This is a genomic window from Actinobacillus porcitonsillarum, from assembly GCF_003101015.1.
Taxonomy (GTDB): Bacteria; Pseudomonadota; Gammaproteobacteria; order Enterobacterales; family Pasteurellaceae; genus Haemophilus_A; species Haemophilus_A porcitonsillarum.
Map to the genome: position 1 here is coordinate 1 of NZ_CP029206.1, position 230,686 is coordinate 230,686.

234 protein-coding genes, 2 tRNA genes, 1 other RNA gene and 1 other annotated feature (1 of these 238 cut by a window edge) are annotated in these 230,686 nt (G+C 40.0%); of the genes, 79 read left to right on the forward strand and 158 right to left on the reverse strand.

Annotated elements, in window-relative coordinates; translation table 11 throughout:
* Window positions 1–124 precede the first annotated feature (124 nt).
* From rep to tsaC, 3 genes are read left to right on the forward strand one after another with little or no spacing between them, the layout of a single operon-like run.
* Complete coding sequence (rep, locus tag DDU33_RS00005; protein ID WP_108922308.1) at window positions 125–2,143, forward strand: DNA helicase Rep; 2,019 nt, start codon at window positions 125–127, stop codon at window positions 2,141–2,143.
* Window positions 2,144–2,147: 4 nt separating this feature from the next.
* Window positions 2,148–2,681 carry a DNA topoisomerase family protein gene (locus DDU33_RS00010; protein WP_108922310.1) on the forward strand — a complete coding sequence of 178 codons (534 nt, stop codon included), beginning with the start codon at window positions 2,148–2,150 and terminating at the stop codon, window positions 2,679–2,681.
* Entirely contained in the window at window positions 2,674–3,228 is a 555-nt protein-coding gene (gene tsaC / locus DDU33_RS00015) for an L-threonylcarbamoyladenylate synthase type 1 TsaC (RefSeq protein ID WP_108922312.1), read from the forward strand. The genes DDU33_RS00010 and tsaC overlap by 8 nt, the downstream gene beginning before the upstream one ends.
* A 62-nt stretch (window positions 3,229–3,290) precedes the next feature.
* Here tsaC and DDU33_RS00020 read toward each other — a convergent pair whose 3' ends face one another.
* The 7 genes from DDU33_RS00020 to trhP form a co-directional block, all read right to left on the reverse strand.
* Window positions 3,291–4,436 (reverse strand): N-acetylmuramoyl-L-alanine amidase, encoded by a 1,146-nt coding sequence (locus tag DDU33_RS00020; RefSeq protein ID WP_108922314.1) that lies wholly within the window; start codon window positions 4,434–4,436, stop codon window positions 3,291–3,293.
* Window positions 4,437–4,488: 52 nt separating this feature from the next.
* On the reverse strand, window positions 4,489–4,974 hold the full coding sequence (gene tsaE, locus DDU33_RS00025) for a tRNA (adenosine(37)-N6)-threonylcarbamoyltransferase complex ATPase subunit type 1 TsaE (RefSeq protein WP_108922316.1): 486 nt from the start codon (window positions 4,972–4,974) through the stop codon (window positions 4,489–4,491).
* A gap of 3 nt (window positions 4,975–4,977) precedes the next feature.
* Window positions 4,978–5,523, reverse strand: a complete 546-nt coding sequence (orn, locus tag DDU33_RS00030; protein ID WP_005818932.1) for an oligoribonuclease — start codon at window positions 5,521–5,523, stop codon at window positions 4,978–4,980.
* Window positions 5,523–6,014 (reverse strand): pantetheine-phosphate adenylyltransferase, encoded by a 492-nt coding sequence (gene coaD, locus DDU33_RS00035; protein WP_108922318.1) that lies wholly within the window; start codon window positions 6,012–6,014, stop codon window positions 5,523–5,525. Before coaD ends, orn begins: the two co-directional genes overlap by 1 nt.
* On the reverse strand, window positions 6,004–7,296 hold the full coding sequence (waaA, locus tag DDU33_RS00040; protein WP_108922320.1) for a lipid IV(A) 3-deoxy-D-manno-octulosonic acid transferase: 1,293 nt from the start codon (window positions 7,294–7,296) through the stop codon (window positions 6,004–6,006). Before waaA ends, coaD begins: the two co-directional genes overlap by 11 nt.
* A 1-nt stretch (window position 7,297) precedes the next feature.
* Window positions 7,298–8,542: an O-antigen ligase family protein gene (locus tag DDU33_RS00045; RefSeq protein WP_108922322.1), complete on the reverse strand. Its 1,245-nt coding sequence runs from the start codon at window positions 8,540–8,542 to the stop codon at window positions 7,298–7,300.
* Between the two features lie 104 nt (window positions 8,543–8,646).
* Window positions 8,647–10,041 carry a prephenate-dependent tRNA uridine(34) hydroxylase TrhP gene (gene trhP / locus DDU33_RS00050; protein WP_108922324.1) on the reverse strand — a complete coding sequence of 465 codons (1,395 nt, stop codon included), beginning with the start codon at window positions 10,039–10,041 and terminating at the stop codon, window positions 8,647–8,649.
* 151 nt (window positions 10,042–10,192) lie between these two features.
* Here trhP and DDU33_RS00055 point away from each other — a divergent pair, with 151 nt between their 5' ends.
* Window positions 10,193–10,564 (forward strand): cytochrome b562, encoded by a 372-nt coding sequence (locus DDU33_RS00055; protein WP_005818923.1) that lies wholly within the window; start codon window positions 10,193–10,195, stop codon window positions 10,562–10,564.
* 38 nt (window positions 10,565–10,602) lie between these two features.
* Here the strand turns inward: DDU33_RS00055 and DDU33_RS00060 are convergent, their stop codons facing one another.
* The 5 genes from DDU33_RS00060 to glpE form a co-directional block, all read right to left on the reverse strand.
* The gene (locus tag DDU33_RS00060; RefSeq protein WP_005818921.1) at window positions 10,603–11,028 is read right to left on the reverse strand and encodes a YidB family protein; all 426 of its coding nucleotides are present in this window, start codon (window positions 11,026–11,028) and stop codon (window positions 10,603–10,605) included.
* A gap of 80 nt (window positions 11,029–11,108) precedes the next feature.
* On the reverse strand, window positions 11,109–11,864 hold the full coding sequence (gene kdsB, locus DDU33_RS00065) for a 3-deoxy-manno-octulosonate cytidylyltransferase (RefSeq protein ID WP_108922326.1): 756 nt from the start codon (window positions 11,862–11,864) through the stop codon (window positions 11,109–11,111).
* A gap of 9 nt (window positions 11,865–11,873) precedes the next feature.
* A complete protein-coding gene (gene trxB / locus DDU33_RS00070) occupies window positions 11,874–12,827 on the reverse strand; it encodes a thioredoxin-disulfide reductase (protein ID WP_005818917.1) in 954 nt (317 codons plus the stop codon).
* 54 nt (window positions 12,828–12,881) lie between these two features.
* Window positions 12,882–13,727 carry a co-chaperone YbbN gene (locus tag DDU33_RS00075; protein WP_005818915.1) on the reverse strand — a complete coding sequence of 282 codons (846 nt, stop codon included), beginning with the start codon at window positions 13,725–13,727 and terminating at the stop codon, window positions 12,882–12,884.
* Window positions 13,728–13,776: 49 nt separating this feature from the next.
* Window positions 13,777–14,106, reverse strand: a complete 330-nt coding sequence (glpE, locus tag DDU33_RS00080) for a thiosulfate sulfurtransferase GlpE (RefSeq protein WP_108922328.1) — start codon at window positions 14,104–14,106, stop codon at window positions 13,777–13,779.
* 158 nt (window positions 14,107–14,264) lie between these two features.
* On the opposite strand from glpE, the gene exbB reads away from it, so the two are divergent.
* The 4 genes from exbB (at window position 14,265) to DDU33_RS00100 (ending at window position 16,655) form a co-directional block, all read left to right on the forward strand.
* Entirely contained in the window at window positions 14,265–14,714 is a 450-nt protein-coding gene (gene exbB, locus DDU33_RS00085) for a TonB-system energizer ExbB (protein ID WP_108922330.1), read from the forward strand.
* A 39-nt stretch (window positions 14,715–14,753) separates the two neighbouring features.
* Window positions 14,754–15,140: a TonB system transport protein ExbD gene (gene exbD / locus DDU33_RS00090; RefSeq protein ID WP_005818911.1), complete on the forward strand. Its 387-nt coding sequence runs from the start codon at window positions 14,754–14,756 to the stop codon at window positions 15,138–15,140.
* A 9-nt stretch (window positions 15,141–15,149) separates the two neighbouring features.
* The gene (locus DDU33_RS00095; protein WP_108922332.1) at window positions 15,150–16,079 is read left to right on the forward strand and encodes a TonB family protein; all 930 of its coding nucleotides are present in this window, start codon (window positions 15,150–15,152) and stop codon (window positions 16,077–16,079) included.
* Window positions 16,080–16,148: 69 nt separating this feature from the next.
* Window positions 16,149–16,655, forward strand: a complete 507-nt coding sequence (locus DDU33_RS00100) for a DUF2301 domain-containing membrane protein (RefSeq protein WP_108922334.1) — start codon at window positions 16,149–16,151, stop codon at window positions 16,653–16,655.
* Between the two features lie 66 nt (window positions 16,656–16,721).
* Here the strand turns inward: DDU33_RS00100 and leuD are convergent, their stop codons facing one another.
* From leuD to clpP, 6 genes are all read right to left on the reverse strand, one after another.
* Window positions 16,722–17,324: a 3-isopropylmalate dehydratase small subunit gene (gene leuD / locus DDU33_RS00105; RefSeq protein ID WP_005818906.1), complete on the reverse strand. Its 603-nt coding sequence runs from the start codon at window positions 17,322–17,324 to the stop codon at window positions 16,722–16,724.
* 13 nt (window positions 17,325–17,337) lie between these two features.
* Window positions 17,338–18,747 carry a 3-isopropylmalate dehydratase large subunit gene (leuC, locus tag DDU33_RS00110; protein ID WP_108922336.1) on the reverse strand — a complete coding sequence of 470 codons (1,410 nt, stop codon included), beginning with the start codon at window positions 18,745–18,747 and terminating at the stop codon, window positions 17,338–17,340.
* Window positions 18,748–19,332: 585 nt separating this feature from the next.
* On the reverse strand, window positions 19,333–20,325 hold the full coding sequence (lpxK, locus tag DDU33_RS00120; protein WP_108922340.1) for a tetraacyldisaccharide 4'-kinase: 993 nt from the start codon (window positions 20,323–20,325) through the stop codon (window positions 19,333–19,335).
* A 1-nt stretch (window position 20,326) separates the two neighbouring features.
* Window positions 20,327–21,301, reverse strand: coding sequence for a Fic family protein (locus DDU33_RS00125; RefSeq protein ID WP_039895590.1), 975 nt, complete (start codon window positions 21,299–21,301; stop codon window positions 20,327–20,329).
* Window positions 21,302–21,384: 83 nt separating this feature from the next.
* Window positions 21,385–22,629 carry an ATP-dependent protease ATP-binding subunit ClpX gene (gene clpX / locus DDU33_RS00130; protein ID WP_108922342.1) on the reverse strand — a complete coding sequence of 415 codons (1,245 nt, stop codon included), beginning with the start codon at window positions 22,627–22,629 and terminating at the stop codon, window positions 21,385–21,387.
* Window positions 22,629–23,222 carry an ATP-dependent Clp endopeptidase proteolytic subunit ClpP gene (gene clpP, locus DDU33_RS00135; RefSeq protein WP_005818894.1) on the reverse strand — a complete coding sequence of 198 codons (594 nt, stop codon included), beginning with the start codon at window positions 23,220–23,222 and terminating at the stop codon, window positions 22,629–22,631. Before clpP ends, clpX begins: the two co-directional genes overlap by 1 nt.
* Before the next feature lie 119 nt (window positions 23,223–23,341).
* On the opposite strand from clpP, the gene DDU33_RS00140 reads away from it, so the two are divergent.
* Window positions 23,342–23,722 (forward strand): SufE family protein, encoded by a 381-nt coding sequence (locus tag DDU33_RS00140; RefSeq protein ID WP_108922344.1) that lies wholly within the window; start codon window positions 23,342–23,344, stop codon window positions 23,720–23,722.
* Window positions 23,723–23,790: 68 nt separating this feature from the next.
* On the opposite strand, the gene DDU33_RS00145 is transcribed toward DDU33_RS00140, so the two are convergent.
* The 11 genes from DDU33_RS00145 to DDU33_RS00195 form a co-directional block, all read right to left on the reverse strand.
* A tRNA-Asp gene (locus DDU33_RS00145) sits at window positions 23,791–23,867 on the reverse strand.
* Window positions 23,868–23,876: 9 nt separating this feature from the next.
* Window positions 23,877–23,953, reverse strand: a tRNA-Asp gene (locus tag DDU33_RS00150).
* Between the two features lie 107 nt (window positions 23,954–24,060).
* Window positions 24,061–24,822, reverse strand: a complete 762-nt coding sequence (dnaQ, locus tag DDU33_RS00155) for a DNA polymerase III subunit epsilon (RefSeq protein WP_108922346.1) — start codon at window positions 24,820–24,822, stop codon at window positions 24,061–24,063.
* A 5-nt stretch (window positions 24,823–24,827) separates the two neighbouring features.
* Entirely contained in the window at window positions 24,828–25,328 is a 501-nt protein-coding gene (gene recX, locus DDU33_RS00160; protein WP_108922348.1) for a recombination regulator RecX, read from the reverse strand.
* Between the two features lie 42 nt (window positions 25,329–25,370).
* Window positions 25,371–26,492 (reverse strand): recombinase RecA, encoded by a 1,122-nt coding sequence (recA, locus tag DDU33_RS00165; protein WP_108922350.1) that lies wholly within the window; start codon window positions 26,490–26,492, stop codon window positions 25,371–25,373.
* A gap of 230 nt (window positions 26,493–26,722) precedes the next feature.
* On the reverse strand, window positions 26,723–27,973 hold the full coding sequence (gene lolE, locus DDU33_RS00170) for a lipoprotein-releasing ABC transporter permease subunit LolE (RefSeq protein WP_108922352.1): 1,251 nt from the start codon (window positions 27,971–27,973) through the stop codon (window positions 26,723–26,725).
* Complete coding sequence (gene lolD / locus DDU33_RS00175; RefSeq protein WP_108922354.1) at window positions 27,973–28,653, reverse strand: lipoprotein-releasing ABC transporter ATP-binding protein LolD; 681 nt, start codon at window positions 28,651–28,653, stop codon at window positions 27,973–27,975. Before lolD ends, lolE begins: the two co-directional genes overlap by 1 nt.
* 28 nt (window positions 28,654–28,681) lie before the next feature.
* The gene (locus tag DDU33_RS00180; RefSeq protein ID WP_108922356.1) at window positions 28,682–29,854 is read right to left on the reverse strand and encodes a lipoprotein-releasing ABC transporter permease subunit; all 1,173 of its coding nucleotides are present in this window, start codon (window positions 29,852–29,854) and stop codon (window positions 28,682–28,684) included.
* A gap of 102 nt (window positions 29,855–29,956) precedes the next feature.
* Entirely contained in the window at window positions 29,957–30,904 is a 948-nt protein-coding gene (locus DDU33_RS00185; protein WP_108922358.1) for a 2-hydroxyacid dehydrogenase, read from the reverse strand.
* Window positions 30,905–31,053: 149 nt separating this feature from the next.
* On the reverse strand, window positions 31,054–31,314 hold the full coding sequence (locus DDU33_RS00190) for a YfhL family 4Fe-4S dicluster ferredoxin (protein ID WP_108922360.1): 261 nt from the start codon (window positions 31,312–31,314) through the stop codon (window positions 31,054–31,056).
* A gap of 32 nt (window positions 31,315–31,346) precedes the next feature.
* Window positions 31,347–31,976 (reverse strand): response regulator, encoded by a 630-nt coding sequence (locus DDU33_RS00195; RefSeq protein ID WP_108922362.1) that lies wholly within the window; start codon window positions 31,974–31,976, stop codon window positions 31,347–31,349.
* A gap of 197 nt (window positions 31,977–32,173) precedes the next feature.
* Between DDU33_RS00195 and rlmKL the strand changes: the two genes are divergently transcribed.
* Window positions 32,174–34,312 carry a bifunctional 23S rRNA (guanine(2069)-N(7))-methyltransferase RlmK/23S rRNA (guanine(2445)-N(2))-methyltransferase RlmL gene (gene rlmKL, locus DDU33_RS00200; RefSeq protein ID WP_108922364.1) on the forward strand — a complete coding sequence of 713 codons (2,139 nt, stop codon included), beginning with the start codon at window positions 32,174–32,176 and terminating at the stop codon, window positions 34,310–34,312.
* A 43-nt stretch (window positions 34,313–34,355) separates the two neighbouring features.
* Here rlmKL and parE read toward each other — a convergent pair whose 3' ends face one another.
* The 3 genes from parE to galE all read right to left on the reverse strand — a co-directional run bounded on the left by parE (window position 34,356) and on the right by galE (window position 38,737).
* Window positions 34,356–36,266: a DNA topoisomerase IV subunit B gene (gene parE / locus DDU33_RS00205; protein WP_108922366.1), complete on the reverse strand. Its 1,911-nt coding sequence runs from the start codon at window positions 36,264–36,266 to the stop codon at window positions 34,356–34,358.
* Window positions 36,267–36,378: 112 nt separating this feature from the next.
* Window positions 36,379–37,656 carry an AmpG family muropeptide MFS transporter gene (locus DDU33_RS00210; protein ID WP_108922368.1) on the reverse strand — a complete coding sequence of 426 codons (1,278 nt, stop codon included), beginning with the start codon at window positions 37,654–37,656 and terminating at the stop codon, window positions 36,379–36,381.
* A gap of 64 nt (window positions 37,657–37,720) precedes the next feature.
* The gene (gene galE, locus DDU33_RS00215) at window positions 37,721–38,737 is read right to left on the reverse strand and encodes a UDP-glucose 4-epimerase GalE (protein ID WP_108922370.1); all 1,017 of its coding nucleotides are present in this window, start codon (window positions 38,735–38,737) and stop codon (window positions 37,721–37,723) included.
* A 327-nt stretch (window positions 38,738–39,064) separates the two neighbouring features.
* Between galE and sppA the strand changes: the two genes are divergently transcribed.
* A complete protein-coding gene (sppA, locus tag DDU33_RS00220) occupies window positions 39,065–40,933 on the forward strand; it encodes a signal peptide peptidase SppA (protein WP_108922372.1) in 1,869 nt (622 codons plus the stop codon).
* Between the two features lie 81 nt (window positions 40,934–41,014).
* Here the strand turns inward: sppA and mglC are convergent, their stop codons facing one another.
* From mglC to mglB, 3 genes are read right to left on the reverse strand one after another with little or no spacing between them, the layout of a single operon-like run.
* Entirely contained in the window at window positions 41,015–42,025 is a 1,011-nt protein-coding gene (gene mglC / locus DDU33_RS00225; protein WP_005818383.1) for a galactose/methyl galactoside ABC transporter permease MglC, read from the reverse strand.
* A 14-nt stretch (window positions 42,026–42,039) separates the two neighbouring features.
* A complete protein-coding gene (gene mglA / locus DDU33_RS00230) occupies window positions 42,040–43,539 on the reverse strand; it encodes a galactose/methyl galactoside ABC transporter ATP-binding protein MglA (protein ID WP_005818385.1) in 1,500 nt (499 codons plus the stop codon).
* Window positions 43,540–43,597: 58 nt separating this feature from the next.
* Window positions 43,598–44,590: a galactose/glucose ABC transporter substrate-binding protein MglB gene (gene mglB, locus DDU33_RS00235; RefSeq protein WP_108922374.1), complete on the reverse strand. Its 993-nt coding sequence runs from the start codon at window positions 44,588–44,590 to the stop codon at window positions 43,598–43,600.
* 230 nt (window positions 44,591–44,820) lie between these two features.
* Here mglB and DDU33_RS00240 point away from each other — a divergent pair, with 230 nt between their 5' ends.
* From DDU33_RS00240 to DDU33_RS00250, 3 genes are all read left to right on the forward strand, one after another.
* Window positions 44,821–45,588 (forward strand): ribonuclease T2 family protein, encoded by a 768-nt coding sequence (locus DDU33_RS00240; RefSeq protein WP_108922376.1) that lies wholly within the window; start codon window positions 44,821–44,823, stop codon window positions 45,586–45,588.
* 3 nt (window positions 45,589–45,591) lie between these two features.
* On the forward strand, window positions 45,592–46,086 hold the full coding sequence (locus DDU33_RS00245; protein WP_108922378.1) for a SprT family zinc-dependent metalloprotease: 495 nt from the start codon (window positions 45,592–45,594) through the stop codon (window positions 46,084–46,086).
* A gap of 103 nt (window positions 46,087–46,189) precedes the next feature.
* Window positions 46,190–47,467 carry an NAD(P)/FAD-dependent oxidoreductase gene (locus tag DDU33_RS00250; RefSeq protein WP_108922379.1) on the forward strand — a complete coding sequence of 426 codons (1,278 nt, stop codon included), beginning with the start codon at window positions 46,190–46,192 and terminating at the stop codon, window positions 47,465–47,467.
* 90 nt (window positions 47,468–47,557) lie between these two features.
* Here the strand turns inward: DDU33_RS00250 and DDU33_RS00255 are convergent, their stop codons facing one another.
* The 22 genes from DDU33_RS00255 to hisG all read right to left on the reverse strand — a co-directional run bounded on the left by DDU33_RS00255 (window position 47,558) and on the right by hisG (window position 65,805).
* Window positions 47,558–50,422: a valine--tRNA ligase gene (locus tag DDU33_RS00255; RefSeq protein WP_108922381.1), complete on the reverse strand. Its 2,865-nt coding sequence runs from the start codon at window positions 50,420–50,422 to the stop codon at window positions 47,558–47,560.
* An 86-nt stretch (window positions 50,423–50,508) separates the two neighbouring features.
* Entirely contained in the window at window positions 50,509–51,093 is a 585-nt protein-coding gene (locus DDU33_RS00260; protein ID WP_108922383.1) for a hypothetical protein, read from the reverse strand.
* 2 nt (window positions 51,094–51,095) lie between these two features.
* Window positions 51,096–52,460 carry an AAA family ATPase gene (locus tag DDU33_RS00265; RefSeq protein WP_157951822.1) on the reverse strand — a complete coding sequence of 455 codons (1,365 nt, stop codon included), beginning with the start codon at window positions 52,458–52,460 and terminating at the stop codon, window positions 51,096–51,098.
* A gap of 235 nt (window positions 52,461–52,695) precedes the next feature.
* Entirely contained in the window at window positions 52,696–53,289 is a 594-nt protein-coding gene (locus DDU33_RS00270; protein WP_108922387.1) for an ATPase, read from the reverse strand.
* Entirely contained in the window at window positions 53,279–53,446 is a 168-nt protein-coding gene (locus DDU33_RS10910; protein WP_005711733.1) for a hypothetical protein, read from the reverse strand. The genes DDU33_RS00270 and DDU33_RS10910 overlap by 11 nt, the downstream gene beginning before the upstream one ends.
* A 35-nt stretch (window positions 53,447–53,481) precedes the next feature.
* On the reverse strand, window positions 53,482–53,913 hold the full coding sequence (locus DDU33_RS00275; RefSeq protein WP_108922389.1) for a GNAT family N-acetyltransferase: 432 nt from the start codon (window positions 53,911–53,913) through the stop codon (window positions 53,482–53,484).
* Window positions 53,901–54,050 (reverse strand): GNAT family N-acetyltransferase, encoded by a 150-nt coding sequence (locus DDU33_RS10850; protein ID WP_157951823.1) that lies wholly within the window; start codon window positions 54,048–54,050, stop codon window positions 53,901–53,903. Before DDU33_RS10850 ends, DDU33_RS00275 begins: the two co-directional genes overlap by 13 nt.
* Window positions 54,051–54,175: 125 nt before the next feature.
* Window positions 54,176–54,817, reverse strand: a complete 642-nt coding sequence (gene hisIE / locus DDU33_RS00280) for a bifunctional phosphoribosyl-AMP cyclohydrolase/phosphoribosyl-ATP diphosphatase HisIE (RefSeq protein WP_108922391.1) — start codon at window positions 54,815–54,817, stop codon at window positions 54,176–54,178.
* Window positions 54,818–54,887: 70 nt separating this feature from the next.
* Window positions 54,888–55,343 carry an IS200/IS605 family transposase gene (gene tnpA, locus DDU33_RS00285; protein WP_108922393.1) on the reverse strand — a complete coding sequence of 152 codons (456 nt, stop codon included), beginning with the start codon at window positions 55,341–55,343 and terminating at the stop codon, window positions 54,888–54,890.
* A 154-nt stretch (window positions 55,344–55,497) separates the two neighbouring features.
* Window positions 55,498–56,271 (reverse strand): imidazole glycerol phosphate synthase subunit HisF, encoded by a 774-nt coding sequence (gene hisF / locus DDU33_RS00290; RefSeq protein ID WP_108922396.1) that lies wholly within the window; start codon window positions 56,269–56,271, stop codon window positions 55,498–55,500.
* Entirely contained in the window at window positions 56,253–57,002 is a 750-nt protein-coding gene (gene hisA / locus DDU33_RS00295; RefSeq protein WP_108922398.1) for a 1-(5-phosphoribosyl)-5-[(5-phosphoribosylamino)methylideneamino]imidazole-4-carboxamide isomerase, read from the reverse strand. Before hisA ends, hisF begins: the two co-directional genes overlap by 19 nt.
* Before the next feature lie 22 nt (window positions 57,003–57,024).
* Entirely contained in the window at window positions 57,025–57,384 is a 360-nt protein-coding gene (locus DDU33_RS00300) for an endonuclease domain-containing protein (protein WP_108922400.1), read from the reverse strand.
* Window positions 57,385–57,515: 131 nt separating this feature from the next.
* Complete coding sequence (locus DDU33_RS00305) at window positions 57,516–58,172, reverse strand: MOSC domain-containing protein (protein WP_108922402.1); 657 nt, start codon at window positions 58,170–58,172, stop codon at window positions 57,516–57,518.
* Window positions 58,172–58,765, reverse strand: a complete 594-nt coding sequence (hisH, locus tag DDU33_RS00310; RefSeq protein WP_108922404.1) for an imidazole glycerol phosphate synthase subunit HisH — start codon at window positions 58,763–58,765, stop codon at window positions 58,172–58,174. The genes DDU33_RS00305 and hisH overlap by 1 nt, the downstream gene beginning before the upstream one ends.
* Window positions 58,766–58,772: 7 nt before the next feature.
* Window positions 58,773–59,825 carry a putative phage abortive infection protein gene (locus DDU33_RS00315; RefSeq protein ID WP_244175320.1) on the reverse strand — a complete coding sequence of 351 codons (1,053 nt, stop codon included), beginning with the start codon at window positions 59,823–59,825 and terminating at the stop codon, window positions 58,773–58,775.
* Between the two features lie 94 nt (window positions 59,826–59,919).
* Window positions 59,920–61,014: a bifunctional histidinol-phosphatase/imidazoleglycerol-phosphate dehydratase HisB gene (hisB, locus tag DDU33_RS00325; protein WP_108922406.1), complete on the reverse strand. Its 1,095-nt coding sequence runs from the start codon at window positions 61,012–61,014 to the stop codon at window positions 59,920–59,922.
* 67 nt (window positions 61,015–61,081) lie between these two features.
* Window positions 61,082–61,537: an IS200/IS605 family transposase gene (gene tnpA, locus DDU33_RS00330; protein WP_108922408.1), complete on the reverse strand. Its 456-nt coding sequence runs from the start codon at window positions 61,535–61,537 to the stop codon at window positions 61,082–61,084.
* 81 nt (window positions 61,538–61,618) lie between these two features.
* Window positions 61,619–62,671, reverse strand: a complete 1,053-nt coding sequence (gene hisC / locus DDU33_RS00335; RefSeq protein WP_108922411.1) for a histidinol-phosphate transaminase — start codon at window positions 62,669–62,671, stop codon at window positions 61,619–61,621.
* Window positions 62,672–62,797: 126 nt separating this feature from the next.
* On the reverse strand, window positions 62,798–62,941 hold the full coding sequence (locus DDU33_RS10855; RefSeq protein ID WP_157951824.1) for a hypothetical protein: 144 nt from the start codon (window positions 62,939–62,941) through the stop codon (window positions 62,798–62,800).
* Window positions 62,942–63,027: 86 nt separating this feature from the next.
* On the reverse strand, window positions 63,028–64,311 hold the full coding sequence (gene hisD, locus DDU33_RS00340; RefSeq protein WP_108922413.1) for a histidinol dehydrogenase: 1,284 nt from the start codon (window positions 64,309–64,311) through the stop codon (window positions 63,028–63,030).
* Between the two features lie 62 nt (window positions 64,312–64,373).
* Entirely contained in the window at window positions 64,374–64,763 is a 390-nt protein-coding gene (locus DDU33_RS00345) for a transposase (RefSeq protein ID WP_244175321.1), read from the reverse strand.
* Between the two features lie 142 nt (window positions 64,764–64,905).
* A complete protein-coding gene (gene hisG, locus DDU33_RS00350; RefSeq protein ID WP_108922415.1) occupies window positions 64,906–65,805 on the reverse strand; it encodes an ATP phosphoribosyltransferase in 900 nt (299 codons plus the stop codon).
* Between the two features lie 38 nt (window positions 65,806–65,843).
* Window positions 65,844–65,975 (reverse strand) — a sequence feature (His leader region).
* A 194-nt stretch (window positions 65,976–66,169) separates the two neighbouring features.
* On the opposite strand from hisG, the gene DDU33_RS00355 reads away from it, so the two are divergent.
* On the forward strand, window positions 66,170–67,027 hold the full coding sequence (locus DDU33_RS00355; RefSeq protein WP_108922417.1) for a phosphoribosylaminoimidazolesuccinocarboxamide synthase: 858 nt from the start codon (window positions 66,170–66,172) through the stop codon (window positions 67,025–67,027).
* Between the two features lie 87 nt (window positions 67,028–67,114).
* Here DDU33_RS00355 and rsmI read toward each other — a convergent pair whose 3' ends face one another.
* The gene (rsmI, locus tag DDU33_RS00360; protein WP_108925201.1) at window positions 67,115–67,966 is read right to left on the reverse strand and encodes a 16S rRNA (cytidine(1402)-2'-O)-methyltransferase; all 852 of its coding nucleotides are present in this window, start codon (window positions 67,964–67,966) and stop codon (window positions 67,115–67,117) included.
* A gap of 87 nt (window positions 67,967–68,053) precedes the next feature.
* Between rsmI and DDU33_RS00365 the strand changes: the two genes are divergently transcribed.
* The 4 genes from DDU33_RS00365 to dolP are packed head-to-tail and all read left to right on the forward strand — an operon-like array spanning window position 68,054 to window position 71,342.
* Entirely contained in the window at window positions 68,054–69,784 is a 1,731-nt protein-coding gene (locus tag DDU33_RS00365) for a penicillin-binding protein activator (RefSeq protein ID WP_005818446.1), read from the forward strand.
* The gene (locus tag DDU33_RS00370; RefSeq protein ID WP_005818447.1) at window positions 69,759–70,133 is read left to right on the forward strand and encodes a YraN family protein; all 375 of its coding nucleotides are present in this window, start codon (window positions 69,759–69,761) and stop codon (window positions 70,131–70,133) included. Before DDU33_RS00365 ends, DDU33_RS00370 begins: the two co-directional genes overlap by 26 nt.
* 23 nt (window positions 70,134–70,156) lie before the next feature.
* A complete protein-coding gene (locus DDU33_RS00375) occupies window positions 70,157–70,735 on the forward strand; it encodes a D-sedoheptulose-7-phosphate isomerase (protein WP_005818449.1) in 579 nt (192 codons plus the stop codon).
* A 19-nt stretch (window positions 70,736–70,754) separates the two neighbouring features.
* A complete protein-coding gene (gene dolP / locus DDU33_RS00380; RefSeq protein ID WP_108922419.1) occupies window positions 70,755–71,342 on the forward strand; it encodes a division/outer membrane stress-associated lipid-binding lipoprotein in 588 nt (195 codons plus the stop codon).
* 75 nt (window positions 71,343–71,417) lie between these two features.
* Here dolP and DDU33_RS00385 read toward each other — a convergent pair whose 3' ends face one another.
* Window positions 71,418–71,972, reverse strand: a complete 555-nt coding sequence (locus tag DDU33_RS00385) for a TetR/AcrR family transcriptional regulator (protein WP_005818451.1) — start codon at window positions 71,970–71,972, stop codon at window positions 71,418–71,420.
* 185 nt (window positions 71,973–72,157) lie between these two features.
* Between DDU33_RS00385 and DDU33_RS00390 the strand changes: the two genes are divergently transcribed.
* From DDU33_RS00390 to DDU33_RS00420, 7 genes are all read left to right on the forward strand, one after another.
* The gene (locus DDU33_RS00390; RefSeq protein ID WP_108922421.1) at window positions 72,158–73,219 is read left to right on the forward strand and encodes an HlyD family secretion protein; all 1,062 of its coding nucleotides are present in this window, start codon (window positions 72,158–72,160) and stop codon (window positions 73,217–73,219) included.
* A 12-nt stretch (window positions 73,220–73,231) separates the two neighbouring features.
* The gene (gene rbbA / locus DDU33_RS00395) at window positions 73,232–75,961 is read left to right on the forward strand and encodes a ribosome-associated ATPase/putative transporter RbbA (protein ID WP_108922423.1); all 2,730 of its coding nucleotides are present in this window, start codon (window positions 73,232–73,234) and stop codon (window positions 75,959–75,961) included.
* Between the two features lies 1 nt (window position 75,962).
* A complete protein-coding gene (locus tag DDU33_RS00400; RefSeq protein ID WP_108922426.1) occupies window positions 75,963–77,084 on the forward strand; it encodes an ABC transporter permease in 1,122 nt (373 codons plus the stop codon).
* 3 nt (window positions 77,085–77,087) lie between these two features.
* Entirely contained in the window at window positions 77,088–78,482 is a 1,395-nt protein-coding gene (locus DDU33_RS00405) for an efflux transporter outer membrane subunit (RefSeq protein ID WP_108922428.1), read from the forward strand.
* A 288-nt stretch (window positions 78,483–78,770) separates the two neighbouring features.
* A complete protein-coding gene (locus tag DDU33_RS00410) occupies window positions 78,771–80,129 on the forward strand; it encodes a patatin-like phospholipase family protein (RefSeq protein WP_108922430.1) in 1,359 nt (452 codons plus the stop codon).
* Window positions 80,130–80,286: 157 nt separating this feature from the next.
* Entirely contained in the window at window positions 80,287–82,134 is a 1,848-nt protein-coding gene (gene typA / locus DDU33_RS00415) for a translational GTPase TypA (protein WP_005818461.1), read from the forward strand.
* Between the two features lie 69 nt (window positions 82,135–82,203).
* Complete coding sequence (locus DDU33_RS00420; protein WP_108922432.1) at window positions 82,204–82,467, forward strand: GrxA family glutaredoxin; 264 nt, start codon at window positions 82,204–82,206, stop codon at window positions 82,465–82,467.
* Between the two features lie 36 nt (window positions 82,468–82,503).
* Here the strand turns inward: DDU33_RS00420 and rph are convergent, their stop codons facing one another.
* A complete protein-coding gene (gene rph / locus DDU33_RS00425; protein ID WP_005818465.1) occupies window positions 82,504–83,220 on the reverse strand; it encodes a ribonuclease PH in 717 nt (238 codons plus the stop codon).
* An 81-nt stretch (window positions 83,221–83,301) separates the two neighbouring features.
* Between rph and DDU33_RS00430 the strand changes: the two genes are divergently transcribed.
* Together DDU33_RS00430 and ygfZ are read left to right on the forward strand one after the other, a co-directional pair.
* Complete coding sequence (locus tag DDU33_RS00430; RefSeq protein ID WP_108922435.1) at window positions 83,302–84,165, forward strand: YicC/YloC family endoribonuclease; 864 nt, start codon at window positions 83,302–83,304, stop codon at window positions 84,163–84,165.
* Window positions 84,166–84,171: 6 nt separating this feature from the next.
* On the forward strand, window positions 84,172–85,059 hold the full coding sequence (ygfZ, locus tag DDU33_RS00435) for a CAF17-like 4Fe-4S cluster assembly/insertion protein YgfZ (RefSeq protein WP_108922437.1): 888 nt from the start codon (window positions 84,172–84,174) through the stop codon (window positions 85,057–85,059).
* A gap of 37 nt (window positions 85,060–85,096) precedes the next feature.
* Here ygfZ and murA read toward each other — a convergent pair whose 3' ends face one another.
* From murA to mlaF, 7 genes are all read right to left on the reverse strand, one after another.
* Window positions 85,097–86,374: a UDP-N-acetylglucosamine 1-carboxyvinyltransferase gene (gene murA / locus DDU33_RS00440; RefSeq protein WP_108922439.1), complete on the reverse strand. Its 1,278-nt coding sequence runs from the start codon at window positions 86,372–86,374 to the stop codon at window positions 85,097–85,099.
* 92 nt (window positions 86,375–86,466) lie between these two features.
* Entirely contained in the window at window positions 86,467–86,727 is a 261-nt protein-coding gene (locus tag DDU33_RS00445) for a BolA family protein (RefSeq protein ID WP_005818473.1), read from the reverse strand.
* Between the two features lie 40 nt (window positions 86,728–86,767).
* On the reverse strand, window positions 86,768–87,097 hold the full coding sequence (locus tag DDU33_RS00450; RefSeq protein ID WP_005818475.1) for an STAS domain-containing protein: 330 nt from the start codon (window positions 87,095–87,097) through the stop codon (window positions 86,768–86,770).
* Window positions 87,098–87,102: 5 nt separating this feature from the next.
* Window positions 87,103–87,744, reverse strand: coding sequence for a phospholipid-binding protein MlaC (gene mlaC, locus DDU33_RS00455; protein ID WP_005818477.1), 642 nt, complete (start codon window positions 87,742–87,744; stop codon window positions 87,103–87,105).
* Window positions 87,745–87,845: 101 nt separating this feature from the next.
* The gene (gene mlaD, locus DDU33_RS00460) at window positions 87,846–88,367 is read right to left on the reverse strand and encodes an outer membrane lipid asymmetry maintenance protein MlaD (protein ID WP_005818478.1); all 522 of its coding nucleotides are present in this window, start codon (window positions 88,365–88,367) and stop codon (window positions 87,846–87,848) included.
* An 18-nt stretch (window positions 88,368–88,385) separates the two neighbouring features.
* A complete protein-coding gene (gene mlaE / locus DDU33_RS00465) occupies window positions 88,386–89,162 on the reverse strand; it encodes a lipid asymmetry maintenance ABC transporter permease subunit MlaE (RefSeq protein WP_005822672.1) in 777 nt (258 codons plus the stop codon).
* Window positions 89,155–89,958: a phospholipid ABC transporter ATP-binding protein MlaF gene (gene mlaF, locus DDU33_RS00470; protein ID WP_108922441.1), complete on the reverse strand. Its 804-nt coding sequence runs from the start codon at window positions 89,956–89,958 to the stop codon at window positions 89,155–89,157. The genes mlaE and mlaF overlap by 8 nt, the downstream gene beginning before the upstream one ends.
* A 284-nt stretch (window positions 89,959–90,242) precedes the next feature.
* Between mlaF and DDU33_RS00480 the strand changes: the two genes are divergently transcribed.
* The 4 genes from DDU33_RS00480 (at window position 90,243) to tyrA (ending at window position 95,025) form a co-directional block, all read left to right on the forward strand.
* The gene (locus DDU33_RS00480; RefSeq protein ID WP_208620299.1) at window positions 90,243–91,646 is read left to right on the forward strand and encodes a DegQ family serine endoprotease; all 1,404 of its coding nucleotides are present in this window, start codon (window positions 90,243–90,245) and stop codon (window positions 91,644–91,646) included.
* Between the two features lie 90 nt (window positions 91,647–91,736).
* Window positions 91,737–92,780, forward strand: a complete 1,044-nt coding sequence (locus DDU33_RS00485) for a glycosyltransferase family 9 protein (RefSeq protein WP_108922445.1) — start codon at window positions 91,737–91,739, stop codon at window positions 92,778–92,780.
* 41 nt (window positions 92,781–92,821) lie between these two features.
* Window positions 92,822–93,895, forward strand: a complete 1,074-nt coding sequence (locus tag DDU33_RS00490) for a 3-deoxy-7-phosphoheptulonate synthase (RefSeq protein WP_108922447.1) — start codon at window positions 92,822–92,824, stop codon at window positions 93,893–93,895.
* Window positions 93,896–93,906: 11 nt separating this feature from the next.
* On the forward strand, window positions 93,907–95,025 hold the full coding sequence (gene tyrA, locus DDU33_RS00495; protein WP_108922449.1) for a bifunctional chorismate mutase/prephenate dehydrogenase: 1,119 nt from the start codon (window positions 93,907–93,909) through the stop codon (window positions 95,023–95,025).
* A 47-nt stretch (window positions 95,026–95,072) separates the two neighbouring features.
* Here tyrA and DDU33_RS00500 read toward each other — a convergent pair whose 3' ends face one another.
* Genes DDU33_RS00500 through rsgA form a run of 4 tightly spaced genes read right to left on the reverse strand, consistent with a single transcriptional unit; the run spans window position 95,073 to window position 97,450 of the window.
* The gene (locus tag DDU33_RS00500; protein WP_108922451.1) at window positions 95,073–95,438 is read right to left on the reverse strand and encodes a YcfL family putative periplasmic lipoprotein; all 366 of its coding nucleotides are present in this window, start codon (window positions 95,436–95,438) and stop codon (window positions 95,073–95,075) included.
* The gene (locus tag DDU33_RS00505; RefSeq protein WP_108922454.1) at window positions 95,438–95,800 is read right to left on the reverse strand and encodes an HIT domain-containing protein; all 363 of its coding nucleotides are present in this window, start codon (window positions 95,798–95,800) and stop codon (window positions 95,438–95,440) included. Before DDU33_RS00505 ends, DDU33_RS00500 begins: the two co-directional genes overlap by 1 nt.
* 25 nt (window positions 95,801–95,825) lie before the next feature.
* The gene (gene rnhB / locus DDU33_RS00510) at window positions 95,826–96,416 is read right to left on the reverse strand and encodes a ribonuclease HII (RefSeq protein ID WP_108922456.1); all 591 of its coding nucleotides are present in this window, start codon (window positions 96,414–96,416) and stop codon (window positions 95,826–95,828) included.
* Complete coding sequence (gene rsgA / locus DDU33_RS00515; RefSeq protein ID WP_005821163.1) at window positions 96,413–97,450, reverse strand: small ribosomal subunit biogenesis GTPase RsgA; 1,038 nt, start codon at window positions 97,448–97,450, stop codon at window positions 96,413–96,415. The genes rnhB and rsgA overlap by 4 nt, the downstream gene beginning before the upstream one ends.
* Before the next feature lie 168 nt (window positions 97,451–97,618).
* Between rsgA and cysB the strand changes: the two genes are divergently transcribed.
* Window positions 97,619–98,602: an HTH-type transcriptional regulator CysB gene (gene cysB / locus DDU33_RS00520; protein ID WP_108922458.1), complete on the forward strand. Its 984-nt coding sequence runs from the start codon at window positions 97,619–97,621 to the stop codon at window positions 98,600–98,602.
* 8 nt (window positions 98,603–98,610) lie between these two features.
* Window positions 98,611–99,255 (forward strand): hypothetical protein, encoded by a 645-nt coding sequence (locus DDU33_RS00525; RefSeq protein WP_005821166.1) that lies wholly within the window; start codon window positions 98,611–98,613, stop codon window positions 99,253–99,255.
* Window positions 99,256–99,294: 39 nt separating this feature from the next.
* On the opposite strand, the gene DDU33_RS00530 is transcribed toward DDU33_RS00525, so the two are convergent.
* The 6 genes from DDU33_RS00530 to purD all read right to left on the reverse strand — a co-directional run bounded on the left by DDU33_RS00530 (window position 99,295) and on the right by purD (window position 103,871).
* Window positions 99,295–99,639 (reverse strand): RidA family protein, encoded by a 345-nt coding sequence (locus DDU33_RS00530; RefSeq protein WP_005821168.1) that lies wholly within the window; start codon window positions 99,637–99,639, stop codon window positions 99,295–99,297.
* A gap of 79 nt (window positions 99,640–99,718) precedes the next feature.
* A complete protein-coding gene (locus DDU33_RS00535; RefSeq protein ID WP_294088528.1) occupies window positions 99,719–100,771 on the reverse strand; it encodes a branched-chain amino acid aminotransferase in 1,053 nt (350 codons plus the stop codon).
* A gap of 138 nt (window positions 100,772–100,909) precedes the next feature.
* The gene (gene grxD / locus DDU33_RS00540) at window positions 100,910–101,236 is read right to left on the reverse strand and encodes a Grx4 family monothiol glutaredoxin (RefSeq protein ID WP_005822619.1); all 327 of its coding nucleotides are present in this window, start codon (window positions 101,234–101,236) and stop codon (window positions 100,910–100,912) included.
* 78 nt (window positions 101,237–101,314) lie between these two features.
* Entirely contained in the window at window positions 101,315–101,920 is a 606-nt protein-coding gene (recR, locus tag DDU33_RS00545; protein WP_005821174.1) for a recombination mediator RecR, read from the reverse strand.
* 52 nt (window positions 101,921–101,972) lie between these two features.
* Window positions 101,973–102,302 (reverse strand): YbaB/EbfC family nucleoid-associated protein, encoded by a 330-nt coding sequence (locus DDU33_RS00550; protein ID WP_005821176.1) that lies wholly within the window; start codon window positions 102,300–102,302, stop codon window positions 101,973–101,975.
* 276 nt (window positions 102,303–102,578) lie between these two features.
* Window positions 102,579–103,871 (reverse strand): phosphoribosylamine--glycine ligase, encoded by a 1,293-nt coding sequence (purD, locus tag DDU33_RS00555; protein WP_108922460.1) that lies wholly within the window; start codon window positions 103,869–103,871, stop codon window positions 102,579–102,581.
* Between the two features lie 214 nt (window positions 103,872–104,085).
* Here purD and rpsF point away from each other — a divergent pair, with 214 nt between their 5' ends.
* Genes rpsF through rplI form a run of 4 tightly spaced genes read left to right on the forward strand, consistent with a single transcriptional unit; the run spans window position 104,086 to window position 105,477 of the window.
* Window positions 104,086–104,457, forward strand: a complete 372-nt coding sequence (gene rpsF / locus DDU33_RS00560; RefSeq protein WP_005821180.1) for a 30S ribosomal protein S6 — start codon at window positions 104,086–104,088, stop codon at window positions 104,455–104,457.
* A gap of 2 nt (window positions 104,458–104,459) precedes the next feature.
* Window positions 104,460–104,807, forward strand: coding sequence for a primosomal replication protein N (gene priB, locus DDU33_RS00565; protein ID WP_005821182.1), 348 nt, complete (start codon window positions 104,460–104,462; stop codon window positions 104,805–104,807).
* Entirely contained in the window at window positions 104,782–105,009 is a 228-nt protein-coding gene (gene rpsR / locus DDU33_RS00570) for a 30S ribosomal protein S18 (RefSeq protein WP_005705387.1), read from the forward strand. The genes priB and rpsR overlap by 26 nt, the downstream gene beginning before the upstream one ends.
* 18 nt (window positions 105,010–105,027) lie before the next feature.
* A complete protein-coding gene (gene rplI / locus DDU33_RS00575; RefSeq protein ID WP_108922462.1) occupies window positions 105,028–105,477 on the forward strand; it encodes a 50S ribosomal protein L9 in 450 nt (149 codons plus the stop codon).
* Window positions 105,478–105,676: 199 nt separating this feature from the next.
* Here rplI and rluB read toward each other — a convergent pair whose 3' ends face one another.
* The 12 genes from rluB to nudE all read right to left on the reverse strand — a co-directional run bounded on the left by rluB (window position 105,677) and on the right by nudE (window position 116,619).
* Window positions 105,677–106,699, reverse strand: coding sequence for a 23S rRNA pseudouridine(2605) synthase RluB (gene rluB, locus DDU33_RS00580; RefSeq protein ID WP_108922464.1), 1,023 nt, complete (start codon window positions 106,697–106,699; stop codon window positions 105,677–105,679).
* Between the two features lie 56 nt (window positions 106,700–106,755).
* Complete coding sequence (locus DDU33_RS00585; RefSeq protein WP_005821187.1) at window positions 106,756–107,373, reverse strand: L-threonylcarbamoyladenylate synthase; 618 nt, start codon at window positions 107,371–107,373, stop codon at window positions 106,756–106,758.
* 126 nt (window positions 107,374–107,499) lie between these two features.
* A complete protein-coding gene (gene gnd, locus DDU33_RS00590) occupies window positions 107,500–108,954 on the reverse strand; it encodes a decarboxylating NADP(+)-dependent phosphogluconate dehydrogenase (protein ID WP_108922466.1) in 1,455 nt (484 codons plus the stop codon).
* 86 nt (window positions 108,955–109,040) lie between these two features.
* Window positions 109,041–109,562 (reverse strand): hypothetical protein, encoded by a 522-nt coding sequence (locus DDU33_RS00595; RefSeq protein WP_108922468.1) that lies wholly within the window; start codon window positions 109,560–109,562, stop codon window positions 109,041–109,043.
* A 94-nt stretch (window positions 109,563–109,656) separates the two neighbouring features.
* Window positions 109,657–109,920 (reverse strand): hypothetical protein, encoded by a 264-nt coding sequence (locus tag DDU33_RS00600; protein ID WP_108922470.1) that lies wholly within the window; start codon window positions 109,918–109,920, stop codon window positions 109,657–109,659.
* Between the two features lie 8 nt (window positions 109,921–109,928).
* The gene (locus tag DDU33_RS00605) at window positions 109,929–110,621 is read right to left on the reverse strand and encodes an aspartate/glutamate racemase family protein (protein ID WP_108922472.1); all 693 of its coding nucleotides are present in this window, start codon (window positions 110,619–110,621) and stop codon (window positions 109,929–109,931) included.
* Between the two features lie 8 nt (window positions 110,622–110,629).
* Window positions 110,630–110,989 (reverse strand): DUF1304 domain-containing protein, encoded by a 360-nt coding sequence (locus DDU33_RS00610; RefSeq protein ID WP_108922474.1) that lies wholly within the window; start codon window positions 110,987–110,989, stop codon window positions 110,630–110,632.
* Between the two features lie 161 nt (window positions 110,990–111,150).
* Window positions 111,151–112,470 (reverse strand): MFS transporter, encoded by a 1,320-nt coding sequence (locus tag DDU33_RS00615; RefSeq protein WP_108922476.1) that lies wholly within the window; start codon window positions 112,468–112,470, stop codon window positions 111,151–111,153.
* Window positions 112,471–112,688: 218 nt separating this feature from the next.
* Window positions 112,689–113,387 (reverse strand): 6-phosphogluconolactonase, encoded by a 699-nt coding sequence (pgl, locus tag DDU33_RS00620; RefSeq protein WP_108922478.1) that lies wholly within the window; start codon window positions 113,385–113,387, stop codon window positions 112,689–112,691.
* A 224-nt stretch (window positions 113,388–113,611) separates the two neighbouring features.
* Complete coding sequence (gene zwf / locus DDU33_RS00625) at window positions 113,612–115,099, reverse strand: glucose-6-phosphate dehydrogenase (protein WP_108922481.1); 1,488 nt, start codon at window positions 115,097–115,099, stop codon at window positions 113,612–113,614.
* A 69-nt stretch (window positions 115,100–115,168) separates the two neighbouring features.
* Window positions 115,169–115,984 carry a 3'(2'),5'-bisphosphate nucleotidase CysQ gene (gene cysQ / locus DDU33_RS00630; RefSeq protein ID WP_108922484.1) on the reverse strand — a complete coding sequence of 272 codons (816 nt, stop codon included), beginning with the start codon at window positions 115,982–115,984 and terminating at the stop codon, window positions 115,169–115,171.
* A gap of 83 nt (window positions 115,985–116,067) precedes the next feature.
* The gene (gene nudE, locus DDU33_RS00635; RefSeq protein WP_108925207.1) at window positions 116,068–116,619 is read right to left on the reverse strand and encodes an ADP compounds hydrolase NudE; all 552 of its coding nucleotides are present in this window, start codon (window positions 116,617–116,619) and stop codon (window positions 116,068–116,070) included.
* Between the two features lie 131 nt (window positions 116,620–116,750).
* Between nudE and hslR the strand changes: the two genes are divergently transcribed.
* Together hslR and hslO are read left to right on the forward strand one after the other, a co-directional pair.
* Window positions 116,751–117,164, forward strand: a complete 414-nt coding sequence (gene hslR, locus DDU33_RS00640; RefSeq protein WP_108922487.1) for a ribosome-associated heat shock protein Hsp15 — start codon at window positions 116,751–116,753, stop codon at window positions 117,162–117,164.
* Between the two features lie 87 nt (window positions 117,165–117,251).
* Window positions 117,252–118,142, forward strand: coding sequence for an Hsp33 family molecular chaperone HslO (gene hslO, locus DDU33_RS00645; RefSeq protein WP_108922489.1), 891 nt, complete (start codon window positions 117,252–117,254; stop codon window positions 118,140–118,142).
* 38 nt (window positions 118,143–118,180) lie between these two features.
* On the opposite strand, the gene mqo is transcribed toward hslO, so the two are convergent.
* Window positions 118,181–119,650 carry a malate dehydrogenase (quinone) gene (mqo, locus tag DDU33_RS00650; protein WP_108922491.1) on the reverse strand — a complete coding sequence of 490 codons (1,470 nt, stop codon included), beginning with the start codon at window positions 119,648–119,650 and terminating at the stop codon, window positions 118,181–118,183.
* A gap of 238 nt (window positions 119,651–119,888) precedes the next feature.
* Here mqo and DDU33_RS00655 point away from each other — a divergent pair, with 238 nt between their 5' ends.
* Together DDU33_RS00655 and DDU33_RS00660 are read left to right on the forward strand one after the other, a co-directional pair.
* Entirely contained in the window at window positions 119,889–120,206 is a 318-nt protein-coding gene (locus DDU33_RS00655) for a DUF2322 family protein (RefSeq protein WP_108922493.1), read from the forward strand.
* A gap of 101 nt (window positions 120,207–120,307) precedes the next feature.
* Window positions 120,308–120,799: a hypothetical protein gene (locus tag DDU33_RS00660; protein ID WP_108922495.1), complete on the forward strand. Its 492-nt coding sequence runs from the start codon at window positions 120,308–120,310 to the stop codon at window positions 120,797–120,799.
* A 53-nt stretch (window positions 120,800–120,852) separates the two neighbouring features.
* Here the strand turns inward: DDU33_RS00660 and DDU33_RS00665 are convergent, their stop codons facing one another.
* The 4 genes from DDU33_RS00665 to uvrD form a co-directional block, all read right to left on the reverse strand.
* Window positions 120,853–121,299, reverse strand: coding sequence for a hypothetical protein (locus DDU33_RS00665; protein ID WP_108922497.1), 447 nt, complete (start codon window positions 121,297–121,299; stop codon window positions 120,853–120,855).
* A 223-nt stretch (window positions 121,300–121,522) separates the two neighbouring features.
* Window positions 121,523–122,149, reverse strand: coding sequence for a YchE family NAAT transporter (locus tag DDU33_RS00670; protein WP_005818079.1), 627 nt, complete (start codon window positions 122,147–122,149; stop codon window positions 121,523–121,525).
* A gap of 18 nt (window positions 122,150–122,167) precedes the next feature.
* A complete protein-coding gene (locus DDU33_RS00675) occupies window positions 122,168–122,962 on the reverse strand; it encodes a TatD family hydrolase (RefSeq protein WP_108922499.1) in 795 nt (264 codons plus the stop codon).
* A 5-nt stretch (window positions 122,963–122,967) separates the two neighbouring features.
* Window positions 122,968–125,163: a DNA helicase II gene (gene uvrD, locus DDU33_RS00680; RefSeq protein WP_108922501.1), complete on the reverse strand. Its 2,196-nt coding sequence runs from the start codon at window positions 125,161–125,163 to the stop codon at window positions 122,968–122,970.
* A 305-nt stretch (window positions 125,164–125,468) separates the two neighbouring features.
* Here uvrD and DDU33_RS00685 point away from each other — a divergent pair, with 305 nt between their 5' ends.
* Complete coding sequence (locus DDU33_RS00685; protein WP_005818072.1) at window positions 125,469–125,957, forward strand: OmpA family protein; 489 nt, start codon at window positions 125,469–125,471, stop codon at window positions 125,955–125,957.
* Between the two features lie 455 nt (window positions 125,958–126,412).
* On the opposite strand, the gene DDU33_RS10935 is transcribed toward DDU33_RS00685, so the two are convergent.
* On the reverse strand, window positions 126,413–126,988 hold the full coding sequence (locus DDU33_RS10935) for a hypothetical protein (protein WP_208620293.1): 576 nt from the start codon (window positions 126,986–126,988) through the stop codon (window positions 126,413–126,415).
* 111 nt (window positions 126,989–127,099) lie between these two features.
* On the opposite strand from DDU33_RS10935, the gene DDU33_RS00695 reads away from it, so the two are divergent.
* The 5 genes from DDU33_RS00695 (at window position 127,100) to DDU33_RS00725 (ending at window position 131,711) form a co-directional block, all read left to right on the forward strand.
* The gene (locus DDU33_RS00695; RefSeq protein WP_005818070.1) at window positions 127,100–127,648 is read left to right on the forward strand and encodes a sigma-70 family RNA polymerase sigma factor; all 549 of its coding nucleotides are present in this window, start codon (window positions 127,100–127,102) and stop codon (window positions 127,646–127,648) included.
* Between the two features lie 9 nt (window positions 127,649–127,657).
* Entirely contained in the window at window positions 127,658–127,837 is a 180-nt protein-coding gene (locus tag DDU33_RS00700; protein WP_005818068.1) for a zf-HC2 domain-containing protein, read from the forward strand.
* Between the two features lie 318 nt (window positions 127,838–128,155).
* Window positions 128,156–129,130 carry an IS30-like element ISApl1 family transposase gene (locus DDU33_RS00705; RefSeq protein WP_012478345.1) on the forward strand — a complete coding sequence of 325 codons (975 nt, stop codon included), beginning with the start codon at window positions 128,156–128,158 and terminating at the stop codon, window positions 129,128–129,130.
* Between the two features lie 1,087 nt (window positions 129,131–130,217).
* Window positions 130,218–130,427 carry a helix-turn-helix transcriptional regulator gene (locus DDU33_RS00720; RefSeq protein WP_108922506.1) on the forward strand — a complete coding sequence of 70 codons (210 nt, stop codon included), beginning with the start codon at window positions 130,218–130,220 and terminating at the stop codon, window positions 130,425–130,427.
* A gap of 15 nt (window positions 130,428–130,442) precedes the next feature.
* A complete protein-coding gene (locus DDU33_RS00725; RefSeq protein WP_108922508.1) occupies window positions 130,443–131,711 on the forward strand; it encodes a hypothetical protein in 1,269 nt (422 codons plus the stop codon).
* Window positions 131,712–132,471: 760 nt separating this feature from the next.
* On the opposite strand, the gene DDU33_RS00730 is transcribed toward DDU33_RS00725, so the two are convergent.
* From DDU33_RS00730 to DDU33_RS00750, 6 genes are all read right to left on the reverse strand, one after another.
* Window positions 132,472–132,654 (reverse strand): hypothetical protein, encoded by a 183-nt coding sequence (locus DDU33_RS00730; RefSeq protein WP_108922510.1) that lies wholly within the window; start codon window positions 132,652–132,654, stop codon window positions 132,472–132,474.
* A 1-nt stretch (window position 132,655) separates the two neighbouring features.
* A complete protein-coding gene (locus DDU33_RS00735) occupies window positions 132,656–134,260 on the reverse strand; it encodes a hypothetical protein (RefSeq protein ID WP_108922512.1) in 1,605 nt (534 codons plus the stop codon).
* Window positions 134,248–134,424, reverse strand: a complete 177-nt coding sequence (locus DDU33_RS10860) for a hypothetical protein (RefSeq protein ID WP_157951825.1) — start codon at window positions 134,422–134,424, stop codon at window positions 134,248–134,250. Before DDU33_RS10860 ends, DDU33_RS00735 begins: the two co-directional genes overlap by 13 nt.
* A gap of 63 nt (window positions 134,425–134,487) precedes the next feature.
* Window positions 134,488–134,997, reverse strand: a complete 510-nt coding sequence (locus tag DDU33_RS00740) for an SMI1/KNR4 family protein (protein WP_162882207.1) — start codon at window positions 134,995–134,997, stop codon at window positions 134,488–134,490.
* A 1-nt stretch (window position 134,998) separates the two neighbouring features.
* Window positions 134,999–147,373, reverse strand: coding sequence for a two-partner secretion domain-containing protein (locus DDU33_RS00745; RefSeq protein ID WP_108922516.1), 12,375 nt, complete (start codon window positions 147,371–147,373; stop codon window positions 134,999–135,001).
* A gap of 44 nt (window positions 147,374–147,417) precedes the next feature.
* Window positions 147,418–149,121 carry a ShlB/FhaC/HecB family hemolysin secretion/activation protein gene (locus tag DDU33_RS00750; RefSeq protein WP_108922518.1) on the reverse strand — a complete coding sequence of 568 codons (1,704 nt, stop codon included), beginning with the start codon at window positions 149,119–149,121 and terminating at the stop codon, window positions 147,418–147,420.
* Between the two features lie 51 nt (window positions 149,122–149,172).
* Between DDU33_RS00750 and DDU33_RS00760 the strand changes: the two genes are divergently transcribed.
* Window positions 149,173–150,381 (forward strand): IS4-like element ISVsa5 family transposase, encoded by a 1,209-nt coding sequence (locus DDU33_RS00760; RefSeq protein WP_001339197.1) that lies wholly within the window; start codon window positions 149,173–149,175, stop codon window positions 150,379–150,381.
* Window positions 150,382–150,390: 9 nt separating this feature from the next.
* Here DDU33_RS00760 and DDU33_RS00765 read toward each other — a convergent pair whose 3' ends face one another.
* On the reverse strand, window positions 150,391–150,807 hold the full coding sequence (locus DDU33_RS00765) for a helix-turn-helix domain-containing protein (RefSeq protein ID WP_000275180.1): 417 nt from the start codon (window positions 150,805–150,807) through the stop codon (window positions 150,391–150,393).
* Window positions 150,808–150,894: 87 nt separating this feature from the next.
* On the opposite strand from DDU33_RS00765, the gene tetC reads away from it, so the two are divergent.
* A complete protein-coding gene (gene tetC, locus DDU33_RS00770; protein ID WP_000428546.1) occupies window positions 150,895–151,488 on the forward strand; it encodes a tetracyline resistance-associated transcriptional repressor TetC in 594 nt (197 codons plus the stop codon).
* A gap of 112 nt (window positions 151,489–151,600) precedes the next feature.
* On the opposite strand, the gene tet(B) is transcribed toward tetC, so the two are convergent.
* Window positions 151,601–152,806 carry a tetracycline efflux MFS transporter Tet(B) gene (tet(B), locus tag DDU33_RS00775; RefSeq protein WP_001089068.1) on the reverse strand — a complete coding sequence of 402 codons (1,206 nt, stop codon included), beginning with the start codon at window positions 152,804–152,806 and terminating at the stop codon, window positions 151,601–151,603.
* A gap of 81 nt (window positions 152,807–152,887) precedes the next feature.
* On the opposite strand from tet(B), the gene tetR(B) reads away from it, so the two are divergent.
* Window positions 152,888–153,511 (forward strand): tetracycline resistance transcriptional repressor TetR(B), encoded by a 624-nt coding sequence (gene tetR(B), locus DDU33_RS00780; protein WP_000088605.1) that lies wholly within the window; start codon window positions 152,888–152,890, stop codon window positions 153,509–153,511.
* Here tetR(B) and DDU33_RS00785 read toward each other — a convergent pair.
* The 3 genes from DDU33_RS00785 to DDU33_RS00795 form a co-directional block, all read right to left on the reverse strand.
* Window positions 153,489–154,112 (reverse strand): ArsR/SmtB family transcription factor, encoded by a 624-nt coding sequence (locus DDU33_RS00785; protein ID WP_001280391.1) that lies wholly within the window; start codon window positions 154,110–154,112, stop codon window positions 153,489–153,491. The genes tetR(B) and DDU33_RS00785 overlap by 23 nt on opposite strands.
* A 70-nt stretch (window positions 154,113–154,182) precedes the next feature.
* The gene (locus DDU33_RS00790) at window positions 154,183–154,569 is read right to left on the reverse strand and encodes a hypothetical protein (protein WP_000460651.1); all 387 of its coding nucleotides are present in this window, start codon (window positions 154,567–154,569) and stop codon (window positions 154,183–154,185) included.
* A complete protein-coding gene (locus DDU33_RS00795) occupies window positions 154,562–154,882 on the reverse strand; it encodes an antibiotic biosynthesis monooxygenase family protein (protein ID WP_000562370.1) in 321 nt (106 codons plus the stop codon). The genes DDU33_RS00790 and DDU33_RS00795 overlap by 8 nt, the downstream gene beginning before the upstream one ends.
* Before the next feature lie 443 nt (window positions 154,883–155,325).
* Between DDU33_RS00795 and gltS the strand changes: the two genes are divergently transcribed.
* Window positions 155,326–156,531 (forward strand): sodium/glutamate symporter, encoded by a 1,206-nt coding sequence (gene gltS / locus DDU33_RS00800; protein ID WP_000599533.1) that lies wholly within the window; start codon window positions 155,326–155,328, stop codon window positions 156,529–156,531.
* A 230-nt stretch (window positions 156,532–156,761) separates the two neighbouring features.
* On the forward strand, window positions 156,762–156,887 hold the full coding sequence (locus DDU33_RS11030; RefSeq protein WP_001303004.1) for a LysR family transcriptional regulator: 126 nt from the start codon (window positions 156,762–156,764) through the stop codon (window positions 156,885–156,887).
* 9 nt (window positions 156,888–156,896) lie between these two features.
* On the opposite strand, the gene DDU33_RS00810 is transcribed toward DDU33_RS11030, so the two are convergent.
* From DDU33_RS00810 to ssrA, 4 genes are all read right to left on the reverse strand, one after another.
* Window positions 156,897–158,105 carry an IS4-like element ISVsa5 family transposase gene (locus DDU33_RS00810; RefSeq protein WP_001352368.1) on the reverse strand — a complete coding sequence of 403 codons (1,209 nt, stop codon included), beginning with the start codon at window positions 158,103–158,105 and terminating at the stop codon, window positions 156,897–156,899.
* Between the two features lie 611 nt (window positions 158,106–158,716).
* Window positions 158,717–159,223, reverse strand: a complete 507-nt coding sequence (locus DDU33_RS00815; RefSeq protein ID WP_108922520.1) for a hypothetical protein — start codon at window positions 159,221–159,223, stop codon at window positions 158,717–158,719.
* A gap of 195 nt (window positions 159,224–159,418) precedes the next feature.
* On the reverse strand, window positions 159,419–160,675 hold the full coding sequence (locus DDU33_RS00820; protein WP_108922522.1) for a tyrosine-type recombinase/integrase: 1,257 nt from the start codon (window positions 160,673–160,675) through the stop codon (window positions 159,419–159,421).
* 218 nt (window positions 160,676–160,893) lie between these two features.
* Window positions 160,894–161,260: a transfer-messenger RNA gene (ssrA, locus tag DDU33_RS00825) on the reverse strand.
* 96 nt (window positions 161,261–161,356) lie between these two features.
* On the opposite strand from ssrA, the gene rpoH reads away from it, so the two are divergent.
* Window positions 161,357–162,322: an RNA polymerase sigma factor RpoH gene (rpoH, locus tag DDU33_RS00830; RefSeq protein ID WP_108922525.1), complete on the forward strand. Its 966-nt coding sequence runs from the start codon at window positions 161,357–161,359 to the stop codon at window positions 162,320–162,322.
* 45 nt (window positions 162,323–162,367) lie between these two features.
* On the opposite strand, the gene crr is transcribed toward rpoH, so the two are convergent.
* From crr to DDU33_RS00845, 3 genes are all read right to left on the reverse strand, one after another.
* A complete protein-coding gene (crr, locus tag DDU33_RS00835; RefSeq protein WP_005818065.1) occupies window positions 162,368–162,868 on the reverse strand; it encodes a PTS glucose transporter subunit IIA in 501 nt (166 codons plus the stop codon).
* 79 nt (window positions 162,869–162,947) lie between these two features.
* Window positions 162,948–164,669, reverse strand: a complete 1,722-nt coding sequence (ptsI, locus tag DDU33_RS00840) for a phosphoenolpyruvate-protein phosphotransferase PtsI (protein WP_108922527.1) — start codon at window positions 164,667–164,669, stop codon at window positions 162,948–162,950.
* A gap of 65 nt (window positions 164,670–164,734) precedes the next feature.
* The gene (locus tag DDU33_RS00845) at window positions 164,735–164,995 is read right to left on the reverse strand and encodes an HPr family phosphocarrier protein (protein ID WP_005818062.1); all 261 of its coding nucleotides are present in this window, start codon (window positions 164,993–164,995) and stop codon (window positions 164,735–164,737) included.
* Window positions 164,996–165,266: 271 nt separating this feature from the next.
* On the opposite strand from DDU33_RS00845, the gene thiP reads away from it, so the two are divergent.
* The 7 genes from thiP (at window position 165,267) to DDU33_RS00880 (ending at window position 172,724) form a co-directional block, all read left to right on the forward strand.
* Window positions 165,267–166,853, forward strand: coding sequence for a thiamine/thiamine pyrophosphate ABC transporter permease (gene thiP, locus DDU33_RS00850; protein ID WP_108922529.1), 1,587 nt, complete (start codon window positions 165,267–165,269; stop codon window positions 166,851–166,853).
* A gap of 12 nt (window positions 166,854–166,865) precedes the next feature.
* Window positions 166,866–167,498, forward strand: coding sequence for a thiamine ABC transporter ATP-binding protein (gene thiQ / locus DDU33_RS00855; protein ID WP_108922531.1), 633 nt, complete (start codon window positions 166,866–166,868; stop codon window positions 167,496–167,498).
* A 130-nt stretch (window positions 167,499–167,628) separates the two neighbouring features.
* Complete coding sequence (locus DDU33_RS00860) at window positions 167,629–169,050, forward strand: sucrose-specific PTS transporter subunit IIBC (RefSeq protein ID WP_108922534.1); 1,422 nt, start codon at window positions 167,629–167,631, stop codon at window positions 169,048–169,050.
* Between the two features lie 64 nt (window positions 169,051–169,114).
* Complete coding sequence (locus tag DDU33_RS00865) at window positions 169,115–170,362, forward strand: paraquat-inducible protein A (protein ID WP_108922536.1); 1,248 nt, start codon at window positions 169,115–169,117, stop codon at window positions 170,360–170,362.
* 98 nt (window positions 170,363–170,460) lie between these two features.
* A complete protein-coding gene (locus tag DDU33_RS00870) occupies window positions 170,461–171,996 on the forward strand; it encodes a YifB family Mg chelatase-like AAA ATPase (RefSeq protein WP_108922538.1) in 1,536 nt (511 codons plus the stop codon).
* A gap of 69 nt (window positions 171,997–172,065) precedes the next feature.
* Window positions 172,066–172,428, forward strand: coding sequence for a type II toxin-antitoxin system RelE/ParE family toxin (locus tag DDU33_RS00875; protein ID WP_108922541.1), 363 nt, complete (start codon window positions 172,066–172,068; stop codon window positions 172,426–172,428).
* Window positions 172,425–172,724, forward strand: coding sequence for a helix-turn-helix domain-containing protein (locus DDU33_RS00880; protein WP_005818050.1), 300 nt, complete (start codon window positions 172,425–172,427; stop codon window positions 172,722–172,724). Before DDU33_RS00875 ends, DDU33_RS00880 begins: the two co-directional genes overlap by 4 nt.
* 14 nt (window positions 172,725–172,738) lie before the next feature.
* Here DDU33_RS00880 and menH read toward each other — a convergent pair whose 3' ends face one another.
* Both menH and menD read right to left on the reverse strand, forming a co-directional pair.
* Window positions 172,739–173,521, reverse strand: coding sequence for a 2-succinyl-6-hydroxy-2,4-cyclohexadiene-1-carboxylate synthase (menH, locus tag DDU33_RS00885; protein ID WP_108922543.1), 783 nt, complete (start codon window positions 173,519–173,521; stop codon window positions 172,739–172,741).
* Complete coding sequence (gene menD, locus DDU33_RS00890) at window positions 173,521–175,227, reverse strand: 2-succinyl-5-enolpyruvyl-6-hydroxy-3-cyclohexene-1-carboxylic-acid synthase (RefSeq protein WP_108922545.1); 1,707 nt, start codon at window positions 175,225–175,227, stop codon at window positions 173,521–173,523. Before menD ends, menH begins: the two co-directional genes overlap by 1 nt.
* A 185-nt stretch (window positions 175,228–175,412) precedes the next feature.
* Here menD and trpS point away from each other — a divergent pair, with 185 nt between their 5' ends.
* Entirely contained in the window at window positions 175,413–176,441 is a 1,029-nt protein-coding gene (gene trpS, locus DDU33_RS00895) for a tryptophan--tRNA ligase (RefSeq protein ID WP_108922547.1), read from the forward strand.
* Between the two features lie 48 nt (window positions 176,442–176,489).
* Here trpS and mobA read toward each other — a convergent pair whose 3' ends face one another.
* Window positions 176,490–177,605 carry a molybdenum cofactor guanylyltransferase MobA gene (gene mobA / locus DDU33_RS00900; protein ID WP_108922550.1) on the reverse strand — a complete coding sequence of 372 codons (1,116 nt, stop codon included), beginning with the start codon at window positions 177,603–177,605 and terminating at the stop codon, window positions 176,490–176,492.
* Window positions 177,606–177,688: 83 nt separating this feature from the next.
* Here mobA and DDU33_RS00905 point away from each other — a divergent pair, with 83 nt between their 5' ends.
* From DDU33_RS00905 to manA, 7 genes are all read left to right on the forward strand, one after another.
* On the forward strand, window positions 177,689–177,958 hold the full coding sequence (locus DDU33_RS00905; RefSeq protein ID WP_005818034.1) for a YihD family protein: 270 nt from the start codon (window positions 177,689–177,691) through the stop codon (window positions 177,956–177,958).
* A 43-nt stretch (window positions 177,959–178,001) separates the two neighbouring features.
* The gene (gene dsbA / locus DDU33_RS00910; RefSeq protein WP_108922552.1) at window positions 178,002–178,640 is read left to right on the forward strand and encodes a thiol:disulfide interchange protein DsbA; all 639 of its coding nucleotides are present in this window, start codon (window positions 178,002–178,004) and stop codon (window positions 178,638–178,640) included.
* A gap of 181 nt (window positions 178,641–178,821) precedes the next feature.
* A complete protein-coding gene (uhpT, locus tag DDU33_RS00915) occupies window positions 178,822–180,207 on the forward strand; it encodes a hexose-6-phosphate:phosphate antiporter (protein WP_005818030.1) in 1,386 nt (461 codons plus the stop codon).
* Window positions 180,208–180,286: 79 nt separating this feature from the next.
* Window positions 180,287–180,892 carry a response regulator gene (locus DDU33_RS00920; protein ID WP_005818028.1) on the forward strand — a complete coding sequence of 202 codons (606 nt, stop codon included), beginning with the start codon at window positions 180,287–180,289 and terminating at the stop codon, window positions 180,890–180,892.
* 3 nt (window positions 180,893–180,895) lie between these two features.
* A complete protein-coding gene (gene uhpB, locus DDU33_RS00925; protein ID WP_108922554.1) occupies window positions 180,896–182,401 on the forward strand; it encodes a signal transduction histidine-protein kinase/phosphatase UhpB in 1,506 nt (501 codons plus the stop codon).
* Window positions 182,402–182,406: 5 nt separating this feature from the next.
* Window positions 182,407–183,681, forward strand: coding sequence for an MFS transporter (gene uhpC, locus DDU33_RS00930; protein ID WP_005818026.1), 1,275 nt, complete (start codon window positions 182,407–182,409; stop codon window positions 183,679–183,681).
* A 44-nt stretch (window positions 183,682–183,725) separates the two neighbouring features.
* The gene (gene manA / locus DDU33_RS00935) at window positions 183,726–184,931 is read left to right on the forward strand and encodes a mannose-6-phosphate isomerase, class I (protein ID WP_108922557.1); all 1,206 of its coding nucleotides are present in this window, start codon (window positions 183,726–183,728) and stop codon (window positions 184,929–184,931) included.
* A 61-nt stretch (window positions 184,932–184,992) separates the two neighbouring features.
* Here the strand turns inward: manA and DDU33_RS00940 are convergent, their stop codons facing one another.
* The 4 genes from DDU33_RS00940 to DDU33_RS00955 all read right to left on the reverse strand — a co-directional run bounded on the left by DDU33_RS00940 (window position 184,993) and on the right by DDU33_RS00955 (window position 189,116).
* The gene (locus tag DDU33_RS00940; protein WP_039895387.1) at window positions 184,993–185,979 is read right to left on the reverse strand and encodes an SPOR domain-containing protein; all 987 of its coding nucleotides are present in this window, start codon (window positions 185,977–185,979) and stop codon (window positions 184,993–184,995) included.
* A 126-nt stretch (window positions 185,980–186,105) separates the two neighbouring features.
* The gene (locus tag DDU33_RS00945; RefSeq protein ID WP_005818021.1) at window positions 186,106–186,855 is read right to left on the reverse strand and encodes a class I SAM-dependent methyltransferase; all 750 of its coding nucleotides are present in this window, start codon (window positions 186,853–186,855) and stop codon (window positions 186,106–186,108) included.
* 81 nt (window positions 186,856–186,936) lie between these two features.
* Window positions 186,937–187,623, reverse strand: a complete 687-nt coding sequence (locus DDU33_RS00950) for a M15 family metallopeptidase (RefSeq protein WP_108922559.1) — start codon at window positions 187,621–187,623, stop codon at window positions 186,937–186,939.
* 95 nt (window positions 187,624–187,718) lie between these two features.
* Window positions 187,719–189,116, reverse strand: a complete 1,398-nt coding sequence (locus DDU33_RS00955) for a cytochrome-c peroxidase (protein ID WP_108922561.1) — start codon at window positions 189,114–189,116, stop codon at window positions 187,719–187,721.
* 245 nt (window positions 189,117–189,361) lie between these two features.
* Between DDU33_RS00955 and DDU33_RS00960 the strand changes: the two genes are divergently transcribed.
* The gene (locus DDU33_RS00960) at window positions 189,362–189,781 is read left to right on the forward strand and encodes a hypothetical protein (protein ID WP_108922564.1); all 420 of its coding nucleotides are present in this window, start codon (window positions 189,362–189,364) and stop codon (window positions 189,779–189,781) included.
* 73 nt (window positions 189,782–189,854) lie between these two features.
* Here the strand turns inward: DDU33_RS00960 and dapE are convergent, their stop codons facing one another.
* The 4 genes from dapE to rluC are packed head-to-tail and all read right to left on the reverse strand — an operon-like array spanning window position 189,855 to window position 193,159.
* Entirely contained in the window at window positions 189,855–190,988 is a 1,134-nt protein-coding gene (gene dapE / locus DDU33_RS00965; RefSeq protein ID WP_108922567.1) for a succinyl-diaminopimelate desuccinylase, read from the reverse strand.
* A gap of 1 nt (window position 190,989) precedes the next feature.
* Window positions 190,990–191,337, reverse strand: coding sequence for an ArsC family reductase (locus tag DDU33_RS00970; RefSeq protein ID WP_108922569.1), 348 nt, complete (start codon window positions 191,335–191,337; stop codon window positions 190,990–190,992).
* A 14-nt stretch (window positions 191,338–191,351) separates the two neighbouring features.
* Entirely contained in the window at window positions 191,352–192,197 is an 846-nt protein-coding gene (gene folP / locus DDU33_RS00975) for a dihydropteroate synthase (protein WP_108922571.1), read from the reverse strand.
* Window positions 192,197–193,159 carry a 23S rRNA pseudouridine(955/2504/2580) synthase RluC gene (gene rluC / locus DDU33_RS00980; RefSeq protein WP_108922573.1) on the reverse strand — a complete coding sequence of 321 codons (963 nt, stop codon included), beginning with the start codon at window positions 193,157–193,159 and terminating at the stop codon, window positions 192,197–192,199. Before rluC ends, folP begins: the two co-directional genes overlap by 1 nt.
* Before the next feature lie 95 nt (window positions 193,160–193,254).
* Between rluC and DDU33_RS00985 the strand changes: the two genes are divergently transcribed.
* Window positions 193,255–194,184 (forward strand): mechanosensitive ion channel family protein, encoded by a 930-nt coding sequence (locus tag DDU33_RS00985; protein WP_108922575.1) that lies wholly within the window; start codon window positions 193,255–193,257, stop codon window positions 194,182–194,184.
* Window positions 194,185–194,268: 84 nt separating this feature from the next.
* On the opposite strand, the gene DDU33_RS00990 is transcribed toward DDU33_RS00985, so the two are convergent.
* From DDU33_RS00990 to napF, 7 genes are all read right to left on the reverse strand, one after another.
* Window positions 194,269–194,880, reverse strand: a complete 612-nt coding sequence (locus tag DDU33_RS00990) for a cytochrome c3 family protein (RefSeq protein ID WP_108922577.1) — start codon at window positions 194,878–194,880, stop codon at window positions 194,269–194,271.
* 11 nt (window positions 194,881–194,891) lie between these two features.
* The gene (locus DDU33_RS00995; protein ID WP_108922579.1) at window positions 194,892–195,317 is read right to left on the reverse strand and encodes a nitrate reductase cytochrome c-type subunit; all 426 of its coding nucleotides are present in this window, start codon (window positions 195,315–195,317) and stop codon (window positions 194,892–194,894) included.
* A 113-nt stretch (window positions 195,318–195,430) separates the two neighbouring features.
* Window positions 195,431–196,324 (reverse strand): quinol dehydrogenase ferredoxin subunit NapH, encoded by an 894-nt coding sequence (napH, locus tag DDU33_RS01000; RefSeq protein WP_108922582.1) that lies wholly within the window; start codon window positions 196,322–196,324, stop codon window positions 195,431–195,433.
* Window positions 196,325–197,230: a ferredoxin-type protein NapG gene (gene napG / locus DDU33_RS01005; RefSeq protein ID WP_108922584.1), complete on the reverse strand. Its 906-nt coding sequence runs from the start codon at window positions 197,228–197,230 to the stop codon at window positions 196,325–196,327. It lies immediately after the preceding gene.
* Window positions 197,231–197,358: 128 nt separating this feature from the next.
* Window positions 197,359–199,866, reverse strand: a complete 2,508-nt coding sequence (napA, locus tag DDU33_RS01010; RefSeq protein WP_108922586.1) for a nitrate reductase catalytic subunit NapA — start codon at window positions 199,864–199,866, stop codon at window positions 197,359–197,361.
* A gap of 90 nt (window positions 199,867–199,956) precedes the next feature.
* Window positions 199,957–200,220: a chaperone NapD gene (locus DDU33_RS01015; protein ID WP_108925209.1), complete on the reverse strand. Its 264-nt coding sequence runs from the start codon at window positions 200,218–200,220 to the stop codon at window positions 199,957–199,959.
* Window positions 200,220–200,744, reverse strand: coding sequence for a ferredoxin-type protein NapF (napF, locus tag DDU33_RS01020; protein ID WP_108922588.1), 525 nt, complete (start codon window positions 200,742–200,744; stop codon window positions 200,220–200,222). Before napF ends, DDU33_RS01015 begins: the two co-directional genes overlap by 1 nt.
* Before the next feature lie 184 nt (window positions 200,745–200,928).
* Between napF and DDU33_RS01025 the strand changes: the two genes are divergently transcribed.
* Window positions 200,929–201,510, forward strand: a complete 582-nt coding sequence (locus DDU33_RS01025; protein ID WP_108922591.1) for an NAD(P)H-dependent oxidoreductase — start codon at window positions 200,929–200,931, stop codon at window positions 201,508–201,510.
* 60 nt (window positions 201,511–201,570) lie between these two features.
* Here the strand turns inward: DDU33_RS01025 and nlpD are convergent, their stop codons facing one another.
* The 14 genes from nlpD to hfq all read right to left on the reverse strand — a co-directional run bounded on the left by nlpD (window position 201,571) and on the right by hfq (window position 213,205).
* A complete protein-coding gene (gene nlpD, locus DDU33_RS01030) occupies window positions 201,571–202,800 on the reverse strand; it encodes a murein hydrolase activator NlpD (protein WP_108922593.1) in 1,230 nt (409 codons plus the stop codon).
* Between the two features lie 16 nt (window positions 202,801–202,816).
* Entirely contained in the window at window positions 202,817–203,014 is a 198-nt protein-coding gene (locus tag DDU33_RS01035) for a putative periplasmic lipoprotein (RefSeq protein WP_108922595.1), read from the reverse strand.
* 12 nt (window positions 203,015–203,026) lie between these two features.
* Complete coding sequence (locus tag DDU33_RS01040; RefSeq protein ID WP_005817985.1) at window positions 203,027–203,509, reverse strand: LysM peptidoglycan-binding domain-containing protein; 483 nt, start codon at window positions 203,507–203,509, stop codon at window positions 203,027–203,029.
* A gap of 20 nt (window positions 203,510–203,529) precedes the next feature.
* Complete coding sequence (locus tag DDU33_RS01045) at window positions 203,530–204,114, reverse strand: YqaA family protein (RefSeq protein WP_005817983.1); 585 nt, start codon at window positions 204,112–204,114, stop codon at window positions 203,530–203,532.
* 16 nt (window positions 204,115–204,130) lie between these two features.
* Window positions 204,131–204,907, reverse strand: a complete 777-nt coding sequence (gene surE / locus DDU33_RS01050) for a 5'/3'-nucleotidase SurE (protein WP_108922597.1) — start codon at window positions 204,905–204,907, stop codon at window positions 204,131–204,133.
* A gap of 9 nt (window positions 204,908–204,916) precedes the next feature.
* A complete protein-coding gene (gene truD, locus DDU33_RS01055) occupies window positions 204,917–205,930 on the reverse strand; it encodes a tRNA pseudouridine(13) synthase TruD (protein WP_108922599.1) in 1,014 nt (337 codons plus the stop codon).
* Window positions 205,931–206,093: 163 nt separating this feature from the next.
* Complete coding sequence (gene ychF / locus DDU33_RS01060; protein ID WP_108922601.1) at window positions 206,094–207,185, reverse strand: redox-regulated ATPase YchF; 1,092 nt, start codon at window positions 207,183–207,185, stop codon at window positions 206,094–206,096.
* Between the two features lie 149 nt (window positions 207,186–207,334).
* Complete coding sequence (gene pth, locus DDU33_RS01065; RefSeq protein ID WP_005817977.1) at window positions 207,335–207,919, reverse strand: aminoacyl-tRNA hydrolase; 585 nt, start codon at window positions 207,917–207,919, stop codon at window positions 207,335–207,337.
* Window positions 207,920–207,985: 66 nt separating this feature from the next.
* The gene (pdxH, locus tag DDU33_RS01070) at window positions 207,986–208,615 is read right to left on the reverse strand and encodes a pyridoxamine 5'-phosphate oxidase (protein ID WP_108922603.1); all 630 of its coding nucleotides are present in this window, start codon (window positions 208,613–208,615) and stop codon (window positions 207,986–207,988) included.
* 282 nt (window positions 208,616–208,897) lie between these two features.
* A complete protein-coding gene (locus DDU33_RS01075; protein WP_108922606.1) occupies window positions 208,898–209,479 on the reverse strand; it encodes a DUF805 domain-containing protein in 582 nt (193 codons plus the stop codon).
* Between the two features lie 13 nt (window positions 209,480–209,492).
* Window positions 209,493–210,824: an ATP-dependent RNA helicase SrmB gene (gene srmB / locus DDU33_RS01080; RefSeq protein WP_108922608.1), complete on the reverse strand. Its 1,332-nt coding sequence runs from the start codon at window positions 210,822–210,824 to the stop codon at window positions 209,493–209,495.
* A 110-nt stretch (window positions 210,825–210,934) separates the two neighbouring features.
* Window positions 210,935–211,432 (reverse strand): ribonuclease E activity regulator RraA, encoded by a 498-nt coding sequence (rraA, locus tag DDU33_RS01085; RefSeq protein ID WP_005817970.1) that lies wholly within the window; start codon window positions 211,430–211,432, stop codon window positions 210,935–210,937.
* Window positions 211,433–211,520: 88 nt separating this feature from the next.
* A complete protein-coding gene (hflX, locus tag DDU33_RS01090) occupies window positions 211,521–212,915 on the reverse strand; it encodes a ribosome rescue GTPase HflX (RefSeq protein WP_108922610.1) in 1,395 nt (464 codons plus the stop codon).
* A 5-nt stretch (window positions 212,916–212,920) separates the two neighbouring features.
* Window positions 212,921–213,205, reverse strand: coding sequence for an RNA chaperone Hfq (gene hfq, locus DDU33_RS01095; protein ID WP_005817966.1), 285 nt, complete (start codon window positions 213,203–213,205; stop codon window positions 212,921–212,923).
* 175 nt (window positions 213,206–213,380) lie between these two features.
* On the opposite strand from hfq, the gene DDU33_RS01100 reads away from it, so the two are divergent.
* Complete coding sequence (locus tag DDU33_RS01100; RefSeq protein WP_108922613.1) at window positions 213,381–213,704, forward strand: S8 family serine peptidase; 324 nt, start codon at window positions 213,381–213,383, stop codon at window positions 213,702–213,704.
* On the opposite strand, the gene yccS is transcribed toward DDU33_RS01100, so the two are convergent.
* Window positions 213,683–215,914 (reverse strand): YccS family putative transporter, encoded by a 2,232-nt coding sequence (yccS, locus tag DDU33_RS01105; protein WP_108922615.1) that lies wholly within the window; start codon window positions 215,912–215,914, stop codon window positions 213,683–213,685. The two genes, DDU33_RS01100 and yccS, sit on opposite strands and share 22 nt — an antisense overlap.
* Window positions 215,915–216,189: 275 nt before the next feature.
* Between yccS and DDU33_RS01110 the strand changes: the two genes are divergently transcribed.
* From DDU33_RS01110 to DDU33_RS01125, 4 genes are all read left to right on the forward strand, one after another.
* Window positions 216,190–217,164, forward strand: coding sequence for a mannose/fructose/sorbose PTS transporter subunit IIA (locus tag DDU33_RS01110; RefSeq protein WP_108922617.1), 975 nt, complete (start codon window positions 216,190–216,192; stop codon window positions 217,162–217,164).
* A gap of 22 nt (window positions 217,165–217,186) precedes the next feature.
* Window positions 217,187–217,981, forward strand: coding sequence for a PTS mannose/fructose/sorbose transporter subunit IIC (locus tag DDU33_RS01115; RefSeq protein WP_108922619.1), 795 nt, complete (start codon window positions 217,187–217,189; stop codon window positions 217,979–217,981).
* Between the two features lie 18 nt (window positions 217,982–217,999).
* On the forward strand, window positions 218,000–218,827 hold the full coding sequence (manZ, locus tag DDU33_RS01120) for a PTS mannose transporter subunit IID (RefSeq protein WP_005817950.1): 828 nt from the start codon (window positions 218,000–218,002) through the stop codon (window positions 218,825–218,827).
* 102 nt (window positions 218,828–218,929) lie between these two features.
* On the forward strand, window positions 218,930–219,304 hold the full coding sequence (locus tag DDU33_RS01125; protein ID WP_005817948.1) for a hypothetical protein: 375 nt from the start codon (window positions 218,930–218,932) through the stop codon (window positions 219,302–219,304).
* Between the two features lie 30 nt (window positions 219,305–219,334).
* On the opposite strand, the gene mgsA is transcribed toward DDU33_RS01125, so the two are convergent.
* The 3 genes from mgsA to pgtP form a co-directional block, all read right to left on the reverse strand.
* On the reverse strand, window positions 219,335–219,793 hold the full coding sequence (gene mgsA, locus DDU33_RS01130; RefSeq protein ID WP_005817946.1) for a methylglyoxal synthase: 459 nt from the start codon (window positions 219,791–219,793) through the stop codon (window positions 219,335–219,337).
* Window positions 219,794–219,804: 11 nt separating this feature from the next.
* Window positions 219,805–220,590 carry a Cof-type HAD-IIB family hydrolase gene (locus DDU33_RS01135; RefSeq protein WP_108922621.1) on the reverse strand — a complete coding sequence of 262 codons (786 nt, stop codon included), beginning with the start codon at window positions 220,588–220,590 and terminating at the stop codon, window positions 219,805–219,807.
* A gap of 109 nt (window positions 220,591–220,699) precedes the next feature.
* A complete protein-coding gene (pgtP, locus tag DDU33_RS01140; protein ID WP_005817942.1) occupies window positions 220,700–222,034 on the reverse strand; it encodes a phosphoglycerate transporter protein PgtP in 1,335 nt (444 codons plus the stop codon).
* Between the two features lie 376 nt (window positions 222,035–222,410).
* On the opposite strand from pgtP, the gene thrC reads away from it, so the two are divergent.
* The gene (gene thrC, locus DDU33_RS01145) at window positions 222,411–223,685 is read left to right on the forward strand and encodes a threonine synthase (protein ID WP_108922623.1); all 1,275 of its coding nucleotides are present in this window, start codon (window positions 222,411–222,413) and stop codon (window positions 223,683–223,685) included.
* A 65-nt stretch (window positions 223,686–223,750) separates the two neighbouring features.
* Here the strand turns inward: thrC and panF are convergent, their stop codons facing one another.
* From panF to metJ, 3 genes are read right to left on the reverse strand one after another with little or no spacing between them, the layout of a single operon-like run.
* The gene (gene panF, locus DDU33_RS01150) at window positions 223,751–225,181 is read right to left on the reverse strand and encodes a sodium/pantothenate symporter (protein ID WP_108922625.1); all 1,431 of its coding nucleotides are present in this window, start codon (window positions 225,179–225,181) and stop codon (window positions 223,751–223,753) included.
* The gene (locus DDU33_RS01155) at window positions 225,171–225,407 is read right to left on the reverse strand and encodes a YhdT family protein (protein ID WP_108922627.1); all 237 of its coding nucleotides are present in this window, start codon (window positions 225,405–225,407) and stop codon (window positions 225,171–225,173) included. The genes panF and DDU33_RS01155 overlap by 11 nt, the downstream gene beginning before the upstream one ends.
* A 44-nt stretch (window positions 225,408–225,451) precedes the next feature.
* Entirely contained in the window at window positions 225,452–225,769 is a 318-nt protein-coding gene (gene metJ / locus DDU33_RS01160; RefSeq protein ID WP_005817935.1) for a met regulon transcriptional regulator MetJ, read from the reverse strand.
* A gap of 148 nt (window positions 225,770–225,917) precedes the next feature.
* Here metJ and DDU33_RS01165 point away from each other — a divergent pair, with 148 nt between their 5' ends.
* Window positions 225,918–226,667 carry an MlaA family lipoprotein gene (locus tag DDU33_RS01165; RefSeq protein WP_108922629.1) on the forward strand — a complete coding sequence of 250 codons (750 nt, stop codon included), beginning with the start codon at window positions 225,918–225,920 and terminating at the stop codon, window positions 226,665–226,667.
* 106 nt (window positions 226,668–226,773) lie between these two features.
* Here DDU33_RS01165 and DDU33_RS01170 read toward each other — a convergent pair whose 3' ends face one another.
* The 6 genes in view from DDU33_RS01170 to DDU33_RS01195 are tightly spaced (at most 23 nt apart) and all read right to left on the reverse strand, a layout consistent with a single transcriptional unit that may run on beyond the window.
* Window positions 226,774–227,100: a TonB-dependent receptor gene (locus DDU33_RS01170; RefSeq protein ID WP_244175323.1), complete on the reverse strand. Its 327-nt coding sequence runs from the start codon at window positions 227,098–227,100 to the stop codon at window positions 226,774–226,776.
* A complete protein-coding gene (hutZ, locus tag DDU33_RS01175; RefSeq protein ID WP_108922631.1) occupies window positions 227,090–227,617 on the reverse strand; it encodes a heme utilization protein HutZ in 528 nt (175 codons plus the stop codon). The genes DDU33_RS01170 and hutZ overlap by 11 nt, the downstream gene beginning before the upstream one ends.
* 10 nt (window positions 227,618–227,627) lie before the next feature.
* Window positions 227,628–228,122, reverse strand: coding sequence for a heme utilization cystosolic carrier protein HutX (gene hutX, locus DDU33_RS01180; protein WP_108922633.1), 495 nt, complete (start codon window positions 228,120–228,122; stop codon window positions 227,628–227,630).
* A gap of 23 nt (window positions 228,123–228,145) precedes the next feature.
* On the reverse strand, window positions 228,146–228,946 hold the full coding sequence (locus DDU33_RS01185) for a heme ABC transporter ATP-binding protein (RefSeq protein ID WP_108922635.1): 801 nt from the start codon (window positions 228,944–228,946) through the stop codon (window positions 228,146–228,148).
* On the reverse strand, window positions 228,943–229,935 hold the full coding sequence (locus tag DDU33_RS01190) for a FecCD family ABC transporter permease (RefSeq protein ID WP_108922637.1): 993 nt from the start codon (window positions 229,933–229,935) through the stop codon (window positions 228,943–228,945). The genes DDU33_RS01185 and DDU33_RS01190 overlap by 4 nt, the downstream gene beginning before the upstream one ends.
* Window positions 229,935–230,686, reverse strand: the 3' portion of a protein-coding gene (locus tag DDU33_RS01195) for a heme/hemin ABC transporter substrate-binding protein (protein ID WP_108922639.1). It continues 82 nt past the right edge of the window; only the last 752 of its 834 coding nucleotides appear in the window; the start codon falls outside the window, past its right edge; the stop codon is at window positions 229,935–229,937. Before DDU33_RS01195 ends, DDU33_RS01190 begins: the two co-directional genes overlap by 1 nt.

Below are 230,686 nucleotides of genomic sequence, written 5' to 3' on the forward strand. Positions count from 1 at the left end.
ACTTTTTAGGCAAATTATTCAAAGAATAAGCGGTTATCTTTTTTTCATATTTTGCAAATTGCTAAACAAATTAGACCGCTTGCCAGCTTTTCGTTAAAATAAAGAAAAACATAAAGAAAAGAATATGAAATTAAACGATCAACAACAACAAGCCGTTGAATATGTCAAAGGTGCTTGCTTAGTGCTTGCCGGAGCAGGTTCGGGCAAAACGCGGGTAATTATTAATAAAATTGCCCACTTAATTGCACACTGTGGTTATTCGCCCAAACAAATTGCTGCCGTAACCTTTACCAATAAAGCCGCACGGGAAATGCGTGAACGTGTGGCTCATTCTATTGGTAAAGAAAAAAGTAAAGGGCTGACAATTTCTACCTTTCACACACTTGGGTTTGAAATCTTAAAACGTGAATATAAGTTACTTGGTTTTAAATCAGGTATGACATTATTTGATGAACACGATCAACTGGCATTATTAAAACATTTGCTACCTGAAACAGTAAGCGAAGATAAAGATTTATTAAAACAGCTCATTAGCACCATTTCAAACTGGAAAAATGATTTACTCTCTCCTGAAATGGTGATTTCGCATACAAAAACCGAGCGAGACCGTGTTTTTTCTCACTTTTATCAACTTTATCAAAACCAATTAAGAGCCTATAACGCTTTGGATTTTGATGATTTAATTATGTTACCGGTATTGCTATTTCGTCAATTTCCGGAGGCTAAAGCGCGCTGGCAACAAAAAATTCGTTATTTACTGGTTGATGAATATCAAGACACAAATACCAGCCAATATGAACTCATTAAACTTATTGTTGGCAAAGAGGCAAACTTTACCGTTGTAGGCGATGATGATCAATCCATCTACTCCTGGCGTGGAGCAAAGCCTGAAAATATGCAACGTTTACGAGAAGATTTTGATCTTAAAGTTATTAAACTGGAACAAAACTATCGTTCTAGCCAACGTATTTTGCATTGCGCCAACATTCTGATTGATAATAATGACCATATCTTTCAAAAGCGACTTTTTTCACAGCTTGGAGAAGGCGAAAAGCTCAATGTCATAGAAGCCAAAAATGAAGAACACGAGGCTGAACGTATTGTAGGTGAGCTGATTGCCCATCGTTTTTCTAAAAAAACAAAATATAAAGACTATGCCATTCTTTATCGAGGGAACCATCAATCTCGCTTGCTTGAAAAATTATTGATGCAAAATCGTATTCCTTACAAAATTTCAGGTGGAACGAGCTTTTTTGCCCGAGCTGAAATTAAAGATATGATGGCGTATTTACGCTTAGTGGTCAATCAAGATGATGATGCAGCTTTTTTACGCATTGTTAATGTCCCTAAACGAGAAATCGGAGCGGCTACGCTCGAGAAATTAGGGCAATTAGCAAATGAAAAGCATATTAGTCTTTTTGAAGCGATTTTTGATTTCGAGCTTATTCAGCGCCTTACGCCAAAGCCTTATCAAGCGCTACAAGATTTTGCGCACTGGATTGTAAAAATTGCTGATCAAGCAGAACGAGCCGACCCATTAGAAACCGTCAAAGATCTTTTATCACACATTCAATACGAAGCCTATCTTTACGAAACGGCAACATCACCTAAAGCGGCCGAAATGCAAAGTAAGAATGTTGAAACATTGTTTGAATGGGTGCAAAGTATGTTAGAAGGCGATGAATTGGAAGAACCGATGACACTGATTCAAGTCGTAAACCGTTTAACATTACGAGATATGTTGGAGCGGAGCGAAGAAGATGATGAAGCAGATCAAGTTCAACTGATGACCCTTCACGCTTCCAAAGGCTTAGAATTTCCACATGTATTTTTAATCGGTATGGAAGAGGGGATTTTACCCCATCAAACCAGCTTAGATGAAGACAATGTGGAAGAAGAACGCCGTTTGGCTTATGTTGGTATTACTCGGGCCCAACAAACCCTCACTTTTTCACTTTGCAAAGAACGCCGTCAATACGGAGAAGTTATGCAAACCGAGCCTAGCCGTTTTTTACTTGAGCTCCCTCAAGATGATTTAATGTGGGAACGAGATAAACCTAAAATGTCCGAAGCTGAAAAAGTGGAAAAAACCTCCGCCCATATTGCGAATTTAATGGCACAGTTAAAAGCAAATAGGAAATAAGCATATGTCGTTATTTAAATCCACGAAAAAAGAGGAACACTGCCCTGATTGTGGCGCCATATTGCAAATAAAGCAGGGGAAACGAGGCTTGTTTCTCGGTTGTTCTAACTACCCAAAATGCGAGTATATTAAGCCCCTTCAGCAGCACTATCACGTGGTGAAAACCCTTGAAGAAAGCTGCCCTGAATGTGGGCATTTGCTTCAAATCAAACAAGGGCATTTAGGCATGTTTATTGGTTGTAGCAATTACCCGACTTGCCATTTTATTGTTCACGAACAGCAAGAAGAGAGTGAGGAGGTTAATTTTCTTTGCCCGGAATGTAAACAATATCAACTGATTGCAAGGAAAGGACGAGCGGGAAAAATGTTTTATGGCTGCCGAGGTTATCCTCAATGTAAATTTACACTAACGCATAAACCGGTACTAAAAACCTGCCCACAATGTCATTGCACTTTAGCCACGCAAAAAAAAGAAGGATATTACCAATGTGCAAACAAACATTGCCAGCATATATTTAAAGAAGAACCAAATGAATAATTTAGAACAAATTTTAGACAAAGTTAAACAAAATCAGGTTGTCGCTTACCCGACTGAAGCTGTTTTTGGTTTAGGTTGCAATCCTAATAGCGAACAAGCGGTTAAATTATTGCTTGATTTGAAAAAACGTCCCGAAGAAAAGGGGCTTATTCTGATTGCTCATAATCTTGAATTACTCCGCCCTTACATTGATGAAAGCCAACTTAGTGAAACTGAATGGCAACGATTGAACACGCAACAAGAACAAGCGATTACTTGGATTATGCCGGCTAAAACAAATCTACCACGTTATTTAACCGGCAAATTTAACTCTATTGCAGTGAGAATTTGTCGCACACCAGCCGTGGTTGCTTTATGTGAAAACTTACAATCTGCCCTCACCTCTACAAGTGCAAATCTATCCGGTTTAACGCCTTGTCGAACATACCACGAAGTTTATGCCCAATTTGGACAAGATTTCCCAGTTTTAGAAGCAACAACAGACGGCAAAACCAATCCGTCTGAAATTCGAGATATTTTCACACAAAAAGTTTTTAGAGCCGGATAAACATGAATAAAAGAGGCTACATAAATTCTATTTTATGTAGCCTTCTTCTCATCCATATTCAACTATTGAACTTTCAACTTCTTACCAACCACAATTTGGTTATTCTTAATATTGTTTAATTGGCTCAATTTTTCTGGTGTCGTACCATATACTCGTGCAATTGAGTAGAGCGTTTCATCTTGTTGTACGAGATGATAACCGGTATTTGATTTTTGAGGTTGCTTACGTTCGCTTTTTTCCTCTTTTTTTACCTCGTCTTTTTCTTTTGATTTACGCTCAATATCTTTTGCGTTTTCAGCTTTTGTTGATTTTTTCTCTTTAGTAGAGACCTCTTTTACAGGCTTTTTAGGCGTATCTTTTGATGTATCCTCTTTTTTATCCTTGTCTTTTTTACTCTCTTTAACTTCTTTCACTTTTACATTTGAAGCACGCGATTCTGAGATGTTTACGTGACTATTGCGATATGCAACCAAACCGTTATAAATCGCTTTGGCTAATTGCTTACGATAAGACGCTGTTGATAATTTTTTCTCCTCTACCGGATTAGAAAGAAAGCCCGTCTCAACTAAAATTGAAGTAATGTCCGGAGAACGCAACACACTTAAACTTGCATGTTGTGGTGCTGATTTTGCAAGCGTTGTCATATTTGCCATACGCGCTAAGACGGTTTTACCTAATTCATATCCTGCACGTTGTGAATGTGAGAATTGTAGATCTAATACCGTTTGATTTAAATAACGTTCATTATTATTTGATAAAATACGTCCAGCACCACCTAAAAGTTCTGATTGTTTCTCACTCTCCTCTAACCATTTACCCATTTCATCGCTGGCTCTTTGGTTAGAGAGAACCCAAACAGAAGCTCCTTTAACTTCACTTGAAATCGGTGAAGAATCTGCATGAATAGACACTAAATAATTCGCTTTATTCTTACGAGCTATTTCTGTTCGCTCAGGTAATTGAATAAAAACATCACTATTACGCGTCATGACCGCCTTAAAATTGGGATCGGCATCAAGAAGTGCTTTTAACTCCTTTGAAATAGAGAGGGTAACCTCTTTTTCTTTAATGCCAAGTGTTTTCCCAATGGCTCCTGGGTCTTTACCGCCATGTCCTGCATCAATAACAACAACGGTTCTTGCTTGACTCAACGAGCTCAACATAAGTCCAAATAAACTCACTAAAAAATAACGTATGACTTTTTTCATTCTATTCCTATATTTTTTTACTTTAAGATAAGCGGTCTAATTATTCTTCTCTTTATTCTTCTCTTTTACCAAGCCAATGTTTGATTTGCTGCCCAATATCACTTTGAGACGATAAGTTAAGGTTTCTGCCGAGCTCCGCATATTCAAGTTCAATGACAAGATCTGCCTCAGGAATCATCCCTTGCCCTTTACTTGGCCATTCTAATAAACATAACGTTTGTGGGCGGAAATAATCTTTAATCCCCATAAACTCAAGTTCTTCCGGATCCGCTAAACGATACAAATCAAAATGATAAAGTGTAAAAGGCGATAATTGGTATTCTTCAACCAAAGTATAAGTCGGGCTTTTTACATTTCCTTGATAACCAAAACTTCTCACGATACTTCGTGTTAAAGTGGTTTTTCCTGCACCTAAATCGCCCTTTAAATAAATAACAACCCCGATATCGGGATGATTAATTAACACCTCTTTTACGGCAGTAGCAAGTTGTTGCCCAAATTGCAACATGCTCTTTTCATCTGGAAAATAATATGTCATGGCTTAAAGTTTAATAAAATGTTCGCGATAGAATTTTAATTCATTGATGGATTCCCGAATATCATCAAGCGCCAAATGCGTATTACGCTTTTTGAATTGTGTCAGTATTTCAGGCTTCCAACGATTTGCTAACTCTTTTAATGTACTAACATCTAAATGGCGATAGTGGAAATAATCCGCTAAATCCGGCATATATTTGTAAAGAAAACGCTTATCTTGCGGAACGCTATTACCACAAATCGGAGACGCACCTTTAGGCACCCAGCGTTTAAGAAAATCAATGGTTTGAAGCTCTGCGGCTCTTTCCGTGAGTTTGCTGTTTTTCACACGTTCAATCAGCCCATTTTCGGTATGAGTTTTCACACACCAATCGCTCATTTTCGCTAAGAGTTCATCCGACTGTTTGATCGCTAACACCGGACCTTCTGCTAAAATATTAAGATCTTTATCGGTGACAATTGTCGCGATTTCAATAATTCTTTCTTTTTCCGGATCTAATCCCGTCATTTCAAGATCAATCCAGATAAGGTTTTGTTTATCTTGAGACATTAGTTTTCCTTATTTGATTTTAATGCCAATGCATTTAACACACATAGCGGAACAAAGTGTGAAATATCGCCATGGTGTTTATAAATTTCTCTGACCATTGTCGATGAGATATAACGTAGCTCAACAGCAGGTGGAAAAAAAATCGTTTCCAAATGTTCATGAGCCAATTTGTGATTTAATTGTGCTAACTGAATTTCATATTCTAAATCATCACTACCACGAATACCGCGAATTAATGCTTGTGCTTGATGTTCTAAAGCAAAATCTGCAAGTAATCCGCTAAATCCGACCGCTTGTACATTGGATAAATGTAAACAACTTTCTGAAACTAATGCGGTTCGCTCTTCTAAAGAGAATAGCGGTTGCTTACTTGGGTTTTTGGCAACAGCAACAATCACTTGATCAAAAAGTGAAGCGGCACGCTGAATAATATCTAAATGCCCTTTCGTAATAGGGTCGAACGTTCCCGCATAAATGACTTTACGATTCATATTTTTTCTCTAAGTAAGGGGCAAGTAAAGCAAGCTGGCGTTTAAGTGCGCCTTGATTTTCTTTCAATACCTCAAAGCCAAATTGTGCTATTTTTTTTCCTTCGTTCTCATGTTGCAATAGAAACTCGACAGACTCCACAAGTACATCTACCGAACTATCTATTTCAATGACGCCATTAACTTCTCTTAATTTACTAAAGATTTCAGGGAAATTATAAGTATGTACACCAGAAATGACAGGAAGTTCAAAAGCAATCGGTTCAAGTGGGTTATGCCCACCATGTTTGACTAAACTTCCACCAACAAATGCTATTTTCGATAACCCATAAAGAATCATCATTTCTCCCATACTATCCCCTAACAAAACCTGTGTTGAAGATAAAAAAGGCTCACCGCTTGATCGTTTCACATAACTCAATCCAGATTTCTTTATCAATTCTTCTACGCTCAAAAATCGCTCAGGATGACGAGGAACAATAATCAATACTAAATTAGGATACGTATCTAATAGTTTCTTGTGCGCTTCTAAAATCAATTTTTCCTCGCCCTCATGGGTACTTCCCGCAATCCAAATCGGACGATAATGAATATTTAGCTGATTTGCAGTTTCAATCACTTGCTTTCGTAATTCATCGTTGATCTCTAAATCAAACTTCAAGTTCCCTGTATTGACTAGTTTATGTTCCTGATAACCTAAAGCTAAGTAGCGTGTTGCACTCACATCATCTTGAGCTAAAATCATATCAATCTCATTAAGCATGTTTTTTATACTGGATTTTATCCAGCCATAACGTTTTGCCGAACGAGGGGATAATCTTGCATTTGCAATGACAAAGGGGATCTTATGTAATGCAAATTTACGGATAAGATTTGGCCAAAGTTCCGTTTCAATAACAACCATTAGCTTAGGATCAACAAATTGAATGAAGCGTTCTATGGCATCGGGTAAATCATAGGGTAAATAGAAATGTGACACGCTATCTCCAAATGCAGCCTTCACTCTATCTGATCCTGTAGGTGTTACCGTAGTCACTGTAATCGGTAAAGAAGGGTAAGCCTCCTGAACGGCTCGGATAAGCGGTGTAGCAGCAATAACTTCCCCCACAGAAGCTGCATGAATAATAACCCCCTTTGCTTGAGGTTTTACCAGATTATGATAATGCCCATAACGTTCACAGAGACGCACACGATATTCCGGTTGTTTTATCCCTTTTTTCCACATCAATAACAGCACAAAAGGCTGAATTAAATATATTAAAAAAATATAACAATAGCGGAGCATATTATTCCTTCACAAGCGGTTGATTTATGGCATTTTTTTGCAAACCGATAAATAAAATCACAGTAACAAAATAGAACATTGCACCAGAGGTGTGTGATAAAAAACCTTGGCTCAAACAGTAGCTCATCGTTAATAAAATATGACTAATGCCCATCACTCCCCATAAATTAGCTAGCGAACCGGTGGGTGCAAGTGATAAATTTTTTCTAAAAATATTCAGTGGAACAAGGAAAATAGACAGTAGCGCTGCTAAACCTAATAAGCCTCTAGCTGAGCCATCGTGTAAAAATTGGTTATGGGCGTGATCAAAATCCGCTGCATATTGAGAAATTTTCTTTTCTGCAAAATGTTGCTTGCGCATCCCTTTAACGCCCTGCAATCCCCAGCCAAAAATCGGTTTTTCTTGCATACCTAATACAGCACTTTTCCACATATCAAAACGAGCACCAAGTGAAGTATTGCCATCATTATTGTCTATGTATGCCTGAATATCATATTGTGCTTCAGCAACGCGTTGTTTAATCATATTTCCGGCTGAAACACCACTAATTAACACAATAAATGCTAGACTAATAGCAACCCATTTTGAGAAATTTTTACGATTAATCCAAAAAATTGCTAATAATACAAAAGGGACACCAACCCAAGCACCTCTTGCTCCCGTTAAAAAGCTAGCGATCATAGCAAATAACCCAGCAATTAAACTTATAGCTAACATCGTATAATTACGCTTAGCATAAAAATAAAATAAGGCACAAAATGCGAAAACGGCAAGAGACATCACAATATCGCCTGCTTGAATATGCATAAAACGCGGGAAAGGTTTAGGAAGCCCAAGCCCGAAGACTTGAACCAGAGCAACGCCACCAGCAATTAACCCAGCAATCAAAATAGCATAGAGGATCCAAAGATGCTTTAACGTCGTTTTTAAGCATACGGCTAAAATTGGTAATGCCAATAATGCCCGGCTCGCTAAATCTAGCTCATTAGCCTTTCCTTTATGGATAATCAGCGATAGCACAAAAAGCAAGAAGTAAGCACCGAAAGCCCCTACCAACCATTTAGTTTGGCTATCCCATTGTCCATTTTTTTGTTTGATCGAAGGATAAAGTAGTCCTAAGCCTGTTAAGGCAAGCAAAATAGGGATCAAGCTATAACTGATTTTAAAATGTAGAATAAGAATAAAAAATAGCCCAATTAAGAGCGATAAAATCAGCGATTGATTGGCTTTGATACGGCTTAACATATTGATTTCTCAAGTGGGTAAAAAATGACTTGCTATTATACCGAAATTCTCGCTAAATTTGCGTAATTTCAAAAAAATGTCCCTGAATAATCAGGGACATAAGATTACGCTTTATGCGGATTTCTTGTATTGGTTTCGGTTAAATTTCGCATTAACAACGCAAAATCTAATTCAATATCCTGTGGTACATCAACAAAAACAAAATGCCCATCGCCTAAACCTGCCTCAACATTTTCATTTTTACGATTTAACAAGCGGTCAATTTTGAACACAATATTACCTTTTGGTGTCATCATCTCGACAGAATCGCCAACAAGGAATTTGTTTTTAACCGCAACTTCTGCCATGCCTTGTTCATTACGTTTACCAGTAAATTCGCCCACAAATTGCTGACGCTCTGAAATAGAGTAACCATACTCATAATTTTGATATTCATCATGTGTATGACGGCGTAAGAAACCTTCCGTATAACCGCGATGCGCCAAACTTTCTAATGTATCTAATAACGAAGTATCAAAAGGCTTGCCTTCTGCGGCATCATCAATAGCTTTACGATAAACCTGTGCGGTTCTTGCGCAGTAATAAAATGACTTGGTGCGTCCTTCAATTTTAAGGGAGTGAACGCCCATTTGTGTTAAACGTTCTACGTGTTGTACGGCACGCAAATCTTTTGAGTTCATAAAGTAAGTACCGTGTTCATCCTCAAATGCGGTCATTTGTTCATCCGGACGATTTGGCTCGGTATAAAGGAACACTTTATCTGTGTGAGCGCCTTCCCCTAAAGTTGGTGCCACATTCGTAACTTCAATTTCAGGCTGATATTTTTGCACTGCATTCTGAGGGACGATATTCCCTACTTCATCAGTCGTTCCTTCTTCCATTTTATATTCCCAACGGCAAGCATTGGTACAGGTTCCCTGATTTGGGTCACGTTTATTGATATAACCGGAAAGCAAGCAACGCCCAGAATAAGCCATACACAATGCGCCGTGAACAAAAATTTCTAGCTCAATATCCGGCACATTTTGACGAATTTCTTCAATCTCTTCCAATGACAACTCGCGAGATAAAATCACACGGGTTAATCCCATTTGTTTCCAAAATTTAACCGTTGCCCAGTTTACGGCATTTGCTTGAACAGAAAGATGAATATCCATCTCAGGGAAATTCTCGCGTACAAGCATAATTAAACCAGGATCAGACATAATCAAAGCATCAGGTTTCATATCCACCACGACTTTGAGATCTTTAATAAACGTCTTTAATTTTGAGTTATGCGGCGCAATATTAACTACCACATAGAATTTTTTACCTAATTCGTGAGCTTCTTTAATCGCAATTTCTAAATTTGCGTGATTAAACTCATTATTACGAACACGTAAGCTATAACGAGGCTGCCCAGCATAAACGGCATCTGCACCATAAGCAAAAGCATAGCGCATATTTTTTAATGTGCCGGCTGGCGAAAGTAGTTCAGGTTTGGCGTATTTTAAAGTCATATAAGTTCTCTTCTGATTACAAGTCAGGACTTCTCACAAGGAGAAGCGTTAAAAAGTGTTTATTTTCTAAGAAATAACCTTTTCTCGCAAGTCATAGATAGATTAAAATACAAATTCTTTTAACGGTTTTTGTAACCGTGGGAAAATAAATATGAAATTGAAAACACTTTTAGCCATAAGCTTACTTGCGATTTCAACAACGGCAATGTCAGCTGGCGTTATGAAAGAAATGTTTCAAATGAAACAGCAACTCAATTTACTCAATAGTGCTGAAACTGTGGAGGCTTTCCAAGCTTCGGCTGATAACTTTATTACCTTATCTGAGCAAGCAAAAGCAACGATGCCGGCAAGTTTAGAAGGCGATGAAACACGTTTTAAAGGCTATCAAGCAGGTATGCAAGAGGTAATTGACGTTGTCAAAAAAGCAAATGAACAAGCAAAAGCCGGCAAATTAGATGAAGCTAAAGCATTACTGACTGAATTAGATGGCATGCGTAAGAAATATCATAAAGAGTATAAATAATAGTAAAAACGTCCAAGCAAGCTTGGACGTTTTTTAATTTAGCTAAATAATTTTCCTAGCACGCCTTTTGCTGCTTGTGCTAATAAATCATCTGTATTTAAATTTTTCAAATCCGGTAATTGCCCGTCTGGCGTAAGCATATTCACTAATTTTGGTAGATACTCCGCCAAAATATCTCCTGCATCTTTTGTATCAACGCCGGCGGTTTCTGCAGCAGAACGTAAATTATCTTCGCCTACAACTTCAACAATTTGTTGATTTGAGATTGGGGCATTTTCTTCATTTGGGCTAATCCATGATTTAAGTAAATCATCTAAACCACTTTGGTTAAAACGTTGAATCAATCCTTCAATTCCGCCTTCAGATTGAAGTAAAGATTGAATTAATTGCATCGCAATAGATTGATTACTATTATTGCCGCTTAATACTGATGAAGCGATCGATCCTAAAATGTTACCTAACATACTTATGTTCCTTATCAAATATTGCTATCTACAAGCGGTTGATTTTTGCAAAACATTTACCAAAAGCAACCGCTTGCTGTTTAGCAAGATAAAATTTGGCGTACTCGTTCCAAATCTTCTAATGTATCCACACCCACTTGTGGGGCTTCTTTTGCTAACGCAAGATGAATTTTCTCGCCATACCATAACGCTCTGAGTTGCTCTAGTGACTCTAACTGCTCAAGGGCTGTTGGCTGCCACGCTACATATTGTTTAATAAAACGCGCTCGATAGGCATAAATACCAATATGGCGTAAATAATTCTGCTGTTGAACAAAAGCATCATCACAATGTGGGAAATCATCACGTCCAAACGGAATTGGCGCTCGTGAGAAATAGAGGGCCATTCCATTTTTATCGTTCAACGTTTTAACCACATTTGGATTAAAAAGTTCCTCACGGGTTGTTAATTTTACCGCAAGTGTCGCCATATTAACCTGATTTTCAGCCAAATTGCGGGCAACTTGTTCAACAATACTTGGTGGAATTAAAGGCTCATCGCCTTGAATGTTCACAACAATCTCGTCATCTGCAATTTGCATTTTTTCTACTACTTCAGCTAAACGCTCTGTACCGGAATTATGTTTATCTGAAGTCATACAAACTTCTGCCCCGAATTGACGGGCAACACTTTCAATTTCAGGATGATCTGTTGCAATAATCACACGATTTGCACCCGCTTGTTGTGCCTTTTCCCAAACGTGTTGAATCATCGGTTTACCGACAATATCTGCTAAAGGCTTACGAGGTAAACGGCTTGAGGCATAACGAGCCGGAATAATGACGGTAAAATTCATTTTTTACTCCTAGCTTTCTAAAGCATCTAAAAAACGTTCTGCATCAAGTGCTGCCATACAGCCTGTTCCAGCCGATGTGATCGCTTGACGATAGTTATGATCCATCACATCGCCTGCGGCAAATACGCCTTCAACTGAAGTTGCTGTCGCATTGCCTTCTAAGCCTGATTTCACTTTAATATAGCCATTTTCGAGTTCTAATTGACCTTCAAAAATTGCGGTATTCGGTGCGTGTCCAATCGCCACAAAGAAGCCATCAACATTAATCTCTTCAACCAATTCATCTTTCGTTGAGGCTAAACGCATTCCCGTTACGCCCATATTGTCGCCCAATACTTCTTGAACCGTGCGATCTGTATGTAAAATAATTTTGCCTTCTTCAACACGTTTGGCTAAACGTCCTAATAAGATCTTTTCAGCACGGAAGGTATCACGGCGATGCACAAGATGCACTTCGCTTGCAATATTGGCTAAATAAAGCGCTTCTTCCACAGCGGTATTCCCACCACCAATGACGGCAACCGGTTTATTACGATAGAAAAAGCCATCACAAGTTGCACAAGCCGAAACGCCACGCCCTTTAAAAGTTTCTTCTGAAGGTAAACCTAAATACTTGGCAGAAGCCCCCGTGGCAATAATCAATGCATCGCAGGTAAATGTATTGAGATCGCCTTTTAATGTAAAAGGGCGTTTTGAAAGATCGACACTATGAATATGATCAAACACAATCTCTGTTTCAAATTTTTCAGCGTGCTTTAACATCTTATCCATTAAACCCGAACCGGTAATTTGCTCATATTCGCCCGGCCAGTTTTCAATTTCATCTGTGGTGGTAAGCTGACCGCCTTGTTGCATACCTGTTACGAGAACCGGTTTTAAGTTAGCACGAGCGGCATAAACTGCGGCAGTATATCCTGCCGGACCAGAGCCTAAAATCAATAATTTTACGTGTCTTGTTGTCATGTTTTTTCCTTAATAAAAGTGATCTTTGCTGACTATTTTAGCATGCCTATGTGGCTAATAGAGTAAAGAGTAAAGCTGGCGTCTAAATTTAGGCACAATAGGATCATTACCAAGTGCAGCTAAAATAGCAAGAAATTGTGCCTTAAGCTCGCCGTTTGCAACATTAAGATCAGACTTAAGCCAATCAAATAAAAGTGTTAATGCCTCTTCATTTTTATGCGCTTGATGAAGTTGGTTTGCCAGTTTCATGGCTATCTCTGGCGTCTTTTGCGTCGCATAGTCTTTTTGTAACTGCTGCAATTCAGGCGATTCAGAAGCTTGTTCCAACAGCTCTATTTGCGCTTGTAGTCCATTCCAACGGCTATCTCGATCTTGAATAGGGATCTGTTTTAAAATCTCTCTAGCTTCCTCAGTTTTTTTCATCACGATATAGGTTTCTGCGTATAACAAAGCAAAATCACTATTTTTCTTATCGGATAACTCCCACGCGTTTTTTAATAAAGGTAAAGCTTCTTCATAACGCTGATCTTGTAACAACTCAAGCGCTTGATTAAATTTAAGATCTTCTTCTTTTGGTAAAATGTTTGCTAAACGAACACGTAATTCAGGTTCGCTTACTGCCCCTTGAATCATATCAATCGGCTGCCCATCAGCAAAAAGGTACATGGTTGGAATTGTTTGAATACGAAATTGTGTAGCTAATTCTCGCTGTTCATCACAATTTACCGTTGCCAAAATAAATTGCCCTGAATGTTCATCTGCCAGTCGGCGTAATAAACCATCCATTTCAAGTGAAGCCATTTCACGCGGCGAAATAAAATTAAACACCATCGGTACTTGTGAAGCCGCCGCCCAAACTTCGCTAAAATTAGCTTCATTTACATTAACAATATATTCCATCTTGTTTTTCCAATTATTTAATCAAATCACTATTTTACTGCATATAAGGTTAAGTGTAAGCCGTTTCAATAGGTAGCTCACTTCTTTGCCATGCATCGAACCCACCTTTTACACTATATACTTGTTCAAAACCTTGTTCGACCAAAAATTGAGCTGCATTTCGGCTACTTACGCCATGATAACAAATCACGATAATCGGCTCGTCATAATCAACCTCATCTAATAGTCGCCCATAACTTTCATTCGTTAAATGAAAAGCACCTTGAGGGTGGCTATAAACATAGCGGCGAGCATCACGAATATCCACTAATGTTGCCCCTTCTTGTTCAAGTAAATGCCAAGCCTGCTCAGGTAAAATCTCCGTAAATGTTTCCATAATTATCTCTCTATTTCAAAAAATTTCGGCAATATAACACAAAATAGTCATTCTCGTTCCTATTATTCTAAGTTGAATTTCTTATCTTATTTAGTATAATTAAGAACTATTTTCAAATGCATTAAAAATTAATGCATGACATTCATTGAACTGAGGAATTTATGGAACAGCTTTTTCAATTTTTACAAAATTATATCGACTACATTATTTTAGGATTATTAGCATTTATGAGCATTGTGCTGGTTTGGAAAATCATTGAACGCCTTATGTTCTACAAGCAAGTGAATGTACAACAATATGACACACAAGAAGAGTTAGAAATTGACCTTACTCGCAATCTCACAACGATTTCAACCATTGGCGCAAATGCCCCTTATATCGGCTTATTAGGTACTGTTATTGGTATTTTATTAACATTCTATGAATTAGGTCATTCTGGTGGCGATATTGATGCGGCATCAATCATGGTTCATCTTTCATTAGCCTTAAAAGCAACAGCAGCAGGTATCTTAGTAGCTATTCCGGCAATGATGTTTTATAGCGGTTTTAATCGAAAAGTGGATGAAAACAAACTCAAATGGCAAGCGTTAAACGCTCGTAAATCAGCATAACAAGCGGTAATTTTTAAGCCATATTTTACGAGGTGTTAAATGAAAAAATTTGATGAGATCAACATCATTCCTTTTATTGATATTATGTTGGTGCTACTTGCTATCGTGCTCGTTACAGCTTCCTTTATTTCACAAGGAAAAATCCAAGTAAATGTGCCGAAAGCGACCACAACTCAAGCGGTAAAAGCTGATGATCTGGCGAAATTGGTTACACTAACCGCAGACAATCAATTTTATTTTAACGATCAACCGATTGATAAATCACAGTTAAATGCTGAAATTGCCCGTTGGAATAAAGAACAAAAAGTAACATTAAAAGTAGATGGCGCAGTTCGTTTTGATAAATTTGTTGAATTAACCGATTTACTGGCAGCAAATCAAATCAAAAACGTAGCGATTGTAACTCGAAAAGAGAATGGCAAATAGGGCGTAAAGATGAATAAACGCAACTCTCGTATTGGTTTAGTTGGCTCTATTGCAATTCATGGCGCCATTGTTGGGAGCGTTTGGGCGGCAATGACTCAACTGCCTCAAGAACCTATCATCGAACAAGAGGTGACGAGCATTTCAATGGAAATGCTCGCCGGTGTGGAGCAACAAGCTCAAGTTGCTGTTGCACCAGAAGATACGCCTGTGCAACCGGAAGTAGAAGAAAAAGAAACGCCAACCCCAGTTGAAGAACTAAAAGAAGAACCTAAAGTAGAACCACAAAAACCATTAAAAGTGGAACCTATTGCCGAAAAACCAAAAGAGAAAAAAGAAAAACCTAAAGAGAAAAAGCCTGAACCGCCAAAAGAAAAACCTAAAAAAATCGAAAAAAACATTGAAAAACCGAAAGTCGAGAAACCAAAGCCGATAGAAAAACCGAAACCCGTATTGGAAAAACCGGCTAAACCAATTAAAGCCCTTGAAAAAGGGATTGAGGCTAAGGAAGGCATAGTGGCTAAAGCAGCCCCTAATCTTCCACAAGCGATTAAAGCACAACCTGGTATAGCACAAGGTAGCCCAGCTGGTAAAGGTAATATCGGTAGCTCAGCCGGTTCAGACAATGGTAATGCACCGAAAAGCACGGCATCAGGTAATGAAATCAATGCTTATAAAGTCACATTGCAACGGGCTTTACAGCGAAGAGCAAATAATACATATCCTGCACGTGAAAAAATGATGAGAAAAACCGGAACAGTAACACTGTCGTTTTCTGTTTCGCCATCAGGACAAGTTACGAATGTACAGGTAATTAATAGCTCTGGAAATTCAAACCTTGATGCGGCAGCAGTTAAAGCGGCACAAGGCACGAAAACAGAAGCGCCACCGGCAGGCTTCCCAAGCAATGTAACAGTTCCAGTTCGCTTTGCGATAGAGTAATTTCTCAAGCGGTTAATTTTTTTGTAAAATTTACAAAGAATTTAACCGCTTTATTTTTATGAGGGCTTTATGGCTGATCCACACATTCAATCCCCAATGGACTTTTGGGATTACCTTACCGTTATCATCTATCGTTCAGGCTTTATTATTGCGACATTGATGATATTTCTCTTACCTTACCAATCTGAACCGGCTCAAAAAGGATTGTTAGTTGCTGGAACAATGCTTGGTTCATCTTTACATCTCTATCTCAAACAATTTCGCTTAATTTTTCAATTTGCTGCTTGGATTGGATTACTTTGTGCTATTTTCAACTTACCAAACCTAGCATTTGGAGCCATGTTACTTGTCATTGGTGGGCTAAGTTATAAAGAATACTTTTGTTTCCGGATTTTTGGGCTTAATTTCCAGCCTATCTTGGTAGGGGGGTTATGGTTTGCTGTGTTGTTTGAACAAGCAATACTTATTCAAATACTAAGCAGCATTTGTGGTCTTTTACTACTGATTTTAACAATTCAAAAATGGCGTATGCCACTTCATTTTGATATTGGCGATAAAAGTAAATATCAAATTTAACGATACGATTTGACAAAAATAGCAAAGTAAAAAGAGACTTCAAATGAAGTCTCTTTTTTCATAAAATTAACGTAAAAACGCTGGAATATTTTTCTCGTATTCTGCGATCTTATCTTCGTGTTGCAGCGTCAAACCAATGTTATCCAAGCCATTTAATAAACAGTGGCGGCGGAACTCGTCTAATTCAAAGTGATATACTTTATCGCCAACCGTTACTGTCATTGCTTCTAAATCAATATCAATTTGCTTTCCTTCATTCGCCCAAACCCATTGGAAAATCTCTTCGACTTCTTCTTCGCTTAAACGAATTGGTAACATATGATTATTTAAGCTATTGTTATAGAAAATATCCGCAAAGCTTGGCGCAATCATTACTTTGAAGCCGTAATCGGCTAATGCCCAAGGTGCATGTTCACGAGAAGAGCCGCAGCCTAAATTTTTGCGAGCCAGTAAAATAGTCGCACCTTGATATTTTGGATAGTTTAATACGAAATCCGGATTTGGTTTCGTGCCTTCCGCATCTAAATAACGCCATTCATGAAATAAATGTTTACCAAAGCCTACACGGGTAATTGCTTGTAAAAACTGTTTTGGGATAATGGCATCTGTGTCCACATTTGCTGCATCAAGAGGAACCACTAAGCCTGAATGTTGTTTAATACCTGCCATTTTCTGCTCCTTCTTAATTTAATGTTACATTACGAATATCAACAAATTTACCAAACACAGCAGCGGCGGCTGCCATTGCAGGGCTCACTAAATGAGTACGTCCATTACGACCTTGACGACCTTCAAAGTTACGATTAGAGGTTGAAGCACAACGTTCCCATTCGCCTAAACGGTCATCATTCATACCTAAACACATTGAACAGCCTGGGTTACGCCATTCTGCGCCCGCTTCAATAAAGATTTTATCTAAGCCTTCTTTCTCTGCTTGCTCTTTCACTAAACCTGAGCCCGGAACAACCAGAACACGTTTTACGTTATCTGCTTTCTTACGCCCTTTCATTACCGCAGCTGCTGCACGTAAATCTTCAATACGAGAGTTAGTACAAGATCCGATAAAGACTTGATCAACCGGTACATCTTTTAAATCTGTATTAGCGTCTAAGCCGATGTAAGCTAATGCTTTTTCTGCTGAAGCTTTTGTTACCGGATCCGCCATTTCCGCCGGATTTGGCACTAATTGATCGATACCGATAACTTGCCCTGGGTTTGTTCCCCAAGTGACTTGTGGTGCAATATCTTTTGCTTCCAATACGACAACCGTATCAAATACGGCATCATCATCTGATTTTAACGTTTTCCAGTAAGCGACCGCATCATCCCAATCTTGACCTTTTGGTGCATTTGGACGACCTTTTAAGTATTCAAAGGTGGTTTCATCCGGTGCGACAAGTCCAGCTTTTGCGCCTAATTCAATCGCCATATTACATACCGTCATACGACCTTCCATTGAAAGATCACGGATAGCTTCACCACAAAATTCAACAACGTGCCCTGTGCCGCCAGCCATTGTTGTTTTACCGATAATCGCCAACACAATATCTTTTGCCGTAATTCCCGGATTCACTTTGCCACGCACTTCGATTTTCATATTTTTAGCACGTGCTTGTTTTAGCGTTTGCGTTGCCAATACGTGTTCAACTTCAGAAGTCCCAATACCAAAAGCTAATGCACCAAATGCGCCGTGCGTTGCGGTATGAGAGTCGCCACAAACAATGGTCATTCCCGGTAAGGTCAAGCCTTGTTCAGGCCCCATTACGTGAACAATACCTTGCTCTTTGGTTTTCATATCAAAGAGTTCGATACCACTTGCTTCGCAGTTTTTCGCTAATTCAAGTACTTGGATCTTCGCTTGACCTTCTAATTTATTCACATCACGTACTTGGGTTGAAATACTGTGATCCATTGTCCCAAATGTTTTTCCCACTTGACGAACCTGACGCCCTGCGACACGTAATCCATCAAAAGCTTGCGGACTGGTTACTTCGTGAATTAAATGACGGTTGATATAAAGAATTGGCGTTTCGCCTTCTGCTTCATAAACAACATGAGCATCAAACAATTTTTCGTATAATGTTTTTCCCATAATAAATTCCAACTCAAAAAATAAATAGATTTAGGGTCTGTTTATCTTTCAAAAAAGCCTGCGTTGTCGCCTAAAAAAGCCATCGGCTAGGCGTAAAACGCCGTTAATAGCGGGACTATTGACAAGTTTTACAACGACGGCGAGGGCTTTTTTAGGCACAACCCGAAGGGACGGGCTTCTTTTTTGCCCACTCTACGTTAAAAAAACTTTGTTTAGAATGGCTAAACGGCAGTTTTTTCGCCTTGATTGGGCAAAAAATAAGCTCCGTCGCAGCCTTTTATTGAAAGATAAACAGCCCCTCAACAAAGCGGTCATTATTGGTAAAAATTTTACAATAACAGACCGCTTGTCTGAATGAGGTAAACTATAACGGCTCCCCGAATGAAAGTAAAATGCTATTTTTCGGCTAAAATCCGATTTTTATGCTATACAAATAGTCCAAAAGTACCAATTAAAATAGATTTAAAGCATAAAATATCAAATAACAAGATAGCTTTAGAAATATATCTAGTGATTACCTCATTTTATAGCTCAATTCGCTTTCATTTATTTTTCAAACACTTTTAAATTAAAAGGTTTTTTCTATTAAATAACAGCTCGTTTTTCTAGCATATCCAAAACCATTTCAACCAAACAAGCGGTCGATTTTTCAGAAAAGGTTGCAGAAACTGGCACATACCACCAATTTTCTTGAGCAAACGTTCGGCATTTTACCGCATCTTTTTCTGTCATCAACAATGGTAAATCGCCCTTTTGTAGTGGCTCAATAATCTCTCGTGAATAAGGTTGATGATCAGCAAAACTATGACTTGCTTCCAAATGAATACCTAAATCTTGCAACATCGTAAAAAAGCGTGGAGGATAGCCAATGCCGGCAAGTGCAATGACCGACTGATGATAAAAATCGGTAATAGCTCTTTTCTCGCCTGTTTTTAAATTGATCGCCCATTCAGGTTCTAGTTGCATTAAATGCTCGCCTTCTTTTGCAGATTTTCCATTACAAATGACCGCTTGCACTGAGCTTAAACGGCTCGGTAACTCTCTCAACCCTCCAGCCGGTAATACAAAACCGTTACCAAAACGGCGCTCCCCATCAATAACGACCCATTCCATATCTCGCTCAAGGGCGTAATGCTGTAAACCATCATCAGTAATGATCAAATCTAACTCAAATTGGCTCAGCAATAATTCGATGCTTTGTTGGCGGTTAGGCGAAATCGCAACGGGAGCTTGAGTGCGTTGTGCGATTAACACCGGTTCATCTCCCATTAGTTCAGGATCGCTTTCTGGGGTAACTAATTGTGGAAATTGCTTATTTTTCCCGCCATAACCACGAGAAACCACGCCAACCTTTACACCTCGTTGCTGAAGTTGCTCAACTAACCATACAACCACCGGCGTTTTACCATTCCCACCAACAGAAATGTTACCAACAACCAATACCGGCACCGGCGAGCGGTAAGATTTTAGAATTTTTTTGTGATATAACGCCACTAGTATTTGGCTAATCAGCCAAAAGAGTAAGGAGAATGGGGCAAGTAGCCAAGTGATGAGGGATTTTTTTTGCCAGATTTTCATGTTATTTTTCTTTAAGGTAGTAAATTCGTTTTTTTCTTTCGCCTTCCGCAACAAGTAAATTGAACTCAACAAATTTTGCTAAATAACGTCTCACTGAAGCAGGGCTTAACTCAAGTAACCTCGCTGCCTTTTGATTGGTAATCACTGTATATTGAGTTAAATAACGTTGGATTTTACGATATATCTGTTGTTCTTTATCGCTCAATTTATCGCTTAGTTTATCGCTCATCTCGGAAAGAGAATAAGATTTTAAGGTTGTTAAAATCGCTTCTAACATGAACTCAATAAATGCAGATGAATCATTTTTTTTATTGCTGTAACTAAGCGCATCGTAATAACGCTGTTGGTGTTGATAAATGACTGTTTCAATAGGAATCCACTCAAAAAGAGGTTCCCATTTACTAAGAATAAGATTTTGCCAAAGTCGCCCTATTCTTCCATTACCATCAGAGAAAGGATGTATAATTTCTAATTCGAAATGAACTACACAACTTTTAATCAGAGCAGGCATTTCACTTTTTTTCGCCCAATCTAACAGATCTTTAACGAGTTTAGGAATAAAATCCGATCTTGCACCTAAATGGACTACTTGATCACCACGATAAACTGCAACATCTTTTGAGCGAAATTTCCCCGAATCTTTGATCAATCCATGAGTTAATAATTGATGAGCTTTAAGTAAGTCCCGATAATCATAAGGATCTAATAAAAAAGCCTGTTCATAGGCTTGATAAGCATTTTCCACTTCATGAATATCTTTAGGTGGGCCCAAAACACGCTTACCGTTAATAATACGCGTTACTTGGTCTAGAGTCAGAGAATTATTTTCAATAGCTAGAGAAGATTGAATTGAACGAATCCGATTTTCTTTACGTAAGTGCAAATCTCGCTTTTCTAGCGACAATTGTCCTGCAATTGCTGAAATTTCAACAATCTGATTTAACATGACATGAGTAATCGTAAAATTTGGATTCACTATATTTTACCTAAACGGGTATATCCTAAAGGCATCCTTAAAGATGCCTTTATTTTTTATCGACCTTCAGTAAATGAATAAGCCTATTCTACCTTTGGCTTTTCGCCACTTTCTACGCACGCTTTTTCTATCGTTACTTTTTTCGCATTCAAAGTTGGAAGATCATACATGGTATCAAGTAATAAGCCTTCTACAATTGAGCGTAATCCACGTGCGCCTGTTTTACGAACAATGGCTTTTTTCGCAATCGCAACGAGAGCATCTTGGGTAAATTCAAGTTCAACGCCTTCCATTTGGAATAAAGCCTGATACTGCTTGATAATCGCATTTTTCGGCTCGGTTAAAATTTGAATTAACGCTGCTTCATCAAGTTCTTGTAACGGTGTTACAACCGGCAAACGACCAATTAATTCCGGAATTAAACCAAATCTCACCAAATCTTCCGGCTCAACTTGTTTAAATAGCTCCGTTAAATCTTGACGCTCTTTATCATTCTTTAATTCAGCCGCAAAGCCAATACCGCCTTGTTTATTGGTACGAGCTTCAACAATTTTGTCTAAACCCGCAAAAGCACCACCACAAATAAAGAGGATTTTTGAAGTATCTACAGGGATCGTTTCGCCTTTTGGATGTTTACGCGATCCTTGAGGATTGATATTAGCAACCGTACCTTCAAGTAATTTTAATAAGGCTTGTTGTACGCCCTCGCCTGATACATCTCGTGTAATTGAAGCGCTTTCAGATTTGCGGGTAATTTTATCGATTTCATCAATAAAAACGATGCCTCGCTCTGCTTGCTCTGCATCAAAATCACATTTCATCAATAGTTTTTGGATAACGTTCTCTACATCCTCGCCCACATAACCGGCTTGCGTCAGTGTAGTGGCATCAGCGACAGCAAAAGGCACATTTAAACGGCGCGCCAATGTTTCAGCCAATAAAGTTTTACCGCTTCCTGTCGGTCCAATAAGTAAAATATTACTTTTACCCAACTCAACACCATTGGTCACTTCGTGATTAGATAATGCACTTTTTAGACGTTTATAATGGTTGTATACCGCAACAGATAGCACTTTTTTGGCATATTCTTGCCCAATCACGTAATCATTTAAGTGGGCATGTAGTTCGTGTGGAGTTGGTACGTTATCGAAAAATTGGCTTTCATCTTGTGTTTCATCAATTAATGGCTCTTCTTCGCCATTTAATAATGCATAAGATTCTTCGATACATTCGTTACAAATATGCCCTTCCGTCCCCTCAACTAACTGATCGACTTCTGAACGTTTTTTACCGCAAAAACTGCAATGCGGTTCTTTTTCAAATGCCATTATGCCACCTCACCGCGTGATGTTAATACCTTATCAATCAAACCATATTCTTTCGCTTCTTCAGCCGACATAAAGTTATCACGCTCTGTATCTGCCGCCACTTTATCAAAAGACTGTCCGCTGTGTTCAGCCATTTTACGGGTAAGCATCTCTTTTAATTTTAAGATTTCTTGCGCTTGAATTTGAATATCCGTTGCTTGACCACGTGCACCACCTAATGGTTGATGGATCATTACACGAGCATTTGGTAGCGCAAAACGTTTCCCCTTCGCCCCACCGGAAAGTAAAAATGCCCCCATTGAGCAAGCCTGCCCTGTGCAAAGCGTAGCGACATCTGGTTTGATAAAATTCATCGTGTCATAAATGGCTAAGCCTGCTGTAACAACACCGCCCGGTGAATTGATGTAAAGATAAATATCTTTTTCAGGATCTTCTGCTTCTAAAAATAATAATTGTGCGACAATCAAGTTTGCCATATTGTCTTCAACTTGACCGTTTAAGAAAATAATACGTTCTTTTAATAAGCGTGAGTAAATGTCGTATGAGCGTTCTCCTTTTGAAGTTTGCTCAACAACCATTGGAATGAGTGCCATTTTTTATTCCTTTTAATAAATCGTCATAAAACTTTGCTATTCTAGCAAACTTTCAGAAAATCATTAACAACAAGCGGTGAGATTGCTACAATCTTTTGCAAATTTTATGAGGTAGAACAATGAATTTAGCTGAAATTTATCAACGTTTTGAAAATTGTAAATCTTGGGAAGAAAGATACCGCTTGTTAATTCAACTAAGCCGCCAACTTCCTAAACCAACCGAAGAAGAACTGGCACAATTACCAGAAATTCATGGTTGTGAAAGTCGATTATGGTTTTCTTTCCAAATTGAACCAAGAAAAGTGACTGCTTATAGCGATGCTCGTTTAATGCAGGGGATTTTAGTTATTATCATAACCGCTCTAAGCGAAATGCCGAACGAATCGTTACCCCAATTTGATTTAACGGCTCTATTCAATAAATTAAAGATCGCTCAACATTTAACAAGCACTCGCTTAAACGGGCTACAACAAATTCAACAGATCGTAACCAATAGATAAAGAAAAAGCCTCAGATTTCTCTGAGGCTCTTCTATAAAACAACGTAAGGAGATACTATGTTCAAATATTGGCGGAACGGACGGGACTCGAACCCGCGACCCCCTGCGTGACAGGCAGGTATTCTAACCAGCTGAACTACCGCTCCGGAATTAATTGGCGGAATGGACGGGACTCGAACCCGCGACCCCCTGCGTGACAGGCAGGTATTCTAACCAGCTGAACTACCACTCCGCAACTGGTTTTTGTATAATAATGATTTCTTTCATTACACGCAAACATTTTTTAATAAAAGAAATTTAATTGCCTTGAAAATAGACAAAATGTACTCTTTTTAAGAACTATTCTAGGTCTAGATTATCACGTTTTCCCCAAATACAATTTTTCTTAGATTTTTTATATAGTAATTTAAGAAAAAGTTGATGTGCTTCAAGTTCGCTTTCATCCGCCTTTAAAATAACACTATTGCTTGTATCAAAAGCGATTTTTGGACCTTCCTCTAATAAATCAACCTGTGGATTTTCATCATGTTCTTCTTCGGCTAATAATGCGATCTGCCCTCCTGTCATCATTAAGAAAACATCGGCTAGAATCTCCGCATCCAGTAACGCTCCGTGAAGTACACGCTTACTATTATCGATTCCTAAGCGATCGCATAATGCATCCAAATTATTCCGTTTTCCCGGATACATTTTTCTCGCCAAAGCAAGGCTGTCTGTTACCGTACACATTTCCGCTGTTTTAGGCGGTGGATTGGCTAAAAAAGAAAATTCATGATCCATAAACCCCACATCGAAGGGAGCATTATGAATCACAAGTTCTGCACCTTTAATAAAGGCTACAAATTCATCTACTATTTCTGCAAAGCTTGGCTTATCTTGTAAAAATTCATTGGTAATACCGTGAACTTTAATCGCCTCTTCTTCAACCTCCCGAGGTGGTTTAATATAGACGTGAAAGGTTCTTCCCGTTAAACGACGGTTAATCACTTCCACTGCGCCAATCTCAATAATATTATGTCCAATATGTGGCGCACCATTAAAGTTCATCCCTGTTGTTTCAGTATCTAAAACCACTTGTCGATGTATTTCTTGTTCTAACATATTATTTACTCATAAAAATCTTCTTCGTCATTATAGTCCATTTCCATCAAATGACTAAAATGATCTTGATAGAACCCACGACTAATCATAAATCGATACATTTTTTGTTTAGCCTTAATATCCCAAACTTTAGGTCTTTTCTTTTCAAAAACCCGTTCTGCTAAGGCAAAGAAATCAATAATTTCCTCATATTCAGCTTCTTCTAAGGTTTGCGTAATTAGATAGTCCGCAATACCTTTCATCTTTAATTCTTGCTTTAATCGGCGAGGGCCTATTCCTTGTTGAGCACGATAGCGAAGAAAAGCACTACAAAACCGCTCATCACTAAGCCATTTATGTTCTTTTGCTTTCTCGATCGCTAATTCAATTTCTTCTGAATCATACTCTTTTGACTTTAACTTCGTCCGCACTTCTTTTTCACTGTAATCTCGTTTTGAGAGTAAATACAGTAAATAATTTGCTGCGCTGTATTTATGCGCATTTTTCTCTATTATCTTTTCTATCATTGAAAAAAATGCGACATTTCTGTCGCATTTCCTCTTTATTTTTTATAATTCTTCGTCATTAAACTCTTCAATGGTATCAACATCTTCCGCATCAACATTTTTATCATCAAGTTCTAATGTTGTATTTGGATTTTTCATAAACAACTCTCGAAGATCCGCTTCAATTTTACTTGCAACTTCCGGATGTTCGTTTAACCATTTAATCGCATTATTTTTACCTTGACCAATCTTATCGCCCTCATAAGAGAACCAAGCACCGGCTTTCTTAATAAAGCCTTGTTTTTCAGCCAAAATTAACAATTCATTGGTACGAGCAATCCCTTCACCATACATAATATCAAATTGAACCTCACGGAATGGTGGCGCAACTTTATTTTTTACCACTTTCACTTTCGTTTCGCTACCAATGATATTATCGCCATCTTTTACAACGCCGGTACGGCGGATATCTAAACGAACAGATGCGTAGAATTTTAAGGCGTTACCACCCGTTGTCGTTTCCGGGTTACCGAACATCACACCAATTTTCATACGAATTTGGTTAATGAAAACCACTAAACAGTTGGTATTTTTGATATTACCCGTTAATTTACGTAATGCTTGAGACATTAAACGAGCTTGTAAGCCCATATGTGAATCGCCCATATCGCCTTCGATCTCAGCTTTTGGCGTTAGTGCGGCAACAGAGTCCACGATAATTACATCAACTGCGCCAGAGCGAACTAATGCATCACAAATTTCAAGCGCTTGCTCACCATTATCCGGTTGAGAAATCAATAATTCATCCGTATTTACCCCTAATTTACGGGCATATACCGGATCTAAAGCATGTTCCGCATCAATAAATGCACAGGTTTTTCCTGCTTTTTGCGCTTGAGCAATGGTTGAAAGGGTTAATGTTGTTTTACCTGATGATTCCGGACCAAAAATTTCAACAATACGTCCCATTGGTAAACCGCCAATTCCCAAAGCCATATCCAAACCAAGGGAACCCGTTGAAACCGCTTCAATATCTAAATTTTGCGTTTGCCCTAGCTTCATGATTGAGCCTTTACCAAACTGCTTCTCAATTTGTGCTAATGCAGCGGCAAGTGCCTTTTCACGTTGTTCTGGATCGGTCTGTCTTGTAACCGTACTTGCGTTTTTTTTGTTATCTGAAGCCATAATTTGTTCCTTCGTAAATCATTGAAATTTTACGACCGCTTGTCGTAATTAACTGTATGTCAGTATAGTGGTTTGACATACAGTTGCAAGATTTTTTCATAAAAATGGCGAGAAAATCAGATCGTTTGCCGATCTAATAGTCGGAATAGTGGATGAAAAGATTAAAATTTAAGCTAAAAATGATTAGTATCCTAGCATTTTTTATCAAAATGCCAGGATTTTGAGAAAGATTAATGCCCGCTAAGGACTTTAGCCGGTTCTAATTTGGCAGCCCTTGCTGCAGGATATAAACTTGCAACAAGGCTTAACAGCATCGTTGCTAATAGAACATACAGCACATCAAGCCAGTTTAATTGGCTCGGTAAGAAATTAACAAAATAAACCCCATCGGATAATAATTTCACATTAAAGAACTGTTCAAGCATTTTAATGATCTCAGTTAAGTGGAGCGATAACAGCACACCTAAAACAATACCAATAGCTGCACCTTTCATCCCTGACAAAAGCCCATACCAAAGAAAAATGCGTTTGATAAAAGCATTATTCGCGCCAAGTGTCCGCATAATCGCAATATCGCCTTGCTTATCTTTTACCGCCATCACTAAAGTCGAAATGATATTAAAGCACGCTACCCCAATCACTAACACCATTGCAATGTACATGACGGTGCGAACTAACTGGATGTCGTTATACATATACCCAAACTTGTTAATCCATGTGTTGAGGTAAAGAGGCTGTTTAAATGTTTCTAATTGAGGCAATTCAAGCATTTGCGCTTCGAAAGGCGAAGTAAGAGCCAGTTCTAATCCGGAGATCTCATTGGGGCGATACTCTAATAACTCTTGTGCTTTTTCTAAAGGAAGTAATGCATAGCTATGATCCAGTTGCCCTTCAAGTTTTAAAATACCCGTAACAGGTAAATTAAAACGCAAAGGTTGAGCTAATTTACCATCCTCAGCCGGTTGAGGAAGCAATAATGTCACCTCATCGCCTGCATTGACATCAAGTGATTTGGCAATCCCGGCACCTAAAATTAAGCCACCTTCTTGATGAAATTGTTGCCATTGTGCCGCTGGGACAAACTGCCCTATTTGGCTTACTTGATCTTGTTTAGCAGGATCAACACCTCTTACTTGTGCAATTTTAAGTGCTGTTCCATTCTCAATTAGTGCAGTAAAACTCACAAAAGGCGCAACGGCTCGCACATTTTGATTTTGCTTAACCAAAGCTTCAAGTTTCGCACTCTCTTTAATCGGCATATTACCTTGCTGACCATAAGAAAATAATTCTGCGTGTGGTACTACTGATAATACTCGTTGATTTAATTCACGTTCAAAGCCATTCATCGCACTTAGACCGATAATAAGCACAGCCACACCAAGTGCAATTCCCATCGTTGAGAACAATGAAATCAAAGAGACCAAGCGATTTTTCTGCTTGCCTCGCTGATAGCGCCAGCTAATGAAAAATGATGCTTTCATCAAATATCCTCACTCAACACACCATCTCGCATAATCAAGCGGCGAGAAAGTTTATCCGCTAAAGCGAGATCGTGGGTAACCAATAAAAAAGCCGTATTCTGCTCTTGGTTTAATTGTTTGATTAAATCAAAAATACTTTCTGTCGTTTTTTGGTCTAAATTTCCGGTTGGTTCATCGGCAAGAACCAAAGCTGGCTTATTTACTAATGCACGTGCAATTGCAACCCTTTGACGTTCTCCCCCTGATAAGGCTGAAGGACGATGTGCAATTCGATGCGATAATCCGACCGCTTGTAACATTTTTTCGGCACGATCTCTCGCTTCCGATTTATTTTGTTTGCCAATTAACATCGGCATCATCACATTTTCAAGCGCGGAGAAATCCGCCATTAAATGATGGAATTGATAAACAAAGCCTAAATTCTGATTTCGTAAGTGCGCCAATTGGTTTGCACTCAATTTTTGCAGAGATTGCCCGTTAATATAGACATTCCCCGAACTTGGCTGATCTAAGCCGCCCAAAGTATGCAATAACGTACTTTTTCCCGACCCGGAACTCCCGACAATTGCCACTAATTCGCCTTTATTCATCGTAAAATTCACATCTTTTAAGACCTGAACTTTTTGACTTCCTTCGTCATAAAACTTGTTGATTTGTTCACAGCGTAATAATTCTGTCATTGTTAATTACTCTATCTATAAAATAGTCTTATTCATATCTCAATGCTTGAGCCGGTTCAATTCTTGAAGCTCGGTAAGCAGGGTAAATGGTACAAAGTAGTGATAAGCCAATGGAAGCTGCGATAATCACAATCACTTGTGAAGCTGAAATCATCGTTGGTAAATGAATACTTGGGTTAATAAGATTCAATAAACTGCCTAAATTATGGGTTACTAAAATGCCTAAGCCCCCACCTAAAACAGCACCAAGAATACCAACAAGGCTACCTTGCAGAACAAAAATTTGCGTAACTTGTCCTTTTGTTAAACCTTGGGTTTGTAAAATCGCAATTTCGCCTTGTTTATCGACTACCATCAAACTTAAAGAGGTTACAATGTTGGAAATCGCCACAATGATTATTAGTCCGACTAATAAGCTCATCATATTTTTTTCCATACGAACCGCTTGGAAAAATTCACCTTTTTGTTCACGCCAATCACTGATTTGATATTGCGTTGTATCAAAAGAGAGAGGGAGTTCTGTCACTTTAAAAGGGTCTGTTAAGAAGAGCCGAACCCCTTGTACTTGATCTTCGGTAATCCGTAATAGCCGCCCAACATCGGCTAAATTAGCAAAGAGCGTGTATTCACTTGCTTCATTATTAGAATAATAGATACCCGAAATATGAAATAAACGTTGTACCGGTACTCTTCCCATCGGGGTATATTGGCTATTTTCAGTAATCATTAAGCGGATTTTATCGCCCACGCCAATTTTTAATTTATCGGCTAACCGAGAGCCAATTAACACATTAAATTCCCCCTGAGGAAGCAGTTGAGCAATATTTTCCCCGGTTAATAAAGGATCGTCATTTTCTTGCTCAACACCGATGAGTTGTCCGGCGTTGATGCCTTGCTGGCTTTGTATCATCACATTCGTTCGATTTATTGGGACTTGTTTGATGACAAATTCCGGCAAGGTAAGCTGCTGCGTTCTAGAGAAATGCCCTTCCAAAGGCGAGATAACAGCATGCGGAAGCGTTGAAAGCAAATTACGCTTTTGCATATTCTCTAAGCCATTCATGACCGACAACATAATAATGAGTGCCATCACACCTAAGACAATTCCAAAACTGGCTAAATTCGTGACTAATCGACCGAATCGATCCGCACTTTTTGCCCGCCAATAACGAAATGCGATAAAAAACGGCGTTAAATTCATTGAATAAATTCTTCCTATACTAAAATCTAAGGGGAAGTCTAGATTCACTTCCCCTCTATTCATTGCCGACATTATATAAAAATTTACGAAAATGAGCGTAAATTATTTTCCTGTTGCCACAAAGGTTTCCATATTTTCAGTCACTTTATTAACTAAAGTTGTTACCGCAGAATCACTCGCCCATGCAACATGAGGTGTAATCAGTAAATTTGGAAGACGTTTTGCCGCTAGCATAAGTGGATCATCCAGTTCTGGCGGTTCTTTTGCTAAAACATCAAGCGCTGCCCCTGCAATTTGGCGATTTTCTAGAGCTTCTAGTAATGCCCTTTCATCGACAAGTGGACCTCGCCCTGTATTGATAAGATAAGCCGTCGGTTTCATCAAAGCCAATGTTTCTGCATTGATCAAATGTTGCGTTTGCTCTGTTAAAGGGCAATGTAACGAGACAATATCGGCTTGCTTAAATGCTTCTTCAAAAGGTACATAACCTTCACGGATAACCTGAGCATTTTTATGTTCTGCAAAAATAACACGCATTCCGACCGCTTGCGCTAAGCGAGCGACTTCAGATCCCGTATTTCCTTTACCAAAGATGGCTAATGTAGAACCTCGAATATCCGTAACTGGATAATCTACATAGCAGAACTGCCCACAAGTTGCCCAACGATCCGTCATAATTTGATCTCGATGATAGCTCATCAAACTATGCTTCAGTGCGTAAATCATACCCATCACATGTTCAGGTACAGTAACGCTCGAGTAGCCTGTCACATTTTTGACAACAATGCCTAACTCTTGTGCTGCCACCATATCCACATTATTGGTTCCTGTTGCCGTGATCGCAATCAGCTTTAATTTAGGTAATTTTGCTAATAATTCTCGCGTTAATAACACCTTACTTGTGATAATAATGTCTGCCTCTTTCGCTCGTTCATACGTCTGATCTGCCGATGTGCGATCATATTCAATCCATTGATGAGCAAAATTTGGACGTGGAATTTCGTGTGTAGCCGGAATACCTGTTCGATCAAGAAAAACAATGGTAAGCATAATCTTCTCCTGAAAATATCTTAATCACTAAAAATAACGCAAGTTTCACTATTCTAGCGATATTCTTAGTTCAACAAAACATGTCCTTAAAAATTTAGCGTATAAAAAAATACACCTAAATGAACATTCATTAGGTGTATTTTTCATATTTATAATTTATCTGAATGATGAATCAGCACAAATTTTTCCCAAAGTTCTTCTTGGCTCTCAACGTGCTGAGGGTCAGAAATAATACAGTTGCTAATCGGGCAAACTTTTTGACAAGTCGGCGTATCATAATGTCCTACACATTCGGTACACAAAATGGGATCGATGACATAAATTTCATCGCCCACAGAAATTGCCTCATTTGGACATTCCGGTAAGCACATATCGCAATTTGTGCATTTTTGTGTAATGAGTAGTGCCATAATAATTACCTAATGAATGAAAAGGAGCGATATTAGCCCTTTTGTTGCGCTAAGTAAAGTACTGTGGCCGCCACACGAGAATGAACATTTAATTTACGCAGCAAATTACGGATGTGAACTTTTACCGTTTCTTCCGAAATAAATAACTGACCGGCAATTTGTTTATTTGACATGCCGGTGGCAATCCATTGAAGTACATCTCTCTCACGATCGGTCAATGTTGCTAAAGGATCTGCTTGAGGGCGATGTTCTAATAAATGCTTACGCACAGCATCACTTAAAACCGTTTCCCCACGGGCTGCTTTTTGAATATTCTCAACTAATTCTGCTGTATCACTATCTTTTAATAAATAGCCATCAACACCGGCATCCATTAATGCCACAATATCCGATTGTTCATCAGACACCGTTAATACCACAATGCGAGCATCAACTTCCTTAGCTCGTAATGCCCGTAATGTATCTAACCCTGAGATCCCTTTCATATTGAGATCTAAAATAATTAAATCCGGGTTTAATTCTAAGGCTAATGCGACACCATCTGAACCATTACTGGCTTCACCTACAACAACAAAATCCGTTTCGAGTTCGAGGATTTGACGCATACCTTGTCGCATTAAAGGATGATCGTCAATTAACAGAATTTTATAAGCCTCGCTCATGCTATACCTCTATTATCGATAAAATAAATCTATTTTCCGTATTCTGCTTACCTAAAACAAGTTACCCATTTTGGGTAAATCAATACATTTTTGATCTAGGCTAAAAAATTGTCGAGTAAAAATTTGCAAAACTTTCGAAGTTTTTAACCGCTTGTTCCGCTATAATAGCGCTAATTTTCGTAAAAAGAATACTCACAATGACAATTCAAACTACTTATTTTGCAACCGCTGCACGCGGTTTTGAAGAGATGCTCAAAACAGAATTGGAACAAATTTGCAACGCAAGCTGCAAAGTTGCCCAAGGTGGCGTGCATTTCACGACAACACAAAAAGGAGCTTACCAAGCGCTTTTACATAGCCGTTTGGCATCACGTATTTTACTCCCGCTTATCACAACCAAAATTTTTAGTGATAGCGATCTCTATGCGGCAATAATCAGCTATAACTGGGCAAACTTATTTGATCCTCGGGATACATTTTACATTGATTTTAATGGCACCAACCGAGAAATCCGCAACACGCAATTCGGTGCGATGCGTGTGAAAGACGGGATCGTAGATTATTTTGAACGAAAAGGTTTTGCTCGTCCAACCGTTGATAAAATCAGCCCGGATATTCGTATTCACGTTTATTTAGATCGTGATGATTTAGTCGTCTCTCTTGATTTAAGTGGCGATGCATTACATCTTCGTGGCTATCGTGAAGAAACAGGGAAAGCGCCATTACGTGAAACCCTTGCCGCTGCGATTATTTTGCGTTCAGGTTGGCAAAAAGGTACGCCGTTAGTTGATCCGATGTGTGGTTCAGGCACGCTTTTAATTGAAGCCGCACAAATGCAGTTAAACATTCCACCACAATTAAACCGTAAATATTGGGGCTTTAATGCGTGGAAGGGACACGATATCCAACTTTGGAATGAAGTACTCGATGAAGCCAAACAATTGCAAGAAAACACCGAAATTACACCGCTTGTTCAATTTTACGGCTTCGATTTAGATCATCGCGTTTTAGCAAAAGCTAAACAAAATGCCAAAAATGCAGGTGTTGCACATCTCATCCAATGGCAACAAAGCGATGTTTCGGCGCTGCACAATCCTTGCCCGACTCAAACTGGTACAGTGGTGTGTAATCCTCCTTACGGAGAACGTTTAGGCACAACGCCGGCTTTGATTGCACTCTACTCTGTTTTTGGGCAACATTTAAAACAACAATTTGCCGGTTGGAATGCCTCTATTTTCAGTGCTGAACCGGAATTACTCAACTGCTTGCGTTTGCGCTCGTCTCGTCAATTTAAAGCGAAAAACGGACCGCTTGAATGTTTACAAAAAAACTATCACATTAGCGAACGCCAACACGAGCAACAAGATGAGCTTAAATTCGAACAAAATGCGCAAGTTGCTCCCGATTTTGCTAACCGTTTAACAAAAAACATCAAGAAAATTGAAAAATGGGCAAAACAGCAAGGTATTGATGCTTATCGCCTCTATGATGCGGATCTGCCTGAATATAATCTTGCGGTTGATCGCTATGCTGATCATATTGTGGTACAAGAGTATGCCGCACCAAAAAACATTGATGAAAATAAAGCTCGCCAACGTTTATTAGATGCGGTTTCAGCAACGCTTTATGTGACAGGTGTTGAAACCAATAAACTTGTGCTTAAAGTTCGCCAAAAACAAAAAGGTACGAACCAATACGAGAAATTGGCGAATAAAGGCGAGTATTTTTATGTCAATGAGTATGGCGCAAAATTATGGGTAAACTTAACAGATTACCTTGATACCGGCTTATTTTTAGATCATCGCCTAACCCGTAAAATGGTTGGCGAAATGGCAAAAGGCAAAACCTTCTTAAATCTTTTTGCTTATACCGGCTCTGCAACCGTGCACGCCGCATTGAATGGCGCAAAATCAACCACAACGGTGGATATGTCCAATACTTATTTGAATTGGGCAGAACAAAATCTGATTTTAAACGATTTACCGCTAAAAAATCACCGCTTGTTCCAAGCCGACTGCTTACAATGGCTAGCAGATTGTCGTGAGCGTTTTGAATTGATCTTTGTCGATCCACCAACTTTCTCTAATTCTAAACGTATGGAAGATAGTTGGGACGTTCAACGTGACCATATCAAATTGATGAAACAGCTCAAACGTATTCTGACCAATGAAGGGACGATTGTGTTTTCAAACAATAAACGTGGTTTCAAAATGGACTTTGACGGGTTAGCAGAACTGGGTTTACAAGCCGAAAACATTTCAGCAAAAACCCTACCACTAGACTTTGAACGCAATCCGCATATTCATAATTGTTGGATTATTAAACATATTAAGTAAAAACAAAAACCGAGCTTATTGAGCTCGGTTTTTTTATGATAATTTACACACTGAGTTCAGCTTCATTACCACGATTTTGTAGCCACTGTTTACGATCTTCCGAACGTTTTTTCGCTAAGAGCATATCCATCAACTCGAAGGTATGGCTTTCTTGCTCATCTTCTTCTCGTTCTTCAAAAGTGAGTTGCACTAGGCGGCGAGTGCTTGGATCCATTGTCGTTTCACGAAGCTGGCCCGGGTTCATTTCACCCAAACCTTTAAAGCGTTGTACATTTGGCTTGCCTTTTTTCTTGGCTAAACGAGCGAGAATTGCTTCTTTCTCATCTTCATCAAGGGCGTAATGTACTTCATCTTTGCCAATATCAATACGGTAAAGCGGTGGCATTGCCACATAAACGTGTCCATTTTTAACCAAATTTGGGAAATGGCGTAAGAATAAAGCGCACAATAACGTTGCAATGTGTAAACCGTCTGAGTCGGCATCCGCCAAAATACAGACTTTACCATAACGCAACTCATCTAAATTATCGTTATCCGGATCGATCCCCATTGCAATAGCAATATCGTGAACCTCTTGAGAAGCTAAGACTTGATCCGAAGAAACTTCCCAAGTATTTAAAATCTTCCCACGTAGCGGCAAGATGGCTTGATATTCTTTATCACGAGCTTGTTTGGCTGAACCGCCTGCAGAATCTCCTTCAACTAAAAATAACTCGGTACGGCTCAAATCTTGTGAAGTACAATCCGCTAATTTCCCCGGAAGTGCCGGTCCGCTCACTAATTTTTTACGCACCACTTTTTTGGCTGCACGTAAACGGCTTTGTGCGGAGCTAATTGCCAATTCTGCTAAAGTCTTACCGATTTGTACATTTTGATTTAACCAAAGGCTAAAGGCGTCTTTAATCGTGCTATCAACATAGCTGGAAGCCTGACGAGAAGAGAGGCGCTCTTTCGTTTGCCCTGCAAATTGTGGCTCTTGAATTTTAAGCGATAGCACATAAGCACAACGGTTCCAGACATCATCTGCGGTTAATTTAATCCCTTTTGGTAATAGGTTATGAATTTCACAGAATTCGGTCATTGCCTTTAATAAACCATTACGCAAACCGTTTACGTGTGTTCCCCCTTGAGCCGTTGGAATTAGGTTTACATAACTTTCCGCCAACAATTCTCCCCCTTCCGGTAGCCACGTTAATGCCCAACTTACTGCTTCGGTTTCAGAAGCCACATCGCCAATAAAAGGAGGGTTTGGTAAACATTCATACTCTTTGAGTGCTTCACTCAAATAATCAGACAAACCGTCTTCGTAGTACCAACTTTCTTGCGTATCGTTGATTTTATCTGTGAAGTTAATGGTTAATTTCGGGCAGAGAACCGCTTTTGCTTTGAGCAAATGACGTAAACGGCTTACTGAGAATTTAGGGCTATCGAAGTACTTAGGATTAGGATAGAAACGTACCGTTGTCCCGGTTTGACGCTTCGGGCAACTCCCGACTACGGTTAAATCTTCAACTTTTACGCCATTAGCAAAAGCAATGGTATAAATTTCGCCATTGCGCTTAATCGTAATTTCGACACGTTCAGAAAGGGCATTCACCACCGAGATCCCAACCCCGTGCAAACCGCCTGAAAAAGTGTAATTTTTATTGGAAAATTTACCGCCTGCGTGTAGTTTTGTTAAGATGAGCTCTACACCGGACATCTTTTCTGTCGAGTGAATATCAACCGGCATTCCTCGCCCGTTATCAATCACTTCTAAAGAGTTGTCTTTATGTAAAATAACATCAATTTGTGTTGCGTAGCCTGATAACGCTTCATCTACACTGTTATCAATAACCTCTTGCCCTAAATGGTTTGGGCGGGTTGTATCCGTGTACATTCCCGGACGAAGTTGAACAGGCTCAAGATCTTTTAAAACGGTAATTTCATCAGCACCGTAGCGTTTATCAGACATTCTTTTATTCTCTATAATCTATCACAAATGGAAATAAAGCCAGTATTTTACAATTAAAATGGGCTTTTTGGTAGGGGCGAAATATTTTTCGCCCAATGATTTATCTTATCTTTTATTTTGATACTTCATTCCACGGCGCAACTTTAAAAAGCATCAACATTCCAGGGATCGCCACAAAAAAACATATCCAGAAAAAATGATAATAGCCAAAGGCTTCTACCATATGTCCTGTATAAGCCCCTAGAAACTTACTTGGCAACGCCGCTAAACTGGTAAAAATCGCCAATTGCATTGCGGTGTACATAGGGTTCGTTTCACGTGCCATAAAGGCAACAAATGCCGCCGTGCCTAAACCGACCCCAAGATACTCGCCCGCCATAACTAAACCTAGTTTTAGTAATTCCGGCGTACCAATTTGAGCCGTATCAAAATGCCCGAAACTGGCTAAATAAGCAAAACCTAAAATGGTAACCAGTTGCACCGTACCAAATAACCAGAGTGCACGATTGACCCCAAGTCTTAACATCGCAATACCACCAATGATACCGCCACCAATGCTACACCATAACGAAGTTGTTTTAACCACAGCCGCAATATGTGATTTGGTAAATCCCATATCTAAAATAAATTTCGTTTGTAACGAGGTGGCAAGGGAATCGCCTAACTTATATAAGAAGATAAACAGAATTAACCCAACTGCCCCCATCCAGCCTTTACGAGTAAAAAACTCCGTAAAGGGATCAACAAATGCCATATAAAACGGCTTGCTTTTATCAATCGGTTTGCTTTGTGGCTCTTGGGCAAATAAGGTAACCAAAAGGCAAGGCAACATAAAACTTGCGGTAATCAAAAAGACCGTTTGCCATTCATAATGATCCGCTAAGAACAGCGATAATCCCCCCGGAATTAAGCCGGCAATGCGATAGGCATTAACGTGAATTGAATTGCCTAGCCCCAATTCATTATCCGATAAAATTTCACGGCGAAACGCATCAATCACAATATCTTGAGAAGCCGACAGAAAAGCCAAAATCACCGAAAGCACGACAATAATGTGAATATCCGCCACCGGGTCAAAAAAGCCGTAGCTCATTAAAATAGCAAGTAGCCCAACTTGAGAGAGAAAAATCCAGCTTCTTCTACGCCCTAAGAAAGGTGGGAAATAACGGTCTAGCAATGCTGCCCATAAAAATTTCCACGTATAAGGCAAGGAAGTAAGCGTAAATGCTGCAATGGTTTTAATGTCAAGGTTTGCAGAAGTGAACCAAGCCGGCATAAGCTGAATAAGCACAAACAGCGGCAGACCGGAACAAAATCCGGTGTAAATACAGAGCAACATATTCTTCGTGAAAATCTGTTGCCAAAGCGAAGGCGGTGATGAAGCGGTCATTTTTTTCCTTGTTTTTGCAAAAATAAAGGCACAAATCAAATTTGTGCCGATATTCTATAATGAATTAGCCTTTATAGCCATTCGGATTGTTTTTTTGCCAATTCCAAGTATCACGCATCATTTCATCTAAACCACGCTCGGTTTTCCAACCTAATTCCACTAAAGCCTTCTGTGGATTGGAATAACAGGTTGCAATATCTCCCGGACGGCGTTCAACTAATTTATAAGGTACTTCAATGTTATTCACTTTTTCAAACGCTTTAACCATATCTAATACCGAATATCCCGTGCCTGTCCCTAAATTATAAACGTGGAAACCGGCATCATTTTGGTGCTTATCCAGGGCTTTCAAGTGTCCTATTGCTAAATCGACTACGTGAATATAATCACGAACACCCGTGCCATCGTGCGTATCATAATCGCTACCGAATACCGAAAGTTGTTGTAATTTACCAACTGCAACTTGGCTGATATACGGTAATAAGTTATTTGGAATACCGTTTGGATCTTCGCCGATTAAACCGCTCTCGTGTGCACCAACCGGATTGAAGTAGCGTAATACCACCGCACTAAGTTGTGGGAAAGCTTTAACCGTATCTTCTAAAACACGTTCTACCATATATTTTGATGTGCCGTATGGGTTTGTTGTTCCGCCAACCGGGCAAGATTCAACAATCGGAATAATTTGCGGATCGCCATAAACGGTCGCAGAAGAACTAAATACGATGGTATTTACGTTTGCTTTAAGCATTTCTTCTACTAAAACAATCGATCCGGTTACGTTATTTTGATAGTAACGTAACGGCTCACGAACGCTCTCGCCCACTGCTTTTAAACCGGCAAAGTGAATAACCGATTCAATCTGATTTTCAGCAAAAATTTTACGTAACATCTCACGATCTAAAATATCGCCTTGATAAAATGTAACCGATTTGCCTGTAATCTGTTTGACACGTTCTAATGAAATTTCTGACGAATTATGTAAATTATCTAACACGACCACTTCACGATTTGCATTTAGTAGTTCTACAATCGTATGCGAACCGATATAACCGGCTCCACCGGTAACTAAAATTGCCATATTAAGCCTCTTGTAACATAGTTAAGAAAAATGACCGCTTGTATTTTACTCTTATTTCATCAATCAACCTAGTGATAAGATCAAAGATACGTTTAAATAACTATTAGACTGCAACCCAAACAAATAACATTGTTGTAGGGACACACTGCGTGTGTCCGTGTTGATTTAGGACATTTGTTTGTATAACGGACACACGCAGTGTGTCCCTACAAAGGGCGAAAAATATTTCGCCCCTACAACCATTTCATATTAAAATATTTCAAATTTTTTAAATAACCGTTTATTTTATGGTAATTTATACGCCATTTTTTATTCATTGGATATTTTATGCTTAAGATCTTAAAAGCCCTTTACCACCTTTTTCGCTGTGTGCGTGAAACGGTAATGAGCTTATTTTTTATTCTCTTTATTTTTGTTGCCACAGCGGTTGTCGGCTTGGTGAATACTTTTAATGCCAAACAGCCCAGCGATGCTCTCGTCCATTTTGATAAAGGTGCATTAGTCTTAGATTTAAACGGCTATCTTGCCGATAATCGAGAAGAGTATGCCGATTTTTATCGTTTGATTGAGTCCGAAATGGGCAACGAACAGCCGAAAAAATACTCAACATTCGATATTGCCGATGCACTGAAAAACGCCCAAACAGACTCACGCATTACCGGTTTGGTGCTTGAGTTAGACAAATTTGAAGGGGGCGATTACCCTTCTTTAGCTTATCTCGGCAAACGCATTACAGAATTTAAAGCCAGTGGCAAGCCTGTTGTAGCCATTGGTAGTAATTACACACAATCACAATACTACTTAGCCTCATTTGCCGATCAAATTTACCTAAACCGAGCCGGTACAGTAGAGCTTCAAGGGCTAAGTTACCGCAATCTCTACTTTAAGTCGCTATTCGATAAAATTGAAGCTAAGCCTTATATTTTCCGTGTTGGTACTTATAAATCGGCGGTGGAGCCGCTCATTCGTGATGAAATGTCGGAAGAAGCGAAGCAAAATGCCAAAGGCTGGCTTGAACCGATGTGGAAAAACCTACAACAAGGGATTGCGGATAATCGTCAGCTTGAGATTGGTAAAATTTTGCCGGAAATTGACCGCTTGTTAGCCTTACGCAAACAACATAAAGGCAATGAAGCAACCTTTGCCTTACAACAAGGTTTGATCAATGAAGTCAAAACCAGTGCTGAAATACGCCAATTATTAGTTGAAAAATTCGGTGCAGATGAAGAGAACGACTTTAAATCTATTCGCTATGATGATTATGCTACAGATTTGCTGGATCGCTTTAATCGTAAAGTGGCTAATAAAATTGCCGTTATCAATATTGAAGGCGAAATTACAATGGGCGAAAGCCTCGAAGATACCGCCGGTGCCGACACTTTAATTCGCCAGCTGCAACGTGTTCGCCAGGACAAAACTGTTCGAGGTTTAGTCCTGCGGATCAACAGCCCTGGTGGGAGTGCGTTGGCTTCAGAGCTAATTCGCCAAGAAGTTGAGGCTATTCAGCAAGCTGGTATACCGGTTGTAAGTTCAATGGGCGGAATGGCAGCTTCCGGTGGATATTGGATTGCTGCTACAAGCGATGCGATTGTTGCTGATCCTAACACTTTAACCGGCTCTATCGGTATTTTTGGTGTGTTATTTAACTTTGAGAAAACAGCACAAAATCTTGGCGTGCGTGAAGATGGGATTTCAACTTCGCCATTAGCCGAAATCAGCGGTTTAAAACCACTTTCAAGCCAACAAAGTGAGTTAATCCAAATGAGCGTAGAACAAGGTTATCGTGAATTTTTAGATCTCGTAAGCCGTGGCAGAAATATGGATTTAGCCAAAGTCGATCAAATCGCTCAAGGACAAGTTTGGTTAGGGCAAAAAGCCCAATCGCTTGGATTGGTCGATCAATTAGGTAATTTTGATGACACCTTAGCTTTATTAGGTGATTTGATTAATCGCAAGTTGAAAGAACAGAACAAACCTGAAGTTGAAACATTCACACCACAATGGTTTACGGAACAAGATGATTCGCTGTTTGGCGAGATTTCTCGTAGCCTAAATGCTAAAGCGAAATTGAATTTAGCCAGCTGGTTAAATTTACCGCTTGCGCAAAAAACGCAACAAACTGCTGATTTCTTTACCAAATTCAATGATCCGAAAAATCAGTATTTATATTGTTTTACCTGCGGAACGGTGCGTTAAAATAAAAAAGTAAGCGGTAATTTTTTTGTCTTGTTTTGCAAATTAGGCAAAAAATATTACCGCTTGTTTTTATATCAAAGGCTATTTTTTCTTCGCATATTTTAAAGAGTCAATCGCAACAGCTAATACGATAATTCCCCCTTTAATGATGTATTGCCAATAAGGGTTTACACCAATGTAGGTCAAGCCGTAGTTGATAACGGTAAAGATAAGTACCCCTGTTACCACCCCGATAATGGTTCCTACACCACCGGCAAAGGATACCCCTCCAACCACACATGCTGCAATTGCGTCCATTTCATACATAAAGCCTAAGTTATTAGTTGCCGAGCCGATACGTCCTGCCTCTAACATACCACCAAAGGCATAGAAAATCCCTGAGAGCATATAAATGCCCATCAAGTTCAAGGCAACGTTTACACCAGACACACGAGCCGCTTCCGGGTTACCGCCGATTGCAAAAATGTTTTTACCAAAACGGGTTTTATTCCAAACCGTCCACATAATCAATGTTGCGACTGCTGCATAAATAGTAATGTAAGAGAGTTTAAAACCACCGAGATTAAAGAACCCTTGTGTGAAGGTAGAGAAACTTTCGCTAAAGCCGGCAATTGGCGAAGAACCTACGGCATCATAGTAGAGCGAGTTTACCCCGTAGATAATGATCATCGTCCCCATTGTGGCAATAAACGGCGTAACATTTAAATACGCAATCACAATACCGTTAAATAAACCAATCACCGCCCCAATTGCACACACGGCAAGAATCACAACGGGAATAGGTATTTCTCCTAAATTTGGGAAAACGCGATTCATATTTTCCATTGATTGCAATAAAGTTGCCGCAATAACCGCCGCCAGCCCGACTTGGCGACCGGCGGATAAATCCGTACCTTGAGTAACAATCAGCCCGGCTACTCCTAGAGCAATGATAAGGCGAACCGAAGATTGAGTTAAAATGTTACTGAAATTTCGTAAACTCAAAAAGCTAGGATCTTGTGCAATGATGATAAATAACAAAATCAACAACACAAAATAAATGGCATTTTGTTTCAGAAAATTAAGTGCTTTGTTTGGTTGTACCGCAGACATAATTCACTCCTGATTTATAAATATTTTGCCGCAAGTTGTAAAATTTCTTCTTGAGATGTTTTTGCGGTTTCAACAATTCCTGCCATTCTGCCATTACTCATGACGAGAATACGGTCTGTTACCCCTAATAGTTCCGGCATTTCTGATGAAATCATAATGATTCCTTTATCCTTATTTGCCAGCTCAAGAATCAATTGGTAAATCTCAAATTTGGCGCCGATATCAATACCCCGAGTCGGCTCATCCAGCATTAACACTTCAGGTTGTGTGAGCAACCAACGTCCGATAATCACTTTTTGTTGATTACCACCGGATAGCGAGCCAATCGTTGTTTCGTGGGACGGCGTTTTAACATTCATTGAATCAATTACCCATTGGGTATCGCTTTTCATTTTCTTATTACTTAATAAGCCAAATCTGCCCAAATATGATTTCATATTGGAAATCAATGAGTTAAATTCAATGCTCAAATTGGCGTAGATCCCCGTTGAACGGCGTTCTTCGGTCACTAATGCAAAGCCATTGTTGATCGCTTCAAAGGCATTGCGGTTATTCACGACTTTGCCATTGAGCTTAATTGTACCGGAGGCTTTTTCACGCACCCCAAAAATGGTTTCGACAATATCTGTCCGCTTTGCTCCCACCAAGCCGGCGATACCGAGAATTTCGCCTTTACGTAGCTCAAAACTAATATCTTGGATCGAAGGCTGATTTTTAGCAGTCAGATGCTCTACCACTAATACCGTTTCTTTCGGCACATTCGTTTTTTCAGGGAAACGTTGTGTCAATTCCCGCCCTACCATCATTGAAACCACTTGCTCCATGGTAGTCTCTTTAATTGGCACGGTATTAACCCATTTACCATCACGTAAAATCGTAACTTCATCACAAATTTTAAAAATCTCATCCATCTTGTGTGAGATATAAATAATGCCACACCCTCTCTCTTTGAGCTTTTGAATGATTTTAAACAGATGCTCAACCTCTTTTTCTGAAAGAGAGGAAGTCGGTTCATCCATAATCACAATCTTGGCGTTATAAGAAAAAGCCTTAGCAATTTCGATCATCTGCATTTGTGATACAGAAAGTTTTGCTACTTTTTCACGAGGATCAACATCAATATCCAATTCATCAAAGATCGCTTTTGTGTCGTTATACATTTTTGTATGATCAACAAAAGGTCCTTTTAATGGATAACGACCAAGCCAAAGATTGTCCATCACACTCACTTGTTTTACCAAGTTAAGCTCTTGATGCACCATCGAAATCCCATTTTCCAAGGCTTCTTTTGAGGTTCTAAAATTAACGGGTTTACCTAAAAATAAAATTTCGCCTTCATCTTTTGCGTAAATCCCGAATAAACATTTCAATAATGTTGATTTACCGGCACCGTTCTCCCCCATTAAGGCGTGAACACTATGGGATTTTACGGTTAAATTCGCTTTATCAAGGGCCTTTACCCCCGGAAAAGACTTACTAACATTCGTCATGGTGAGCAGTACTTCGTTTGTCATATCTCACTCCGTATAAAAAAGGCACGAGCGAGCGCTGTCGTGCCTTGTGTTTTTTAATTTATTTTAAGAATTTATCTAAATTTGTCGCATCTACGCCAACATAAGGTACACGAACCACTTTTTGGTCAATTTTCCAATTTGTACCTTCTCCGGCAGCTTTACCATCAGCAAGGTTTGCAGAAAGTTGTACAACCGCTTTTGCTTGGTTTTCACCATCATTTAAGACAGTACCTGCAATTTCACCTTTTTTGATTAACTGTAACACTTCAGGTAATGCATCCACCCCAAAGATTGGTAGTTTTTTACCGTGAGCTTTCGCAGCTTCTAGTGCACCCATTGCCATACCATCATTATTTGAAATAACGACCTCAATACTGTTCGCTTTCGGACTGGTTAGCCACGCATCCATTTTATCTTTGGCAAGCGCTGCATCCCACATACCGGTATCAACAAAGAGTTGTTCTGTTTGAATACCTTGGCGATTGAGCTCCTCAACCACATATTTGGTGCGAGCTTCCGCATCTGGATGTCCCGGTTCGCCTTTAAGCATCACATATTGAATTTTACCGTCTTTATTGGTATCTAATGCCGGTGTCGCTTTCCATTGTTTTGCAATCAAATCGCCTTGGATAATACCGGATTCTTTTGGATCTGTTCCGACATAATAAGCTTTTTCATAGCTACCAATCGCCGCCGCCCCTGGATCTTTGTTAAAGAATACAACAGGCACATCCTCACCTTTTGCTTTACCAATAATGGTTGGTGCGGCAGATGGATCCACAAGGTTAATCGCAAGTGCTTTTACCCCTTTAGATAACAAAACATCGACTTGGTCATTTTGAATTGATTGCGTATTTTGTGAGTCATTCATCAGCAACTCAACGTCTTTGAGATTTTTAGCTTCTTTCTCAATTTCTTTACGCATTAATGCCATAAAATTATCATCGTATTTGTAAATTGTGACACCAATGCGATCCTTAGCTTGTGCAACCCCTACCGTGGCTCCTAATGCGACAGATAATGCAATTGCACTTAATACGGCTTTTTTCATAGAATGTTCCTCTTATTATGAAGACTTAATCATTATGGTTACGTTGTTATTGGAAGTAACAACTTATGCTCAACAATAATTATTTTTGACAAAATATTCAGTGATCATCTTCACAAATTTGAAAACTTATTTTTACATTGCCGTTTTTTTAAACAGCAAATTTACGTAAAATCCTTTGCAATTTAGACCGCTTGTTTTTATAGTGTCGCCCTTAAACCTCGGAGAAAATAATGAAATTATCAAAAACAACCCTCAATATAATTATTCTGATCTTTGCTGCGCTTATTTCTTATTTCTTTGGTTCTAAAGAAAAAGAAAAAAGCATTACGCCAGCAACACAAACTCAGACGACTGTCCAAACTCAACCAACACCCCAAACAACAACTTCATCGCCAAAAACCACTGTAATAACCTCCTCTGCAAAAGAAACAGATTATGATGCGGTTATGGCAGAAGATAATCTCGGGCAAAACGCCACTGCGCCGGTACATTACTATATGTTAGCGCTCTCTTGGTCACCTTCTTTTTGTGAAAACCAAAAACAAAAAAATGGCGGCTATGTACCACAACGCCTCAGCTATCAATGTGCCGGCAATCAAAACTTTGGCTGGGTTATTCACGGTTTATGGCCACAAAATAAAAATGCTCGTTCAGTCAATGACCAACCACGTTATTGTCAAGGCGATTTAGCACCACTTTCGCCACAACTACTCGAAAAATACTTACCGGAATCTCCAGGAATGACGCTCTTACAAGGGCAATGGGAGAAGCACGGAGCTTGTGCGTTTAATAATGCAGAAGAATACTTTGCAAAACAAAAAGCTCTTTTCCAAAGCCTTACACTACCTCACTCAGATATGCGTAAAAATGAACTTTTCCGTTGGATGCGTAAAAACAACCCACAATTAGATCGTGTTTATTTGGGTGCAAGTAAGAATGAACTCTACATTTGTTACGATAAATCTTGGCAACCAATGGATTGCCCACAATCTCATTAACAAATGACCGATTTACGTATCTTAAAATTACAAGCCTCTCGCCAACTCAAACAAGATTTGGCGAAGGCAAATCTTTACTTTCAGAAAAACTTTCCCCTGCCAACACTAAATTATGCCTTAAGAGGTGCAAAGGCGGGCGTTGCTTATTTACAACAAAATGAGATTCGCCTTAATCCAACCTTATTACAAGAAAATGGCACTGCATTTATTCAGCAAGTGGTTCCTCATGAATTAGCACATTTGTTGGTTTATCAACTTTTTGGACGGGTAAAACCACACGGCAAAGAATGGAAAATGGTCATGGAACAAGTACTCCACGTACCTGCCGAAATTTATCATCGCTTTGATACTTCAAATGCTACAAAACACTATGCTTATCAATGTGGTTGTCAAACGCATCAACTCTCAGCTAAGCGGCATCATGCCATTGTTCATCAGAAACGGAGCTATATTTGCAAAAAATGCCAAAAACCACTCCATTTGATAACTAATTTATAACAATAATTAAAAAATTGTTAAAATGGCTAGACTTTATTTTTAAAGCCCTTACAATTTACGCCAGTTTTATTTTTTGATTTATCACAAATTTTCGGAGTTTTTTATGGAAACAATCGTCATTGTTGGCGGTGGCGCAGGTGGGTTAGAACTTGCGACTTATTTAGGCAACAAAATCGGTAAAAAGAAAGCGAACGTGATTCTTATCGATCGCAATACAACACATCTTTGGAAACCACTATTACACGAAGTAGCAACAGGTTCATTAGATGATGGCACAGATGCTGTGAGCTATCGCGCACATGCAACCCATCATAACTTTTCTTTCCGCCAAGGCACGATGTCCGGCTTAGATCGTGAAAATAAACAAGTAATTATTGCGCCAATTTATAATGAAGAAGGCGAATTACTTGTGGCAGAACGCCGTATTGCCTATGATAAGTTAGTGCTTGCTATCGGTAGCCAATCAAACGATTTCGGTACCAAAGGGGTAAAAGAAAACTGCTTCTTCCTTGATGGTTCTGAGCAAGCCAAAATGTTCCAAAAACGCTTTTTAGAATCCGTATTAAAATTCTCATTTAACGATGATCACGATGTGAAAATTGCTATCGTGGGTGGTGGTGCAACCGGTATAGAGCTTTCAGCTGACCTTTACAATGCTGCTGCACACTTAAATGATTATGGCTTTGGGAAATTAAAACGTACAAATATCAATGTAACCTTAATTGAAGCCGGTCCTCGCTTAATTCCTGCATTAACGGAAAAAGTGTCTGCTGCCGCACTCTCTGAATTAACCAAAACAGGGGTAGATGTTCGTTTAAATACGATGGTTACTGAAGCCTTAGAAGATGGACTTATTACCAAAGACGGCGAAAAGATCGAAGCGGATTTAATGGTTTGGGCAGCCGGTGTAAAAGCTCCAGAGTTTACCAAAGAGTTTGGTTTTGAAACGAACCGCTTAAACCAAATTGAAATTAAAGATACGTTACAAACAACGGTCGATGATTCTGTTTATGTAATCGGCGATTGCGCTGCGCTTATGCAAGACGGCAAGCCGATTCCACCGCGCGCACAAGCCGCTCACCAAATGGCAAAAGTATGTGGCAAAAATATCGTGGCAGCATTAGAAGGAAAACCACTTCAGTCATTCAAATTCAATGATAAAGGTTCTCTTTTATCCTTCTCTCACTTTGGTACAGTGGGTAACTTAATGGGTAATCTAACTAAAGGCGATATGTTTATTGAAGGAAAAATTGCCCGTATGGCTTACCTTTCACTTTACCGCATGCACCAAGTTGCTTTACACGGTTGGGTAAAAACAGCGTTAATTCTCCTTGTGGGTCAAATTAACCGCTTCTTACGCCCATCAATGAAATTACACTAAAAAAAATCCACCTTTTAAAGGTGGATTTTTTTATCCAAGATTCATAGGCATAGTTCTGACAACAAATATTTTCTAACTATGCCTTTTTCACTACAACGCTTCAATCGCCTTATACTGCGCTTGCAATTTCTCAAGTCCGTCTTGGTACTCTTGCATTTTTTCACGCTCTTTGGCAATAACTTGTTCCGGTGCTTTTGCGACAAAGGCTTCGTTGCTGAGTTTGCCTTCGATACGTTTCACTTCGCCTTGAAGTTTCTCGATCTCTTTAGTTAAACGAGCAAGCTCGGCATCTTTATTGATAAAGCCAGCCATTGGCACTAGCACTTCTGCGTTGCCGACTAGTTTCGCCACCGAAAGCGGTGCTTCTTCGCCTTGGGCAAGCACTTGTACGCTGTCTAATTTCGCCATTGCTTTTAACAAGCGGTCGTTTTCCGCTAACATTTTGCAATGTTCGTCAGATAGGTTACGCACTAAGAAATCCAAGCCTTTGCTTGGGGCGATGTTACATTCTGCACGAATATTACGCACCGCGACAATCAACTCTTTCAGCCAGTTGATTTGCATTTCCGCCGCTTCATCAATTTGGCTTTCTTCCACTTTCGGGAAAGGTTGTAACATAATGGTGTCGCCTTCTACCCCCGCAAAGCCTTTCACTTTCTGCCAAATTTCTTCCGTGATAAACGGAATAATCGGGTGCGCTAAACGCAATAGTTTTTCCAACACACGCACAAGAGTTTGGCTCGCACCACGTTTTTGTGCGTCTGTACCGTTGGCAAACACAGGTTTGGTAAGCTCTAAATACCAGTCACAGAATTGGTTCCATGTGAACTCGTAAATGGTATTTGCCGCTAAGTCAAAGCGGTATTGGCTTAAGGCATCACGGAACTCGCCAACGGTGCGGTTGAATGTAGATTCAATCCAACGATCCGCCAAGCTGTATTCCACTTCGCCTGCCGATAAATCTAATTTATCGTTGGTGAGTACGAAACGGCTCGCATTCCATAATTTATTACAGAAATTGCGGTAGCCTTCCAAGCGTTTCATATCCCAGTTGATATCACGTCCGTTGCTCGCTAATGCCGCCAAAGTGAAACGTAATGCGTCCGTACCGTGTGGAGCGATACCGTTCTCGAACTCTTTACGGGTCGCTTTGGCAATTTTTTCCGCCAACTGCGGTTGCATCATATTGCCAGTGCGTTTTTCAAGTAGATCTTCAAGGCTAATACCGTCAATCATATCAATCGGGTCTAATACGTTCCCTTTTGATTTTGACATTTTTTGCCCTTGTTCATCACGGATCAAGCCCGTTACATACACGGTTTTGAACGGTACTTGCGGTTTGCCGTTTTCATCTTTGATGAAGTGCATCGTAAACATAATCATACGAGCCACCCAGAAGAAGATGATGTCAAAGCCTGTGATTAACACCTCGGTCGGGTGGTACATTTTGAGTTCTTTGGTTTGCTCTGGCCAGCCCAAGGTTGAGAATGTCCATAAGCCTGACGAGAACCAAGTATCCAACACATCTTCATCTTGTTTTAAGGCTAAATCTGCCGGTAAGTTGTATTTTGTACGCACTTCCGCTTCATCACGTGCCACATACACGTTACCTTCCGCATCGTACCACGCAGGGATACGGTGTCCCCACCATAATTGGCGAGAAATACACCAGTCTTGAATATCACGCATCCAAGAGAAATAGAGGTTTTCATACTGTTTCGGCACGAATTGAATTTCACCGTCTTCCACCGCCTTGGTTGCCACTTCGGCAAGCGGTTTCACGCTCACATACCATTGGTCTGTCAGCATCGGTTCAATCGGTACACCGCCACGGTCGCCGTAAGGCACTTTTAAGTCGTGCGGTTTGATTTCTTCTAACAAGCCAAGCGCTTCAAAGTCTGCCACGATTTTCTTACGTGCCACAAAACGCTCTAAACCTTGATAATCCGCTGGAATAAGTGCGGTGTAATTTGTTAAAGGTTTACCATCTGAGCCGATAATTTCCGCTTCAGCACGAATGTCCGCATTTAAGGTCATCACATTTACCATTGGCAACTGATGGCGTTTGCCTACTTCGTAGTCGTTGAAGTCGTGGGCAGGGGTAATTTTCACTACACCTGTACCAAACTCACGATCTACATAATCGTCTGCAATAATCGGAATTTCACGGTTTGCAAGCGGTAGGATTACGGTTTTGCCAATCAAAGACTGGTAACGTTCATCTTCAGGGTGAACCGCCACCGCCGTATCGCCTAACATCGTTTCAGGACGAGTGGTCGCCACCACCAAATAATCTTTACCGTCCGCTGTTTTCGCCCCATTAGCTAACGGATAGCGGAAATGCCATAGCGAGCCTTTGCTCTCTTTATTTTCCACCTCAAGATCGGAAATCGCCGTGTGTAATTTCGGATCCCAGTTTACTAAGCGTTTGCCACGATAAATCAAGCCTTCTTCGTGTAAACGCACGAACACTTCTTTTACCGCATTGGACAAGCCGTCGTCCATAGTAAAACGCTCACGATCCCAATCGATTGAGTTACCTAAGCGGCGCATTTGCTGGCTGATTGTACCGCCAGAATAAGCTTTCCAATCCCAGATTTTATTAATAAAGGCTTCACGCCCATAATCGTGACGGGTTTTGCCTTCTTCCGCCGCAATTTTACGTTCCACCACCATTTGGGTTGCAATCCCTGCGTGGTCAGTCCCTGCTTGCCATAGGGTGTTATTACCTTCCATACGGTTAAAACGGATTAAGGTATCCATTAAGGTTTGTTGGAAAGCATGCCCCATATGCAAGCTCCCCGTCACATTTGGCGGTGGAATTGCGATACAGTAACTTGGAACATTCGGGTTTTCATTCGGCTTAAAATAGCCTTGTTCTTCCCAGTGTTTATAAAGTGCTTGTTCGACTGCCGATGAGTCGAAACGATCTGCCATTTGGAGGTTTTGGGTCATTGGTTATTCTCTTTCTTTATTTTATAAATTTTATTTCCTATAAGACGACTTATAGGAATTAACACATAAATCTTATAAGTTTTAGCTTATATAAATCCAAAGTCGTAATCATGGCTACCATTATTTTCAGTTCTTTTACCTTTTACTAAACTAGCCGAAACGTTATGAGGAAGCTTAATTTTCTCATTCTTCCACATATCAAGGATATCATCTTTTCTACCAATCAATGTCTTATTCAATGAATATGGTCTATCTTCATTATAAGGCTGGCTTAAACTCTCTTCTTTATATGCAATAAATGTTTTTACTTGATGCGGATATCCCAATTTTAATATGGCCATTACTGCTATAGAAGATAAATACATTCCTTCAAACTGACTAATAACTTTCTCAAATTCACTTTTAGTTAACTTACTTTTCATTTCTACGATATTAAGGGTTAACGTGCTGTTGGATTCAAAAATTATAAATGCCGCTTCAGCGCATTTTTTGTTTGCTAAACACCAAACTTTGGTTACATTATCTCTAGTTTTTATAAGCAGAATCTCATTGTGACATCTAAAAATAGACTTACCTTGCCCATTTCCTTGTGAATTTTTTTCTTCTATGAAAAATTCAGTATTAGGCTCTATTCTATTTATATACGAAGAATCTAAAAGAGTTAGTTCCATTTTTACTTCTCATCTATCAAATCTATAATACTATTAGTTTCTTTAGCTAAAGCAATGAGAACTTCATTTAAAGAATCTGCAATAAAGCCATAATCTCCACAAGTTAACTGTTCTACATCTGTAATTTCACTATTGCATTTAAACTCATAGGTCACAACATTACTTTCACTAAGTAATTCATCTTCGGATATGTCAAATACGGAAATATCTTTACCTTGTTTTTTTAGACGTTCTAACAAAATTAAATTATTTAATTGCTGTAAAAATGTATCGCTATGGGTTGTAATTAATATTTTCTTCCCTTTATTAACCATTTTTACAAGTGCTTTTGCCATTTCTCGTTGTGCTTCTAAATGAAGATGGGCTTCTGGCTCTTCAAATAAAATAAAATCTTTTCTTACAGAGTCAGCTCCTAAAATAGCCATAGGAGTCAATTCAGTAACAAGGGAAGATGATGCTGACAATGGAATTGATTTGTCTGTCTTATTAGGTAAATATTCATATCTATTAGTTGATGAATTGATTTTTATTTTTCCTCCCATTAACTCTTTTAAATATGTATATTCCTTATCATTATCAAACAATAAACTATTTAGATGTAAAGCAAAATTTAATGTCGGTTGAGTAAAGTCATTTGTCTTCCTTTCTAAATCATCCTTAGAGAACAGCTGTCCTCTAAACGGCCCCGAAATAATGTTATTCAAATTTAGTACAATACCCGTTCTTGCAGCAGGTATATATATATTATGCCATAATTCTGAGAATTCATTCACAGAATAAGATAATTTAGCAATATAATCCCAAAATATTTTATTAATATATTCAATTAATTCATCCCTAGATGTAGTATTAACGATTACTCCTATTTCATAATTGGTGTTTATTTCATTGTGTTTTATTGTAATTTGATAAAAGCTATCAACACCCAGATTTTTAACACTTAAATTTAAACCAACATCCTCAAATGTATCATTTAATAACTTTAACTTAGAATTCTCAAAATGAGAAAATCTAAAAGCATTATTAAGAATTTCTTTAGACTCTTCCACTAATTTCTTATTAATAACTTCCTGTATTTTTTTAATTTCAGTTGATTCTACAAGAACATTAACATTAACATTAACATTAACATTATTTCCAAAATTTAAATCCATAAATTTGGACTTAAATAAATCATTGTATTTTTTGCGTAAATCAGAACTAATAAAATTAATAACATCTAGATTTTTTAGATAGTTAATTAAAGCCCATAATGCCGTAGTGGCGTATGTCTTACCGCTATTATTTTTTCCAATAAAAATTGTAAGAGGCTTAAGCTCAAATTTAGCTTTTTTTAGCTTACCAACATTTTCAATTTCAAATCTCATATAGATTATCCTCGGATGCACCCGCCAGAGATGGGAGTATCGTTTCATTTGCAAATTTTTCCTAAAACCTGACCGCTTGCAATCCACGCACGGCAAGACGTACATGGTTACGATCAGCCTTCGGCTGAGTGAGCCACTCTGTGGCTCTTTTTCCAATCGCCAGCGGGGCTGAATTATGCTTAACTGAGTCAAGGCTTTGCCGTGCTAGGAATAAGGTAAATTTTACTGACCGACTTTATTTTACATACCCCAATATTAACAACTCGTTCACTAAATCCTCACACCATTGAGGCAATTTATCTGTTAATTTAGTAACAGTTTTATTTTCTGAAATAACAAGCTGTATTTTTGGACTATCTGATGAATTATCGTAAATAAATGTTTCGTCATTTAATAAAATTGCTTGAATTAAATTTTCTCGATTAATTTGATAACGCCTTTTAATCGTCTCTTCCTCAATAAAATGCCCACCTGCTTTTACTCTTGCTTTGACACGAGCAATATTTATTTTTGGATCATCTACTCCAACATAATTTAAACGAGTATAAAAATTCTTCTTCGCTACTTCCATTCTTTGCAAAATGGATTTACCTGATAGGGTTGATTCCATTGAAAAAGAAATATTATGTCGTATTGCAAATTTAAATAGCTCTACTGCTTTTCTACCTGCCTCAATATCTGCCAATCTTGGGTTGCCAGGATTAATTTGCATTGCAATATGATCTGAATCAATCACAATCTGCACGGAATCCTGATTAAAAGAGCGTAATGTTGATTTACCCGCTCCATTTGTTCCGCAGTAGAAAATAGCAAGAGACTTATTGTGCATATTCAATCACTCGAATAAAACCATTTGGGTGATGCTCAATCAAATCCCCATTTTCTCGGCGATAAGTCAAAACTTCCTTTTTTTTCTTTTCCGCAATCCAAGCAGAGAACAAAACATCAAGCTCTTTTTGTTTTTGCAGAATTTCGTCTTTCGTCATTGTATTCTCCTAGCAAGGCGGTCAATTTCATCATATTACTCCCCCTTTACCATATCCAAATGCGGTATGCCATCTTCCAAATAAACTTCGGAAATCGGTTCAAACCCAAGCGATTGATAAAAATCTTGCAAATAGGCTTGGGCTTGCACATAGACCTTTTCACTTTGCCATTGTTGCTGGCAAACAGTAAGTGCTTGTGTCATCAATTTTTTTGCCAAGCCTGTGCCGCGAGCTTCCTTTGTAACTAATACTCTGCCGATATGCACGCCGTCTTGTTCGGGAATAATCCGACAGTAAGCGGTCAGTTTTTGCGAATTTTTTGCAAAAAGATGTAAGGCTTTCAGATCTTTTTCATCGACTTCTTGATAAGCGCAATTTTGCTCTACCACAAAAACTGCGATACGCGCTTGGTAAATCTCAAAAAGTTCTTGAGTGGAAAGCTCAGAAAATGCTTTTAATTGCCACATACGCCTTGTTTCAATCCTAAGATTACTAAATCTTCAAAATGCGTTTCCATATCCGCTACTTGAGGAAGTTTGCCCCAAACTTGATCGTAAATTTCAAGAATACGAGGTAAATCATCGGCCTGAGCAAAACGAAACATAGAAAGTTTTTATCTGGAAAATAGCCTTTATTAAACTCGCTATTTTAACAGAAAATCTCATTAAAATCTGTTTTTTGGGGCATTTTAGAAAAATAAAAGGAGAACATTGCATCCTCCCCTTTTACTTACTTATTCGACCCTTCAGGATGTAACCCAATTCCCCGATGACGTTCTTTGAGTTTTTCAATGACATCTTGCCACGCCAAATTTTCGTTGTGGAGCAATACAGTTAAGTGATAAACCAAATCTGCCGCTTCGCTAACTAATTCATCGGGATCTTTTGCCATCGCAGCCAGCGCCGTTTCAACCCCTTCTTCACCGACTTTCTGTGCAATTTTCTTCGTGCCTTTCGCATAAAGTTTTGCCGTGTAAGAGCTTTCAGGATCGGCGTTTTTACGCTCGGCAAGGGTGCGTTCTAATTTACTAAACCACGTCCAATCGCCTTCAGATTGGGTTTTAAACTGATGAAAACAACTTTCCGCCCCCGTATGACAGGTTTCGCCAATCGGATCGGCTAAAATCAGCAAGGTGTCGTTATCGCAATCCAAGCTCATATCCACCACGTTTAAGAAATGCCCCGAAGTTTCCCCTTTCGTCCATAAACGTTGTTTAGTGCGGGAGAAAAACGTCACTTTTTTCTCGGCTAATGTTTTGGCTAATGCTTCTTGGTTCATATAACCAAGCATTAGGACTTCACAGGTTTGGGCGTTTTGGATGATCACGGGGAGAAGGTTATCGACTTTTTGCCAATCTACTTTATTTATCATTCTCTATCCTTATTTTCCTAGCACGGCAAGCCGTACTAGGTTACGCATAATTGGGTGGCTTCGCCACCCTTTATAAATTTCTTTCGAAATATTGTTCATCATATTCAATACCATAATCTGTAAACAGAAATTTAATTTCATCCACAAAATTTTGGCTTTTATGATGTTCTTTTTGATTTTTAATGTAATTGATTATTTGTGCTTTCTCTCGTTCGCTATAAGTTAAAGCACAATAACCTTTAGACCACGCATAAAAATCAGGGAAATAATCACGATGTTGTTCTAAAAATAAATGGGTACTATTTTTTAAATGCTTCACAAAATCTGCTACATTGATGGTTGCTTTTAATTCAACAAATAGATGCAAATGATCAGGCATACCATTTATTCGATAAAGCACCACATCCTGCTCTTTCGCATAGCCCCAAATATAACGATACAAAATTTCTTCGTGTTCTTCCACAATAGTTGGCAAACCATATTTTGTACGAAAAACAATATGATAAAGCAATCTTGTATAACTCATTTTATCCCCAAAATGGTGGCAAAGCCACCGAACTATGCGTAACCGATTGCGACAACGTCGCTGTCGGTATTAATGCTTACCTTCTCTTTTCCCCTAGCACGGCAAGCCGTACTAGGTTACGCATCATTGGGTGGCTTTGTCACCCAGAGATTATCTATCTCCGCACTTCCACACCTTCTTTCGCAAGGTATTCCTTCAACTCCCCAATATTAATAATCTGCTTATGAAACACACTCGCCGCCAGTGCGCCGTCCACATTGGCTTCCACAAACGCATCGCGGAAATGCACCATTTCGCCGGCGCCGCCTGAGGCGATTAGCGGCACGTGGCAGACTTCACGCACGAGTTTGAGTTGGGTTAAATCATAGCCGTTGCGCACGCCGTCTTGGTTCATCATATTCAGTACGATTTCGCCGGCGCCTCGTTTTTGCACTTCTTGCACCCAATCGAGTAGCTGCCAGTTAGTTTGACGAGTACGTTTTTCATCGCCAGTGTATTGATTGACCCAATACTTGCCCGTTTCTTTTTCGAACCAGCTATCAATCCCCACCACAATCGCTTGCACGCCAAAGCGATCCGCAAGGCAGGAAATCAGTTCAGGATCCGCCAGTGCGGGCGAATTTATGGAAATTTTATCCGCACCGAAAGCAAAAATCTGCTCTGCATCGTCAATGGTTTTAATGCCACCCGCTACGCAAAACGGAATGTCGATGACCTCCGCCACGCGCTCTACCCAACTTTTATCAACGGTTCTGCCGTCTGAAGAAGCAGTAATATCGTAGAACACCAATTCGTCCGCCCCTTCTTCTGCATAGCGTTTGGCAAGCGGTACGATGTCGCCGATAATTTCGTGATTACGGAACTGCACGCCTTTGACCACTTGACCATCACGCACATCTAAACAAGGGATTATCCGTTTTGCCAACATTCGATTGCCTCCGCTACATTAAATTTACCTTCCAACAACGCACGCCCCACGATCACGCCAGCCACGCCTGTGCCTTTTAACGCTTGAATATCCGCAAGCGAACCGATACCGCCCGATGATTGGAAATTTACATCAGGATATTTGGCACAAATTTCTTTGTATAAATCCACGTTTGACCCCGCCAACGTGCCGTCACGAGAAATGTCCGTACATAAAACGTGCTGCAAACCGACCGATTGGAAATCTTCAATCAATTCTTCCAATGACACGCCGCTTGCTTCTTGCCAGCCGCTAATCGCAATGATTTTTCGACCGCTTGAATCAATGTTCACGTCCAACGCCAGCACGAATTTCTCCGACCCGTATTTATTAAACCAGCCCTTGACTATCTCACGCTCTTTGACCGCCGTTGAGCCAATCACCACACGGTTCGCTCCCACCGCCAATAAATCCGCCACATCTTGCTCGGTGCGAATACCGCCGCCCACTTGGATTTTACATTTAGTCGTCGCAATAATCTCACCGATAAGTGCGGTTTGTCTTTTGGCAGGATCTTTCGCCCCTGTCAAATCCACCAAATGCAACTGCTCCGCCCCTTGTGCAAGGTAGCCAGCAAATTGCTCAATCGGATTATCGCTATAAGTCGTCTGTTTGGCATAATCGCCTTGGTGCAACCGCACCACCTGCCCATCAATCAAATCAAGGGCAGGGATAATAATGGATTTTTTCATTGTGTTTGTCCTTGTATCAATCCTACCCCTCGCCCGCTTGCGGGAGAGGGTGGAGAAAATCCGTTAAGGATTTTCGGAGGGAGAGGGGCTCATTATGAATAGCATCGAATATCACATCTAGCACCATATTTATGTCCCTTAAAACTTCGTCATTCCAAAAGCGAATTACTGTAAATGCTTGTTCTTCTAAATATGCCGTACGAATACGATCATATTCTATTTGTTCTGCGTGTTGTGAGCCATCAAGTTCAATAATCAATTTAGGATTAAGTGAAAGAAAATCAGCGATATAATTTCCAACAATTTTTTGTCGATAGAATTTAATACCACAAAAACGTTTTGCTCGTAAGTGATACCATAACGCCCATTCAGCTTCTGTCATATCAGAACGTAAACGTTTTGCATTTTTTCTTAACTATGTAGTTTCCTTTTCTCTCATAATCCCCTCTCCCTCCGAAAAATGTTTTACATTTTTCTCCTCCCTCGCCCGCAAGCGAGCGAGGGGAAGAGTAGTTAAATTCTTGATAATTGCGTTCTCAACGTCCGCTTAAACGCCTCTGCCAGCACTTCGCAAGCTAAGGCTTTTTCTAACTCCGCACGCATTGCCTCTGTTGGCTTTTGTGCGGCAAGTTGGTTTAGATGCATAATGTTTAAATCTGGATACGAGCGTTGCAATCGGTGGATTTTGTCGCCTTTTTTGCAAACGCCGGTTTGAACCACACGCACATACCAACCTGTTAAACCTTGCTCTCGCACGATTTTTTGCGTCTCCGCACACTCAGAATTAAGCGACAACCGCTCGCAAGGTTTGCGTGGTTGCGACACTTCTAAAATCACATCGCCGATTTGATAACGGTCGCCCACACAAACGTTGGTTTCATCCAATTCGGAAACGATAAAATTCTCGCCGTAAATCGCCGTGTTCTTCCAATCGAAATCTTTACCGATAAGTGCGGTCAATTTTTCAAAGGTTTTTTCCGCCATAAAAAATAATGCTTTATCCACACCGCCGTGATGGGCTTTCAAACCTACATCATTGCCTTCTGCTCCTAATTCGTGAACGGTGATTTTGTCCACCGGTTGCTTGCGAATAGCACTTTCTAAGGTTGTTCCGTCCGCAAAAGTGATGTTTTCTACCAAACCGATTTTTAAGGCTAACACTTCCGCCATTAAATATTCTCCACAAAATTTTTCAACAACTGCGCCCCGTTTTTACCCGAACGCTCAGGGTGGAACTGCACACCATAAAAATTTTTGCTCGCAATCGCCGCTGAAAAATCCACGCCATAGTTGCTGGTCGCAATGGTATTCTCATTTGGTAGCACCGCATAACTATGCACAAAATAGAAATGGCTGTCTTGCTCAATGCCGGCAAACAACGGATGATCCGCCGCATAATGCACACGGTTCCAGCCCATATGCGGCAACGGCAAGCCTGTATTCGGAATTAACTCCGTTTTACCGCTCATCAGGCGCAAAGTTTCCACATTGCCCTCGGTGGAAAACTCCGTCATCAGCTGCATCCCCAAACAGATGCCAAGCATCGGTTGAGTGGCATTTTGAATGGTTTCAATCAGCTTGCGATCCTGCAGATTTTTCATCGCTGCAATCGCCGTCCCCACACCTGGTAACAGCAATTTATCTGCCGATTTAATTTTCGCCAAATCACGGCTAATTTCCGCTTGAATATTCAGGCGGTCGAATGCAAATTTTACAGAAGACAGGTTTGCACAGCCTGTGTCGATGATTACTAGATTAGTCATTTTTTTCCTACTTTAAGTATCTCTTATAATAAAGCAAAATTTGTTCAATATGCTTATTTCCTGTAAATGCCCTTTTGTCAAATCTTTTGATAATTGCTAAAAACAAACTACTAAAGAAAAAATCAGAATTAAATTCACTGTTTAGAGAAGTAACATCTAATTGCTCATTTAGCCTTTTCACATTCAAAATAGTTCTGTAACACTCTAATAAACTCGGACTCCTTACTAGATTTCTTGATACATCATTCATTATTACAACTCTTCCTCCGGAGTTATCCAAGCTAGAAATTAAACAATTCAATTTACATTCATCCAAAGAATCCAGCTCTAAAATATTTTGGTAAATAATTTCTTGGCTAATATTATTCATTGTCTTAGAAAGCATCAAAGACTCTAAATAAATCAAATCAATATGTTCTAAAAAACCAAATTCATTTATATATTTTATGAATTCGTTATATGATTTATCTCTATAACATAGATGGAAAGCTAAAATTACCAATAATTTTCTTGATAAAAAACTTCTAAGCAAACCAGAATATTCATTGTTTATATTTAATATATTATTATTGTGAATAAATCTAAGAATACGATATAGATTGAGAAAATAAACATTTATATTTGCATATTCTTTATTTAACCCACCAACTTCACACTTCTTTCTAACAGTCTCAAATTTATATGCCCTAGTTAATTCATCATAGACAGTATCAATGTCATTTTCTATGGATGATATTTTCAAGTTGTGTTGTTCTAACATCATAAAAAAAGTACGCTCAAAATCTTCTTTTCTCCGACGTTCCTCTTGCTCTCTTTTTTCATTCTCAAATTCAACCTTCTGCTCGTTAAAACGTTTACGTTCTAATTGCATTCCATGCAAAACACTTAATAAAGTAACGGCAGAAAAAATCCCACCAATATAACTTCCGAAATGATCCCATTTTTCACTATCTGATGATAAGCCTCCATGAAATTGATAAAAATATAATCCTAGTAACCCCAAAACTAATAAAACATACCATTTGTTATTTTTTATAAAATCAAAAATTTCTTTAAACATTTATAACCTCTATACAAGCGGTCAAGTTTCCTAAAAACTTCACAAATTCCAACAGCACTTTTGGGCGTACGTAGTACGCCCTACAATTTTCCGATTACAACACCCCTTTCGAACTAGGTAATTCATTCCCTTCAATTCGAATCGCTTGTCGTAAGGTTCTGCCGAAAACTTTAAACAGGCTTTCGATTTTGTGGTGGTCGTTGTCGCCTTTGGCTTTGATATGCAAAGTGGCAAGCATCGTGAAGGCAATGGATTGGAAGAAATGCTCCGTCAGTTCGGTGCTGAAATCGCCCACTTTTTCACGTTTGAAATCCGCTTTGAATTTAATAAACGGTCTGCTGGATAAATCCATTGCACATTGAGCTTGGCATTCATCCATTGGTAAGACGAAACCGAAACGGGCGATGCCACGTTTGTCGCCGATGGCTTGTTTTAAGGCTGTACCAAGGGCAAGAGCGGTGTCTTCAACGGTGTGGTGTTCGTCAATCCAGAGGTCGCCTTTGCACGAGATGTTCATTCGGAAACCGCCGTGGGTGGCGATTTGGTCGAGCATATGGTCGAAAAAGCCCACGCCGGTTTTGATGTCGTTCACGCCGGTTTCATCCAGCCATACTTGTACTTTGATGTCGGTCTCTTTGGTTTTGCGTACCACTTCCCCATAGCGTGGTTGGCGGTCGCCGATGTTGGTCACTGGCTCGCCAAGTAATTTTTCCGCAATCAAATCCCAATTTAATTTTTCAGGATGATATTGCAAAGCACGAATACCAAGATTTTCCGCCAACTGAACGTCTGTAGCACGGTCGCCGATGACAAAACTGGTGGCAGGGTCGAACAGTTCACGCTCAATATATTTTTGCAGCAACTTGGTTTTCGGTTTGCGACAATCGCAGTTGTCTTCCGGTTTGTGTGGGCAAATTAACACTTCATCAAATTCAATGCCTTGCGAGCGGAATAGTTCCATCATCGCATTGTGCGGTTTGTCGAAAGTCTCTTGTGGAAATGAACTCGTGCCTAAGCCGTCTTGATTGCTTACCATCACAAAGCGATATTTATGTTTGAGTTTAAGTAAGGCTGGGATCACATTCGGCTCAAATTTGAGTTTTTCTAAACTGTCGATTTGAAAATCGGTTTTTGGTTCGTCAATTAACGTGCCGTCACGGTCGATGAATAAAATAGATTGTTGTGTCATTTTTGTTCTCCTGTTCTTGCCACATACTGACGTATGTGGTTACGCATAGTGGCGATGCGCTGCATCGCTATAAATCTTGTTCAAAAAATTTTTCGTTTATTTCAATTCCAGCCTCTGTAAGCAAGAATTTTACTTCTTCTACAAAATCAGCTGTTTTATGGTGTTCTTTTTGATTTTTAATGTAATTGATGATTTTCTCTTTATCTTTTTCGCAATAAGTTAGTGAGCAGTAGCCCCTAGACCACGCATAAAATTCAGGAAAAAGATGTTTATTTTCATCAATCCATTTATGCGTTGTCGTTTTCAGTTTTTGTACAAACTCAGCGACCGAAAGCATCGGGTGCAATTCAACAAAAAGATGAAGATGATCGGGCATACCGTTGATCCGATAAAGCACAGAATTATGTTCTCTTACAAATCCCAAAATATAGCGATAAAGCGCATCTTCATTTTCTTCTAAAATACTTGGCGTACCATATTTAGTACGGAAGATAATATGGTATAAATTTCTTGTATAGCTCATATTTTCCCTAACTTGCCGCTACGGAGTAGCGGCACTATGCTTAACCACGTACGTCAGTGCGTGGCATCCGCACGATTTATCTTATACTCCCCCAATCGCCTCCACCGTTCTTTCCAGCTCTTCTCTCGTGCCAATAGAAATCCGAATACAATTCTGTAACCCTAACGCTTTGTGTTGGTCACGCAAGATAATCCCTTTTTCCCATAAGGCTTTGAACACCTTTTGTCCATCTTGGAATTTTACCAGCACATAGTTAGCCTCAGTGTCGAAAATCTCAACCACGCTTGGGATTTTTTTGAGTTGGTCGATTAACCAGGTGCAGTTTTCTAGCACATCGGCAACACGTTGTTGCATTTCGCTCAAGCCTTGAGCGGTTAAGGCTTGGGTAGCGATGTCGGTTACAGGGGTAGGTTGTGGGTAAGGGGCGATGACTTTTTGTAGCACGCCGATCAATTCTTCATTAGCAAGGGTAAAGCCGCAACGCAAGCCAGCAAGAGCAAAAGCTTTGGAGAGCGTGCGGATAATGGCTAAGTGCGGATAATTTGGTAGTTCGCTGACCATTGTCGCTTGCGGGCAAAATTCAATATAAGCCTCGTCCACCACCACAATGGCTTTGCCTGCGGTGATTTGCAAAAGTTTGAGCAAATCTGACCGCTTGACGAGGGTTCCCGTCGGGTTGTTTGGGCTACACACAAACACCACTTTCACTCCATCCAAATTACGTTCGATTTCAGGCAAATTGAGTTGGAAATCCGCAGTTAAAGGCACGGTTTTGAGCGCAATGCCACAGGTCTCCGCCGACACGCTGTACATTCCATAAGTCGGCGGACAGTACAACACGCTATCGGTCGGTTCACAAAAAGCGCGGATAATCAATTCAATACTTTCATCGCCGCCACGAGTGGTAATGACTTGCTCAGGTTTCACACCTGCATAAGCCGCATAGCCATTAACCACGCCTTCAGGTTGTGCCTCGGGATAGCGGTTAAAAGCCGATAATTGTACGTCAATAGCCGGCGAAGTCGGATATTCATTGGCATTTAGCCACACATCGCCCGAACCACCCAAACGGCGTGCCGATTGGTATGGGGTAAGGGCTTGGATGTTTTTTCTGGAGAGTTGTGAGATTGTCATATTTCTTTCCTGTATTTGCATTTTTATTTGTAGGGGCAAAATATTTTTTGCCCCAAAACATCGTGGGGAATTCAGGGCGAAAAATATTTCGCCCCTACCATTTATTTATCTTCGTCAATTCAATATCTATTTTTCGCAAATTTTACTTTGTTCGTTATAACTACCGCCATTATCTAAACAAGCGTCTTTTGCCATAAAATTTTGAATAAAAGGAATGGCAAAAACCAAGCATAAGATAATCATTAACAGCAGATAAATTATTTTTCTCATTAAATGTTTCCTTTTGAACCGTAGGGGCAAATTACATTTGCCCTAATTACGTTTTGCTTTGGGGCTAATGTGATTAGCCCCTACAATTATTTCCCGATTTTATTTAATCTAATCGACACCGCCTGTTTGTGCGCATCCAACTGTTCCGCACTTGCCATTAGTTCCACGGTTTTTGCGAGATCTTTAAAACCCTGTGGCGTGAGTTCTTGCACGGTCATTCGTTTGCTGAAATCCGCTAAACCTAGGCTGGAATAGGTGCGGGTGTAGCCGTAGGTTGGTAGCACGTGGTTGGTGCCGCTGGCGTAGTCGCCCATACTTTCGGGGCTGTATGCGCCTAAGAAAATCGAGCCTGCATTGTCTAGGCTGTCGAGTAAGTCTCGGGCATTTTCCACTTGCACCAGCAAGTGTTCAGGCGCATATTTGTTGCTAATTTCCACCGCTTGCTCAATGCTGTCGGCAATAAAGGTGCGGCTGTGGGAAAGAGCTTTGCGTGCGGTTTCTGCACGTGGTAATTGTGCCAGTTGATTTTCGATAGAAAGTGCGGTCTGTTTTGCCAATGTTTCGCTTGGCGTAACCAAAATCACTTGGCTGTCGGCACCGTGTTCTGCTTGAGAAAGTAAATCGCTGGCAACAAAATCAGGATCGGCATTTTCATCGGCAATGACTAATACTTCCGAAGGCCCTGCCGGCATATCAATTGCTGTGCCTTCTTGCACCACTTGACGTTTTGCCTCGGTGACAAAAGCGTTGCCCGGCCCGAAGATTTTATCCACTTTTTCCACTGTTTCTGTACCGTTTGCCATAGCAAATACCGCTTGCGCACCACCTACGGCATAAATGGTTTCCACGCCGCATAGGTTGGCGCTGTAAAGAATTTCATCGGCAATCGGCGGCGGAGAACAAAGAACGATTTTCTTACAGCCGGCAATTTTGGCAGGAATAGCAAGCATTAACACCGTTGAAAATAGCGGCGCTGAACCGCCCGGGATATACAAGCCCACTCGTTGAATAGGGCGTGTCAGCACTTGGCAACGCACACCTGCTTGAGTTTCAATATCCACACCTTGCGGAAGTTGAGCGTTGTGAAAACGCTCAATGTTGCGTTTAGCGTTTTGAATGGCTTGCTTGAGTTCGTCAGGAATACGGCTTGCTGCCTGTGCGATCTGTTCGGCAGAAATCACAAGGCTGTCGAGCTTAATGCGGTCAAACTGCTCCGCTAATTCAAACAGGGCTTTATCGCCGTTGGTTTTGACATTTTGTTTAATTTTTTCAACCGCTTGCGTAACACTCTCGCCCACTAATTGCGCAGGGCGAGAAAGAGCAGCTTGTTTTTCGGTTTCAGTTAAGTTGTTCCAAATGAGGGTTTGCATATTTTTTCCTTCCTGCCGGTTGTAGGGGCGAAATATTTTTCGCCCTAATTACGTTCTGATATTTATGAATAAAATCTATCGGTTCGCCAATTTAATGGATTATATTTAATATAATCGCTAATTTTATGGTAGCTTTCTTCCGTCCGAATAATATGTTCATAATAATTTCGTTGCCATAATGTATGAATTTGAGTATGTTGCCTTACCCATTTTGTTACACCCACTTTAAATCCTCGAACAATAGAACCAATTGTTTGAGAGGTTCCTTTCGGGCGATTGACCATAAATTCATTTGGGTCATTGGGCGAAAAATATTTCGCCCCTACAATTTCAATGATGAAATGAATGTGGTTGGGCATAATGACAAATTCGTGTAGCTCAACATTTTCAAAATGATTGGGGATGTCATACCAACATTTCTGGGCAATTTCCCCAATTTCATTTAATTGCATATGATCGTCAATAATTTCACCCAAAAAATGCGCATTATCTTTACAACAAAGCGTAATAAAGTAAAAAACCATCTTGACGATAATCGAAATGTTTTAATCTTATCGAACGCCGATGATGTATATTCGGATCATATTTCATTTATCATTCCATCATCTTCTCAATCGGTAGCACTAAAATCGAGCTTGCACCGATTTCTTTCAGTTTTTCCATCGTTTCCCAGAACAAGTTCTCTTGGCTGACCACGTGCATTGCGACTTTTGAGCTGTCGTGGGCGAGCGGTAAAATTGTTGGGTTTTCTACGCCGGGTAAAAGAGCGGTGATTTCTGCGAGTTTTTCTTTTGGCGCGTGGAGCATAATGTATTTGCTTTCGGTGGCTTGTTGTACACCTTGAATGCGAGTGAGCAATTTGTCCACTAAAGCTTGTTTATCCGCCGAAAGCGGTTCTTGGCGTTGGATTAAGCAGGCTTTGGATTTGTAGATCACTTCCACTTCTTTTAAACCGTTTGCCTCAAGGGTTGCGCCTGATGAAACTAAATCGCAAATGGCATCAGCAAGCCCTGCTGAAGGGGCGACTTCCACGGAGCCGTTTAATAAGGTGCTTTTAAATGAAACGCCTTGTTCTGCCATATAGCGTTTGAGTAAATTCGGGTAAGAGGTGGCGATACGGGCATTGTTGAAATCTTGCACGCCGTTGTACGTGCGGTCGCGATCAATAGCAAGAGATAAGCGACAACCACCGAAATCAAGGGTGCGGAGTTTTTTGTATTCCACGTTTTCGCCTGTGGCTAAACGCCCGAGTTCTTCTTCCTCCAACACGTTTTCACCAATGATACCGAGATCGACCACACCATCAAAGATTAAGCCTGGAATATCGTCATCACGCACACGCAAAATTTCAATGGGTAGATTTTCAGAATAGGCGATTAAACGTTGTTCATTCCAATTGATTTTTACCCCACATTGTTTAAGTAGCTCGGCGCAATCTTTGCTTAGACGACCTTTTTTTTGGAGGGCGATGCGGAGTCTGTTACTGTTTGACATATTGTTTGTTCCTTCTATTTTTGAATTTATTTTGAATAATGAAAAACCCCTCGAAAGTTACCTTCCGAGGGGTTGTGAATATGGTTAGATTACACTTATTCGCTCTCGGAAGTTTATCTTCCGAACACGCCAAATGCCCGAAAGATTATTCAGGTAAATGGTGGTGATGATATTTGCGAATAAAGGTCATTTTCTAATCTCCAAAGTTGAATTGCTTTACAAAATACGCTTAATTTTTGAGATTAGCAACCCTTTTTTCAGAAAATTTTTAAAAATTTTCTTTTTTGCTGAAAAATTAGCAATCGTTTGCGTAAAGCGGTATAATTCGTCACAGTTTCTACCAAATCTTATATAGGATGAGAAAATGCAAATCAGTTTAAAAAAAATCTATTCCGGTAAAGTACGTGATCTCTATGAAATAGATGATAAGCGCATGTTAATGGTTGCGACCGATCGTTTATCTGCTTTCGATGTCATTTTAGATGATCCTATTCCTCGTAAAGGCGAAATTTTAACCCAAATTTCGAATTTCTGGTTTGATAAACTTTCTCATATTATGCCAAATCATTTTACCGGCGATAGCGTATTTGATGTTTTACCAAAAGAAGAAGCCGAGGCAATCCAATACCGTGCGGTCGTTTGTAAGCGTTTAACACCGGTCAAAATTGAATCTATTGTGCGTGGCTATTTAACCGGTAGCGGTTTAAAGGATTACCAAAAAACCGGCACGATTTGTGGATTGGAATTACCGAAAGGATTAGTTGAGGCGAGCAAATTACCTGAACCGATTTTTACCCCATCAAGTAAAGCAGAAGTCGGCGATCACGACATCAACATTAGCTATGCGGAATGTGAACGCCAAATCGGTGCAGAATTAGCTGCAAAGGTTCGAGATGCAGCTATTGCGCTTTATAAAGAAGCGGCAGATTATGCATTAACCAAAGGTATTATTATTTGCGATACAAAATTTGAATTTGGTTTAGATGAAAACGGTACTTTAACGCTGATGGACGAAGTCTTAACGCCGGATTCCAGCCGTTTTTGGTCTGTCGATACCTATCAAGAAGGCACAAATCCGCCGTCATTTGATAAACAATTTATTCGTGATTGGTTAGAAAACAGCGGTTGGAACAAACAAGCACCAGCGCCACGTGTTCCGGCTGATGTAATTGAAAAAACGGTTGCTAAATATCAAGAAGCGTTGGATTTATTGACTAAATAATACTTCCCTTTAACCCCCCTCCGTTTACGGAGGGGGAATCGGGAGAGGGCATAATATCGACAAATTCAATAAATGACCGCTTTTGAATTAGCTTTCTAAATACTCTAATCCATATTGATATAACGCATTCTTTTTGTAGCCAAAGGTTTCTGCGACAATAGCCGCAGCTTTTTTGAGAGGAAGCTCTTTAGTTAAAAGCGTCAATAATTTTACCGCTTGGGGAGAAAAAGTCTCCTCTTCACTTTGTGGTTTTCCCTCTACCACAAGGACAATTTCGCCTTTAATACGATTACTGTCTTGTTTTACCCAACCCAGTAAATTCGCCACGCTATCGCCATAAATGGTTTCCCAGGTTTTAGTTAATTCTCTTGCCATGACGATATAGCGATCTTCGCCAAGAGTCACTTTCATATCTTCCAACGTATCTAAAATGCGATGGGTTGATTCATAGAAAATCAACGTGCGAGGTTCGGCTTCTAATTCGCTTAATTTATCGCAACGTGCTTTTGTTTTTGCTGGTAGGAACCCTTCAAAGCAAAAACGGTCTGATGCAATACCTGACGCACACAATGCCGTAATTGCCGCACAAGCACCGGCAACAGGAATAATGCGAATACCGGCTTGTCGGCAATGACGAACAAGATGAAACCCAGGATCGCTAATCAGCGGTGTGCCGGCATCTGAAATCAGCGCAATATTCTCGCCTTTTGTTAATTTTTCCACTAAAACGACCGCTTTTTGTTGTTCGTTGTGGTCGTGTAAGGCGAAAAAAGGCTTTTTAATGCCGTAGTGGCTTAATAAAAGCCCACTATGACGAGTATCTTCCGCCGCAATCAGATCGACATGAGCAAAGGTATCTAAAGCACGTTGCGTAATATCGCCTAAATTTCCAATGGGGGTCGCAACAATATATAAAATACCTTTTTGTTCGTTTTTCATTTGCTTTTCACTCGTTTGATAAGTAAGATTTAACATTATTTTCGATGTAATTATACTCTTTTTTCTATGCTTTTAGGGAGCAATAAAATGGCAGCGCAATTTAAACAAAAAATGAAAACGGTTTTTGTCCCTACTTTTCTCGCACTTTTTGTCTCTGCATGTAGTTCAACCAATTTAGTTACCGAATCGATAAAAGACGATGCTTATGCAAACTCGGAGTTCTATATCAATAAAGCCGACCAAGCGAAAGAAAAAGAAGATAAAATTTCCTATCAACTTTTAGCTGTACGTAAGCTTATTGATGAAAATAAAGCTGAAGAGGCGCAAGATACGTTTAGCAACTTAAATGCTTCATTAAAAGAGATACAAGAAAATCCAACGCAAAAACTGGAATATGAATTAGTTTCAGCTCAACTTGCCGCCTTACAAGGTAAAAATGCCGATGCGCAAGCACAGTTAAAAACATTAGGCACAACACAACTTAGCCGTTCGCAACTACTCCGTTATTATGAAACACAAGCTCGTATTGCCGAAAATCAAAAAAATGCGGAAGAGATCGTTCGTGCTCGTTCATTAATGAATGGCTATTTAACAGATAATAAAGCTCGTCAGGAAAATAACGATAAGATTTGGGAAACCTTACGTAATGCAAACCGTGGCATTGAAAAAGCACAGCCACTTGCAGGCGAAATGGAATTTGCCGGTTGGATTGCGTTGATTACGCTTTATAACCAAAATATCACTAACCCAGCTCAAATGCAGGGGGCTATCAACAACTGGAAAGTGCAGTATCCTAACCATAGCGCAGTTAGCCTCATGCCAACAGAATTAAAAGATGTGGCAAGTTATCAACAAACTCAACTTAATGATGTCGCATTATTACTACCATTAAGCGGTGAAGCAAAAATCTTAGGCGATATTATTAAACGTGGTTTTGATGATGCCAAAGGTAATGACACTACGCTTGTAAAAACTTACGATACGGATTCTGCCGATATTAATACACTCTTAGCCAATGCAAAACAAAATGGTGCAGGTATTATTGTTGGTCCATTATTGAAAAATCGCGTTGATGAAGCATTAGATAGCCCGGAAATTAAAGGGATAAATGTATTAGTCTTAAACTCAACACCAAATGTAAAAGCGATTCCTCAAGTTTGTTACTATGGCTTGTCACCGGAATCAGAAGCTAAAGCAGGCGCTGATCGTGCCTATGCTGATGGCAATAAGGTGATGATTGTTGTTGCTCCTCAAGGCGATTTCGGACAACGTTCTGCCGACGCTTTTGCACAACGTTGGCGCCAATTAAGCGGTAATGATGCCGATGTTCGCTACTACTCTTCTCCTGAAGATGCGATTGCCTCGATCTTAAGCTCTGGAGTGACGAAAGGTGGGTTATATATTTTAGGTACATCTGAACAAGTTTTAGGGGTTAAACAAGGCGTGGATAATTCGCCGTTAAAAGATCAGCTTGCGATTTATACCTCTTCAAGAAGTAATTCTCCAAACAGCGGCATTGAATTTTATACAGCAATGGAAGGGGTAAAATTTAGTGAGATCCCACTTTTATCTGATCCAAATTCAGATGAATATAAAAAATCGCAAAACTTAGCCGAAGGCGATTTCTCTATGATGCGTTTATATGCAATGGGGGCAGATGCTTGGTCATTAGCGAATAAATTTAATGAGTTTAGCAAAATCCCTGGCTACAAAGTATCTGGTTTAACCGGCGATTTAAGTGCAGGTCAAAATTGTAACATTGAACGAACTCTCTCTTGGATGCAATACCGCAATGGAGCTGTTGAACAAGCTTATTAGTAAACGGACTCAAGGTTCTCTTTATGAACAAAAAGCCCGAGCGTATTTAGAAGCGCAAGGGCTACATTTTATTGCAGCGAATCAATCTTTTAAATGTGGCGAGTTGGATTTAATTATGCAACAAGGAGAAACCTTAGTATTTGTTGAAGTTCGCCAACGTAAAAGTAACCGATTTGGTTCTGCGGTCGAAAGTATTGATTACCGCAAGCAACAAAAATGGCTTAATGCAGCCAATATGTGGCTAGCAACCAAGAGAAAACAAAGCCTTGAGACAGCCAATTGCCGTTTTGATGTCGTGGCTTTTGAAGGTGAACAACCACCACTATGGATACCTAATTTTCTAGGCTAAAAATATACCAACAAATCATCAATATGTTAGAGAAGATACAAGATCGCTTTACTGAAAGTATCCAAGTTCAAATTGCAGCAGCAGAATTGCTTCCGCATAAATTGAGTGAATCGGCACAACGTATGCAAGAGTGCCTCCTGCGTGGCAATAAAATTATTGTATGCGGGCATGGACGTTCTTATGCAAATGCAGAAATGTTAGTCAGCCATCTATTACATAAATATGAATTGGCTCGCCCGAGTTTTGCAGCTGTTTTACTTCAGTTTGACGGCGTTTTAGCCAGCGTTGCCGCTCATCATAACGAGTTGGCGCAGCTTTATCGCAAGCAATTGCAAGCCGTTGCGAAAGAAGGCGATTTATTCGTGAGCTTCTCCCCTATCGGGAATGAAGAAGCGGTCTTAAATGCGATCCATTTTGCAAAAAATGAAGGCTTAGATATTATTGCATTTACAAGCATTTTAAATGACCACACCAATGGACTTCTTGAAGATCAAGATATTGAAATTGCCATGCCCTCCACCAACGAGGCAAGAATTGTTGAAGGACATTTATTCTGCGTTAATTTACTTTGCGAATTAGTGGACCACCTACTTTTTTCTTAAAATTAAATAAGGATTTTCTATGAAGATGCTCAAAAAAATTTCATTGATGACATTAACCTTAGCTGGCTTGTTATCTTTACAAGGTTGTATTGCAACGGCTGTTGTCACAACTGCTGCTGTGGCAACAAAAGTCGCTACCGATCCTCGCTCTGCAGGCACTCAGGTAGATGATGAAGTATTAGAAGAAAAAGTCGCCTATAACTTAACAAATGATGCTCAGTTAAAAGAAGAAGCTCGTATCAATGTGGTCGCTTATAATGGGAAAATATTGCTAGTTGGACAAGTCCCAAATAGTGGTGTTGCGGGTACAGCTAAAAGTATTGCCGCTGGTGTAGAAGGGGTAAAAGAAGTTTATAACGAAATTCGTACAGGCGAAAAAATTGGTACGAGTCAAATCGCATTAGATAGCTGGATTACAACAACAGTAAAATCGAAATTACTCTTAAATTCAGAAGTTAAAACAACAGAAGTTAAAGTCATTACAGAAAATGGCGAAGTTTTCTTAATGGGTAAATTAGACAATACCCAAGCAGATGCCGCTGCAGACGTTGCTCGTAACGTAAGTAATGTGACTAAAGTAATTAAGGTCATTACTTACGCTCAATAAAACACTTTCTTTCATTTAACAACCATCCTTTTGGATGGTTTTTTGTAAATTTATCTAAAAATCTTACCGCTTGTATCACAAAATCGCTCGCTCAAATAACATTTTCAGATTTTTAATTAAATGCAAAGGGTTAAGTTCTCTATTATGTTCAAAACTAAAAGTCATTGAAGCAATCGCAAATGAGGCATATAAGTGTCCTTGATATTCTAGATCGATTAATTCATCTTGCTTCACTTCTTTAGATAATTCTTCCACATAACGTTGCTTAATGATTTTGTACATATCCTGTTTTAGATGAATTTTGGGCGTTTCAATTTTCCACAGCAGCTTAATTTTTTCACGGTTTTGAATAATCAGTGGTGCGGCTTTTTCTGCAAAAACTAATGAGGTTTCGGTAAAACGTTGTTCTAATAAAGGCAAAAAAACGGTTTGTTTAAATTCTTCGACAAGCTGTCGAGCCAAGGTATCTTTATTCGCATAGTGTTTATAGAATGTGGTGCGGTTAATTTGTGCGCCATCTAAAATATCTTGGATCGTAATCTCTTGATAATCTTTTTCTTCCAATAAGCTGAAAAACGCCTGATGAATACTTTTCGCGGTTTTAATGACTCGAATATCGTTTTTATTCATTTCATTTGCCTTCTTTTCTATTTGTTGTCTTTTTATCTGCATTCTTTTTGAACAGGATAAGCAACAAAATATCGTTTTTTATCGAGATAAGCAACATTTTATTGTTTTTTGATGATTGAGCCAAATTTTCTATTTTCCTAAACTACCTTTAACTTTATCAGAATGTTGAAAATGTAGAGGCGAAGATGAAAAAAGTATTGATTGCACTGCTAGTGCTAGCGGCTATTGGCGGCGGTGTTTATTGGAAGCAAACACAAAGCCAAGCAAAGTTACCTGAAGGTATTGCCAGTGTAAACGGGCGTTTGACGGTAGATCGTGTTGATGTAGCAACGCTTTATGCAGGGCGTGTGGAAGAAATGTTGGTCAAAGAAGGCGAAGATGTGGAGAAAAATCAAGCCCTTGCTCGTCTTTCTTCCAGCCAAATTGAGAGCCAAGTGAATGCGACTTCAGCACAAATTGAAGCGATGCAGGCACAAGTTGCACAAGCGAAAGCCCAAAAGCAACGTGCGCTGGAAACCGTCAGCCGTGCGAACGCTGAAATTAATGCCCAACAGCAACAGTTAAGCATGGCGAAATTGGAATTGGATAATGCTAAAAAGCTACGCCGTGATAATTTGATTTCTGCCAGCGAATTAGAACGCCGTCAAGCCAATTATAAAGTGGCACAATCAGCGATTGATACGGCAAAAGCCGCACGAGCCGAAGCACAAGCAACCGTAAGCCAAGCGGATGCAACCATTTCCCAAGCGCAAGCGATGGTTGAAAGAGCCAAAGCCGATGCGCAAAATGCCCAATCTCAAAATGAAGATATGCTTATTCGTTCGCCGTTAAGCGGACGTGTGGAATATCAGCTTGCCGATGTGGGCAATGTACTTGGTGTGGGCGGTAAAGTGGCCAGCATTTTGGACTTAGATGATGTGTATATCAATGTATTTTTACCTTCTTATCAAGCTAATCAAGTGAAAATCGGCGATGACGCCCGTGTTATTGTTGATGGCGTGGAGGCGGTTTTCCCTGCCAAGGTAAGCTATGTTTCTTCACAAGCTCAATTTACGCCGAAATCGGTGGAAACTGCGGAAGAACGCACCAAAATGATGTTCAAAATCAAGCTACAAATTCCCGAAGAGATCGTAAAACAAAATCCAGCATTCTTTAAAGGCGGTATGACCGCAATGGGATATGTGAAATACGATGCAAGTATCGACTGGTCGGAAGCCCTCAACGTTAAATTGCCATCAGAAAAATAATGTGGAAATACTATGAATTTCGCTATTTCAATCCAACATCTTTCTCATCAATACGGCAAAACACAGGCGCTGAAAGAGGTATCGCTACAAATTCCTCAAGGAGTGACAGTGGGGCTGATTGGACCTGACGGCGTAGGGAAATCAACCTTGCTTTCGCTGATTTCAGGGGTAAAAATCTTACAACAGGGCGATATTTCGGTGTTCGGCTTAAACATTGCCGACAGCAAAGCGCGCGATCAGCTCTCCCATAAAATTGCTTTTATGCCGCAAGGATTGGGGAAAAACCTCTATCCGACCCTCTCTATTTATGAAAATATTGAGTTTCATGCCCGTCTTTACAGCTTGCCGAAAGCCTACCGCCAAGCGCGGATCGATCGGTTATTGCAAGCGACAGGCTTGCTACCTTTTGCTGATCGCCCGGCGGGGAAATTATCGGGCGGGATGAAGCAGAAACTCAGTTTATGTTGTGCATTGGTACATAGCCCCGATTTGCTCATTTTGGACGAACCGACCACCGGCGTAGATCCGCTTTCCCGCCGTCAATTTTGGGAATTGGTGGAGAGTTTACGCCAAGAAAGCCCGACAATGACCGTGATTGTTGCCACCGCTTACATTGATGAAGCTGAAGGGTTTGAGCATTTGATTGCGATGGACGATGGCAAAATCATTGCCGATAAGCCGACCCGCCAAGTGATGCAAGAAACGAACAGTGAGACTTTAGAGCAAGCCTATATTAAATTGCTACCGCCTGAAAAACGAGGAGCGGAGAACGGCTTAGTTATTCCGCCTTTTATCCCGAACCCGAACGAACCACCGGCAATACAAGCGGTCGGTTTAACCAAAAAATTTGCAAATTTTGTGTCGGTGGATAATGTGAGTTTCACCATTCCAAGAGGCGAGATTTTTGGCTTTTTAGGCTCAAACGGTTGCGGTAAATCCACCACAATGAAAATGCTAACCGGCTTACTTGAGCCAACGGAAGGCTCGGCAACCTTGCTTGGGCAGCCAATTGATGCCGGCGATATCAATACCCGTAAAAAAGTGGGCTATATGTCGCAAGCCTTTTCACTCTATGAAGAGCTTACCGTGCGAGAAAATTTACTCTTACACGCCAAATTGTATCAAATCGAACCTTCGCAGTGGGATCACTACGTTCAGCGATCACTGGCGCAATTTCATCTGGTTGAATTTGCCGAACAAACACCGGCTTCGTTGCCGTTGGGCATTCGCCAACGGTTGCAACTGGCTGCCGCCTGTTTACATCAGCCGGAAGTGTTAATTTTGGACGAACCCACATCGGGGGTTGATCCTGCCGCACGAGATATGTTTTGGGAATATCTGATTAAACTGTCTCGGGAAGATAAGATCACGATTTTCGTCACCACCCATTTTATGAATGAAGCGGCTCGTTGCGACCGTATTTCGCTTATGCACCGAGGCAAAGTATTGGGCGTGGGCACACCGGAAGAGTTACGGATTGAAAAAAACACCGCCACGCTGGAAGAAGCCTTTATTCGTTATTTGGAAGAACAAGCGGACGAGATTAGCCAACCTCAATCACAAGATACTCAAAAAAATACGCAAAACGAACCGCACTTTACTTCGCCACAAGCGGTCGGATTGTTTGCTTGGTTTGCAATGGTTTGGACTTTCGCCCTGCGTGAGAGCAAAGAGCTATTACGAGATAATATCCGCTTGTTGTTTGCAATTGGTGGCCCTGCCATTATGTTATTAGCGATGGCATCGAGTATTTCATTTGATATTAACCCGCTGAAATTTACGGTGTTGGATCACGACAACAGCTCGGAAAGCCGCCGATTAGTCGAGTATTTTCGTGGTTCGCCTTATTTTATTGAACAGCCTGAAATTTATTCCACAGCAGAGATTGATCGGGTGTTAAAAAGCGCCGAAGTCAAATTGGTGCTGGAAATTCCGGCAGAGTTCGGGCGTTCGATCTTAAAAGGTCAAATCACGCCAATCGGGATTTTTATTGACGGAGCGTTTCCGTCCACGGCGGAAAATTTGAAATCGTCGGCAAACGGTGTGCTTGCACAATATGTACGGGAGAATTTTCCTGCTACAGCAAATTCAACGACATCATCGTTGATTGAACCCCGTTTTATGTATAACCAAGATTTTAAAAGCATTTTTGTGATTACTCCGGGTGTGATTATGTTAGCGATGATGATGGTACCTTCGATGATGACTGCATTGGGGATCGTCCGGGAGAAAGAGATTGGTTCGATTATGAATTTATACGGTTCGCCTGCGAGTAAATTGCAATTCTTATTAGGCAAGCAGTTACCTTATATCGTTTTGGCATTTTTAAGTTATTTGGTACTGATTTTTATCGCCGTCGTCATCTTCGGTGTGCCGATAAAAGGCTCGGTTTGGGCTATGTTTTTAGGGGCGTTATTGGTTGTTACTGCTTCAACAGGCTTTGGTTTAGTGGTCTCTAGCTTTGTAAAATCACAGGTTGCGGCACTTTTTGCCACCGCCATTTTAGTTATGGTGCCTACCTTGAATTTCTCAGGAATGATGTATCCAACAGCGACACTCCCCACATCAACCTACGTTATCGCTCATCTTTTCCCCGGTGCGTGGTTTCAGTTGATTAGTTTAGGCGGATTTACCAAAGGATTGGGCTTTTATGATTTTATTGCCAACTATGGCGCTTTAGTTGTCATTTATTCGGTCTATTTAATCTTGGCATCCTTATCATTGAAAAAACAGGAGAAATAAGATGCGTTGGTTAAAGAATGTGATCTATTTGTCGAAAAAAGAGTTTTCGAGTTTGTTTTCGGATCTGACGCTGATTGCTTTGATTTTATATATGTTCAGTATGGCGCTTTATACTATTGCCAATATGCCGACGACGGAGCTGAAAAATGCGGCAGTTGCGGTGGTAGATAATGATCGTTCAACCTTGTCTTATCGTTTAAGAGACAGCTTGATTGAGCCAAATTTCAAAAACGTACAGGAAATCTCGGCAAATGAAGTGGATCGGGCAATGGATACTGGTGCTTATACCTTTGTGTTGGAAATTCCGCCGAATTTCGAGCGGGATATGTTGAAGGGCTTATCGCCGAAAATTCAGCTGTTGATTGATGCCACGGCGATGACCCAAGCCGGTGTAGGGAGTAACTATATTGCGCAAATTTTTAATCAAGAAGTGGCACAATATTTGGGATTAAATTCAGCTTCGTTAGATAACCTTGCGACAATCAACGTACTGTACAATCCAAACCATTCGAGCAAATGGCTCATGGGCACAATGCAAATTGTCGGAAACTTAAATTTACTGGTGTTGCTATTAGTTGGAGCAGCAGTTATCCGCGAACGTGAGCGAGGAACCATTGAACATCTCTTGGTGATGCCCGTGACTTCAAGTGAAATTGCCGTGGCTAAAATTGTTGCGAACGGTTTGGTATTATTGACCGTTGCAATGCTTTCACTCACCTTTATGGTGCGAGGGGTATTAGGCGTACCGATTGCTTGGAGTTCATTTCCTTTATTTGCGTTAGGCGCGATAGCATTTTTATTCTCGATTTCATCATTGGGTATTTTATTGGCAATCATTGCCCCAACAATGCCACAGTTCGGTTTGCTCTGTATTCCGACATATATGGTGATGTATATGCTGTCCGGCACGAATTCGCCGACTGAAAATATGCCGGAACTTGCCCAACAGATTACACAATTTTCCCCGACAACCGTATTTGGCGCATATACGCAAGACGTTCTTTTTAGGGGCGCAGGGTTTGAACTCGTTTGGGAACAATTACTAAAAATGATTGTACTGGGATTAGGATTTTTAGCGATCGCACTTTCTCAATTCAGAACGATGTTATCAAGACAAGGATAAACAATGAAAACCGTTAAATTAACAACAATTGCAATTTTTATCGCATTTCTGACCGCTTGTAATGCGACACAAGTCGATACCCAATCTACTGTTACCTTGCCAACACAGTTTGAACAAACGGCACAGGCAACGGGTTCGCAAAACGTACAGCAATGGTGGCAGAACTGGCAAGATCCGCAATTAAGCCGTTTAATTGAACAAGGGCTACAAAATAATTTGGATATTGCCTTAGCCCAAACACGCTTAAAAGAAGCACAGGCAAACAGCCAATATGCGGAAGCGGATATGGGCGTGAATGTCGGTTTAAACGGCTCAATAAGTGGCGGGATCAGTAATATCAATAGCGGTATTATAAACCCGTCTTCCGGTCGAAGCGGTGGCGGATACGGCGGCTTTTCCGCCTCGTGGGAGCCGGATATTTTCGGGCAAAAACGCAGTGATGCCGATGCGGCTTACTATGCGGCACTCGGGCAACAAGAACAGCTTTACGGCACGCAGTTGTTGGTTGCCAGCCAAATTGCCGATAACTACTTTAAAATCTTTGCCACCGAACAACAAAAGGCGTTGATTTCGCAGAACTTAACCGTGTTAGCCGAGTTGCAACGCTATATTCAAGGGCGTTTCAATGCAGGGCAAGCAACGGCTTATGAAGTGAATGAAATTGCGGCACAAATCGCCGCACTTCAAGCAAAACAAACGACATTAACCGCACAAGCGGTCAGTTTTGAACGCAATATTGCCATTTTGCTCGGGCAAACGCCGCAAGGTTTTCATCTTGTAAAACAGGGTAATCCGCTGGCTAAAATCCCAAATCCGCCAGCAGGGCAACAACCAAGCGATGTTATTAACCGCCGTCCTGATTTACGTGCCAACGCTCAACAAATTCGTGCTTATAGTGCCAAGCTTGCCAGTGCGAAAGCGGATCTTTTACCACGCTTTGATATTCAATTTCTCGGACAAGGCGGGAGAATTGGGCTGAATAATGATCTGTCGCATTTATCCGGTATTGGTAGTTTTGTCAGCGCCGGCGTCCAGTTGCCGATTTTTACTAACGGACGAATTGAAGCCAACATTGATGCTGCCAATGCCCGTTTAAAAGGTGTGGTAATTCAATATGATAAAACCTTACTCACAGCGCTTGCAGAAGTAGATAACAGTTACCAAATGCAACAAAGTTTGGCACGCCAAACGGCATTACTGACAAAAACCGTACAACAAGCCCAAAAACAGGCGAAGGATAGTCAATTACTGTTCAAGCACGGCGATAAAACGTTGGATGTAGCACTACGCGCACAAATTTCTGCGTTGAATTACCAAGAACAACTGGTGCAATCTCGCTTGGCGCAAGCACAAAATTTATTAGCGGTGTATAAAGCGTTGGGCGGAGGTTGGCAATAATGGATTTACAAGCGGTCGGATTGCGCTAAAATTTTTCAAAAAAAGCAGTATTATTTGGCAGTTGCACAAAACAATTTAGCTTAAAGACATTCGCTCCCTCCGTTTACGGAGGGAGCTGCCGAAGGCTGAGGGAGGGAATATGATTTCCCCTCACCCTCCGAAAATCTTTCAGATTTTCTCCTCCCTCTCCCGTAAACGGGCGAGGGGAAGTTCAACGAAATAGATTTTATGCAACAACTACATAATACCGAAAAAAAGTATGATCTCACCGCTTATCTGCTTGGATAAATGTTTATGTTGAAGAAAATTTTAACCACAATTTCTGTTTTGCTACTCTCGGCGTGTAACTCTATGTTGTTTCAACCCATTGAAACCATTAGTCAAATTACGCCAAATCAAGGATATCGAGCAAAAAATATCATAGAAAAACATCAAGATGGCGATTTAATTATTTTGATGTTATCTGGTGGTGGAAGCCGAGCAGCTGCGCTTGGTTACGGTGTATTAGAACAATTTAAACAGACAAAAATTGGAACAAATCCATTAAAAGCGAGCTTACTAGATAATATTGATTTAGTTTTCGGTGTATCTGGTGGTTCGGTGTTAGCCACATATTTTTCATTAGAAGGAAAAGATGTCGTACCGAAATTTGAAGATAAGTTCTTGAAAACCGATTTCCAAAGCCAGCTTACCAGTCAAATTTTTTCATTTTCCAATTTACCTAAATTAACCTCTGATCAGTATGGGAGAGGCGATTTATTACAGGAGCAATTAAATCTTGCGTTATATAAAGGAAAAACCTTTGGCTATTTAGCGAATCATCGTAAAGGTCCTTTTGTCATTGTTAGCGCAACAGATATGAGCTTGGGACAAAAAGTGATATTCACGCAAGAGTTTTTTGATGGTTTATGCTTAAATTTAAGTGATGTAGAAGTCGCAAGAGCGGTGGCATCTTCAAGTTCTGTTCCGCTGATTTTTAGCCCTCTTACCTTCAATAATAACGGAGGTCGTTGTAATTACCACCCGCCTGAAATTACTAAAATGGTAACGGCAATTACAGCTAATACACAAAAATCAAAAAATGTCGAAGAAATGCGAGAAACCCTTGCCTCTTATCAAGATAGTCAAAAACGTCCTTTTCTCCATTTGGTTGATGGCGGTTTAACTGATAATCTTGGATTATCCGCATTTACTGATAGCTATGATCTCATTGGTAAAGAAGGGTTGTATAAAACGGCATTAGCTACGAAGTTAAAACGTATTGTGATTATTAGTGTGAATGCTCAAAATGAGGTAACCAGTGAAATAGATCAATCGGCAAATATTCCTCAAACAAGGGATGTGGTTAATACTATCGTGAATGTTCCTATTGATCGTAATACGCAAACTACATTACGCCGTTTTCGTGAATTAGCTGATGAATGGAATAAAATGATGTTAAAACAGCCAGCGGATAAACGAGTTGAATTACATTTTGTCAGTATTGCTTTAAAAGATTTACCTGAATCACCGTTAAAACAAGAAGTATTAAATATCAATACCTCTTTTTATTTGCCGAATAAGGATATTAATAAATTAAAACAAGCAGCTCAAATTTTGTTACAAAATTCTAAAGAATATCAGAGGTTATTAGAAGCATTGCGTTAAAATTTGCAAATTTTTACGACAATATTACCGCTTGTTTTCTAGCCTATTGAGTGAAAACTCGGTATAATCTCCCGTCTTTTGTGATCTTCGTCACAATTTAGGATTTGTAGGGTGGGATTTTCCCACCATTTTTATATTTTTAAGTAAAGAAATTTCAATGCAACAATTAGATACTCAAAAATTGCGTAATATCGCAATCATTGCTCACGTTGACCACGGTAAAACGACGCTGGTTGATAAATTATTAAAACTTTCAGGCACATTAGATACCTCTCGTGGAGATGTTGATGAGCGTGTGATGGACTCAAACGATCTTGAAAAAGAGCGTGGTATTACCATTCTTGCGAAAAATACCGCGATTAACTGGAACGGCTACCGTATCAATATCGTAGATACCCCGGGGCACGCAGACTTCGGTGGTGAAGTAGAACGTGTACTTTCAATGGTGGATTCGGTATTACTCGTGGTTGATGCTTTTGACGGCCCAATGCCACAAACTCGCTTCGTAACCCAAAAAGCGTTTGCTCACGGTTTAAAACCAATCGTGGTAATCAATAAAGTAGACCGCCCGGGCGCGCGTCCTGATTGGGTAGTGGATCAAGTGTTTGATTTATTTGTAAACTTAGGCGCAACCGATGAGCAGTTAGACTTCCCAATTATTTATGCTTCAGCATTAAACGGGGTTGCCGGTTTAGATCACGAAGATTTAGCACCGAATATGGATCCGTTATTTGAAGCGATTATCGAGCACGTATCGCCACCGGATGTTGAACTTGATGCGCCGTTCCAAATGCAAATCTCACAATTAGATTACAGCAAATACTTAGGCGTTATCGGTATCGGTCGTATCAAACGTGGTACGGTAAAACCAAACCAACCTGTTACTGTAATTGATTCAGAGGGCAAAACCCGTAACGGTCGTATCGGTCAGGTGTTAGGTCATTTAGGTTTACAACGCTATGAAGCAACCGAAGCTTATGCCGGCGACATCATTGCCATTACCGGTTTAGGCGAATTAAACATTTCAGATACGCTTTGTGATATTAACAACGTAGAAGCGTTACCGGCATTATCAGTTGATGAGCCGACAGTAACGATGTTCTTCTGTGTAAACACTTCTCCGTTTGCAGGACAAGAAGGTAAATTTGTTACTTCTCGTCAAATTTTAGAGCGCTTGAAGAAAGAGCTTGTTCACAACGTAGCATTACGTGTGGAAGAAACTGATGACTCAGACGTGTTTAGCGTATCAGGTCGTGGTGAATTACACTTATCGGTGTTAATTGAAAATATGCGCCGTGAAGGTTACGAATTAGCGGTATCTCGCCCGAAAGTTATCTTCAAAGAGATTGACGGTCGCAAACAAGAACCGTTTGAGCAAGTAACCATCGATATTGAAGAACAACACCAAGGTTCTGTGATGGAAGCCTTAGGTATTCGTAAAGGCGAAGTGCGTGATATGATCCCAGACGGTAAAGGGCGTACTCGTTTAGAATATGTGATCCCTAGCCGTGGCTTAATCGGTTTCCGTAACGAATTTATGACAATGACGTCAGGTACCGGCTTAATTTACTCAAGCTTCAGCCATTATGATGATGTAAAACCGGGCGAAATTGGTCAGCGTATTAACGGCGTATTGATCTCTAACGGTACGGGTAAAGCGTTAGCCTACTCACTTTACGCATTACAAGATCGTGGTAAGTTAATGATCGATCACGGTGTTGAAATTTATGAAGGTCAGGTTATCGGTATTCACAGCCGTTCAAATGACTTAACGGTAAACGCATTAGAAGGTAAGAAATTAACCAATATGCGTGCTTCGGGTAAAGATGATGCTTTAACTTTAACAACACCGGTAAGAATGACGTTAGAACAAGCGTTAGAATTTATCGATGATGATGAATTAGTGGAAGTTACCCCAGCATCTGTACGTGTTCGTAAGAAATTACTCACTGAAGTAGAGCGTAAACGTGCAAGCCGTACCACAACCAGTACCAGCACAAGATAATTGAATTTAAAGGGCGAATTATTCGCCCTTATTTCATCAATCTCACTTTTCCAATCTAAGGAGAAAATTATGTTTGTAGAAATCTACGGTAGAATGACTTGTCCGTATTGTGTTCGCGCTAAACAATTAGCGGAAAAAATGAAAGCGGAATTACCTGATTTTGATTTTAAATTTATTGATATGGTTGCTGAAGGTATTGAGAAACAAGATCTTGAACCTCGTGTAGGAAAACCGGTCTCAACTGTTCCTCAAATTTTCTTTGATGATAAACATATCGGTGGCTTCTCTGATTTTGCCCCATTTGTTAAAGAAAGATTTGGTATTGAAGCATAATGATAAAGGCGAGAAATAATATTTCTCGCCTTTCTACTATTCAGCTAATGCCTTGCGCTGCGCTTCAATCAATTGTTCAATCCCTTGATGAGCAAGATCTAATAATTGGAGCAATTCCATATGCGTAAACGGTTCGCCTTCTGCCGTGCCTTGTACTTCGACTAAACGACCATCATCAACCATTACTACGTTCATGTCAGTTTCAGCATTAGAATCTTCAACATATTCTAAATCACATACCGCATTGTTATTCACAATTCCCACGGAAATTGCCGCAACTAAACCTTTTAATGGATTGGTTTTTAATACGCCATCTGCCATCAATTTGTTAATCGCATCGTGTAATGCCACACAAGCACCAGTAATTGATGCGGTACGAGTGCCACCATCTGCCTGAATAACATCGCAATCAATGGTAATCGTACGTTCACCTAATGCTTTGAGATCTACAATGGCACGCAATGAACGGGCAATAAGACGTTGAATTTCCATTGTTCTGCCCCCTTGCTTGCCTTTCGCTGCTTCACGCTGGGTACGTGAATGGGTTGCACGTGGCAACATGCCATATTCAGCCGTTACCCAACCTTGTTGTTGTCCTTTTAAAAAACGGGGTACGGTTTCTTCAACAGTGGCGTTACATAATACTTTGGTTTCGCCAAACTCAATTAACACTGAGCCTTCCGCATATTTTGTATAATGACGGGTAATTTTTACGGGGCGGACTTGATTAAGTTCTCGATTATTCGGACGCATGGTTTTTCTTCCTTTTTACTAAAATTATTCTGCATTTTACAGTACAATAGGGTAATTTTCATTAAAAACAGGATAATAACAATGATTTATAGTATGACGGCATTTGCTCATTTAGAAATAAAAAAAGAGTGGGGAAATGCAGTATGGGAAATTCGTTCGGTTAATCAACGCTTTTTAGAAACCTATTTCCGCTTACCAGAACAGTTCCGCAATCTTGAAATGACCTTACGTGAACGTTTACGTGCTTCTCTTACCAGAGGAAAAGTAGAATGTAGCTTACGCATTGAATTGGCACAAAATGAAAATAAAGCTTTAGTGCTCAATAACGAATATGCGGAAACCGTAATTGCCTCATTAAAAACATTAAGAGAAATTGCCGGCGAAGGCGATATCAACTTAGTCGATGTATTACGTTATCCGGGCGTAGTGGACAATCAAGCCCAAGATTTAGATCAGATAGGGCAAGATCTCCTTGAAGGATTTGAACAGATTTTAGCGGATTTTATCGCAATGCGTGGACGTGAAGGGGCGAATTTACAAACCTTAATTCAACAACGTTTAGATAGCATTGCAGAGATCGCTCAAAGCGTTCAAGCTCAAATGCCCGCCATTCTTCAATGGCAAAAAGAGAAGTTACAACAACGTTTTGACGAGTTAAATTTACAGCTCGATCCACAACGTTTAGAACAAGAGATGGTTTTAACAGCACAACGTGTTGATGTCGCAGAAGAATTAGACCGCTTGCAACTCCACGTAAAAGAAACCACCTCTATTTTGAAAAAAGGTGGGGCTGTCGGTCGTAAATTGGATTTTATGATGCAAGAGCTTAATCGTGAATCCAATACTTTAGCCTCGAAATCGATCAATGCTGATGTCACAAATTCAGCGGTTGAGTTAAAAGTGCTTATTGAACAAATGCGTGAGCAAATTCAGAATTTAGAGTAGGTTTCTATGAAATGTGAATGTAGCCAAATCAGTAAACAATATCCAAATCTTTGCATTTTACTTTCACAATATCGTTTAATTGAGATTGCAGGCGTTGATGCGGAGAAATACCTTCAAGGTCAATTAACTTGCGATGTGGCAAAACTTGCCGTAGGCGAACATACGCTGACAAGCCATTGTGATCCGAAAGGCAAAATGAGTGCTTTACTTCGCTTATACCGAGCTGAAGCTGAACGCTTTTTTGTCATTATTCATCAAGATCTACTGCCTGAAGCACTCGTTCAGCTCAAAAAATATGCGGTATTTTCTAAAGTAACCTTTACCGAAAAAGAGACGGCGTTATACGGCATAACCGATTTTGAACTACTTGCAAAATGCCAAGAAAATTCAACCGCTTTATCGCTTACTCAAGGTCAAAAACGAGCGATTGTTTGGGGCGAAGAATTGGCACCGAATGCAGAAGCAGCATTGTGGGATTTAATGGATATTCAAGATGGTCTGCCAATTTTATTAAAAGCGAACCAATTTGAATTGATCCCACAAGCCGCCAACTTACAAGCGGTCGAAAATGCAATTTCTTTTACCAAGGGTTGCTACATCGGGCAAGAAACAGTAGCTCGAGCAAAATATCGTGGTGCAAATAAACGAGCCATGTTTACCTTAGTTGGCGAAGTTGCCGAGAAGGCTGATTTACCACAGCCTGCAACGAGTATTGAAATGCAATTGGGCGAGAATTGGCGCTCAACGGGGACAATCATGACTGCCGTTAAACACCAAAATCAGTTATGGGTGCAGGTCATTTTAAATAAAGATGTCGAGCCAAACAGCCGATTCAGATTGAACGATGTTGAATTAGCAATTTGTGATTTACCTTACTCTTTAAGTGAAGAATAGTCAAAAGCCCTTCAAATGAAGGGCTTTATTTTACTGGTTACACTTCTTCAGAAGCTTCAGAAAAACGTTCAATCGTTGCACCAAGACCACGTAGTTTTTCTTCGATGTGCTCATAACCACGATCGATATGATAAATACGATCTACAATGGTTTCACCATTTGCGATACAGCCAGCTAAGACTAAGCTGATTGAAGCACGAAGGTCAGTTGCCATAACCTCGGCAGGTTTTAGTGATTCAACGCCATGGCAAATTGCGGTGTTACCTTCGATTTCGCCTTTTGCGCCCATACGGTTGAGTTCTGGAATATGCATAAAACGGTTTTCAAAAATCGTTTCCGTAATACGACTTGTCCCTTCTGCCACTGCATTTAACAAAGTAAATTGTGCCTGCATATCTGTTGGGAAGCCAGGGTGAGGCATAGTACGGATATTTACCGCTTTTGGACGCTGACCTTTTGAATCAAGTGTGATCGTATCTTCAGTCACTTCAACATCCATGCCTGCTTCACGTAATTTCTCAATCACCGCATCTAATGTATCTGCTTTCGTACCACGACACGTGATTTTACCGCCAGAAACTGCAGCAGCAATAAGGAATGTACCGGTTTCAATACGGTCTGCTACAACACGGTGTTCACAACCACCTAAGCGTTCTACACCTTCAACCGTAATCATATCAGTACCTGCACCAGAGATTTTTGCCCCCATTGCATTTAAGAAAATAGCCGTATCGACAATTTCAGGTTCACGAGCAGCATTTTCAATTACCGTTGTTCCTTCTGCTAAAGTTGCCGCCATCATCACAGATAATGTCGCCCCTACGCTCACTTTATCCATATAAACTCGAGCGCCTTTAAGTCGGCCGTTTGAAGTCGCTTTTACATAGCCTTCGTCTAACTCAATCGTTGCGCCCATTTTTTCTAAACCTGCGATATGCATATCCACAGGTCTCGCACCGATAGTACAGCCGCCTGGTAAAGAAACTTGCCCTTCGTGGAAACGAGCCACTAATGGCGCCAGTGCCCAAATTGAAGCACGCATTGTTTTCACTAATTCGTAAGGTGCAACATAGTGATCAATCTTACTTGCATCAATCTGTACTGCACCGTTTGTGTCACGCTCAACAACGACACCTAATTTACGTAAAATTTTGAAAGTGGTTTCCACGTCCTTTAACACAGGCACATTGGTTAATGTAACTGGCTTTTCTGCCAAGATAGCGGCGAAAAGAATAGGTAATGCTGCATTTTTTGCACCAGAAATTTCAACGGTACCGCTTAAAGTAACAGGACCGCGTACTCGGAATTTTTCCATTTTTTATCCTTTTAATTATAAAAACAAAAGTTGAACCTTTTGTAAGCGGTCAAATTTGACATATCACTTACGAAATGGCTCAACTTACTTAATTAACCTGCCATATTTAATAAACGCTCTTTTTTCCATTGTTCTGTGGAAAAAACTTTAATTGTAAGCGCATGAATAGCATTGGTAGCAAATAAATCGCCGAGTGGCGCATAAACAGCTTGTTGTTGCTTCACTCGAGAAAGTGCAGCCAAGCTATCACTTACCACGATAACGCCATAATGGGAATTTTCCCCTTGAGCATGAATTTCTGTGGCATCGGTAAGCGCTGCTTTAAGTATCTCTTCAAGTTGTTTTGGTTCCATAAATTAAATGATCCTTTAAATCAAAAAATAATGATGTCGATTAGTTTACAAGATAGCTATTTAACCATTGGTCTAAATCATATAAATCCGCTAATGTTTTCACAACATTCGGAACATGAATCAGATGATTTGAGGTTTGCTTTCCATAAAAATGCAACAATTCAGTCAGTAGAACAAAACCGGCAGAATCAATCCGTGAAATTGCTTTTAAATCCCAATAAATATGTTGATTTTTTCTTGTAGATAAAAAAGAAGCACGTTGCTTCCATAACGGAAGCAACGTGTCACGGGTTAATTCACCACTCAACTCTACCACTAAGCTTTCATTGTTATGCAATACGCTCCATTGTAATGTTTTTTGTGGTTTCATACTAATTATTTTTTAGTTAAAGAGATTGGTTGTTTTGCTGATTGTGCAACTTGTGCAGTAAGTGCATCAATACCTTGTTGGCGTAATACACCGCTCCATTCATTTTGTTTTGTTGCAACCATACTTACACCTTCAGCTGCCATGTCGTAAGCTTGCCATTCACCGGTTTTGCTATTTTTACGCCATTTAAAATCTAATTTAATAGGCGCTGCACTGCCGTTCGATAATACATTTACACGAATACTTACGATAGATTTACCATCTGTTGGTTTTTCGCTCTCAATCTCAATTTTTTGATCTTGGTATTGGGTTAATACTTGTGCATAAGATTGCTCAATAAATTGACCGAATGCATCAAAGAATTTCTCACGTTGTGCTTCTGATGCTGAAGAAAGCGCTTTACCTAGAACAAGCTGTCCTGCATATTTAACATGTACTTTTGGCATTAAATCGTTACGCACGATTGTACGTAAATATTCTGGATTTGATTTAATTTTACCTTGGTTTGCTTTAATATCACTAAAGAGTTTATCTGCAGTTTGTTGCATTAACACATATGGGCTCGTTTCTGCAAAAGCTTGTGTTGAGAATAACGTTGATAAAGCAACAACACCGGCAACCATCATTTTTTTGATATTTTTTAACATTAAAAATACTCCAATAAGAATAACAATCTGTTATTAAGGTTTACAAGCGGTAGAATAATGCGTTTATTTTACCGCTTTTCATTATAGTCTATACGACTACATTAAGGTGAAGCAGGTTTTTCTGCTTCGGTTTTTTCTGCATCCGTTCCTGAAGATTTTTTATCTCCATACAAGAACTGACCGATTAAATCTTCTAATACCATCGCAGAATTAGTATCTGCAAAAGTACTTCCTTCTTTCATATATTCCGTTTCGCCTTCCATCATAAAGCCTACATTTAACGCAATATATTGTTCGCCAAGTAAACCTGCCGTTTTAATAGAAAGTGAACTCGTATCCGGAATTTTATTAAAATCTTCATTTACCGCTAAAGTCACTTTAGGCGTATAAGTTTGAGGATCTAACTGGATATCAGATACACGTCCAACCACGACACCGCCTACTTTAATTGGCGCACGCACTTTTAGTCCACCGATATTATCGAAAGTTGCGTAAAGAGTGTAAGTTTTCTCTGAACTAAACCCCTGCACATTCGCTACACGTAAGCCTAAAAAAGCAAGAGCAATGAGCCCTAATAATACAAATAAGCCTACCCAAAATTCAAATTTAATTGATTGACGCATTTTTTTTCCTTTTTTACATTAACCGCCAAACATAATGGCTGTTAAAATAAAGTCTAACCCTAAAATAACCAGTGAAGCGTTTACCACGGTCTTTGTTGTCGCTTGGCTAATTCCCTCTGATGTTGCAGTCGAATCATAACCATTAAATAAAGCAATCCAAACAACAGCGAAAGCGAAGATAATGCTTTTAATAAAACCGTTAATTAAGTCGCTTGCACTCACAGAATTTTGCATAACAGACCAGAAGCTACCTGAATCTACCCCTTTCCAGTCAACCCCAACTAAAGAGCCGCCCCAAATGCCAATTGCAGTAAAAATAACAGCTAAAATTGGCATTGAAATCACACCAGCCCAAAAACGTGGTGCGATAATACGCCGTAAAGGATCAACAGCCATCATTTCAAGGCTGGAAAGCTGTTCTGTCGCTTTCATTAAACCAATTTCTGCGGTTAATGCCGAGCCGGCTCGACCTGCAAAAAGTAATGCCGTGACCACCGGTCCTAACTCTCGAAGTAAAGAGAGTGAAACTAAAGTTCCCAAACTGGTTTCGGCGGCAAAATCAACTAAGACAACATAGCCTTGTAATCCTAATACCATCCCAATGAATAAGCCTGAAAGCATAATAATCAAAAGAGATTGTACACCAACCACATAAAGTTGTTTAATTAGCAGTGGGCTATGTTTACGAAATTGAGGCTTGCCAATCAATGCTCCCCATAACATAAAGGCGGAACGCCCAAATGCTCGGATAATATCAATAGTCGTTTTCCCAATTTGGTTAATAAAATTAATCATTAAACAAGTCCTCCACATAGTCTTTTGCAGGATAGTGGAAACGAACCGGACCATCTGCTTTTCCTGCCAAGAATTGAATTACTTGAGGATCTTGACTTGCCACAAGCTCTTCAGGCGTTCCCTGAGCAATGACGCGCTGATTTGCCACAATATAAGCATAATCCGCAATACTTAATACTTCCGTCACGTCATGAGAAACAACTATCGAAGTTAAATTCAATGCCTGATTGAGTTTTTTAATCAACTCAACAATAACACCCATACTAATCGGATCTTGCCCCGTGAATGGTTCATCGTACATAATCAGATCAGGGTCTAATGCAATTGCTCGAGCTAATGCTGCTCGGCGAGCCATTCCGCCGGAAAGCTCTGAAGGCATTAAGTGAGCTGCCCCTCGTAGCCCAACAGATTCTAATTTCATCAGAACCAATTTTCTAATCAGTTCTTCCGGTAAAGTGGTATGTTCACGAATGGGAAAGGCGACATTATCAAAAGTCGATAAATCAGTAAATAATGCCCCGGATTGAAACAACATCCCCATACGCTGGCGAAGCTGATAAAGCTCTTTATTTGATGCTTGGCAAATATCTTGTCCATCAAATAAAATTTCGCCTTGTTCCGGAATAATTTGTCCACCGATTAAACGTAATAATGTTGTTTTTCCTATGCCAGAAGGCCCCATTATCGCTGTCACTTTACCTTTCTGCACTTGCAGATTAAGATTATCGTAAATTACTCGATCACCTCTTTTAAAGGTCAAGTTTTTTACTTCAATCAAGTTTTCAGTGTTTTGCATTCGTTTGTTTATATACTCTTTTTAGTAAAAAGAAAGGAGCCTATACTCCACTAAGTTAGCCATAAAGTCAAAAGGCTTTTAAATTTTGACAAAAATTTTTTTCGAAATCCGATCTTTTCAAAAATTTACGTATTAACAATCCATCAATTCTAAATAAAATATCAGTCTTTAATGAACCCTTCCAAATTTTGTCTGTCCTATCAGACACGAGCAAGCGACTCAAGTTCAGCAAAAAGTATGCTTTCTCGCAATAGACATTTTCATATATAAAAATTAAGGAACAAATAATGAAAACAATGAAAAAATCAATCATTGCCGCTTTCGTATTAGGTATGGGCATGGCATCTATGCCAATGACAGCACAAGCTGAAATCAATCTACCTTTTATTTCAGCAAGTAGCCAACAAGAAACTCCATCTTTAGCAGACATGTTAGATAAAGTACGTCCTGCTGTTGTCAGCATTTCTGTTGAAGGTAAAACAAAAGAAGAACAATCAGATAGAAGAATGAGAGATATTCCAGAAGAATTTGAATTTTTCTTCGGAGATATGTTTGGCGATCAACGCTCTGCTCCGCGTAACTTCCGTGGAATTGGCTCAGGGGCAATTATCAATGCTGAGAAAGGCTATGTGATCACAAACAACCACGTGATTAAAGATGCAGATAAAATTACCATTAAATTAGAAGATGGACGTGAATTTAAAGCAAAATTAGTGGGTGCAGATCCGCTTTCTGATGTGGCTTTAGTCCAAATTGAAGAACCGAAAAATCTTACAGAACTCAAATTTGCAGATTCAGATAAATTACGAGTGGGCGATTTTAGCGTAGCTATTGGTAACCCATTCGGTTTAGGTCAAACCGTAACATCGGGGATTATTTCTGCCTTAGGTCGTTCCACAGGAACAACCGATGATGGCTACCAAAACTATATTCAAACCGATGCAGCGGTAAACCAAGGTAACTCAGGTGGTCCGTTAATTAACTTAAAAGGGGAACTCATCGGTATCAACACTGCAATCATTTCGCCAAGTGGTGGCAATGCAGGTATTGCATTTGCGATTCCATCTAATATGGCAAATAACCTTGTTCAACAAATTATTGAATTCGGCGAGGTTAAACGCGGTATGTTAGGCATTAAAGGGGGCGAATTAAACGCAGATCTTGCTAAAGAATTCAGCATTGATGCTCAACAAGGTGCTTTTGTCAGCGCAGTTTTACCTGATTCAGCAGCAGCTAAAGCAGGTTTAAAAGCAGGTGACGTTATTACCGCACTTAATGGTCAAAAACTCCGTAGCTTTAGTGAGTTACGTGCGAAAGTGGCAACAACCGGTGTTGGCAAAGAGATTGAATTAACATATCTACGTAATGGTAAAGAAGAAAAAACAAAAGTCACTTTACAAGCCGATTCAGGCAGTACTGTTGCAGCCAAAGATTTATTACCGGCATTAAAAGGGGCGGAGTACAGTAATTATAGTGATAAAGGGTTTAAAGGTGTTGAAATCACTAAAGTCGAAAAAGGTTCACAAGCAGAAATGCGTGGCTTGAAAAAAGGCGATGTGATTGTTGGCATCAACCGCCACAGTATTGAAAATATGAGCGATTTACGCAAAGTGCTTGAGGCAAAACCTTCAGCGATTGCACTTAATATTTTCCGTGATGGTTCTAATTTCTTCTTACTTATCCAATAATTAATCGATTAAAGCACAACATCTGTTGTGCTTTTTTTCTTATTTATCTTCTATAATGGCAACATTTTCTTCACTCTTTCATAATGTCACATGAAAACACCTTTATCGATTTGTATTTTACGCTTATCTGCGATAGGCGATGTATGCCATACTCTTGCAGTTGTCCAAGCAATTCAACGCCAATATCCCGATGCTGCAATTACCTGGATTATCGGCAAAACAGAAGCCAATTTAATGCAAGGATTGGCAAATGTAACGCTTGTGCCTTACGATAAAAAAAATGGTTGGAAAGAAATCTTTACAATCTGGAAAAAGCTCGCACACAAGCGGTTTGATTTTTTATTAAATATGCAAACTGCTTTTCGTGCTTCGTTACTTTCTATCGGAATTAAAGCTAAGCGGAAAGTTGGCTTTAATCGAGATAGAGCAAGGGAACTACAATGGCTTTTTACCAATGAAAAAGTAGATACAACCGCTTCTCCTCACGTACTCGATGGGCAAATGATGTTTGCCAAAGCGATTGGTGTAACAGATTTAACACCACATTGGACATTACCTATTTCTGCCGAAGATCGTGCATATTCACAGCAATTTCTAGACGATAACCGTAAAAATGTTGTGATTTCTCCCTGCTCAAGTAAAGCTGAAAAAGATTGGTTACCTGAACGTTATGCTGAAATCGCAAAATGGCTATCAGCACAAAATGTTAATGTGATTTTAGTCGGGTCGCCTGCAAAAAATGAATTAAAAATGACCGCTTACATTGCAGAGCAAGCCCCACAATGTACCAATCTTGCAGGGAAAACCACATTAAAACAGCTTGCGGCATTATTAGATAAAGCCGATCTCGTTATTTCTCCGGATACCGGCGCCGCTCACATTGCCAGTATTCAGGGTACTCCGGTTATCGGGCTTTATGTCATTCATAATCCACGCCGTACCGCACCTTATAACGATCAACAAAATGTGATCTCCGTATATGATGAAGCCGTAAAAGAGTATTATGGAAAAAGCTGGGACCAACTCCCTTGGGCAACAAAAGCGCGTAGTAAAAATAATGAAAAATTGATGGCTCGCATTTCTGTTGAACAAGTTAAGAAAAAAGTAGTTGATATTTTAGGTGTAAATCTGTAAATTACGAGTGTATTATTTATTTTACACAACAGGAAAGAAAAATGAACGCACAAGTCGTTAATCAAGATAGCATTCACAACGTTAATATTACCGATGAAAAAGTATTGCTTACGCCCGCTGAATTAAAAGCTGAACTGCCACTACCTTCTCATCTGCGTAAACAAATTGAAACATCGCGTCAAGAAATTGCCGATATTATTCACAAACGTGATCACCGCAAGTTGATCGTGATTGGACCTTGCTCTATTCACGATCCTAAAGCAGCCATTGAATACGCTCAAAAATTAAAAACATTAAGCGATAAAGTAAAAGATCAACTTTACTTGGTTATGCGTGTTTACTTTGAGAAACCTAGAACCACTGTTGGTTGGAAAGGATTAATCAACGATCCTAACATTGACGGCACTTTTGATATTGAAAAAGGATTACGTGTCGGACGTAAACTTTGTTTAGATTTAGCTGAATTAGGCTTACCACTTGCCACAGAAGCACTCGACCCAATGACACCACAATATATTATGGATTTATTTAGTTGGGCTGCAATTGGAGCTAGAACGACAGAGTCGCAAACGCACCGTGAATTGGCGTCCGGTTTATCAATGGCAGTAGGCTTTAAAAATGGTACCGATGGTGGTTTAGGGGTAGCGATCAATGCAATGAAAGCGGCTGCCGAAAGCCATAGCTTTATCGGTATGAACCAAGAAGGGCAAGTTACCCTTTTAAAAACTAAAGGAAATGAAAACTGCCACGTGATTTTACGTGGAGGTAAAACGCCTAACTACGAAAAACCGTTCGTAGAAGAGTGTGAACAGAGCTTACATAAAGCAAATTTAGCGGAAGCGATTATGATCGATTGTAGCCACGGGAATTCAAATAAAGATTATACTCGCCAACCATTAGTTGCCGAAAATGCCTTAGAACAATTGCTTGCCGGAAACAAATCTATTATCGGTTTAATGATTGAAAGCCACTTAAATGCAGGTAATCAATCTTCTGAACAACCTTTTGAACAAATGAAATACGGCGTATCGATTACCGATGCATGTATTGATTGGGATACCACAGAAACATTATTAACCCATTTTGCTGAAAAATTAAGACAACTTGATAAATAAGAGACACCACAATGCCACTTAACCCTTTACGAGAAAAAATTGATCAGGTTGATCAACAACTCATTCAGTTATTCGCCGAACGTCTAAAATTAGTTGCCGAAGTGGGCAAAGTCAAATCGGAGCACGGCATACCTGTTTATGCACCTGATCGTGAAAGTGCGATGATCAAAGCTCGCCGAGAAGAAGCTGAAAAACAAGGTGTACCAGCAGATTTAATTGAAGATGTATTACGCCGAGTAATGCGAGAGTCTTACGCTAATGAAAACAAACACGGATTTAAAACGGTTAATCCGCAGGTTCGTAAAATTGTTATCGTTGGCGGTAAAGGGAAATTAGGTGGCTTATTTGCTCGTTTTTTAACACTATCTGGCTACCAAGTTGAAGCATTAGGTAGCCAAGATTGGGGGAACGCCGAGCAAATTATTAGTGGTGCAAATCTTGTTATTGTCTGTGTGCCGATCAATAAAACTCTTGAAATCATAGAGCGATTAGCACCTTACTTAACGGAAAAAATGATCCTAGCCGATCTTACCTCCGTAAAAGCGCAACCTTTAGAGAAAATGCTAGAAGTGCATAGCGGACCTGTTGTTGGTTTACACCCTATGTTCGGGCCTGATATTGCAAGTATGGCAAAACAGATTGTCGTTTGTTGCCACGGACGTTTTTCTAGCGAATATGAATGGCTTATTGAGCAAATTAAAATTTGGGGAGCAAAAATTGAGGTCATCGATGCACACGAACACGATCACTGTATGACCTACATTCAAGCACTCCGCCATTTTTCAACGTTTGCATTTGGATTACATTTATCGCGCCAACCTGTGAAATTATCGCAACTTTTAGCGTTATCTTCACCTATTTACCGTTTAGAGCTAGCGATGATTGGACGTCTATTTGCACAAGATGGTGGACTGTATGCCGATATTATTTCAGATAAACCAGAAAATTTATCAGTCATTCAGTCGCTTAAAGAAACCTTTGAAGAAAGTTTGAAGTATTTTGAGCAAAATAATAAAGCAGGCTTTATCGAGGCTTTTGATGAAGTCCATCATTGGTTCGGGGAATATTCTGAACTGTTCTTAAAAGAAAGCCGAAACCTGCTTCAACAGGCTCATGATTTTAGACGTTAATCATGCTTATACCGCTATAAAATATAGTAGGCATTAAATCCCTACGCTTACTTCTTAATATATATACGATAATTCTCACTTTCTATTGTCGGTTTTACTAGTGAAATATTCTGCTTCTCTTGCGCATTTAGCCAAAGTGATTGCCAATTTTTTCCTAACTCTTCGATATCGTTAGATTGCGATACGCCCAACTTATCATACCAAAAGAGTTTATACACCATTTGTAGCGGATGTTGGCTTACGTTCTTTACGGAGAGAGAATCAGATTTTGCATTGATTTCAATGTAAGGGTTGATGGCGGCATCAATGTTCACAATCGGTTCTGATTTGCCCGTAATGTAGCTTTGCGGATTATTCCCACAAGCGGTCAAAAAAAGTGAAAAAATTGCAAAGGGTACCCATTTAAACATCATTATTTACTCAACATTTTGCCTAAAGGTTCACCACCGACTAAATGCATATGAATATGGAAAACTTCTTGGCCCCCATGTGCATTACAGTTCACAATCAAACGGTAACCGTCTTCCGCAATGCCTTCCTCTTTTGCAATTTTGGCTGCCGCCGTAAATAAACGCCCTAATGTTTTTTCATCTTCTTCTGTCACATGATTTACCGTTGGGATGAATTTATTTGGAATAATTAAAATATGTACGGCTGCTTGGGGCGAAATATCACGAAAAGCGGTCACAAGCTCGTCTTGATATACGATATTTGCAGGGATCTCTTTACGAATGATTTTACTGAAAATCGTTTCTTGGTATTGTTTTTCTGTCATGATGTTGTCCTCTTAAAATAGAAAATTATTTTGCTAAGCAACGAGCGACCGGTGCAAAACTTTTACGATGAAAAGGCGTTGCACCGAGTTCGGTTAATTTTTCAAAATGAAGTTTAGTTGGATAGCCTTTATGTTTGGCAAAACCATATTCAGGAAATTGCTTATCTAACTCATCCATTTCTAAATCACGAGCTACTTTGGCAAGAATAGAGGCCGCGCTAATTTCTTGCACCAAACTATCGCCTTTAACTACTGCTTGAGCAGGCATGCTTAATGTAGGAATGCGATTCCCATCAACCAGAACGAAATTTGGTTGAATATGTAATCCCTCCACTGCACGTTGCATCGCAAGCATCGTAGCATGAAGAATGTTGAGTTGATCAATTTCTTCTGGCTCAGCTCGCCCTAATGACCAACTTAGCGCTTTGGCTTTAATTTCTTCCGCTAATTTTAACCGTTTTTTTTCCGAAAGTTTTTTAGAATCAGTAAGCCCTTCAATCGGATTATTGGGATCAAGAATAACCGCTGCAGTTACCACAGCCCCCACTAATGGACCTCGCCCCACTTCATCGACTCCGGCAATCAATTTGGCGTTAGGATAAATAAATGCTGTCACAGATCCTCCATACGAAAATGACGTTGGCTTTTGCTTTCTTGGCGGCTTTCAATTAACCGATGATAATTTTCAAAACGGATAGGGTCGATTTCGCCTTTCTCTACAGCTTCACGGAGGGCGCAACCAGGATCCGAGCCATGTTTACAATCTCGGAATTTGCAAGTCCCAAGCACAGTTTGAAACTCTCGATAACCTAGCGTAATTTGATTAGGCTCTAAATGCCATAATCCAAACTCACGAATACCGGGGGAGTCAATCAGATTGCCTCCAAGCGGTAAATGATAGAGTCGAGAAGCGGTAGTGGTATGCTGTCCTAGACCTGAAACATCACTCACCGCACCTGTTAATGCATTAACTTCAGGTAATAGCTGATTGATAAGACTTGATTTTCCAACACCGGATTGCCCAACAAAAATCGAGGTTCCTTTTTGTAAATAGCGATGTAGTTGATCCATATTCTCGCCGGTATCTGCTGATAACATCAACGTCTCATACCCGATACGTTCGTAAATCGCTAACTGTTTTTTGACCGCTTGTCGTTCTTCTTCCGAGAGTAAATCGACTTTATTTAACACAATGAGCGCAGGAATTTGAGCCGTTTCACAAATGACTAAATAACGATCAATAATATTCAACGATAAAGTCGGCAGAACCGCAGAGACAATAATAATTTGATCGATATTAGATGCCATCACTTTTATGCCATCATAATAATCCGGGCGGCTTAGCTCATTTTTACGTGGATAAACAGCCTCAATTACACCGCTAATGCCTTGTAATTGCTCACTACCTAAACGCCAAGAAACATTATCGCCCACAACAACGTTTTTAAGGGTTCGGCGTAAATTACAGCGATAAATCTCACCGTTACTTGTTTCCACATCTGCGTGTTTAGCGTGGCGGGTTACCACAACACCTTGTTGAATCTCACCTAACATCTCATCTTGCCATTCAAATTCTTTTTTTGAAATACGTTTATGATGGTTAGATTGGATACGGCGTTGTTGGTTTTGGGTTAATCTTCGTTTGCTCAAAGGGCTTCTCTCATCAATAAAATTGAGTGTTAGGATACTAAAATTTCACGTAATAGCCAATGGAAATATATTAGGAATAGAGGACGAAAATCGTTGCTCAATACTAGTATTTCTAGACCTTTTCTTATACCATAAAGAAATAACAACGCCCCTTTTTAAGGAAAAGATATGAAATTACAACAACTTCGTTATATTGTTGAAATTGTAAATCAAAATTTAAATATCACGGAAGCCGCAGAGTCTTTATACACATCACAACCAGGGATCAGTAAGCAAGTTCGACTGCTAGAAAGTGAACTTGGGATCAATATTTTTGAGCGTAACGGCAAACATATCAAAGGGCTTACACCGGCTGGGGAAAAAATTATTTCCATTGCCCGAGAATTATTAGTCAAAGCTCAAAGCATCCGTGCGGTTGCAGAAGAACAAACCCGTCCGAATAGTGGCGTATTACGTATCGCAAGCCCAAATACACAAGCACGTTATGTTCTCCCGAAAGTGATTGAACAATTTAAAGCCAAATACCCTAATGTGAGCTTACACCTTCATCAAGGATCGCCAACGCAAATTTATGATGCATTAATGGCAGGCGAAGTGGATTTAGCCATTACTACTGAAGCTCAGTACTTATTTGAAGAGGCAATTTTATTACCATGCTACATGTGGAATCGCTCAGTTATTGTCAAACCTGATCATCCTTTAGCAAAATATGCGAACCAACCGCACCTACTTACTGTCGAAGAGCTAGGTAAATACGATTTAATTACCTATACCTTTGGTTTTACCGGGCAATCTGATTTGGATAAAGCCTTTAACAAAGTTGGGATTTTACCAAACATCGTGTTTACCGCAACCGATGCCGATGTGATTAAAACCTATGTTCGTATTGGATTAGGCGTGGGCATTATGGCATCAATGGCGCATACTGATATGGATAGTGATTTAGTTGCGATTAACGCAAGTCATTTATTCCAATCAAGTATGACACAAATTGCCTTTAAACGAGGTATTTTCTTACGTAACTATATGTATGATTTTATTAACTTTTTCTCTCCGCATTTAACTAAAATGCAAGTGGAAAAAGCAGAGCAATTGCGAGATAACACGGCAATTTTGCGCTTGTTTGAGCACACTCAATTAACCGAAAGATAGGAAAGAATATGAAATTTATGACAAAGGCCTTAGCGACTTTATTTGCAATTTCTACGCTAATTTCAACCGCTTATGCGGAAACTTTTAATATCAAATACAGCTCAAATTATCTAATGCCGGCGTATGTGAATTTTAGTAATGGCAATGGGCAATACCAAATCCAATCTAAAATTAATGTACCGCTTTACAATATTATTTTCACGGCAAAAGGCACTGAGCGAAACGGGCAATTTAATATGCTAAGTTATCGTGATAGCCGTAATGGCAAAACCTATGCTTTAGCGGAAATTGATTCGAAAACAGTAAAATATGGAAAAGCGAAAGAGCCATTAAAAGAAGAAGCGATCACAATGCCAACATTTGACCTTTTTACGACCGCATTCCAGCTCAGTTATTACGACCGTTTACCAAACAGTTTCCAAACAACAAACGGGAAAAAATTATACCCAACGGAAAATGTGAAGTTACAAACATCACAAAAAGCGGTTAAAGTGGATGGACAAAGTTATCAAGAAATCACTTATAAATTTAAAACAAACGATAATAAATTTATTACCGTAAAGAAATATCAAGGTGAAAAGTTCCCTCGTTATATTTCCTATAATCGTGATGGCGATAATTACGAATTAACGTTTGATAGTTTTGTGAAATAGTAAATTTCCCCTCTTCCCAAGGGAGAGGGAATGACATAATTAAACTGCCGCTGTTACGACAATTTCGACTTTCCAATTCGCATCCGCTAAACGAGCCTCGACAGCAGCTCTTGGCGGTGCATTATTTTCTGCTACCCATTCATCCCACGCTCGGTTCATTTCCGCATAATCGCCCATATTAGCAAGATAAACAGTTGCCATCAGGATTTTGCTTTTATCTGTGCCGGCTTTCGCTAAAAATTTATCGATTTCGCTTAAAACTTGCTGAGTTTGGTGGTAAGCGTCTTGGCTCGCATCAGTTGGCACCTGCCCGGCTAAGTACGCAACACCGTTATGTACTGCCACTTCCGAAAAACGTTTACTCACATCAATACGTTGAATCATTGATTTTTCCTTCCTTTTTATATGACAACAAGCGGTAATTTTTTTAGCAAAAATTACCGCTTGTTTACCTAAAATAAGATTACTCGACTTTCACAATCCAGCCTTCAGGCGCTTCAACATCACCAAACTGAATACCGGTTAATTCCGCATATAAGCGTTTAGTTACCGGCCCTACTTCCGTTTCAGAATAGAATACGTGGAAGTTGCCATTGTGTTGAATACCGCCCACCGGCGTAATCACTGCTGCGGTACCACAAGCACCGGCTTCGGCAAATTGATCAAGTTGATCAATATAAACATCGCCTTCGATCGTTTCCATACCTAAGCGTTCTTTGGCAATATGCAATAAAGAGTATTTCGTGATACTTGGTAAAATCGACTCTGATGCCGGTGTGATGAATTTATTATCTTTAGTGATTCCAAAGAAGTTTGCTGCGCCCACTTCTTCAATTTTTGTGTGAGTTTTTGGATCTAAATAAATTGCATCAGCAAATTTACGTGTTGCTGTGCCTTCTTCTGCAGCTAATTCGTGAGGTAATAAACTTGCGGCATAGTTACCCCCTACTTTTACACCACCGGTTCCCATTGGTGCAGCACGGTCGTATTGTGTAGTAATGAAGTTTGATGGTGCTAAACCACCTTTAAAATAAGCACCAACCGGACAGCAGAAAACAGAGAAAATATACTCCGGTGCAGGTTTTACACCGATGTTTTCGCCAACACCAATTAAAAACGGACGTAAGTAAAGGGTCGCACCTGAACCGTAAGGACCAAGCCAATCTTGGTTTGCTTTTACCACTTCTTTACAAGCACGAACGAATAATTCTTCCGGCACTTTTGCCATCAATAAACGCTCAGCTGTACGAGCCATACGTTTCGCATTCTCATAAGGACGGAATAAGTTAATCGAACCATCTTTACAGCGGTAAGCTTTTAAGCCTTCGAAGCATTGCTGACCATAATGTAATGCGGTTGAACCTTCGTGAATGTGTAGCGTATTGTCCGTCGTTAATTCGCCTTCGTCCCATTTGCCGTCTTTCCAACGTGCAATGAAACGGTAATCTGTTTTAATATATGAGAAGCCTAAATTTGCCCAATCTAAATCTTTTAAAGCCATTGTTGTGTCCTTTATTGTTGTCAATGAATTTTGGCATTTTAAGCCAAAAAAGCGGCGGAATGTAGGGGAGAAATGGAAATTTGTAAAAAATTTTCTAAATATGACCGCTTATTAAGCAGAAAACCCCAAGTATTACTTGGGGTTAGATTTGATTTAAGCCGGATGACGAGCAGCAACTTCTTTTAAAAGTGCTTGTAATTCGCCTTTTTGCGCCATTTCTAACATGATATCACAGCCACCGATTAACTCGCCTTCTACCCATAATTGTGGGAAAGTTGGCCAGTTAGCAAATTTTGGCAATTCAGCACGAATATCCGGATTTGCTAAAATATCAACATAACCAAACGGCACTTGGCAGTTAATTACCGCTTCTACTGCACGAGCAGAGAAACCGCAAGAAGGGAATTTTGGCGAACCTTTCATATAAAGAAGAATTGGGTTTTCGCTAATTTGTTTTTTGATTTTATCAATAGTTTCCATAATGACCTCTAGGGAGTAAAGGATAAGTAAATAGTTGAATAATTATATCAGATTTTATCAAATGATTAAAAAATAATGTTAAAGATCAATATCTCGCCGTCCGGCAAAGGAGTGAGAAAGGGTCGTTCCGTCAACGGTTTCTAAAGAACCGCCAACAGGCACGCCGTGCGCAATACGAGTGGCTTTCACATTATAAATACGGCAGATTTCAGCAATATAATTTGCAGTGGCATCGCCTTCAATAGTTGGGTTAGTCGCTAAAATAACTTCATGGAAAGACTCATTTTCTAAACGCTGTTGAAGCAGATCCAAACCGATTTCACGAGGCCCAACACCATCAATCGGCGATAAATGCCCCATTAACACAAAATAGCGCCCTGAAAATTGCCCGGTTTGCTCAATCGCCTGAATATCTTCAGGCATTTCAACCACACAAAGCTGCCCGCTCATTTGACGGCGAGGATTGCGACAAATGTTACATTCCTCTTCCTCCGTAAATGTACGGCAAGATTGACAATGTCCGATATGTGTCATTGCCTCATTTAACGCCTTTGATAAATTGACACCGCCTGAGCGATTACGCTGTAAAAGATGGTATGCCATACGTTGTGCCGATTTTGGACCCACGCCCGGTAAGGCTCGTAAGGCTTCCATTAAGTTTTCGAGTAAAGGACTACTTTGCATATATTCGAAGATAAAAGAAAATAAGGACGCTTTTGGCGTCCGTTATCTGAGATTAGAAAGGGAATTTCATACCGGCAGGGAGATTTAAACCTGCAGTTACACTTGCCATTTTTTCTTTTTGCAATTCTTCTGCACGGCGAACGGCATCATTAAATGCAGCAGCCACTAAATCTTCTACCATCTCTTTATCATCTTCCATTAAAGATGGATCGATTTCAATACGGCGGCAGTTGTGCGCCCCATTGATGGTTACTTTCACTAAACCGGCGCCTGATTCGCCTGTTACTTCTAATTGAGCAATCTCTTCTTGCATTTTTTGCATTTTTTCTTGCATTTGTTGAGCTTGCTTCATTAAGCCGCCTAAGCCACCTTTTCCAAACATAATCAATTCCTCATTGCATTTTGATGATAAAAATAAACGGCTCATTTTACTGAACCGTCTAACTTTAGGCAAGCGGTTAAATTTGCCCTATTTTTCGATGTTATGTAGCCGTTGCACAAAAATCAATTTTAGGAAAATTTATGTAGGGGTGGGGTTTATCCCCACCCGTAAGCCCTGATGTTCGAATAAGATTCGAGCGGGGATAAACCCCGCCCCTACGAAAACATTTAATGTTTGTACAAGTGCTACATAATACTGTAATTTTTTGCAATGGAATTAGCGTCCACTTTGCTCACGAGCCACGGCTCGATAGCCAATGTCTCGGCGATAAAAACGCCCTTGCCATTGAATTTGCTCTGCCAATTTTAAGGCTTTTTGCTGTGCTTCAAAAACCGTTGCGCCTAATGCAGTCGCACAGAGTACTCGTCCACCGTTAGTGAGTAATTTACCTTCTTTTTGTTCCACTCCGGCAAGAAAAACTTTTTCATCCGCACGATTTTCTGTTGGAAGTCCTGTAATTTCATCGCCTTTACGATAATCAGCTGGATAGCCCTCAGCGGCTAAAACAATACCTAAAGCCGCTTGCGCACACCATTTTGACTGGATTTCATCTAGTTTGCCATCACACGCTTTAAGGCAAAGTTCCACTAAATCTGACTCTAAACGCAACATAATCGGCTGGGTTTCAGGATCGCCAAAACGGCAGTTAAATTCAATCACTTTCGGCTGTCCATTCGGCATAATCATTAAACCAGCGTAAAGAAAGCCCGTATATTCATTATTTTCGCTCGCCATACCTCGTACAGTCGGGTAAATAATTTCTTCCATCACTCGTTGATGAATGTCGGCTGTAACCACTGGCGCAGGCGAGTAAGCCCCCATACCACCGGTATTTAAGCCTTTATCGCCTTCGCCAACACGTTTATGATCTTGGCTGGTTGCCATGGGTTCGACATTCTTTCCATCAACCATCACAATAAAGCTAGCTTCTTCGCCATCTAAAAACTCTTCAATAACCACGCGGCTTCCCGCTTCGCCAAAAGCATTACCGGAAAGCATATCTTTGACGGCATCTTCCGCTTCTTGCAAGGTCATTGCCACAATCACACCTTTTCCTGCAGCTAAGCCATCGGCTTTAATTACAATAGGCGCACCTTTTTGGCGTAAATAGGCAAGTGCCGGCTCAACCTCTGTAAAGTTTTGATATTCAGCGGTAGGAATGTTGTGACGAGCTAAGAAATCTTTGGTAAAGGCTTTTGACCCTTCTAATTGTGCTGCGGCTTGTGTTGGACCAAAAATTTTTAAGCCGGCAGCACGGAAGGCATCAACCACACCAACCACTAATGGTGCTTCAGGTCCAACAATGGTTAGCCCAATTGCATTTTGTTGGGCAAATTTGACTAACGCCGGCACGTCTGTTGCTGAAATCGCCACATTTTCAATCCCTTCTTCAAGCGCTGTTCCTGCATTACCCGGCGCAACAAAAACTTTGCTCGCTAATGGAGATTGACGTACTTTCCACGCAAGAGCATGTTCACGACCACCGTTACCAATAATTAAAATATTCATTGAAATTTCCTATAAAAACCTAAAAGCAAACGATTGCGTAATTTTACTATATTTAAACTAAAAGGAATAGTGGAAAAATAAGGCATATTCTGCTTGAAAAAGCGTTTTAAGTGTGTATAATTCGCTCGTTCAGTCACATCTGTTTTTTAATCCTTGCTTCCACAAGTTGGTGACTGGCTAAAGTTGGAGGCTGTTAAACCCGTAAGGATCAACAATGCGTCACTACGAAATCGTTTTTATGGTTCATCCAGACCAAAGCGAACAAGTACCAGCAATGATTGAACGTTATACTGCATCAATTAAAGATGCTGGCGGTCAAATTCATCGCTTAGAAGATTGGGGTCGCCGTCAATTAGCATACCCAATCAACAAACTTCACAAAGCACACTATGTGTTAATGAATGTAGAAGCACCTCAAAGTGTAATCGATGAGTTAGAAACTAACTTCCGTTATAACGATGCAGTTCTTCGTAACTTAATCGTTCACACTAAAGCTGCAGTTACTGAAGCATCACCAATGGTGAAAGCAAAAGAAAGCAAAGCTTCAGACATCGTAGTTGAAGTGGAAGAAGAAGCAGGCGAATAATTTTGCCGATTGAAAATCGTTTAAAATTAACAGGGCAAATTGTTAGTGCCTTAAAACAAAATCGAAGCCCTTTGGGTATTTTAAATAGCTCGTTTTGGTTAGAGCATCAATCTAAACAAATCGAAGCCGGTTTAGAACGTCGAGTATGGTGCAAGATTCAAGTTGTCTTAAACGGTAATCAATTTAGTTTAATAACCCAACAAATAAATCTCGGCAAACAAGTGAGTGTAGAAGGTTTTTTACATTCACACAAAGATTATAATGGATTAAACCAATTAGTCTTACATGCCGAACGAATTGAATTTATAGATCAGGAGAAGCCAAATGGCACGTTATTTCCGTCGTCGTAAGTTCTGCCGTTTCACAGCGGAAAATGTTGTTGAAATCGATTACAAAGATATCGCTACATTAAAGAACTACATTTCTGAAAACGGCAAGATTGTTCCTAGCCGTATCACTGGTACTCGTGCGAAGTATCAACGTCAATTAGCTCGTGCAATCAAACGCGCTCGCTACCTTGCGTTACTTCCATACACTGACAACCATCAGTAATTAGAGAGGTCGAGTACAATGCAAGTTATTTTATTAGATAAAGTTGCTCACTTAGGTTCTGTGGGCGACCAAGTAACAGTTAAATCAGGCTTTGCACGTAACTTCTTAATCCCACAAGGTAAAGCAGTTATGGCAACAGCAGCAAACATCGCTCACTTCGAAGCTCGTCGTGCAGAATTAGAAGCGAAAGCAGCAGCAGCATTATCAGCAGCACAAGCGCGTGCAGCGAAAATTGCTGAAATTGCAGCGGTATCAGTAACTGCAACAGCAGGTGATGATGGTCGTTTATTCGGTTCTATCAGCGCGAAAGACATCGCTGATGCAGTAACTGCAGCAGGTGTTGAGTTAGTGAAAGCTGAAGTTCGTTTAGGTGAAGGTCCACTTCGTACAACTGGTGAACACGCAGTTAAAGTTCATTTACACCCTGAAGTGAATGCAGTAATTACTGTAAACGTTGTTACTGAATAATATTGATTTTATTCTGAAAAGCATATAAGACAAAATAGTTAATCTTTTTCATATTTTATATGTTTATAGGACAAAGAGTTGGTAATAATTATTTAAGTTTAATTATTACTAACTCTTTTTTATTATAATTAGACAAAGTCTAGCTATAATAAAATAGGGACACCAATATGGCTCCCTACTATTCCATTAAATACTTGTTCTAAGCTTTCGAACGATATTTGGCGTGTTGTTTTACCGCTTTACGAATTTGGCGAACATTGGTGCGGCGGCGATTTTTTGTAACATCTACCTTCGTTTCCGTTTCTGCCGGCAAACCAACCAACTCACGCAAATAGTTTACCTGTTCTAAGCCCATTTCTTCCCAACCGCCACGTGGTAAACTTTTTTCCAGTTTGATATTGCCATAGCGAATGCGGATCAAACGGCTCACTTCAACGCCTTGCGACTCCCATAAACGGCGCACTTCACGATTACGTCCTTCGGTTAAAGTCACATCAAACCATTGGTTAATCCCTGTGCCGCCCACCGCTTTAATTTGTTTAAAGTTTGCAGGACCATCTTCTAATTGCACGCCTTTGCGTAAACGCTGAAGCATCGCCTCATCAACATTACCAAAAACACGCACAGAATATTCACGCTCAACTTCACGGCTTGGGTGCATTAAACGGTTAGCTAATTCGCCATCAGTTGTGAAAAGCAGTAGCCCTGAAGTGTTGATATCTAAACGCCCCACCGCAACCCAGCGCGACCCCGTTAAACGAGGTAAGCGGTCGAAAACTGTTGCTCGCCCTTCTGGATCTGAACGGGTACAAAGTTCGCCTTCCGGTTTGTAATACATTAACACTCGGCAAATCTCTTTTTGCGTTGGGATCAGGTTAATCAAATGACCATCAATACGGATTTTGGTTGCAGAACTCACTTGAACACGGTCGCCAAGAGAAGCTATTTTACCATCCACGCTCACACGTCCTGCGGCGATAATTTCTTCTAATTCACGACGAGAACCTTGCCCTGCACGAGCCAAAATTTTCTGTAATTTTTCGCCAACAACTTTCTCTTTCTTTTCATTTGAGACAGGAGAAGCGGTCGGTTTTGTTGATTTTTTTACAACAAGCGGTTTAGAGGTTGGACGAGCGGCTCGCTGTTCATTACGTTCAGCAAGGCGAGGATTTTTATTCGCAACTGTCGATTTCGTTGTTTGTTTGGTTTGAAAAGTTTTCATTTAGTATTCCTATTGTCGCTTTCACAAGCGTCGATAATCAAAGGCAGAATATCTGCCTATAAAAATGGGGTTAAATCGCCCGATCCTTCACGAATAATGACCGGGCTGTCGTCTGTCAAATCAATCACAGTGGTTGGCTCTGCGCCCAAATATCCTCCGTGAATAATCAGATCAACTTGACGTTCTAACAGATCTCGAATTGCCTCCGGATCTGATTGTGTGATTTCTTCATCCGGTAGCATTAATGAGCAAGATAAAATCGGTTCGCCTAATGCAGAAATGAGGGCTAATGCAATTTCATTTTGTGGCACTCGGATCCCGATGGTTTTGCGCTTCGTTAATAAACGGCGAGGCACGTCTTTTGTTGCCGGCAAAATAAAGGTGTAGGGATTTGGCACGTTATTTTTAATTAAACGATAGGCTTGATTGCTAACCATTGCATAATTAGACAATTCCGATAAATCGCTGCAAACCAACGTAAAGTTATGATTTTCAGGCAATTTTCGAATTTTGACAATGCGTTCCATTGCCGATTTATTTCCTATCGCACAACCCAAGGCATAACCGGAATCGGTCGGATAAACAATAACACCATCATTTTTGATAATTTCGACCGCTTGGTTAATTAAGCGAGGCTGTGGGTTATCAGGGTGAATATAGAAAAATTGGCTCATTATTTTGCGTAATGGATAAAGAAAACAGAGACTGTTATTATACATTATCCAGAGCAATTCTACTTAAAAAATAAACGCCTTTCTGAAAGAAAATCAAAAAGGCGTAAATGAAGTTAAGAGATAAAACTACACATCATAAGTGGTCGATGCTGTATTCCCACCACGTCCCGTCCAGTTGGTGTGGAAGAACTCGCCACGAGGTTTGTCGGTACGCTCGTAAGTGTGTGCACCGAAGTAGTCACGTTGTGCTTGCAGTAAGTTTGCAGGCACTCGCTCAGAAGTGTAACCGTCTAAGAAGGTAATCGCACTTGCCATACAAGGCATCGGGATACCCACTTCGATAGATTTCGCTACCACTTTACGCCAGTCGCTTAATGCGTTTTCTAAAATGCCTTTGAAGTACGCATCTGACCCTAAGAAGATTAAATCCGGGTTCGCTTCGTAGGCATCACGAATGTTGCCTAAGAAGCGGCTACGAATGATACAACCTTCACGCCATAACAATGCGGTTGCACCGTAGTTGATGTCCCAACCGAAGTTTTCAGACGCTTCACGAATAAGCATAAAGCCTTGTGCGTAAGAGATAATTTTTGATGCTAATAACGCTTTACGCACCGCTTCTATCCAAACTTGTTTGTCGCCTTCAACTTTGCCGATAGTTTTGTTGAATAATTTAGAGGCGGCAACACGTTGATCTTTGAATGAAGATACACAGCGAGCAAACACTGACTCGGTGATTAAGGTTAATGGAATACCGAAATCTAATGCGTTGATCCCCGTCCATTTACCTGTACCTTTTTGACCTGCGGTATCAAGGATTTTTTCCACTAACGGCGTGCCATCTGTGTCTTTGTAACCTAAAATATCCGTTGTAATATCAATCAGATAGCTGTCAAGTTCAGTTTTTTTCCATTCAGCAAAGATTGCTTGCATTTCATCATAGCTTAAACCTAAACCGTCTTTTAAGAACTGGTAAGCTTCACAGATTAACTGCATATCGCCGTATTCAATACCGTTGTGTACCATTTTCACGAAATGACCAGCACCTTCCTTGCCCACCCAGTCACAGCAAGGCTCGTCTTTGTCGGTTTTCGCTGAAATCGCTTGGAAAATCGGTTTCACATATTGCCAAGCTTCTTCGTTACCGCCCGGCATAATAGAAGGCCCGTGACGCGCCCCTTCTTCACCGCCCGATACACCCGAACCGATAAAGCGAATGCCTTTTTCCGCTAACGCTTTCACACGGCGGTTGGTATCTGGGTAGTTTGAGTTACCACCATCAATGATGATGTCGCCTTCTTCTAAGTGTGGTAATAATGCATCAATAAATTGATCAACCACTTCACCTGCACGCACCATTAACATCACTTTGCGTGGTTTTTCTAATTTCGCGGCTAAATCTTCTAAAGAATACGCCCCGATAATGTTCGTACCTTTCGCCGCACCTTCTAAAAACTCGTCCACTTTTGATGTGGTACGGTTATACGCCACGACTTTAAAGCCGTTGTCGTTCATATTTAAAATAAGGTTCTGACCCATTACCGCTAAACCGATAACGCCGATATCGCCTTTTACTGACATTTTGTTCTCCTGTTGGTTTGAATTCTGCAAGCGGTTGGATTTACAAAATTTTTTGAAAATTTGTCCGCTTGTACTTATTAAGAAATTTATTGAATATTTTCAGGATCTGTAATATTCATTTTTATTAAATCTAACTCTTTTAAGAGTTTATCATTATGTCCAAGATCTTTTCTTATAGCTCTATAAAGCCTGTCGATTATTTTAAGAACTAAATAAGGATCTTCATTATTTGGTTTTATAGCTCTAAATTCTTTCCATACTAGCAGGACTTCTTCAGACGACCAAAGAATTAGGTTTTCATTGAGTTCTTGCATACTCTTTTGAAAAGATTCATCTAAAGGATCTATATCTATTTTTTTCTTTGCATTATTTTGAACAAGGTTAATTAAATCAAAAAACATCCTATATGTTTCTATTTTACTCGCTCTATGGCTTTCTCTAATATCTCTAGATTTTGATTGATATTGTGTATACATAATACCAACAAAACCAAAAGTAGCTGTTAGTAGTGGAATAAAGACCGAAGGATTATTTAATCCCCAGCTAAATACATAATAAAGAAATGTTAAGAGAATTAATAAAACAATAAGACCTAATATACTTTTCATAATTTAATAATTAGTTAATTCCCAAAGATAGCGCTTGTTTGTAACGAGCACCTTTATTTATTGTTATATCACTCGTCAAAGACGAGCGCCATCGTTATTTATTAAAAATTTTCGCTAGTTCATCTTTATCCAACACCACATCCCCATTTTCCAACACTAACGCCGGAATGCCGATGTAGCTGTTTTTCTTCGCTTCATCAAAAGCAGGGTGGGTATCACGCAGTTTTAAAAAGGCTTTGAAATTAGCACGATCACCTGCCATATCTAAAGCTTCAAATTCTACGCCTAAACGATTGAGTTCGGCGAAAAACGGTTCGGTATCCGGACACCAAGGGGCAAAGTAAACAATCGGTTTCATAACATCTCCTATTTTTCTAAAATAAAATCCACCGCCATTTCACTGTGCAATGTTGCGGTATCAAAAAACGGTAAGGTGGAATCACGTTGGTTAATCAATAAGCCGATTTCCGTACAACCTAAAATTACGCCTTCCGCACCAAGTGCGGTCAGATTTTCGATGGTTTTGAGATAATAGGCTTTTGATTCGGGTTTGATAATACCGACACAAAGTTCTTCAAAAATAATACGATGAATTTCTAATTTGGCATCATCGTCAGGCACAATTGGCTCAACACCACGTTCACGCAAGCCATCCACATAAAAATTATCCGCCATGGTATAGTGCGTACCAAGTAATGCGACTTTGCGTAAACCTTGTGCTTTAATTCGATCTGCCACCACATCAAGAATATGTAATAACGGCACCGAAACCGCATTTTGTACCGCACCGGCGACTTTGTGCATTGTGTTTGCACCAATTAAAATTCCTTCTGCACCAATACTTTCAAGTAATTTGGCTTCTCTGGCTAACATTGCTCCTGCTTTTTGCCAATCGCCTGATTTTTGGCATTGTACAATCTCGTCAAAATTGACACTCGACATCAATAATTTTGCACTGGTATTACCACCTAACGTAGCATTAACTGCACGGTTAATATTCAAATAGTAAGAAATCGTACTTTCAGGGCTCATTCCCCCTAAAATTCCCAGCGTTTTCATTTTAACTCCTATGCACTTAGACTTATCACCAACACCAACACCGCAGGTATTCCTTGTTTAATCAAAATCCCTTTATTCTTCGCACTTATCGCCCCATAAACCGCAGCCACGATCACGCAACTTAAAAAGAAATAAGTCACCGCACTTTGTTGAATACAAAGGGAAAAAATAAGCCCAGCGGCTAAAAATCCGTTATACAGTCCTTGATTGGCAAACAGCAACTGAATTTTAGGATTGTTTGCTGTTTGTTCGTCTAAATTAAAAATCTGCCTTGCCTTCGGGCTGTTTAACGCAAACATTTCTAAATACATAATATAGAAATGCTCAAGGGCGACAAGTGTGGTTAAAATATAAACGAGTATTAACATTATTTTATTTCTTCCTACAAGTGGTCGTAATACAGCGTAGAAATATTGCGATCAAGGGTTCTTACCGACCAATTATTTTCAGCCGCTTCCAAAGCCTAAACAAGAGCAAGCGGTTAAATTTGTAAAAACTTTTCCCATTTTAACCGCTTAATCCCTTTCCATTATACACTTTTAATTTCCACGTGAGATTTTTTAAATGCTAATGCAATAGTTGCAATTAACATCACGCCGGCAACGGCAATATATAAACCTTGTTTTTCCCAACCGGCATCAAGCAACATTCCTGCAACGGTTGGTGCTAATACCGAGCCGGCTCGCCCTGCACCAATAGCCCAACCCACACCGGTATTGCGAATATCCGCATCATAAGTGGCTGGGTTGATGGTATATAAACCGCTGATACAACCGTTAATTAACGCACCGACAACCACACCTAATACCATTGCAAGCGCTAAATTCGCAGACGAAAGAATAAAAATAACAATCGCCGCAGAAGAAGCAACGGTAAAAAACATCAGCACACCACGAGCCGACCAACGGCTGGCGATTAAGCCATAGAGCAATGAGCCGGCGGCTCCGCCTAGCGAAATCATCATTCCTACGTTGATACTTTCTTCTACGCTCATACCGGCTTCTTTTAACAATGCAGGCGTCCACGAGCTGATAAAGTAAAAGCAGAACATAATTGCAAAAAATGATAACCAAAGTAGCAAGGTGGAACGCAGATATTTCTTGCTAAATAATTGTGAAATGGGCAATTTCACTTTATTTTCTGCCACGTTCGAAACCAATTCCCACTCGCCTTGAAAGCCCAATCTGTGCGCAATTTGGTTAAGGCGTTGTTTGGCATTTTGAGGCTGTTTCGAATTTAAATAGTCTATCGACTCCGGTAGCCAAAGCCATAAAACCAACAAGACTATCGCTGTCATCGCTGCACCGGCAAAATAGACTGAATGCCAGCTATAAGCCGCTTGTAGCGATTTTGCCATCATACCGCCAATCATCGCCCCAATACCGAAACCGGCTGCATAAACGCTGATCGCAAAGCTTCGCCATTTTTTTGAGGAATATTCGCTGGTAATCACATTAGTACCAACCAAAATACCACCAACGCCCAACCCTGTTAATGCTCGTGAAACACCAAGGATTTCGGGCGAGGTTGATAGCCCCGAAATTAATAAGCCCACGGCTGAAAACGTTACCGACAATAATAAAATCGGGCGTCTACCCCATTTATCGGCAAGTGGCGCAAGTAGCATTGACCCGGCAACCATACCGGCAAGCCCCGCACTCACTAAAACGCCAAACTCCGTTTTGCTTAAGCCAAATTCTTTAGAAATATTGGTTGCAGTAAAAGCGATAGCTAAAACATCAAAGCCATCTAAAAAATTCATAATCGCCGCCATCAGCACAATGCCCCATTGGTAACGGCTCATTGGGCTATGGTCAATTTTATGGCGTAAGTTTTGTGATTGTGTCATAGGATTCTCCTTCAAATTAACGTCAGAAAATCCTAATCGAAGATTTACTATTAGGCTATTGAAAGTTTTTTCGATTTTTTATGAATTTTATTCATTTTCAAAAGCCTTATTTGATATTTGCATAAATGTATAAATTTTGTAGGGTGGACGTAAGTCCACGCATTACACTCCTTAAGCGTGGACTTACGTCCACCCTACACTAGATAAACAATCTCGAATTAAAGCAATCTCGCCGCGTCTTTATCCAAATACCACTCTGTTACGCCGTTTTTCGCCTTAATTTTCGCCGCAGGATAAGGCAAGTTTTCTGCCGGTGTCGTTTGGATTTCTTTGAGAATCTCCGCTTTGCTGGCACCTGTAACTAAATAGGTAATCCGTTTTGCCTGTTCAAGCAATTTTGCTGTTTTCGAAATACGGATTTGCCCTGTTTCAGGGTGTTTGGCAATCACAGCTAAATTTGGATCATGGAAATCTGTTTGATGTGGGAAAAGTGAAGCAGTATGCCCATCCGTTCCCATCCCTAAAATAATCCAATCAAACTCGCCATTAGGTACACAAGCGGTCAATTCTTGTGAAAATCTTGCAAGTTCTTGTTCAATAGCTTCTTCCCCACGAATACGGTGGATATTTTCCACGGGGATTTGGATATGATCGAACAGTAATTTTTGCACTTCGCCGTAATTACTTTCAGGATCTTGTGGCGGGACCATACGATCATCGCCCCACCAGAAATGTAAGTTTTGCCATTGGATTTGGCTTTTATATGGCTCTTGAGCAAGGGTTTTAAATAGCAGTTTTGGCGTACTTCCGCCTGATAATGAAATATGTACTGGGCGGTTTAATTGGCTATATAACGCAAATTCTTGTGCGATTTTTTCAACAGCATTTTGTGCTGTTGGGAATGTGATGTAGTTCATTTTGTCTCTTTTGATTAAATTAATGCTCTAAAACATTACAACTCTCTCCCCTTGTGGGAGAGAGACAGCCGAGGAGACGTTTAGTCTCCGTAGGCAGAGAGAGGGGGAATTTACAAAAGTGCATATAAAAACGACCGCTTACCCCTCTCCCAAATTTCAATTCTAAACGAATTGAAATTATCCCTCTCCCACAAGGGGCGAGGGAGTCTTTTTATAAGTGAGCCTTATACTTTTTTCTTCATCAACCCACTGGGTTTACGCCACACTTTACCGTGTTTTGCAATCAGTTTATCGGCTTCAGAAGGTCCCCAAGTGCCAGCTTCATATTCGTAAACTTGTCCACGTTCTGCTTTATAATCTAAAATCGGTTGGACAAATTTCCAACAAGCGTGAACGGCATCGGTACGGGCGAATAATGTTGCATCGCCTTTTATTGCATCTAACAGTAGGCGTTCATAAGCCGTCATAAGGTTAGCTGCAGAGCTTAAATCTGAGTAACGGAAATCCATGGAGACTTCTTTTGCTTCAAAACCTGCACCGGGTTTTTTCAAACCAAAACGCATAGAGATGCCTTCATCTGGTTGGATTCGAATAATCAGTTTATTATCCGGCGCATTTTGGCTAAAGACAGGGTGTGGTGTGGTTTTAAAATGAATAACCACTTCTGTGACCCGTGTTGGTAAGCGTTTTCCGGTACGAACATAGAACGGTACGCCAGCCCAGCGCCAGTTATCAATTTCGCAACGAAGTGCCATATAGGTTTCTGTTGTAGAATCTGCCGGTACGCCCTTTTCTTCTAAATACCCTTTGACCTCTTCGCCATCAATAGTGCTTGCTGTGTATTGTCCAAGTACGAGGTTATTTTTCAGGTCTTCATTTGATAGTGGGTGTAAGCAGTAAAGCACTTTTGCGACTTCATCACGCATAGAATCCGCATTGATAATCGCAGGGGGTTCCATCGCCACCATAGCAAGTACTTGCAGTAAGTGATTTTGGAACATATCACGCATTGCGCCTGAACCGTCATAATAACCACCACGCTCTTCCACACCGATAGATTCCGCACCGGTAATTTCCACATAATCAATAAAATTGCGGTTCCAAAGTGGTTCAAACAGACCGTTTGAAAAACGTAGCACCAATAAATTTTGTACGGTTTCTTTGCCTAAATAGTGATCAATACGGTAGATTTGATGTTCTTCAAAATACTTATGAATTTGAACATCGAGTTCTTTGGCGGTTTTTATATCGTAACCAAATGGTTTTTCAATAATGATACGTTTCCAGCCATATTCTTCGGTTGTTAAGCCGTGAGCAGCTAAACATTCAGGAATCACACCATATAAACTTGGTGGCGTTGAAAGGTAATAGAGGGTGTTTCCACAGCTACCATAGCGGTCGTGTAACTCGTCTAAACGAGGCAATAGTTTGACATAATCAAGTGCATCAGAGGTATTTACAGCTTGATAGTAGAGATGTTCGCAAAATGCATCTAAAGATTCACCGCTTGCTTTTTCGAATTTAACAAGGGCATCGTACATTTTTTGGCGGAAGGAGTCATCGCTTAACTCTGAACGTGCTACACCAAGCACAGAGAAATGTTCGCCAAGCTTTCCGATTTTATAAAGATTATAAAGTGCAGGGATTAACTTACGGAAAGTTAAATCGCCGGAAGCACCAAAAATCACAATACAACTGTTTTCTAAATTCATTTTATATTCCTAATTTGTCGCAATCCGCGTACTATGCAACATTTTTGATTGTCTTGCCAATAGCTAAGACTAATTAAATTGAAAGATTTTTTGCCAATCCCTGTTACGATCTCGAACCATGACAAAATAAGGGTTAATAAACGTTTCACGTTGGTTATAGGTTAAAGGCTTGAAATGAAGGTCAAAAATTTCGCCGCCAACCTCTTGCAATAAAATTTCTGCAACGGCGGTGTCCCACTCTCCCGTGTCGCCAAATCGGACGTAACAATCCGCTTTACCTTCAGCCACCAAACCGGCTTTCAAGCTACTTGAGCCATATTTAAAAAATTGAGCATGGTAAGGGGCAAGTAAGCATTTTTCTACGGGTGCAAAATTTGCAGAACCTAAGGTAATTTGTAATGAATAGGGTGATTGTTCTGAAGAATTTACCTCTGCCATAAGCGGTCGAATTTGTCCATTTTCTTGCAAAAAACAGCCATGATTTTGCATGGCAAAATAGGTTTTATCCAAAATAGGGGAATGAATCACGCCTAGCACGGGTTTATTTTGTTGAACAAGTCCAATCACCACTGAGAATTGATCAGTGCGATCAATGAATTGTTGCGTACCATCTAAGGGATCAATGATCCAATATTCTTGCCATTGTTGGCGTTCTGATAATGGGATATTACAAAATTCCTCTGATAATACGGGAATATGAGGCGTTAATTGCTTTAATGCCTCGGTAATAAATCGGCTAATAAACAGATCCGCCTCTGTAACTGGGGTCTTATCTGCTTTTATTTGGATTTCTACCGACTTAGCATAAAATTGCTTTAAATGTTCTCCCGCTTGAAAGGCGATGGCTAAGATATGATCTAATAATGATTGGTTGAGTGTCTGCATATAAACTCCATCCTAGAATCCGCAAATGATACCGCAATCCCTAAAGAAACCCAAATAGAATCCACTTATGAGAGTGCTCGTTGTTATGCTCTTGCTTTTAAAAAATCTTTTAATAAAAAGAGTGCGGAGAGATTACGTGCTTCGGCAAAAGTCGGATCCGCCAATAATTCATCTATTTTGTCTAACGGATAATAAATAATTTCTAGAGGTTCGGGCTCATCGCCTTCTAGCGAAGAGGGATAAAGATCTTCTGCAACAAATACGTGCATTAAGCCATACATATGGCTTGGACCACTATATAAAGATCGTAATGGTGTGATGTTTTGGGCTCCAAACCCAATTTCTTCTTGAAGTTCACGATTGGCACTTTCGATCGGTTGCTCCCCTTGATCAACAATCCCTTTAGGAAAGGTAAGTTCATAACGCTCCGGCCCGACAGCATATTCCTTCACGAAAATGAGCTGATTTTGATGAATAGGGAGAACCATAACAGAAGAACGGCGCTGTGGCGCAAGGCGTTCATAAATACGTTCTTCACCATTAGAAAAACGTAAATCGACTTGTTGTACTTCAAAAATACGTGTTTTGGCAATCGTTTGTATATTTAAAATGGTTGGAAGGGTTTGCTTTGTCATTTTCAGACCTTGATAAAGAATTTTAGCCATAACAATAGCATATTTTGTGATAGAATTTTCATCAATTTTATATAAACAATATAGCATTCCTCGTATTAAATAAACTTGATACAGATATCTGGAGAAGCTCGATGAAAAACCGACAACACGATGAGCATGCCGAAAATGACATTCGTCTTGATAAATGGCTTTGGGCTGCTCGATTCTATAAAACACGTTCCATTGCAAAAGCAATGATTGAAGGTGGTAAGGTGCATTATAATGGTCAGCGGGCCAAAACAAGTAAAACCGTTGAAATTGGTGCAACCATTAAATTACGCCAAGGCAACGAAGAAAAAGAGGTGTTAGTCATCGCACTAAGCGATCAACGCCGAGGGGCACCAGAGGCACAACAACTTTATCAAGAAACGGAAAAAAGCATTAAAACCCGTGAAGCGCTTGCTTTCGCTCGTAAAGCAAATGCGCTTTCTATGCCTCATCCGGATCGCCGTCCGAACAAAAAAGAACGCCGTGATTTGGTTAAATTCAAAGAACAGATCTTGTAATATACAAATTTATCCCCATATCGTTATAAACTTAACTCCCCTCTTTGAAATTGAAAATAAGAGGGGCATTTTCTTTATAGGACTTATATGACTTACAAACAAGATAACGACAAACTTTATCGCTACCTTTTCCAAAATCGTGCAGTACGTGGGGAATGGGTACGTTTAAATGACACGTTCACAGAAACATTAAATACACACCACTATCCAATTCGTGTTCAAAATTTACTTGGCGAAATGCTGGTTGCAACGAGTCTTTTAACGGCAACCATGAAATTTGAAGGGACAATTACCGTTCAGATTCAAGGGGATGGTCCATTAAAATTAGCTGTAATCAATGGTAATGAACATCAACAACTTCGAGCATTAGCACGTGTTGAAGGAGACATTGCAGAAGATGCAACACTCAGTCAAATGATTGGCAACGGCGTGCTTGTGATTTCGATTATGCCAAATGATGGCGAGCGTTATCAAGGTGTCATTGCATTAGATAAACCGACCATTCGTGAATGTTTAGAAGATTATTTTGCACGTTCAGAACAGTTACAAACACATCTCATCATTCGTACGGGAGAGTACGAAGGAAAAGCTGTTGCTGGCGGAATGTTATTGCAAATTATGCCCGATGGTACAGGAACACCGGAAGATTTCGAACATTTAGCCACATTAGCAGAAACAGTAAAAGATGAAGAAATGTTTGGGCTTAGCGCTGAAGAATTATTATTCCGTTTATATCACGAAGAACATGTTGAAGTTTATGAACCACAACAGACAGAATTTAAATGCGGTTGTTCTCGTGAGCGTTCGGGTAATGCGATTTTACTATTACCAGCGGAAGAAATTGAAGAGATGTTAGCCGAAAAAAATGGCGTAATTGATATCCAATGTGAATGTTGCGGTACACAATATTTCTTTGATAAACCTGCCATTAATGAGCTAAAAGAAGAAGCTGACAAGTTAGCCAAACTTGGGCTATAAGTTAAAACGGTCAAGTAAAAACTTGACCGTTTTCTCATTTACAAACATAAGAAACGCACTACTTTTGCTCGGCTTACCTGAATAAGATCAGGTTCCTCCCTCAAGGACTTTCCATAAGAAGGCATCATTTCCGTGAGTTTTTCTTTCCATTCTGGTAATTTGTCTGCAAAACATTTCTCTAATACACCTAACATTGCATCAACCGAAGTTGATGCACCTGGGGATGCGCCAAGTAAAGCTGCGACTGTACTATCCTCGCTCGCAATCACTTCTGTCCCAAAACATAAAGAACCTTTTGCATTCGGCAAGTCTTTAATGATTTGAACACGTTGTCCGGCAATGATCACTTCCCAATCTTCACTTTTGGCATCAGGTACAAACTCACGTAAGTCCGCCATACGCTGTTCTTTCGTTAAAAGAGCTTGTTTAATTAAATAGTGTGTGAGCGGAATATTTTTTAATCCGGCAATATGCATTGTTAGCAAGTTTCCCGGTTTGAAAGATGCCGGAAAATCGCAAATTGAACCTGTTTTTAAGAATTTAAAGGTAAATCCGGCAAAAGGCCCGAAAAGTAACGTTTTTTTACCATCAATAAAACGGGTATCCAAATGTGGAACCGACATCGGTGGTGCACCAATTTTAGCTTTTCCATAAACTTTAGCGTGATGTTTCTCAACAACCTCCGGATTACGACACACCATAAAAATGCCACTGACCGGGAAGCCACCAACATGTTTACCCTCTTTAATCCCCGTTTTTTGTAAAAGGGGTAATGTACCGCCCCCTCCTCCAATAAAGAGGAATTTGCAAAGATGTTTTAAAATTTGACCGCTTGCATTTTGAATTGTCAGCAACCAACCATCGCCTGATTTCTGAATATCCGTTACCTTATGATTCAAATGAAGTTGGCAACCTTGCGCTGTCAAATGTTGAAATAGTTTACGTGTTAATTCGCCAAAATTCACATCTGTTCCGTTTTCAATATAGGTTGCCGCAACAGCTTCTTTAGCATTGCGGTTATCCATCATTAACGGTATCCAATGTTTTAATGTTTCAGGATCTTCGGAAAATTGCATATTTTCAAAGAGAGGATTTTGAGAAAGCTGCTCAAAACGTTTTTTAAGAAAAGTAATATTATTTTCGCCTTGCACAAAGCTCATATGCGGAATTTTGCGAATAAATTGCTGTGGGTTTTGCAGATAACCTTTTTCAACCAAATAAGACCACATTTCCAGCGACAGTTGATATTTTTCATTAATCGCAATCGCCTTACTAATATCCACAGAACCATCTGCTTTTTCAGCCGTATAGTTGAGTTCGCATAATGCTGCGTGCCCTGTGCCGGCATTATTCCATTCATTAGAGCTTTCAAGGGCAACTTGTGATAGCCCCTCAAAAATCGTAATACTTTGGCTTGGCGCTAATTCTTTTAAGAACGTACCTAATGTTCCGCTCATCACACCGGCACCAATTAGCACAACATCAGATTGAGTGATTGAGGTTTCCATAATTTCCTTCTTTTTTATAAGAGATTGTTATTGTTTGGTTAAATCATAATACTGAACTGTTCAGTTTGCAAACGTTTACAAGAGGCTTTTTTTGCTAAAACGCTTTAGTCTTTTGTTTGCTAGAAAAAATAAAATAATAAATAACTATCGTTAGTTTAATCATAAAATCTTCTTTATGATTCTTAAACTAGACTGATATAATTCTCATAATAAATACTGATTTTAGGAGATTTCTCGCATGCAATTTAAAGATTATTTAGCTACATTCCCGTCCATTGATCACCTTTCTGGTTTAAATGTTAAAAATTCAGCCGGAGAGATTATTCATCATATTCCTTCAATAGAAGGGAAATTGGGCTCACTTAAACTCTATCATGCCCTTTTTGCAAAATTCAGCGGTAAATTAACCGCTTCTTCGGCTAAACAAGGATTAACATGGTTTGCTGAGCATGTAGAAGATGCATTACAAAATCCAAATAAACATCCTAATATTGATTTATTACTGGAAGTGAAAGAAAAGAATCTTGAGTTAGATTTAGAGCCTATCGCAAAATAGTGGCTAGAAATGCATAACATTACACAACTTTGCAAAGTTTTTCATTTAAAATGATATGCTTAGCAAGTCTTTTCAACGTTATTCTAGGGAGAATAAGATATATGAAATTTATTAAATCATTAGCAATTGTAGGGTTGTCCTCACTACTTGCCATAACAACCGCACAAGCGGCTGAAAAGAATACGGCAAAACAAGTATCATCTAAAAAACAAGACTACGCTTTAACGCAGTTTAATAAAAATGTTGGTTTACAACTAACAAAACGTGGTATTCAGATGGGCGAAAATAATCAACCTTTGGTAACCTTAACTTACTTGGTTCAAAATAAAGGCCAAAACAAGATTAAGTCTATTACTTGGATCTCTGGATATACATTAGATGCTAAGACCTTTTATACACAAGAAGTGCCAATTAATTTCCAACCAGCTTTACCAGCACAGCGTCAAATGGAAGTAACAATTACTGTACCATTAAATACCATGCCAGAAGCTGCACAAAAAATCTTCTTAGATAAAGCTGCAAATGTTGGAGCAATCAATGGTGCTAAGAATGTTGTTTTTTCAAATGGCAAAAAAATTGTCGTAAGCAAGTAATAAAAAAAGCCTACAATGAATTATCTTGTAGGCTTTTTTAATAAGTCTATAACCTATTTGGTTACAGCATTTTTAACTTCTTCTGCTTTTTCCACAGCTTTATCTTTTGCTTCAACTACAGCTTGTTTAGCTTCTTCTGCTTTATTAACAACTGCGTCTTTAGCTTCAGCCGCTTTATCTGCCACTGCTTGTTTTACTTCTTCAGTTTTTGCAACAACTGCATCTTTAGCTTCTGTTGCTTTATCAGCTACGGCTTGTTTTGCTTCTTCTGCTTTAGCAACAACTGCATCTTTAGCTTCTGTTGCTTTATCAGCTACTGCCTGTTTTACTTCTTCAGTTTTTGCAGCAACTGCATCTTTAGCTTCAGTTGCTTTATCAGCTACTGCTTGTGTTGTTTCTGCAGCTTTATTCTCAACTGCTGAAGTTGCTTTTTGTGCTTGATCGCAAGCTGTTAGAACAACAGCAGAGCCTAAAACTAATGCTAATAATGATTTATTCATTACATAAATTCCTAATAATAAAAAAAAGAAATCCTCTATAACTCAATTAATTTTGTATAAAGGGCCAAATAGCGCTCTTTAGACAAAGATACTATCTAATAAGTTCCATAATAAAAGAAAAGCCTTCCAAAAATTTTTTAACAACAAAAAGGAGCAATGAGATCTGCGCCTAGTTCATTAGTTATCTGTCCAAATTTTGAGAGACTGCTCAAATTTCCCTATTTTATAACACTCCAAGATTCCTAAGCCCTGCGGTAATAATTTCTACCCCTAAAGACATTAAAAGCAAGCCCATAATCCTTGTGATGACATTTGAACCTGTTTTACCCAATTTCTTGATGACCGGTTCTGAATAGCGAAAGAGGATATAACAAGCAACACCAAATAAAATAATGGTTAATGAAGAATAAACGTAGTTTAACCATGTGTGTTGTCCTGAACCAAAAACAATGGTTGCACTGATTGACCCTGGGCCTGCCATAATCGGCATAGCTAGCGGTACAACTGCGATGTTATTGTAGTCTTCAATGTTTTCGTTTTTTTCCTCTTTATTGATTTTGTGCTCACCAATTTTCCCGTTGATCATGGTAAGCGCAATCATGACGACAACAAAGCCTCCGGCAATACGGAAGGAATCAATAGAAATGCTAAAGGAATTTAGAATAAAGTTCCCAAAATAAAAACTGACCAATAAAATAACCACTACGGAAAAACAGGTTACTAAACTCGTTCTATGTTGTTGCTCTCGGGTAAGATCCGCTGTCATTGAATAGAAAACGGGAACAACCCCAATCGGATTGACTAAGGCAATAAGCCCGATAAAAAATTGTAAATAGATCGAAAGATCCATGTTTACCTTCCTTTTAAATCATTTTGAATCAAATAATTGAAGACTATTTTGCCAAATCGTTTCTGCAATAGATAAAGGCGATTCGCTACGGAGCGTGCATAATGCGTCAAAACTGACTTTTAAACGCTCCGGTCGGTTTGGCTGCCCTTGATAACCAAAAACCGGCATATCCGGTGAATCCGTTTCTAAAAGCAAGCTATCTAAAGGGAGCTTTTTAATCGCTTCACGAGTTTTATTGGCTCGTGCGTAAGTGATTGTTCCGCCTACGCCAATCTTATACCCTAAATCAACAAAACGCTTAGCTTGATCATAACTACCGGCAAAACCATGTACAACCCCCGTTCGTGGCAACTGTGCCTTTTTCAAAAAGGAGAATAAAGCATCATGGCTTTTACGAGAGTGTAAATTTACCGGTAAATTAAACCGCTTGCTAAGGGCTAATTGAGCCTCAAGGTATTCGCACTGTTTTTTCCACAAATCGGGTGTGCAAACTTCCGCCACCGCTTTTTCTAAACCAATTTCTGCAATGGCGGTGCAAAGCGGATCTTGCTTTGCCAGATGATTTTCCAAGCATTCAAGATCTTCCGGTTTATGTTGCTGAATGTAGAGAGGGTGTAACCCTAAGCCATAAACAACATGATGAGGCATTGCCTGTGCAGTTTGGATAACACGTTCAAAATTGTCGGCAAAAACTGCAACAACAAGGAGTTTTTCCACTTGTGCGGAAGTTGCCTCGGTGACCAATTCTGAAACGGAGAGATTAAGCATCTCCGATAAGTAATCCAAATGAGTATGTGTATCAAAAAAACGCATAAATTTTAGACTTTCTCAAGGTTCGCCATTTTAGCGATTAACCATTTTATCCCATTGCCTTGGAAGGCGATTTGTAGTCGAGTCGCATCTCCGGCACCTTCAACATTGATAATTGTACCTTGCCCAAATTTGGCGTGATACACTTTTTGCCCCATTTTCCATGTATCATTGTTTAAAATGGAAGCGGTTGTTTTTGGTGCTGTTTTTGCAAAAGGAGATGATGAGGCAAAAGATGCAGCACGGTTAATGTTACCTCGTAAGCGAATTTCGCGAATATGCTCTTCGGGTAATTCAGCGATAAAACGTGAAGGAATATGGCGCTCTTCTTTACCGTATAGCCTTCTTAATTCCGCATAACTGATGGTTAATTTTTTCTTCGCCCGAGTGATGCCTACATAAGCTAACCGGCGTTCTTCTTGTAATCGTCCTTCATCATGGCTCATGCCACTTGGGAAGATACCTTCTTCAACGCCAACAATAAAGACGCGAGGAAACTCTAAGCCTTTTGCAGAATGAAGTGTCATGAGTTCTACATAATCTTGATGCGGAGAGGCTTGAGCTTCTCCCGCTTCAAGCGAAGCATGAGTTAAGAATGCGGTCAGTGGTGTTAAATCTTCCGCTTCATCTGGTGGTGTAAATTGTTTTGTTGCGGTAACCAATTCTTCCAAGTTATCAATTCTTACTTCGCCTTTATCGCCTTTTTCTTGCTTATACATTTCATATAAGCCGGATTTACGAATCACAAAATCAGTTTGATCGGCTAAAGACATTTGCTCTGTTTCATTATCTAAAGCGTTGATGAGTTCAACGAAGCGTAATAGTGCAGTGGCTGCTCTTCCTGAAAGTTGCTCTTCTTGAATGGCAACTTGAATCGCTTGCCAGAGGGTAATTGAGCGCGTTCGAGTAAGTTGTCTAATTGTTTCTAATGTGCGTTCGCCAATGCCTCGTGGCGGTGTGTTGATAACACGTTCAAAAGCCGCATCATCTTGGCGGTTTGAAATTAAACGCAAATAGGCAAGTGCATCTTTAATCTCTTGGCGTTCAAAGAAACGCATTCCTCCGTAGATACGGTAAGGAATGTTAGCTTGAATTAACGCTTCTTCAATCACACGAGATTGGCTGTTACTTCGATAAAGCACTGCACATTCTGAAAAACTACCTTCATCTTCTTTCCATTGTTGAATTTGTGAGGCAACAAAACGGGCTTCGTCTAATTCATTAAAGGCGCAATAAATTTCAACCGGATCACCATCGCCACTTTCTGTCCAGAGCTTTTTCCCTAGACGATTGTCGTTATTGGCGATCAATTCATTTGCAGAGGCTAAGATATGCCCTGTGGAGCGGTAGTTTTGCTCAAGACGAATGGTTTGCGCCTGATCGTAATCTTTTAAGAAACGTTGAATATTCTCGACTTGTGCACCACGCCAGCCATAGATAGATTGGTCATCATCGCCTACGATCATTACTTTACCATGCTGACCGGCAAGTAAGTGAATAAGATCGTATTGGATATTGTTTGTATCTTGGAACTCATCGATCAAAATATGCTGAAAACGTTGCTGATAGCGTTGTAGTATAAGTGGTTGATTTTTCAGCATTTCGTAAGTGCGAATCAAAAGTTCTGCAAAATCAAGCAAACCTGCACGATCACAAGCATCTTGATAAAGCTGATAAATTTCAACCAATTTCTTTTCATTATGATCATTAAAATGTTCGATATCTTTAGGTCGTTTTCCCAGATCTTTTTGTGAATTGATATACCAAGCCACCTGTTTGGGAGGGAAATGCTTTTCATCAACGTTATGGAGTTTCAGTAAACGTTTGAGTAAACGTTGCTGATCTTCCGTATCCATAATTTGGAAATCTTGGGGAAGATTAGCATCAAGATAATGTGAACGGAGCAAGCGGTTCGCAATACTATGGAAAGTGCCTACCCACATACCAAACATATTATGGCTAGATTGCTCTAACGTTGCTTCAATACGTTGACGCATTTCGGCGGCTGCTTTATTGGTAAAAGTCACAGCAAGAATGTTTGATTCAGGAATGTTCTCTATCCCGATAAGCCAAGCGATACGATGGGTGAGGACGCGCGTTTTGCCTGAGCCAGCGCCAGCCAAGACGAGATAATTTCCAATAGGGGCTGAAACGGCTTCTCGCTGTTTATCATTTAAACCATCAAGTAGTAAAGAAAAATCCATGAATATCGCCTTTAAATTGTTTTTTTATACAGTTAATAAAGTCATTATAACGTAAAGCAATTAAGTTTTGGAAAAGTTTTGCAAAATGTTTTGATATTTAAAATATAAAAATTTACTATTAAGAGGTTTGTAAGTTTATAAAAACTTAATTTAGGTCTACATTTTATTATGTAGTATTTGCACAAAAGCTAAATTTTCAGCGATATGCGTAGTATCTTATGCATATCAAACGTGGACTTTCCCTCTACAAAAATCAAAAGTTTGTGCAACTGCTATACAATATTTACATTTTCTATAAGGATTAAATGATGAAATTATTAAAATTAGCTACTACGTCAGCACTTGCTGCATTATTAGTTGGTTGCGCACAAAGCAATAACTTAGATGCTCCTGCACCAGCTGTTGCACCTGTAAAAGAAGCACCAGTTACAGCGCCAGCAAAAGAATTTACATTAAGTGGAGACTTCTTATTTGATTTTGATAAATCTGTATTATCTGCTAAAGGTAAATCAACATTAAATGGTATTGCTAAAGAAATCAAAGATACAGGTGCTAAAAATGTAACGGTAACTGGTTACACAGACCGTTTAGGATCAGCTACTTATAACCAAAAACTTTCACAAGCTCGTGCAAATACGACAAAGGCTTACTTACAATCACAAGGTGTTTCAGCTAACATCAAAGCAGTTGGTCGTGGTGCAGCAAATCAAGTGAAAGCATGTAAAGGTGAAACAGGTCAAGCATTAAAAGATTGCTTAAAACCAAACCGTCGTGTACATATTATAGCAAGATAATAAATCCTGTAAGCTAAGATACAAAATTTAACTGTTATTCAGCTTAACAACCTACTACCGTAATAAAAAGCTTTGAATGATTATATTCAAAGCTTTTTTACTTAGTAAAAAGTATTGTGGACTAAATATTGAAAAGACGCTAGATAAGATAGAAGTGTTATTTAAAGAACGAAAAGATAAATTACTCCTTATAAAGCCTTGTGTTACAAGGGATCTTTATAATTTTGTTTCTTTCCGTCCTACTAAAACCAAAAGTCATGCCAGAATAACCACATTAGTGCGCTGCATTATATGTTTAATTCTCCATAAATCAAAATGAAATACGGGCTATCAAAATTATTTAGAAAAAATCAAAATAAATACTTTTAAAAAGTTACCTACTGAATTAATGTAAATGTCGCATAAAGATTTAACCAATTGAAAGAGCGGTCAAAAAATTGGCCGCTCTTTTCGTATTACATCTTATCTTTTTTCATATCATTTTTCATCATGCTGTCAGATTTCATTTTCATGTCATCCTTCATCATGCTGTCAGATTTCATTTTCATATCATCCTTCATCATTCTGTCAGATTTCATTTTCATATCATCCTTCATCATGCTGTCAGATTTCATTTTCATGCCATCCTTCATCATGCTGTCAGATTTCATTTTCATGTCATCCTTCATCATGCTGTCAGATTTCATTTTCATGCCATCCTTCATCATGCTGTCAGATTTCATTTTCATGCCATCCTTCATCATGCTGTCAGATTTCATTTTCATGCCATCCTTCATCATGCTGTCAGATTTCATTTTCATGCCATCCTTCATCATGCTGTCAGATTTCATTTTCATGTCATCCTTCATCATGCTGTCAGATTTCATTTTCATGTCATCCTTCATCATGCTGTCAGATTTCATTTTCATAGCCTTTTCACACCCCATTTTGTCTTTTAAACAATCTGTCGACTTTGATGAGGCGTAAGCACTTGTTACCCCAAATAAAATAGTTATACTAATGAGAGTACTTTTTAATATCGATTTTTTCATTCTTAGTTTCCTTCTATAAGTTATAGATTATATTTTGAACGAAGTTGATTCATTCATTGATATTAGACGAAGAGACTTTTCATTTCTTACAATTTTTTTAAAGGAATAACAATGCCTAATCAAATTTCTGAAAAGGAATTAAATGCAATTCGCCAACAGATGTTGAAATTTGCTAAATTACAATTGAGCAACCACGAGCTCGCTGAAGATCTTGTTCAAGAATCCTTCTTAAGTGCGTTTAAAAATATCAATCATTTTAAACGCGAGGCCGCATTTAAAACATGGGTGTTTGCTATTTTAAAAAACAAAATTATTGATTATCTGCGCCAGAAAGGACGAGTTGTTTTAGAAAGTGAAATAGAAGACGAAGACTCGCCAAATATGTTTTTTGATGAATCCGGGCATTGGAATTTAGCTTGTACACCTAGTAGGTTAAAAGACCATGAAGAAAACATTTACACTAAAGAATTTTGGCTAATTTTTGAAGCATGTCTAACTCATCTACCCGCTCAACAAGCTCGTGTTTTTATGATGCGTGAATTTTTAGAATTATCGTCAGATGAAATTTGCCAGAAAATGCAGTTAAGCACATCTAATTTACATACAACTCTTTATCGTGCTCGCTTACAGCTGCAATATTGTCTTTCCAGAAAATTATAAGGAGCTTCTATGCGCTGTCGTCAAGCAACAAGAATTATTTCAGATTCTCATGAGCGACCACTAACATCACAAGAAAAATTTAGTTTACGTATTCATTTAATGACTTGTTCCCACTGCCGTGATTTTAGGCAAAATTGTATCAAACTAAGATACTTAATGAAGGAATTTGCAAAAAATGCAAAAAAATAAGAGCTACCGAAATTAAAATAGGTAGCTTCATGAAGTTTATTAATTTTTCCACTTATTCAGGGGGGAGCAATGAAGAAAATGTTTGTGATCGTCTTTACAAATGATCTACGGACTTACTTGCTCTCTTTCCAAAAAGAAAATCAATCATCAAAACTTCCAAAACGACCGAAGGATTTAGGAATAGACTTACTAAAACTTTAAAAGAGGCGGAATAACCCACCTTTTTCTTTGCGCTGAATTTACAATCCAAGTGCAACAAAAAAAGAAGTACTCATCAACTAGAATATAATTTTGTTTCCACACAAAAACCACTTCCAAATGATGAGTACTTCCTACCGACATCTTACAATAAACGAGCGAGAAAAGATAATGATTTTACTCGCACAGGGCAAAAAACAAGCAGAAATTGCCAAAGCACTGGGACGTAGCTCCAGCACCATTTCTCGCGAGCTGAAACGACACGCTCTAGAAAGCTACAGTGCAACGAACGCACAAAACAGCTATTTGAAGCATCGTCAAAATAGCAAAGCACAGCGCAAATTAGAGCAGCCTGAATATTTCAATTTGGTGCAAGAAAAGTTTCTGACAGAAAACTGGTCGCCCGAACAAATCAGCGCACGATTAAAATTGGAAAAATCTGAATTATCCATTAGTTATTCAACCATTTATCGTGGTATTTATTCAGGGTTGTTTGATATAGGCGAACGCAAAGCCAGTCGCAAACTGCGCCACAAAGGCAAAACACGGCATACAAAAAATCATCATGAAAAACGTGGCAAAATTCAGATATCCAACCATTTGAACGACCGTCCCATTTCGGCGCAAAATCGCAGTCGCTTTGGACATTGGGAAGCCGATACCGTACTGGGTAAAGCGGGTGGAGCTTGTTTGCTGACGCTGACGGAACGCAAAAGTCGTTTTGAGTTGGTGAAGAAAATTCCTGCCAAAAAAGCCGAAGCAGTCCAAAAAGCCATGATTGAATTGCTGGATTCACATATATTGCGGTCAATTACGCCAGACCGTGGTAAAGAATTTGCCCAACATCGTTTGGTAACAGAAGCACTGGGTGTAGAATTTTACTTCCCCGAGCCGCATCAACCGTGGACACGGGGAACGAATGAAAATACAAATGGGTTACTTCGTGAATACTTTCCGAAGCACCAAGACATCAATCAGTGGAGCGAAGTTGATATTCAACAGGTGATCAATAAACTGAATTTACGACCACGTAAATGTTTAGGTTGGAAAACACCTTATGAAGTTTACTTCAAAAAATCGTTGCACTTGGTTTGACAATTCAAGGCAAAAAAACACTAAACTAGACCGCTTTCCAATCATAAACCGACATTAACCCCGCTAGGTTTAACCAATGAGAAAAGCTCTCCGCCATCTGTAAGAGAATACTTTTTATCTTTTGGTTTTGCTTTTTCTGTATTTGTAAGTGGTTTTGCTATTCTAGCTATTTTAGTAGGACGATTTCCTATGTTGCCTTGAGTGCTCCTACTAAACGTCCTACTAAAAGTCTATTATTTTGGTTTACGTGGAGAGACAAAGAGAGAAACAAAAAAGCCTCAAACCGTTGCGGTTCAAGGCTTCTTGTTACGTTCTGTTACGTTGGTTTATTTCAATTTGCTGGCGTCATCTGAATTATATGCAAAAATCCCTTGTTATACAAAGATTCTATTGGATTCAGAAATTCAATTAGGTACCAAATTAGGTACCAAAAAATTTACTGCCCTCGAATGTTGTTGAAGTTAGAGATGCCACATATACAAATAGCTTTCAAGAATAATAGACGATTACATATAAATCTTGCAGATTATAATAGGTTTAATGCATCTACTATATGCGAATCACATATACATCATAAGTTGATCTTGTTAATGAAATTCCTAGCTTCATTTTGGCTCAGACTATTCTATGATAGCGGATTATGTTTTCCTCGAAAACATAGCCATAATAGCGATAAATACTCCCTAAAAGAATAAAAAAACTTAACTACCCAACAATAAGCAGTTCAAAAAACAATCAATCAAACTTCTCCAATTAATTTTTTCTCGGAAAAATGCTCAATTTTTATACGGAATTATAAAGGGATTTTTTTGCCATTTGACTAGATAGATTTTTAATTAATGAAATCAAGAAGATATATTAAAAATTTTATTAGGAAAACATCTAATTATAATATAACAATAAACTAAAAAAGGCTTTTTAAATACCTTTAAAAGCTCTTTTCATTCCTTTTATAGACCTTTTATATTCCTTTTATATCAATGACTTACTGAATTAAATATATTGATTTTCATATGTAAGCTGGATAAGCTATTTAATAGTTCAACCAAGAACAAGTGATTTCAATTTTATTCAATGGAGAGTTTTTATGACTATGAGAATATTAAGACCTAAAGAAGTTATTAGTAAATTAGGAATATCAAAAAGTACTTTTTATGACTGGCAAAATGAAAAGTCAAAAAATAGATATAAACCCGACTTTCCAAAACCAATAAATCTAGGTGTTAACTCTGTGGGCTATTTAGAAAGCGAAATAGATGAGTTTATAACTAAAATGCTAGAGCAACGTAATATTTAAGAAAAGGGGGAAAATATGTATAGATTAGATAAAATAATAAACATTGGTATAGAGTATTACCAATTTGGTACTGTAATTGTGGATAAACAAGAAAATTGCAGAAAATCTCACTTTAATGCCAGACATCTTGGCATGATGTATAGAATAGTTAAATCTTGCAATCTTTTGACCTGTATTAATTGCTACAATTATAAGTTATTAAAACTACAAAAAGAAATTATAGGTGCGCTGGAAAAAATCATAAAAGATGAAGAGATAGCATTGTTATTAAAGAATTTCAAACAAAATAAGGAAGATAGTCTAATTCATTGGATAGAAAGAAATAGGTATAAGCTGGATACTAAATTAGTAGATTTCAAAGCGATATTCTTAACTCTATCACCAAAGAATATTAATGCAGATATTACTTTTGAAAAAATAAACCAATTAAAAAATTATGCAAAATTAGTATATAAAAATATAAAATGCAGTTCAGGAGAATTTACCTTATTTGATTTTGAACCTAGCCATAATGGGGAAATTAATGTTCATAGTCATTCAATAATATTATTAGATAAAAATGCAATATTTACAAGTGATGGGAAAGATCTAAGATACAATGCAAATGGTAAAATCAGATCTATTCTATCTGACATTGGATATACGGAAGAAAATGAAACAGCTTGGATAAAAACATATTATGATTTATTTAAAATAATTGCATATATTACAAAACCAAGACCAGAAGGTTTTGATAAAAACATAGATACATTATCTTGGCTTAAAGTAGCTATATCACTTTATTATGATAATGGAGCGATTCGTCGATTTAGAAACTATACAATGACAGGCATATTAAGTCAGAAGAGAAGTCAAAATAATAAGGATATAAAACAAAATAAACTTCTCAGAGAAGTAAAAACAGCTATGTCGGTAAAGAAAGATGACTTCATTCAATTTTCAACATTTCAAAAGAAACTTCTTACCGACAAAATCAAAAAAGAAATAGCATACTCATATAATAATACTGGATTTATCATTTTGCCAAAATCAGAAAATGATGATATATACAAACATGTTGAACTGTATAAAAAAAGACCAGATGTTTTTGAAAAAACAAATGCGGATCCCGATAACACAAGGATCAGCTCGATTTTGAAAACGACTGGATTATCGGTATCTAAAATTAAAAATTTATTAATTACAACGCGAGATGGCATTGAATGTATAAATGGGCGTTTTAGAGAAACAAAATTAACTAAACGAAAAAATGGTAAATTTCAAAGGGTGTATTGTTGGCTTTAGCCAAATAAAGCTGGATAGCTTGATGTCTGCACAAGTGATCACTTCAGCTAAATGCTATATTAATCTTATTAATCTGCGGAAGCTCGATCTGCGACATAAAGGCAACCTATTGCTAAGTAGCCAATCCTATACATCACTATTTCGGCAAACAGGGATAGATATTGGCAAGGCAATAAATTAACTTAACGAAATAAGCATTTCCGCTTCAGATAAACAACAAACTTGAGAAATAAAAAAGTTGTAAGATGTGGAGAGTTGGAGGTGTAAGTTCTTTTTCATTTTTGTTCACCCAGTAAGTAAATTCTCTCTTATCTTTACGATAAGCCCTATTTCTCTAAAAAAACTGGTTGAACAAAATAAAAACGGGTGATTCCCCAAAAAGCAAATCGAGAATATTTGCCTAAATTCAGCAATATTCTAGATCAAGTTTTAGGCATATTGCAAGTATTAGCAACTAACTTTATTGTATATAGAAATAAAAAATCGCCATCACAGGCGATTTTAAAACTCAATAACAGTTACAACCTAACATGATTTATTTCTCTACACTCATGTTGCCCCAAATACCACAAATCAAATACAAGCGGTAGATTTACCACTAGAATTTGCAAAATTTTAATCATAAACAACCGCTTGTATTACACCTGTGTTCTACATTGTATGCTGTAAATAATTTTTATGATAAAGAAACCTGTATTTTCAAGGCTTCTAACGAGATCAAATTATAAACAGCATACTTTGTAAAACACCTCCCAATCCCTTATATTTTTTTACTTCCCGCAAGAAAATTTAGTATTTTTATAACTACAACTATAGGAAAAACATCAAAGAAAATTGATATAAAACTTATACTAAAATCAAAACCGGAAAGAATAACTATCATTATATAAAATACTACGGTAGCCAAAACACATTGAGATATAGCAATAAAAAGTTTTTTCATATCACTCAACTCCTTTATTACTATATTTTTCCAATTTTTTCTTTGCTTCATCAGTCAATATTGAATTAATACTACCTGACAGAGGTTCTGATAAAAAGCCTCTATATCCAAGAGCACTACCAACTGAAGAGGATATTATATTTTCCTTAAACGCTTCATTACCACTTTGATTTTTTAAAGTTATGCTAGATACCGTATTTATCCCTAAAGCCTGTAATGTATTTGTATTAGCTGTAATCCCTCCCGTTAATCCCGACTTCAAAATGTTATTTGCTGTTCCGATTAAGTTTGTTGGTGTGATGTCTTTTTTACCCTCTGAATAAGAACGGCTTTCAACAACAAGCTCTCCAACTCCACCACCGACAACACCTAATCCAAATTTCTTGGTGCCTGTATTTTCTATTGCATTATTTAAATTTCTGGTAATGATAGCTCCCGTATTATTAATATAAGTTGCTCCTACCTTCACATCCTTCCCTAACTCCCCAGCAACATATTTAACATCCCCACCAACACGAGCAACTTCGTTAGCCACTGCACCTGTTGCTTTAGCCGCTCCCATTGCGATCGGTTTTACGCCAAACACCATTGATGGAGAGCTATAAATAAGCTCCGCCGTTTCTGGATTTATTCCCGTCAAATCAGCTAACGCTGTTGCGCCGATTGTTGAGTGATATTTGCCCGAATATATTGTTCTTGCACCTGCCACTGCATTATCTACACCATACGCAGCAATTGGCACACCTCCAACACAACCCATTCCCGTTTCGCATATACCTACACCAAAAACAGTTGCTGCTACACCTCCAACCGACTGAGCTGCTCCTCCTACTCGTGTCAGCACCTGCAGATTTGCATCATCGTAATCTTTGGCTCGGTAAACATTATTGTAATTAAACATTGGTTTTAATGTGCTGGCAGCAAAAGCGTCATCACCAATCGTTCCCACTTGTTTAGAAAGCAATGCTCTTTCACTCGCAAATTCCGCACTATTCCCCAAATCTTCCAACGCCTTCGCTTTGGCATACTCTGGATCATCACTTGGAATTTGAGCCGAACAATGTACTAAAGCACAAGCTGCCGCCGTTAAACGCGCTTCTTTTTCTTTATCTCCATTGGCAAGATCTTTAATTCTCTGTTTTTCCTCAGGGTGCAACTGTCGATTAAACTTCTCCGTTCTCCACGCCATCTGTGCCGATTGGTTTACTGTGTTGCTATCACCGCCTAAACTCGCACCAATTAACGCACCCAAGCCTGCCGCACTTGCCTGTTGAATCGCATTGCGTTGGTCTGCCGTTAAAGCGGTGTTTTCTTGCAGATAATTTGCAATTTCGGTGTTGATGTATTCACTGCCCATTGCTGAAAGGGTACTAGCTGCAGTGTTGCCTCCGCCGACTTTCGCTGAGAGGTAGCCAATCAAGCCGTGCAATGCGATTTTTTGTGGGCTGCCGTCTTCCCAGTTCATCATTTTGGCTAAATCACCGACCGCTTTTGCTCCCATTTCTGCCACAATTTGGGTCGCTTCTTGGCGTTCCTGCAGAGCTTGTAAATCCTGCTTCTCCAGTTTTTGGTTCGCATTTGCCACATCTCGGTTTAGGCTTTGCAAGGTTTCTTCTGCCGTTTTGCCAGTGAGGGATTTTTGTTTCTCGCTGTCGGTAATTTGTACGTTGATAAACGTTGCTTCGCTTCCAGCTGTGCCGCTTCGCTGTAAATGTTTTGACAGCCTACAAGCGGTAGATTTACCACTAGAATTTGCAAAATTTTAATCATAAACAACCGCTTGTATTACCCCTGTGTTCTACATTATATGCTTTGTGCCCCCCACTCTATGTTCTATGTGGAATATTTAGCCATAATTTCATCAAAAGATTTTAGGCTATCCAAAAACTCCTCAAAATTATTTGCCACAGGGAAAAGCAGCATCTTCCCTGTTTTTTCATCATACTCATCATGAATTACAATACAAATCTTTGGTTCATCTCCGTTTGGATCCTCTCGATAATCAAAACAGATAAAGTCCCCATTTCCTGTACGAGCAAATGAATACACAGCTTCATAACCATAAGTTGGATCATCATAAATATATTGTCTACAGATATTTTGAGGATCTGGGTTCTGTTCAGTTTCAAAGCTATCAAAACCAATAGCAGCCATACCATCTTCTTTATTATAGCTATCATAATAAGTAATATAACTAGGTTCTACCGAAAGATTATTATGTTTCGATATCAATTCAACATATAACTTAGGAAACTTGATATTAAAAATATTTTCAACGTCTTTAATGATTGAAATATCAACTGTGCCATTATCATATGTAATTTCTAAATTTCTAAATTTCATATTATCTCCCCTCACTTAAAGATGCTTCACCAATATGCTTCACTGCATCATGAATATTTGTAGGTAATAATTGCATATTATTAGGGCTACTTTGAGCATTATGATGCCATGTATATTTATCAATTTGAGCTTTACCTGAATAAATATCTTCTAGTTGCCTTTGAGTAAATAGATTTTTATTGACTTTACCTTGCTCTATTTCTTGCTTTAATGCAAGAGTTGCATTTTTCATTTCAAGCTCTCTCCTTACTTTACTAGATAAATTTTGATAATTTTTAGGCTTCTCAATTTTTGTGGTAAATGTCGCCACATCATCAAAAACAGGTAAGCCTCTCGTATCATACGCAATATTTGCGAGCAGTTTTGTATTACCAAATTCATCAGGTTTAGAATGAACTTGAATTGCTTTGCCACCTTCTGATTGAATAATCTGAACACTTTCTCCCGTTTTTAAGGTTCGTTCTGTAACTGTAGAGCGTGTATTTTGAACAACCGTGGTCGATTTTACATTATGCTCTCCAAATTTATCTTCAATTTTTGCTCTTGTTTGTTTTGGATTATAAATAGCTCTTTTATTGGAGGAATTATTTATATCCTCTTTAGCAAGTAAATGCACTGCACCAAGGGCTAATTCAGCTCCTTTTTCTAAACCACTTTGTTGAGCTTTCAAGACTTCAATGGTTTTCGCATTTTCTTCTTCAACTAACTGATAGAATTTTGTTTGTTCATCTGCAGGTAAGCCACTCAGCCAATTGTTGAATGCTCCAGATAATTCATCTGCAAAACCAACAGCACCCAATAATTCATTCGGTACTGTTGCTCTACATTCAATATCACAATTAGCCACCAATTCAGCGCGTTGTTTTTCACTTAACTCTTTAAATCTCTGATGAACTTCCTCAACACTCTCACCATTTTGAATAGCTGCTTTTAATGCTTTTTGGTATTGATAAACATCTTTAAGGGAAAGAGCATTATTCTCCACCGCCCGTTTTCCAATCTCAGCCCCTGCAATACCGCTTACCGTACTATCACCCACCAAACCACCGCTTAAACCAGCCGCAATTTGGCTTAGGTTTGATACGTTTTGTTTTTGGCTGTCGGTTAGGTTTTCCGGTTTTTCCGTGCCGTAAAGCGTTTGCATAATCAGTGGAGCTGCTGCTTCTGCCGTTAAGGCACCGAGTGCACCAGCTGCGGCGTTGTTGCCTGTGATATGAGCTTCCACTGCACCTAATACCGCGTGAGCGATTAAGTTAGCTTCTTTATTATCGCCGGTTTGCGCTTTAATCAGCTTGTTCAGATATGGCGAAACCGCTCCCACCGCAGCTTGGTTTACACTGCCTGTTGCCAAGCCTTGTAGGGCTGCCGTGGCTGCTCGAACACCCATTTGCAAGTTACTACCTAAGCCGTATTCCGCTTCAATCGCTTGGGCTTGGGCTCTAAGTACGGTGGCTTTTGTCGGGTTTTCTTTTTCGATGGCGTCCGCTTCTTGGCGCTTTTTAGCCGCTTCTTCAAGCTTATCGCCCACCGCAAATTGCAACCAGTCTTCCGAAATCTGCCCAATAGTTTGCACCATTTCTTGACGTTCTTGTGCTTTGGTTAAGTCTTGCTTATCCAGCTTTTGGTTCGCATTTGCCACATCTCGATTCAAGCCTTGCAAGGTTTCTTCCGCCGTTTTGCCAGTGAGGGATTTTTGTTTCTCGCTGTCGGTAATTTGCACGTTGATATTTGAACTAATCGCTGCTTGTGTTTGGCTGCGTTCGCTTTCGTTTGTGTTGCCTAAGGCACTTAATGCCGCTCCCACTGCCATTGTTGCCATTTGTGTCATATCCGAACTTACACCGGCGCTGACCGAGCTGACTTTAATATCACTACGATTTTCAATGTTTTCTGTCGTAAGCGTGCCGGTTTTTAAGCTGTGGTTTGCTTTGTCGCCTTGGGCATTGATAATGCCGCCTTTTAAGTGGGTGTTTTCTTCAACGTTGATAGTCGAGCTTTCTTTAATATTAAAGCCCGATTGTTGATTGACCTGCGCATAATCCACATTAGCTTTGGTGCGGCTACCTTGAGCTGACACACTCGAACCGCTGCCGTAAATGGCAACTGAAGCACTTACACCACCTTGCGTTTGCTTGCTGTCATATTTTTCAATATCTTGCACGCTTTCAATATGTAAGTTTTTTGTGTCCAGCGCTAAGTGGTTGATGTTCGCCGTTGCGCCTTTTAAGGTAGTGGTTTCTTTCGCTTTAATCGTTAAACGGTCGGCGTTGATTTCCGTGTGGTTTTGCACCTGCGAGTCGCTGTTTGAATGCCCTTTGCCAACACTTGCTGCACCTTCAATGCCTAAACCGGTCGAGCCGCCCGATTTACCAACAAACACGCCCACGCTCCAACTGCTGTTCTTGTTGTCGCTGCGGTTGCTTTGAGTGTCTGTTGTGCCAAGTAAATTGATGTTACTGCCTTCAATAGTGGCTTCTTTTGCGTTGATTTTTGAGCCAACAATGCTGTTATCGCCCTCTGTTGCCCGAACAGTGACCGCACCGGCACTTAACTCACTGCCTTGGTGAGTGGTTTGTTGGGTATGGCTGGTTGAAACGGATTTGCTTGCCCCAATACTCACCGAGATTTTCGCATCGCTATTGGCTAACCCTTCGCTGACACTGCCCGCTTTTTGTATTGCGTCAATCGCTTTGCTGGCTTTTTGCACCGTCTCAACCGCTTCATTTGCGGCTTTCACTTTGAGCAGTTGACTTAAACGCTCGTCTTTGACTTGCTCCGAACGTTTTAGGCTGCTTTGCACTGCCATTGCGGCATCGGTGACCGCTGAACTAAACGCAATCGTCAAGCCCGATTGTTTATACTCGTGGCGTTCTTTTGAACTTAACTCATCTTGGCTTGCACCAATGTAAGTCGATTTACCTTCAATCGTAATAGCTTTGCCAAGCTCTTTGGAGGCAATTAAGTCTGTGCCTGATAGATGGGCATGATTACCGGCTTTTACGCTTACATTGCCCGACACACTGCCCAGCGTACTGCGTGCTTGACTTTGTTGCCAGCCTTCCGCTTCACTTTCGTGGGTTTCGGATTTTTTACCAAAAGTAATGCCAATACCACCCGAGAACATGCCCGACTTCGATTTTTGCTCAAAATGCGTGTCTTTAAAGTAATTCGTATCGGCAGAAATACTGACATTATTGACCGCTTGTAGGCTTAAATCCTTATCGGCAATCGCTTGAAGATTTTTAGCTTTCAGGTCATTGCCGGCAGAAACAAGGATATCGCCTCCGCCCAATGTGGTGCCAACTTGGGTTTTATCTTGATAGGTATCTAAGGTCGTTTTTTTCGAACTGCCGAATGCACCACCGCTTTTTGTGTGATGGTATTCCGTCAGCGCACTGGAGGTTGTTGCGGAACCCAACACCACATCATTTTCCGCTAACAAGGCTAAGCGTTGCTTCGCTTCCAACTGCGCTGCTTCGCTGTAAATGTTTTGACCACTTAGTACCACATCGCCTTTGCCTTGCACACGGCTGACTTCCACACTTTGTACCGCTTCGTTACGATAGTGATTGCCTCCGCCCATTTTCTCATCAAAGCCCACCGATAAAGCGGTCAGATTAAGGTTGTTTTTTGCAGAAAGATAGGTTTGACCTTGTCCGTCATTGATGATGTCTGCTCCGGCAAGATTAATGTTGTGCGCTTGGATTTGTAGCGTGCCGTCTTCGCCTTTGACGTGTAACAAGCCTTTGCGACCAATGGTAGTATCGGTACGTTGATAGCCTTGTTCATTAACTGAGGTGGTATGTGTTTGACTTGTATGATTAAAGTTACCAGCAACATTAAGCAATATCGCTCGGTCGGCTTCTAGCGTGCCACCGAGGTTTTCCATATCGCCACTCACCTTGCCCACAATCGCCCCACCACTGATGTTGCCGCTGTTGCGAATGCTCTCGCTGTCAAACTGCACCAACTCCCGACCAGCCACCGTACCACTGTTAATAAACTCGCCACCTTTGTGAATCACTTTGTTACCCGAAAGCAACGTGCCATTGCCCGTGATGTCGCCTTTTTTCGCCAATGCGTACACTTTCGGCACGAGCACATTTTCCACCTTGCCGTTCGGTAAGGTCACTTGCTCGCTCTCCAGCCATACAATATCAGCCGTCAGCTGTGCCACTTGGTCTGATGAAAGGGCTATCCCCGGGCGTAAATTAAATTTTTGTGCAAAAGTGATACCGGCATCCATCAAGCCACGATATTGGCTGTCAAAATCCGTATAATTTCCGACAAAATTTCTGCCCGTTAAGCGGTTGATTTGCTCACGCACCAAACGCTGCTCATAAAAACCGTCGCCTAAGCGTTTTTGCACCGCATTCGGTTCATAGCGCAAGGCGTTGAACATATAATCCGAGCTTAACCAACGTTTTTGGTTGGTAAAATCCGGGTCGGTTTCAACAAGTACACGGTTGGTCGGATTTGCATTAACCCGATACAGCACATTCTGCGGAATCACTAAATTCGGCTGAATGCTCCGCACTTCTTGCTGTTCATTCAGCGCAATGCGTACCAGTGGGCGAGCCGGAGTATTGGCATTGTTATTCACCACTGTGGTCGGTTTGAAGGCATTACCACGCAAGGTTTGGAAGGCATCTTGCTTCCCTGCCGGCGTTTGAACATCCACCGCCGTCCCGTTGCCCGACCAAGCATCTAATGCATCCACCCGATGCACCGTTCCGCCCAATGAGGTAAACGAAGCCGAACCGAGCGAGTTTAATCCCCCCAGCGTTTTGTTCCCTTGTGCAGAGAGCACGTCATTCTGTACGCTCACATTGCTTAACGAAAGTTGATGAAGCGTTTTGTTTTTGAGTGAATCATCGGTTTGTTTGTTGTCAGCATAATTTACGTATTTTTCTGTTCGAACCACCTGCATATCAAATGGCGTTTCGATAATGCGGGTGTAATCACCTCCATTTTCCCATTTACGTTGGAAATAACGTCTTCTTCCTCCACGCCATTTATCGAAAGTAAAGACTTTATCGCCCGTATCGGTAATACGGTGTAAGCCTTTCTCATCTTCATTTTTAATTTTATTTTCGAGCAACATATCTTGACCAGCAATCACCACACTGCGATTATTCACAAAAGATTGGCTATTGGCTTCTAAATTTCCGCCGGCAATAATTTGCCCAGCAACAGTCGTCAAAACTTTGCTTTCATCTTCACGGCGATTTTTAAGAGTTATTTGCCAAAAATCACGAAAATACTGCTGCCCCAAAGCTTTACTTAGATTTTGGTTATGTTCTTCAATTTTTTTATCTACTGCATCAAGAATGGCTTCATTCTCTGCCACCCAATCGTTATAAGGTTTAATACGGTTTTGGTAATAATCCCATTTTTTCTCTGCTTTGGTATAAGTTGCTAGAGCTTGCTGATAGCTATCCATTCTTAATTGGAAATCTGCTTCGCTCTCATTTTCCAAACGTATCGGTTTTTCCGGCGCAGTGCCAGGCTCTTCTGGTACGTTGAAAATATCTAATTCATTGGTTTTCGGATCAAGGCTAAACCAATCTTCTTCTTTGTAACCTTGTGAGGCAAGCTCATCAAAAGAGAAAATGGGTGAAGGTCTGCTTGGTGCAGGAACACCGGCATATGTCCAAATCGGGCTATCAAGTCCATAGTTTCCAGCAGGAATATAGGTGCAATTTTTTGCTCCATCAGAATAGGAATCGCAACGCATTTGGTTACGACTTGCTAATAACATATCCGGGCGAATTGTCTCGCCGGCACTTAAAACGGTAGGTTCGACATTATTGAGGTTATAAACCAATTGCCCTGCTCGACTCCAACCAGCCCAGCGGAGTAGCTCCATTGGGATATGCTTATATTCTGAGGAAATTTTTGAAAAATCATCTCCTTTGTCATTCTTATAATAAGTCGGTAAATTCCCTCGGCTGTCTCGGTGCATTGGAATGATATAGGTTTCATTCAGCGGGTTTTCCGAAACTTTCGTAATCTCGGTTACTTTTTCATCTTTTTTAACGTGTGCTGCCGTAAAATGCGTATTATTGTTATAAACCTTATCCACCCCAAAACGAATACGGCTTTCAGACTCAATCACACTACTGTTATTACGTAATACTTCGGCTTTCCCTTCTGCTTGATGATGCCCGTTTAAGATGCGACCAAAGCTCATATCGCCCACACTGAAAAGTGTTGCGCCCACTTGGTTATCTGAAAGGTAATAGCCGGTGTTATTCTCGATTTCTCGTGCGCCAATATCTAAACGCCCACGTGCAGCCACCACCGCAGAGAGAATTTCGCCGTTGCCGTAATCTTTATCGCGGTTTTCAAACTTATCCGCTTGCAGAGCAATATTATCGCCATAAATGCGTCCTTTGCCCGTGTTGGTTAAACGACCGCCCACCTTAATCACGGTTTGGGCATTTTCATCGGCACTCACGCTGTTGATTAACCCTTCATTGGTTAAATCGCCTTTTGCAGTAATGTGCGTGTTGGCACTACTGATGCGCCCATCAATACGATTGGTAATATGGTTGGCATTTAAGGTAACTTGCTCATCGGCATATAAGTTATGCTGATTGGTCAGATTACCTGCCGTGCTAATGGATAAGCTTCGGTCGGCATTGATGTGGTTATTTGTCACAAAATCTTTTTGCTGGCGAATCGTAATATCTCGCCCTTCAATATGCCCGTTGGTCGTCACTTCATCTGCAAAAAGGGAAAGCGAATCCACCGCTTGCAAACGTCCGTTTTGGTTGTTAAGCGTCAGTGCTTTACCCTGAATCGCGACATTGCCACCACCGGTTATTTCGCCTTGCTGATTATTCAGGTTCGATTGTATCTGTAAATCGCCTTGCACACGGCTATGAATTTTCCCTTGTTGGTTATCCAGCACCTGCGCTGAAATCGTTAGTGCCGAGGCTAGAATCCCTTGGCTCATTTTTTCATTCGTGGATTGAGTTTGGCGGTTATTCAGCTGTGCGGTATGAATAGACAAGACATTGCCGCTTTCAATAAACGAGCCGGTGTGACTCACTTTTGGGTTGTTGATATCCGCCGTTGCATTCAGCACCAGTTTATGTTGGGTACGAATTTCGCCGCCTCGGTTATCAATCTGGTTCGCTTGGATTGCCATTTCGCCCAAACCGTGGATTTTGCCCAGCTGTCGGTTATCCAATAAACCATTGACGTGAATGTTGCCTTGGTTTTCAGCATAGAGCGTGCCTTGTTGGTTGTTGAATGAATCGCTTTTGATCACAAACGTATCTTTGCTGATCACGCTGCCGTTTGCATTATCAAGGGCTTGCTTCACGTTTATGTGAAGTAAACCTTGCTCGTTGTACACTAAACCTTGTTGATTGTTTAAGGCATTCGCTTCAATGGTCGCTTGCTGTTTGGCTGTGATATTACCCAGCGTATTGTCTAAGGTGGATACGGCAGAAAGTGATAGAGTCCCTTCCGTTGCTCGAACTTGTCCTTCACGGTTATTGACTTCATTCGCTTTTATATTGAGCGTTTCTTTAGATTTCACTTGTCCTTTCGCATTGTTCAAATTGCCTTGCACTTGGACAGTGAGAGCTTGGCTGCCTTGCAATAAACCGGCTTGGTTATCAATGGCTTGTGCGGTAAGGGTTGTTGATTCCCCACTGATTCTACCTTGGCGATTAGTGATATTTTCACGCACCGAGACTTTTTGTCCGCCTAGCGAAGCCAATACCCCCGAGTCATTTTCAAGGTTTCGTGCGTTCAAGGTTTGCGCCTGTTGGCTTAATAAATAACCTTGTTGGTTCAGGAAATTTTGCGTTGTTAAAGCTAACTCGCCTAACGCAATAATCCCTTTATTTTGTGCAGAATTTTGTGCAGAGACTTGCGTTTGTTGGTTATTCAAATTGCCTTGATGTGTGTGAATCGTCATATTTTGGCGACTTTGAATCAAACCGGCGGTGTTATCTAAATCGCCGCTTTCAAGCGTCAAATTCGCGCCGGCACTTAACTTCCCTTGTTGGTTTGTTAGAGCTTGTTGGTGGGTGGTGATCTGAAGATTACCTTGCTCTGCCACAATCGCCGCCTGATTGTTATTGAGCTGTCCGCTGCTAAGCGTTGCATTTTGCTTAGCAATGATTTCACTTTGCTGATTATCAAGCTGACCGGCAACTGTAATGTGCAGATTTTCTCCCTGTATTAAGCTGCGGTTGGTAGAAGAGATTTGACCGCTTGCCGTTAAATTGAGCGATTGATTCGCCTGAATCACGCCGCCCTCTTGCTCAAGAGCAATGAGATCCGCTTGCAGATTTTTTGCATCCACCACACTTTGATGGTTACGCACGACACCGGCATTTAAACGTAAATCCGCCTCAGACTTCATCACACCCAATGTGTTATGCAATGTCGCACGCCCCAAATGAATGTCGGCTTGTTGCGTAGATTGAATATGACCTTGCTGATTATTTAACTCACCGGCGGCAATCGTTAAAGCTTGCTGGCTGATAATTTTACCTAATGTGTTATCCAACGATTGCTGGTGCGTATTTAAACTGACACCGGTTTTCCCTTGCACCAAGCCGTTTTGGTTATTTAATGCGCCACTTTCAACTTGGAGTTGTTGGTTAGCAACCACTTTACCGTGCTGATTATTGATCTGCTGTTGTTGGGTGTTAAGCGTTAAATTGCCTTGCTCAGCAAGCAATAAACCTCGTTGGTTATCTAATGCTTGGCTCGTTATCGCAAGATGATGAGTCGCAGAGATTTCACTGTCTGTATTAGTTAATGCCTGCTGAACCGTTAAGGTCGCATTATCTGCCGCGATCACACTTTTTTCTGTTGATTGGAGTGAGCCGGCATTGAGGGTTAATTCGCCTGCACCAATTTGACCTGCCGTTTGCTGTAAACTTTTCGCAACCGTTAAAGTCACCTTTTTTGCACCTGAAATGATCCCTTGACTGTTCTCAAGATGTTGAGTCGTCAGCGATAAATCTTCATTACTTTGCAAACGACCTAAGCGATTGGTTAATGCCGTGCTATTCAATTGCACAGATTTAGCGGAAATCACACCTTGGGTATTATCCAATTTACCTGAATCTATCGTTACATTGCCAAGCGCTAAAATACCTTGATATTTCCCTTGGATTTGTTGGTTATTTAACGTGTTTCCATGCGTATTAATCTTGATATCTTGCTCGCTATAAAGCAAACCTGCCTGATTCTGCAATTCGCCTGAATTAACCATCAGTTTACCTTTCGCAGTGATTTGACCTCGGGTATTATTCAACTGCTGTTTTGGGGTCTGAATAGCGATATTTCCTCCAGCACTATTGATAACCCCAAGCAGATTGTTTAAGCCCTGACTTTGAACCGTGAGATCCCCAACCGTATTTAAACGGCTTTGTTGATGACTGAACTGCCCTGAGACTTGAATATCTGCCTTCGTTGCCGAGATCAAACTACCCTCATCGCTCGTTAAACGAGCTGCATTTAACAACAGTGTATCCGCCCCAAGCTGCCCGGCTGTTTGTGTAAAATGATCAGCAACAGAAATATTAGCGACTGTTTTCCCTGAGATGATCCCTTCCTTGTTTTCAACTGACTGTGCAACAAACGTCAATGCCTGATTTGCTTTGATCAAACCTTGCGTGTTATCAACCGCACGAGCATTTAATGTTTGTGCTTCTCGGCTTGCAATATAACCTTGTTGATTAACCAAATCTGCGCTTTTTAGCGTCAATTTACCCAATGCCACAATCCCTTGTTCTGATGAAAGAGTATTCTGGTTGGTTAATGTTTGATGATGGGTATCAAGCCAAATATCACTTTCGCTATGAATTGCACCTTGGGTGTTATCTAATTTTCCGCTATTTAACGTCAGCGTAGATTTTGAGCGAATTTTACCGGCGGTATTATCAAGCGTTTGTTGATGGGTATTGATATCGGCACGACCTTGTAAACTCTGAATGTCCCCTTTTGTATTATTTAATGCTTGGCTTGAAATCGTTAAAGCTGCCGTTTTCGCTTGAATCAAGCTGTTGCTGTTATCTAACTGATTCGCCATGGTCAAATCCGTTTGATTTGCCACGATACGGCTATGCTCACGGCTGTTCAGATTTTGAGCCGAAAGCGTGATACGCTCCGCCTCAACCGTGCCTGCCGTTTGGCTTAAATTCCCAGTCAGTGCTAAGGTTGCCTGTTGGGTGGCATTGAGCATGCCGTGGTGGTTAGTCAGGTTTTGTGCGTTTAAGGCGAGGTTTTGTTGGGTATAAACCAAACCTTGGTCATTATTGACGTTCGTGGCAGTAAGCTGCTGATTGCCACCGCTGACTACTCGCCCTTGTTGGTTAGAAAAATTGGACGACTGAATATTTAATTGCCCCAACGCTACAATGCCTTTGTCTTGTGTTGCCGTGAGCGTTTGTTGGTTCGAAAGTGCTTGCCCATGGGTATTTATCGTTACATTTTGGTGAGATTGAATTAAACCGCCGTCATTAAGCCATTCGCCTGACTTAATCACAACGTCTTTCTCCGCCACCAACATGCCTTGTGTCGTATCAACCTTACCTTGAGCAGCATTGACCGTCAGTTTGCCTTTTGCCAGCAAACGCCCTTGTTGGTTATCCATTCCCTGTGCATTAACCGTTAAATCCCCTTGGGTTTTAAAAGTACCGCCACGATTTTGCAGTTTATCGGCAACATTGAGCTTTAATTCGCCGCTGCCGGTTTGCTCCCAAATGGCACCTTTGGTATTCAGTGAGCGTTGTTGGGTGGTCAGCGTTTCCGCCTTCAGCACGCTGTTTTGGGTTTGAAGTTGGGCTGGCGTGGTAAGATTGAGCGTTTTTTCCGCCATCAGCACGGCATTATCCGCTTGAATGTTGCCCGCTTTCGCCTGTACATTCAGGGCATAGGCGTAGATTTGGCTGTTATCGAGGTTCGCCTCAGCAGCATTGACTTGGACATTCGACGCCAACACTTTGCCTTGTAACGTGCTTTTTCCGGTCGTGTTGACTACAATCGATTGCCCTTGGGCACTCGCTTTTTCAAGAGTACGGGTTTCGCCGTTTGGAGTGTCTTGAATCTCTACACCGGCGGCAATTAAGGACGAGGTTGAAGCGGTAACCTTGGGCGCCTTGTAGGTAATACGCCCTTTTGCCACCGTTTCGCCTTGTTGCGTGATCGCTTGATGTGCCGTTTGATGAATATTGCCACTACGAGCCACCACCGAGCCGTCTTGTTGAATATCAGCTGCTGTGTTAAAGGTTATGTCGCCTTGGCGGTTTTCGATTTTGCCTCGGTTTTCAATGCCTTTTGTGCCTACCAGTTGAACGGCGTGGTTGGCATTTAACGTACCGGTATTGACAATGCGACCTTCGCTGTCAATTTTGAGGGTTTCCGCACTCGCTCCAATATGTCCTGCATTACGTACCCCGACACCGTGTTCAGTACCGATAAGGTGGATTTTACCTGAGTACATACCACCTAGTTCGCCGACATCGATAGCAAATTGTGGCTGACTTTCTGTTGCAAGCGGTTGGTTTGTGTGAATAATTTGCAAATTTTCAGGGCTTTCTGACCGCTTGATGGTATTTTTACCTGTTACCACCTTGGCTTCTTTTTTCGACCAAATACCTGCATTGACTTCTGTCTCTCGAGCAATAATCTCCGTATAATCGACACGGCTATTGTCTAACCCTTTACCTGAAACTTTGACCTTACCTTTTTCCACCACAAAACTGTCAAGGTGACCGTTTTTAATTTGCGGTTTACCTGTGGTGAGAGTTGCTCGGTCGGAGTTAATGATGCCACAACCTTCGCAATGTAAACCCGATGGGTTGGCGATAATCACATCCGCTTTTTTACCTGCTACTTCCACATAGCCTTTTAAAACGGATGGGTCGGATGAATTCACCTCATTTAGAATGACCTTCGCTTCACCTTTTGCCAAATAAGGGTTGCCCGTAATTAAGCCACCTTGCTGTGTTTGCACATTGGTGCGACTATTGTTAAGAATTGCACCTTTGGTATCGACATCAAATTTTGAATATTTATTATGTGAAAGCCCTTTGTCGTTCGGGGTTTGAATATTGACTTGCGGTAAACCGTTTGCCGTTTGTAGCACTATTGGTTGTTGATTTTTCGGGGCAGATTTATCGGCTTGAATAATCAGATTGGCTAATGCCGAATCAGAAAATGCCACAAAGCCTAATGCACAATAAAGGCTAAAGGTAAGCGGTCGGATTTGGGCAAAAATTTGCGATAAGCTAAAAGCGGATTGTTCCGTAGATTTACCTTCTGATTTTGCTAATTCAGACGTCACCACTAGGCGTTGAAGGGTTTTACTAAAAATCACACGAAAACATTTTTTATTCATTTTTCACTCCGAGACATCAAAAATCAATGAAAGACAATCAGCCATTAAAAACTGTATCCAATATTAAAACCTGCTACCGCATCCGAGGTTCTAAAGCCTTCAGGCTTACGGACAGGTCTGCCGACAAAGACATCATAATAAAATCCACTGAAGCCACCTTTTAAGCCTAGTGCAGCACCCATTAAATGATGCCCTAGTTGTGATGCGGTTGACCAACCCATCACTCGTCCACCATCTAAGGCGAGATAAAGCTGATGTCCTTTCTGATTCACATTCCAAGCTAACTCGTTACGCCATAACCAACCTCGCTCACCGGATAAAGTCAGCTCGCCATCAAAGCCACGCACCGTATAACGCCCGCCGATACTAAAACGGTCTTGGGCAATCAGCGGTGTTTTATTCCATTGTGCATTCCAACTACTTTGATATTGCCACGGTTGTTCGCCTAACATAAATGGCTTGGTTAGCTCAATGGAGGCGGTAATTATTTTAGGACGTGACGTACCTTCTCCCCAAAGCTCTTCAGGTGCTTCAAGCGACCCCCTTGCACCTGTACCTCGCTTATAATTTGCCGATAGCTCAAGGGTTGCATCACCGATATATTCCTTATGAGAAATGCCTGCTTCCCATCCCGCCATACGGCGTTTTTGTACCTCAATTTCCGCACCGTCAATATAATTTTGCGATTGACGAGACCAAAACGAGCCTGAAATCGAGGTTTTGCGTTTGCTGTCACGGTAGAGTAAATAAGAAAGTGTCGCTTTGGTGGTATTACTTTCACCAGCATACAGGTAGTTATTGTCAAAGGCACCGAAGACTTCTTGATGGTAGCGGTTATAGGTTTGTGAGGCAGAAAGTGTCCAATAACCAAATGGGATAGAATAGTAAAACGTGAGATTTTTAGTCGCACGCTTTCCGTCTTCATCATCGCTACTTTTTAAACTGTGGGTGAAACTGGTATAAAACAGGTCATTGGCTGAAAACAGGTTATCCCAAGAGAGTGTACCTGAAGCTTGGTATTTACCTGTTGAAGTAGAGCCTGAATCATCTAAACCGAGATTAACACGGAAAGGAAATGCTTGTTGGTAGCTGATTTTAATATCGCTGACACCGACATCCGTTTCACTCGGTAATATCTCAATATTGGCTTCGGCGGTCGGAACACGTTTGAGATTTTCAAGGGACTGCTCAATCTCCCTGACATTTAAAACATCGCCTTTTTCAAAAGTAAGCCCCGTTAATGCATGCAAACGTGTGAAGCGTGGGACATTGCCACTGTCGGAAACTAACGTATTCCCCACCTTACCCGCAATCATCGTGAGTGTTAACGCCCCTGAGCGCAAATCTTGCTCTTGGGTTACCACCCGTGTCGTAACATAACCTTTTTCAATGATACTATTTTGAATTTGCTTCATTAAAATACCTAGACCTTCACCACCAAAACAGTGTGGTAAGGTCAAGTTTAAATCGTGAGCGGCTTTATCAAATGCCCACTGGAATTGGCTTTCAGAGGAAGAGGGCGTAGTGGAGTAATCGACGAGACTAATACGATGGATGGGATAGCAGGGCATTTCGTGGTTTGATAATGTCAACCTTTCCTGATTGGTGGTATCTAAACGTACATCAGATTGAGGTTGCAATATTTTATCTTGTGCTTGTTGAATGTGTTGCTGTCGTTGTTGCTGCGTAGCACTGATGAATCCCCTAATGATTTTGGTAAAAATCATTAAGTTAAGGTGGATACACATCTTGTCATATGATCAAATGGTTTCGCGAAAAATCAATAATCAGACAACAAGATGTGCGAACTCGATATTTTACACGACTCTCTTTACCAATTCTGCCCCGAATTACACTTAAAACGACTCAACAGCTTAACGTTGGCTTGCCACGCATTACTTGACTGTAAAACTCTCACTCTTACCGAACTTGGCCGTAACCTGCCAACCAAAGCGAGAACAAAACATAACATCAAACGAATCGACCGATTGTTAGGTAATCGTCACCTCCACAAAGAGCGACTCGCTGTATACCGTTGGCATGCTAGCTTTATCTGTTCGGGCAATACGATGCCCATTGTACTTGTTGACTGGTCTGATATTCGTGAGCAAAAACGGCTTATGGTATTGCGAGCTTCAGTCGCACTACACGGTCGTTCTGTTACTCTTTATGAGAAAGCGTTCCCGCTTTCAGAGCAATGTTCAAAGAAAGCTCATGACCAATTTCTAGCCGACCTTGCGAGCATTCTACCGAGTAACACCACACCGCTCATTGTCAGTGATGCTGGCTTTAAAGTGCCATGGTATAAATCCGTTGAGAAGCTGGGTTGGTACTGGTTAAGTCGAGTAAGAGGAAAAGTACAATATGCAGACCTAGGAGCGGAAAACTGGAAACCTATCAGCAACTTACATGATATGTCATCTAGTCACTCAAAGACTTTAGGCTATAAGAGGCTGACTAAAAGCAATCCAATCTCATGCCAAATTCTATTGTATAAATCTCGCTCTAAAGGCCGAAAAAATCAGCGCTCGACACGGACTCATTGTCACCACCCGTCACCTAAAATCTACTCAGCGTCGGCAAAGGAGCCATGGGTTCTAGCAACTAACTTACCTGTTGAAATTCGAACACCCAAACAACTTGTTAATATCTATTCGAAGCGAATGCAGATTGAAGAAACCTTCCGAGACTTGAAAAGTCCTGCCTACGGACTAGGCCTACGCCATAGCCGAACGAGCAGCTCAGAGCGTTTTGATATCATGCTGCTAATCGCCCTGATGCTTCAACTAACATGTTGGCTTGCGGGCGTTCATGCTCAGAAACAAGGTTGGGACAAGCACTTCCAGGCTAACACAGTCAGAAATCGAAACGTACTCTCAACAGTTCGCTTAGGCATGGAAGTTTTGCGGCATTCTGGCTACACAATAACAAGGGAAGACTTACTCGTGGCTGCAACCCTACTAGCTCAAAATTTATTCACACATGGTTACGCTTTGGGGAAATTATGAGGGGATCTCTCAGTGCATTGCCTCCAATTCCCATAATTTATTACGCCGATAATAACTTGGTGTAACCTTAAAAATGTACTTAAATCGACGTGTAAAAGATTGTTGGGAATCAAATTGATATTTTAATGCGATCTCAAGGATAGTTTTTTTCGTCAACCTCAACTCAACAGCCGCTTTCGTCAAACGACGAGCACGAATATAGCTAGCCAGTGTGACCCCTGTTACTTTTTTGAACAGCCGCTGAAAATACCACTTGGTATAACCCGCTTTATTCGCCACATCATCAAGCAGTAAAGACTGATCTAAATTATGTTCAATCCATAATAGAACATCTTTGATAACCGTTGTATGAAACTGCTTATCATCATATCTTAATTGGATGTTATTAGCTTTATTTTGATAGCGAGAATGCTGTTCAATATACATAAAATAACCTAAATGTTCTTAAGATTGTCACGACCACATCATCATGATACCATAAACATACTGACGGTATGTTATTTTAAATCTATCATGGAAAATAAAAATCATCAACAAGAAAATTTTAAGAGTACCTATCAATCACTGGTTAACTCAGCACGAATATTGTTTGTTGAAAAAGGCTATCAAGCTGTTTCAATAGATGAGATCTCGGGAAAAGCGTTGGTGACCAAAGGTGCCTTTTATCATCACTTTAAAAATAAAAAACAATTACTCAGTGCCTGTTATAAGCAGCAATTAATTATGATTGATGCCTACATCACAACAAAAACTGATTTAACAAATGGTTGGTCTGCCTTAGAAAGTATATTTGAACATTATCTTGATTATATTATTGATAATAATAAAAACCTTATCCCTATCCAAGAAGTGATGCCTATCATTGGTTGGAATGAACTTGAAAAAATTAGCCTTGAATACATTACTGGTAAGGTAAACGCCATTGTCAGCAAATTGATCCAAGAGAACCAACTTAAAGCTTATGATGATGATGTGCTTAAAAACTTACTCAATGGCTGGTTTATGCATATCGCAATACATGCGAAAAACCTAAAAGAGCTTGCCGATAAAAAAGGCCAATTTATTGCTATTTACCGCGGCTTTTTATTGAGCTTGAAAGATAAATAAAATAGATAGGTTTTATTTGAAGCTAAATCTTCTTTATCGTAAAAAATGCCCTCTTGGGTTATCAAGAGGGTCATTATATTTCGCGGAATAACATCATTTGGTGACGAAATAACTAAGCACTTGTCTCCTGTTTACTCCCCTGAGCTTGAGGGGTTAACATGAAGGTCATCGATAGCAGGATAATAATACAGTAAAACGCTAAACCAATAATCCAAATCCAGCCATCCCAAATTGGTAGTGAATGATTATAAATAACAGCAAACAGTAATGGGCCAATAACACCGGTTGCATTGGTAAGGCTCACCAATAATCCCTGTAAAGCACCTTGCTGATGACTCTTTGTTTGGATAGACATCACTCCCTGTAATGCAGGTAAAGCGATCCCACCACCAGCCAATAAAATTAAAACAGGGAAAACTAACCAACCTTCAGATATAAACGCTAAAAAGGCAAATGCACTACTATCTGCAATAAATCCGAGCAGTACTGCCGTTTTTTCGCCCCATTTAGTGGCTATTCTTCCTGCCACAAAGGCTTGGAATACTGAGTGTAAAAGACCAAGACCCGCTAATGAAAAGCCAACCATCATGCTATTCCATCCAAAACGATTTTCGGTAAATAGCACCCACACCGTTGCGGGAATTTGGCCTATCAATTGCGCTGAAAAATAAATAATCAACAAAATGGGCATCGTTTTAAATAAAGTGATGTATACCGAATTCGATTGCGTCTCAACCCCTACTTCGGTATCTGTATTATCACGTGTATTTTTGGTTTCACGGAACCAAAACATAACCACAAGGAAAGCGACAATATTTAGCAACGCAGCGATAAAAAAGGGACTATGCGGTGAAATCTCTCCTGCAAAACCACCAATAATAGGCCCCGCTATTAAACCAAGCCCAAAACTTGCCCCTAACCAACCGAACCACTTCACGCGTTGAGAAGCTGAGGTGGTATCGGCAATGACCGATGCCGCGACAGCCCCAGTAGCTCCTGTGATCCCTGAAAGCAAACGGCCTAAATACAGCATCCAAAGCGCACTTGAAAAAGCCAGCAATAAGTAATCCAGCGATGCGCCTATTAATGACAACAACAGCACTGGGCGCCGACCAAATCGGTCAGACATTTTTCCAAGCCAAGGAGCAAAGATAACCTGCATTAACGCATAAAGTGCAAGCAATACGCCAAAGTGGTTAGCGATATCTTCCGAAGCAATAAATTCACGTAATAACGTTGGCAAGACTGGCATGATAAGGCCAATCCCCATGGCATCGAGTAACGTAATTACCAATGCGATCTTTGTCGAACTATTCATTTCACTTTTCTCTATTACTGATAGGGAGTGGTAGAATAACTCTATCAATGATAGAGTGTCAACAAAAATTAGGAATTAATGATGTCTAGATTAGATAAAAGTAAAGTGATTAACAGCGCATTAGAGCTGCTTAATGAGGTCGGAATCGAAGGTTTAACAACCCGTAAACTCGCCCAGAAGCTAGGTGTAGAGCAGCCTACATTGTATTGGCATGTAAAAAATAAGCGGGCTTTGCTCGACGCCTTAGCCATTGAGATGTTAGATAGGCACCATACTCACTTTTGCCCTTTAGAAGGGGAAAGCTGGCAAGATTTTTTACGTAATAACGCTAAAAGTTTTAGATGTGCTTTACTAAGTCATCGCGATGGAGCAAAAGTACATTTAGGTACACGGCCTACAGAAAAACAGTATGAAACTCTCGAAAATCAATTAGCCTTTTTATGCCAACAAGGTTTTTCACTAGAGAATGCATTATATGCACTCAGCGCTGTGGGGCATTTTACTTTAGGTTGCGTATTGGAAGATCAAGAGCATCAAGTCGCTAAAGAAGAAAGGGAAACACCTACTACTGATAGTATGCCGCCATTATTACGACAAGCTATCGAATTATTTGATCACCAAGGTGCAGAGCCAGCCTTCTTATTCGGCCTTGAATTGATCATATGCGGATTAGAAAAACAACTTAAATGTGAAAGTGGGTCTTAAAAGCAGCATAACCTTTTTCCGTGATGGTAACTTCACGGTAACCAAGATGTCGAGTTAACCACCCTTTAGATTCATAAAGCGAAAATAATGCGGCTCCAACGTACCCACCTAAATGGAAACGGCGTTCACTCCAATCTAAACACGCACAACAGATTTTACGTGAATGTTTGGAAGGAACGTCAATTCCCATTTCATGAAAATATTGAATACCACTTAATGTGATCATTGAACCATTTTCAGTGATCCATTGCTGTTGACAAAGGGAATCATAGATCTTAACGGCAACTTCGCCAGCTAAATGATCATAGCAAGTACGTGCTTTTCGTAAATGCACTGGCGTGGAAACTTTGGCATGTACGCCATGGTTTAAGGAGATCCCCATCATACTTTCCATCAATTCAGCAATATCTTTTCCTGCTAGCCGAAAATAACGATGCTTGCCTTGAGCTACTACTGTGATTAGCTGGCAATCTAATAATTTAGATAAATGACTGCTCGCCGTTGAAGCTGATATATTCGCCACAGAACTTAGCTCAGTGGCCGTCCAAGCTCGCCCATCCATCAAAGCACTGAGTATTTTAACTCGTGAAATGTCAGACATAGCCGCCCCTATCGCGGCTATTGAGGACTCAAAGGTAACCTCTTTTCGTATTAAATTAGCCATCGCAAGTTCACTTTATTGCCCAAGGGAGCGTAACAGATGCAGCCATACTATCATTGTCCGTTATTAATATCAGTTGGTTAGCATGGTCACTGTATTGCACTAAAATATTAATGTTATTCTCCGCCAATACTCGTGCTATTTCGCCAAGTTCCCCCGGTTTTTCCTGTTTTAACTTACGAATTAATGGTGTCCGGATCGCAAGTACTAACAGTCCAGCTTGCTCTAGCGCTATTTTAGCTTCCTTTCCTTGTTCAACAAGAAAATGAGCATGGCATTCATCACCAACCGTAAATATCCCTCCCCCTTCCAATCCAATACCTTTATTACCTAATGTTTTTCCTAGTAATGCTAATTGTCCTATTTGATTATCTAAAACAACGTGAACATCAAACATTATCCTTGTCCTTTTTAAATGAATATTCGCGAGTAATATGAGCAATACTAATTTTGTAAAAATCAAATATTGACTCTCGCCCTTCTTGTTGAGCTTTCGCATGTAAAACATGATTTTTCCATTGCAGAACTGCGTATTCGTTTTCCCACCAAGATAGCGATAACATTTTTCCTTCTGTAGCTAGACTTTGAAAACGTTCAATTGAAATAAAACCAGCTACATGACTTAATAGTGGTCTTAACTCCTCAGCTAAAGTCAAATAGCGAGTTTGTTGGTCGGGTTGTATTTGCACCTCAAATATTACAGCAATCATATTTTTCTCCGTTATTAATCAACAAACAGAGTAATCCACCCGAAAATTAACACTTCGATAAGCAACGAAATATAGAAAGGTCATGCTGCTGTTTTATGTTGTATATCACACTTCTTTAAATTGCTCGGCCTGCGCTTATCATGTTCTCCTTCTCTTATAATTTTGTTTATTATTTATACTTTTTTATTTTTTGCTATCACCGAAAATAGTGCGGATCCCGCATGGTATTTAGGTTTACCCATCATTAAATACCATTGTTGTTATTTTAATCTTTTTAATATTTCATGATTAAGATCACACTAAAATTATGACCCTATTAACTAAAAGTTATGGATACCCTAATAAAACTCATTGTTAAAGATTAGTTAACCAAAGTAACTTCATTTTTCACTATTGTTAAATTGTTATAGTGAAAATTCTGGTAAACTAATAGAGGTAAAAAAATGATCCTAGATGCCAGTTATACATTATTAGTCGCATGTATCGCGCTACTCATAGGAATGTTTGTCGTAAAATTTACCCCGTTCCTACAAAAAAACCACATACCAGAAGCCGTCGTTGGTGGCTTTATTGTTGCAATTGTTCTGTTAATTATTGATAAAACATCAGGTTATTCGTTTACTTTTGATGCTTCATTGCAAAGTTTATTAATGCTCACATTCTTTTCCTCTATCGGGCTAAGTTCTGACTTTTCTCGACTGATTAAAGGAGGAAAGCCGTTAGTTCTATTAACTATTGCAGTAACGATCCTAATCGCCATTCAAAATACTGTCGGCATGAGTATGGCTGTCATGATGAATGAAAGTCCATTTATTGGCTTAATTGCAGGTTCAATTACTCTAACAGGTGGTCATGGTAATGCCGGAGCATGGGGCCCTATTCTCGCTGATAAATATGGTGTAACAGGCGCCGTTGAATTAGCGATGGCTTGTGCAACACTTGGATTAGTGTTGGGTGGTTTAGTTGGCGGCCCTGTTGCCCGTCATCTTTTGAAAAAGGTCTCTATTCCTAAAACAACCGAGCAAGAGCGCGACACTATCGTTGAAGCTTTTGAGCAACCAAGCGTCAAAAGAAAAATCAATGCAAATAACGTTATTGAAACCATTTCAATGCTGATTATCTGTATTGTTGTTGGTGGCTATATCAGTGCATTGTTTAAAGATACTTTTCTGCAACTGCCTACTTTTGTCTGGTGTTTATTTGTCGGTATTATTATCCGTAATACACTGACTCATGTATTTAAACACGAAGTGTTTGAGCCGACCGTCGATGTATTAGGTAGCGTTGCTTTATCGCTTTTCTTGGCAATGGCGTTAATGTCATTAAAATTTGGTCAATTGGCAAGCATGGCAGGGCCAGTATTAATTATCATTGCTGTACAAACTGTTGTCATGGTGCTATTTGCCTGCTTTGTCACCTTCAAAATGATGGGCAAAGATTATGATGCTGTCGTGATCAGCGCGGGTCACTGTGGCTTTGGTATGGGAGCAACACCAACAGCAATTGCGAATATGCAAACAGTCACAAAAGCATTTGGACCATCACATAAAGCTTTCCTTGTCGTTCCTATGGTCGGTGCCTTTATTGTTGATATTTCAAACAGTATCTTAATTAAAATATTTATTGAAATTGGTACATACTTTACCTAATAGCTACACACTACTCGGCGTACTTCTCCTAACAATTTATTATAGGGCAGTATGCCGAGCCGCTTTCTTACCCCGTATATTCCCCTAGTCAATCTATTTAGCTTGCACGTTTACGAATTAATTCTCGTGACAACTAAACCAAAATTTGAATTATGACGAGTATATCTGATTATTTATACTTTATTCGTTAGAATAGTCCGTAGAAATAAATAATCAGTAGGCTACATGGAATGAAATTAAGACATCTCGATATCTTTTATGCTGTAATGACTTGTGGTTCCTTAACGCGTGCGGCTGAAGTTTTACATATTTCTCAACCCGCGGCGAGTAAAGCACTCAAACATGCTGAGCACTGAGAGATCCCCTCATAATTTCCCCAAAACGTAACCATGTGTGAATAGATTTTGAGTAAGCAGGGTTGCAGCCACGAGTGAGTCTTCCCTTGTTATTGTGTAGCCAGAATGCCGCAAAACTTCCATGCCTAAGCGAACTGTTGAGAGTACGTTTCGATTTCTGACTGTGTTAGCCTGGAAGTGCTTGTCCCAACCTTGTTTCTGAGCATGAACGCCCGCAAGCCAACATGTTAGTTGAAGCATCAGGGCGATTAGCAGCATGATATCAAAACGCTCTGAGCTGCTCGTTCGGCTATGGCGTAGGCCTAGTCCGTAGGCAGGACTTTTCAAGTCTCGGAAGGTTTCTTCAATCTGCATTCGCTTCGAATAGATATTAACAAGTTGTTTGGGTGTTCGAATTTCAACAGGTAAGTTAGTTGCTAGAATCCATGGCTCCTTTGCCGACGCTGAGTAGATTTTAGGTGACGGGTGGTGACAATGAGTCCGTGTCGAGCGCTGATTTTTTCGGCCTTTAGAGCGAGATTTATACAATAGAATTTGGCATGAGATTGGATTGCTTTTAGTCAGCCTCTTATAGCCTAAAGTCTTTGAGTGACTAGATGACATATCATGTAAGTTGCTGATAGGTTTCCAGTTTTCCGCTCCTAGGTCTGCATATTGTACTTTTCCTCTTACTCGACTTAACCAGTACCAACCCAGCTTCTCAACGGATTTATACCATGGCACTTTAAAGCCAGCATCACTGACAATGAGCGGTGTGGTGTTACTCGGTAGAATGCTCGCAAGGTCGGCTAGAAATTGGTCATGAGCTTTCTTTGAACATTGCTCTGAAAGCGGGAACGCTTTCTCATAAAGAGTAACAGAACGACCGTGTAGTGCGACTGAAGCTCGCAATACCATAAGCCGTTTTTGCTCACGGATATCAGACCAGTCAACAAGTACAATGGGCATCGTATTGCCCGAACAGATAAAGCTAGCATGCCAACGGTATACAGCGAGTCGCTCTTTGTGGAGGTGACGATTACCTAACAATCGGTCGATTCGTTTGATGTTATGTTTTGTTCTCGCTTTGGTTGGCAGGTTACGGCCAAGTTCGGTAAGAGTGAGAGTTTTACAGTCAAGTAAGGCGTGGCAAGCCAACGTTAAGCTGTTGAGTCGTTTTAAGTGTAATTCGGGGCAGAATTGGTAAAGAGAGTCGTGTAAAATATCGAGTTCGCACATTTTGTTGTCTGATTATTGATTTTTGGCGAAACCATTTGATCATATGACAAGATGTGTATCTACCTTAACTTAATGATTTTGATAAAAATCATTAGGGGATTCATCAGTGCGTAGCATCAATTTGATTTAAGCGAGAGAAGTTTTCGGTTTGATTAGCAAAAAGAGAATAAGGAAGGCTGGCCAATATCATTACCGAATAAATATGCTGATGAACTACTTTCATATTTGTATTTAAGATGACGAAATTTATATTGTTATATTCTACTATATCAATATGTTAGAATCAATTTATATCACATAAAAAAGTATTCAAGCACTTCTAATAATATATTTAAGTATACTTATATATTCTACTTTCAAAATATTCAGTTAAAAACTTTTCTAATCTAGAAATGAATCTAATGAAACATTTCAAGATTCGATAAATTATTTATTAGAAAGCAAGTAAAAGTAGTGGAAACTTAGCTTAAGTGTTTATCTTATTATTGACTTGGATAAATGCCAGTGAGATACGTAACTCGTTAATGTTTTAGGTCGTTTTGTACTCAATGGAGAATAAAAAAACCTGTATCTAATAAACTAGGTACAGGCTTTTATGACAATCAGGCAATTCAGAAAGGAATATCATCATTCTCTATCATTTTATTTATTTCCTCTATTTGTTCTTTTGTCCATTTAACTTTAGATTTTCTTCTTTCATTCTCTTTTTCTTTTAGCAATTCTTCCATAATTCTTGGATAAACTTCCTCAGCCTTAGCAACATAGTCAGGTTGGGAGAGTAAATCTCTCACACTAAATGGACAACGTAAATATATAGTATCTTCAGCAAAACTCACTTCTGTTTTTGAAATATGCGGAGATGAATCGTCATCTTTGTATTCTAAATTTACTTTAAAAACAGCAAGCACGACTTGATTATCTGCAATTTCATATGCACCAAAAATAGTAAATAAGTCTAGAGGCAGACGATCAATTCGCTTAGCAATAGACTTCAAATCCTTATACAGTGAAATAAAATTGTAGTTACTATCTACATCAGAATAAAGCGTAGCTAATCCCATCATAAAAGTCTTAAATTCATCGTAAGACATTTTGCTTAAATCAACATTAAGAGCCATAGTGTTTTCCTTACTTGTTGTTATCGTCACCACATAAATCATATTTATGTTTTCATCGTAAACCATAATATAGAACGTGGTAAACAATGCTCAGATTTTGGATAAAATTTTGCTCAAAAAACGTTGCAAGTAACGTGAGCAATGTTGAAAAAATATCGATATAAAATTATCTCCAAAATGATACTGTTTTAATCCCTAACCATTCACTACTTTTAGGTGATATTGTGGAACAGCTCCCTGAGAACATTCATCAATAAAATCTGCCCAAGCCTGTAAAATTACAAATCGCTGTTTGATGTAATCCGCTCGGTTGTACGCCATTCGAACCCTATCTTGATTGATATGAGAAAGAGCAACCTCAATCAGATCTTTGTCATAGCCTTGCTCGTTTAAATAGGTACTCGCAATACTACGTAAACCATGAGCAACCAACTTACCGTGATAGCCCATCCTTTTAATAGCCGCATTAGCTGTTTGCGTATTTGTATGTGTTTTGGGATTACTAAAGCTCGGAAATAAATATTCTTTACCGCCACTCAATTTCTTAATTTCACGCAGTAAGGCTAAGGCTTGACGAGACAAGGTAATTTTATGCTCTCTACCCAATTCACTATTTTTGATCCCTTTTTGAATATAAATTGTCCAAATTTTATTTTTTTCATCAATATCACAATAACGAGCTGTTGCTGCTTCATTAGGTCTCGTCATTGTATAGAGTTGCCATAAAATGAGATAACGTGTCTGCAATTTAATTTGAGCAGTATTTAAGGTCATCAAAAATTCACTAAGATCCTCAGGACGGATCGTCTTAAAATGCTGTACAGTAGGGCTATCAAATTCTTTAGATAAATTTGCTACTGGGTTAGATGAAATAATATCTCTATGCAAAGCATAGTTCATAATTTCGTTCATTTTCTGAATGGAACGTTTTAATGTCTCCAGGACGCCACTTTCTTGTAAAGGTTTAAACGCTTTCAATGCCATTGGAGCTGTAACTTGAGTGATCGGTAAGTTTCCAAAGTGCGGCAATAAATTTCGTTCAATCAACCGCCAAGTATCTTTAGCATAATCGGCAGAAAAGTTTGCTCTTGTTTTTCTGTATTCAAACCAACTTTGAGCAACTTTTTCAAAGGTGTTATTCAGCTCTGTTAATTTCTTTTGGCTTTGCTGTTGGCGGTGAGAATTAGGATCGATCTCTTTGGCAAGCAAAGCCTGACATTCAGATCTTATTTGTCTTGCTTCTGAAAGAGAAATATCAGGATAATTTCCAATCGTGTAAGTCGTTCTCGCTTTTTGAATAGGTGTGAAATAACGAAATTTCCAAATTTTACTGCCAATAGGTGTAATAACAAGATAAAGTCCATCACCATCAGCCAACCAATCTCCACCAACTTTTCCAGTAGATTTAGCATTTTTAATTTGAGTATCGTTCAGTGGTTTAACTTTTGCCATAAATGCTCCTATTACAAGTATTTACGAGAGGCTAGGTACTTAACATTTACGTTTAAGTACCTAACGATAATGCCATTATACCAGTTAGGTACTTAATTAGGTACTTAATTTGTTGGATGTGATTGTTTTAAATTGGACTATATAGGAACAAAAAAGCCTTGAAAACATTTATTTTCAAGGCTTTTTCGTATTTGATAGAACTCTATCGAACTATGTTTTGGTGGAGCTGGGGGGATTTGAACCCCCGTCCGAAATTACTCTACCTTCAGCACTACACGTTTAGTCTCGTCTTTAATTTCGCTTACCCCCAGCGGACAGACACGCAAAGAATAAGCTAGCTTGATTTAATTTAGTGCTTCGATCCTCAAGCGGTGGCTTCAACACGATCTCGTTTTGGATGACTTATCGTTACCCTCGTCTTACGAGCGGAAGCTGAGGCGATAAGGCTTTAAGGCAGGTTATTAAGCTGCTAAAGCGTATTGTTCGTCGTTTGCGACTATTTTTTTGCGGTTTGTTTACGAGGCCTACCGCACCTCGACGTGCACCTTGGGCTTCGCCAATCCCGTCGAATCCAGAATCAGCCCCAAAAAGTTTGGCAATTTTAAAGGAAAGCGGTAAGATCTGCAAACTATTTTGCAAAAATACACTCAAAAGAACATCGAAACGAGATAAGAACGAAATATGAAAAACTTTGACGAACACGAAATTGAAGATGCTGAAATTGTTGAAGCAGAGAGCATTGAGCCTGATGAAGTAGAATTACTAGATGAAGATAAGCATATTGAGACAACGCATCCGGCATTGCTTTCCGCAAATATGCCTGTTACGACAGGAAATCTTGAAAGCTATATTCGTATGGCAAATCAATATCCTATTTTAACGGCAGACCAAGAAAAAGAACTTGCAGAACGCTACTATTACGATGAAGATGTTGAAGCAGCAAAACAACTGATTTTGTCCCATATGCGTTTCGTTATCCATATTGCTCGAGGCTATTTAGGTTATGGCTTACCTCTTGCGGATTTAATTCAAGAAGGCAATATCGGATTGATGAAAGCGGTAAAACGCTTTGATCCGAATGTTGGCGTTCGTTTGGTCTCTTTTGCGGTACATTGGGTTAAAGCAGAAATTCATGAATATGTATTAAGAAACTGGCGAATTGTAAAAGTCGCAACAACAAAAGCACAGCGAAAGCTCTTTTTTAACTTAAGAAAAAATAAAAATCGTTTGGCGTGGTTTAATGAAGAGGAAATCAAACGTGTTGCGCACGATCTTGGTGTATCTGAAGAAGAAGTTCGTGAAATGGAATCCCGTATGACAGGGCAAGATCTTGGGTTTGATTTGCCAAGTGGCGATGATGAAGATGAAGCATATACGCCTTCAATGTATTTAGAAGATAATAGCTCTAATTTTGCTGATGAACTGGAAGATGAAGAGCACACAGGAGAGGCTACAGCACAGCTTGCATATGCACTATCAACGTTAGATGAGCGTAGCCAAGATATTATCAAAACGCGCTGGCTAGATGAAAATAAGCTCACTTTGCATGATTTAGCTGCGAAATATCAAATTTCTGCGGAACGTGTGCGTCAGCTTGAAAATGCGGCGCTGAAGAAAATTAAAAATGCAATTACTGTTGATGCATAACAAAATACCCGCAAACAAGCGGGTATTTTTTCAAGTTTTTTGCAATTATTTAGTTAATGTTAAAACAACGCTTTCGCCTGCAACAACACTACCTGATTTTTTCTCTAAGTTAGAGATTTCATCCATATTAGAGATAACAACTGGTGTTAATACTGATTTTGCTTTTTCTTCTAATAAAGCTAAATCAAATTTGATGATTGGGTCGCCAGCTTTTACAGTTTGACCTTCTTCTGCAATGCGAGTAAAGCCTTCGCCTTTTAACTCAACAGTATCAATACCGAAGTGTACAAATAACTCTACGCCATCTTCAGACTCAATTGAGAAAGCGTGGTTAGTTTCGAAAATTTTACCAATGGTACCGTTTACTGGTGAAACAATGGTATCGCCACTTGGACGAATTGCCACGCCATCACCTACGATCTTCTCAGAAAATACAACATCTGGCACATCTTCAATATTGACAATTTCACCTGATAAAGGCGAGAAAATTTGAATTTCCTTTGATTCTTTTTGTTTAGAACCGAATAATTTGCTTAAAAAGCTCATAGAATCTCTCCATTTGTGAAAACAAAATTCCCATACATTCTATACGAGAATTTTGTTTTTGTATGCTATTTATTAAATTTTAGTTCAATTTTGCGTAAAAATCATTCACTAGACGCTCAATGTCCGCTGCGGTTGGTTGAGCAAGTGCTTCATCTGCTAATGCTTTTGCATCTGCGTAGTTAATTGAACGAGCCAGTTTTTTCACGTGAGGTACTGAAATTGCACTCATACTAAACTCATCTAAGCCCATACCAAGCAATAATGCGGTTGCACGAACATCACCTGCTAATTCACCACACATTCCGGTCCATTTGCCTTCTTCGTGTGAAGCATCAATCACTTGTTTAATTAAATTCAATACTGAAGGACTTAATGGATTGTATAAGTGAGCAATGATTTCATTACCACGATCCACCGCTAATGTATATTGAGTTAAGTCGTTAGTACCGATACTAAAGAAATCAGCTTCTTTCGCTAGATGACGAGCATTAACCGCAGCCGATGGTGTTTCAACCATAATACCTAACTGAAGATTTTCATCAAAGGCTTTACCCTCTGCACGAAGCTGTTCTTTTAACTCTGCAACGATGCGTTTCAACTCACGGATCTCTTCAACAGAAATGATCATTGGGAACATTACCGCTAATTTACCAAATGCTGAAGCACGTAATACTGCACGTAATTGAGTATCTAAAATTTCACGGCGTGTTAAACCGATACGCACAGCACGCCAGCCTAAGAATGGGTTCATCTCTTTTGGCAGATCTAAATATGGTAACTCTTTATCGCCACCAATATCCATTGTACGTAAAACAACTTGTTTACCGCCCATTGCTTCTACAATTTCTTTATACGCTTGGAATTGCTCTTCTTCGCCCGGTAATTCTGTACGATCCATAAAGAGGAATTCGGTACGGTATAAACCAACCGATTCGCCACCATTACGTAATACACCATCTACATCACGAATAGTACCGATGTTACCCGCAACTTCAATACGATGACCATCTAATGTTTCTGCCGGTAAATCTTTTAATTTTGCTAATTCTGCTTTTTCAGCAGCCACTTTTTCTTGAACGGCTTTGAATTCTGCAATTTGAGCGTCTGATGGGTTGATGTGAATTTGGTTATTTACCGCATCTAAAATTAACACATCCCCTGTTTTAACACGGCTAGTAATATCGTTGGTTCCCACAATGGCAGGAAGCTCTAATGAACGAGCCATAATTGAGGTGTGAGAAGTACGACCACCAATGTCTGTAACAAAGCCAAGCACTTTATCTAAATTTAATTGTGCTGTTTCTGATGGCGTTAAATCGTAAGCCACCAAAATAGATTCTTCTTGAATGTCGCCAAGATCAACAATGTGCATGCCTAAAATATTACGTAATAAACGGTTACCGATATCACGCATATCGCCTGCACGTTCTTTTAAGTATTCATCATCGATTTCTGAAAGTACTGCAACTTGTTGGTCAATCACTTTATTTGCAGCAACATCCGCCGTAGATAAATTATCCTTAATATAGCCAATAATTTCTTCTTCTAACTCTTCGTCTTCCAAAAGCATTAAATGCCCTTCGAAAATTGCGGCTTTTTCTTCGCCTAATGTACGCAACGCTTTCGCATGAATTGCGGTTAATTGTGCGGCTGCTTTTGCACGACCATCAAAGAATTTCGCGACTTCAGCATCAACCTGATCTGTTGTAATTTTTTGTGTGTTAAGCACAATTGGCTCTTCTTTTAAAACTAATGCTTTACCAAAAACAATACCAGGAGAAGCTGCAATACCTGAAATCATAATGTAATCCTTTTGTTAAAATGTAAAAACAATGGCAAGCCGAAACTTGCCATAAAAAAATGATCTTATTCTAAAGTAGGGATTAAATCTACTAAGAAATCAACTGCTTTTTGCTCATCTTCGCCTTCAGCAGTAATGGTAATATTAGTACCTTGAGTAAGACCTAAGGTTTGAAGTTTAAATAAACTTTTTGCGCTTGCGCTTTTACCACCAGAAGTAACAGTGATATCTGATGTAAAGCCTTTAGCTGCTTTTACAAATTCTGCTGCAGGGCGAGTATGTAAACCACTTGGAGCAGTAATAACAACGTCTTTAGAATACGCCATAGGATTTTCCTCTTTTGAACATTCAAATAAAAAATGAATCGGAATGGAAAGCCTCCATTAAATCTTTTTCACTTTACTACAAAATATATATAAATTCACGATCAAAAATAAAAAACATAGAATAATTCTTAGTTTTTAGACTGTTTTTTAGGCAAAAAGACCGATTTTAACGATTACGTGACATTTTTATCACGATTTTTCAATCTTTTTAAAGGTCATTTTCCTCTGAAAAATGGTAAACTCTCATCGCTACTTTTTTAGAACAATAATTATGTCCAAATTTTCTCCAACAGCCTTTTTTACGAAGCAAACTGCGTGGCTGATCTATTTCAGTCTCATTAGTCTTTATGCATTTAGTTTATGGGCATTAGTTCAACATCAACAATCAGAAAGTTTCTTTTCTTGGCAAGAAATGAGACATATCCTTGCTTATAGTTCATATCAAGCATTACTCTCCGCGTTAATTTCTACCGGGTTAGGTATTTTGCTCGCAAAAGCATTCTTTTATCTTGATTTTAAAGGGAAGGCGTTTTTATATAATGCGATTCAATTCGTGTGGGCACTTCCTTCTTTGGTTATTATTTTTGCGGTTATCGGCATTTGGGGAAATTCAGGATGGTTAGCTCAACTTTGGCAAACTTTCGGTTTTTCATGGCAATTTAATGTGTACGGGCTACAAGGTATTTTGATTGCCCACTGTCTCTTAAATATTCCACTCGTCACAAAATATAGCCTTTCTGCACTGATGCAAATTCCATCTAGCCAATATCAACTTGCCACTCAGCTAAACCTAACAGGTTGGGCGTATTTTCAAATTGTCGAGCTACCGGCGCTCAAGCGTTTATTGCCTTATGTTTTTATGACGGTTTTCCTGATCTGTTTTACCAGCTTTCCAATAGTGCTAATGCTAGGAGGAAGCCCTAAATACAGCACCTTAGAAGTGGCGATTTATCAAGCGGTCAGTTTTGAATTTGATTTTGCAAAAGCCGTGAAACTCATTGCCGTTCAGTTAGTGGTAGGTCTTGGCTTACAGGTAATTTTATTTCTCGTTTCTCAACGTGCATTTCAAACAAAGCTAGAGACACTAAGCATTGATATTTGGAAACCGAAAGTTCAAGGGTTCCAAAAAGTGTGCTTACAAAGTTTACTTTGGTTGCAAAGTTTGCTGATTATTTTACCGCTTGTAAGTGTGATTTGGGCTGGAATAACGGTTTCCCACTTTGTAGAACGCCTACTCAATCCTCTTTTATGGGAAGCGGTATTTTTTTCAACGATGTTAAGCCTCATCGCCTCGTTAACCGCATTAAGTATCAGCTACTTTATTGCGCTTGAAGCTCGAAAGCTTCTTTTTCGGCAACAAAAACTTCGCTATGCCCTTTTATCTAGCGCTGTTACCTACCCCTTAATTCTGCCTGTTTTTTTACTGGCAGTCGGGCTATTTCTTTTATTGAAGAATGTGGAATTATCTACCGTCCAGCTTTTGTGGCTAGTCGGTCTTTGCAATGGTATGACATTATTACCGTTTATCTACCCATTACTTTTTGCACCACTTTGGCAAACATTAACAACCCAAGATAAACTCGCCAAAAGTTTAGGTTTAAGTGGTTTTCAACGTTGGTGGGTTGCTGAAAAACACTACTTCATTCGGCCTTTTGCTCAAGCATTTGCTCTAGCAATGTCGGCAAGTTTAGGGAGCTTTGCGGTTATCGCCTTTTTTGGCAGCCCGGATTTTAGTTCGCTACCCTATTTGCTTTATCAACAGCTTGGTAGTTATAGAACAGAAGATGCCGCTGTAACTGCATTTATCCTAATGCTCTTTACCTTCTTGCCCTTTTTACTGACACGAACAAAAGCATAAACGGAGGAAAATATGATACAACTCAACGTAACCTTTGATTATGAAGATATGCCAATGCATTTTGATTTACAGGTCAAAAAAGGCGAGCGCATTGCGATTATTGGCGAAAGTGGTGCTGGCAAAAGCACCTTGCTCAACCTTATTGCAGGTTTTGAGCAACCGACAAGCGGTCAAATTTGGCTTGATCATTGCGAACACAGCCAAACACAACCGGCTGAACGCCCCGTTTCAATGCTTTTTCAAGATAATAACCTCTTTCCTCATTTAACGGTTGCACAAAATATCGGCTTGGCTTTGCGCCCGAGCCTTTCACTTTCACCACAACAATCTGCGCAAGTTGCAGCTATAGCAGACAAAATGGGCATTGCAGAACTTCTCAATCGCCGTGCGGATCAGCTTTCAGGCGGGCAAAAACAGCGTGTGGCACTTGCCCGAACCTTATTGCGTGATAAACCGATTTTATTATTAGATGAACCTTTTTCAGCACTTGACCCAAAACGCCGAGAAGAATTGCAACAACTGGTTGCCCAACTCTGTCGTGAACGGGAACTGACCCTTTTAATGGTCACTCATCAATTAGCAGAGAGCCGCACGTTATTTGATCGTGTGATTACCATTGAAAACGGGCGCATTACAAGCGGTTAAATTCTTTCGTTTTCTTACACATTTAATTAAAAATGTGATTTATCTCACATTTCTCAAACATTTCTCTTTTTTAGCTAAACCGTTTTAGTTAAAATACGCACGTTTTAATTTTGAACATACGAGGTCTGTTATGAACTTCTCAAAAATTGCGGAACAAACTATCGCAAAACTTGGTGGTAAAGAAAATATTACTACCCTCGCACACTGTGCAACACGTTTACGTTTAACGCTTGCGGATGAATCCAAAGTGGATAAAGAAGCAATTGAAAATATTGAAGGCGTTAAAGGTCAATTCTCAACCAGTGGTCAATACCAAATTATTTTTGGTTCAGGCACAGTGAATAAAGTGCACGCTGAAATGCAAAAACAAATGGGCATTGGCGATATGAGCACATCAGAAGTCGCAGCAGCAGGTGCGGCAAATCAACCACTATTACAACGTTTAGTGAAAGGTTTAGCAGACATTTTCGTGCCAATTATCCCGGCAATCGTGGCAGGCGGTTTGCTGATGGGTCTTCACAGTATGCTTACATCCGTTGGTTTCTTCTGGGAAGGGCATTCTGTTGTAACAAAATATCCGGGCGTTGCCGATTTAGTGGATTTCATTAACACTATTGCTAACGCACCATTTGTATTCTTACCTGTACTTTTAGGTTTCTCGGCAACCCGTAAATTTGGTGGTAACCCATTCTTAGGGGCGGCATTAGGGATGTTATTAGTTCACCCTGCATTAGCAGACGGTTGGAACTATGCAAAAACCTTAATGGAAGGCAAAATTACTTACTGGAACGTATTAGGTTTAGAAATCGAGAAAGTTGGTTATCAAGGTACGGTTATCCCGACTATCATTTCAGCTTGGGTATTAGCAACATTAGAAAAAGGGTTCCGTAAATTTGTTCCATCTTATTTAGATAACCTGATTACCCCAATGTTCTCGCTTTTCATTGCAGGTTTCTTAGCCTTTACGGTAATCGGGCCATTCGGTCGTGAAGCGGGTAGCTTAATTTCTGCAGGTTTAACTTGGTTATATGACACCTTAGGCGTATTTGGTGGTGCGGTATTTGGTACATTCTATGCACCAATCGTGATTACCGGTATGCACCAAACCTTCATTGCGGTAGAAACACAATTATTAGCAGAAGTGGCTAATACCGGCGGTACATTCATCTTCCCAATTGCGGCAATGTCTAATATCGCACAAGGTGCAGCGTGTTTAGGTGTGGCATTCACAATGAAAGACGCAAAAGTTCGTGGTTTAGCTGTTCCATCAGGTATCTCAGCATTATTAGGGATTACTGAGCCAGCAATGTTCGGGGTAAACTTACGCTACCGCCACGCATTTATCTCAGCCATGATTGGTTCAGGTTTAGCAAGTGCATTTATCGCAACCTTCAATGTTAAAGCTATCGCATTAGGTGCAGCCGGTATCTTAGGTATTCCATCAATTAAACCGGATAGCCTTGCAATGTACTCTGTGGGTATGTTAATTTCATTCGCAGTGGCTTTCAGTTTATCAGTTATTCTTGGTAAACGCGCTCAAGCCAAAGCTTAATAAAAATTAAACATTTTTTACGCCTCAAACCAACGTTTGAGGCGTTTTGTTTTATAATAACGCCATGAAAATACATAATGTTACCCTTGAGCGATGTGCCGAATGTGAAACCTTAGTTAAGGTACCACATCGCCTTTATTATAAAACAGCCCTCTGCCCTAATTGCAATCACGTACTGGCAAAAGGCGATTTTTGGAGCCTACGCCGCTGTGCCATTATTGCGCTAGCGGTGCTTATTTTATTGCCTCTTGCTATTGGTTATCCTCTCATGAGTATTGACTTACTCGGTATGCCTATCCACGCAACTATTTGGGGCGGTGCTTGGAAAATGGCGACATCCGGCTATGAGTTTACTGCCTTTATGGTTTTACTCTGTTCTGTCATTACTCCCATTGCATTTACGCTCTTGATCTTAACGATTGCACTGCAACGAATTTTTGGTATGCGCCCACGCTATACGCTCATTTTCCTTACCAAAATTAAAGAATGGGTCATGTTAGATGTCTATTTTGTCGCACTTGCGGTTGCGGCATTTAAAATTAAAGACTATGCCCATCTTAGCTTCAACCTGAATTTAATCGCCTTTGTTTTAGCTACTTTACTAACAACGTTATTGTTTATAAAAATTGAGCCTAAACAAGGTTGGGACTTTTTCTATCCGGAATATCGCCCTCTTCCTCCTGATTATCCTCATAAACCTACATTTTGTGGCGTTTGTGAATATACCTTTGATGAGAACATTATTGATTTGAAAGGAAGACATCGTTGCCCTCGCTGTGAAAGTAATCTGGATATTCCAGATAAAATTAAGCTACAAAGGGTATGGGCAACCTTAATTGCCGGAACCATTATGATGATCCCTGCTAATCTGTTGCCGATATCTTCCACTGAATTGGCAGGGAATGTTTCCGCTGATACGCTCTTTTCAGGCGTTATTACCTTTATTCAATTAGGGAGCTATGCCGTAGCGGCTATTGTATTTATTGCAAGTATTGCCGTTCCTTTTAGCAAAGTTGCTATTATTTTATACCTATTACTTGCGATTCATTTTAAGTGGAAGCACTCCATCCACCGTCAAATGAAATTGCTCCACTACGTTCACTTTGTTGGACGTTGGTCAATGCTCGATCTCTTTGTATTAGCGTTGATGATGTCGCTACTTGAAAGAGGGCAAATCCTCAATTTCTCCGTAGGCAATGCCGCCTTTTTCTTTGGTGCAGCCGTTTTCTTAACGATGATTGCGTCAGCGAATTTGGATGCAAAAATGTTATGGCGAATTCATTATTCAAATGAATCAGAACATAAAACATAGCTATTTATTTTTGCGATCTTGCTCGAAAAATTGAAGATTTCTACTTTTCGAAAAATCGGCTTCTCCGTATGCTTAATAAAAAAACTTACGGAGAAATTATGTCCCTCGCCATTGTATATAGCCGAGCATCTATCGGCGTTGAAGCGCCGCTTGTTACCATTGAAGTCCATATTAGCAACGGGCAGCCGAAATTAACGATTGTCGGCTTGCCCGAAGCAACCGTAAAAGAAGCAGGAGATCGGGTGCGCAGTGCCTTGATTAACGCCAACTTCTTCTATCCACCGCAACGTATTACGATTAACCTAGCCCCAGCAGATTTACCGAAAGAAGGCGGTCGTTTTGATTTACCGATTGCGATCGGCATTTTAGCGGCCTCCGGTCAAATTGATTCCGACTTACTCAAGCAATTTGAATTTTTAGGCGAACTGGCACTCACCGGCTCATTACGTGGTGTACACGGCTCTATTCCGGCGGTGATTTCTGCAGCTAAAGCAAAGCGACATATGATTCTTGCCGCACCAAACGCCAATGAAGCCTCATTGGTTTCTCACGCCAAGACTTATGTGGCTCGCTCACTTTTACAAGTTGTCAATTTTTTAAATAAGCGAGACACTCTCCCTGTTGCTCAAGAAATATTGCAAGAAACCGCTGAAATTTCACCGCTTGTAAAACGGGATTTAACCGACATTATCGGGCAGCAACACGCAAAACGGGCTTTAACCATCGCCGCTGCGGGACAACATAATTTGCTTTTTCTCGGCCCTCCCGGAACGGGTAAAACAATGCTTGCCAGCCGCCTTGCGGATTTATTACCGGAAATGAGTGATGAAGAAGCTATTGAAACAGCTTCTGTGACTAGCTTGGTACAAAATGAGTTAAATTTTAAGAACTGGAAGCAACGCCCTTTTCGAGCGCCACATCATAGCGCTTCCATGGTTGCTTTGGTCGGAGGGGGAACGATCCCAAAACCGGGAGAAATATCACTTTCTCACAATGGCGTGCTTTTCTTAGACGAACTGCCTGAATTTGAACGAAAAGTGCTGGATGCGCTTCGTCAGCCGTTAGAGTCCGGCGAGATTATTATTTCTCGAGCCAATGCGAAAGTGCAATTTCCGGCACGCTTTCAGCTCATTGCGGCAATGAACCCCAGCCCGACAGGGCATTATCAAGGCACACATAACCGCACATCGCCGCAACAAGTCATTCGTTACCTAAATCGATTGTCCGGCCCTTTTTTAGATCGTTTTGATCTCTCCATTGAAGTGCCACTATTACCGCAAGGTGCACTACAACAAGGGACAGAAAATCGAGGCGAAACGACTGCTCAAGTGCGAGAACGAGTTATCGCAGCGAGGGAAAAACAGTTCGCCCGAGCCGGCAAAATCAATGCACAATTAACCACCAGAGAAATTGAACGAGATTGCCGTTTAACCGAAAAAGATGCGCTCTTTTTAGAAACAGCCTTAACGAAACTTGGTTTATCTGTTCGAGCTTATCATCGGATCCTCAAAGTTTCCCGAACCATTGCTGATTTAGCGAATGAAGAACATATCCAGCAACCTCATCTTGCAGAAGCCCTAGGTTATCGGGCAATGGATAGATTGCTACAACGGTTACATGGGGAATCTATTTAATAAAAAAGAATGGCTTGTATTTTTTCTCTCTTACTCTAAAATATAACTAGAAGGTTATAAGGCGTTTAAATGGCAGAAATAATTTGGACAGTTATTACTACTGACTGTTTTAATAAATGGTATGAACAACAGGATGAAGATACTCAAGATAGTGTACTTGCTCATTTATTAAGATTACAACAAATCGGTCCATATTTGGCTAGACCTTATGCAGATACAATTAACGGCTCTGCTTATTCCAATATGAAAGAGCTTAGAATTCAACATCGCGGTAAACCTATTCGTGCATTTTTTGCTTTTGATCCATTACGTCAAGCTATCGTACTATGCGCTGGGGATAAAAGTAATGATAAAAAATTCTATGAGAAAATGCTCCGTATAGCAGAAACCGAATTTACCCGTTATTTAAATAAGTTGGAGAGTAAAAAATGAAAACTTTAGAACAATTAATGGAGGAAATTCCCTCAGAAAGACAAGCTAAAGTAAAAGCGTTAAGTGAACAGCTGATTCAGGAAGTTGGCTTAGCTCATTTAAGGGAAGAATTGAATATTTCTCAAAAACAGCTTGCAGAAGCTTTAGGTATATCTCAGCCGGCAGTAGCTAAAATAGAACAGAAAGATAATGATCCACGCCTCTCTACACTTAAACGTTATATTGAGGCAATGGGTGGAAAATTAAGCCTTACCGTACAAATGCCTATGGGGGATAGCCGAATTTTTAGAATTTGATAATAATCTTTATATTATTCACACCAGCTAATCAATTTCTCAACAAACTCACTCGGATTTGCTTGGTGAGCATTGTGTCCAGATTGGGAAATGATTTGATGAGTGAGTTGGTTTTGTTCTACCATTTGACGGAATTTTTGATCTCGTTCGCCAATGAAAAATAAGATGTTCTTTGTGGTTTGAGCCTCTTTCAGTAAGTCAAGATAATAGGGTTGCTTTGCCAACCCTGTGGCTTCGAGCATTTCCGCAATGCGTGTTCCACTATTCATTCGTCTTTTTTCAATTAAAAAAGACCGCTTGCTCTCCTCTAAATCGGCAAAAACAGCTTGTTGATACCAATCTTTTAAGACTTGTTCTATCGGTTCTTGGCGAAAACGTGCTGCCCATTTTTGATCATTTAATTGGCGATTTTGACGATCCTGTTCACGATTTAAACCGACATTTGCCCCTTCTAACACCACACCAAGCAAATTTTTAGCCGGCATATTTAAGACATAATCCATCGCAACTCGTCCACCTAGTGAGTAACCAACAAGGTAAAAAGGCTGTTCGCCTAGACAATGAGCTAGCGTTTGATCTAATAAATGACGCATTTCCACAAAATCTCGACAGCGAATCTCTGCACTTAATCCATGAAAAGGAAGATCTATTGTAAGCGGTTGAAATTGTGGAAATTTTTGCAATTCATCTATTACAGGTTGCCAATCTTGTTGTGAGCCAAGTAAGCCATGTAAAAAAACAATAGGCGTAGCCTTTTCGCTACGCCCCGTTTGATGATACCATTGATATGCTAACATTAGGCAATTTCCGCTTGAGAAATTTGCTTAATCAATGATTTATACAAGCTACTTCCATCTTGTTCATTGACTTTCACTTCGACAATCGTTACACCTTTGCGACCATAAGCTACTTTTAACTTAGCTCTTAAATCAGCCCAAGTAAATGGACGGATATATTCAATACCAAACATCGTGGCAACTTGCCCAAATTCAAAATTATGCGATAAACGATAAAACTGTTCTTTCGCTCGCTGATCGACCGGTAGCATATCAAAAATCGCACCACCACTATTATTTACTACAAACAGAATAGTTGGCTGGTTAATCTGTGCTAATAATGCAATTGAGTTTAGATCATGTAGTGCTGAAATATCGCCAATCACGCCAACTGTCGGTTGTCCTGTGCCTTTGGCAATACCGGCAATGGTTGCAATCAAACCATCAATACCACTTGCACCACGGTTGGTATAAACCGGATAACCTTCCGGCAATTTACAAAGGGCATCGACTAAGCGAACAAATAAGCTATTACCAATAAATAGATGTCCGCCAACGGCAAGAACATCTTGTAAATGATGTGCCAATGAAGCCTCATTCAAACCGCCGCCAATCTGTTTTTCAATAAACGTTGAACAGAATTGCGATAGTGCTAATGGCTCTAATAACCACGGTTTTTGGCGAAGTGGCGGATGAACACGCAAAAAGTGATGCGCTTTCGCTACAAATCGTGTTTGATGATGAGCAAACGGATTTAAATAATCCTGATACTCTTCTACTTGCCAAAACTCCCCTTGGAAGGCTTCAAGGAATTGATTTACTCGCTTACTGACAATTTGTGAACCAAATTGGATCACAATATCTGCTTGTAATAAACGATCTCTTACGGTGTTATTAGATAACCAAATATCCGCATAAGGTAAACTTGCATCAATCGAAGACTGAACATCGGTTAATAAACACCAGCCCAATGTTTCCGCCCACGCTTTAATTCCGATACCTTGTTCTACGGGGAGTTTCCCAACAATAACTACGCCTCGTTTAGTACGCCAATAGTCCCAATTTTCGTGCATAGAGACTTCGCTTTGGATTTTTTGGCTATCAATCCATTTGGCTTGTGAATTGACTAACCAACTTTGAATTGGTTTTAACCATGGATTTTGGCTAATCGCCGTTTCATCGGCTTCATATAATGGTTCTGCAAAAGGTGCATTGATATGAATGACACCACCTTCTTGCTGCTGTTTAACACAGGCTTTCTCAATAGTAGCAACTAACCAATTTGCGGAATACTGTTCTGAAGCTTTTGGCAGGTTAATACTTTCCACTGGATATTGTGCAAAAATACCAGGTTGAACAATCGCTTGATTTGCACCACAGCCAATTAATTCTGTAGGGCGGTCTGCAGAAAGTACGATTAACTTATGGTGTGTTAAACTCGCTTCAATGACCGCAGGATATAAGTTTGCCACAGCGGTGCCTGAAGTCACAATAATGGCAACAGGATCATGCGTTGCTTTAGCTAATCCTAAAGCAAAAAAGCCTAATCCTCTTTCATCAAAATGACTATGACATTGTACTTGTTGTGTCTGTTGTAATTGGAGAGCCTCTAACGTTAAAGGCGTTGAGCGAGAGCCTGGTGCAATACAAATATGCTTCACTCCATAACGCACAATGGCATTTAAAATGACTTTTGCCCAACTACGGTTAAAAGTACTGGTATTCATTATTTATTCTTCTCTTCTTATTAAAATGGCGTTTTACTCTAAATATTTTCGATTGTAACAAAAAATCAACCACTTAGGGGATAGAATATCCTTGATTCATAACAAATTTTGTTTGTTGTTTTACAAAAATAGTGAGAAAAGCTAAGATAGTCGCATTATTTGTTATATTTCAAAGAGAATTGATTATGAGTAAACCTATTGTATTTAGTGGTGTTCAGCCTTCCGGCGAATTAACGATTGGTAACTATCTCGGTGCATTACGTAACTGGGTAAAAATGCAAGATGACTATGATTGCCTATTTTGCATCGTTGATTTGCACGCCATTACCGTGCGCCAAGATCCGCAAGCGTTACGTAAAGCATCATTAGACGTTTTAGCCCTTTATTTAGCCTGTGGTATTGATCCGAATAAAAGCACGATCTTTATTCAATCACACGTCCCTGAACATACACAATTAGCGTGGATCTTAAACTGCTACACCTACTTTGGCGAAATGAGCCGAATGACACAGTTTAAAGATAAATCAGCCCGTTATGAAGAGAATGTAAACGTAGGTTTGTTTACTTACCCTGTATTGATGGCAGCGGATATTTTGTTATATCAAGCAAACCAAGTGCCGGTTGGCGATGACCAAAAACAACATTTAGAAATTACCCGAGATATTGCTAACCGTTTCAATGCGTTATATGGGCAAAAAGATCAAGAAGGGAATTTAGTTCAGCCTGTTTTTGCCATCCCTGAAGTTTTCATTGGTAAAGCCGGTGCTCGTGTGATGTCATTACTTGAGCCAACGAAGAAAATGTCAAAATCGGATGATAACCGTAATAACGTTATTGGTTTATTAGAAGATCCAAAAGCCGTGGCGAAAAAAATCAAACGTGCGATGACCGATGGCGATGAACCACCAGTAGTAAAATACGATCAAAAAAATAAAGCTGGTGTGTCTAACTTGCTTGATATTTTATCGGCGGTTACAGGTAAAAGCATTGCGGAATTAGAAGCAGAATTTGAAGGCAAAATGTACGGTCATTTAAAAATAGAAGTAGCCGATCGTGTATCTGAACTGCTTACCGAACTACAAGAACGCTACAACCATTTCCGTCAAGATGAAGCTTTACTTGAAAAAATCTTCCGTGAAGGAGCTGAAAAAGCACGAGCACGCGCGAAGAAAACGCTTGATGAAGTGTATAAATTAGTTGGATTTGTACAATAATCAGAAGTTAAATAAAGCCACGTAAAAATAATCCTACGTGGCTTCATTTTATTTCCCTACTGTTTCCTTTAACCATTCCTGAACAAACTGACTAATTTCATCAATGTCATTGATATTTAAGTGGTTTTCTCTTTCTAACGGATAATCTGTCGCTGTTGCGATCGTCCATTCATCTAATTCAGGAAGCGGTTTTTCAATGCCTTTTCGGTGTAGTTGAATTTTAGGCAGCTTCTCATGCTTAAAGCCTTCGACTAAAAGTAAATCGATTTCTTTCGATGAAAATTTTGCAAAAATTTGTTGAAAATCAACCGCTTGATCTGGGGTTTCAACCATCAACGCCCAACGTTGATCACAAGCAATCGCTGTTGGATTAGCGCCGGCTAAACGTAAACGATGACTATCTTTTCCCACTTTATCCACTTCAATATTGTGATGAGAATGTTTAATCAGCCCAACTCGAATTCCGCAAGCGGTTAAATTTGGGATCAATTTTTCCAATAACGTCGTCTTTCCTGTGCCACTATACCCTGTGATTGCTAAGACTGGTATATCAAAACGATGCCCCTGCTGATTTTCAGCCGCTAAGTCATCTAGCGTATTCACATTCTTAAACGCTTTTACTTGTTCTGAAAAATCAACTGCAACACTATTTTGAGTGCGAAAGAACCAATAAAGTCGGCGTTCTCCCGATTGTAAATAATGGGATAAATCCGATGCTACCGAGCGATGAACCAAAGCAAAAGTAGGATGGGGACGTTCTCCATCATGAGCATAAGCAATTTTAGCTTCATTAATTTTTAATGCCGTATAGAGCTTAGCCAGCAAATTTTTAGGTAAAAAAGGCGTATCACACGGGACAAATAAGAGATAGTCACTTTCAATTTGGTGTAAGCCGGTCAGCATGCCACTTAATGCGCCTTGAAAGTCCGCTAAGGTATCTTGATAAAACGGAAGCTGTGGGTAATGACGCTGGTATTCTGCAAAGGATCGATTGATATTAAGATAAATCTGCCCTCTGGCTAATTGAGGTTGTAACCTTTCTAAAATATGGGAAATCAACGGCTTGCCTGCTAAAAGTTGCAACCCTTTTTCTACGCCATTCATTCGGCGAGCTAATCCTCCCGCTAAAATAACGGCGGAAATATGTTCAGTGATATTTATCATAACGGTTTGGTTTTCTTTGCAAAACGTGGTCTAAAAGTATATGATCCGACTCAATTTTCAACAAGATTTTTTAGAGGCAATTTATGAAATGTAAACGTTTGGAAGAGTTACTGGAGTTATTAGGCGAACATTGGCGTAAAAATCCGGATTTACACTTAATGGATATTTTACAACAACTTTCTGTTGAGGTGGGCGAGCCAGATAACTATCCAGCGTTACGTGACGAGGTATTAATTTATCAGCTTAAAATGCGTAATGCCGGTAAATTTGAGCCAATCCCAGGCATTAAAAAAGACTACGAAGAAGATTTTAAAACAGCTTTATTAAAAGCCCGTGGAATTTTAAAAGATTAATGGGGTCAAACACTCCGATTGTTTAAACAAAAAAGGAAGAAACATGAAAAAAATCGCATTAAAAAGTACATTTATTGCATTATCTGCGTTATTCGCAGTAAATTCGACCGCTTTAGCTGCAGATCCGGTAGAAGGAAAAGAATATATTAGCGTAAGACAAGCCCCATCGGCACAAAAAGAGGTGTTAGAATTTTTCTCATTCTATTGCCCTCATTGTTACGATTTTGAATTGACATACAAAATTCCTTCGCAGATTAAAGCAAAATTACCTGAAGGTGCAAAACTTGTACAATACCATGTAAATTTCTTAGGTCGTCAATCTGAGAATTTAACCCGTGCATGGGCTTTTGCGATGGCACAAGGTGTTGAAGATAAAGTAAAAACAGCGTTATTTGAAGGCGCTCAAAAAGATGCATTCAAATCAATGGATGATATTAAAGCGGTATTTATTGCAAACGGTATTAGCGCAACGGATTTTGATAACGGTATCAATAGCTTTGCGGTAAACGGTTTAGTGAACAAGCAAGTTCAAGCGGCAGAAGATTTCAAAATCCAAGGCGTACCGGCATTCTTCGTAAACGAGCAATATCAAATGAACCTTGAAGGTTTTTCTGATTCAAAATCAACAAATGATTTTATTCAACGTTATGTTGATGCCGTAACTTTCTTAATTCGTAAGTAATGCCCTTCTTCTTATGGCGGGGAATCTCTCCGCCATAATGTGATCTATATCACAAAATTTTATTAACCTACCTAAAATTAAGAATTTTTCCTATCTTTCTTAGGCTATTCTCTCAAGGAAATTGAACGTAATTTCTCTAAGATACGCACATCTTTTTTATCTCTTATATATTGAGGCAATTATGTTTAAATTTTTAGAAGAAGTGAGAAAACCCACTCTCGATCTTCCGGTGGAAGAAAGAAGAAAAATGTGGTTTAAACCATTTATGCAATCTTATTTGGTTGTATTTATTGGTTATATGGCAATGTATTTAATTCGTAAGAATTTCAACATTGCACAAAATGATATGATTGAAACCTATGGTTTAACCAAAACAGATTTAGGTTTAATCGGTTTAGGTTTCTCTATTACCTATGGTATTGGTAAAACCGTTGTTTCTTATTATGCCGATGGTAAAAATACGAAACAATTCGTACCTTTCATGCTGATTCTTTCCGCTATCTGTATGCTTGGCTTTAGTGCAAGTATGGGCGGTGGTAGTGTCGCATTATTCTTAATGGTGGCTTTCTATGCATTAAGCGGTTTCTTCCAAAGTACCGGTGGTTCATCAAGTTATTCAACGATCACTAAATGGACTCCTCGTAAAAAACGTGGTACCTACTTAGGTTTTTGGAACTTATCACACAACGTTGGTGGTGCGGCAGCAGCTGGTGTTGCATTATTTGGTGCTAACGTTTTCTTTGATGGCCACGTAATTGGGATGTTCGTATTCCCATCAATCATTGCGTTAATCGTTGGTTTTGTAGGTTTACGCTATGGCTCAGATTCCCCTGAAGCTTATGGTTTAGGTAAAGCGGAAGAACTTTTTGGCGAAGAGGTGAGTGAAGAAGACCGCCACGCAGAAGAAGAACAATTAACCAAATGGCAAATCTTTGTTCAATATGTCTTAAGAAACAAAGTTATCTGGTTATTATGCTTTGCAAACATCTTCTTATATATCGTACGTATCGGTATTGACCAATGGTCTCCAGTATATGCTTACCAAGAATTAGGCTTCTCAAAAGATGCTGCAATTTCAGGCTTTGCACTCTTTGAAGTTGGTGCGTTAGTAGGTACATTCTTATGGGGCTACTTATCTGATTTAGCAAATGGTCGCCGTGCTTTAACCGCTTGTGTTGCGTTAATCTTAATCGTATTTACACTTGAGTTCTATCAATTTGCAACCAATGAAGTCATGTATTTAACCGCATTATTTGTGTTAGGTTTCTTAGTATTCGGCCCACAATTATTGATTGGGGTTGCAGCAGTAGGTTTCGTGCCGAAAAAAGCAATCGCAGTAGCGGATGGTGTAAAAGGAACTTTCGCTTACTTAATCGGTGATAGCTTCGCAAAACTCGGTTTAGGTATGATTGCAGATGGTACACCAATCTTTGGTCTAACCGGTTGGAGTGGTACATTTGCAGCGTTAGATACCTCTGCTATTGTCTGTATGGTATTATTAGCCTTCGTTGCGCTTGCGGAAGAGAAAAAAATCCGTAGACAAAAAAGAGCTAAATTAGCAAAATAATAAGTCAATCAATGCGGTGATTTTTCTCACCGCATTATTTTTTATATTGTAAAATATCGGCGTTTATAAGGGGGAATTTATGATAAATGTTGTACTAATTGATGATCATATGATTGTTCGAGCTGGGTTCTCGCAATTACTTTCCCTTGAAGAGGATATTCAAGTTATTGGCGAATTTGGTTCAGCAAAAGAAACTCGTCAAAATCTTCCTCGTCTTAAACCCGATATTTGTATTCTTGATATTTCAATGCCTGATGAGAATGGGCTTTCCTTATTACAAGATATTCCGTCTGGTATTCGATGCATTATGTTAAGCGTAAATGACTCAGATCTTATCGTCAAAAAAGCATTAGAATTAGGCGCTAAAGGCTATTTAAGTAAACGTTGTAGTGCGGAAGAATTGATACAAGCAGTAAGAACCGTTTATGCAGGAGGTGTTTATTTAATGCCTGAATTAACCACAAAATTAGTCTCTTCTCGACATAATAGCCCTATTGAACAACTCACCAAACGAGAAAGAGAAATCTGTGAACTCCTTATTCAAGGATTTGATGCAAAAGAAATTGCGGATAAACTCAATTTAAGTTTTAAAACCGTACATGTTCACCGAGCAAATGCGATGAGTAAGTTAAATGTTAAAAATAATGTTGAGCTTGCAAATTTACTTAACCCACAAATAGCATAACACATGAAATCTGTCTTTACTGTTGCTTACACATGGTTTTTAATCCTTTGTTCCTATCTTTGTTTATGGGTTATTTCTGATTATTTGCTTTCAGATGCCACGCTTGCATTTCTATTTCTTCCTTTTGCATTAAGATGTGGTATCAATTTACATATCCCTAAAAAATATTGGTTCATCGCCTATGCAGCAGAATACACTATTTTATTATTACTCATTCTTTCATTTCCTGAACTCAATGCGTTTTCTTTATTTCTAATCAGTCTGCTTAGTTTCCCCATTACGTCTTTTTTTTATACGTATTACGTGGGATCGCAGTGGCAAAAGTTACTGGTTCAATTGAGTTTTATTATTGTATTAAGTCTTATCAGCAGTTTGGTTATTAGCCATTCGGCATTTTATTTTACTTTTCTGGTAAGCTTTACCGGTGGAATATTAATTATTCCGACTTGCTATTTATTGCATGATTTTTTATTCAATACCAAATGGCTACCTCTTACCGCTACCCTCGTAAAAAAGCCCATTACATTAAGAACTAAACATATCTTGATGTATATAGTACTTTTTACTTTAAACATTTATATTCAAACAACATTACCTAATGAATTTTATCGATTTGCCTTATTCTGTTTAGCCATTCCGATTATTTTGTTAGCTTTCCAATATGGATGGCAAGGTGCTTTTTTAGGCACCTTACTCAATAGTATCGCTTTAATTACGGCGATGCATAGCTTCTCAAATCTGGAAATCGCAGATCTTTTTTTATCTATTTCTGTTCAATCCATTACAGGCATTTTTTTAGGATTGGGTATTCAATATCAGCGAAATTTAAATCAAAGCTTGTCTATTGAGCTAGAAAGAAATAAAAATCTGACGAGACAATTAATTAATTCTGAAGAGGCTATTCGTAAAGAAATCTCTAGAGAACTGCATGATGAAATCGGACAAAATATTACAGCGATCCGGACACAAGCAAGTATATTAAAACGAGTAAGCAGTAATGCAAATCAAGAAAATATTGCCACCACGATTGAGCATCTTTCTCTGAATGTTTACGACACAACAAAAGGGTTATTAAATCGTATTCGCCCTAAATTATTAGATGATTTAGAATTACAAGAAGCCCTCGAAAATCTTTTTATTGAGCTAGATTTTGAACATCAAGGCATTGATATTTCACTTCATTGGGAAAATCCGCAACAATTAAAATTAGAACATGTATTAGAAATTACGATTTATCGTTTATGCCAAGAGAGTTTAAATAATATTATTAAATATTCACATGCGACAGAGGCCAGTATTTCTATTCAAATTTTCGAACAAATTAACATTATTATTCAAGATAACGGGATTGGTTTTGACCTTCAAAAAGAAGCACAAGGTTTTGGTATTAGAGGCATGAAAGAGAGGGTCAAAATTTTGTGTGGCGAATTTAAGCTTATTTCCAAACAAATTGAGCATGATGAATATGATCATGGCACAAAAATCATCATAAACTTACCTCGGTTTTAGTAAAAATGCAGATTGAAAAAGAGAAAGATCACATTTATCGTTACTGGCGTGTCCATATCATGATTGGAATGTATGTTGGATATGCCGGTTTTTACCTTACCCGAAAAAGCTTTAACTATGTCGTGCCAACTCTCATTACAGATTTAGGTATTGATAAAAATGATATTGGGATGATGGCGACCTTGTTTTACATTACTTACGGCATTTCTAAATTTGTGTCGGGGATGTATTCAGATAAAGCTAATCCCCGTCATTTTATGGCGTGGGGGCTCTTGATTACAGGTGTTACCAACATTCTTTTTGGGCTATCCAGCTCTGTATTGATGTTTACCACTCTTTGGGTTATCAATGCTTGGTTTCAGGGTTGGGGCTGGCCTGCTTGTTCCAAATTGCTAACAACATGGTATTCTCGTAATGAAAGAGGATTGTGGTGGTCTATTTGGAATACTGCACATAACGTAGGTGGTGCGATGATTCCTCTTATTGTCGGATACTTAACACTCCATTACAGTTGGCGCTACGGCTTTACCCTGGCAGGTATTACCGCAATTATCATTAGCCTATTTCTTTTCTCACGTTTAAAACATACACCAGAAAGCCTTGGATTACCAAGCATTGGACAATGGAGAAATGATAAGTTAGAGCAAGCACAAGAGAAAGAGGGAGCTAATCTCAATTGGCGTGAGATTCTCCACCATTATGTTTTCTTTAATAAGTATATTTGGTTATTAGCGCTGAGCTATACGCTTGTATATATTGTACGAACGGCAATTAATGACTGGGGAAATATCTATTTAACCGAAAAATACCATTACGATCTCGTCTCTGCCAATAGCTCTCTCTCTTTATTTGAAATTGGTGGGATTTTTGGATCGCTTGTTGCAGGCTGGGGATCAGATAAATTATTCTCAAGCAACCGAGGTCCAATGGCATTACTCTTCGCAATAGGCATTTTCTTCTCTATTCTTGCCCTATGGTTAATGCCTAAAGAAAACTTTATTTTACAAGCGAGTGTCTTTTTTGCGACCGGCTTTTTTGTTTTTGGTCCGCAAATGCTGATTGGTATGGCAGCTGCAGAGTGTGCTCATAAAAAAGCCCCGGGATCAGCCACAGGCTTTATTGGTCTTTTTTCTTATTTAGGCGCCGCTATTGCAGGTTATCCATTAGCGCTGATTATGGAATCTTATCATTGGAATGGCTTTTTCGTTGTGATAGTTTGCGCTGCATCCGGCATCGCTTTATTATTGCTTCCGTTTTTGAAAGCGCAAAATGAAGCCTAATTTCCTCTTTTCACTTTATAATTTATCTTAAAAAGGATACAAAAATGACGCATATTTATAAATTAACGGGTACACCTCAACATTATGTTTGGGGAGGAAAGGATTATATTCCTGAGTTACTTGGCGTAGAGAAAACACAACCCTACTATGCTGAATGGTGGTTAGGTGCTCACACCTCTAGCCCTTCAAACCTTGAAATTGATGGAAAAAACCGTCCTTTAACCGATTTTATTGCTGAAAATCCTCAAGTATTAGGGCAATCTAGCCTTGAGCATTTTGGTGAGGAATTGCCCTATCTATTGAAAATTCTAGATGTGGCAAAACCGCTCTCAATTCAATTGCACCCAACCAAACAACAAGCAGAAGAGGGATTTGCAAAAGAAAATGCAGCCGGCATAGATTTAAAAGATCCGACAAGAACATACAAAGACCGAAACCATAAACCAGAAATGATGATTGCTTTATCTGATTTCTGGTTGTTACATGGGTTTAGACCCAAAGCAGAAATGTTGGCTGTTTTATCCGAACGCCCATCTTTAGCTGATTTAGCAAAAAAATTAGAAAACCAAGATATTGCTACTTTCTATGCCGAAATCATGCAAGCCGATCAACTTCAATTAAGTACATGGCTTAATCCAATTATCGAAAGCAATAAAGCACTTTACCAACAACAAAAGTTAAGCATGGAAAATCCTGACTACTGGGTACTTTATACCCTAGAAGCGATGGAAATTTCTCCCGAAAAATTAGATGCCGGACTTATCTGCTTCTATTTATTTAACATTGTTCATGTGAAAAAAGGGGAAGGTATTTTCCAAGATGCAGGCATTCCACACGCCTATTTACGAGGTCAAAATATCGAATTAATGGCATGTTCAGATAACGTTATTCGTGGCGGACTTACCCCAAAACATATTGATATCCCTGAACTGCTCAGAGTGGTTGATTGCAGAGAAGTTATACCACAACTCATTGATATTGCCGATGAAAATCAAGCAATCTTTACCTATGCAACTCCTGCAAAAGATTTTGCCTTGAGTCAAATTCGCTATCAGCCTAATAATAAGTTTAAGCTTAATTCCTCAACGGCGGAAATCCTTTTTGTCATGCAAGGGGAATTAAAAATTACCGCTGAAAATACCGAATTAACGCTTAAACAAGGTGAATCTGCCTTTATTGGCGCCAATAGTACTTACCAGCTTGAAGGATGCACTGAAGGGTACGCCGTTAGTGCACATTTGCCTAAATAATATTACCGCCATGAAAAAAGGTCTAGATAATTTCTAGACCTTTACTTTATTTACTACTAAGTTACATTGAAACAATCACACATTCCGCAACGCTGCGCGCGTTAGATTGTGCCGTTGAGGCGGCTGCTCGATCTCCTACTGGTCCAACAAAAACTCTGTTCCATTCTGCATTTGTTGCAATTCTCGCATTAAAACCAGCCATTGCTAAACGAGCTTGCATATTTTCTGCTTGGGCTTTATTTTTAAACGCTCCACACTGTAAACCGAATCGTCCAGATTGGTTTGCTGCCTTTTCATTAGGTTTAGCTGCTGAAGCAACAATTTTAGGCTGCTCTTTCTTAACTGTTTCTGTTTTTACTTGAGTTTGTTGTGAAGCTTGCTCTACTTTAGATTGCTCGGTTTTAGCCTTATCTAATTTTGCTTTTTCTGTTTTTGCTTGTTCTACTTCAGCCGGTGTAGCAGTTGTCACCACTACCTTATTTTGTTCTGCTTTTTTCTGGGCAAGTTCTTGTTGTTTTTTCAGATCTGCTTGCTTGCGTTTTTCTTCTAACTTACGCTTCTCTTCAGCCAATTTCTGCTCTTGTGCCTTTTGAACAGCAAGTTCGGCATCAGAAGGCTGAACAACTGTTTTTTCTGTTGATACTGCGGTTTCTGTTTGTATTTGAGCTTTTTCAACTGAAGCTTGTTCTACCGCTAAACGAGCAAGTTCTTCTTGCTTACGCTTTTCTTCTAGCTGTTTTAACTGTTCCGGAGAAAGTTGTGCTAATTTTTCTTGTGTTTTCTTCGTTGGATTTGTTACCACTTCACGCGTTTCCAAATCACGAATATAGCTATATACTTCTTCAGGGCGGCTTGGAAGATTGGTTCCATTTGCCACGGGTTTAGTTGCCTCAACAGGAACAGGAATAGTTGGTGCAGGTGCATTTTCTTTTAACAACCACAAGCCTGCCCCCATTGCCAAAAGTAACACGACCACGATGGATAAAATTGTCGATTTGCTCACACCACTTTTTTTCTTTGAGCGAGCCATATAATCACGTCTAGGCACTTTATTTTTACCTTATAAATTAAAGATGGGAAATTGGTAAATTTTACTGAAAAAATAACCGCTTGCCTATCATCTCACAAGCGGTTATTTAAAATTTTTTGTAAATCTTTGTTAAATTTATCGATTTTACCGATGTGATAAATACACATCAAACCGATGATTCTTCGTTTCTTGGCTAAAATCAGGCTTCTGCTCTGCTAAAAACGGGGCATAATCGGGGCGCTTAACCACCACCCGTTTACGAGCTAACTGTTTTGCCGGCAAAAAGAAATCATCGGAATCCAAATCCGCCCCAACTAGATGCTGAAATACTCTCATCTCTTTTTTAACTAAGGCACTTTTCTGTTTATGAGGATACATCGGGTCAAGATAAACCACATCAGCAAAATCACGATTGGGATCCAGCTCTGCTATAGAGTGTACTGGTAACAAAATCATTCGCTCCCGCATAAAGTCGCCAATTTCTGCGTCTTGATAAGCTCGATTTAAACCATCTTCCAACAACGCACTCACAACAGGGTTTCGCTCAACCAATTTGACTTGGCACCCCACCGCAGCCAACACAAAGGCATCTCGCCCGAGCCCTGCGGTAGCGTCAATCACAGTCGGTAAATAATCGCCTTTAATCCCAACCGCTTTTGCTACCGCTTCGCCACGCCCTCCGCCAAATTTACGGCGATGAGCCATTGTGCCATCCACAAAATTCACCGCAATCGCTCCGAGTTTTGGCTCATCTAGTTTACGAAGTTCCAAACGTTCATTGGTTTGTGCTAACGCTAAAATTGCATCAGGATTATGTTGAAGTTGCCATTTTTCACAGGTTTGTTGAAACTGCTCGGCAAAATCGCTTTCGTTAATTAATTGGATTTTTGTCATTTTTTCTTTATGTAGGGACACACTGCGTGTGTCCAAAAATTACCATACCGCTATAAATGTGCGGACACACGCAGTGTGTCCCTACAAAATATAATCTTTAAATACATCATCAATGTGCAGGCTCAGGCTACATTTCCCAGCCACATCTTCACTTTCCCACGCCGTTTGCAAAATTTCAGGCGAAAGTGACCGCTCGTACTGTTCAGCAATCGGGAAATAGCTGATATGCCAAGGCTCTAAGCCAATTTGTTTACCGTGATCTTCCATAAACGGAAAATAGAAACCAAACTGCTCAGCATTGACTAACAGCCAATTTGTCAAACGTTGGAAATAACCGCCTGTTTGATATTCCCACGGCTCTAACATCAGCTTTTGTCCTTCGGGCAGTAAATCAGGATCGAAAATATCAATATCCGTTCCCCAATGATGACGGCTCGCCCCTGGCACAGCCGACCAACGCAAAATCGCTTGGCATTTTTGCCAATCGTCTAAGCAAGTCAAATCTAACGTACAGCCATTATCATCGTGGACTTTACGCTCGCCGTTAAACTTCGCATTCCAAATCATTTTTTGGCGTTCAAAATCACGATAAGTACTTGCTGGTTGCAAGTTAAAGCCCGCCTGTTTTGCCGCTTGTTGTAGTTGCAAAAAAGCGTTTACTACTTCTGCTTGCAATGCGTGTTTATCCGATAAGACATTCGGCAATGGCACTAAATGCTCACGGCTTTTACCCGTGAGGATTTCAGGTAAATTTGTAAAATTTGGCATAAATCAGACCGCTTGTAATAAGAGATGAGCCATTATAGCAAAAAGAAAGCTCGGCAAATACCGAGCTTCTTGATAATGTATGAAGAGAATAGAAATTACTCTTGACGAGTTAATACTTTACCCTGATATTCACCAGTCAAGGCATCTAGGAAGAAGGTAATATCATTCAACTCTTGATCGGTTAAGATTTTACCACTTTGATAGTGAGCCATTACTCGAACAGCTTCTTTTAAGCCCTTAACGCTACCATCGTGCATATAAGGGGCGGTTAAAGCCACATTACGCAAGGTTGGTACTTTGAAGCGATGCATATCGGCAGGATCTTTAGTTTGTGAGAAACGACCATGGTCATCAGCGGTAATCGGTGTGCCACGCGCTTTGAAATAATCATCATATAAGCCCATATATTCAAAAGATTGTCCACCCATTGCGCTACCTGTATGGCAAGTGTCACATTTCGCTGCTTTAAATGCCTCATAACCACGTTTTTGTGCATCATTCAAGGCATTTTGATCGCCTTTTAAGAATTTGTCGAAAGCACTATTTGGTGTGATCAAAGTTTTCTCAAATTCTGCAATAGCATCTGTTAAAGTTTCTGCGGTTAATTCAGGATAAGCCGCTAAGAACTCTTGCATAAAGGCGTGATCTTGTTTGAATTTCGCTAAAATTTCATCAAAACTATGCGAACCCATTTCGACAGGGTTAAGCGGTGGGCCTTTTGCTTGATCCGCTAAATCTTTCGCTCGACCATCCCAGAATTGTAAATGGTTAAAGGCTGCGTTATACACGGTTGGGGCATTGATACCACCTTTTTGCCCACGAATACCCGTTGATGTGGTTAACCTATCTACACCGCCTTTATCTAATTGGTGGCAGTTGCTACAAGCCACAGTACCATCGCCTGATAAACGTCCATCGTGGTAGATTTTGTCCCCTAAAGCAACCTTGCGAGGATCTGTGGCTAATGCATCAGGAATAGGTTGGACTAAACGAGTTGGATCAACTCCAGCCGTATTTTTTGGCACAAAATGCGCTGCACGCTGTTGATGGATCCAATCAAGCACCGTTTGCTTTTCCTGTTCATCAGGACGAGAACCCCAGTGAATATGAATAAAGCTCGCAATTGGCATTGTATCGTTGCGTAACACCGTTTCTAATTTAGCCAGATCCGCTTCAGATAATTTAGCAGGATCTTTCATTCCTTCTAACATTTTATCCAAACGGAAAAAGCGGTTGCCTGTTGCAACATCGTTTTCCATCATTGAACTTACACCAGGAATTTTGGCATAAAAAGGCATTTCTGCATTAGGGCTGTGACAATACTGACAGCCATTTTCAAAAAAAACTTTCGCCACTTCTTGCTGTTTGCCACTAAAATTAGTTTGTGCAAGTAGTTTTGCTGCTTGCTCTTGGTCAAAGGTATGTACATACCCAACCACCCCTAAAAATCCAGCAATGCCCAAGGCAATCGCTGATAATAGTAGTTTTTTCATTGGTAATACTCCATAAAGTAAAAGCGGATATATTATCCCCATAAAAAACTACGGTTATTTTGATCTAATTCAATAGATTTAATTTATAAATACTATTTGAATAATCGTTAAAATCTTTCGTTTATCTCTGGATATTTTTTAGGCGTTCAATTTAATGTTAGTCAATTAAATCTTGATTGCATCTTGTTTTTTTTTTGTACAATTAAGTTGGTTTTTAACCTATCTTAATTTAAGGAATAATGTAAATGAAAAAGACAATCCTCTGCTTAATGTTAGCTTTGACTACAGTCGGTTGCTCAGTTACTCACGAAGGTAGTACAAAATTACGCGAACAGACATTAAATTCCATTGAGAGCAAAATTATTGCGAACAAAACAACCAAAAACCAAGTAAGAGAAATTATGGGGGAACCCACAAAAATTACACAACAGCAGTCTGATCTGAGCGAAATTTGGTTCTATGAGTCTTATGATAAACATATGAACTATACACCTGTTGCAATGTTTCCGATTACATTGCCATTAGCAATCGTTTTTGGTTCTGGGAAATTAGTATCGCCAATTCAGGAGAATAAAAATGTGAAGCAGCTTCGTGTGAAAATTGATACAGGAACAAATATGGTCACGAATGTTTCTACGGCTGTGACACAAAACAACTGGTATTAATTTGAATACAGAACGAGAACAATCAGTAAAAAATGTAGGGGGGGTAAGACCTCCCCTACAATGATTAATCCATTTACAATGCTAAAATCTTCTGAGCAATCTGGTAATACACTTCACCACATTTGCCCAAATCATTCACGTTCACACATTCGTTCACTTTATGAATGGTTTGGTTGATTGGACCAAACTCAACCACTTCTGCACCCATTAAGGCGATAAAACGTCCGTCTGATGTGCCGCCGCCAGTGTCTAGCTTCGGTGTAATTTGTGTCACGTTTTCGACCGCTTGTATCGTGGCTTGAACCAGTTTTCCGTTGCCTGCTAAAAACGGTTTTCCCGACAAATTCCACTCAATTCGATGTTTTAATCCGTGTTTTTGCAACATTTCGGCAACTTTGTTTTTGATGATTTCATCATTCACTTCGGTGCAATAACGTAAATTGAACTGCACATAAAGCTCGCCCGGGATCACGTTATTACTGCCTGTACCGGCTTTGATATTGGCAATTTGTAAACTTGTCGGTGGGAAAAATTCGTTGCCGTTATCCCATTGGTAAGCGGTCAGTTCGCTTAAAAATGGTAGAGCCGTATGAACAGGATTTTCGGCTAAATGGGGATAGGCGACGTGTCCTTGAATGCCTTCAATATAAAGATTGGCGGTAATCGAACCACGGCGACCGTTTTTCACCACATCGCCAAGCTGTTTGGTGCTGGACGGCTCACCCACTACGCAATAGTGGATCGGCTCTTGGCGTTGCATTAAGGTTTCCACCACTTTCACCGTGCCGTCTTTGGCAGCGGCTTCTTCGTCTGACGTGATAAGCAAGGCAATTTTGCCCTGATGGTTCGGGTTGTTTTTCACAAAGGTTTCACAAGCGATCACCATTGCCGCTAAAGACCCTTTCATATCCGCCGCCCCACGCCCGTAGAGCATATCATCGACAATGTCAGCGGAAAACGGCGGATAAGTCCATTGACTTTCATCGCCTTCAGGGACAACGTCAGTATGTCCTGCAAAGGCAAGGCAAGGTTCGCCTTCGCCGTGGGTTGCCCATAAATTTAAGGTATCGCCAAAAGGCAACCATTCCAGCTTAAATCCGACCGCTTGTAGCCGTTCGGCAATCAGTTGTTGGCAACCTTCATCATTCGGGCTGATAGATTTACGTTGGATAAGGGCTTGGGCGAGTAAAATAATTTGATTTTTCATCTTATTTTCCAAATGCTTTCTTATATTCTGCTTCATTAAATCCTATCAACGCCACATTATCGGCAATCACAATCGGGCGTTTAATTAAGGTTGGCTGTTCGTTTAACACCTTTAATGCCAGCTCTTTGTTGAGATTATTTTTAATTTCATCATCAAGCCCACGCCAAGTGGTGCTACGTTTATTGACTAAGTTTTCCCAGCCAAATTTCTCTGCCATTTCAGCCAGACAAGCAGGATCTAAGCCATCAACACGGTAGTCGTGAAGTTGTGGGTCTAGGTTGTTATCCGCAAGCCATTTGATCGCTTTTTTCACGGTATCACAGTTTTTAATGCCGTAGATTTTTGTCATTTTATCTTCCTTTTTTATTCACATTCATTCATCGCTTGCCAGACTTTCAAGGCGTCCGCAGTTTCTGCTACATCGTGAACTCGCACGATCTTCGCCCCATTTTGTACTGCAAGCAATGCTCCTGCGACACTGCCTGCGACACGTTGATCGACTGGTTTGTTGATCACATTGCCGATCATCGACTTACGGGAAAGCCCGGCTAACACGGGATAGCCCGAAGCGACAAAGGCATTTAGATGTTTTAGCAGTTGATAATTATGTTGCACCGTTTTACCAAAACCAAAGCCGACATCTAAAATAATATGCTCTTTGGGAATGCCAGCCATTGTGCAAGCAAAAATGCGTTGGTTGAGAAAATCCGCCACGTCTTCAACCACATCATCATACTCAGGATTTTGTTGCATATTTTGCGGTGTGCCTTGCATATGCATTAAACAAACAGGCAAGCCTAATTCTACGGCAGTTTCTAAGGCGTTCGGCTCTTGTAACGCACGAACATCATTAAGAATATCCGCCCCGACTAAAGCTGATTGACGAAACACTTCCGCCTTTGAGCTATCCACCGAAATCAAGCAATCAAACCGCTTGCGAACGGCTTCAACCAACGGCACAACCCGTTCCAACTCTTGCTCAAGGGTAACGATTTCCGCATTCGAACGGGTGGACTCGCCACCAATATCAATAATATCCGCCCCGTCATTGAGCATTTTCTCCACTTGAAACAACGCTTTATCAAGGGTAAAAAATTTACCCGAATCGGAGAACGAATCAGGGGTAAAATTCAAAATCCCCATAATTTTCGGGGAAGTGAGATCTAACAAGCGGTCAGATCCTTGGAAATTTTTGTAATTTATTTGCATTATTTCTCCGCTCTCAACTTCGCCAACACGGCTTTCAGTTGTTTATCCAACGGTGCTGTCACGACCATTTCTTCTCCCGTTTTCGGGTGAACAAAGCGAATAGAATGGGCGTGTAAAAATAGACGGTTTAAACCCGCTTGTTGCATTTTTTGGTCAAATTCACGATCGCCATATTTGTCATCAAGGGCAATCGGGTGTCCTGCGTATTGAGTATGCACACGGATTTGGTGCGTTCTACCTGTCACAGGCGAAGCCTTGACTAAAGTCGCTGTCGGATAACGTTCTTCAATCACAAATCGAGTTTCGGACGGTTTGCCTTCTTCGCTCACTCGTACAATGCGTTCGCCACTGGCTAATTCGTTTTTCAATAGCGGTGCTTTAATCACTTTAACGTGCGATTGCCACTGCCCACGTACGAGTGCAAGATAATCTTTTTGTACAACTTTCTCACGCAATTGTTCGTGCAAATTACGCAATGCGGAACGTTTTTTCGCCACTAATAATAGCCCCGAGGTATCTCGGTCGATACGGTGAACTAACTCTAAAAAACGGGCTTGTGGGCGTAACGCTCGTAAGGCTTCAATCACACCGAAACTTAAACCGCTACCGCCGTGAACAGCAATGCCAGACGGTTTGTTAATCACTAACATTACATCATCTTCATAAAGAATTTGATGTTCAAGCTCGGCGACTTTGTTGAGTTTGGTCGAAATCGGGGCTTCATTTTTTTCTGCCACACGCACAGGCGGCACTCGTACAATATCGTCTGCTTGCAACTTATATTCGGGTTTAATCCGCCCTTTGTTTACTCGCACTTCGCCTTTACGCACAATGCGGTAAATCAAGCTTTTTGGCACGCCCTTGAGCTTGGCGAGTAAGAAGTTATCTAAACGTTGCCCAGCTTCATCTTCTGAAATAGAAAAGAATTGAACTTGGGCACTAATTACTTTTTCTGTTGTCATTACATTACAAACATTATTTAAGGTAAAATATTGCCTTAAATTTTAACACAAACGCCTCGGCTTCGGGGTAATTATTCATTTAATGAGGAAATCAAATGTCAGGACAAACGACAGAAAAAGCGGCAGAAGCTGCGCAACACGTTGATGTTGTTGCGGAAACAGAAAAAGTTATCGATAAAGTAAGTTCAATGAACTTCGATACGATGCTCAATGATTGGATTATCCCTTATGGCACAAAAATCTTACTTGCCATTGCCATTTTTGTTATTGGGAAGTGGCTAGCGAAACTTATCAGTAAATTACTCGGTAAAGCGGCTCTCGCGTCAACTAAAGATGAAATGCTACAAAGCTTCGTTCGCTCAATTAGCTACTTCTTATTACTTCTGATTGTCGTGATTGCTTCGTTATCTCAATTAGGGATCAACACAAGCTCCCTTGTTGCTCTTATCGGTGCAGCAGGTTTAGCTATCGGTTTATCACTACAAAACTCGTTACAAAACTTTGCAGCTGGCGTCATGTTATTGATCTTTAAACCCTTCAAGAAAGGAGATTTGATCGAAACAGGAGGCATGAGTGGTACGGTTGAAGAAATGGGTTTATTAGTGTTAGAACTTCGTACTGGCGATAATAAAACGGTACTTATTCCAAACGGTAAAGTGTTCTCTGATAGTATTGTGAACTATTCTGACAATGAAACACGCCGAATCGACTTTATTTTTGATATTTCTTACGATGCTGATATTGCTAAGGCAAAAGCAATTGTTGCGAATATCCTAGCAAATGATTCTCGTGTATTAAAAGATCCTGCACCGGTTATTGCTGTTAGTGCTTTAGCGGCAAACAGTGTTCAGCTTGTTGTGCGACCTTGGGTAAATACATCTGATTATTGGGCTGCTCACTGGGGTATTACTGAAAATGTGAAATTAGCCTTTGATGAAGCTGGCATTGCTATTCCATATAATCAAATGGATATTCATATCACAAGCGAAGAAACTATCGCTCTTGAAAAGAAAAAATATAACTAATCTTAAATAAACAAGCGGTTGAATTTAACAAACATTTTGCAAAAAATCTGTTAAATTCAACCGCTTAACTTTTCTTACTAAATCTTATTTTGAAGCAGGTTCTTTTTTCTCAATCATATCTTCAGGAATAAACGATTTCTGAACTTTCTCCATATGCGGAAGATTGTGAGCAATCCCTTTGTGGCAGTCAATACAGGTTTTGTTTTGCTCTTGAGCCATAGCGTGCATTTGCTGTGCCACGGTTTTTTGTTGGGTAAAGTCCATATCATCGAAGTTATGACAGTTACGGCATTCTTGTGAATTATTCGCTTTCATACGCGCCCATTCACGTTCTGCCATTTCTAAACGATGCGCTTCAAACTTCTCTTTGGTATCCACTTTGCCGGTGAAATGTGCGTAAACTTCCGTTGAAGCTTGAATTTTACGTTTCCATTTTGGTAAAAATTCGTGTGGCACGTGGCAATCGGAACAGATCGCTTTCACACCAGAACGGTTGCTGAAGTGAACAGAAGCTTGATATTCAGGTACCACATCATTCATATGACAATCAGAACAGAACTGCTCCGTATTGGTATACTCTAAGCCTTTGTTGAAACCACCCCAGGCTAAAATACCGCCGATGGCTGAAATTAAAATAATTGTTCCTGCCGCCATTTTGCTTGGTGTACGAAACCAATTCCAAAATTTTTTAAACATTGTTTTGCTCCTTATTTACCTTGCGTTTGGCGAATTGTGTCAAATTTGTTTTGAATAATCGGGTTTACATCTGTTTGTTGCACGTGGCATTGTAAACAGAAGTAACGACGAGGCGATGCGCCCTCTGTAGGTTTACCATCACGATCTAAAAAATGGCTTGCTGGAATACGTGTTGCACCTGTCGTTTGAGCCACTTCTGGAGAATGGCAACCTAAACATTGGTTGGTATTTTTGGTGACCTGCAAACCACGAATGCTATGAGGCACAAGCGGTGGCTGATGAGGGAAGGTAATCGGGATGTTCCCTGCATCTTTATAAGGGTTCGTAAATGCCGGCGCAACACTTTCTGCCGTGTTGTTTATATCCGTTGCAACTTGCGTATTTGCCACCGCAACACCTGCAAGTGCGGTCAAAATTAGGGTTAAAATTTTTCTCATTGGAATTCACTCCGTTTTTAATTATTTTTGTAGGGGAAAATGACATTTGCCCCATTCACATAAATTATTTTTTGGGGGCTAATGTAATTGGCCCTTACATTAAACATTCACGTTCAAATATTTTTCACATCAATCCCTTTCTCAAATCGGCTCCCAAAGGCAAAAACCTTTTCAGGGCAGACGTCAATACAACGCCCGCAACTGATGCAATCTTGGGATAACACAATTTGGCTATCTTCGGGTTTGCCGTGCAATGGTAAGCGTAACACTTGTGGTTCAGGACACACATTGTAGCAGTCCATACAGCGGTCGCAGCGATTGCGATCAATCACATTCACTTTAATCAAGGCTTTGCGACCAATTAAGGCATAAGTTGCCCCGATTGGACAAAGATGTCCGCACCAGCCGTGTTCGACCACGAAAAGATCAAAGAAGAATACGATTGCCACCAGCCATAGGGTTGCGCCTAAGCCAAAGACAAAAACACGTCCCAATGCCGCAACAGGGTTGATCCATTCCCACAAAAGTGTACCTGAAATAGCACTTCCTACTAAAATCATCACAAGAATGCCATAACGTAGCCCTCGTGGTAATTTTGCACTCTGACGAATACCCAATTTTCGGCGTAACCACGCTGCCGCATCGGTTACCATATTCATTGGACAAACCCAACTGCAAAAGGCTTTAGTTGCGACCAGCGCATAAAAAGCGATGATGATTAACGCCCCTAAAATCGTACTCCATTCAGGCAAATAGCCTGTTGCAAGGCTTTCTGCGGTAATGAGCGGATCCGTTAAAGGAATAACGTCAAATAATAAACTTGCACTGTAATTCCCTTTTAAGATCCAGACATTCCAAAATGGCCCACTTAAAAACATCGCAATAATCGCCAGTTGGCTTAAACGGCGTAAAATAAGAAAGCGATAAGCTCTCCACCAGCCTAATTTCTGACGCGCTTCTAAGCCTGCATCTTGTGGGCGATTAGGCGTAGTTTTGACTTCAACCATTTACTTCACCCCTTTGATATTCAAGTCTAAGTTAGGGAAATGCTCGGCATCAGGTACCGTTGTTGATTTCGGCACATAATCTTGCGTTGCTCGGCTCGGTGTTGCCACTTTAAGGTTTGGCTGAACTTGCATTGGCTGATAAACCGGTTCATATTTGCCTTCCGGCATTTGAGCCTCAAAGGCAGGACGTAAACCATCTGGATGTTGATCTTCCAACAACGCTTTGCCTGCATTTTGCTTTTCTTGCCAACCCAGTCGATAATGGCGCCCTAATAAACCTTTGGCTAAATCCATTGGAAGTACCTTAATAGCGGCTTCTTCCAACACACAGGCCTGCTCACATTTTCCACAACCTGTACAAGCATCAGAATGTACGGTTGGAATTAATTTGGCGTGAATACCTGTGCGATCATTGTGAATGCGCTCAAGGGTAATCGCCTTATCCACCAAAGGACAAACACGATAACATACATCACAACGCAAGCCTTGCCAGTTCAAACAAGTTTCGTGGTCGAGCAATACCGCCAATCCCATTCTTGCGTCATTAATGTTTTTCAATTCCTCACTTAATGCCCCACTTGGACAAGCCTTCATACAAGGAATATCCACGCACATTTCACAAGGCTTATCACGAGCCACAAAATAAGGTGTGCCGGCTTCCATTGGTGAAAGCAAACTTGCCAAATGCAACATATCGTAAGGACAAGCCTGTACGCATTGACCACACCGTGTACAAGCAGCTAAAAATTCACTTTCCGGCAACGCCCCAGGGGGACGAAGTGCCACGCCCTCTTTAGCATTCGCTTGGTGTTGTTGTAATCCTAAGATCACACCAACCCCACAGACACCTGCCGCTGTTCTGGTTGCATTTTTGAGAAACTGGCGGCGGTTTGGATCTAATTTCATCGTCATATCCTGCGTAATTTTTGTAGGGGCGAAACATTTTTCGCCCTTTCATCATTGGGGCAAATGTGATTTGCCCCTACAAGCGGTTAAATTTTCAAAAATTTTGCCAATTTTGACCGCACTTGCTATTACGCCTTCACGACTTTAACCGCACATTTTTTGTAATCGGTTTCGCCTGAAATTGGATCAGTTGCATCTAATGTTAATTTATTCGCTAACTGCCCTGCGTCAAAGAACGTTGTAAAGACTAAACCTTCCGGACATTTATTACGACCTCGCGTATCCAAATGCGTAATCATTTCGCCACGACGAGTAATTAATTTCACTTTATCGCCATGACGTAATCCACGTTTTTTCGCATCCGCTGGGTGCATCCAACAGAGATTATTTGGGAACGCTTTATGTAATTCAGGCACACGGCGAGTCATTGTGCCTGTATGCCAATGCTCTAATACACGACCTGTGCTTAACCATAAATCATATTCTTCATCCGGGCTTTCTGCCGGACCTTCATAAGGCACACCTAAGATAATCGCTTTTTTATCCGGATAACCGTAGAACGCTACGCCTTCCCCTGCTTTTACATAAGGGTCATAGCCTTCACGATAACGCCAAAGTGTCTCTTTGAATTCGCCTGTTTTTTCATCTTTTACCACAGGCCAACGTAAACCACGCACTTGATGATAAGTATCAAATGATGCTAAATCATGTCCGTGTCCACGACCAAATTGTGCGTATTCTTCAAATAAACCTTTTTGTAAGTAATAACCGAAGTGATCTGCTTCATCATTCAAATAGCCCGGTACATCTTTCGGTGTGTCAAATTTATTGACTTCGCCATTTTCGTAAAGTACTTGGTAAAGGGTTTTGCCACGATATTCAGGCATTTGTGCTAACAACTCTTCGCTCCACACATCTTCTGTTTTGAAGTATTTAGAGAATTCAACAATTTGCCATAAATCTGAACGAGACTCGCCCGGCCCTTTCACTTGCTGACGCCAGAATTGAGTACGGCGTTCTGCATTACCATAAGCCCCTTCTTTTTCTACCCACATACAAGTTGGTAAAATTAAGTCTGCCGCGACCGCACTTACAGACGGATAAGGATCAGAAACAACAATAAAGTTGTCTGGATTACGCCAGCCTGGGAAAATCTCTTCGTTAATGTTTGGACCACCCTGCATATTGTTGGTACAAAGCTGCCATAAGAAATTCATCTTGCTGTCTTTTAACATACGGCTTTGCATTACCGCAGGATAACCTGGTTTAGTTGGAATCGTGCCTTTCGGTAATTTCCACGCCGTTTCTACGATTTCTACGTGTTTTGGATTTGTCACCACCATATCCGCCGGTAAACGGTGTACGAAAGTCCCTACTTCACGCGCTGTCCCACAAGCAGACGGCTGACCTGTTAGAGAGAACGGACCGCAACCTTCTAACGAAATTTTGCCTGTGAGTAAGTGAACGTTATACACCATATGGTTTACCCATACACCACGAGTATGTTGGTTAAAGCCCATTGTCCAGAATGACACTAATTTTTGGTTCGGATCCGCATACATTTTCGCTAATGTTTCAAGTTGCTCTTTTGGCACCCCTGAAATTTCGTGGGCTTTTTCTAAGGTATAAGGCGCAACAATTTTCTTGAATTCTTCGAAATCGCTGTCATACATTTTGCCTGCGGTTTTCACATTTTTCGCTGCTTTTTGTAACGGATGTTCCGGACGTAAACCATAACCAATATCCGTTTCGCCACGTTTGAATTTAGTATGCTTATTCACAAAATCCCAATTCACTTTATCGTTTTGGATAATGTAGTTGGCGATATAGTTAAGAATAGCTAAATCTGAGTGCGGTTTAAAAATAATTGGTGTATCCGCCAGTTCAAAAGAACGATGCTCAAAGGTGGACATCACGACTACTTTCACTTTGTCATCAGATAAACGGCGGTCAGAAATACGGCTCCATAAAATTGGGTGCATTTCCGCCATATTTGAGCCCCAAAGCACAAAAGCATCGGTTTTTTCAATGTCGTTATAGCAACCCATCGGTTCATCCATACCAAAAGTACGCATAAAGGCAACCGCTGCCGAAGCCATACAGTGACGTGCATTCGGGTCAATGGTATTTGAACGTAAACCACCTTTCCAAAGTTTCACTTTGGCATAGCCTTCAAAAATGGTTGTTTGACCAGAAGAGAACATACCGATTGCATTCGGATCTTTTTTCTCTTTTAAAATCGTTTTGATTTTATCTGCCATAATGGTAAAGGCTTGCTCCCAAGAAACCGGTGTAAAATCCCCTTCTTTGTGGAATTTACCGTCTTTCATACGTAGTAATGGCGTTTGAACACGGTCAGCACCGTACATAATTTTGGATAAGAAATAGCCTTTAATACAGTTTAAACCACGGTTTACTTCTGCATCCGGGTCGCCTTGTGTTGCCACAACACGCCCATCTTTTGTACCCACTAATACGCTACAGCCCGTACCACAGAAACGGCACGGCGCTTTATCCCACTTAATCCCCATATCATCAGCCGCATAGACGTTTTTCACAGGGATCGTCATACCAGCAGCCGCAGCAGCTGCAATCGCCGCATTGGCTTTCATAAAATCTCTACGATTAAGTTCCATAATGTTTCCCACTTAAGTTAAAAATTAAACCGCTAGGGACACACTGCGTGTGTCCGTTTTGATAGCAGTGGAGGATCGAAATCCCCACAATTATTTTTCATCGAGATAGTTCGAAATTAACGAAACGACAATCACTCCATCAATTTCTTTTACTTCATCAATTCTATCCGCTAGCGCAAGTTGTCTATCGCTTTCAATGGTCACGATAATCTTGCCTTCTTCTGCTTTCACACCGTGAATTTCACTGTGCGGAATGTTCAAAATATCTGCTTGAACTTGCTCAAGTTTTGCAGGTTTAGCTTGCACCACAAGGCTGCACACATACCAGTTTTTGTTTAAATCAAAATTACTCATCATTCTCTCAATATTCTCACCGCACTAACAGGGCAAACACCAATACAAGCACCACAGCCGTTGCAAGCGGTTAAATCCAGTTCTAATTTTGCAATACCGCCTAACTGCGGCTTAAAACGAATTGCCCGACTTTCACAATAATCACCGCAAGCTCGGCATTCGATTTTTTGGTTAAGTAAACACGTTTTTGCAACTTCAATCTTATGCGCCCAAGCCTCTTCTTCCGTGCTTCGAAAAATCGGCTCAGGGCAGATTTCCACACATTTTTGGCAGAACGTACATTCGCCTTTACTGAAATCAATTTCAGGAAAGCCAGCCTCACTGAGTTTAAGAATTTGTGTTTCACAAACCGTAACACACTGCTGACAAGCGGTACATTTTTCTAAAAAAATTGCAAGATTTGCCCAAGGAGGAAGAATTGCATCATAACCTTGCAAGCGGACTTGTTCTTTTTTGAGCGTATTTAAAAATTGCCCTTGTAAAAAAGCACGCCGAGGGAGTTTTTGATCGGCAAGATTGCTCACTTAATCACCTAAACTAATGCCAATTAAACGGCTATTATTATCCAATTTTTCCTCATTTTTCTTCATCACTATAAAGGGGTATTTCTCTCTTTAAATGATGATTTATTGATACTCATCAAAGAAGAATGGCGTGAATTTCGATAAGGCGGTAAAATGTTGCAAACCATTTTTATTTAGGACAAATATGAAGCACTTAATTATTTATGCACACCCTAATCCAAACAGTTTTAATCGGGCGATTTTAGATAGCGTGATTAAAGCAAGTGAGCCACATAGCGTTATCGTAAGAGATTTAAATGATCTTGAATTTAACTCAACACTAAGCTGGCAAGAATGCCTTGCAACCTTTAGTGGAAATTATGCGGAAGATGTTAGTCAGGAACATCAATACTGGCAACAAGCTGATCTCATTACCCTTATTTACCCTCTTTGGTGGATGGGCTTTCCGGCTATATTGAAAGGCTATTTAGACCGTGTTTTAACTTATGGATTTGCTTATAAAAACGGGGAAAATGAAAGCATCGGTTTGCTAAAAGGGAAGAAAATGCAACATTTCGTTACGATGGGCAATACTAATGAAAAATATGCACAAAAAGGCTTTTTAAAATCCCTTGATGACACCCTCGGCAACGGATTATTTAACTTTTGTGGCATTGAAAATGTACAAATGCATTTTTTAGGTGGGGTTGGGATACCAACAACGGATTATCCGGAATTACTACAAGAGATCGGTTTCAAAACGAAATCTATATTGAAAAATACCTAACCCTGCAAAGTAGCAGAGTTAGGTCTTGGTATTATACCGCTCTAGCTTGAGCGGTTTAAATTATTGTTTTGGTAAATAACGTGTTGGATCGACAGATTTACCTTTGTAACGAATTTCAAAGTGTAATTTGTTACTTGTTGTACCTGTGCTCCCTAGCGTGGCGATTTTCTCACCTGCTCTTACACTATCTTGCTCATCAACTTTAATACTATCATTGTGAGCATAAGCACTTAAGAAATCATCATTGTGTTTGATAATAATTAAATTACCATAACCTTCCAATGCGTTTCCAGCGTAAACCACTTTACCATCCGCAGCGGCACGAACATCTTGTCCTTTGCTTCCGGCAATATCAATCCCTTTGTTTCCACCTTCAGATGGAGAGAAACCTTGAACCACTCGTCCTGCGGTTGGCCATTGCCATTTAAATGATGAAGCTGGTGCTGAAGCCGTATTAGATTTTGAAGAATAGCTTGGTGATGTTGCTTTAACAGCGCTTACTGTACCTGCACTTGCAACAACACCTGTACTTGCCATCGTAGCTGTTTGTGCAGTTCCAACTGAAGCACGAATGCCACTATTTGGTACACGTACTTCTGCATCAGAGCCCGCACCTGCTTTTACTGGTCCAGTTACATTACCATCAGAGGCATAAACTGTACCATTTGCACCTTGTTGATAAGTTACTTTAGGCTGCTCAACCGGAACTGTTACGGTTTCTTCTACGGTCACTGTTTCAGTACCTGATTTACCAGTTTTTAATTTTTGCCCTACCGTTAATTGATAAGGTTCGCTCATATTATTTAATGCGGCAATTTCCTTAACATCTTTACCCACAATATAAGCAATTAAGAACATGGTATCGCCTTTACGGACGGTATAAGTTGAGCCATCATAAAACCCTTTTTGAATTTGGCTATATACGGGGGCATTATTCGCATCTCTTGGAATTTCGAAATTCTGATCAACTTTCTTTTGTACCGTTTTAGTTTTCTTAACGACTTTTGTCGTTGTTTTTGGTAGCTCTGGTTGTTCTGTAATAACAGGATTCGTTACAGAAGGTGCCGTCATCGGCATACTTCCCGACATAGAACTCGGCATATTACTTGGTTGAATATCAGCTGATTGCCACCCACCGCTACTTACTGCGCCCGTTCCTGAAACAGGTTGCATAACGCCAGGAGATAGTTCTGTACTATCAGAGGCGCTCACAACTGGCGCAGGAGTATTTGAACTACACGCGGTTAAAATCATTGCGGTAAGGGGTAAAAGTAAAAAATGTTTCTTCATTCGTTATCCTTTCATATTATTTCATTGTCGAAGGCATTGGCGCTGATTGGATATCCGATTCCCATCCAAAGCTGCCTTCACTTGCACCAGAACCATTTACGGGTTGCATAACGCCTGGCGATAATTCATTAGCATCTGTTTTAGGCTGTTCTGATGAACTACAAGCGGTTAAAAAAGCACTTGATAAAACAAATAAGCTCACGATTTTTTTCATCACTATAATTCCTTATCGTACTCGAAGCAATTGTCCCACTTTTAATTTCGTTGTGGTGCTTATATTATTTAAACTTGCAATCTGACTTGGTGATGTGCCGGATAAGAATGAAATTAAATAAAGCGTATCATGTGCCCCCACAGTATAAGTGCTATCGGTATAACAACCTTTTGTCATTTGTGCATATACCGGCGTACCTGATGTATCTCTAATCACTTGGCAATTCCCAATACTCTCTGTTGAGTTGCTGTAACTTGAATTTGCCGAGGTATTATAGCTTGGTGTTGTAGAAGCACCGTAAGTTGGCTGAGAAACAGGTTGATTCATTGAGCTAGGCATAGATGTTGGCTGAATATCAGCAGGTTGCCACGCACCTGAAATATTTGCTGTATTTACCGCATCAGAAGCCGTTTCCACTTCTGAAGAATTCGTTGAGTTACACCCTGCAAGAGTAAAAGCAACAACAAGCGGTAATAAAAAGAATGATTTTTTCATATTAAGAATCCTGAATAAATTTATTTAGTTAATTCATAAATAGCGTAGGCAACAACAGCTAAAATAATTGTTCCCCAGCCAATCAATTCAATTGAACGGCGAATTTTCTCAGCATATTTCTCACCGCCCCATGCTGAAAGTTTTGCCACCAAAATAAAACGAGCAAAACGGGAAATCGCTGCCGTAAGCACAAAAGGTAAGAATGCCATTTGCATCACACCGGCGCAAATCGTAAAGACTTTAAAAGGAATGGGTGAAAAACCGGCTAAAAAGACAACTGCCACGCCCCAGGTTTCAAACCACGCTTTTGCTTTATCAAAGTTTGCTTGCATTCCCCAATCGCTAATAAAGCCTTGCACCCAATCAAAGGCGTATAAACCAATAAAATAACCAATCACGCCACCAACCACAGAGGCAATCGTAGTGTAAATCGCATATTTTGTCGCATTTTGCGGTTTAGACATCGACATTGGGATTAACATCACATCCGGCGGAATCGGGAAGAAAATCGCTTCAATAAAGCTTACAAAACTTAGCCAAAATGAAGCATAACGATGCTTTGACCACGCCATTGTTTTGTCATAAATTGTACCAAATAATTGCATAAAATTTTTGCCTTTCTTAAATAATTTCTTGTAAATCTGTTAGCGAACGATGCGCAGTCATATCTGCCTGAATAGGCGTAATCGACACATAATCGTTATTGATCGCATAAAAATCGGTGCCTTCACTTTCATCAATCGCCACACCATTTGCTCCTAACCAATAAATGACACCATTACGCGGGTCTTGACTTTTCACAATTTCTGCCGCCTGAGAACGCTTACCTTGACGGGTAATCATAACGCCGTTCAGTTTTTCATAAGGTAAATCCGGCACGTTGATATTTAAAATTTCACGAGGATTAATCAAATCTTTGTGTAGCTTAGGTAAAAGTGATAAAACCACTTTCGCCGCTGTTTCAAAATGATTATTGCGAAATAAGTGCCCGTGATGCTTATCATCGCCCTTTCTACCCACCAAAGAGACAGCTAAACAAGGTAAAGGAAGATGGCGTCCTTCCAGTGCCGCAGCAACTGTACCGGAATAGACAATATCATCGCCCAAATTTGCGCCATGGTTAATCCCTGAAATCACTAAATCGAAATCATTAGGGAAAAGCCCATTAAGTGCTAAATGAACGCAATCTGCCGGTGTACCGGCAATTACCGCATAATTAAATTCATCAAATTGATGAACACGCAACGGCTCCGTCAAAGTCAAACAACTGGAGGCTGCGGAACGATTACGATCCGGTGCAATCACGGTAACACGATGCCCAGCTTCACGCAAAGCAGCTGCTAGTGTTTTGATACCTTGAGCATTAATGCCATCATCATTACTAATTAAAATGTTCATATTATCCTTTTATGCGTCTTCCGCACATTGAATTAACTCTCGCACAAGCCCTGTGGCATAACTTCCTGCCTCTAAGAAGAATACCAAACGCAAACCTTCCGGCTCAAATGCCCAACTAAATTGTTGAGGTTTACATAACATCGCTCGGCGAGCCTGCCCAACACGTTCTTTTTTCATCAACGCAATTAAATTCACGTGCTGTTCAATGATCTGTTTTTCAGCCTCATTGGCGACTAAATCTAATGAATTTTCGCCCACTAATGGTGCGGTTAAAAGCACATCACCCGACATTAATCGACTTTGTGAATTGGCTAACTCATCAGATTTAACTTCAAAAAAGCTATGCGAACCAGATAGCTGCAAATAATCGCCGACTTGAACTTGCTGAATGAGATCATCCGTAATACGTTGCGAGACAATTAAATTAAAAATTTCGCTACGTGCAGCAGAAAGATAAAAACTACGTTTCTTACGATCTTTAACCTGAATTTCGCCATTTGCCCAACGTAAAGCCTGGGTAAGATTATGACCATCACGCCCAAAGCGTTGTTCCGTAAAATAATTAGGAAATCCGACCGCTTGTAATTTTGTTAAACGTTGTGTCAATTCCTCACTTTCCACCACATCACGAAGTAAAAGCTCAAAATGGTTCCCGCAAAGCGAGCCCACTCGAATTTTGCGGTTATGACGAGTAACCTCCAGAACTTCAACGCCTTCACATTCAAACTGGCTAAAATCCGGTGTCTCTTTACCGGCAAGATGCAAGCAAAACCATTGTTCGGTAATAGCGTGTCGATCTTTCAACCCGGCATAACTCATTTCTCGATCAGAAATACCGGCAAATTTTGCTAATTTTTCGCCAACAAAAAGCGTATTCGCATTGGTCTTTCGAATTTTGACTGCAACGAATTCCCCTTCGCCCGCAAGCGGATAGCCTAATTCCTCTTTCACAATAAAATCTGCAAATTCTGCTTTTAATCTGCCCGCTTGTTCCGGTTCGCCGAAAAGGTAACTTAATTTCATCATATTTTCTTAAAAAAACAAAAGCTGTATTCTACCAGTTATGCGTTAATTTTAAACGGTAAAATCCGGCTTTTACGCTTTATTACAATAAAAATTTATTCAGACATAAAAAAACAACCGCCTGTTATTCACAAGCGGTTGTTTTTTAATAGAAATTTGCGAATTACACGTTAAAGCGGAAATGCATTACATCGCCATCTTGAACGATATACTCTTTTCCCTCTAAACGCCATTTGCCTGCTTCTTTGGCACCGTTCTCACCTTTGAATTGAATAAAATCTTCATAAGCAATGACTTCCGCACGGATAAAACCACGCTCAAAGTCAGTATGGATTACCGCAGCCGCTTTTGGTGCCGTTGCGCCAATAGATACCGTCCAAGCACGCACTTCTTTCACACCAGCAGTGAAGTAAGTTTGTAAGTTCAACAACTTATAACCTGCTCGAATGACACGGTTTAAGCCCGGTTCTTCAATGCCTAAATCTTGTAAAAACTCGATTTTTTCATCATCGTCAAGTTCGGCAATTTCTGCTTCAATCGCCGCACAAACTGGCACAACCACCGCATTCTCTTTTGCCGCAATTTCACGCACTTGGTCTAAATAAGGGTTGTTTTCAAAGCCGTCTTCATTCACATTAGCAATGTACATTGTTGGCTTTAAAGTTAAGAAGTTATAGCCCTTGATAGCGTGCAGTTCATCTTTATCCAACGCAACAGAGCGGATCATACCGCCGGCTTCTAAGGTCGGTAGGATTTTTTCCATAATTGACAGCTCAAATTTAGCGTCTTTGTCGCCACCTTTAGCACGTTTTTGTAAACGTTGAATAGCACGTTCACAGCTATCTAAATCCGCTAAGGCTAATTCTGTATTGATCACTTCGATATCATCAAGCGGGCTGATTTTGCCAGCAACGTGCACAATGTCATCGTTCTCAAAACAGCGCACCACGTGACCAATCGCATCAGTTTCACGAATGTTCGCTAAGAATTTATTACCTAAACCTTCGCCTTTACTCGCCCCTGCCACTAAGCCTGCAATATCCACAAATTCCATCGTGGTTGGCAATACACGTTCTGGTTTCACGATTTCCGCCAACGCATCTAAACGAGGGTCTGGCATAGGCACAACGCCTGTATTTGGTTCAATGGTACAGAACGGATAGTTTGCCGCTTCGATACCAGCTTTGGTTAATGCATTAAAAAGAGTTGATTTACCTACGTTAGGTAAACCGACGATACCACACTTAAATCCCATTTTATTTTCCTATAAATTATCTATTTAAATGACTTTTGTAGGGGTGGGGGTTATCCCCACCCGTTAAAATATTGATATGATTTCGGGCGGGGATAAACCCCGCCCCTACTTACTTGCCTTTAAACAAGCGGTTAATAATGACACCTTTTTTACGCTTTAAAAGCATTCAAACGATTAGTCGCTTTAACAATCCCTTCTTTGAACAGCAGTTCCACACAACGGCTGGCTTCATCAACTGCTGCGTTAATTAAAGGCTGATCCGTCGGCGAAGGTTTACCTAACACATAACTTGCCACTAAGTCTTTATGCCCTGGGTGACCAATTCCGATACGCACACGGTAGAAATTATTGCTATTACCAAGGGCTGCAATAATGTCTTTTAAACCGTTGTGTCCACCGTGTCCGCCACCTTGCTTGATTTTGGCAACACCTGGGGGGAGATCCAATTCATCGTGAGCGACTAAAATCTCTTCAGGTTTGATGCGGTAAAAATTCGCTAACGCACCAACAGCCTTACCACTTAAATTCATAAAAGTGGTTGGCACAAGCAAACGCACTTCGCCTTGTGGCGTGTTAATTTTGGCGACTTTACCAAAGTATTTTGCCTCGTCTTTTAACGTGGCATTAAACATACGAGCAAGTTCATTCACTAACCACTCGCCGGCGTTATGGCGAGTCTCTTCATATTTTGCGCCGGGGTTGGCAAGCCCGACAATCAATTTAATTTGCGACATAGTTTTCGTCTAATAAACAAAAGGCGATATTGTAGGCAATTTATGCCAATTTCTCAAGGTAAAACGCTAAGGGGAAAGTTTTTCTTTCAACCAGTTTCCATTTTCTAACCGATAGCAAATCCTGTCGTGTAAACGACTTGGTCTGCCTTGCCAAAATTCAATGCGCTCAGGTTTAACAAGATAGCCTCCCCAATATGGTGGTCTTGGTACGTTAAGTGGATACTTCGCCGCCATCAGCGCAGCTTTAGCAACTAATGCGGTATTACTACTTAATACTTGGCTTTGTTCGCTTGCCCACGCCCCGATCTTGCTGGTGTAAGGTCGAGTGGCAAAATATTCATCGGAGGCTTGTGCAGAAATTTTTTCGATTACCCCTTCAATTCTGACGGAGCGTTCAAACTCAGCCCAAAAGAAAGTTAAGGCGACATAAGGATTTTGTGCTATTGCTTGCCCTTTACGGCTTTGGTAATTGGTAAAAAAGATAAAGCCTTGTTCATTGACTTCTTTCAATAGCACCATACGACTTGTCGGGCGATTATCTTGTACTGTAGCAAGGTTCATCGCTGTCGGTTCATTTACTTTTGCTTCAATTGCTTCGGCTAGCCATTTTTGAAATTGAGTAAGGGGATTATCATCACATTGGCTTTCTGACAAAGTTCTTTGATGATAATCTTCTCGAATATTGTGTAAGTCCATGATTTTCCTTATAGCGCAAGCGGTTAAAATTATTTGTGGCAAAACAATAAAAATGTGCAAACCTAAAACTCTCTCCCCTTGAGGGAGAGAGACAGCTGAAGGGTGCGTTCAGCAACCTTCGGCAGAGAGAGGGGAAAGCCAATATCTTTCAGAGCGCAATTTTCCCCTCTCCCTGATTTTGCTTCTAAACGAAGCAAAATCTTTCCTTCTCCCACAAGGGGCGAGGGTTATATATCTTGATCGCTGCAATGAGGGGCTGAACACAGTGGCTACAGATAAATTTTAAGATTGCGTTGTTATCTCTGAAGTATTTGCTGTTGCTGGAATTGCTTTCGGATCTTCGCCATATTTATTAGCGTGGCGTTGCCCATCTTTAAAAAAGAGAATACCAAAGAATGCCAAATAAATCAGAGTCGCAATGATAAAAACAGCAAAAAACGCCATCATTTCTGTACTTTGCTCACTCGGTGTCAAATAACCATTATCAGCGTCAGGAATAAATGGAATTAAACAAAGTATGCTGGCAATGGGTAATATCAAATAAGGAACTAATTGCCACCAACCCGAACGCCCTAAATCATGTAAACGGCGAGCAGTTACACTCAAAAGTGCCAAAGATGTCACAATACTAAAGAGAAAAGATATTCCTCCTAATACCATAATTGAAACACTCGTAAGAAAAGTTACCGTATCAGATTGATATGCTCCAGCGGTAAGAAATCCACCTAGACCAAATAATTGAATTGCTAAAACAAAACCAAGATTAATCAAAAAAGTGGTTAAATAAAACCAACCAAACTCAGCTCGTCTGGCTCGCCCTTGGTAGATAAAAATATTTTTGATTGCATGGATAAACCATTTCATAATAAATTCTCCACTAATTATCTGCCTGCCCTGTTGGCTTACGTCGTTTACCAATATTCTTCGTGTCTTTATGGCGAACTTTCGTTTTAGCTTTTGCGGCTTCTTTTTTCGCCTCTTTACGTTGCTTAATACGAGCTTTCTCTTTTTTGGTTTTACTGTTCAGCTCGCCATCTTTCGGCGCTTTGGTTCTAGGCTCTAACCCCTCAATGATGCGAGGTTTTAACGGTTCTTCCGTATAGCGTTTAATTTTTCCTAATAATTTATAATCGTGCGCTTCCACTAAAGAAATTGCAGAGCCTTTCTTACCTGCCCGAGCGGTTCGGCCGATACGATGAAGGTAAGTATCTGCGCTATAAGGTAGATCAAAGTTGATCACAAAATCGACATCATCAATATCAATACCACGTGCAGCAACATCTGTTGAAACGAGTACATTAACGACACTCTCTTTCAAGCGATTAATTGCCTGATTACGTTGTGTTTGTGCCATATCGCCTTCAAGATAAGTTGAACGTAAACCACGTTTGCGTAGCGTATCGCTTAGCTCTCGTACGGCTTCTCGGCGGCGAACGAAGACGATCACTTTTTCCATTTCAAAATCATTGATCAAACGGGCGAGTAACTTCGTTTTGTGATCGAGGTTATCTGCATGGTAATACCATTGTTGGATTTTTTTACGTTCACGGCGGCTTGGCTCAGCTTCAATTTGCACCGGATCGTTTAAAAGACGCTCAGCAAAATCAACAAGTAACTCGCCTTCAAGGGTGGCAGAAAATAACCACGTATGTTTACGCCAACGTGTTTCAGCGGCAATTTTCTCGGCATCTTGCCCAAATCCCATTTGTAACATACGGTCTGCTTCATCAAAAATCAGAATTTCAACGGCACGGCAGTCAAAATTTTCTTCTTTGATGTATTGCATTAAACGCCCTGGGGTTGCAACAACGATATCCTGATTTTTATTAAACACTTCGCCGTGATTTTGATATGCCACACCACCAGTAATGGTTGCAATGCTTAAATTGGTAAATTCCGCCAGCTCTTCTGCCTGTTCAGCCACTTGCATTGCCAATTCACGGGTCGGCGTTAAAATTAAAATGCGAGGTGCACCCGGTTTACGGCGAGGGTAATCTAATAAATGTTGAATTGCCGGCAATAAAAAAGCGGCGGTTTTCCCTGTTCCGGTAGGCGCAGAGCCTAGCAAATCTCTGCCATCTAAGGCATAAGGAATAGTTTGTGCTTGAACAGAAATCGGGCGTTTATAGCCTTTTTTATGAAGTGCTTTGAGAAGTTGAGGAGATAAATCTAATTCTTCAAAGGTTAAAATTGGGTTTTCGGTTGTCATTATGATCCTTACAAGCGGTTAAAATCGGTCAATTTTTTGCTAAAAATAATAAGAGAGGGAGCAATAAAAATGCCCCCATGATAAATTAAGAAATGAGGTGGGAGATTGGATTAATCTTCTAATTCGTTTAGATCTAAGCGTTCCGGCGATAAAATAATGCCCGTCAAATCTGCATAGATATAGTCTTCAGGGAAAAATGTCACACCGCCAAAATTAACCGGTGTATCAATTTCCCCAATATCGGTATCTTCCGCACCAACAGGAATTGGCGCAAGCGCATGAATACCAATATCTAATGTTTCTAATACATCTAATTGGCGAACCGCACCATAAACAATAATCCCTTCCCAACCATTATCTACGGCAAGTTGTGCTAATTCAGCATCAATTAATGCACGGCGAACTGCACCACCGCCATCCACTAATAATACGCGACCTTCCCCTTCTTCTTCTAAAACGTCTGCGATTAAGCCGTTACTTTCAAAACATTTTACTGTGGTAATTTTGCCACAAAAAGAAGACGCTCCACCAAAGCTGGAAAAAATGGGTTCTACCACATCAACTTGATCTGAGTAAATATCACAAAGTGCTGAGGTATCGATACGCATAATAGACTCCGTTTATCATAAATTGTTATAGATAGAGTATAAACCTAACTGCAAAATTTGCCAAATTTTCTCCAAATTTTACCGCTTGTTAAGCTTCTAAATACCATTTCGCAAATGCAATATATTCTGTGAGTTCAGGATATTGCTTCAACCATTTATGCCACTGAATTTTATCAACCTCAATATGCACAATGCGGTCGCCAAATTCATTAAACTGTTCCGGTTTAAGGCAATTTTGCTGTTTAAATAAGGTGTAAATCGCACCGGCGGTTGGCGGAAGAAGTACGGTTTCAACAATCATTTCATTGCGTAAACGCTCACGGATTGCTTCATACAACAACTCAATCCCCTCGCCCGTGTGTGCAGAAAGGTAAACGGCTGTTACTCGCCCCTCTTCATCCCGTTCGATAAAAGGAGCAATACCTTCTAAGCGATCTACTTTGTTGAAAACTAAGATGCTGGGAATGTCTAACGCACCAATTTCATCAAGCACTTGATTGACGGCGGTAATGTTTTCGTTTTTTCGCTCATCAGAAACATCTATCACGTGCAACAACAAGCTCGCTTCTATGGTTTCTTGTAATGTTGCTTTGAAAGCGGAAACTAAATCGTGCGGCAAGAAGCGAATAAAGCCAACCGTATCCGCTAAAATCGTTGTGCCAACATCTTGGATCTGCATTTTCCGTAATGTTGGATCGAGGGTTGCAAACAGTTGATCGGCGGCATAAACGCCTGCTTGAGTAATCGCATTAAAAAGTGTGGATTTTCCTGCATTGGTATATCCCACCAAAGACACGGTTGGAATATCTGCTTTTTGGCGTGTTTTACGATTTTGCTCACGCTGTTTGCTTACTTTTGCCAAACGGTTTTGGAGTTGTTGAATGCGTACCTTAATCAAACGGCGATCCGTTTCCAATTGGGTTTCGCCCGGTCCACGCAGCCCAACTGCACCACCTTTTTGCTGATCTTGATTACCTAAACGGCGTACTAAACGGGTTGAAAGGTGTTTAAGTTGGGCTAGTTCAACCTGTAACTTCCCTTCGTGGCTTCTCGCCCGTTGAGCAAAAATATCTAAAATCAACCCAGTTCTATCTACCACTCGGCATTGGCAAAGAGATTGTAAATTTCGGGTTTGGGAAGGGCTAAGTTCGTGATTAACCAAAACCACCGTTGCGTTTAAAGCTTCAACCGCTTGTTTGATTTCGTCAGCTTTGCCTTGCCCGACAAAATATTTAATGTGCGGTGCAGAGCGTGTTGTGGTAAGGGTTGAGAGAATTTCAACACCGGCTGATTCCGCCAATGTTTTAAATTCCGCTAAATTTTCAACATCTTTATGTGAAGAGAAGAATAAGTGAACTAAAATAGCACGATCTTGATCGTGAGAATGTTCAATTACATTCTTATTTTCAGAAAACACAAAGCCAAGCGGCTGACTTTCGTCATCACTTGGCTGTAATACTGGAATGGAAGTTTGCGTAGTCATAGTGATTATTCCGCTACTTTTTCTGCAACAACATCTGATTGTTGAGCTGCTTGCTGATGTCCATTACCATTATGGTTAGAATGAGAAATCGCACGTGCAGGCACAACCGTTGAAATTGCATGTTTATAAACCATCTGACTCACTGTGTTTTTTAATAAAATCACAAATTGGTCGAATGACTCGATTTGACCTTGTAATTTAATCCCATTTACTAAATAGATCGAAACAGGAATACGCTCACGGCGGAGTGCATTTAAATATGGGTCTTGTAAAGATTGACCTTTTGCCATTTTTTCTTTCCTTTTGTTATTGTTATATAGAGATTTCTGAACCATTTTTGTGTTAAAAGCGGTTAAATTCTACCATAAATAACACATTACCTCATCTGATCTGTAATAGATATGATAAGGACTTTACTAAAATTGTCTAGTAAATTATTAGACATTTTCTTCATAAGGAATAACGATGAAATTCAAATTTGTTTTTTCAACATTCATTTTTAGCATGATAAGTGCTTGCTCATCTCCAACAAAATCAATGGCTTCTGCTGAAAATAATGCATTTTCTCCCCGTAATCTCATTATTTTCTATGACACACAAATTGGAGTAAAACCATTATATGAAGCTATCCAACAATATCACGCAGAGCTTATTTATGATTACCAAACACTCAAAGGGGTTGCAATCCGAGTCCCAAATAATAAAACGATTGAAGAAGCCACAACTTATTTTGAAAAGGTAAGTGGCGTACTTGCCGTTAATCCAGATCAAATACTCTCTTTAGATTGAGACTTAGTCACGTCATCTAAGGCTTTTTCTTTTATTAGCTCTTGTAATTGAGGTAAGAGCTGTACAATTAAACGCAATTGTTGTACAAGAATAAGACTTAGCTCATCACATTTATCTTGATGAGAAAGTTCAAATTGCGCTAAATCTTCATCAATTGACGTGAGTTCAGTCGTCAATTTTGCCATAGAACGTTTGCCTGTTGCCATTTGCTCAATGAGCAGTGCGACTTCTCTAGCATGCGAGAAAAAGAGTGCTGAAAAATCCACTTGCTGATTTAATATTGGGCTTGCCATACGATAAGCACCCAAGGCAGAAATATATCCTAATAATGTGTAATTCATACCCAATAAATTCGGTGCAATCTCTAATAGCGATTTATATTTCTTCGGTTCACTATACATACTTGAAATTGCCGAATTGAGTGTTGAAAGATTGTTATGTACCTCATGTCGAGCCAAACGATATGGCAGTTGATCGTTATAGCCAAATTGTAATTGAGCAATAATATGACGTAAATAAACGCTACTTGCGATCAGTGTATTTTTGAGATTGGTATAAATGTTCAAATACTTCCAATCCGGAAAAATAAAGGATACAGCAAACCACGCTAATGAAGTCCCTAATAAGGTATCAATAATACGAGGTAAAATACCTTCCTCTGCACCAATACCTGTAATATCCAGGCTAATTAACACCAACAATGTAATATAAAAAGTGGAATAGCCATAATGACGAAAGCGGAAAAAGGTATAAAGCGTTGCCGTTAAAACAATCAATCCTAATTCAGCTTCTAATTTTGCGGTAAGATAATATTCTCTCAGCAATATACCAACGAATACACCGAGAATCGTCCCAACAACACGCTGAATCAAACGTTTTTTGGTTGCGGTATAGTTCGGCTGGCAAACAAAAATCGCGGTTAATAAAATCCAATAACCTTTACTATCTAACTGAAGTATTGGCACTAACAACCCACAAATGCCTACCACAACCGAAAGTCGAATAGCGTGGCGAAAGAGTTGGGAAGACAACGTGCAGTGATTACGGATTGCTTGCCACATATTTCTTAAGCCAGACACATTTTCAGCCGTAAGGCGATAGGATAAGCGGTAAGATTTCGCAAAATCATTACCAATTTCTACCGCTTGTGTTTCCATTCCATCTTGTTCAATTTGGCTTAATTGCCGTTCAATATTACGTAAATTTTCCGCAATAGATTGCCAACGATAAGCATTTTTCAAGCCTTGTTCTTGATGATAATTTAATGAGTTCAATAAACCCTGCATAGTTTTCTCACCACGAGGACTATGTTGATAACGCTCGGCATAACGCAAGGCGGTGGCGATTTGTCGGCATGCCTGTGCTTGCAATTCTAACACTCGCTGAAAACGAAACATCAGATCACTTTGATGCAACTGCTGAAATAGCTCTTGATAGCGATAATGGCTAGAACTTGCACGCTCCAAAATATCTTGCGCCGTAAAATAATAACGAAGCATCTTCTGTGTTCGAGTTTGGCGGTTATCACGTTGTAGGCGATAAAACAGTGAAACTCGGGTTTGAACAAATGCCTGCATCACAGCACTATTTGCTTGTGCAAGTACTTTCTGTTTGCTCACTAAGTCGTCATCATCCGGATCAAAAAATGCGGATTTGGCTAATAAATACGCACTAATTGCCTCATAAGATTTAGCCAAATTCTCTTGAACGGTTCGATTTGGAAAGAGTAAATGAATAAGCATACCGACGACACCGTAAAGCGAAGCTCCGGCTAAAATCATCAGCATATTGTGATACCAAGGGATCTCTGGTGTATAAGTTAAAGAAGCATAGACCGAGACCACCAATGTCCCAAATGCAATGGTGCTATACCGCTGCCCTATTGCGCCTAACATAACCAAAACAAAGGTACTGAACATTGCAAGCGGTATAAAAAGCCAACCAAAATGCAAAGAGAGGGTTGCTCCTAATGATGAGACTGCAAAAGCAATCAAGGTAATGACTAAATTCTTAAAACGCCCCGATAAACTATTGTCTAAATCAACTAAACCACCGGCAATAATTCCTAAAATTAATGGCATAGCATGTTCAGAAATATTAAGTAACCAAATCGCAACGGCGGCGATATTCGTTGTAATAAAAATGGGTAAAGTATTAATGACATTAGCAGTTAGCCAATGAGCAGATAATTTCTTAATTTGCATTCTCATAGCATTTATTCATTTGTTTTTATCTATCGGATTTTACGCCAATCTTTTTATCAGACAAGGGGCAAAAAACCTTTTGTTATCCATAGAAAAAATCCTCGCTAGGAAATATGATCTAGATCTAATAATCTTCACTTTCCCTCTAGCTTCATTTGACATTAAATTTATTCTAAATTTAAAATCCGAAAGCCTTTCGCAAACGTTTGCGAAAGATAAAAAGGTGAAACAAAAAATAACCATTGTTTCGTATATACTCCATTTTATAGAGGTCATTAAAAATGGTGAATTTGATCGTTGCCACTCACGGAAAATTTTCTGAAGAGCTGGTTAATTCGGCAAAGATGGTCTATGGCGAGGTAGATAACCTTCATGTCGTAACCTTCTTACCCGGTGAAGGACAAGATAATCTGGTTGAGAAGTATGAAGCTATTATTGCCGGCTTTGAAACTGACACGCCGGTACTATTCTTAGTCGATTTATTTGGAGGCAGTCCATACAACGCTGCTGCACGTGTTGTGGCTAAACGCCCTCAAGATGACATTGTAACAGGTGTAAACTTGCCAATGTTATTAGAAGTGATGGATGCATCAGCAGATGAAGATAACGCTTCTGATTTAGCCGCCATTGCGAAAGAAGTGGGTAACTTAAGTGTAAAAACTTTCCATGCAAAAGAGGAAGAAGCACCTAAAGTTGCACCAGCTAAAGCAGAAGAGGAAGAAGCACCAGCAGAAGATTTATCAAAATATGATCCAAATGGTCGCATGAATGTTTCCTTGTTACGTATTGACGATCGTTTAATCCATGGTCAAGTTGCAACCTCATGGGCAAAAGCGGTGAAATGTGAAGCAATTTTTGCAGTAAACGATGATGTGGCAAATGATGAGCTACGCCGTGAATTACTTCTCCAAATTGTCCCACCAGGTCTAAAAGGCTATGTAATTCCTGTTGAAAAGGCGATTAAGGTTTATCACAACCCGAAATATGTGGGTAAAAATATTTTATGGCTGGTAACCAAACCTGCCGATGCACTCCGCTTGTTAGAAGCTGGCGTTAAATTCGACAAAATTAACGTAGGCGGTATGACATATAAAGACGGTAACCAAATGCTTTCAGATGCGGTAACGGTAAGTAAAGCTGATGTTGAAGCATTTAAAGCATTGCTTGATAAAGGCATTGAGCTAACCATGCAAAAAGTGGCAACTAACCCAAAAGTGGAAGTTACCAAAGCAAAATTAGATGCACTTAAATTCTAAAGCATAGTTCTAAGGATTAAATATGACAACGATTGAAATTATTTTAGTGACACTTGTCGCTGCAATCTGTGGTATGGGTTCTGTACTTGATGAACGCCAAACTCACCGTCCACTTGTAACTTGTACCTTAATTGGTTGGGTATTAGGCGATTTACAAACGGGTATTATTGTCGGTGGTACGCTAGAAATGCTTGCGTTAGGCTGGATGAACGTAGGTGCAGCAATGGCACCAGATGCAGCTTTAGCGTCTGTTATTGCGGCAATTTTAGTGATTAAAGGCGGTCAAGATAAAGGTACTGCGATTGCAATTGCAATTCCTGTTGCTGCAGCGGGTCAAGTCTTAACTATCTTCGTACGTACCTTAACCATTTTCTTACAACACAAAGCCGATAAATTTGCGGAACAAGCAAACTTCCGTGGTATCGAATTCTGCCACTTTGCAGGTCTTTCTCTACAAGCATTACGTGTAGCAATTCCAACTTTCTTCGTAGCGCTTGTTGCAGGCACAGATACCGTAACGGAAGCATTAAATGCGATTCCTGAAGTGGTAACGCGTGGCTTACAAATCGCTGGTGGTTTCATTGTGGTTGTAGGTTATGCAATGGTTATCAATATGATGCGTGCAGGTGCATTAATGCCATTCTTCTTTATTGGTTTTGTGATCGCTTCATTCTCAAACTACAACTTAGTAGGTCTAGGTTTCTTAGGTGCATGTCTTGCGATGATTTACATCCAATTAAACCCACAATTTAACCAATCAGCCGCTGCACCTCGTGCAACGAAAAAATTAGCAGATAATGAATTAGAAGGTCTATAAGGCTAAAAGGAATATATTATGTCTGAGAAAAAACAATTAACCGCAGCCGATATTCGTGCAACATACTGGCGTTCAACATTCTTATTAGGTTCATTTAACTTCGAACGTATGCAATCTATGGGGTTCTGTGTTTCAATGATCCCTGCCATCAAACGTCTTTACAGTAGCAAAGAAGACCAAGCCGCTGCATTAAAACGCCACTTAGAATTCTTCAATACACAACCTTGGGTTGGTTCTGCAATTATGGGCGTAACCGCTGCAATGGAGCAAGAGCGTGCAAATGGTGCAGAGATTGACGATGCAGCAATCAGCGGTGTAAAAGTTGGTCTAATGGGACCTCTTGCCGGTGTGGGCGACCCAATTTTCTGGGGGACATTACGTCCGGTATTAGCGGCATTAGGTGCAGGCTTAGCGATTAGCGGTAGCTTATTAGGTCCACTTCTTTTCTTTATCGGTATTAACTTATGCCGTGCATTAACCCGTTGGTATGGTTTCAAATACGGTTACGAAAAAGGTACTGAAATCGTAAGTGATATGGGCGGTGGTCGTTTACAAAAACTCACGCAAGGGGCGTCTATTCTCGGTCTCTTTGTTATGGGGTCGCTGGTATCTAAGTGGACAAGTATTAACATTCCACTTGAACTTTCCCGCTATACAAACCAAGCCGGTCAAGAAGTGGTTACCACCGTACAAAGCGTATTAAACGACTTATTACCAGGTTTAGCCGCATTATTGCTCACATTCTTATGTATGTGGTTACTCCGTAAAAAAGTAAATGCGATGTATATTATCTTTGCACTCTTTGGTGTAGGAATTTTAGGTTACCACTTTGGTGTGTTAGCATAATACTGGTAGCGGACACACGCAACGTGTCCCTACAAAATAAATTGTAGGGACACCACGTTAGTGTCCGCCACTAAACGGTCTAATTTCAAGGAAATGTTGCAAATGAATTTCAAACAAGCACTCAAAGCGCCTGAACAGCAATATATCAAAAACAGCTCAATGCTAGTTACGGGCTTATTTATTATCGCCGGTGTGCTGTATTACCCAACCAACGGCTACGGTTCTGTTATTGCACTTGCTTTAGCTATTTTTGTGCTTATGGGGCAAAAACTTTTGATTTCGCAAACCAAGAAATATTTTGCCGAAATGTATGCTGCCAAACAGCAATTTGTTGAAACGCAAAATCAAGACTACCTTGAATTTATCCGCCTACGTGGTACACAAATGTTGGCAGATAATAAAGTATTATCAGACAACGCGAAGCAAGAAATTCAGATACTACTTAAGTTTGTCAGCGAACAACAAAGTCAATCGTAATTTTATATAAAAAACAGACCGCTTGTTCTCTTATTTCAAACGTTCCTGTAAATAGCGCTCATAATCGGGAATTTCAATTTCTACGGATTGTTGTAATAATGTCGTATGTAATAAGAAATCTGCCGAAGATTGGTTGATCGCAACAGGAATATTCCATACGGTCGCAATTCGCATTAATGCTTTCACATCTGGATCGTGCGGAGCTGCATTCATCGGATCCCAAAAGAAAATCAGCATATCAATTTTCTTTTCGGCGATAAGCCCTCCTAATTGTTGATCTCCCCCCATTGGGCCACTGAGTAATGCCTTGATCTCTAATCCTGTTTCTTTTGCAAGTAAATTTCCTGTTGTACCTGTTGCATAAAGTTGATGAGGACTTAAAGCCTCACAATGCTTTTTCGTCCAAGTGACTAAACTTTGTTTACAACTATCGTGTGCCACTAAGGCAATATGTTTACGTACGGGAATGGTTCTGGTTGTTCTATACATTTTTCTTCCTTTTAAAATAATTCATTTAAGACGATAGCGATACCATCTTCATTATTCGATAATGTCACGCGTTTTGCTACGCGTTTAATTTCATCCGGCGCATTTCCCATAGCTACGCTTAATCCTGCATATTCCAGCATATCTAAATCGTTAAAGTTATCGCCAAAGGCAATCACTTCTTCGCCTTTTACAGCCAAAATACTTTCCATAAAACGAATTGCATTCGCTTTCGTTGCACTTTTATGCATAATTTCTAAATATTCTGGTAAGGAACGGTGAATCGAAAGTTGCGGAAATTGAGCTTTAAGTTTATTTTCTAACGCCAAAATTTCACTTGCTTCGCCCATAATTAATACTTTATTGGCTTGAATAAGCTCATCTGGTTTTTTTACGGATTTTAATTGGGTAATGCGTTCTTCACGCTGCACTGAAGGGAGATTAGGATCGTTGCTATACCACTCACTCTGAACATAGTGGTTAATGCCCATATGTTGATAATCTTTCAGCACCTCATCTAAAGCTATTTGATCTGCCTTTTCAATCACTACATTATAGAGCGGTTCTAGATCTGCATTTAAAATTAACGCACCGCTAAAGCAGATAATCGCACTTTTATTGCCTAATTGCTCCATATAAGGCGTAATGGCAAGAGGTGGTCTTGCTGAAACTGGAATAAACGGAAGCCCTTTTGCCAAAACATTTTTAATTGCTAATTCCGTTTTAGGCGAGATTTTGTGATCACTTGTAATCAATGTGCCATCAATATCGCTAAAAATTGCTTTGTAGTGAGTTTGCATAATACGCTCCTATTAACATGCTTTAGTGTGATGATATGCCATTTCTCAATACGGTTTCAATAAAAAAAGCGGCTTAATTTCTAAGCCGCCTTTCATTATAAACAAATCATTATTCTTTTGTTTTTTCAGGTCTATGGAATAAGGTAAAGGCAATAAAACCGAAACCTAAGAAGCAAGATGCGATTAAGGCATAGAAACCACCGTCCCAACCATAAACATCCACTAATTTACCCATTACCCAACCTGCGCTTGCAGAACCAAGTAAGTAACCGAATAAACCTGTTAAACCTGTTGCTGTACCTGTTGCAACGCGTGGCACTAAATCTGCCGCTTGTAAGCCGATCATCATTACCGGACCGTAGATTAAGAAACCAATCGCTACTAAGCAGATGTTATCAACTAACGGATTGCCTGCCGGGTTTTTCCAGTAAACCACGATAGCAATTAATACACCCACTAGGAATAATAACATTGGCGGTGCACGGTGACCTTTGAAAACTTTATCGCTTAAGTAACCGCTTGCAAGCATACCGAAGATACCTGCGTATTCATAAAGGAAATATGCCCAGCTTTGTTTATCCACAGTAAAGTGTTTCACTTCTTTTAAGTAGGTTGGTGCCCAGTCGATAATCCCGTAGCGAATGAAGTAAACAAACACGTTCGCAATCGCAATTGCCCATAGGAATTTATTGTTAATGATATATTTGTAGAAAATATCTTTAGAAGAAAGCGTATGTGCTGATTCCACTTTTTCTAATACTTTCTCGCCACGCCATTCATCTACTGGTGGTAAACCTTGTGATTCAGGTGTATCACGCATTAAATAGAATACGATAAACGCTAACACAATTGCGATAAGCGCAGGCAAATAGAAAAGAGATTGCCATACACCGAAGATAGATAACCCTAAAATCGCCAATGGACCAATCAAACCACCACCTAAGTTGTGTGACACGTTCCACCAACTCCACCAAGCTCCTCGTTCAGAGCGAGAAAACCAGTTAGTCATTGTTTTCGCACCTGGTGGATAGCCCATACCTTGGAACCAACCATTTAAGGCCGCAAGTAAGATCATTAATGGAATAGAAGAAAGTACACCTGGTACTAAACCAAAAATTAAGCTGATGATTGCTGAACCTAATAAACCAATGGTAATGAAATATTTTGGATTTGAGCGATCTGAAACATTTCCCATAATGAATTTACTAAATCCATAAGCGAGAGATAATGCCACGGCAACCGTACCAAGATCCGCTTTGCTAAATCCATATTCGTCTATTAAATAAGGAATAGCTAAAGAAAAGTTCTTACGAATCAAATAGTAAGCTGCATAGCCAATAAATACACCAGCAAATACTTGCCAACGTAATTTACGATATTCCGCATCTGTACGAGAACTTTCAATTCTCGGTGCAGGTGCAGATGCTTTTAAAAATGAAAACATATAAGCTCCTTTAAAATTTAATTAAAATTCATTTTTAACACAACATATGTGACTTATTATCAATTGGAGTAAATATATTGAGCAACTCTCTTTTGTAATTTTTGTGATCTAAATCTAAGTTTTTAATATTAAATGCCTATAAAAACAACAACTTACTTACGCAAACGATTACTCAAATTTACATAATGAACGATAAATTTTCATTTTTAGCATACTCTTTATTCCCCATTTATTTATATTAAAAAGAAGTGAAATTATTTAATTTTTGCAAAATCTTCAAAAAATCCAACCGCTTTTCTTGATGTTTGCATTGACTAACAAAGGGGAATAGCTAAAATCAAGGTATTTCCCGATTAAGCATACAAAGGACCATTTAATGAACTTATACAACATCAAACATCCTGAAGAACAAGTAAACTTTGCCCAAGGCGTTCGCCAAGGGTTAGGCAAAGATCAGGGCTTATTTTTCCCTGAAGTGTTACCTAAATTTGACGACATTGACGCTTTATTAGCATTACCGTTGGTTGAGCGTAGCCAAAAGATTTTATCGGCATTGATTGGCGATGAATTGCCACAAGAAACCTTAAATACAATGGTAAAAAATGCGTTTACTTTCCCTGCTCCACTAGCAAAAGTGAACGATGATATTTATGCGTTAGAGTTATTCCACGGTCCGACCCTTGCTTTTAAAGACTTTGGCGGTCGTTTTATGGCACAGGCATTAAGTGCGGTGCGTGGCGATGGCAAAATTACGATTTTAACGGCGACATCAGGCGACACAGGTGCGGCGGTGGCTCACGCTTTCTACGGTTTAGAAAATATCAATGTGGTTATTCTTTACCCGAAAGGCAAAATCAGCCCGTTACAAGAAAAATTATTCTGTACCTTAGGCGGAAACATTCGTACCGTGGCAATTGAGTCAGACTTTGACGCTTGCCAAGCATTAGTTAAACAAGCCTTTGACGATGCGGAACTTCGCCAAGCTATCGGCTTAAACTCAGCAAACTCTATCAATATCAGCCGTTTACTTGCTCAAGTTTGCTACTACTTTGAAGCGGTAGCTCAGTTGCCAAAAGAGAAACGTAGCGATGTGGTAGTTTCTGTGCCAAGCGGTAACTTCGGTAACTTAACCGCAGGCTTAATTGCGAAAACCTTAGGCTTACCGATTAAGCGTTTTATCGCTTCAACCAATGCGAACGACACTGTGCCACGTTATCTCAAATCGGGCAAATGGGAACCGAGTGCAACGGTTGCGACATTATCAAATGCAATGGACGTAAGCCGCCCGAACAACTGGCCACGTGTTGAAGAGCTGTTTAAACGTAACGGTTGGAGCTTGAGCGAATTAGGCTCAGATGCCTTAAATGATGCCGAAACCGAAGAAGCATTAAAAGCACAATATGCGGAAGGTTACTTATGTGAGCCACACGGAGCGATTGCTTACCAAGCGTTGAAAGATCAGCTACAAGCAGGCGAAACCGGTATTTTCCTTTGCACCGCACACCCTGCGAAATTCAAAGAAAGCGTGGAACGCATTTTAGATATTGAACTACCGTTGCCTGAAGCGTTAGACAAACATAACAAAATGGAACTGTTATCGGACACAATGGCGGCGGATTTTGCAACTTTACGTGCATATCTACTGAAATAGCAATTCAAAAGATAAAGGGGACTTCATCGTCCCCTCTTTTTATCTACTATAAATTCTTAAACGCTTTATGACTTCTTAGCTCCAAACACATTCCCAACCAGAAAGCCAATTAACCCTATCACTAATGCAGGTACAATCGCATGAAAACCGAAAATGCTGATTTTAAAAGTGGCGATAATCACATAACTTACTAATCCGCAAATCATTGAGCAAATTGCACCGCTTGCATTGGCTTTTTCCCAATAGAGTCCGAACACAATAACCCATAAAAACGTTGCTTCTAGGCCACCTAACGAGAGTAAGTTTAACCAAATCAGCATTTCCGGTGGATTAAGTGCCGCAAACACTAATAATAGGGTAAAGGTTAAAGTCGTAATGGTGGAAAACCATTTCAGCTTATTTTCGTTATTTACTGCATTGGGTTTAAATGCAAGGTATAAGTCTTTAATCAGCGTTGAAGAAGATTGAATCAGCAACGAGTCAATGGAAGACATAATTGCCGCCATCGGTGCTGCAAGGAAAATACCGGCAACTAACGGAGGAAGCACCTGTACCATCAATGTAGGAATGACTTGATCCGGAATTTTAAGATCAGGGATAACCGCTCGCCCAATCACACCGGTTAGGTGCATACCAAGTACCAATACCGAGACCGCCAATGTGCCAATGACTAACGCACGATGAAGCGATTTACTATCTTTATACGCCATACTTCTCACCGCTAATTGAGGTAAACCAATTAACCCAAAGCATACCAACACCCAAAACGAGGTCATAAAAGTAAAATCTAGCGGTCTTTCATCAATGCCGTAAGGCTCAAGAAGCTGTGGATTGATGCCTTGAATGGTGTTCATCGCATTCTCTACGCCGCCTGCAGCATAAAGGACGCCGCCGAATAAAAAGGCTGTGCCGATAATCATCACGAGCCCTTGAATGGTGTCGGTCATCACAACCGCACGGAAGCCACCAATAAAGGTATAAATACCAACCGTACAGGCAAAAATGATGACTGCCATACGATAATCAAGCCCCAATGTCGTTTCTAATAAACGCCCTGCGCCGATAAATTGCACCGTCATCATCGCAAAGAAAGAGAGCAGCAAAGCAAGACTTGAGATCCAAACAACAAATTTATTTTGATAGCGTGAAAGCAGTAAATCGTTGATTGTGACCGCTTTATATTGGCGAGCTAATAAGGCAAATTTTTTACCTAATACACCGAGAGCTAATAACACTGCAGGCACTTGGATCATTGCAAGTAATACCCAGCCCAAACCATATTTATAAGCCGCACCGGGGCCACCAATAAAAGAACTTGCGCCGAGATAAGTCGCCGCTGTCGTCATAGCCAAAACAAAGCCCGACATCGAGCGGCTACCAATATAGTATTCAGATAAAAAACTACTCCCTGCTCGTTGGCGATAGGCATAATAAGCTACACCAAAGACAAAGAGCAGATAGGTAATAAGCGGAATTAACATTTCTTTATTTGCCATCTTGCTCTGCCTCCAAATCAATTTCTTGGTAAACCGTTTTGATCACAACATATACTGCCAACGTGAAAACAAGCGGTAAAAATAAACAAGAAAGTTCAAACCAAATAGGAAAGCCTAACACACCGGCTTTAACAGGGAAAAAGTACCCAAAGAAAATCCAGCAAGCTAAATACGCTAAAGAAAGCCCGATTGCCCAGCGTGCTTCTCGAATAAGTTGTTTTTGCATAAAAGTTCCTCTAAAAGAAAGCCCCACAATCGTGAGGCTCTTTATTAGTATTGCCAGTTTTCCGGGTCAATACCTAATTCTCGCATCTGCTGTTTTGCTTCTTCCGGAATCTCATCACTTCGCTCTTTCATCAAATCCTCATCGGTTGGAAGTGGTTGCCCGGTAAAAGCATGTAAAAACGCTTCACAAAGTAATTCGCTGTTTGTTGCGTGCCGTAAATTCTTAATTTGACGGCGAGTACGTTCATTCGTCAGAATTTCTAACACTTTAATTGGAATCGAAACGGTAATCTTCTTTACCTGTTCGCTTTTTTTTCCGTGTTCTGCATAAGGGCTGATATATTCGCCGTTCCAATTTGCCATTACTCATTACTCCTATAAAAGTGATGTTATTGTAATCAAATCTGAACTATATCGCAATCTAGACGTCTAGATTTCTATCCTAATTTTTATTGGTGTTTTTTCTATCATCAGGCTAAAATAGCCAAAATCCTTTTTATGAGATTAAAGAATGAAATTAAAATATATTGCATTACTTAGTAGCGTGCTTGTTATCAGTGCCTGCTCTTCCTCAATAGATCCCGCAACGGGTGAGCGTAAGGATCCACTAGAAGGTTTTAACCGTGCTATGTGGAAAGTAAACTATGAATACTTAGATCCTTATGTCGTAAAACCTGTTGCCAAAGGTTGGCGTGATTACGTACCAAGCCCAATTAAAACAGGTTTAGTCAATGTCGCAAACAACCTTGATGAACCGGCAAGTTTTGTGAACCGTTTACTTGAAGGTGAAGGTAAAAAAGCGATGATCCACTTTAACCGATTCTGGATCAATACTGTCTTTGGCTTGGGTGGTTTAATTGACTGGGCAAGCTTAACGCCGGATTTAAAACAAGAAGGTTCTCGTGAATTTGGGGATACAATGGGCAAATACGGTGTAGGAAGTGGTGCTTATATTATGGTTCCCGGCTATGGTGCAACAACACCTCGCCAAGCAATTGGACGTGTTGTTGATAATACTTACCCAACACTATCTCTTTTAACGACACCATGGTCAATTACGAAATTTGTCGTGCAAGGTGTTGATACACGAGCAAGATTATTGGACCAAGACGCATTATTACAACATTCCTCTGATTCGTATGTTACCTTCCGTGAAGCCTATTTCCAAAACTTAGACTTTAAGATAAATGATGGAAAAGTAGAAGATAACAATAACGGTAAAGAAACGTTATCTGAAGAAGAATTGAAGAATATTGACTAAATTACCTATTCTTTATTTAAGAAATAAATGGGGAAGCCACATTTGGCCTCCCCACTTTTTAAAGTATATTGCAAATTTTTACGCTATTTCTACCGCTTATAACCAGCTAAAACTCGTATCTCAAACCTACATTAAAATTCCGCCCCGGAGCTGTGTAAGTATCAGCATTAGTCACAGAGAGACTTGAGGCATTCGGTCCCCCAGTTGCTGCTGATGAGCCCCGTACAGCGAAATAGGAAATATCTGCCCAGTTCCAATATTTCTTATCAAAGAGATTATTCACATTAGCTGTTAAAGTCAACGCTTTAATCGGTTTCCAATATACACCTAAATCGATAAGATTAACTGCCCCAGTTGGATTGTAAATCGTTCCATTGATATCTTTATCCGCTTTAGCTTTAACGTGTGTAAGTTGAATATTTCTATTCTTCAATATGTTTATGCCCTTCATCCAAATGAACGAAGTTGACTAAATCGTCTGTACTGACTTGGAATGCTTGTCCAAAGCCTTTAACAAATAACCCTTTTTCTGGCTTGAAGCAGAAAAGCTTGAAATCTTCCATTTTAGCTAAATTAGAGATCGTATCGCCATGGCGCGCTTTAAGGGCTTGAATAGCTTCTTCCCATTCTGCACTATGGCGTTCAACCATACGCACTGATGAATCAAAGGTTAAACGACGACGAGCAAAAATCTCACGGCTTTGGCTCTCATCTTCAATTAACATGAGCGAAACTTTAGGCACTTCAAGTAAATTCCGTGCATGGCGGGCAATGGTTGAAATCAGCACTTGATATTCGCCATTGTGAATAACAAAAGGCGCATAGCTCACATTTGGATTGCCTTCGGCATCAACGGTAGAGAGCAAAATAGTTTTCATCTGCTGTTTAAATGCCTGAATTTCAGGGCCTAAACGATTTTGTAACGCTTCTTGACGGTTAGTTTGTGACATAGTAACTCCTTTAATTAAATGCTTTAAATTTTTCGACTTGTTCAGGGAATAATTGGCGTTGCTCATCTCGTCCGAGATAAACTTTGAAAATGGTCTGTCCGTTGTGAGCAATAAAGGCAATGTTATAGCTTTCTTTGCCACGGAAAGGCAGGCTAACGAAAGCGATGTGCGCAATATTGTCTAGTTTTAAATGTCCATGAAGTGCGCCTTCTTCATCTTTCATATTTAAGTTGTAATAACCACGTCCAAAGATACCGCTTGGAAAACGGTCTTTGATCTCAAAAATCGAGCCTTCTTTCTCAATAATGGTAGTAAATGTGCCCCATTGGCTGATTTCAGTGAGAATTTCTTCCGCTCGGCTCGCATCAAACAATTTGACGAACGTTTTAGGTAACGAAATTAGAATATGCCCTTCAGGCTGTTGTAGCTGTTCTGCGATCTCTAAAGTAATCGCATTCGGATTTTGTGCTAAATAATCCGCAACTTGTTGTGACAGGTTTGTCATTTTGTCTCCTTTTATTTATTCATTTAATAGCAAAATTGGAACTGTGGGGTTTGGGTGGCATAGTGGGGCAGTGTTTTAATGTCTGCCTTGTACCATTTCTTAATCAGAGCTTCTGTCAGTACATCTTGCGGCTTTCCTTGTGCCTGAATCTGCTTGTCTGCCAGTAATAAAATGTGATCACCATAAAGAGAAGCGAGATTCAGATCGTGCAAAATGCAAAAGACCGTCAGTCCTTTTTCCGTACAAAGCTGTTTCATTAAGCGTAAACATTGCTGTTGGTGGTAGAGATCGAAAGCAGATGTTGGCTCATCAAGAAACAGCAGCTGGCCGTGCATCTCTTCTGCCCAAAGCTGTAATAATGCCCTTGCAAGTTGAGTACGTTGCTGCTCGCCACCAGATAATTGGCGGTAGGCTTTATGGCGTAGCGATTGACAATCGGTAATCTCAATCACGGTTTCAAGCCATTGTTCAACTTCTTGTTTACGGCGATGATAACCGCCCATACGGATCACTTCTTCCACAGAAAACGGGAAATTCAGTTGGCTATGTTGTCGCATTACCGCACGTTGCTGAGCCAGTTCTACGGGGGAATACTCGCTAAGTGCCTTTTGGTTAAACTCACAATGTCCTTGAGCTTTTACATAGCCTGATAAAATTCGCATCAGAGTCGATTTACCCGCACCATTTGGACCAATAAGCACGGTTAATTGTCCTTGTGGCACGTGAAACGAAATATTTTGCAAAATCGGTTGCTGTTGTAGCTGGAAAGAGAGCTTTTCAACCACTAACAAGCGGTCAGATTCTAAGAATTTTTTGCAACTCATCGGCTTCCTTCCTTATAACGAACCACTAACCATAAAAAATAGGGCGCACCGATAAGGCTAGTTAGCATACCGACAGGCAGCTCAGCTGGAGCAATCACAGTTCTGGCGATGGTGTCGGCGATTAACAGTAAAATTGCGCCACATAAAGCGGATGCAGGTAAAACCCAGCGATGATCCGCCCCTAATTTGAATCGAACTAAATGGGGAATTACTAAGCCGATAAAGCCAATCGCTCCGCTTACCGCAACCGCAGCCCCAACCAGTAATGCGCCTAATAGAATGAGCTGTTTTTTTAAGCGAATGACATTAACGCCTAAATAGTGTGCTTCTTCATCACCGAGTTGTAATAAATTAAGTTGTTTTGCCAGCAGTAGCGAATAACAAGCGGTCGGAATAATGACAAACATTGCAACGAAAAAAGGTCTCCATTGTGCTTGTCCAAGGCTTCCCATTGTCCAAAGGCTAAATTGGCGTAGCTGTTGATCGTTACTTAAATAGGTCAAAACGCCGACTGCGGCAAAACAAAGGGCATTGACGGCAATGCCCGCCAGTAATAATTTATTGACAGAAGCGTGTGAGCGGTAACTTAAAGCATAAATCAGCGTTGAAACGATCAAACTCCCGATAAAGGCTGCGACCATTGTGCTGTAAAGAGCAAATTCCGTGGGTAATAAGCTAGGAATTAAGATCGATAACCCGACTGCCAAAGCAGCACCACTATTTACCCCGATTAATGCAGGATCTGCCATCGGATTATGGAAAAGCCCCTGAAATAGCGAACCCGATAATGCAAGGGCTAAACCGACTAAAATAGCCAATAAAATACGGGGTAAACGAATATTGAGCCAAATTTGCCATTGACTATCATTGATTTGGCTATGCCAAAGATCGTGCCAAGTCAAAGACAATGCACCGATATTTGATGTGATTAACATTGCGACCAGCAAAAAGATCAACAAGCCGATTAACCAAACCGCACGGTTAGCCATTATTTTTTTACCTGTTCAGCAGCTTGGCGAAGTGTTAAAAGGGCTTTGGGCGTGGTTAAACCAAAGGACATAAAGGCAATATCTTCCACAATCACAAGCTGTTTATTCTTGCCTGCATTGGTATGTGCAATACCAGGGAGTTCCCACACTTTTTCGGTTGAGCCTAAACTTTGAATACCTAAACGAGTCATCACGATTAAATCAGGATTTGCCGCAATCACGCCTTCTTGTGAAATCGGCACAAAGCGGACATTATTTCCCATTGCATTTTTAGCACCGATTAATTTAATCGCTTCATCGGCTACGGTATCTTTCCCAGCCACTGTTTGATTTGCTCCTGCACGATTTAGCACAAACAAAATGCGAACATCTAAAGGCGAATTGGGAATGGCTTTAAGCTCATTTGCAAAATTTTCAGCTAAAGTGACCGCTTGCGTTTGCTTGCCAAGGCTTTCGCCCACTTTTTTGATTTTCTCAACCACATTTTTAGCACTGTATTTAAACGGAATGGTATCTACGGTTATCCCTGCGGATTTCAGCTGTTCCAATACGATTGATGGTTGTGCGACTTCGGTTGCGATGACTTTGGTCGGTTTTAATGCCAAAATCCCTTCGGCATTGAGTTGACGCATATAACCAATATCAGGCAAGGCATTAACTGCTTGTGGGATCATGCTGGTACTATCACGACCGACTAAATGTTGCTCGGCATTTAATGCATAAATAATCTCAGTCACATCACCGCCAATAC

Bases quoted from the DNA above. Each gene is read 5' to 3' on its own strand.
- rep (WP_108922308.1), top strand. From the start codon at position 125: ATGAAATTAAACGATCAACAACAACAAGCCGTTGAATATGTCAAAGGT.
- DDU33_RS00010 (WP_108922310.1), top strand. From the start codon at position 2,148: ATGTCGTTATTTAAATCCACGAAAAAAGAGGAACACTGCCCTGATTGT.
- tsaC (WP_108922312.1), top strand. From the start codon at position 2,674: ATGAATAATTTAGAACAAATTTTAGACAAAGTTAAACAAAATCAGGTT.
- DDU33_RS00020 (WP_108922314.1), bottom strand. From the start codon at position 4,436: ATGAAAAAAGTCATACGTTATTTTTTAGTGAGTTTATTTGGACTTATG.
- tsaE (WP_108922316.1), bottom strand. From the start codon at position 4,974: ATGACATATTATTTTCCAGATGAAAAGAGCATGTTGCAATTTGGGCAA.
- orn (WP_005818932.1), bottom strand. From the start codon at position 5,523: ATGTCTCAAGATAAACAAAACCTTATCTGGATTGATCTTGAAATGACG.
- coaD (WP_108922318.1), bottom strand. From the start codon at position 6,014: ATGAATCGTAAAGTCATTTATGCGGGAACGTTCGACCCTATTACGAAA.
- waaA (WP_108922320.1), bottom strand. From the start codon at position 7,296: ATGCTCCGCTATTGTTATATTTTTTTAATATATTTAATTCAGCCTTTT.
- DDU33_RS00045 (WP_108922322.1), bottom strand. From the start codon at position 8,542: ATGTTAAGCCGTATCAAAGCCAATCAATCGCTGATTTTATCGCTCTTA.
- trhP (WP_108922324.1), bottom strand. From the start codon at position 10,041: ATGACTTTAAAATACGCCAAACCTGAACTACTTTCGCCAGCCGGCACA.
- DDU33_RS00055 (WP_005818923.1), top strand. From the start codon at position 10,193: ATGAAATTGAAAACACTTTTAGCCATAAGCTTACTTGCGATTTCAACA.
- DDU33_RS00060 (WP_005818921.1), bottom strand. From the start codon at position 11,028: ATGTTAGGTAACATTTTAGGATCGATCGCTTCATCAGTATTAAGCGGC.
- kdsB (WP_108922326.1), bottom strand. From the start codon at position 11,864: ATGAATTTTACCGTCATTATTCCGGCTCGTTATGCCTCAAGCCGTTTA.
- trxB (WP_005818917.1), bottom strand. From the start codon at position 12,827: ATGACAACAAGACACGTAAAATTATTGATTTTAGGCTCTGGTCCGGCA.
- DDU33_RS00075 (WP_005818915.1), bottom strand. From the start codon at position 13,727: ATGGAATATATTGTTAATGTAAATGAAGCTAATTTTAGCGAAGTTTGG.
- exbB (WP_108922330.1), top strand. From the start codon at position 14,265: ATGGAACAGCTTTTTCAATTTTTACAAAATTATATCGACTACATTATT.
- exbD (WP_005818911.1), top strand. From the start codon at position 14,754: ATGAAAAAATTTGATGAGATCAACATCATTCCTTTTATTGATATTATG.
- DDU33_RS00095 (WP_108922332.1), top strand. From the start codon at position 15,150: ATGAATAAACGCAACTCTCGTATTGGTTTAGTTGGCTCTATTGCAATT.
- DDU33_RS00100 (WP_108922334.1), top strand. From the start codon at position 16,149: ATGGCTGATCCACACATTCAATCCCCAATGGACTTTTGGGATTACCTT.
- leuD (WP_005818906.1), bottom strand. From the start codon at position 17,324: ATGGCAGGTATTAAACAACATTCAGGCTTAGTGGTTCCTCTTGATGCA.
- leuC (WP_108922336.1), bottom strand. From the start codon at position 18,747: ATGGGAAAAACATTATACGAAAAATTGTTTGATGCTCATGTTGTTTAT.
- lpxK (WP_108922340.1), bottom strand. From the start codon at position 20,325: ATGAAAATCTGGCAAAAAAAATCCCTCATCACTTGGCTACTTGCCCCA.
- clpX (WP_108922342.1), bottom strand. From the start codon at position 22,629: ATGGCATTTGAAAAAGAACCGCATTGCAGTTTTTGCGGTAAAAAACGT.
- clpP (WP_005818894.1), bottom strand. From the start codon at position 23,222: ATGGCACTCATTCCAATGGTTGTTGAGCAAACTTCAAAAGGAGAACGC.
- DDU33_RS00140 (WP_108922344.1), top strand. From the start codon at position 23,342: ATGAATTTAGCTGAAATTTATCAACGTTTTGAAAATTGTAAATCTTGG.
- dnaQ (WP_108922346.1), bottom strand. From the start codon at position 24,822: ATGTTAGAACAAGAAATACATCGACAAGTGGTTTTAGATACTGAAACA.
- recX (WP_108922348.1), bottom strand. From the start codon at position 25,328: ATGATAGAAAAGATAATAGAGAAAAATGCGCATAAATACAGCGCAGCA.
- recA (WP_108922350.1), bottom strand. From the start codon at position 26,492: ATGGCTTCAGATAACAAAAAAAACGCAAGTACGGTTACAAGACAGACC.
- lolE (WP_108922352.1), bottom strand. From the start codon at position 27,973: ATGAAAGCATCATTTTTCATTAGCTGGCGCTATCAGCGAGGCAAGCAG.
- lolD (WP_108922354.1), bottom strand. From the start codon at position 28,653: ATGACAGAATTATTACGCTGTGAACAAATCAACAAGTTTTATGACGAA.
- DDU33_RS00180 (WP_108922356.1), bottom strand. From the start codon at position 29,854: ATGAATTTAACGCCGTTTTTTATCGCATTTCGTTATTGGCGGGCAAAA.
- DDU33_RS00185 (WP_108922358.1), bottom strand. From the start codon at position 30,904: ATGCTTACCATTGTTTTTCTTGATCGAACAGGTATTCCGGCTACACAC.
- DDU33_RS00190 (WP_108922360.1), bottom strand. From the start codon at position 31,314: ATGGCACTACTCATTACACAAAAATGCACAAATTGCGATATGTGCTTA.
- DDU33_RS00195 (WP_108922362.1), bottom strand. From the start codon at position 31,976: ATGAGCGAGGCTTATAAAATTCTGTTAATTGACGATCATCCTTTAATG.
- rlmKL (WP_108922364.1), top strand. From the start codon at position 32,174: ATGACAATTCAAACTACTTATTTTGCAACCGCTGCACGCGGTTTTGAA.
- parE (WP_108922366.1), bottom strand. From the start codon at position 36,266: ATGTCTGATAAACGCTACGGTGCTGATGAAATTACCGTTTTAAAAGAT.
- DDU33_RS00210 (WP_108922368.1), bottom strand. From the start codon at position 37,656: ATGACCGCTTCATCACCGCCTTCGCTTTGGCAACAGATTTTCACGAAG.
- galE (WP_108922370.1), bottom strand. From the start codon at position 38,737: ATGGCAATTTTAGTTACCGGTGGAGCCGGTTATATCGGTTCGCATACG.
- sppA (WP_108922372.1), top strand. From the start codon at position 39,065: ATGCTTAAGATCTTAAAAGCCCTTTACCACCTTTTTCGCTGTGTGCGT.
- mglC (WP_005818383.1), bottom strand. From the start codon at position 42,025: ATGTCTGCGGTACAACCAAACAAAGCACTTAATTTTCTGAAACAAAAT.
- mglA (WP_005818385.1), bottom strand. From the start codon at position 43,539: ATGACAAACGAAGTACTGCTCACCATGACGAATGTTAGTAAGTCTTTT.
- mglB (WP_108922374.1), bottom strand. From the start codon at position 44,590: ATGAAAAAAGCCGTATTAAGTGCAATTGCATTATCTGTCGCATTAGGA.
- DDU33_RS00240 (WP_108922376.1), top strand. From the start codon at position 44,821: ATGAAATTATCAAAAACAACCCTCAATATAATTATTCTGATCTTTGCT.
- DDU33_RS00245 (WP_108922378.1), top strand. From the start codon at position 45,592: ATGACCGATTTACGTATCTTAAAATTACAAGCCTCTCGCCAACTCAAA.
- DDU33_RS00250 (WP_108922379.1), top strand. From the start codon at position 46,190: ATGGAAACAATCGTCATTGTTGGCGGTGGCGCAGGTGGGTTAGAACTT.
- DDU33_RS00255 (WP_108922381.1), bottom strand. From the start codon at position 50,422: ATGACCCAAAACCTCCAAATGGCAGATCGTTTCGACTCATCGGCAGTC.
- DDU33_RS00260 (WP_108922383.1), bottom strand. From the start codon at position 51,093: ATGGAACTAACTCTTTTAGATTCTTCGTATATAAATAGAATAGAGCCT.
- DDU33_RS00265 (WP_157951822.1), bottom strand. From the start codon at position 52,460: ATGAGATTTGAAATTGAAAATGTTGGTAAGCTAAAAAAAGCTAAATTT.
- DDU33_RS00270 (WP_108922387.1), bottom strand. From the start codon at position 53,289: ATGCACAATAAGTCTCTTGCTATTTTCTACTGCGGAACAAATGGAGCG.
- DDU33_RS10910 (WP_005711733.1), bottom strand. From the start codon at position 53,446: ATGACGAAAGACGAAATTCTGCAAAAACAAAAAGAGCTTGATGTTTTG.
- DDU33_RS00275 (WP_108922389.1), bottom strand. From the start codon at position 53,913: ATGTGGCAATTAAAAGCATTTTCTGAGCTTTCCACTCAAGAACTTTTT.
- DDU33_RS10850 (WP_157951823.1), bottom strand. From the start codon at position 54,050: ATGTTTCGTTTTGCTCAGGCCGATGATTTACCTCGTATTCTTGAAATT.
- hisIE (WP_108922391.1), bottom strand. From the start codon at position 54,817: ATGATAAATAAAGTAGATTGGCAAAAAGTCGATAACCTTCTCCCCGTG.
- tnpA (WP_108922393.1), bottom strand. From the start codon at position 55,343: ATGAGTTATACAAGATTGCTTTATCATATTGTTTTTCGTACAAAATAT.
- hisF (WP_108922396.1), bottom strand. From the start codon at position 56,271: ATGTTGGCAAAACGGATAATCCCTTGTTTAGATGTGCGTGATGGTCAA.
- hisA (WP_108922398.1), bottom strand. From the start codon at position 57,002: ATGAAAAAATCCATTATTATCCCTGCCCTTGATTTGATTGATGGGCAG.
- DDU33_RS00300 (WP_108922400.1), bottom strand. From the start codon at position 57,384: ATGACAGAAGCTGAATGGGCGTTATGGTATCACTTACGAGCAAAACGT.
- DDU33_RS00305 (WP_108922402.1), bottom strand. From the start codon at position 58,172: ATGGCGGAAGTGTTAGCCTTAAAAATCGGTTTGGTAGAAAACATCACT.
- hisH (WP_108922404.1), bottom strand. From the start codon at position 58,765: ATGACTAATCTAGTAATCATCGACACAGGCTGTGCAAACCTGTCTTCT.
- DDU33_RS00315 (WP_244175320.1), bottom strand. From the start codon at position 59,825: ATGTTTAAAGAAATTTTTGATTTTATAAAAAATAACAAATGGTATGTT.
- hisB (WP_108922406.1), bottom strand. From the start codon at position 61,014: ATGACACAACAATCTATTTTATTCATCGACCGTGACGGCACGTTAATT.
- tnpA (WP_108922408.1), bottom strand. From the start codon at position 61,537: ATGAGCTATACAAGAAATTTATACCATATTATCTTCCGTACTAAATAT.
- hisC (WP_108922411.1), bottom strand. From the start codon at position 62,671: ATGACAATCTCACAACTCTCCAGAAAAAACATCCAAGCCCTTACCCCA.
- DDU33_RS10855 (WP_157951824.1), bottom strand. From the start codon at position 62,941: ATGAGAAAAATAATTTATCTGCTGTTAATGATTATCTTATGCTTGGTT.
- hisD (WP_108922413.1), bottom strand. From the start codon at position 64,311: ATGCAAACCCTCATTTGGAACAACTTAACTGAAACCGAAAAACAAGCT.
- DDU33_RS00345 (WP_244175321.1), bottom strand. From the start codon at position 64,763: ATGCAATTAAATGAAATTGGGGAAATTGCCCAGAAATGTTGGTATGAC.
- hisG (WP_108922415.1), bottom strand. From the start codon at position 65,805: ATGTCAAACAGTAACAGACTCCGCATCGCCCTCCAAAAAAAAGGTCGT.
- DDU33_RS00355 (WP_108922417.1), top strand. From the start codon at position 66,170: ATGCAAATCAGTTTAAAAAAAATCTATTCCGGTAAAGTACGTGATCTC.
- rsmI (WP_108925201.1), bottom strand. From the start codon at position 67,966: ATGAAAAACGAACAAAAAGGTATTTTATATATTGTTGCGACCCCCATT.
- DDU33_RS00365 (WP_005818446.1), top strand. From the start codon at position 68,054: ATGGCAGCGCAATTTAAACAAAAAATGAAAACGGTTTTTGTCCCTACT.
- DDU33_RS00370 (WP_005818447.1), top strand. From the start codon at position 69,759: ATGGAGCTGTTGAACAAGCTTATTAGTAAACGGACTCAAGGTTCTCTT.
- DDU33_RS00375 (WP_005818449.1), top strand. From the start codon at position 70,157: ATGTTAGAGAAGATACAAGATCGCTTTACTGAAAGTATCCAAGTTCAA.
- dolP (WP_108922419.1), top strand. From the start codon at position 70,755: ATGAAGATGCTCAAAAAAATTTCATTGATGACATTAACCTTAGCTGGC.
- DDU33_RS00385 (WP_005818451.1), bottom strand. From the start codon at position 71,972: ATGAATAAAAACGATATTCGAGTCATTAAAACCGCGAAAAGTATTCAT.
- DDU33_RS00390 (WP_108922421.1), top strand. From the start codon at position 72,158: ATGAAAAAAGTATTGATTGCACTGCTAGTGCTAGCGGCTATTGGCGGC.
- rbbA (WP_108922423.1), top strand. From the start codon at position 73,232: ATGAATTTCGCTATTTCAATCCAACATCTTTCTCATCAATACGGCAAA.
- DDU33_RS00400 (WP_108922426.1), top strand. From the start codon at position 75,963: ATGCGTTGGTTAAAGAATGTGATCTATTTGTCGAAAAAAGAGTTTTCG.
- DDU33_RS00405 (WP_108922428.1), top strand. From the start codon at position 77,088: ATGAAAACCGTTAAATTAACAACAATTGCAATTTTTATCGCATTTCTG.
- DDU33_RS00410 (WP_108922430.1), top strand. From the start codon at position 78,771: ATGTTTATGTTGAAGAAAATTTTAACCACAATTTCTGTTTTGCTACTC.
- typA (WP_005818461.1), top strand. From the start codon at position 80,287: ATGCAACAATTAGATACTCAAAAATTGCGTAATATCGCAATCATTGCT.
- DDU33_RS00420 (WP_108922432.1), top strand. From the start codon at position 82,204: ATGTTTGTAGAAATCTACGGTAGAATGACTTGTCCGTATTGTGTTCGC.
- rph (WP_005818465.1), bottom strand. From the start codon at position 83,220: ATGCGTCCGAATAATCGAGAACTTAATCAAGTCCGCCCCGTAAAAATT.
- DDU33_RS00430 (WP_108922435.1), top strand. From the start codon at position 83,302: ATGATTTATAGTATGACGGCATTTGCTCATTTAGAAATAAAAAAAGAG.
- ygfZ (WP_108922437.1), top strand. From the start codon at position 84,172: ATGAAATGTGAATGTAGCCAAATCAGTAAACAATATCCAAATCTTTGC.
- murA (WP_108922439.1), bottom strand. From the start codon at position 86,374: ATGGAAAAATTCCGAGTACGCGGTCCTGTTACTTTAAGCGGTACCGTT.
- DDU33_RS00445 (WP_005818473.1), bottom strand. From the start codon at position 86,727: ATGGAACCAAAACAACTTGAAGAGATACTTAAAGCAGCGCTTACCGAT.
- DDU33_RS00450 (WP_005818475.1), bottom strand. From the start codon at position 87,097: ATGAAACCACAAAAAACATTACAATGGAGCGTATTGCATAACAATGAA.
- mlaC (WP_005818477.1), bottom strand. From the start codon at position 87,744: ATGTTAAAAAATATCAAAAAAATGATGGTTGCCGGTGTTGTTGCTTTA.
- mlaD (WP_005818478.1), bottom strand. From the start codon at position 88,367: ATGCGTCAATCAATTAAATTTGAATTTTGGGTAGGCTTATTTGTATTA.
- mlaE (WP_005822672.1), bottom strand. From the start codon at position 89,162: ATGATTAATTTTATTAACCAAATTGGGAAAACGACTATTGATATTATC.
- mlaF (WP_108922441.1), bottom strand. From the start codon at position 89,958: ATGCAAAACACTGAAAACTTGATTGAAGTAAAAAACTTGACCTTTAAA.
- DDU33_RS00485 (WP_108922445.1), top strand. From the start codon at position 91,737: ATGAAAACACCTTTATCGATTTGTATTTTACGCTTATCTGCGATAGGC.
- DDU33_RS00490 (WP_108922447.1), top strand. From the start codon at position 92,822: ATGAACGCACAAGTCGTTAATCAAGATAGCATTCACAACGTTAATATT.
- tyrA (WP_108922449.1), top strand. From the start codon at position 93,907: ATGCCACTTAACCCTTTACGAGAAAAAATTGATCAGGTTGATCAACAA.
- DDU33_RS00500 (WP_108922451.1), bottom strand. From the start codon at position 95,438: ATGATGTTTAAATGGGTACCCTTTGCAATTTTTTCACTTTTTTTGACC.
- DDU33_RS00505 (WP_108922454.1), bottom strand. From the start codon at position 95,800: ATGACAGAAAAACAATACCAAGAAACGATTTTCAGTAAAATCATTCGT.
- cysB (WP_108922458.1), top strand. From the start codon at position 97,619: ATGAAATTACAACAACTTCGTTATATTGTTGAAATTGTAAATCAAAAT.
- DDU33_RS00525 (WP_005821166.1), top strand. From the start codon at position 98,611: ATGAAATTTATGACAAAGGCCTTAGCGACTTTATTTGCAATTTCTACG.
- DDU33_RS00530 (WP_005821168.1), bottom strand. From the start codon at position 99,639: ATGATTCAACGTATTGATGTGAGTAAACGTTTTTCGGAAGTGGCAGTA.
- grxD (WP_005822619.1), bottom strand. From the start codon at position 101,236: ATGGAAACTATTGATAAAATCAAAAAACAAATTAGCGAAAACCCAATT.
- recR (WP_005821174.1), bottom strand. From the start codon at position 101,920: ATGCAAAGTAGTCCTTTACTCGAAAACTTAATGGAAGCCTTACGAGCC.
- DDU33_RS00550 (WP_005821176.1), bottom strand. From the start codon at position 102,302: ATGTTTGGAAAAGGTGGCTTAGGCGGCTTAATGAAGCAAGCTCAACAA.
- purD (WP_108922460.1), bottom strand. From the start codon at position 103,871: ATGAATATTTTAATTATTGGTAACGGTGGTCGTGAACATGCTCTTGCG.
- rpsF (WP_005821180.1), top strand. From the start codon at position 104,086: ATGCGTCACTACGAAATCGTTTTTATGGTTCATCCAGACCAAAGCGAA.
- rpsR (WP_005705387.1), top strand. From the start codon at position 104,782: ATGGCACGTTATTTCCGTCGTCGTAAGTTCTGCCGTTTCACAGCGGAA.
- rplI (WP_108922462.1), top strand. From the start codon at position 105,028: ATGCAAGTTATTTTATTAGATAAAGTTGCTCACTTAGGTTCTGTGGGC.
- rluB (WP_108922464.1), bottom strand. From the start codon at position 106,699: ATGAAAACTTTTCAAACCAAACAAACAACGAAATCGACAGTTGCGAAT.
- DDU33_RS00585 (WP_005821187.1), bottom strand. From the start codon at position 107,373: ATGAGCCAATTTTTCTATATTCACCCTGATAACCCACAGCCTCGCTTA.
- gnd (WP_108922466.1), bottom strand. From the start codon at position 108,954: ATGTCAGTAAAAGGCGATATCGGCGTTATCGGTTTAGCGGTAATGGGT.
- DDU33_RS00595 (WP_108922468.1), bottom strand. From the start codon at position 109,562: ATGAAAAGTATATTAGGTCTTATTGTTTTATTAATTCTCTTAACATTT.
- DDU33_RS00600 (WP_108922470.1), bottom strand. From the start codon at position 109,920: ATGAAACCGATTGTTTACTTTGCCCCTTGGTGTCCGGATACCGAACCG.
- DDU33_RS00605 (WP_108922472.1), bottom strand. From the start codon at position 110,621: ATGAAAACGCTGGGAATTTTAGGGGGAATGAGCCCTGAAAGTACGATT.
- DDU33_RS00610 (WP_108922474.1), bottom strand. From the start codon at position 110,989: ATGTTAATACTCGTTTATATTTTAACCACACTTGTCGCCCTTGAGCAT.
- DDU33_RS00615 (WP_108922476.1), bottom strand. From the start codon at position 112,470: ATGACACAATCACAAAACTTACGCCATAAAATTGACCATAGCCCAATG.
- pgl (WP_108922478.1), bottom strand. From the start codon at position 113,387: ATGAACTACATCACATTCCCAACAGCACAAAATGCTGTTGAAAAAATC.
- zwf (WP_108922481.1), bottom strand. From the start codon at position 115,099: ATGAATTTAGAAAACAGTTGTATTGTGATTTTTGGTGCTTCCGGCGAT.
- cysQ (WP_108922484.1), bottom strand. From the start codon at position 115,984: ATGCAGACACTCAACCAATCATTATTAGATCATATCTTAGCCATCGCC.
- nudE (WP_108925207.1), bottom strand. From the start codon at position 116,619: ATGACAAAGCAAACCCTTCCAACCATTTTAAATATACAAACGATTGCC.
- hslR (WP_108922487.1), top strand. From the start codon at position 116,751: ATGAAAAACCGACAACACGATGAGCATGCCGAAAATGACATTCGTCTT.
- hslO (WP_108922489.1), top strand. From the start codon at position 117,252: ATGACTTACAAACAAGATAACGACAAACTTTATCGCTACCTTTTCCAA.
- mqo (WP_108922491.1), bottom strand. From the start codon at position 119,650: ATGGAAACCTCAATCACTCAATCTGATGTTGTGCTAATTGGTGCCGGT.
- DDU33_RS00655 (WP_108922493.1), top strand. From the start codon at position 119,889: ATGCAATTTAAAGATTATTTAGCTACATTCCCGTCCATTGATCACCTT.
- DDU33_RS00660 (WP_108922495.1), top strand. From the start codon at position 120,308: ATGAAATTTATTAAATCATTAGCAATTGTAGGGTTGTCCTCACTACTT.
- DDU33_RS00665 (WP_108922497.1), bottom strand. From the start codon at position 121,299: ATGAATAAATCATTATTAGCATTAGTTTTAGGCTCTGCTGTTGTTCTA.
- DDU33_RS00670 (WP_005818079.1), bottom strand. From the start codon at position 122,149: ATGGATCTTTCGATCTATTTACAATTTTTTATCGGGCTTATTGCCTTA.
- DDU33_RS00675 (WP_108922499.1), bottom strand. From the start codon at position 122,962: ATGCGTTTTTTTGATACACATACTCATTTGGATTACTTATCGGAGATG.
- uvrD (WP_108922501.1), bottom strand. From the start codon at position 125,163: ATGGATTTTTCTTTACTACTTGATGGTTTAAATGATAAACAGCGAGAA.
- DDU33_RS00685 (WP_005818072.1), top strand. From the start codon at position 125,469: ATGATGAAATTATTAAAATTAGCTACTACGTCAGCACTTGCTGCATTA.
- DDU33_RS10935 (WP_208620293.1), bottom strand. From the start codon at position 126,988: ATGAAAAAATCGATATTAAAAAGTACTCTCATTAGTATAACTATTTTA.
- DDU33_RS00695 (WP_005818070.1), top strand. From the start codon at position 127,100: ATGCCTAATCAAATTTCTGAAAAGGAATTAAATGCAATTCGCCAACAG.
- DDU33_RS00700 (WP_005818068.1), top strand. From the start codon at position 127,658: ATGCGCTGTCGTCAAGCAACAAGAATTATTTCAGATTCTCATGAGCGA.
- DDU33_RS00705 (WP_012478345.1), top strand. From the start codon at position 128,156: ATGATGAGTACTTCCTACCGACATCTTACAATAAACGAGCGAGAAAAG.
- DDU33_RS00720 (WP_108922506.1), top strand. From the start codon at position 130,218: ATGACTATGAGAATATTAAGACCTAAAGAAGTTATTAGTAAATTAGGA.
- DDU33_RS00725 (WP_108922508.1), top strand. From the start codon at position 130,443: ATGTATAGATTAGATAAAATAATAAACATTGGTATAGAGTATTACCAA.
- DDU33_RS00730 (WP_108922510.1), bottom strand. From the start codon at position 132,654: ATGAAAAAACTTTTTATTGCTATATCTCAATGTGTTTTGGCTACCGTA.
- DDU33_RS10860 (WP_157951825.1), bottom strand. From the start codon at position 134,424: ATGATTAAAATTTTGCAAATTCTAGTGGTAAATCTACCGCTTGTAGGC.
- DDU33_RS00740 (WP_162882207.1), bottom strand. From the start codon at position 134,997: ATGAAATTTAGAAATTTAGAAATTACATATGATAATGGCACAGTTGAT.
- DDU33_RS00745 (WP_108922516.1), bottom strand. From the start codon at position 147,373: ATGAATAAAAAATGTTTTCGTGTGATTTTTAGTAAAACCCTTCAACGC.
- DDU33_RS00750 (WP_108922518.1), bottom strand. From the start codon at position 149,121: ATGTGTATCCACCTTAACTTAATGATTTTTACCAAAATCATTAGGGGA.
- DDU33_RS00760 (WP_001339197.1), top strand. From the start codon at position 149,173: ATGTGCGAACTCGATATTTTACACGACTCTCTTTACCAATTCTGCCCC.
- DDU33_RS00765 (WP_000275180.1), bottom strand. From the start codon at position 150,807: ATGTATATTGAACAGCATTCTCGCTATCAAAATAAAGCTAATAACATC.
- tetC (WP_000428546.1), top strand. From the start codon at position 150,895: ATGGAAAATAAAAATCATCAACAAGAAAATTTTAAGAGTACCTATCAA.
- DDU33_RS00785 (WP_001280391.1), bottom strand. From the start codon at position 154,112: ATGTCTGACATTTCACGAGTTAAAATACTCAGTGCTTTGATGGATGGG.
- DDU33_RS00790 (WP_000460651.1), bottom strand. From the start codon at position 154,569: ATGTTTGATGTTCACGTTGTTTTAGATAATCAAATAGGACAATTAGCA.
- DDU33_RS00795 (WP_000562370.1), bottom strand. From the start codon at position 154,882: ATGATTGCTGTAATATTTGAGGTGCAAATACAACCCGACCAACAAACT.
- gltS (WP_000599533.1), top strand. From the start codon at position 155,326: ATGATCCTAGATGCCAGTTATACATTATTAGTCGCATGTATCGCGCTA.
- DDU33_RS11030 (WP_001303004.1), top strand. From the start codon at position 156,762: ATGAAATTAAGACATCTCGATATCTTTTATGCTGTAATGACTTGTGGT.
- DDU33_RS00810 (WP_001352368.1), bottom strand. From the start codon at position 158,105: ATGTGCGAACTCGATATTTTACACGACTCTCTTTACCAATTCTGCCCC.
- DDU33_RS00815 (WP_108922520.1), bottom strand. From the start codon at position 159,223: ATGGCTCTTAATGTTGATTTAAGCAAAATGTCTTACGATGAATTTAAG.
- DDU33_RS00820 (WP_108922522.1), bottom strand. From the start codon at position 160,675: ATGGCAAAAGTTAAACCACTGAACGATACTCAAATTAAAAATGCTAAA.
- rpoH (WP_108922525.1), top strand. From the start codon at position 161,357: ATGAAAAACTTTGACGAACACGAAATTGAAGATGCTGAAATTGTTGAA.
- crr (WP_005818065.1), bottom strand. From the start codon at position 162,868: ATGAGCTTTTTAAGCAAATTATTCGGTTCTAAACAAAAAGAATCAAAG.
- ptsI (WP_108922527.1), bottom strand. From the start codon at position 164,669: ATGATTTCAGGTATTGCAGCTTCTCCTGGTATTGTTTTTGGTAAAGCA.
- DDU33_RS00845 (WP_005818062.1), bottom strand. From the start codon at position 164,995: ATGGCGTATTCTAAAGACGTTGTTATTACTGCTCCAAGTGGTTTACAT.
- thiP (WP_108922529.1), top strand. From the start codon at position 165,267: ATGTCCAAATTTTCTCCAACAGCCTTTTTTACGAAGCAAACTGCGTGG.
- thiQ (WP_108922531.1), top strand. From the start codon at position 166,866: ATGATACAACTCAACGTAACCTTTGATTATGAAGATATGCCAATGCAT.
- DDU33_RS00860 (WP_108922534.1), top strand. From the start codon at position 167,629: ATGAACTTCTCAAAAATTGCGGAACAAACTATCGCAAAACTTGGTGGT.
- DDU33_RS00865 (WP_108922536.1), top strand. From the start codon at position 169,115: ATGAAAATACATAATGTTACCCTTGAGCGATGTGCCGAATGTGAAACC.
- DDU33_RS00870 (WP_108922538.1), top strand. From the start codon at position 170,461: ATGTCCCTCGCCATTGTATATAGCCGAGCATCTATCGGCGTTGAAGCG.
- DDU33_RS00875 (WP_108922541.1), top strand. From the start codon at position 172,066: ATGGCAGAAATAATTTGGACAGTTATTACTACTGACTGTTTTAATAAA.
- DDU33_RS00880 (WP_005818050.1), top strand. From the start codon at position 172,425: ATGAAAACTTTAGAACAATTAATGGAGGAAATTCCCTCAGAAAGACAA.
- menH (WP_108922543.1), bottom strand. From the start codon at position 173,521: ATGTTAGCATATCAATGGTATCATCAAACGGGGCGTAGCGAAAAGGCT.
- menD (WP_108922545.1), bottom strand. From the start codon at position 175,227: ATGAATACCAGTACTTTTAACCGTAGTTGGGCAAAAGTCATTTTAAAT.
- trpS (WP_108922547.1), top strand. From the start codon at position 175,413: ATGAGTAAACCTATTGTATTTAGTGGTGTTCAGCCTTCCGGCGAATTA.
- mobA (WP_108922550.1), bottom strand. From the start codon at position 177,605: ATGATAAATATCACTGAACATATTTCCGCCGTTATTTTAGCGGGAGGA.
- DDU33_RS00905 (WP_005818034.1), top strand. From the start codon at position 177,689: ATGAAATGTAAACGTTTGGAAGAGTTACTGGAGTTATTAGGCGAACAT.
- dsbA (WP_108922552.1), top strand. From the start codon at position 178,002: ATGAAAAAAATCGCATTAAAAAGTACATTTATTGCATTATCTGCGTTA.
- uhpT (WP_005818030.1), top strand. From the start codon at position 178,822: ATGTTTAAATTTTTAGAAGAAGTGAGAAAACCCACTCTCGATCTTCCG.
- DDU33_RS00920 (WP_005818028.1), top strand. From the start codon at position 180,287: ATGATAAATGTTGTACTAATTGATGATCATATGATTGTTCGAGCTGGG.
- uhpB (WP_108922554.1), top strand. From the start codon at position 180,896: ATGAAATCTGTCTTTACTGTTGCTTACACATGGTTTTTAATCCTTTGT.
- uhpC (WP_005818026.1), top strand. From the start codon at position 182,407: ATGCAGATTGAAAAAGAGAAAGATCACATTTATCGTTACTGGCGTGTC.
- manA (WP_108922557.1), top strand. From the start codon at position 183,726: ATGACGCATATTTATAAATTAACGGGTACACCTCAACATTATGTTTGG.
- DDU33_RS00945 (WP_005818021.1), bottom strand. From the start codon at position 186,855: ATGACAAAAATCCAATTAATTAACGAAAGCGATTTTGCCGAGCAGTTT.
- DDU33_RS00950 (WP_108922559.1), bottom strand. From the start codon at position 187,623: ATGCCAAATTTTACAAATTTACCTGAAATCCTCACGGGTAAAAGCCGT.
- DDU33_RS00955 (WP_108922561.1), bottom strand. From the start codon at position 189,116: ATGAAAAAACTACTATTATCAGCGATTGCCTTGGGCATTGCTGGATTT.
- DDU33_RS00960 (WP_108922564.1), top strand. From the start codon at position 189,362: ATGAAAAAGACAATCCTCTGCTTAATGTTAGCTTTGACTACAGTCGGT.
- dapE (WP_108922567.1), bottom strand. From the start codon at position 190,988: ATGAAAAATCAAATTATTTTACTCGCCCAAGCCCTTATCCAACGTAAA.
- DDU33_RS00970 (WP_108922569.1), bottom strand. From the start codon at position 191,337: ATGACAAAAATCTACGGCATTAAAAACTGTGATACCGTGAAAAAAGCG.
- folP (WP_108922571.1), bottom strand. From the start codon at position 192,197: ATGCAAATAAATTACAAAAATTTCCAAGGATCTGACCGCTTGTTAGAT.
- rluC (WP_108922573.1), bottom strand. From the start codon at position 193,159: ATGACAACAGAAAAAGTAATTAGTGCCCAAGTTCAATTCTTTTCTATT.
- DDU33_RS00985 (WP_108922575.1), top strand. From the start codon at position 193,255: ATGTCAGGACAAACGACAGAAAAAGCGGCAGAAGCTGCGCAACACGTT.
- DDU33_RS00990 (WP_108922577.1), bottom strand. From the start codon at position 194,880: ATGTTTAAAAAATTTTGGAATTGGTTTCGTACACCAAGCAAAATGGCG.
- DDU33_RS00995 (WP_108922579.1), bottom strand. From the start codon at position 195,317: ATGAGAAAAATTTTAACCCTAATTTTGACCGCACTTGCAGGTGTTGCG.
- napH (WP_108922582.1), bottom strand. From the start codon at position 196,324: ATGGTTGAAGTCAAAACTACGCCTAATCGCCCACAAGATGCAGGCTTA.
- napG (WP_108922584.1), bottom strand. From the start codon at position 197,230: ATGAAATTAGATCCAAACCGCCGCCAGTTTCTCAAAAATGCAACCAGA.
- napA (WP_108922586.1), bottom strand. From the start codon at position 199,866: ATGGAACTTAATCGTAGAGATTTTATGAAAGCCAATGCGGCGATTGCA.
- DDU33_RS01015 (WP_108925209.1), bottom strand. From the start codon at position 200,220: ATGAGTAATTTTGATTTAAACAAAAACTGGTATGTGTGCAGCCTTGTG.
- DDU33_RS01025 (WP_108922591.1), top strand. From the start codon at position 200,929: ATGAAGCACTTAATTATTTATGCACACCCTAATCCAAACAGTTTTAAT.
- nlpD (WP_108922593.1), bottom strand. From the start codon at position 202,800: ATGAAGAAACATTTTTTACTTTTACCCCTTACCGCAATGATTTTAACC.
- DDU33_RS01035 (WP_108922595.1), bottom strand. From the start codon at position 203,014: ATGAAAAAAATCGTGAGCTTATTTGTTTTATCAAGTGCTTTTTTAACC.
- DDU33_RS01040 (WP_005817985.1), bottom strand. From the start codon at position 203,509: ATGAAAAAATCATTCTTTTTATTACCGCTTGTTGTTGCTTTTACTCTT.
- DDU33_RS01045 (WP_005817983.1), bottom strand. From the start codon at position 204,114: ATGCAATTATTTGGTACAATTTATGACAAAACAATGGCGTGGTCAAAG.
- surE (WP_108922597.1), bottom strand. From the start codon at position 204,907: ATGAACATTTTAATTAGTAATGATGATGGCATTAATGCTCAAGGTATC.
- truD (WP_108922599.1), bottom strand. From the start codon at position 205,930: ATGAAATTAAGTTACCTTTTCGGCGAACCGGAACAAGCGGGCAGATTA.
- ychF (WP_108922601.1), bottom strand. From the start codon at position 207,185: ATGGGATTTAAGTGTGGTATCGTCGGTTTACCTAACGTAGGTAAATCA.
- pth (WP_005817977.1), bottom strand. From the start codon at position 207,919: ATGTCGCAAATTAAATTGATTGTCGGGCTTGCCAACCCCGGCGCAAAA.
- pdxH (WP_108922603.1), bottom strand. From the start codon at position 208,615: ATGGACTTACACAATATTCGAGAAGATTATCATCAAAGAACTTTGTCA.
- DDU33_RS01075 (WP_108922606.1), bottom strand. From the start codon at position 209,479: ATGAAATGGTTTATCCATGCAATCAAAAATATTTTTATCTACCAAGGG.
- srmB (WP_108922608.1), bottom strand. From the start codon at position 210,824: ATGACAACCGAAAACCCAATTTTAACCTTTGAAGAATTAGATTTATCT.
- rraA (WP_005817970.1), bottom strand. From the start codon at position 211,432: ATGCGTATCGATACCTCAGCACTTTGTGATATTTACTCAGATCAAGTT.
- hflX (WP_108922610.1), bottom strand. From the start codon at position 212,915: ATGACTACGCAAACTTCCATTCCAGTATTACAGCCAAGTGATGACGAA.
- hfq (WP_005817966.1), bottom strand. From the start codon at position 213,205: ATGGCAAAAGGTCAATCTTTACAAGACCCATATTTAAATGCACTCCGC.
- DDU33_RS01100 (WP_108922613.1), top strand. From the start codon at position 213,381: ATGAAATTCAAATTTGTTTTTTCAACATTCATTTTTAGCATGATAAGT.
- yccS (WP_108922615.1), bottom strand. From the start codon at position 215,914: ATGAGAATGCAAATTAAGAAATTATCTGCTCATTGGCTAACTGCTAAT.
- DDU33_RS01110 (WP_108922617.1), top strand. From the start codon at position 216,190: ATGGTGAATTTGATCGTTGCCACTCACGGAAAATTTTCTGAAGAGCTG.
- DDU33_RS01115 (WP_108922619.1), top strand. From the start codon at position 217,187: ATGACAACGATTGAAATTATTTTAGTGACACTTGTCGCTGCAATCTGT.
- manZ (WP_005817950.1), top strand. From the start codon at position 218,000: ATGTCTGAGAAAAAACAATTAACCGCAGCCGATATTCGTGCAACATAC.
- DDU33_RS01125 (WP_005817948.1), top strand. From the start codon at position 218,930: ATGAATTTCAAACAAGCACTCAAAGCGCCTGAACAGCAATATATCAAA.
- mgsA (WP_005817946.1), bottom strand. From the start codon at position 219,793: ATGTATAGAACAACCAGAACCATTCCCGTACGTAAACATATTGCCTTA.
- DDU33_RS01135 (WP_108922621.1), bottom strand. From the start codon at position 220,590: ATGCAAACTCACTACAAAGCAATTTTTAGCGATATTGATGGCACATTG.
- pgtP (WP_005817942.1), bottom strand. From the start codon at position 222,034: ATGTTTTCATTTTTAAAAGCATCTGCACCTGCACCGAGAATTGAAAGT.
- thrC (WP_108922623.1), top strand. From the start codon at position 222,411: ATGAACTTATACAACATCAAACATCCTGAAGAACAAGTAAACTTTGCC.
- panF (WP_108922625.1), bottom strand. From the start codon at position 225,181: ATGGCAAATAAAGAAATGTTAATTCCGCTTATTACCTATCTGCTCTTT.
- DDU33_RS01155 (WP_108922627.1), bottom strand. From the start codon at position 225,407: ATGCAAAAACAACTTATTCGAGAAGCACGCTGGGCAATCGGGCTTTCT.
- metJ (WP_005817935.1), bottom strand. From the start codon at position 225,769: ATGGCAAATTGGAACGGCGAATATATCAGCCCTTATGCAGAACACGGA.
- DDU33_RS01165 (WP_108922629.1), top strand. From the start codon at position 225,918: ATGAAATTAAAATATATTGCATTACTTAGTAGCGTGCTTGTTATCAGT.
- hutZ (WP_108922631.1), bottom strand. From the start codon at position 227,617: ATGTCACAAACTAACCGTCAAGAAGCGTTACAAAATCGTTTAGGCCCT.
- hutX (WP_108922633.1), bottom strand. From the start codon at position 228,122: ATGACAAACCTGTCACAACAAGTTGCGGATTATTTAGCACAAAATCCG.
- DDU33_RS01185 (WP_108922635.1), bottom strand. From the start codon at position 228,946: ATGAGTTGCAAAAAATTCTTAGAATCTGACCGCTTGTTAGTGGTTGAA.
- DDU33_RS01190 (WP_108922637.1), bottom strand. From the start codon at position 229,935: ATGGCTAACCGTGCGGTTTGGTTAATCGGCTTGTTGATCTTTTTGCTG.